The organism is Acaryochloris thomasi RCC1774, assembly GCF_003231495.1.
In the GTDB taxonomy this organism is placed as follows: domain Bacteria; phylum Cyanobacteriota; class Cyanobacteriia; order Thermosynechococcales; family Thermosynechococcaceae; genus RCC1774.
The window spans coordinates 227,839-425,917 of the sequence record NZ_PQWO01000004.1 but is presented as its reverse complement, the minus strand read 5'-3'; the positions used below and the strand labels follow the sequence as shown (position 1 = coordinate 425,917).

Below are 198,079 nucleotides of genomic sequence, written 5' to 3'. Positions count from 1 at the left end.
CACTGGGGCCACCGACACAAGCGCACCCCTGCGATGGTGTTGGGATTCATCCAGCGGCCAGTTGAAATTGCTGAGATATTGGTGGTCAGAAGTTTTAGATGCGTCACTTCTTAGCTGGACAGTGCCCTCGATTAAGTTGCCCAAATCCAAATCATGCCAACGACGATCACGCAGAATCTGAGCCTGTTGATCGGACCAAGCCACGGTGTCAGTCTCGTAAAGCGTCTTTGCATAAGTCATGGATGCAACTCAATCAACGTTTGACTGATTCTCTCTAACTCTAGCACCACGACTATTGAGCAGCGAGTTCAGCACCTAATAAAACCTAATGTTCTCGCTGAGCACCCCATAAACAAGAGTTTCGACATCCCATTTTGTCCCATTGAGGATTCTTCTGAGTTCGATGAAGATTGAAATTGTCAAGCGAATACATCAATTCAATTCGCACCAATCTTTATTAACAGTCAGGAGAAACACAGTGAAAAATACTCAAGCAATCGCTCAAGTTTTAGCCAAAAAAGGTCTACTTCTCACCGCAACCACTGCTTTAAGCCTGGCTGCAGTTACAACTTTTACCCATGCACCGGCCCATGCTTTTTGTATTGAGCTACCCGGCCTCAGACTCGGATGCGACGGTGGAACAACGCCCGTCACACCTCCCTCAGCACCTAAATATTCCGTGACTCAGAAGAACCCCCATACCCGCAGTGTTGTGCAACGTTTTGGCCCTGTTGACAAAGAGACTGCGACCAAAAAGCAGCAGGAGTTTCAAAGAACGCACTACGCGATCTTCCGATATGCGGGCATTGGTGAGCAGGTTCATACTCGAGCGTTTTCCAGCAGCTACGCAGCGCAAAACTATCTGACCTCCAAAGGACCGTGCCGTGATGCGAATGCTTTTGGAATCTGTGTCCTAGACCTTCAACAAGTGCGACCTGCCATTGTTGAAATGACTCAGGTTAACTAAGACTATTTCCCATCATTTAAGAAAGCTGATCCACATCAGAGCAACACATCAGCTTCTGCACACATCTATCCAAAACTAGAAGAACTCAGTCGGGTGAATCACAATGAATAACACAGCTAAAAAAGCACTCAGTCTAAAGTTTGCATTCCTAACAGCAGTCGCACCACTCATGATGCTTTCGTCTCCAGCATCAGCAGGAATATTTCGTAAAAGCTGTAAAGACGCTTATCTCAAAGTTCAAAATGATACCAGTCAAAAAATCAAGGTTATTGATCTCGACTACTGGGATGAGAAAGATGATAAGTGGCGTTCAGAGCCAGTCCCGAATGAGGTTATCCCCAGTGGTCAACCCTGGCAAGAGATTCGGAATCTAGAGAAGGTCAATAAAGACGACACTAAAATCAGGGTGAAATACCGGACGCTGACAAATAAGGGCAAGTGGAGCTGGAAAGTCAGCAAGAAAGAATCTGGCACGTTGGTCAAGTGTACGCAAGGTCAGCAATATACCATCACCCTTCGATAGCTTAATTAAGCCTACGACTGGCGACTCAGACACCGAGCTGGAGCATCACGATCAGGCAACTTGAGAATACATGAAGTCTTTGCCGATCTCTCTAATGCTCCAGCTATTATGGGTCCAGCCTATCGATTTCCCTGGGGTTTAGAGGCTGGCCTATCCAGCCCAATATTTTTTTGCGATCGCATCCCTCTCTCTTTTCCCATCATGAACGCTAACCCATCTCATCCCTACCGTCATCTGGGGGGCAGTCTTCCTCTAGATGATCCCACCTATGTTGTGCGGACCGCCGACCGAAATCTCTACCAGGCTCTGAAAAACGGTGAGTTCTGCTACGTTCTCAACTCACGGCAAATGGGTAAGTCTAGCCTGCGGGTGCGGGTGATGCAGCAGCTACAGGCTGAGGGTACCGCCTGTGGAGTCGTGGACTTATCAGCCATCGGTACCGAGATTGCAGAAGAGGCTTGGTACAAAGGAGTTGCCTATCGCATTCTTCGAAATTTCAAACAGGCCAAGAAATTCAAATGGCGACAGTGGTGGGATGAGCATAGCTTTCTTTCGCCCGTCCAGCAGCTGAGTGAGCTAATCGATGAGGTGCTGCTCACGGCAGTCACCGATAACATCGTTATCTTTATTGATGAAATCGATAGCGTTCTCAGTTTTGACTTTTCTACTGATGATTTCTTCAGCTGGATTCGGTCCTGCTATAACAACCGGGCCGATGATCCAAACTATCGGCGACTGACCTTTTGTTTACTTGGGGTTGCCACTCCCTCCGATCTGATTGCGGATAAAAAACGAACCCCGTTTAATATCGGGCGGGCCATTGAGCTGAATGGATTTGAGCTCGACCAAGCTCAGAATGCATTGATGCCAGGATTAGGAGCAGAGGCTCCCGAGCAGGCGCTGGAGCAGATTTTGTACTGGACGGGGGGACAGCCATTTTTGACTCAGAAGCTCTGTCAGTTAGTGGCTGAAGGCAACAATTCCAATATTGAACAGGTGGCTCAAGCCTACGTGATTGAGAACTGGGAAAGTCAGGATGAGCCTGAGCATCTGAGAACGATTCGCGATCGCATCTTCTGCAATCCCAATAGCTCTGGACGCCTGCTGGGGCTCTATCAAAACATCCTGCAACAGCAGGGCGTGCAGGCCAATGACAGTTCCGAGCAGCGAGAGCTACGTTTAACCGGGCTGGTGGTTAGACGCCAGGGACAGCTTCAGGTTTTTAACCCCATCTATGCCAGAGTTTTTAATCAAGATTGGGTCACACAGTCCTTGGCTGACCTGCGCCCCTATGCCCCAGCGCTAGAGGCTTGGGTGGCTTCAAATCACCAGGACTCATCACGGCTGCTGCGGGGAACTGCGCTCAAAGAGGCTCAGGTCTGGGCGGATGGCAAAAGCCTCAGCGATTTGGACTATACCTTTCTGGCTGCCTGTCAGGAAGCTGAGAAAGAAAGGGTTGAGGCGGCCCTAGCCCTTGAAGCAGAGGCCAAGCAGATCCTTGCTAAAGCCAACAAAAAAGCCAATCAGCGCATTCGTTTAGGGGCAGGCATTCTAACCTTTGCGGGGTTAGCTTTAGCCGGATCTCTGACCTACTCTAGTCAGGCCGCTATTGAGGCGAGAGCGGCGAACGAAAAGACGAGTGAGGCAGAACAGGCATTCCAGACGGCTCAGTCAAAAACGCGCTTGGCTGAGCGAGCCTCACAGAAAGCGCGCACTGAATTAACCCTTGCCCAATCTGATGTAAAGCAAGCCAACCAGATTCTCACTCGGACACAAAAACAAACCCGAACCAAAATTCAGGCCGCAAACCGACAGATTATCGCAGCTCGCCGACGAGCGACGCAGGCCAATCAAGCCACGCTTTCCGCTCAATCGCGCACTCAACAGGCTGAACTGGAACGGCAACAAGCTGAACTGGAACAGCGGGATGCGATCTCAAGTGAAGCGCAGGCTAAAGCCAATACTCGTCAAGCGCTCACGGCCCAAGTACAGGCAGAGTCGGCCCAAGCCAAGGCGGAATCAAACACTCAAATCGCCCTCATCGCCCAGCAAGAAGCCCAAGAGGGTACAAGACTAGAGCGTTCTGGCTTAGAGGTTCTACAGCGGTTTTCAGTGCAGCAAATTTCAGGATTGGTCGCGGCTGTCAACTTAGGCAAAGAGCTGCAGCAAATTGTCGCGGATGGTCGACGGCTAGCTGAGTACCCCGCAGCCAGCCCCTTACTGGCATTACAAACGATTTTGGACCAGATTCAACAGGCGGGAACGATCTACGATGGCCCCGATGAACTCCGGTTCTTCAGTCAAAGGAAAAACATCCCAGATGTATGGTTGAGCGCCGATAGCCAGCGGTATATAACGTTGAGTGGTGCTGAGGGTACACCGCTGCTAAAGCTCTGGGATATCCAAGGGAAAAAACTCCAAGAGTATCCACTAAACGCTGCAAAGCAGTCGGAGGACTTCAAACTGTGGTCTGTCTATGTCGCCTCTCCCGAACAACCCTCAGCATTGGGTCGTCGAAATCTAGTCGCGATGAGCTGTGCCGGACGGCTCTGCATTCATAAGTTAGGTGGTAAACGCGTGACGACACTCAATATTGAAATTGACGATAGGTTTGCCGACGGTACGCAGGTGGCATTCTACCCAGAACAGGGAGAGATTGTAACGGTTGACCAGCAAGAAATTAACAAGATTGAAGCGGAAAAAGGGGACGGGAGCAGTAACAGCCGCGAACATCGCAGTATTGTGCGACGTTGGAATCTAGCCGGTCAGATAATTGATGAGGCGACCAGTCATAGCACGATCACTTTATCGACATCCGGTCGGCATTTGCAGGTGTGGAGTGATGACAAAAAAACAATACAGCTTACGGACCTCCAAGGCGAGCTGATCCAAGAACTCAAGCGCCCTGACTTTGCAGCATTTGACTTTAGTCCATCCGGCGATCGCATGGCTGGACTCACTTGGGAGGGCGAGATTCAGATTCAAGATTTAAAGGGCAATCAAATTCTTAGTTTCAAGGGGCATGTTCCCGAAATCCAATCCACATCTGAAGCCAAGGAATGGTCCCAGAGACTTTGGTTTGGTAGCGATCGCTATTTAGTCAGTACCGCCTCTTCCTCTTCTGACAATGCCACCCATCTCTGGAATATACAGGGAAATCAACTGACGTCGTTACCTTCTGCCAGTTCCGAGCACCGCCCTTGGTTTGTTGGCTTCACCTCGCAAAATAACCGCATGGTTACGGTTGATGCTAGGCCAGGGAAAGGGAGTATCTTGCGTCTCTGGACTGAAGACGGCACCTTGCTCAAAACGCACTCTTTGAAAGAGACGAGCATTAGTGCCCCCGTCTTTCAGCCTCAAGGAAAGCATCTTGCCACGGTCGAATCTAATATGTTCTCCTCCAAGGATGTCATGATCCGACTATGGAACTCTGATGGTCGGCAGGTTGCGGCCATTCCGGTCGAGGGACAAACCCAAGGATACGATCTCATTTGGAGCTTCAACAGTCGTCGTATTACTGCTCTGATCGATCAAAAGACAATCAAGTCCTGGGATTTGAGCGGCAGATTACGTCAGACTTTCGTTGTGCCAAAAACCCATAAGGCTCTTTTCAGTTTGGGGGACAATCGCATTGCGACACAGGACTTCGATGGGGTGATCGCATTCTGGGATAGCCAAGGCCAACAGACTGCAACACTGAAGCATCCTGCGGGTTCAGACATTGCCACAGCATGGTTTTCAGCAGGGCAAAACCAGATCATAACAGCGGCTGTTGATGGTGCCCTCCGTCGCTGGAATACCCAAGGCAAGCTACTAGAGGAGACGCAACGGCATCCCTCTGAGGAGTTGTACAGCAGCAAAGTTTGGCCGAGTCCGACCGGCGATCGCTACGCTGTTGCTCAAGACAGCGGCAACGTCCAGCTCTGGACCCTTGACGGTCAGCAAATTACCACCTTTATCGGCCACTCAGGAGCCATTGATCAGTTCCGGTTTAGCCCCGATGGGCAAAAGTTTGCAACTTCTAGCATTAGAGATCGCACTGCCCGCATCTGGGATCTTCAAGGGCGACAAATTGCCCAATACGACACGGCGAATTACTACGGCATTCTGTCAGCTCTCAATCCTGACTGGACTCAGATTGCAGTCATCGAAGATGCGCCTCACGGTCAGACACCTCAGACGACTGTAAAAGTTTGGCCTGTCGATACTTTAGAGACGCTGATAGGTCGAGCCTGTCGGCGACTGAATTCAACGCTAGCCCCTGAGTCTCAGCGCGGCGGGCTGTACAACAGTCAGGGGCAAGGGATTAACCTCTCAGAAATCTGTGACGATCGGGCTGACGCGATGGATACATCAGCCAATGCGTTTTAAAGTCCTAGTGTTCAATTTTGCAAGAATCTTGGGTGGAAGCGGAGTCAATTATTATGCCATCTTGATTCCCGTAGTATTCGCGCTTTGACAGCAGGTAAGCAGAATACGACTCACTGTGAATACCGCGTCGTCGTTGAGAAAGTCTCAGTCTTTATCTGGATTTCTCACAAGTCTTTATCAAAATTCCCTTTAGCGCTTTACTCGTACGAATTTAAGGCAATAACAGTGTGCATTTTAAAGCTGTTTTAAAAATTAGCCTAAGCAACGCTGTTTGTCGCAGATCTTTCTGGCCTTATCCCTATGGAAAGATCCCGTAGATTTTCTGAGGCAACAGTTGGTTTCCTGCAGGTACCATAATGACAGAACGTTCAGTCATCCTGAACGCGCCAGCATTAGGTCAAAATCACAATCTCATTTTTGCACTGCGGAGGCTCTGGCAGAGTTGATATCTAAAGGTTACAGATGGTGCTTCCAAACAGCCTCAAAATAGTGCAACGTGCTTTTGTCAGCACGCTAGTTGCCTCGTCTGCTTTTTCAGTCGCTGATAGCCAGAGTCGTTACCAGAAGGCCGATCAGGGTTTTGCCTTGCCTTTAGCAATAGGGTTAGGACTGGTTATGCTGACGTTGGGAATGACCACGATACTGGTCTCTCAAAACAGTCGCTCCACTGCATGGCAACGAAAAGAATCTGGCGCAAGTCAAGCCAGTGCGGAAGGTGGCTTTGCACGAACGTTAGCCCAGCTTATGAGGCCGAATAATGCAGTCTTATTGGCTCGTAATTATGATCCCATTAATCCTAAAACAGGCAAAACTTACTTTGGCCCAGATGGCATGCTCAATAGCGGGGACGAAGAAAGCGCTGCGATTGATGAATGGGGAAGTGCGACGACAACCCCATGCATTAGCCCGGGGATAGCTCCACCCAACATCAGCTACAGCGGTGCATTTGGCACCAGTGGCCAATACACTCTCAAGGCTTATCGATATAACCAAACTCAGAAAACAGCTAGCTTTTTAATCGAAGGTACACGAGACGCCTCGGCCTCTTACATTGTCACAACCCTACGGGTTGACACCCCTGAAGTTTTTCCTGGTGTACTCACGAGCCGAAGCATTTATCTACAAGGCAGAACTGTGACAGGCAATAATGGCAACCTTTTCTATAATCCTGGCTATTCAGCAAGTCCGACTTTTACAGGAGGAACTTCTCCAGGGGATAGCAAGCGTTCTCAGTCTTTAGACGCGATCTGGTCCGGCTCGACGGATGGCTTCAGCGGGGATGCCGTTAAAGGAAAAATTACAGCCTGTCCGATTGCGTTTACTTGGCCTGTGACTCCCCAAGGGACTGACTTGGGCGTTTTGAACAGCAGTAGAACCTTGACTGCAGCCGGTGGTGGCATTACCTACTACCAAACGCCCGAGATCCAGCTCACTGGGAACGATACAGTGACGGTAGATACAACGTCTGGTCCCGTATATCTCTACGTCCATTGGTGGTCATCTCTCAGAGGGAACTCCAAGATTCAGAATATACGCACCGATGGTCAGCCTCCTCGAGTCGGTGATCTGAGAATCATCATGACTGCAATTGACGGTGCACCGTTAGACCTTTATGACACCAGTTGTATTGATACAGCCTTTTTCTATAGCCCTTACTTAGACTTACAAATTCAAACGACGGGAGACGGTTGCCCCAGTCCTGGTAACAGCAACTTTGATGGAGTTGTTTGGGTAGAAGATGTCGTCAATGCACCTAGCAGCTCTACAACTCGCCCCCCCTCAGATTATGATGGAACGCTCATCACTACGACAGGAGCCACCTCTGGCATTGCTGTGCCTGAAGACGTGTCCAGTCTTGCAGATGTCTTATCGACCGTTGAGTTGCCTGTTAAACCCAAGTTTCGTGACGTAAAAACTTGGCAGCGAGTCCGCCTATAATCCTATTGTCTGCCCTGCTTTCAACATAATTCTGCCTGTGACCTCTTTTTCATGACCAGGTCACTGACTCAGCAGTCGGGCTAGTCGCACAACGGGATAAAGAAAAGACAGCCACGTCGGGAGTGGATAAAACTCGCGATCGTCTGGCGTAGGTCTCAAGAGATTTTTGACAAAGGTGAGGCTACAGCGAGACCGATCGTCGAAGCGTTCAAGGAGCTGAAAGCCAAAGATAAAGCGCTGCCATAGGTTGACGGTCAGATCTGCGTCGTCGTCGCCTTGAATAATCTGCTGCCGGACCTGAGAGGCTAATGATTGCTGGCGGAAGTCTGTTTTTATGAGAGTTGCGATCGCATCTGGCAACTCCACCGCTAACAAATCCCGAGCCAACACCAAACCCAGCAGCAACATTTGCTCTGTTCCGGCCCAGCGAGCTTTCTGAACTAGATCAGCCCAGTTCAGTTCATCGTGTAGGCGAACCAGCTCAGCCACATCACAAACCCAGCTCAGACGCTGCCAGCGATCCTTGGCCCCATGAATACAAAGGTAGAGCAACAAATCCTCTGGATGGAGGCTAGCGATCGGTGCCCCCAGCACAGACACTGTCTGGAGACGATACCAAATCTGATCAAAGGTAAACGACAGATGATAGAACTCGCCCGCCACCAGACGCTGATGTAAATCGATACAGAATAAGGTTTCCGGGTGCTGAAACGGACATTCACCCAAAGCCCGTACGAGTTTTCCCTCGTGTCTGGGAGAGTTGAGCAGATAGACATGCTGCATGCCAGACCGGTAGCCGTGGGCAAACAGCAGATCGCGGGCTTCTCCAAAATGCTGAGGATGCACCAAGATGTCTAAATCACTAAACGTTCGCAGCGCTAAATTTTGGTAGACAGTGGTTGCCAGAAGCGGCCCCTTAAAAGAAATAGCTGGAATCTGATGTTCAGCCAATAGTTTAAGAAGCTGCACCAGTTCCTGCGTCAAAGCAAGATTATCCAGTTGATTGTCCTGAAACTCTTGCTGCAGCTCTTCTAGAATCTCAGCAGGCACTAAGGCCGAAGCGTGGGTATTGAGAGCCTGATACAGCAGCGGAACGACGCGATGCGTAAAGGCCGCTTCAATGACACTAGCCCAATCAAGGGGCTGCTGCAGGAGTTGCTGTAGCTGGTCAACAATGGCGTCATTGAGCTGGGTACGCGCGCAGTACAGCACTAGCTGCATTTCTGGAGATATTACTGTGACCGTTGAGGCAATTGGGTTTGCCGAGATGACCATAGGGATTGATTCTAAATAGATCAAAAATTAGCGGTAATTTTTAGCTTGCGTCTCATAGAGCTGAGCATAGGTCCCCCCCCGTCTCAGCAACTCCTGATGTGTACCCTTCTCAATGATTGAACCATTTGCCATGACGTAAATACAGTCCGCCATCCTGACAGTTGCTAAGCGATGACTGATTAAGATTGCGGTTTGGTTGTGCGTCAGCTGGTAAAACTTCTGGAAGACCTCATACTCTGCCTTGGGGTCAAGAGCGCTCGTGGGTTCATCCAGGATAATAATGGGGGAATTGCGTAAGAAAGCCCGAGCCAGAGCAATGGACTGCCACTGTCCACCACTGAGTTCTTCACCAGCTTCAAACCACTTGCCGAGCACCGTTTGATACCCCTGCGGCAGTTGATGAATCACCGTATCGGCTCCTGAACGAAGAGCTGCTTCCTTAATGGCAGCCTCATCGGACAGCTCAATATTCCCTAACCCAATATTTTCCCGAGCCGTCAGATGGTACTGCACATAGTCTTGAAACACTGCGCTCATGTGGCGGTGCAGCTCTGTAATCTCGAAGGATCTGAGATCAATGCCATCTAGCGCAATTCGGCCTTCGGTCGGATCGTAAAGGCGACACAACAGCTTCACTAGCGTTGTTTTACCACAGCCGTTCTCGCCCACCAGCGCAATGGTTTCTTGGGGACGAATCGTGAGACTTACGTTTCGGAGAGCCTGCCGCGTAGTTTTAGGATATTGGAAGCTGACGTTCTCCAGCGTAATACCCTGCTGCAGAGGCATCGGGACAGATCGAGGCTTGACCAAAGCAGGCAAGCGAGACTTCAGAGCTAGAAATTCCCGGAAATTCTCAATGAAGAGATTATCTTCATATAGACCGGCTAATCCCTGCAGGACCGCTCGCATTGCGCCTTGTCCACGCTGAAAGGCCTGATGGTAGAGCACTAAATCCCCAAGCTTTAGAGTGCCCTGCACCGTCTGATAAACGATAAAAGCATAGGCTAAAAATACGACACCGCTCGTGATCAACTGAGTACCGGCGAACCAAATAAATCGCCGCATCACCAGCTTTAATTTCTCTCGATACAGGCGCTGGCGAATCTGCTGAAATCGCTGTCCAAAGAAGCGGCTCAGGCCATAGAGTCGCACCTCTTTCGCTGCCGAGTCAGACGTTAGCAGCCACCCTAAATAGTCAGCCTGTCGTTCCAGAGACGTACGGCTGCGCTCCCAGCGATAGAACACCTGAGCAAATTTCATTTTCACAAACATTGCGGGTAGAGCTGCCGCAAACAACACCCCAATCAGACCTGCATGCAGCGACAGGAGCAATCCCACCATTGCCAGCAGCGAAATGCCGTTTTCACCGATCTGCACAAGGTTGTCGAGAATATCGACGGGGCGGTAGGGGGCTTCTTCTTCGGCTCGCTCTAAAATGTCGTGGTACTCAGGATCTTCGTAGTATCCAAGGTCTAGGGCTGCAGCTTGCGTATGGAGTAATTCTTGGGTGTAATCGGTCAGCCGCTGGCGCTGGGCCGCATTGATCAGCTCTGAGAGGGCGATACACAGGTTCGTAATCAGCATCACCCCGGCGTAGAGCCCCACCAATACCAGCGCCTGATTGAGAATAGGGGCTTTGTCTGCGTCCGTGACGCTGACGGTTACAGCATCGACGATCAGCTTGGTGAGATAGAGAGAGGCGAGGGGTAAAATCCCCTGAATGACAACGAGAATCAGACGACCAATCGTCCAGCCCGGAGAACTCTGCCAGACCAGCTTTGTCGCAGTTTTGAGGGCGCCACATTGGGCACGAAGCAAATGAAGCAATGGACCCACTGGCATCACGAATTACAGCCTTCGACGGATTAATTAGGACATCAAGGTTGTTAAAACCGATGTCTGCCAAAGAAGGGCTACCCTAACTTAGCTGGCGACGGCGATAGGAGCAATCACCAACCCGAATCAAACGCTGGCTAAGGCTAGGTCGGCAAGGTGTAATTCAACTAAATCCACAATGTCGGATACTGCGTCCAAGTCATATTGCCGACTCAGGTAGCAGATGGGCACCTGCTTCACAAGCTGAGTAAAGTGAGCAAAATGAGCGGCGTGGTTGGTGGCCTGAAGCATGGCGTCGCCGAAGCGAGTGCAGTACCAATTCGGCAACAGCTCCATTAAGGCATCCTGTCCAGTTAGAACTTCTAACTCTAAGGTAGGTCCCTCGCCTAACAGATAAATGCACTGTAGCGGCAGCGGCTCCAGGGAAAACTGGTCGTGATAGTGATGCGATCGCTTCTCTAATTGTGGGTGCAGACGCGGCATCGCCTCAGGTTTGTCGCCTAAACACTCTGCCGATTCAGGCCAAAGCTTAAGCTGTGGGTAGCCGGGTAGCACCAGAGGAGGCACATCCATCCGTAGCGCAGTGACGTCATCGGTCATCACCTGGTGGCCCCGTAGCTGGAAGGCTCCTGCGGTTGTGGATTTGCCCTGACCGCTGTCGCCTAGAAATGCAATAGCAACGCCATTAACAGCCACCGTACTCGCATGAAGCACTAGCAACTGACGCTGATGCAACAGTAATCCAAGGGCAGCCCCCAACAAGTAAAGGCGGATCACTCGCTCATCGGCCCCGGGTAACGGGTCGACAATAATCTCCCGTCCTCCTTTCACCCTAAAGGTTCCAGCATTCTCCCAGGCGAGATAGGCAACCTGCTCGCGGATGTGACAGGTACATTCTGAATTCGTAGCGACCAGCGACGGTGCAGACAGCTTGCCCCACCGGATGACGATATCTGCATCGCCCGTCCCAGGAGCTAATTCTGGTAAATGAAGGTCAGACTGAAGGGTGAGACCGTAGGCAGAATACATAGGCATGAATCGTTGTACACCAATCGCGTTTGAAGTCGCCTGTTGCTGAAATCTAAATTTTGAGCAGGAGAAACTCACAGACAATAACGCGATGCAGAGCACCGCGTTATCAGCGTTCAAAACTCAGAGCCCCCGCCTGGTGACCTTAAGCCAGCAAACGGAAGCGCAAAAAGCCCCGTACGCTTTCCTAAAAAACAGGAAATAGCGCGACTATGAACCGCTGCCTTGGGGATGCTTAAGCCTTGCTCGCTTGATGAAAATGTGACGGGCATGACGACGACGACGGCGACGACGACCGTATCCCTTCGTGATTTCCTCAACAGAACCGTGAACAGCCAAGGCTGGGGATGAATAAGCTTTCTTATGCTGCATCATTTATCTCCTAGAAAAAGTGCATACAAACTGCCAAAAGACACTAGTGACGTTAGTCATTGAGACCGCGAATGAATGATCAGCGAGCAGCGGCTATCTCGTGTGCAGACATGCAGGACAGTTCCTTCGAGCATTGCTCTTCAGAACGCATCTAGCGAAATTAGAATCAACCTAAAGCTCGCGAATGTACTTATCTAACAGCGAAATAGACGTTGCAGAGACATAAACAACCGAGATTGCCTATGCTTTGCTTACCCCAAAACCCTCTATCTTGCCTGTACCCCCCAAGCAAGTGAGTTTGATAGTGAGTAGCGCCTGAATAACTAACAGAAGACTATGAACGAGATGTTCATAGACATAACTAGCATTACTTTTGTAATTACAGTGTACAAAATTATAACCGCCAGGTTAACAGAACGCAATATTCTCTTAACGTTCCAAAAATAGAGATGGTGGTGTCCAGATGAGACCGAGCAGCTCTACTGTGGCAGACTACAGAGATCTAGAGCATGATCACCTTGCCCCACAGGTATGGCAGTACGCGTATTGATTAGGACATCAAAATGGTTGAACATCATGTCCGCTAAAGAAGGGCTGTCCTCACTTAGCCGCGTATTGCTATAGACCGCTACAAAGCCGAGCTATTGAGCTTATAATAAGCATGAGTACTTACCAAGAGGTTCCTCTGTGCTGCAGCTCCTTCACCCTGAAAGCTGGCAAGATTGGACCATGGTTATGGGCTTTAGTAGTCTCTTTATTTTGGTCGTTTGGCGAGTACTGATGACCAAACCCCAGTGACTTAGCAACCGTGAAGGCAATGGACCTAGAATGAGGAAACCGCTATTTGTAGGATCCTCTTTTGCCCATGACCGTTGTGTCTTCACACCCTTCCCCTGCTGGGGATACCCTCACTAAGAACGTTCAGCAAACTACACTCTCCAATGGTCTGACTGTTCTCACTAAAGAAGTCCATACAGCACCAGTGGTCAGCGTTCAAGTTTGGTATCGAGTCGGGGCTCGCAACGAGAAGCCCGGTTCCAGCGGCATAGCCCACCAGCTTGAGCATTTATTGTTTAAGGGGACTCACCAGCGCCCGATTCAGTTTGGTCGCCTTTTCAGTGCCCTAGGCAGCGATTCCAATGCCTTTACCAGCTACGACATGACGGCCTATTTCGGTACGGTCAGCCGCGATAAATTAGAGGCGCTACTTGTCCTTGAAGCGGACCGAATGCGGAACGCCCGCATTGATGCAGAGCAGCTCGCCAGTGAACAGCGGGTGGTGATTTCTGAACTGCAGGGCTACGAGAACAGTCCTGAGTATCGCTTGGGTAAAGCTGTAATGCAGCGAGCGTTCCCCAACCACCCCTATGGTCTATCGGTAGGCGGATCTAAGGCCGATGTGGAGAAGTTCACAGCGCCCCAGGTCAAAGATTATTACGATCGCTTTTACTGTCCCAGTAATGCTGTTCTGGTGATTACGGGCGATTTTGAAACAGCTTCCACGCTAGCGGTTGTAGAGCAAGCCTTCGGTGATTTTGCCGCTTCGCCTGTCGAGCCGGTGATTACGGCCTCCTTAGACGCCCAGGGAGAGGGAACTCCTGACCCTATTATCCTTCGAGAACCTGGCAGTACTTCACTGTTGGAGGCTGTTTATCCCTTGCCCAATGTGCATCACCCTGATGTGCCAGCGCTAGACATTATGGACAGCATTCTGTCGGCAGGGCGCAATTCTCGGTTTTACCAGGCTCTGATTGATTCGGGGCTGGCTAGCTACGTGAGTGCCTATGCGGTGGCGCTAATGGAGCCGGGTTGGTACAACATTTCGGTGGTCGCTGCTCCAGACCAAGATCTAGAGACGTTAGATCGGGTACTGCAGGAGACGATTACGGTGATCCAGCAGCAGCCCGTCAGCGCCGAGGAGCTGCTGCGGGCGAAGGTCCAACTCAAGGCCAGTCTAATTCTTAGCAATCGAGAAATTGACCATCAGGCCAGTCAGTTGGCCTATAACCAGATTGTCTCGGGGGACTATCGCTACAGCGATCGCTATTTAGCGCATCTGGAAGCGGTGACGGCAGCGGATGTACAGCGGGTTGCTGCCCAGTATCTGAAGTCCAGTCAGCGAACGTCGGGTTGGTTTGAACCCTCTCAACTCACCGACCAGCCTTTTTCCGGTGGTCCCGCAACGCAGACTGCGGAAGACTTTAGCCCCAGTGAGCCGGTGGATCCAGCGGTGGTGGCGCAATATTTGCCCCCCATCCCGGACGCGACGGTTTCGAGTACCCAGGCGCTGCCTGAAAAAGTGGTGCTATCGAACGGTCTGCGGGTGCTGCTGCTTGAAGACCACAGCTCGCCTACGGTGACCCTTAGTGGCTACATTCAGGCTGGCAATAGCTTTGATCTGCAGTCTCCTGGTTTAGCCGGACTGACGGCAGATAATTTGCTCAGCGGCACCCAAACGAAGGATGCCCTCACCCTTGCTAAGGCGCTGGAGAACTGTGGAGCAGGACTAGACTTCAGCTCTTTTCGAGAAGGGGTTGATATTGAAGGCTATGCCCTGTCCAGCAATATCTCAGTTTTGCTCGATACGCTGGCAGATGTACTGCAGAATGCGACGTTCCCTGAACAGGAGGTGTTGCGATCGCAACAGCGCACCCTCTCGGGTCTCAAGATGGAGCTAGACGATCCAGGGCGGCTGGCGCGGCGCACTTTTCAGCAGCGGATCTACCCAGCAACGCACCCCTTTCACTCTTTCCCGACAGAAGAAAGCCTGAGAGCCATCACTCGGGACGACCTGCAGCACTTCTATCAAACTCACTACCTGCCCCGGCAAACCATACTAACGTTAGTGGGCGACTTCAAGGTAGGCGAGATTACTGACAAGCTAGAGCATCTATTGGGGGCGTGGCAGTCGCAGGGTTCTGTTCCCTCACTATCTTTTCCAGAGGTAACGCAGCCGTCGGAGATTGATCGCCTTCAGGTCCCCATGACCGGTAAATCTCAGGTCGTGACCTATCTGGGCTACTGCGGCATCAATCGGCACGACCCCCGCTACTATGCTGCACTTTTATTTAACCAAGTCTTGGGGGGCGATACCCTAGCCAGTCGATTGGGGACAGAAATTCGCGATCGCCAAGGACTCACCTATGGCATCTATAGCTATTTTGCTGCCGGAGAACAGGCGGGCCCCTTTGCGATCCAAATGCAGACCTCCCCAGAGGATTCAGAGCAGGCCATCTCTAGCACCCTCATGCTCCTGCGACAGCTCCGAGAATCGGGGATTACGGCAAGCGAGCTAGAGACAGTGCAACGAACGCTAGTCAATAGCTACCCCGTTGATCTTGCAGCCCCCGACCTTCTTGCCCAGCGCATTCTTATGAATGAAGTGCACGGGTTGCCCCTGACTGCCATTCAAGAGTTTCCGCAAAAGCTTAATGACATCTCGCTGGATGAAGTCAATGCTGCCATTGAATCTTTAATTCACCCAGATAAACTCATTATCGTGACGGCAGGAGCGCAATCCTAATTGCTCCGAATGACAGAAGCCTGAGTCTTCTGCTAGGGCGAGCGCCGAACACTATCGCCATTGAGAGTCGTCCGATAGACGTAGCTTTGGCCCGTTGCCGTATCCATGACTTCTACCTGCCACCCTTCGGTCAGTGCTGCTAGACAGGCCTCAGCCGGTCCCCCCAAACCCAGACAGCCATCGGACCAAGTTTCTCTGCTGTAGGCTTTAACCTGCAGCGATGTCACACCCAGCTCTTCACTAAGCTGAGCTTTGACCTGATTTGCAACTTCGTCCGGCAGCCCTTCTTGCTCAGCAGCGGCTCCCTGTTCAGAATTCGGCGCGGTAGTCTGAGGGACTGAACTGGGGGCTTCGGGCTGTGCCGAAATAGTGCAGCCGCCCAGCAGGCTAAGACTGAGCAGCAAGCTAATAAATCGAGTAAAGGAAAACATGAGATCTGACCTCTAAGTTGCTCAAACCCAATCTAGAGTTGATGATGCCAACCGCTTTGCCCGTATAAAATCATTGCTTAGTTTTTCTGAGGGGTTGCTCTCTCAATCGCCTTTTCAATAGACGTCGTGAGATGTGCAGCCAATGTTTTGACGTTTGGCTCTTTCAGAAAGCTGTCAGCGGAAACAACACCATGACATCCTGGCACATCATAGATCGTCAGCGCGGCGGCGATCGCTCCCCAACTCTGCTCTAATGCTGGAAACTTAGCACGGCTTTGAGGCGTTAAAAACAGGGTGGCCAGGTGAGGATAGGCAACATCCGTCACATACTGAGCAGCAGCCTTTATATTCTCTTCTTGAACATTGAACAGACGCAGTGCCGGGAACAAACGCAGCGTCGGTAAGAGCGGGAGTCCAAACGCTCTGTGAAATTTGAGGATAGCTCGCAACGATTTTTGCTTGGCGACAAACCAGCGACGACGGGCGAGTGACTTCGGTTTAGAGGGACTGGCTGGCGAGTGATTCATGCTCCTCCCTGGGGGTCGAAGGGGCGGCGGATCAAACAACGCTAGCAGTGCGATGTCTTTGCCTTCTGAGGTGAGTCGGTGCGCTATTTCTAAGGCAATGAAGTTACCCATACTGTAACCGGCAAGGAGATAGGGGCCATTGGGATAGAAAGACCGTATTTCCTGGAGGTAGGCATCCGCCATCGCCTCGATCGTGGTCAAGGGCAGCTCTGTCCCATCTAGTGCCCTAGACTGCAGCGCATAAAAAGGCTGGTCTGTCCCCAAGTTCTGTGCCAAGTCACGGAACATTAAAACATTCGCACCAGCTCCATGAATACAGAACAAAGGCGGCTTCGATCCCTGAGGCTGAATAGGAACTAGCGAAGACCAAGGCTGTGACCACTGGGTAGGAGTATCGAGGTGAGTGGCAAGCTGCGCCAACGTGGGTGCCTGCAGCAAAACGGCAGGGGGCAGCGTAATCCCTAATTCCTTTTCAATGACAGTGCAGAGCCGCACCACCATCAAGGAATGGCCCCCGAGTTCAAAGAAGTTGTCGTTAAGGCTCACTGACTCAAGCTGGAGTAGCGTTGCCCAAATCGAGGCCAGATGCCGCTCTATTGGCGTCCGAGGGGCGACAAAATCGGCGGTACCTGTTACCGGCGCGGGCAATGCCTTGCGGTCAACTTTACCATTGGGAGTTAAAGGCAAAGCTGCCATTGGGACGACCGCACTCGGCATCATATATGCAGGTAGCTGTGCTTTGAGAGATTGCTTGAGTGCCTTGAGATCGAAATCATGGGCAACAACATAGGCCACGAGCCGCTTATTCCCAGGCGTATCTTCCCGAGCAATGACGATGCAGTGCTGCACCTGTGCATGGCGGCTCAGCACCGCTTCGATCTCACCGAGTTCGATGCGAAAACCACGAATTTTCACTTGGTGATCAAGACGCCCTAAAAATTCAATATTGCCGTCTGGTCGATAGCGCACTAAATCACCGGTTCGGTAGAGGCGACCCTCCCCAAAGGGATTAGGAATAAATTTTTCAATGGTCAGATCGGGACGATTGAGGTAGCCACGCGTCAACCCAATCCCACCAATATAGAGTTCGCCAGGGATTCCCACGGGTAAAGGCTGACGCCTGGGGTCAAGGATATAAAGCTGGGTGTTATCAATGGGGCGACCGATAGGGGGACAAGCCCCATCACTCTTGCATTCAGCAATCGTCGCGCACACGGTACATTCAGTGGGACCATAGGCATTGAAAAAGCGTCGCGGCTGTGACCACTGAGCAACGATCCTGCCGTGGCAGGCTTCGCCTGCAACAATGATGCTTTGTAGGGCAGGTAGCTCTATGGAGGGCAAAACCGCTAGCACTGAAGGCGGTAAAGTCACGTGAGTGATGGCCTCTGTTTGCAAAAGACTCAGGAGCGCTGGCCCTGGCATCAAGGATTCTCTGGAGGCCAAATAGAGGCTGGCACCTGCATACAACGCCATGAAGACCTCTGAGATAGAGGCATCAAAGCTAAAGGAGGCAAATTGGAGAATCCGGCTAGAGGACTGCACCGCAAAGGTGCGGCACTGCGCTGCCGCTAGGTTGGGAACCCCTCGGTGTGTGACGAGTACACCTTTGGGGCGTCCAGTGGAACCAGAGGTGTAAATGACGTAGGCTAACTGCTCAGAATGAACGGGATTGTTGAGGTTTTCAATGTCCTGATCGGATGGTTGCGCTTTAGCATCAAGGCAAATGAACTGGAGCGGGAAGGCTGAAAACTGATCTCGGAGAGCGGCTTGCGTCAGCAGCACGGATACCTGCGAATCTTCAAGCATGTAGGCTAAACGATCTGCGGGATATGCCGGATCGAGGGGCAGGTAGGCACCGCCTGCTTTCAACGTTGCCAGCAGCCCCACAACCATATCTGGAGAGCGCTCGACGCAGATGCCGACCAGGGATTCTGGGCCGATGCCCAAGTTTTGTAGTTGGTGCGCTACTTGGTTGGCGCGTTGGTTCAGAGCTTGGTAGGTTAACCGTTCCCCTTCAAAAACCACGGCGATGGCTTCAGGGGTCCGTTCTACTTGAGCTTCAAATAACTGATGAATGCAGGCTTGCGGATAGTCCCGCTCTGTCAGGTTCCATTCCACTAGCTGCTGATGGCGTTCGGCTGCAGTCAGGAGGGGAAGGTCGGCAAGCTGCTGCTGAGGATCGGTGATCATGCCCGCGAGCAAACACTGCAGATGTTCTAGCATTCGACGGATTGATGTGGCTTTAAACCGCGTACTGTAGCGACAGTTAATAGCGAGGTGATCTTCGTGCTCTGAGATGACCAGAACGAGGTCACGCTCGTTCATGCAATCTGAGATGTCTAGGAGTGCAGCCTGTGAGACTGGCGTTTGAGAGAGTTCAGTGGGATGATCGCACAGCACCAACATGGTTTGAAAAATAGGTGCCTGGACATCAGCAGCGGGGTGGCTTGCGTCATTAACGAGATCTGCGAAGGGGTAATCTCGATGCTCGGCAGCTTCCTGCAACATGTCTGTGACGTTTTGCAGAGCCTCATTTGCACTTTGAGCGGCCGTGAGAAAGGGTCGCAGGGCAAGGAGGTTGGTGAATTTCTGTGGAGACCCGGCGGCTGTCTGGCGACAACTATCGACGGTGACGGAGCCGATAACAATATCTTCTTGGCCTGTATAGCGCAGCAACAGGGTGTTGAAGGCGGCTAGAAAAGCGGTGAGCAGCGTGATGTTCTCGCGAGCAGTAAACTGCTGGAGCTGGGCACTCATACTTGCCGACAGCTCAACGCGCTCTTCATTTCTAGGCCAGGACGGAGCAGAGGAATGGATTGAATCGAAGGGCAGCTCCACCCCCGTTGGTCCCCCTCTTAATTTTTGCTGCCAGTAGGTTGCTTGGCTGGCTTGCTGGTCCCCACACCGTATCTGTTGGCTGATCATCATTTTTAAACGAAATGAATGTTCTTAATGATTTGCGATCGCAAGTCAAGCCACATCAAGCCCCGCTCAATCAATTGAGCGTGAAACTTATCCCCCATCGATGACCGCCGCACTGACAACCTAGGTTGCCAGCCATCGCTTTTATTAACTTGCCCAAATAACCTACCCCTTGACGCTAATGGAGGTTCCCAATCCCCATTAGTTCACAGAACCCAATTATGAGTATGCGCTGAGTCTCTGCTGAACATGCCCAATATAGCAAATATAATTTCGCTTGATAAATGATGTCGAAGCATAAAGTTTTATCGCAGTTTATGCAGTCGGCAACCGGCTTTTTATGTAGAAGAACGCATCGAGAGGCCAATCCGTTTTAGTTTCTCGTTAATTTCTAGAACCCTAACTTTCACAACTTGCCCGACTTTGACAACCTGCTTAGGATCTTGAACGAAAAAATCAGCCATTTGAGAAATATGGACAAGGCCATCTTGGTGGACGCCAATATCGACAAATGCGCCGAAATTCGTGACGTTTGTAACAACTCCCTCTAGGGTCATGCCGGTGGTCAAATCGGAAAGTTCTGTGATGCCCTCTTTAAAGGTCGCATACTTGAATTCTGCGCGGGGGTCACGACCGGGTTTTTCGAGTTCGGCAAGCATGTCGCGGAGGGTGGGTTCACCCACTGCATCGGAAATATACCGCTTCAGATCTCCGGGCTGGAGACGCTCAGGAATCTGGCTGATGTGGGTTAAGTCCACCTGCAGATCTTGGGCAATCTTTTCAACAACAGTGTAACTTTCAGGATGGACAGCGGTATTATCCAACGGGTTTTTACCCGCGCGAATGCGAAGGAAGCCCGCAGCCTGCTCAAAGGCTTTGGGGCCTAGCTTGGCAACTTTCAAGAGCTGACGCCGGTTTTTATAGACGCCGTTCTGATTGCGGTAGGTGACAATATTATTTGCGATCGCACCTGTAATGCCTGACACAAAAGTCAGCAGTTCTTTGGAGGCAGTATTGAGATCAACACCAACATAATTGACACAGCTTTCCACCGTATCGTTCAGCTTTTGTTTGAGGAGTTTTTGGTCAACATCATGCTGATATTGACCGACGCCAATCGACTTCGGATCGAGCTTCACCAGCTCAGCTAAAGGATCCTGGAGGCGACGGGCAATGCTAATCGCACCTCGGACGGTGATGTCTAAGTTGGGAAACTCTGCGATCGCAACTTCACTGGCCGAATAAATCGAAGCCCCTGACTCATTCACCATCACCTTAACGGGCTTCCGATCTAAATTTTTGAGAACTTCGGCCACAAATGAATCGGTCTCTCGGCCTGCCGTCCCGTTGCCAATCGCAATCAGATCAATCTGATGTTTGTTGATCATGCGCTTTAGGGTGTGGCCGGCCTTTTCTCTTTGGGCTGCCGCCTGGTGCGGAAAGATAGCCTCATACTCTAAAAACTGTCCCGTCTGGTCTAGGGCCACCACCTTGCAGCCGGTGCGGAAGCCTGGATCAATGCCCAGCGTCGGCTTCATCCCCGCAGGGCTAGAGAGCAGCAGCTCTCGCAAATTCGTTTCAAAGGTTTCGATAGATTCGCGGTCGGCGATCGCCTTGCAGGTGGCTCTCACCTCATTAGTCAGGGATGGCTTCATCAGTCGATTGAAAGCATCTTCAATCACAGTCCGATAAAAGTCTCTAATCTCTCTAGTCTTGGCCCGGATGATCTGTGACTCAAGGTGGGCCAGCAAAGGAGATTCATCACAGGCAAGAGCGACAGAGAGAATGCCTTCTGATTCACCCCGATAGAGGGCCAGCAAATTGTGGGGGGCAATCCGATTCGCTCTGGCCTGGAAGCTGCGGTACATCTCGAACTTTGTGCTGCCTTCGGGATATTTCGTTTTGATCCGAGAGACGAACTCACCCTGCTTATAGAGGGTGTCGCGCACATAGGACCGCAGCTTAGCCTGCTCAGCAATGGCTTCCGCCAAGATATCGGCGGCCCCTTTGAGAGCATCGGCGGTGGCTTTGATGCCTTGCTCTGCCGAAATATATTGCTGGGCCTGCTGCTGCAGCGACTGAGGCTGGGCTTGGGGATGATTCTGTTTCTCGATCCAGGCTGCGAGGGGCTGGAGACCTTGTTCCCGAGCTTGGGTGGCGCGGGTGCGGCGACGAGGGCGGTAGGGCAGATAGAGATCTTCGAGATCTGTTTTCTGCTGACAGGCCAGTATTTTGTTCTTTAGATCAGGGGTGAGCTTATTTTGTTGTTCGATGGATTCGAGAATAACCTGCTTGCGGGCCTCTAGTTCGGTGAGATAGGCATAGCGCTCTGAGAGCTGCCGGAGCTGGGTTTCATCCATCTCTCCCGTGCGTTCTTTGCGGTAGCGGGCAATGAACGGAATGGTGGCTCCTTCTGAGAGAAGTGCGATCGCACTTTCAACTTGGCACGGACGTAGGGATAGTTCTTGGGCCAAGGATTGAGAGAAATTCGTCATTTTGCAAAGGGTGACTATTCAGGTCAGGTCAAATCATAGCGACTGTCTAAAGCGTTCCGAAATCATCATTGAATAGAGTGTAGAAATGAGACCTTCTACATAAATCTGCCACAAATCCGCTAGGTCTTCTGCATTGAAACCTTCACGCTCAGATCTCAATGATGTCAAAACTCGTCTTGTCAGAAATTTGGTAGAATAAAAAATCAGCGTCAAGCGTTAAGATGCGACTCTCCCCCGTTTTCTCCGCAGTCAAGACTAAAGTAGCATCCGCCAAGTCCATTGGCCGATCCTGATACTTCTCCATCAGCTCAAACAAGCGACCATAATCATCACGTTGAATCTCGTGAATCTTCAGCAAGCCATCAACAAGATATTTAGCCACCTGCTTCTGCATGGCCCAACCGCCCTTCCCAAGTGACAAATACATCACCTCAGTCAAGCAAGCCCAAGTCGTAATCAAAACTTCCTGCAAGCCAATGACCGCCCTTCGACAATCATCGTGCCGAGGCTGAGTGCGATCGACCATGCTAAACAACACGCCCGTATCGCACAAAATCATAGTTCAAGGCCTTGCTTGCGATATTTCTCGACCAAAATCTCATGAAAACTCTGCTCCTCTACATTCTCTTTTAGAGGCAGTTTTTCAACTTCATCGAACCATTGTTCCCAACGATCAGCAAGGGGAACCTCCTCAACAGCCTGCAGTATATGCGGCTCAACCTGTTTCTTAGACGATTTATCTAGCACTACGACCACATCATACTCGCCCACCTGCAAATCAGCAGGTAACTGTACCGTCAGCGTCCGATCTGTATTAATTTGCGCCTTCGTTTTAATCGTTTGCATTTCTGCATCCCTCGACTAGATCAGTAGTGACCATCAGCTATATCTATCGTATCAATCTGGCCCCTAATGCCTCCAGTTTTGTGAAGTAGGCGTAGCGTTCTAAAGCTGTCACAGTTAGTTTCATCCATTTCTCCGGTGCGTTCTTTGCGGTAGCGGGCATTGAACGAGATAGTGGCTTCCTCTGAAAGAAGTGAGATCGCATTTTCAACCTGACTCAGACGCAGCGAGAGTTCTTGGGCCAAGACTTGAGAGAGATTAGACATAGAATGCCAAAGTCAGAACTAGTGATTTATCAGCACTCTTCATCTTACGGGTCAAACATTAATTCATGGGCCTCAGCCCAAGCAGCTTTATTGACGACGGAGGACAACCTCGACAACAGAGTCTTCACCGACAGCATCCGTCACAACATATCGAATCAGGCGCAGTTGTCCTGCCGACAGCGATGCACCCTGAAGCGATGGTGTCGCAGCCCTGACACTGCTTCCTGGCAAAATCACTGAACTCGACGCCCCTGTCCCTGTGCCGTTACCCGAAAAGATAATTGAGTGCCCCAGGTTGCCCGTCCCGTTCGCGTTTTGAGTGGGTTCTGTATCCCCCACATGAAGGTCAAAATGGATATAGCCGTCAGCGTTGGGAATCACCATATCGTCAGGAATCAAGACATTGGCTTGGGTTTGACCACTGGTAAGGCTATGTGTGATCTGGACAATTTCATAGCGCCCCTGACTATCAACTTTGTTGAGCAAGACCTCCCAGTTATGGAGCTTGGGAGGGAACTGCTGAGAGTTGGGTTCAAACTGGTAAGCCACGACGCCGTTTTCGGTCTCAATCTTCGAGACTCCCGCTGGGCGAGGCTCAAGTGATTTGACAGGAGCTGCGTAGCTGACACACAGCATAGATAACAGCAGCCCAAATCCAATGCGATTCATTCTTGTTGCCCCAATGTCTATCCTTCAGAGTGCCCAAATTGTCCTGATTTTCAAGCAATGAAAGGCTTTATCGCTGCCAGGACGACACAGACTCACGAACCGAAGTTTTTGAAGCCCCATAGCTGACGATCGCAACATCCAGATCAGCATCAGTAAATTTCTGAAGTGCCCGTTGGATGGCGGCAAAAATCCAGCTATCACGATTGCCGAAGACGCCACCGCCAATCAGCGTCAAGAAAACCTGATTGTTGCCGGTGTGGGCAAAATTCAAGAGCGCCGCGCAGAGCGTCGCTTCGTAGGACGCTTCAAGAACAAGCCGAGCAAAATCAGCCCACAAAGTTTCAGGATGCGGTGAGTAGGCAACAGGCAAAGCTGAACAATAGGCTTGCGTGACCGTATGTTTGCAGTTCGCAAGCGTCACCTGAGTATCCCATTGGATGCCAATGCGTAGGGTTTGTCGCAAAGCGTCACACTCAACTTCTGACATAGAGCCAATGCGTTTAGAGATCTCAATGAGTCCATCTTCAGAGGCTAGAGCGTAACCATTTTGCATTTTCCATAGACGTTCATTGGTATTGTCCAGCGCCTGACCCACATCCAGAAGACAGTCAATTTGATTGTCAGTCGACTGTCCAATCTGTCCATTGACGTGGGCGAAATAGTTGCGATAAATAGTGCCCGCCCCAGATGCGATCGCACAGGCTGGCCCCTGCGTCGGATCAGATCCATAAATCCCCACACCCGCTTCTGGAGTAACGGATGGCGAAACCATCTCCAACAGATTGAATTGAGAGGCTACTTGGAACAAAGCCCCTGCATTGGCAACATCTATATGCAGTTGCTTGGCGTCACCAACGATCTCATGCAGCTTTAGTTGCCCGCTTACTGATCGATGCCTTGAGACCTGGGCGCGCAGATCGGACAGCGTCGGCGTTTCTAAGCGACCACAGGTCATCGTCCTGCCATTTATCTTAGAGGTGATCGTATTGCCAGAAACAGTTAGACCGTTTCGGACCTGTTCAGGAGACTCTTCTCGAAAGCCTGTTAATTCTTCAAACCACATAGAAAATCCCCTAAACGGTCAGCAGCCTGGATCAACGTGGCCATCACATTAGAGATGCCTGCAATAGGGCATCCGCTACTCACGATAGTCAGTGGTGATTTGAACGTCTAAATTCTCTCGATCAATAGAAACGAAGAACTGATTGGGACGACAGCAAACCTGGCAGTCCTCAATGTAGGACTGCTCATATCCCGCACTGATATCGATAAAGGTTGTGCTGGACTCGCCACAGTAAGCGCATTGATAGTCCTCTGTCGTTTGCATAGTCTCTCAGCAAAATAAATGAACGCGCTCAATTTCGTGATGGAAGAGCCTGTCAGGATCGTACTCTTTTTATTGCGAGTGAGCTTCTGTCAGGCTGATAACCTTACGCATCAGACATTGCAGAGAAATGTTAATTACTTTATACTTTATTCATATTTCTTAACACAGAGTTCCTGAACCGTGAAAAAACCTGTATCTACTTTGATGTCTGCCATTCTATGTGGTGTCCTCTGGCTCAGCATGGGTTTAGGGCAAGCTGCTCAGGCCACAGAATCCAGCAATCAGTCATACTTCCTTAACGAGATCGAGACGGATCGTACGATGCTGGTCTCACCAAACTTTGATGGCGACTTATCGCTGCAGCCTCTATGGGAATCACTGGGTGAAATTGGTGAAACCTACGATGTCAAGGGCGCACAGGTGCTTTACTCCAACTGGCCAAATGTTCGAGAAGTCCCTCGACTTTTGGTGCAGGTTGAGCCGAAGGCGAGCGGCGTTGAGTCAACGGCTGTTGTTGCCGACAGTAGCTCTATCACAGGCAGTAATCCTGGCTAAGTTTCGTTCTGTTCTTTATTACTTGAGAGTCACCCATGAAAATTCTTACCTCTGCCCCCGTTATCGCAACCGTTTGGTTTGTCTTCACTGCGGGTCTACTTATTGAAGTCAACCGCTTTTTCCCTGATCTGCTCTTTCACCCTTAACCTCAAATATGAAACAGCCCGCAGTTGATGCTGTTGCTATCAATCGCATCATTGAAATGGCGTGGGAAGATCGGACGCCTTTTGATGCGATTGAGTACCAGTTCGGTTTACAAGAGAAACAGGTTATTGCTCTGATGCGCCGAGAAATGAAGCCCTCTAGCTTTAGGCTTTGGCGTAAGCGAGTGTCTGGCCGCAAGACGAAACATGCCAGCCGGCGAGAGGTGCAGGGCGATCGCTTCAAATGTGCTACTCAAAAACTTAGGATTTATAGGTCTTCAGGCAAGTAAGGCGATGGGCCTTTGTAAGGTCTTGAATTTAGATCTGGCCTCAGTCTTGTGGTTGCTAGTCGGCTGGGTGAGATGAAAAGTGAAGCTCTTTCTTAGCGAATCGTTCGGCCGTAGGCCGTCGTAATGTTTGTGCCTCGCCCCGAAGATTTATTGAGTCTAATACAGTTAGATGATAGGTAAGGTAGGGACTTCAGAGGAATCAACATGCAGCTCATGCAGCTCGCTCACGATGTTATCAAAGACTCGGCTCACCGGCTCAGAATACTGACGTAGGGCGAGATCTGAGAGGGTGGGCTGAGGGTGGTGAAGTTTTGTCAATGGAGAACTGACTTAAGCAGACGATCTCTATAGTTGTGCTCAATTCATTGGCTTCCAGTTTCCCGAAGGAATAAAGGCAGCCCAGTAGTAGGGATGCTGATATTTCTGACTCCTGAGCATTTCTAGCTGAGTCTGACGCAATGCTTCGCTACGCCCCGCCTGCTGCAGTAAGCGCTGATAGTATTTCACCATCAGGTCTTTGGTGCCCACATCATCCACTTTCCAGAGGCTGAGCACCTGACTTTCAGACCCTGCCATCACGAACGCTCGACGGAGACCATAAACGCCTTCACCGTTAGCGACATCACCCAATCCGGTTTCACAGGCAGACAGAACAACGAGCTGGGTCCCGCGCAAATTCAGACCCGTTGCTTCTAAAGCGGTGAAAATACCATCCTCTTCGCCGCTACGACGGGTGTTTGCGCCAGCAAGGGCTAAACCTGAGCGCAGCAGTGGGTTCTCGTAGGATTTCTGCGTTGTCTTCGGACGAGCTACTGAAGAAATGATACTAATGCCGGCTCGATCAGCGCTGGGATTTAAAGCGGCCTCTAGATCGGTCTCTAAAAAGAAACCGTGGGTGGCGATGTGAAGAATTCGAGGGGATTTGACTTGTTTGAGGATATTCTCAGTGGCTTGGTCTGCGGTCAAAAGAGTCGCTTTCGGCAACAGCCTATGGAGCTGGGCCGCTTCCTGCTGAGTACCAGGGAGGGGACCGAACGTGAGATTCAGATCGCGGGAGCCGCGATTCTTGTTTGCGATCGCACCTTTGGCAATGGCCCCTGACTTTTGGTAGTCAGGGTTGGCCATAATGAGCGGCGGCTGAAGGCTAGATTTTGCCGCTGTTGACTGTAAACGCAGCAGGTCTCGACCAGAGGACAGATACGTGATGTCGTAGGTCTCGACAAGGTATTGATTGTTTTCATCAACGAGTGCGGCAAAAGAGATTAGGTTCAGTTGACTATCGGGAGAGAGCAGAAGCTGACGGGTATTGCCTAACTTCGCTCGAATGGGCTGCATCACTTGCTGATCAAGGCGACGAGCAATTGCTTGAATGGTAATTGAGCGAGATTCAAGAGCCGTGCGGAACTGAAAGATAGACTGGTCGATCGGTTCTGCTTCGCCAAGATCGACCCACTGCACTTGCCCCTCGGCCCTGAGGATGTAGGCTGCATAATGAGGAGCCTGCCACTGTTCGACTTGACGACGTGCCCGGGTATTGTAAGGGCGATATCGGATCAGCTCAACGAGGGCAGCATGGGCAGGTAGCTGTTGCTGAATGGCTGCGATTGTGACGGGTTGGTTTTCCGTGCGAAACTCGATACTCCGACGGGCAAGCTGCTCTTCGAGTGCTTCTTCCTGATCTTTGAAGAAGCGAATAAGATCTTGATCCAGCGCGCTCTGGCCTCCAGTATTTTTTAGCATCAACGTTGCGTATTGAGATCGCGCCTTCTGAAGACGATCAAACAGCGTTTGATCTGCGGGTGTTAGGTCTTGGCGCAAGCTCTGGAAACTATCGGTTAGTGCTGCAAGAATACGCCCTTTGCGCTGTAAAACTGTCCTAAAGGCAAGTTGTGCGGACTGTAGATTACGGGGAGATTGCTGCAGATGATTAGAGATGGTGGCATTTGTCTTCCGAGACAACGTTTTGATATAGGAGCGTTTCTTCGCTTCCGACCCAATCGATAGAACTGACTTTAAATTTTGTTCTTCAATCGCAATTGCCTGTTTTAGCACCTCGTAGGTACGAGTCGTTTTATCCTGAGCCTGGTAGAGCCACGCCAGATTGCTGAAGGCATTTGCAACCCAAGGATGAGTGGGGCCAAAAGCCGACTGATAGATGTCCAGTGCCTCTCGAAACAGTGATTCCGCTTTGTCATACTGGGCCTGCCCCCGATACAGCCATGCCAGACCACTTAAACTATTGGCCACTCGCGGATGTTGGTCTCCCACCGTTTTTCTCTGGATGCGGAGCGCGCGCTGATACATCGGTTCTGCTTTCCTATAGTTATCTTGCTTACTGTAGAGCTGCGCTAGATTTTGGAGATCTGTGGCAATCTTGGGATGATCTGCGCCTAAGACTTTTTCGTTAATGCGAAGCGCCCTTTGATGTAGAGGTTCTGCCCTTGCGTAGTCTTCCTGACTGCTGTACAGAATTGCAAGATTATTGAGGCTCACGGCAACGCTAGGATGATTGGGACCCAGCGCTTTTTCACTAATCTCCAATGCCTGCTGGTAGAGCGCTTCTCCTTTGCGGTAGTTCCCGAGATTTGTATAGTGATAGGCAAGGTTATTGAGACTCGTAGCGACGCTAGGATGATCGACACCCAGGTTTTCTTTATAAATCTTGAGTGCGCGTTGGTGGAGCAACTCTGCTTGACCGTTGTTTCCGAGCTCGGTCTGCAGCACGGCTAGATTACTCAGACTCGCGGCAATTCTCAAATGTTCAGGGCCTAGAGCCTGTTCGTAAATGCCGATCGTGCGCTGAAAAAGGGATTTTGCCTGTGTATAGTCACCTATGTCAAAATATACGCCTGCTAAATTGTTCAAGCTGACGGCGACCTTAGGATGATATGCCCCTAACAGAGCCTCACTAACTTGTATCGATCTTTGAAATAGAGATATTGCTCTTTCATATTGCCCCTGATCAGAATAGAGCAGCGCCAAATTGTTGAGGCTGGTCGCGACGAGAATATGGCGAGGACCCAATACATTTTCGCGTAGCTTCAGGACTCTTTCAGCCAGGGGGAGCGCTTTGCCGTACTGCCCTTTTCGACGAAGCTCGATGACCTGTGTACTGCTCTCCTTTGCTATGGACAGATCGCGTCGCTGTCTCGGGTTCAGATCGTCTGGGACTGATTGTCCAGTCGTTCCGGACGTGGGCTTAGGTGCTTGCGCGTATTGATTATCCGACTCTTGCTCTGCGATCGCCCGCTCCAGTTGCTGTGAGTTGAGGTCACGAGAGGTAAGAGCTGAAGAGAAGCGTTCATGCTCCTTGAACTCAATTGCTCTCAGCGGTGGCTGGCTGCGTAGAGCGTCATCCACCCTAAAACGTGGGCTGGAGCCTAATTGAGGCGAATCTAAGCGATAGGCCCTGGCATTGTTCAGGCCCCATTGGCCCTCAATACCCATCAGTAGGCAGAGAGAGGGGGCAAGCAATCGAGGAAGTCGGTAGAGGCGACACGGAAGCCAATGCATAAGGGTTTCGGAGCGTTCGGATTACGTATTAATGAGTATGATGCAATGGACGCAATATCAGAGTGTTGGTTGCAGATCTAGTAACCACTTATCGAGCCCAGTTGGCTCGATCCTTATAGATATGGCTGTACGATTGCATCAGCTCTGCTACGGTTGGAGGAAAATGAGGCAAAATTTTCTCAGGAACTCAGTATGCCGTCAACTGCAGTACAAAGCACCGTACACGATGCAGCACAAAAGCTCAGAGCACTCACCCACCGAGATATCCAAACAAGTTGGGGCATTCGCTCAGGTGATTTGCCCCATTCTGAGTCGCTGAGTGCTGAGCACTGGAGTTCTTGGGAGCAGGCGACACTCAACGATCGAGAACACATCGCTTGGCCCGCGAGCCAGCAGATTCTGTGGCTAGGTCAAACTATCGTTGTTCCATCAGCACTCCAGATCTACCCGCTAAAGGACTGCATTCTTCGGTTAGATCTAAGGTGGTGGGCTGAGGTCGCAGAGATCTTTGTCAATGGCAAGCGAGTGCAGGAGGGTGATCTCTATGATTGCTTTGGCCGTATTTTACTCAGCCAGAAGGTCACGCCAGGGGATGCAATTTCTGTCGCATTGCGGCTGGTGAGCCCAGGACATGATCCGGGGGCGCTGGTGCGATCTCAACTCATCTACGAACCCCCAAACCTCATCGACCCTGGAATGGTGGCCGACGAACTAGAGGTTCTCCACAGCTACCTGACCACCTTCAAGCCTGAAGATCTGCCCAAACTATCAGAAGCCGCTCAAACAATTGACTGGACTCTCCTGAAAGATCCAACAGCACTGAGCGAGAACCTGCATCAGCTACGCCAAGCCCTGGAACCCTGGCAGTCGTGGCTTAAGCAAAAACGCATCAACTGGATTGGTCATGCCCACCTCGATATGGCTTGGCTGTGGCCGGTGGCCGAAACCTGGGAGGCTGCCGAACGCACCTTCAAATCTGTTCTTAAGCTCCAAGCTGAATTCCCGGAGCTAATCTACTGCCACTCTTCTCCGGCACTTTATGCCTGGATGGAAGACAACCGCCCAGAGATTTTTCAGCAAATCAAAGAGCGCGTCACCGAGGGCAGTTGGGAGATCGCTGCTGGACTGTGGATTGAGCCAGAATTCAACCTGATTAGCGGCGAAGCGCTGGTCCGGCAGGTTCTCTATGGTCAACGCTATGCTCAGGAAAAATTCGGAGTGCTCAGCGCCACCGCTTGGCTACCGGACAGTTTCGGCTTTTGCTGGCAGTTGCCTCAAATTCTGAAGCAGGGCGGCATCGACTATTTCGTCACCCAAAAGCTTCGCTGGAACGATACAACTGAGTTTCCCTACGAGATTTTTAAATGGAAGTCGCCCGACGGCACTGAAATTTTCAGCCTCACGCTGCCGCCCATTGGTGAGAGTATTACCCCGGTGAAGATGGCCGATTACGCGCAAAGGTGGGAGTTATCCACAGGTGTGGAAAACTGTCTCTGGCTCCCTGGGGTAGGGGATCACGGCGGTGGACCCACGAAGGATATGCTAGAAGTGGCGCGGCGGTGGCAGCAATCCCCAGTTTTTCCACAGCTTGAGCCGACAACGGCGGAGCAGCTCTGTCGGCAGGTAGAAGCGGAAGCCCAAGATGTACCGGTTTGGGATGATGAGCTATACCTAGAATTCCATCGGGGCTGCTATACGAGCCATGCCGATCAGAAGCGCTACAACCGTCGCTGTGAGCATTTACTGACGGAAGCAGAGCTGTTTAGCTCGATCGCAACCCTCCTCACCGACTGCCCCTATCCAAAGGCAGAATTAGAGCAAGCCTGGAAAAAGGTTTTGTTTAATCAGTTTCACGACATTTTGCCCGGTTCGGCTATCCCTGAAGTGTTTGAAGACGCCAACCGAGACTGGGAAGCGGCGGAGCAGACGGCGATGCAGTGTATTGATGGGGCTTTGGATGCGATCTCATCTCAAATCAATTTGCCCACGCCACCGACCACAGATGCAGTTCCGATTATCGTCTTCAACTCTCTAAACTGGCAGCGTTCAGAACTAGCGAGCGTTCAGCTCCCAGCAGCCCCCAGCCAATGGCAAATCAAAGATTGCACGGGTGCCGTTGTCCCTAGCCAGCATCACCGGGAAAACACCCTCTTGTTTACGGCTACCGATATCCCCAGCGTGGGCTATCAGCTCTACTGGCTTTGCCCCACCGATGCTCCACCCGAGGAACGGTCTATTCCTGAAGATTGGGTACTTGAGAATGCGGTATTGAAAGTCACCGTCAGCCCTGAAACAGGCGATCTAGAGCAGGTCTATGACAAGCAAAACCAGCGGCAAGTCCTCTCTGGTCCCGGCAATCACCTGCAGTTTTTTACCGACCAAGGCCAATATTGGGATGCCTGGAATATTGATCCTGACTACGCCAATCATCAACTGCCTGGAGCCAAACTAGAGTCGATTGAGTGGGTGAGTATTGGACCGCTACGGCAGAGTATTCGGGTGATACGCTCCATCGGCCAATCTCAGTTTTGCCAGGACTACGTGCTAGAGCAGAATGCTCCCTTACTGAAAATAGAGACTACGGTGGATTGGCAGGAGCGACAGGTATTGGTGAAAGCCGCATTCCCGCTGACGGTGCAGTCAGAGTTTGCCACCTACGAAATTCCCTGTGGTGCCATTAAGCGACCGACGTTGCCGAACCCCAAGCCCCTCAGCGAAGCCGAGCAAGCGAAGTGGGAGGTGCCTGCACTTCATTGGGCTGATCTATCGGATCGAAGCTATGGCGTCAGTTTGCTCAATGATTGTAAGTATGGCTATGACGCTCAGCCTGACCAGCTCCGGCTGACGCTGCTGCGGAGTCCCAACTGGCCGGATTTGGGTTGCGATCGCGGTCATCATCAATTCACGTATACGTTGTATATCCATGAAGGAACTTGGCAATCCGCACACACGGTCCATCGTGGCTATGAGCTGAACCGAGGGTTGCGGGCAACGGTACTGCCAACCGCCCCTATTTCATCTAGCACTCAACTCTCACCATTGGGACAGTTCCTCTCTTTAGAGGCAGAAAATCTAATCCTAATGGCAGTTAAGCCGGATGAAAGCATTCCTGGGCAGTTAATTCTGCGCTGTTATGAGTGTCACGGCGAATTTGCTCAGATGCAGTGCAATAACTCTCTCAAGTTGACGGTTCAGCAGTCAGTTGATTTATTAGAGCGCCCCCTAACTCAAGTTAAGCAACCGCTTAGAGTTAGACCTTGGCAAATTTGTTCTTGGGTACTGGATACCGAACCCAAGATTGAACCCAAGTAAGTTTGCTAGATTTCATCTAATCCCATTTTTCTTGTAGCTGTTATCTTTCAAGGCCAAGACATCACTTGGAGCCATTTAGAACAGCCATAAACATCAAAAAACATCGATCCTATTGTCATTTATTTTTGTAACAGCGTGCATATATTTACACGGCAATAGAGACATGAAAACAATAGGTTATTAAATAGATTCGAGAATATAAATCTCACAGGGGAACAAGACTATATTTAAGATACCTTGGGCCATTTTTGCATAAACTACTCAAGCAAAAAATGAACCATGAGTTTTCTTTCATAGAAGAAGCCCAACTTTTCCTTTAGGAATAAGTCATCCAGCCTATTTAGCATTTTCTGCATACTAGCAAGAGTGCCTTTTCTTGCTAGAGGATTTCTATTTTTAACATTAAAGAAAGAGGTTACTATGCTTTTGTCAACCTTCGAATTGCTTCTCAATGCCTCACAGTTACCTAGAGAAATTATGGGAGTTCCTCCTGCTGACTTAGAAGTATTTGAACCCGTTAGTAGAAGTATATTACAAGGGTATTTTCTGACGATTTCAAACTTAGAGGATAGAAGTCTCTTATTGGATATTCTATTCACGGTAGAAACGAATGCAGCTAATGATGAAGACAGCTTTGAGTCTATGACCGCCAGCTCTTTCTTTGACTCAGAGGGTGTAAATCAACCCGTTACGATTACTGCAGTAGATGCGAATACCCATTCAATTATGGTAAAGCTTCTCCCTCATGATACGGGTTTACTTCTAGTGCAACCGAATCCTTTTCTGCTGCTCAAACCACTAAATACAAGTGAGATTGAAATTCGGGGATATGTCGAAGCTAACGTCCTTCAATCATCTGAAGATTGTCATCGACCGGCTAAAGTCTTATTGACGCCAGAGCAGCGGGGTACATTTTATCAGTTAGATGTGCCAACTAACCCTGATGGAACGATTGATCGAAAAGCAGATTTAGCGCTCTCGGGAAATCAAAAGCTAGACCAAATTGCCTATTCTATACCGACCGCCAGCGGAGGGAGTTTGTTCGAATTTTCGAAGCGAGAGTAACCCGATGATGTTGCCTTCCGTAATAGACCACAGTGAAGGGCATCAATGTATAGAACTTTAAAAAAGTGAAAATGACTGAGAACGGGATGGATTGTTCTGTCTTTAACAGTTCATCCCCGATTCTTCTACTAAAAAGATTATCTAGCACTCAACCCTTTTCTTTTACGTGAATTTCAGCTCAGTAAATCAGCAAAGTACAGAAGCCTCGCCCCAAGAGCATCGAAAGCACCTGCTCTTCATTGGGCCGTTGTATAGGGCCAAGGTGCAGCGTTAGCGCAGCTTAGTCAGCCTGATTTAACGCTGCGGGGGTGGAGCGAATAGCTCGATGCATCACTTTAAGTACAGCTCCAGTTCTGTCTGGATGTACTCAAGATATTTGTCAGGTTCAAGCTCTGCGACGCTTTCATAGTATGAGATGTTCTCACACTCAGCAACGACGAACTCTCCATCGCTCCAGATTTCGACTTCAAAAGGATCATCATCGATAATTTCTCGCCGCACCCACTCTTTAAAGTGATGCTGTGCAAGCGCGGCTAATTGCCCAAGGGATTGCAGAGGATGCGTCAGGCTATGTTCGAAAGTCATGTCTATCTCCAGTTCATGGAGTGAGCCTGTTGTTTTGTCAGCTCACCTGTCTTGCCTCTAAGCATGATGGGGCAACCTGAAACGCCTCTAAACGCAAACCATAGCCTCACTGAAATTAACCTGAGCATTGGGTGAGAGGTCGAAACGATCTGCAGGCACTGAGTAGCCAAAACTTATAAGAGGAGCTTGAGAGCCGAAAACTTTACCTCTATTGGACTAGGCAGCTTGGCACAATCCCTCCAATTCCTCAACTCCTTTCGTAAACCTCGCTCTACAGTCAGATAGACACACAAATTCTGCCATTTGGCTGCGCAGTCTCCAAAGTTATCCACTTCATCAATCACTCGACAGACCCGACCTGCGGCCTTAAAGTCACCAAAACCTAGAATTGGGAAAGATCGATGCTTGACGGACCGATGACTCTGCTCGGCTAGATTAGCAGCACAAGCTCAAGTGAACAGTGAATGTCTTGCAAGCTCAGGCATGCAGTAAGCATTGAAACTCATTGAAAGTTTTGGGATGTCACAAAATCGTTTTTCCGCCATCTACAACAAGCGATGCACCATGTAGCAATGCTGGAGCATCGCTTGCTAGGTATAGTGCCACTTGCGCAATTTCTTCTGGATATCCTAAACGTCCAATGGGTATGGTTTCTATTCCGGCAGATCTGGCTTGGGTGGGGGACTCAGCTTGTTCAAACTCTTGCTGCAGCATGGGTGTGTCAACAGGGCCGGGACAAAGAGCATTAATACGGATATTGTCCTGTGCGTATTCAAGGGCTAGGGCGCGGGTCAGAGACAGGACGGCTCCTTTGCTGGCGCAGTAGGCGGCATAGAGTGGCTGAGCCACGATCGCAAGTTCAGAGGCGGTATTAATAATTACGCCACTTCCTTGGGCCTGCATAATTGGCAGCACCTGCTGGCACAGCAGATAAACAGCCTGAAAGTTGACGGCCATGATCTTTGTCAACGTAGCGCTATCGGTCTCAGTGAAGGGGGCAATGATGGATATACCTGCATTATTGTATAGGATATCGATGCGAGGGTCTCCGACCGGCCTGCGGCCATCACACAATCTCTGACATTCTTCGACCACCTGTATACAATCTCTTTCTTGGGACAAGTCAGCCGGATGAAAGTGAAAGCGATCGCCCCAAGATTCCAGATCTTCAGCGACAGAGGCACCAAGGTCAGAATTATGATCTACGCCAAAAACGGTGGCCCCGGCTTCACAGAAAAGTTGAGCCGCAGCTCGACCAATCCCAGAGCCGATGCCCGTAATCAGAGCGACTTTACCATCGAGTTTTCCCATAGATCGTTATGTCCATCCACAGTACGATTCACCTTATGGTAGTGACTTGTTGGGCGATTCTACACCTGTTGAACTGAATGTTTAGTCATACCGAGTACTAGCTTGGGCACCTCATCAGTCTTATTTTTCTGCCTACACCACTTGATTCTCTGACAGCCCTAACCCATAGACGGCAAAAGCACGACAGCGCGAATCTCTAGGATCAGCCCTTCGATGGCCAGATCGGTGATGCCAATGGCCGTCCAAGCTGGATTCCAATCGCCAAAGAACTTCTTTTTCTCTGCACTTACTAACGGCAAATGCTCCCGTAAGCCGACATGATAGGTTGTGATATCGACAACATCCCGTGGGTTAGCGGGAACAGCCTTGAGAATCTCTCCCAGATTGGCAAAGGCACGCACGATCTGCGTTTCCGAATTATCACTCACGCCACCGTCTTCTTCCACCCCAACCTGACCGGAAATGAAGGCAAAGTTGCCAGATGCTGTCACGCCGGGAACGTAATCAAAGGCTTCGTAGGTAGCTTTGTGATGATCGGTTTTGATCCATTGCGGTTGCATGACTGAATACCCTTGATTCGTTAGACAGTTGAATTTTTTGATAGAGCAGGCACAACGGTCGTATTGAGCGGTTGCCAGCATTTCTGGGACCACACTAAGATCTTTCTTCAATCCGCTCCAAAACACATGTTAGAGGGTATCGAAGGAATGCGACCCCCAAGAACAAAATCTTCTTGAAGCGGATCTCAACTCTGATTGTTTCTCTACTTTATACGTCTGCGAACTCAGACAGAATCGACACCGGGTCGCTAGATCTATTGCTTCTATGGAATGAAAAACTGGGTTTCCTCACCATGCAATTAACCTAACTGTGCCTCATACTACAATTGCCTGATGTCATAACAGGTTAAGAAGTTACCAATCACCCGTGAGCTGGGCATCTGCTGTGACTTCAGTGCAAATGAACACCCTGAGTTGGGTCGAGTATCAAGCTCGACTACAGGAAAACGATCTGGTTGTTTTTTTACCCTGTGGCGCACTAGAGCAGCATGGTCCTCATTTGCCTTTAGGGACTGATGGGTTGCTGAGTGGTGCGATCGCAACCACAATCGCAAAGCGCGTCAACGGCCTCGTTGCCCCGCCCCTCAGCTACGGTTACAAATCCCAGCCCAAATCCGGCGGCGGTCAACATTTTCCCGGCACCACTAGCCTCGACGGTCACAGCCTCAGTCAAATCACCCGTGACCTCGTGCGCGAATTTGCCCGCCAAGGCATCACGAATCTAGTGATTGTCGATGGACATTATGAAAACCAGTGGTTCCTCACCGAAGGCATCGACCTAGCGCTGCGGGATGTGGGTGCCTCAACGCCTCTGAAGATTATGCGCCTTGAGTATTGGGACTTCTGTACTGAAGAGACCCTGGCGACCGTATTCCCCAAAGGGTTTCCGGGCTTTGCTTTAGAACATGCGGCTGTGATTGAGACCTCCCTGATGCTGCATTTCTACCCAGAGCTAGTGAAGCTGGACCTGATTCCTGACATTGACCCTGTTGATTTCCCGCCCTATGACCTGTACCCCACTTGCCAGGACTGGGTGCCGCTCTCAGGAGTGCTCTCGTCTGCCCAGGGTGCCACTGCTGCCAAAGGTGAATTGATCGCGACTCAAGTGGCCGATCGCATCGCTGTTGCCGTTAAAGCTGAGTTTCAAAATAGAGGAGTGAACTGCTGATGAATATTCCATCTCGAAATTGGACCCGCCGCAATGTTCTTTGGCTCATGACAGGTGCGATCGCAGGTGTCGGGCTCCATGCCTGTGGTTCATCCCCTGAGACTTCTGCTGACAGCGAAACCGCACCGGATGTGGCCACGGGAGACTCAATGAAGGCCGTCATGGGGATAACCACCTGGATTGGCAACACACCCGCCTACATTGCCCTAGAGAAAGGATTCTTCAAAGAACTGGGTCTTGATCTAGAACTCAAGGTCTTTGATACCGTGGCTCAAGGCTTCTCTAGCTTTATTGCAGGGCAGCTAGATGGCTTGGCTCCTGTGACCTCTGAAGCAGTTCTATTGGCAGCCAAGGATGTGGACTTCAAGGTCGTCACTGTTGAAGATACATCCATCGGTGCCGACGCCATTCTGGCTCGCAACAAAATCGGCAGCATTCAGGATTTTAAGGGTCAGCAAATTGGCGTTGAACTGGGCGGTATTGGTCACTTCTTTGTGCTTCAGGTTTTGGCAGAGGCAGGCTTGACGGAGCAGGATGTCACCTTGGTTAACACGCCACCGGATGCAGCGGCGGCAGCCTACCAGGCGGGCAACTTGGATATTGTGTATACATACTCTCCGTTCAGCGATAAGGCCAACGCGGCTCAGAAAGACGGACGCAGCATTTATACATCGAAGCAAATGCCGACTGCGATCGCAGACTTATACATCTTCAGCGCAAAGTACACCGAAGCCAACCCCGAAGCCGTTGCCGCCTTTGTCGAAGGCAACTTCAAAGGCTTAGAGTTCCTGAACAGCAACCGGGAAGAGGGGCTTGCCATCATGGCAAAACAGCTCAAGATTACCCCTGAAGAGTTGGATGAACAGCTCCAGGGAATTCAAATGCCCGATGTAGCTACCAACATTGAGATGCTGGGCAATCCTGATAGCCCGGACTATATGCTCAAACCCATGCAGGAGCTAGCGAAGTTTCTCAAAGAGCAGGGACAAATTCCTAAAGAGCCTGATTTTACCGATGTATTGGACCCGCAGTTCGTCAAAGCGTTAGGCTAACCAACTGTGATAGGGAGCACCAAGATTCCTACTGATTGGGTGAGGGTCACTAGCCACCCCCATCCGTTTCCGCTTTGCCTGTCCCAGACAGCTCTGCTCGTTATCGATATGCAAAAGGATTTTTGCCATCCAGACGGGTTTTCAGGGTCTGTGTTGGGAGCTGATCTCACTGCTGCACAGGCCATTATTCCTAAGATTCAGGCCGTATTAGATTGGGCGAGACAGCGAACTGTCCCTATTATCTATACCCGCGAAAGTCATCACCCTGACGGTTCGGATCTTTCTCCTAGCAAGCGACTGCGATATCAGAATGCAGGCTATCCCGTGGGTAGTGCGGGTCAGCTAGGGCGCTTCTTAGTGCAGGGGGAAGCGGGGACAGAGATCTTAGACGAACTGCAACCCGCTGCTGAAGATTGGGTTTTGGATAAACCGGCTCAGTCTGCTTTTGTCGGGACTGAGTTGGAAGAGGGATTGCGGAGTCGCAACATCACCCATCTCCTCATAACCGGCGTAACCACACAATGCTGTGTCTTGGGTACCTACCGTCAGGCCAGCGACTTGGGGTTTTATGCCCTACTGCTTGAGGATTGCTGTGCAGCGTTCAGTGAAGCAGAGCATCAGGCTGCGGTTGACGTTCTGCTGAGTGAACAGGGAGCTGTGGGCTGGGTCAGCACTTCGGCAGAATTGCAAAAGGTTAACTGAGAGCCAGGGGCTTACCATCACTTCGCTGACATCAGATGCAGATGAAAAAACGTTTCACTGCGCTCCTAATCACAAGTCTTCAAGGCGATCGCAAAAATACAGCTTATACAATGTACATCGCACCTCAACCTCATTCCCCTTCAGCCGCACCAATCCCAAACTATGCAGCATGAACCCCTGCTCTGGCTTGATCCGTACCGGCTCTGATGCTTGCGCGACTGTTTTCATTGCGATCGCAAGTTCAGGATGCGCCTGCAAGTGCGACCATAAGTCCCGCAGATGCTGAGCATAGGGACCGGCCTCAGTGGGCGCTATCTCCATCAAAGTCTTGATGCTGCCATCCGGCTGCACCTTCAGATACTCAATCGCCTGCTGAATTAGATAAGGATGCCCCCCCACCATTTCGGTTAACGTCTGGAGATCGCCCGTCGATAGTTGTCCTTCGACCAGTGATGCAGCTTGATCGTCAGTAAACTCAGCTAGCTCAACTGCCAGCCCCACATTGAACGGTGAGCGATTAACGTTCAGCGTTGGATATACATCGGTGGAGTGGGCCATCACCAGGCGCAACTTTTGCCAGTCTTCGATAATTCGCGCATCTTCATACCAGGCTCTCAGCAAACTGAAGAAATTAGAGGCCACTTCTCCGTAGGGAAATAGGCGATCGGCGTTGTCGAGGGCTAAGACGATGGGGCGATCGCAACTCTCTAAAATACATTCCTCAAAATATTCGGTGCAGCTCGTGTTGCTGCCCAACCCTTCATCCCAATAGTCATCAATGGAACTATCGAGCTTGAGTTTCCGAGTGACTCGACTGCTGAAAAACTTCAAAAAGCGATCTAGATCCTGGAGTACCGCCTCTTCAATCCGCATCAAATTAATCGGAACAGTATGGTAATCCTGCTGCTGAGCGTAGCTAAGAATGTGCTCCAGCAGCCAAGTTTTTCCCATCTTTTTCGGGGCTTTAATCCGAATCAAGGCACCGGGCTTCAAAATCGCTTCAAAGCACTGAGCCTCAGTTGGGGGACGCTCCAGATACAAAGGCTCGGGCTTCGAGACTTCAGACGCAGAGGGCCGGGGAGTCGGTGCTGATGCTAACCACTGTCGCTCCAGCGCCCCTCGGAAGTTTCGCTTGGTGACTTTTTCGCCGCTAGCCTGAGAGAGTTTACTCCAGAGCGTAAAACCCACATCGCTATTGATGTATTCCGTTGAGTAGCCATACTGTTCAGCAATATCGCTATAGCTCTTGCCTTCCCAGGAACCTTGTAAAACTAAGATTTCGACGTCGCTCAGGTATCTGCTGGTGCTGTCAAACATGAGGCGATCTGCGATCTGCTTTGCGATCGCCCATGTAAATTCAGATCCTAAATCCATCTAAAACGTTGAGTCCCGAAACCCCTGGACCCATCATAGCCCCTTATATCTGAACGCCTAGTAGAATCTCAACGCCCCCAGGCGGCACCTCCAACTAGTCAAACTTCTTGAGCTGCTCCAATGTCCCGTCTGCTGTCACGACTGCATATCGATACTGCCGAGGAGCCATCGTCCAAAAGTTCTGGAGTCGCGAATCGTTCGCGGGTACGTTGATCTCAAAGTAGCCCTGCTCAGGAACCCACGCGATCCACCATTCCTGCGCGGCTCGTTGAATCCCTATCGTTTGCCAGAACTTCATGCGCACTGATTGCTCTGCTGCTGCAGTAATCGGAATGCTTACATTGCGCCAATGAGGTTGGTCGGCGTTTCTCAGCATTTCAGCGGTGACGTTTTGCTGGGATGCTGGACTATTCTTGATTAGCCTTTGGAAATAGTAGCTGTAGCGAGCTTTTTCTGTCATTAGCGTCGTGCGGGTACAGCCGTCATAGGGCACAGAAATCAGCCGACCATCGTAGGTGTACACCTCGTAGGGTGAGAGAGCACCAATCCCAGGATGCTTCAGGGCGTCGGTTTGCTCTTGAGGCGTTAGCAGGTCAAACCAGTTACTGTCGTACTCCAGGTACAGGCGATCTAGAACCTGTTTTTTCTGTGGCCCCGTCAAGCGCTCAAACTCAGGGGTCAAGGTAATGCGATTTTCACTGAGTTCTCCGTAGGGCCGTTCTGTTCCCCAACTATATTGGGTTGCAGTCTCAAGCTCGTTCCACACCCTCTCCATTACGGGACGAACTAATGTGATGTCAGCGATGCGATCGCTGCAGTTTGCCTGGGCTGGAGAAAGACAGGTCAACAGAGTAGCTGGCGTTAGCAGCCAAAGAATTGCTTTAGACGTTATTTTCATTGGTTTTGAGATGGATAGGACTTAAAGGGAGCAATTATTGCCACCCGCTCAGTGGGCAGGAGACTGATAAATTGCAATGGACCCAATTGCTGCGTGATCGCGGTAGTTTTGCGTTTGCTGATAGCTAGCCCGCTGTTCGTCCTCGGGATAGAGACCCGCAAAATCAGTCAGCGTCCATTGATTAGAGCGAATCCAAACTCTTGTCCCCGAAGTTGTAGAGAATGGCCCCTTCGCAAAATCGATAGATTCACGGCTTTCACTCTCATAGTTATAGGCCAATGTTGCAGCACCGTAATGCGAGACGGCCTCTTTGAGCAGCGTTCCAGGACCAACACCTTCTGCCGTCTGGTACAAAGGATTTCGAGCAATAATCCACTTAATCCTAGACTGATCAAAAATAGGAGATGTCTTAGCATTCTCAGAATCGAAGGCTAGATCATACTGGACCTCTCCACCGAAACTCACTCTTGCCCCAGAGGGCAAATCAACACCTAACTGAGTAGGTTCAAGTTTGGCATTAGAAGGCAAGACTTGCCGAAGCTCTGCCAACGTCATTCCCAGCTTAGCGGGACCAACGCTTGTCGCGGTAATGAGCTTGTCTGCAGAGGGCGATCGCACCCCCAAATCTTTGCAGCCGTTCTCTACACCATCTTCAAAAACAGAGGAAACCAGTTTCAGCTGATAACCATCCCAGTGGTGTTGCGAAGACTGAATGCAGCTCCCTGCACCGTTGAGCTTGTAATCGTTGTATAAAACATTTGTCTTTTTATCCAATGTTGGATACCCAGCTAGCGAGAGACCTGAATGTTTGATCTCAAACTGATTATTGACGCCCTCAACCAAAATAAATTCATAGGCCCCTTGGTAAGCCGCCGTGAAACATAAAACATTGACTAGATATTGACCTTGACCGTTGCTAAAGACCTCAGTCGCCCTTGGTTCTGTGTGGTCAATACTGTCTTGACAAAGCCCCAGCTTTTGCTTCTGCTGCAGAATTTGATTAAAAATAACCGACTTTTGCAGATCGTCCACCAGTCGCGTAGCAGGCTGACCTGACGGTAGCGTTAGTGCTACAGACTCTGCTGTATCCTCGGAGGATTGGGCTGTCGCTGATTCTGCAGTAGGCGTTTGCAGTTGAGTTGATTGCTTCGCTTCAATCGATTTGCAAGAGAGCAGACTGCTGCAGAGAATAACAGCCCCGAGAATTCTAAACTGATTATTTTTCATGAGATAAACCTAATAATTGCGTTGATTTCACAGGCTCACCAACCTTGAAGCCGAAGAGCCTGAATTTAATGACAAAGTTCTTGAGCGTAAACTTGAGATCCGCGACCAGACTGGCAAACCCATGACTTCTGCAGGTCAGCAACGACCCAGTTCCCATCAGCATCTTTCTGCAACTGAAGCGTATATCGGTGGCCTCGGACAGAGTCATCGGCAAATCCTTCTTCCGTAATCGTGACCACAGATCGTTGTGGATTTTCAAGGGTTTCATTCTCTGCAATAATTTCTCGGCGACGACCGAAGCCACCTCCCTGAGAACGAACGGTCTCCAGTGCGACTTCAATCAGATCGTTGACTTTCAGTTTGTCAACGGGGCCAAAACGTTGCACAACACTTCGGGTATGCGGGTTCTTCTGAGCAACAGAATATTTGGGTACTGAGGGAGGAGTAATGGGTGTTGTGCCACCGTCGCACCCGAGCCTGAGTCCGGGTAGCTCAATGCAAAAAGCATGGGCCGGTGCATGGGTGAAAGTTGTAACTGCAGCCAGACTTAAAGCGGTAGTTGCAGTGAGAAGCAAACCTTTTTTGACTAGATTATGAGCGATTACTTGAGATGTTTTCATCCTATTTGTCCTAGTTATAAATAAAGATTGGTGGAGTCGAATTGATATATTCGCTTGACAATCTCAATCTTCGTAGAACTAAGAAGAAACCTCAATGGGACAAAATAGGGTGTCACAAGCCTAGTTTGTGGAGGGCTAAGCAAGAACATTGGGTTTCATTGGGCGAAGGTCTACGTCGCGAGAACAAGAGACGTTGTCCGCTGTTGGTCCATCTCCAGCTAGAAGCCAGCTAGAAGCCGGAACACCCACCTTTCATCACTCAACGCGGGGCTAGGCTCCCAATGCGCGACAAGAGAGCGGTGCTAAATGCGTTAATGTTTCAGAGGTGTCTGATCTACAACCTTTCGCTCAAACCGAGACGCATATTCATTTTGATCCAAGTTAGCTACAGTCTGGAGATGCGATGACCTCCGGTCGGCCTTCGCAAACCTAATCCAACTCCTCTGGACCTGCAGTGATGCCCATCATTTATTAGCCACGATCTCTAAAGCAGATTTTTGGCCGCTGCCCTGAAGCCAACGCGGACTGTAGGGTCCTGTTGCAGGGATTTTAGGAAATGCTATGTCTGGCTTTGAAGCTTGGATACGGCAACACTATAATTAGTGTCTGTTTTGATGATTGCAACAGAATCAATGCATGATGTTGCGACCTAGCCCTGATAAATACTTAGCCACTTCTTATCGTTTTCTTCAAATTCCACCTAGGTTAAATAGCCATGCCCCGTTCGCTGAAAGCCCATCAAGGTCGTTTGCAGACCCTTCGGATCGCTATTAAGCGCAACGGGTTTCTGACTCAGCGTGCTGTATCTGAAAGAGCGGGCTATTCTCTAGCAACCGTCAAAAAATTCTTAAGTGGTAAACCCGTAGACTTTGCCACATTCACCGAACTCTGCACAGTGCTCAATCTAGAATGGGAAGAAATAGCCGATTTAGACCTGGAGCTACCGAAAAAAACTAGCTCACCGATTGTCCAGAGAGAAAATCGCCAAACTGCTAAAGACAGTGCTAGAGAGGACTCTGCTCAGCGCAATACGGAGCAAGCATCTGCATCCCAAGACACTCAAGACTGGGGTGAAGCGATTGATAGTTCTGTCTTCTTTGGGCGTGAGCAGACGCTAGCAACCTTAGAAGGTTGGCTTGTTCAGGAGCGATGTCGTCTTGTGGCGCTCTGTGGCATCGGCGGCATTGGGAAGACGACACTGAGTGCAAAGCTGGCGCATCGCGTCGCAGATCGTTTTGACTATTTAATATGGCGCAGTCTGAAAAATGCACCGCCGGTTCAAGAGATACTAGCGAGCATTCTTAACTTTTTTATAGAGCGGCCAACGGTTCATCTAATTGGCAATGAAGTCGCTGAAAGTTTTGACGCTCAGCTGTTACAGCTGATGAACTGCCTGCGTAATGAGCGCTGCTTAATTGTTCTTGACAATATTGAATCGCTTTTTGGGGAAGGCGATCGTGCAGGTACTTACCTCTCAGGATATGAAGGCTATGGTCAACTGCTTAGAACCCTGAGTGAAACCGACCATAACAGCAGCATTTTGCTGACCTCGCGTGAGCTACCCAAGGAGATCTCAGTTCAAGTTGGCGAAACATCTCCGATCCGCAGCTTGCAGCTCTCAGGCCTTTCTACGGCTGAAGGGCAAGCGCTGATCCATGCAACCGGCCAAGTCAATAGCCCATTTATAGGCACTGAGGCTGAGTGGAATCAGCTCGTAAAAGTCTATAGTGGCAATCCACTTGCCCTCAAGATTATCGCAGCGTCAGTCAGAGACTACTTCGACGGGAGCCTTTCTGCTTTCTTGGAGCTGGCGCAGCAAGATTTATTCATTTTTGGTGATATTAAACAGCTGCTGGCGCAGCAAATGAAACGACTGCCTGCCATGGAGCGGGACATCATGTATTGGCTGGCGGTCAACCGAGAGCCGGTGGTGTGGCGAACGCTTCAACTAGATATGGTTGAGACAGTGCCGCTTAACAAGCTGTTGCAGGCCATAGACTCTTTAGAGCGACGCTCGTTGCTGGAAAAAAATGGCTCTCGCATCACTCAGCAAGCGGTGATCATGGACTACTTTACGGGAGAGCTAATTGACCGAGTCTGTGAGGAGGTTCGCAGTCAAACGCCTGATCAACTACGTTCTTACGGGCTAGTTAAGGCAAATAGTGGTGACCACATCTATCAAGCTCAAATTCGGCTAATTTTAGCTCCCATTATGTCGAAGCTACAGACAGAATGGTCGTCGACAGAAGCCTTAGCCTCAACACTAACTGCAAGTCTTGAGCCAGTGCAGAGGCTGCCAACACGCGATCTTAGCTATTTAGGCAGCAATGTCCTGACCCTCTTGCATCATCTAGGGATCGACCTGCAGGGCTACGACTTTTCAAACCTCACCCTTCGCCAAACCTCGCTTCAGGGACTGACCCTACACAACGTCAATTTTTCTGGGTCGGATCTGTCTGACTCGATTTTTAATCAGCCCTTCGGCAGCATCCGCGCGATGGCCTTCAGAGCTGAAGACAACGCACTCGCAACAGGCGACACGAACGGCGAGATCTGGCTTTGGCGATCGCAATTGCCATCCGCCGCATCACCAGGGTCTATTGCCGATATTTGCTCGCACATCTCTACGTTTGAAGGACATCAAAACTGGGTGTGCTCAGTTGTGTTCAGTCCCGACGGAATGCAGCTAGCCAGCGCTAGCGCTGATCGAACCGTGCGACTGTGGGATGTGAACACAGGTGAGTGCCTACACATTTTAGAAGGACATCAGAACTGGGTGATGTCGGTCGCCTTTAGCCCTGATGGAAAACTGCTAGCCAGCGGTAGCGCCGATCGCACCGTGCGACTGTGGGATGTGAACACAGGTGAATGCCTACGGGTTTTAGAAGGACATAGGCACGGCATTTGGTCCGTTGCGTTTGCCCCTAACGGAGGCTACCTGGCCAGCGGCAGCGCCGATTCTACTATCAAGCTATGGGCATCACCTACGGGTGAATGCCTAAACACACTCATCGATCACAAGCATGGTGTATGGTCAGTGGCCTTTAGCGCCGATGGCACCCAACTAGCCAGCGGTAGTGCGGACCAAACCATTCGTCTGTGGGATATGCCTTCAGGGCAGTGTCTGCAGACATTAAACGGTCATCAAAACTGGATTTGGATGGTGGCCTTTAGCCCCGATGGAACTCAGCTAGCCAGCGGTAGCGCAGACCAAACGGTTCGCTTGTGGGATGTGCAAACGCAACAGTGTTTGCGTGTTTTAACTGGGCATAGCAATTGGGTGTGGTCGGTCGCCTTTAGTTCAGACGGTAACTATTTGACCAGCGGCAGCGAAGATCGCACTCTGCGGCTTTGGCATCTTGGAAATGGCCAATGCCTAAAGTCGCTGCAGGGAAGCGGAAACTGGGTGTGGGCACTGGCGTTTAGTCCAGACGGCAGTCAGCTTGCGAGCGGACAGGGCGATCGCAACATCTATCTATGGGATATGCAGGCTGCTGATCTAGAAAACGCATCAGAACCCCTCAGCGGCGTGCAGGAGGCAATCTGGTCTGTAGCCTTCAGCCCCAGCGGACAGCAATTAGCAAGTGGGAACGAAGAAGGGGACGTGCATCTGTGGCAGCTCAATAAGCAGCAATCGCACTGCCACTTCTCAGGCCATACAAAATCGGTCTGGTCAGTTGCTTTTGACCCATCTGGCAGCCTCTTAGCCAGCGGCAGTGCCGATCAGACCATCAAACTATGGAACGTAGACAGGGGCAACTGTCAGCAAACGCTAACGGGCCATCGGCATTGGGTCAGCTCAGTCGCCTTCCATCCTCAGAAGAATCTGCTAGCCAGCGGCTCATACGATCGCACTATCAAGCTCTGGGATTTGAATACCTACGACTGCATAGATACCTGGGAAGGCCACACCAGCGGGCTCTGGTGCATTGCCTTTTCACCCACAGGAGACTTTCTCGTCAGCAGCAGCATGGACCAAACAATAAGGCTTTGGGACACGAGTACGGGAACGTGTGAACAGGTGTTCCAAGACCATGAGAACTGGGTGATCTCCGTCGCGGTAAGCCCAGATGGAAAGTGGATTGCCAGCGGTAGCGCCGATCGCACCGTCCGCCTATGGAACACTCAGACGCGTGAGCCTGTCCATATCTTGAAAGGACACATGAATAGCATCTGGTCCGTTGCGTTTAGCCCTGATGGACGGACGCTGGCCAGCGGCAGTGATGATAAGACAATTCGTTTGTGGTCAATCAACACGGGTAAATGCCTGAAGACTATCAAAAATAAAGAACCCTATGATGGGATGAATATTGCGGGCGTTGAAGGACTGACAGAGTCTGAAATCTCGACATTGCAACAGCTAGGGGCTATCGATGCTTCTGCAGAGAACTAGAATTTCCTTGATTTTTTAAACGACGATATCTGGCATTGTAAGGATAGATATGAAGACACTGTCATCAGTGGCTGTTTCAATCTTGGTGGCAGAATTTTTTAGCCTGCATACACGCATATTTCCGAGGTCAGCTATTCGATGCAAATTCATGACATGAGTGATGATCGGACCGCAGCGTCAGGACTCCAAGTGTTGTGGATGACCTGGTTAATTTCTACTCTGCTATTGCTGGGCGTGGGGGGAACTTTGTTCTTTGCACCTGGGATAGCCCAAGGTTATTGGCCCTGGTCACTGGCACCTTTTAACACTCGGCTGCTAGGTGCGGTTTATCTCAGCGCTGCGATTCCATTAATCAGCTATCTCATTCGCCCCCGAATGGACAATCTGCAATTAGTGCTGCCCATCTTTACCTGCTTCACGACTTACTTTCTGTTGGTGTCGATGGGATATCGCAGCAGCTTTCTAGCTCGCAAGTCCTCGTCTATCTGGTTTTTCCTATACGGGGCAGATAGCGCTGTTGGTCTGTTCTACTGCTGGCGATTACGCCACTACCTGTTGCACTCAGGGGGTTTAGTGCGCTTCGTTAAGCTATATCAGTTTCAGGCGATCTTTCTCAGCCTGTCTGGCCTGGGTCTGCTTCTGGCACCGCTGTTGGGTATGCAGTTCTGGATGTGGCCCTTAGATTCGTTTCATTCACACTTGTACAGCGGTGTATTTCTTGGGGGTGCGTTAGGGATGGGACTGCTAGGCGCTCACTCTACACATGTCGGACGCATCGCCCTAGGCGTCACGCAGGCATTTCTTGGGGTTGCGATCGCATCAGGAAACTGGCTAGTCGATCAACAGGTGAACAAATTGGCTTGGAATACTATCTGGCCTTGGTTTTGGCAGTTTGCCTTCCTTGTTTTTGGGGCATTAGGAGGCTATCTTGCGATTCAAGAGCTGCGTGCGCCTAAACCTCTAAAACCTGAGCCATGAATTGATTAGATCTGACAGCAAATGAGTGTGATGCATTCGCTGTCAGATCTAATCCCAGGTGGCGCTTGCCACCCGGAGAGGCAGACATCAAAACACGAAGTTGTCGGCGCTGAGGTCATTAACGTCAAACGAATCCAGCGTGATCGTTGTACCGGCCAGATCGTTAATCACCGCATTGCCGCCCACTGACGTAATGTGATTATTGAACAGGTCCGCAGCGTCAGAGATGCCGCTGATGCCCGCGAGATCGATCACCTCGGCAGACGCGAAGTCAAGGATGATATTGGCTCCGTTGTTGTCCTCAAAGATGAACGTGTCGTTGCCGCCGCCGCCCGTGAGTTCATCGTCGCCAGCGCCGCCAACGAGGATGTCATTACCAGCGCTGCCAAAGAGTACATCTCTGCCCGCACCGCCGATGAGGGTGTCACGACCCGCGCCGCCGATCAGGGTGTCGTTACCATTCCCGCCATTGAGCAGGTCATTGCCACCTTGACCGAGGAGCTCATCGCTGTTGTCCTGACCATTGAGGATGTCACTCCCCGCACCACCGATGAGGGTGTCATTACCAACTCCACCATTGAGGAGGTCATTGCCACCTTGACCGAGAATCTCATCGCTGTTGCCCTGGCCGTTGAGGGTGTCACTGCCCGTGCCGCCTATGAGGGTGTCATTACCCGTTCCACCATTGAGGAGGTCATTGCCACCTTGACCGAAGAGTTCATCGCTGTTGCCTTGGCCATTGAGGGTGTCATTACCATTCCCGCCCTCAAGGAGGTCGTTGCCGTTGCCGCCATTGAGGAGGTCATTGCCGCTTTGGCCGAAGAGTTCATCGCTGTTGCCCTGTCCATTGAGGGTGTCATTGCCCGCGCCGCCTTCGAGGGTGTCGTTGCCGTTCTCGCCGGAGAGTTCGTTGTCATCACCGTTGCCCACCAGGTTGTCATTGCCCTCGTCACCGCGGATGTTGAGATCGTTGAATAATATCGAGACGTTATCGTCAATATCGTTAGCAGTCACTAGATCCAAGTCGCCATCGCGATCTAAGTCTTCTGCGACGATTGAGAATGGTTCATTTCCCACCGCAAAGGTAGATGGCGCCCCAAAGCCCCCATTACCATCACCTAACAGTACTGAGACGTTCTCGTCTACCAGGTTCGCAGTGGCCAGATCTAAGTTGCCATCCCCATTCAAGTCACCGACTGTGACGGAGAATACACTACCTCCCGCAGCAAAGGTAGATTGAGGCGAAAAACCACCATTACCATCGCCCAATAGCACGGAGACATCGGCACTCGTCTCATTTGCTGTCACCAGATCTAAGTTGCCATCTCCATCAAAGTCTCCGATGGCGACTGTCTCTGGCTCATCTCCCACCGCAAAGGTCAATTGAGGTGCAAATCCTCCGTTACCATCGCCCAACAGCACTGAGACTGTGTCATCATCCTCGTTAGCCGCCACCAAATCTAAGTTGCCATCTCCATCTAAGTCTCCGATGGCGACTGACTCTGGCTCATCTCCCACCGCAAAGGTCAATTGAGGTGCAAATCCTCCATTGCCATCCCCCAGCAGCACTGAGACTGTGTCATCATCCTCGTTAGCCGCCACCAAATCTAAGTTGCCATCTCCATCTAAGTCCCCGATGGCAACTGACTCTGGAGAATCTCCCACCGCAAAGGTAGATTGAGGCGCAAAACCACCACTGCCATCCCCCAACAGCACTGAGACAGTGTCATCACTCTCGTTAGACGTCACCAGATCCAAATTGCCATCTCCATTAAAGTCCCCGATGGCGACGTCTTCTGGGTCATCTCCCACCGTAAAGGTAGATTGAGGCGCAAAACCACCACGACCATCGCCCAATAGTACTGAGACAGTGCCATCATTCTGGTTAGACGTCACCAGATCTAAGTTGCCATCCCCATTCAAGTCCCCGATGGCGACTGACTCTGGTCTATCGCCCACATCGAAGTTAGCTGCCTCTTGAAATGTCGCCATGATAATTTCCTTCTCTAGAATCAATTTTTTGTGAATCACTCAAACCCCATCTGCATTGCTTCTGGGGGTAATTTACCGCTCGGGTCGCAGATTTGACCCCGGATGAAAAATTCAGGCTCGTCAATATCAACTGCCCTCGACTAATTTGATTAGACTCTGCAGATGGCTACCTTCAGGGCCAAGAAAGGCTAACTTATGGCTAACTTGTGGCTAAGTTAAGGATGCAAGTTTGGACGAGGTTCGGTTCTGGGCAATTGGAGATGATTTTCGCAGCCCAAATCAAATCCTCTCTCTCCATGATTTCTGGCAACAAAACCCGCTGTTGGACACATCTCCGCCCCAGGTAACACTTGCCACCCGGAGAGGCAGACATCAAAACACAAAGTTGTCAGCGCTGAGGTCATTAACGTCGAACGAATCCAGAGTGATCGTTGTCCCGGCCAGATCGTCGATCACTGCATTGCCGCCCACTGACGTGATGTGATTATTGAACAGGTCCGTGGCGTCAGAGATGCCGCTGATACCCGCAAGATCGATCACCTCGGCAGCCGCGAAGTCGAGGATGATATTGGCCCCGTTGTTGTCCTCGAAGATGAACGTGTCGTTGCCGCCGCCACCCGTGAGTTCATCGTCGCCAGCGCCGCCAACGAGGATGTCATTACCAGCGCTGCCAAAGAGTGCATCTCTGCCCGCACCGCCGATGAGGGTGTCACGACCCGCGCCGCCTATGAGGGTATCATTACCATTCCCACCATTGAGGAGGTCATTGCCACCTTGACCCAGTAGCTCATCGCTGTTGTCCTGACCATTGAGGATGTCACTCCCCGCACCACCGATGAGGGTGTCATTACCAACTCCCCCATTGAGGAGGTCATTGCCGCCTTGACCGAGAATCTCATCGCTATTGCCCTGGCCGTTAAGGGTGTCGTTACCATTGCCGCCTATGAGGGTGTCATTACCCGTGCCGCCATTGAGGAGGTCATTGCCACCTTGGCCGAAGATTTCATCGCTGTTGCCTTGGCCGTTGAGGGTGTCGTTACCATTCCCGCCCTCTAGGAGGTCATTGCCGTTGCCGCCATTGAGGAGGTCATTGCCCCCTTGGCCGAAGAGTTCATCGCTGTTGCCTTGGCCATTGAGGGTGTCATTGCCTGCGCCGCCTTCGAGGGTGTCATTGCCGTTGCCGCCAGAGAGTTCGTTGTTATCTCCGTTGCCTATCAGGAGGTCATTGCCTGCGTCACCTTGGATGTTGAGATCGTTGAAAAATACTGAGACGTTATCATCGTCCGCATTAGCAATCACCAAATCCAAGTCGCCATCGCTATCCAAGTCCTCTGCAACGACTGCAAATGGTCGATCTCCCACCGCAAAGGTTGATGGTGCCCCGAAGCCCCCATTACCATCGCCCAATAGTATTGATGCGTTATTGTCCTGCAGGCTTGTCGTGACTAGATCTAAGTTGCCATCCCCATTCAAATCGCCGACTGTGACTTCGAATGCCCTATGGCCCGCTGCGAAGGTCGATTGAGGCGCAAACCCTCCATTACCATCGCCCAGCAGCACGGAGACAGTGTCATCGTTCTCGTTAGCCGTCACCAGATCTAAGTTTCCATCTCCATTGAAGTCTCCGATGGCGACTGACTCTGGCTCCTCTCCGACTGCGAAGGTCGATTGAGGCGCGAACCCCCCATTGCCATCGCCCAACAGCACGGAGACAGTGTCATCGTTCTCGTTAGCCGTCACCAGATCTAAGTTTCCATCTCCATTAAAGTCCCCAATAACGACTTGCTCTGGAAGATCTCCGACTGCGAAGGTCAATTGAGGCGCGAACCCCCCATTGCCATCGCCCAACAGTACTGAGACCGTGTCATCTAACTCGTTTGTCGTTACGAGGTCGGCATTTCCATCTCCATTGAAGTCCCCGATAGCGACTTGCTCTGGAACATCTCCCACGGCGAAGGTCGCTTGAGGGGCAAAGCCTCCACTGCCATCGCCCAACAGCACGGAGATCGTGTCATCATCCAAGTTCGTCGTCACGAGGTCGGCATTTCCATCTCCATTGAAGTCCCCAATGGCGACGTCCGTTGGTAAATCTCCGACTGCGAAGGTTGATTGAGGCGCGAACCCCCCATTGCCATCGCCCAGTAGCACGGAGACAGTATCATCAAAGGCGTTAGCGGCTACCAGATCCAGGTTGCCATCCCCATTAAGGTCTCCGAAGGCTACTGACTGTGGATTATTGCCCACATCGAAGTTAGTTGCATCTTGAAATGTCACCATGATTATTTCCTTCTCTAGAATCAATTTGTGAATCACGCAAACCCCATTTGCATTGCTGTTGGGGGTTATAAGTCGCTGAACGCATTGCCGCTCGGGTTGAAGACTGGAACCCGGATGAAAAATCCAGGCTTGCCAATGTCAACTGCCCTCGACTAATTCGATTAGACTCTGCAGAAGGCTACGTTCAGGGCCAAGAAAGGCTAACTTATGGCTGACTTGTGGCTAACTTGATGCAGAGGACAGCATGTTGTGACAGCGAGGAGCGTTGCGACTCGTTTCAATTCCCTGATGTGTACCCATCTCTCTGTGCAAAGCCCTGATTCCGTCTGATCTGGCTGAATGAAGAGGGAGCCTCTGACGAAAATGACCCCATCGCGTCAATACCACGATGGGGCCAGCAGCTCTCTTGGTCGGAGCCAAAGCGTGAAATTTTAAGGATGATTGCTTACGCTAGCCAATCTCTCAACTGCTGCAGCTCCTCTGCAGCCATGTGGCTAACATTTGATTCTTCTGGGAAGATGACCTGCTCTACGTCGTGACCATACTTCTGCAGGGTTTGCAGCGTCAGCCCCTGATAATCTTGATACTTCTTCGCCAGCCGAAACTTACGCGGCGTAATGCCGAGAATGTCATTAACAATCAGTACCTGCCCATCCGTGTGCCGACCAGCCCCAATGCCAATTGTGGGAATCTTTAGCTTCTCAGTAACGATCTGCCCCAGCTCTTCAGGAATTAACTCCAGAACTAGCATCAAGATTCCCAACTGCTCAAGCCGCAGAGCATCTTCGACGAGAGCTTTCGCCTGATCAAAGCGCTTCCCCTGCACCGCCTTCTTGATATGGGTTTGAGGAAGCAACCCCAAATGACCGCAAAGGGGAATGTCGTGGGCAATCAAATGCTGGACGACCTCTACCGGCATCCCCTCTAGCTTCACAATGTCAGCCCCCTGTGCCAGCAAGTACTCAGCATTCTTGAGCGCTTGCTGAGGGGTTTCATAGGTACCAAAGGGCAGATCAGCCAAAATATAAGGCTCAGAAGCCCCTCGACAGACGGCCCGTAGATGGTGGGCAATATCTGCCAAAGTCACCTCCTGCTCACTGGCGTAGCCCAATACATTGGTGCCAACGCTGTCTCCCACAATGATTAGATCGACCCCCGCTTGCTCCTCTAGAACAGCAGTGGGGTAGTCATAGCAAGTGAGGGAGACAATTTTTTGACCGTTCTGCTTTTTTTGGCGCAAATAGGCTGCGTCTTTCTTCATCCGTTTTCTCGAACCCAAGCCTCAATAATGCGATTGGGAATATTAATCACGGGGTGTTCAAACAGTGCCTCAACGGCAGCTTCTCCACCCGCCTGAACCGCTCGCTTAAGACGGCCCTGCAGGGTCGTATCAGCCTTGAGCGCAATTTTCACCGTTTCCTCTGTTTGCTCGCTACCGAGCCGAGCTTCAGCGATGCGATCGAGAATGCCTTGTATATCCTCTCGCAGCGATAGAAAATCCCGTTCGCTGAGCTGACCTTGGGGATTCAGAGCAGACGGAGTAGAACCGGTCATCCCTTGAACAGCACCCACAACATCAATACCTGTCGTGTGCCGCAACTGCTCAATGAAAGCAGCCGACTTAGTCGCAGCACCGCCACCCATAGCATCGACAACCGTAACGTTTTCGATCTCAACCTCTGGCACAGTGGAAGAAAGCGTTGTCAGCAGCACTTCTAGCTTTTGCAGCAAAAAGATATCACGGGCCGCAGATCCAGCCGTTTGCCAGGATTCGGCCAGTCGCTGTGTACCTTCAGCCTGGGCTTTACCGTCTTCGATGATCTGAGAAGCATTACCCTGGGCCTGTGCGATCGCACGTTTACAAGCAGCCTCTGCCGGGGCTACCACATCTGCCTGAAGCTGTTGAGTTACCTGCTTAATCCGCTCCTGCTGTACCGGCACCTCAGACTCAATTCGCACCAGTTCAGAAGCAACCTCAGCCTCGACTTCCGCCACCACCGCTCCACGCTGGGTAAGAGCGTTTTGAATCCGGCGTTCAGCTTCTGCACGGGCCACGCCAATGTCACGATCTAAACGCTTCAGCGCAGTAATTCTCTCGTTCTCAGCCGTCCGAATCGCCGATTCAGCCTGAGTCTCTGCTTCTGAAATGCGGGCATCTCGTTGAAGATCGGCCTGTTGCTTGCGACCAATAGAATCTAAAAATCTTACATCGTCAGAGATATTTTGAATTTGCAGCGTATCCAGGACAAGTCCCAACTGCTCTAAATCATCTTCAGCCTCTTCGAGTAGGCTCTGAGCAAAGGCAAGTTTATCTTCGTTCACCTGCTCCGGTGTCAGACTGGCTAAAACTCCCCGAAGATTGCCCTCTAGCGTTTCTTTAGCAATTTGCTCAATTTCATTACGGGTTTTGCCCAGCAAGCGTTCAATGGCATTGTGAATGGTGGGTTCTTCACCCGCAATTTTGATATTGGCAACCCCATCCACCTTCAGCGGAATGCCGCCCTTAGAGTAAGCATTCGAGACGCGCAGCTCAATAATCATATTGGTCAAATCCATCCGCAGCGCCCGCTCTAGCAAAGGCACACGAATGCTGCTGCCTCCTTTGACCAAGCGATAGCCAACCCGTCGTCCATCGGGTGATTGGCGAGAACTTCCCGCAAAAATAAGGACTTCACTGGGCTGACAAATGTAGTAGAGATTGCGAATAACGAGAGCACCCGCGCCTGTCCCAGTTCCCAATAAAATCAGGATGGCAAATACAGCTTCAAACATTATTCAGAATCTCCTGTACGACTACGATTGAGGGTGCCAGTGACGTCAATTCCTAAGGTCTGGTCAACGCGTTCTAAGAACTGCCGCACAATTTCGGGGTAGGCGTTGGCAAGGCTAGCGATAGATTTACCGTCGCCGTTATCAATCACATTTACGCGTTTAAGATGCACCCGCTGCGGAATCTCAGCCGCCTGCTTAAGCACCATCTCAATCTGCTGAATCAAGAACACCTCTGAGGCATCTGTCCCTGTCTCTTGCCATACCTGAGAGAACAGGTCATTCACTTCAGCCGCCGCCTTAGCATTCTCTGCCAGCTCAGCCGCTGAGCCTTTTGCCGTCAGCTCTTGGGCCTGACGTCGAGCTTCAGCAGGTAACACTTCGTCAGCCTCTAAACGCAGCCGTTCTAGATCAGCACGCATGGCCTGAAGCTGCTGTTCGGCCCTAGCTTTTGCTTCTTTCGCTGCCGCAGTGGTTCGCTCTTCGGCAGATTTGGCTTCCTGCTCTAGCTCGGCCTTAATTTTCCGCAGTTCGTTTTGCTTTTGCTGAATTATGGAAAGGGCGTCTGTCTTGGCAACTTCTGCCTGCTGCTGGCAGTCGGCTTCGATGCGATCGGCTTCACCCATCGCATTAGACTCCGCAATCTCAGCATCTCGGACAATCTGAGCAATCCGACGGCGACCGATGGAGCTGAGGTAGTCAACTTCATCAGAGACGCTTTGAATCTTGAGCGTGTCAAGCTGCAGCCCCAGTTTTGATAAATCTCTAGAGACATCCTGGGCAATCCGCTCAGCAAACTGGAGGCGATCTTCGTTAATTTGCTCAGGGGTCAAGAGGGCGACAACGCCCCGGAGGTTGCCTTCCAGAGTTTCTCGGGCGACTCGGGAAATTTCGGCGCGATCGCGATCTAAAAAGCGCTCAATGGCGTTGCCCACAACGCTGTGATTGCTAGAGATTTTGACATTAGCAATGGCCTGAATATCCAGCGGCGTTCCCCCTTTCGAGTAGGCATTTTGCACCTCCACCGGGACGGGCATCGTGGTCACGTCCATTGTTTTGACGGTTTCAATAATCGGAATCGCAATCACTCGTCCGCCAAAAATGACCCGATAACCGAGGCTCTGACCTTCTTGATTCCGATGCTTGCGTCCCGAGAGGATCAAGATCTCATTGGGGTTGCAAATGCGAAGAAAGCTTTTGAGGAACCAAATTATCACGATTACAGCAAAAATTGTGAGAGCGATGGGAACCGCTGCCGCTTGCTGCTTATGGACGGTGAACTCTCCCATTTGAGAGCTACTCTCGTAGGCGATAGAAGTAGACCCCGTACTCGATTCCATTACGGATTCAGCAGGCCGAGAATCTGAAGAATGTTGATTCATAATGTCAACTGCCCTTAACCACAACTCATTGAACTGCGGCGCGGGCCACAGTTGGATCAATGTCATAAAAGACATCATCCGCAATACCTTTTTTATGCAGGAGACTGCTGCAGCGTTTCTTCAGCAACCACCCACACTTGATTGTTTTTAGTGCCGACGACCATCACTGATGTTCCAAACGCAAGGAGAGAGGGGTGATCGGTCATGGCAACGAAATCTCGGCTGGTACCTTTGACTTCGAGCCTTACCTTACCTCGCGTTGTGGCATCAAAGGGGATTTCCACCGTGCCGGAACAGCCAATTAGATCTTCGGCCCGAATTAAGCTGTCGGCATGGCGACGACGCAGGCTGAGTAAGATACTCGACATCGCAGTTCCTGCTAGCAACCCCATTGCCGCTGCAATGATCATCACGATGAACGGTGAGAGAGGCACCCGTAGGTGGGAGAAGACCAAGCCTGTCAGGCCGAAGAAGCAAAGCCCAAAAGTCCAAAATTTAAAGCTGGTCACGACATCAAGTAGCGTAAAGCCACGCTTCGACGAGCGAAAACGGGGAGGTGCAGACGTAGAGAGGCGACCATCCCCTTTATCGTTTAGGTCGAGATCGGTATCGGGTTCAAATTCGAATTCAACCCCATCGACGCCCCCAATAACAGCTAGGGCAACAAACACACCCCCGATCAAAAAACAAAACCAATAAATTGTTGCAAACATTTAATTTGAATGCGTTGAGCAATACCCCAATCTTAGTCAGGGATTTTGAGACTGGCGTGTTTTTGCAAAGTTCTGTAGCAATCTTTACTCAATTACGCAGCCAGTCTATTCCGTTTATTCACCGCAGTTTATCAACATCAATAGCGATAGAATGCGAAAGCCTACCACTCACTAATCATTTAAGGAAGCAGTCCAATCTCTCCCACTGATCTATCTCCCCCTACCTCTGAGCCTGCTGCCTCTTGGCATCAGGGAGCGCTTATCGAGCTTGTGATTGCAAATCTCAGCCCCACGGGTGATGGCGTGGGTCGTTGGGGAGAGGATCAGCGGGTGGTGTTTGTCCCCGATACGGTACCGGGCGATCGCATCTCTGCCCGCCTGGTTCGCGTCAAGCCCAAGTACGCCAACGCCCAGCTTCAAGAGCTTTTAGAACCATCGACGTATAGAATTCGGCCTCATTGTATAGTGGCCGATAAATGCGGCGGCTGTCAGTGGCAGCCAGTGGACTATACCTATCAGATCAGCGCCAAACAGGACCAAGTGGTTCAGGCCCTCGGGCGGATTGGTAAGTTTCAGGATCCGCCTGTGGATGAGATTTTGGCAGCGCCTTCACCGCTGGGCTATCGCAACAAAGTCACCTATCCCCTGACGAATCGCCGCAGTCACGGTGAGAAGAAAGTGCAGGCGGGCTACTACCGAAAAGGCAGTCACCGACTGGTTAACCTCAACCAGTGTCCAGTTCAAGATCCGCACCTTGATCCCCTGCTGGCGGCTATCAAGCAAGATATTCAAGATTTGGAATGGCCGGTTTACAACGAAAAGACTCACGAAGGCATTATTCGCCATCTGTCGATGCGGGTGGGGCGGCGAACGGAGGAAATTTTGATCACCTTGGTGGTGTGCAACGACGATATTCCGGTGCTCGGTGCCCAGGCTGCCGCTTGGATGCGAGACCACCCAGGAATTGTGGGCGTGTGTCTCAACATCAATTCTGAGCGCACGAATCGCATTTTTGGCAAGCGCACCGACTGTATTGTGGGTCGCCCCTATCTGGTGGAAGAGTTTGCGGGACTGCAGTTCCACATTCGGGCCAATACGTTTTTCCAGATTCATACTGAGCAAGCGGAAGCGCTGCTAGAGGTGATCTTGGCAGAACTTAATCTGCAGGGCCATGAAACGGTGCTGGATGCCTACTGTGGAATTGGGACGTTGTCTTTGCCTATTGCCCGTCATGCAGCCCAAGTCGTGGGATTAGAGGTGCAGGAAGAGGCGGTGAAAAGTGCGATCGCAAATGCAGCCCTGAACAACATCACCAACGTTACCTTCCAGACCGGCAAAGTTGAAAGGCTGCTGTCTGTGCAGGATGACACTCCTGACATCGTGCTGGTCGATCCGCCGCGCAAAGGCTGTTCAGAGGCCGTTGTTGAACAACTGCTAGAGCTGAAAGCACCTCGGCTGGTCTACATGAGCTGCAACCCCGCCACCCTGGCCCGCGATCTCAAATTCTTATGCCAAGGGGGTGACTATCAGCTTACCCGCGTGCAGCCCGCCGACTTCTTCCCCCAGACCGCCCATGTTGAATGTGTCGCATTCCTGGAGCGACAGTCACCAACGTGACGATTTCCCTAGCGGGCCTCAATCTCTTACTGGCAAGCATTTTTATCCTCGCTTTAGGGAGAGTCATTGAACATCTGCCGGGATTGAGGCAGCTCAATATTCCGGCATCCGTCATTGGCGGATTGACCTGTAGCGTGTTGCTATCAGGCCTGAGTTTTTATACCCCCATTCAGTTCGAGTTTGGCCTTGCACTCAGAGATGCTTGCCTGCTGATCTTCTTTGGAGCCTTGGGATTTACGGCTCAGATTAAGCGGCTACAGCAGGGAGGACGGACTCTGGCGATTCTGTTTGGCATTACGGTGATTTTTCTAGTGCTCCAGAACATCACAGGAGTTCTAGTAGCCTCCTTACTTCAGCAGCCGCTGATCTACGGCTTGCTGGCAGGGACCATTGCCTGTGCGGGTGGCCACGCCACCGCAATCACCTGGGGCACAGTAATGGAAGCGCATGGCTTTACCGATGCAGTGGAGTTCGGCTCTGCGGCGGCTACCTTAGGCTTAGTACTGGGGGGACTCTTGGGGGGACCTATCGCCCAACGCCTAATTCATCGTCATCAGCTGCAGGCTGAATTGCCCGAGCTTTTCTTGAATGACACCGCCCAGACGGAAGAGACAGTTCCGACAACCTTAGATTCTGTGATGGGGGCTGCCGTCCTGCTGGCCCTCGCCCTGAGCCTAGGGTTGGGGCTACACACATTACTGCTGCGTTGGGGGATTATCATCCCGAGCTTTTTGCCGGTCTTGATTGCCGGAGCGACGTTAACCAACCTCCTGGACGCCCTCAAAGTTACGGTGCATCAATCTGTCATTCGTCTATCAGGCAACGTGACACTGCAGCTTTTCTTAGTCATGAGCCTCATGAGTTCGCAGTGGCTAACATTGGCCGACAATGCAGGGCCACTGATCGCGATCCTAGCGGCTCAAAGTCTGGTGATGGTGATGTTCGCCTCTTTCATTGTTTTTCCGCTGGTGGGTCGTGACTACGATGCCACCGTGCTCTGTGCAGGCTTCACAGGGCTGGGATTAGGTGCGACTCCCATTGGCATCGCTAACATGCAGGCCATTACAGATCAGTATGGTGCTTCATCTAAAGCCTTCGTCCTCATTCCGTTGATGGGGGTCTTCTGTTTAGACATCACCAATAGCGTGATCATTGAGGGCTGCCTGCAACTGCCGTTCATCGTTCTATGAGGCAGCCTATTTAAGTACAGGTTATGCTGGCGTTAAGCTCTGCCGCAGGTCTCGTGACTCTGAAGACAGGGTGATAAGATCTGCCTGGATACAAAAATATACGCTATTTTGCACATCAAAAACTGAAATTAAAGGCACTGTATGCTCTCAACTGATTCTGCCTTACAACAGCTGGGCTCAATATCGGCCACCGTTGATCAGATTTTGCTAGTTGAAGATGAAGAAAATATTCGTGAAACAATTGCCCTAGCCCTCAGAAGCGAAGGCTATCGGGTTTCCACCGCAGCAGATGGCCGCTCGGCCCTAGAGTTTTTGCAGTCTATGCAGCGACGTGGTCACATCTCGGAAACGCCAGGTCTTGACTTGATTATTCTCGACATCATGCTGCCGGGTATTAATGGTCTCGATCTCTGTCGGTTTCTGAGACGGGAAGGTTCCGCAATTCCCGTGCTCATGCTCAGCGCCAAAGGCACAGAGGCCGACCGGGTGGTGGGCCTTGAAGTGGGCGCGGATGACTACCTTACGAAACCCTTTGGCATGCGGGAGCTCATTGCTCGCTGTCGTGCCTTGCTGCGCCGTAATCGCTTCAATACCCAGGGGCAGGGCGCAATGCTGCAGGTGCGCGAGATTTGCCTCTACACCGAAGAATGTCGGGTGACCGTCCGCAATCAAGAGGTCAATCTATCCCCTAAAGAGTTCCGAATTTTAGAGCTGTTCATGAGCTATCCTCGGCGGGTTTGGCCACGAGAGCAAATTCTAGAGAAGATCTGGGGGCCTGATTTCATTGGCGATAGCAAGACAGTGGACGTGCATATCCGCTGGCTGCGAGAAAAAATTGAAGAAGATCCCAGTAAGCCTGACTATCTGGTCACGGTTCGTGGCTTTGGCTATCGATTTGGCTAAATATTGCTCTTCTCGACAGGCCGCTGATCATGGCTTTTGTATGGTTCCTCTGTGGGCTGGCGGTGGGCCTGGGCCTATTTGTTGAGTCCAGTCGGCGCTTAAACCGGAGGCTCGCGGAGATGCTCCGGCTGTTCTCGGGTGGCACTAACGCGAGAAAAAGCGTGACTTTAGGGCAGTTTAATCGCTTGCTCACCCAGAGCCGCACCGAACAGCGAGACCTGCAGCAGCAGGCTCTGGTGTGGAGAAACATTTTAAAGGCAGCACCCATCGGCTATCTAGAGGTTGATGGGGCAGATCAAATCCACTGGTATAACTCGACGGCCCGCCAGTTGCTCAAGATCGATCTTTCTCCCCGCCTCACAGAGGGACGACTGCTGCTGCAGGTGGTGCGCTCTCTAGAGCTAGAGAAACTCATCAGAGATGTGCGCCAATCCCAGCAGTCTAACTGCCAAGACTGGATTGTGTATACGCTACCCATTGATGGCCTACCGGGGACGGCACAAAGTCTGCCGTTGAGAGGTTACGGCATTCCACTACCAGATCTGCATGTAGGCGTGTTTGTTGAAGATCGCCAAGAGGCAACGACGCTGACGCAGGAGCGCGATCGCTGGGCTTCAGATGTCGCCCACGAACTCAAGACCCCGCTGACGTCCATTCGCCTGATGGTGGAGACGCTACAGTCTCAAATTGAACCCAGCCTACATAACTGGACTGAACGCCTTTTGAATGAGACCACGCGGCTCAGTAATTTAGTCCAGGATGTACTGGAACTCAGTCACGTCAGCGGTCGAAATGAAGATGTTTTATGTTTATCTGCGGTGGATTTACCGGCGTTGGTGCGCTCTGCATGGCTAAATCTAGAGCCGCTGGCGCAGCAGAGAAACCTGGCGCTCTACTACCAGGGGCCTGATCATTTAAGCCTGCAGGCGGATGAAGCGCGTCTCTATCGGGTGTTGGTGAACATCATCGACAACGGGATTAAGCATAGTCACTATGATCAGGCGATCATGATCGAGATCGGCACAGAGGCGAAGCCGCAGACCGAGCCGGGGCAGACGGAGGAGGCTGATTGGGTTGTCATTGACATCATTGATGCGGGTGACGGGTTCCCGCCAGTTGCGATCGCACATATTTTCAAGCGTTTTTTTCGGGCCGACACCTCACGGGTGCGAACCAGCGGCTCTAACGGCTCTAGCCTCCAGACCCTTCCGGCAACGGGCAGCGGCAGCGGTTTAGGTCTAGCGATTGTGGCGCAAATTGTCGCCGCTCATGGAGGGCGCGTCGAGGCCCAAAATCATCCTAAAACTGGCGGAGCCTGGTTACGGATTTTGCTACCCCATTCACTCTAAGATCAGACTGTTCCTGCAATAAGAGCTGTACGGCATCCATGAAGACCGACCCCATTGATCTGGCTCCCTACATAGACCATACGCTGCTGGACCCGTTGGCAATTCCAGAGAAAATTGTCCAATTCTGTGAGCAGGCAGAGCGATTTGCCTTCCCGACGGTGTGCGTTTATCCCGTCCACGTGAAGCAGGCAGTGGATTTGCTCCATCGCAAGTCGTCGCAGGTCTCTACTGTGATTGGGTTCCCCAGCGGGGCAACCACCTCGGCCGTAAAACTTTATGAGGCCCAAGAAGCCGTCGATCATGGCGCAACGGAGTTAGATGTGGTGATCAACCTCGGCTGGCTGAAGGCGGGCAATATTGACGCCGTTCACCGAGAAATCGCTGAAATTTGTGCTGCCACGGGGCAAACCGTAAAGGCTATTTTAGAAATGACAGTATTAACTGAGTCCGAAAAGCGGCTAGCAGCCGAAGCCTGTGCAGATGCGGGAGCTAGTTTCCTGAAAACCAGTACCGGCTGGAACGGCGGGGCGACGGTTGCTGATGTAAAGTTATTAAAAGAGGTGGGTTGCGATCGCATCGGTATCAAAGCCTCCGGCGGCATCCGCACCTTTGAGCAAGCCATCGCTCTCATTCAAGCCGGGGCAACCCGTTTAGGCACATCTAGAGGTCTCGATCTAATTCAGCAACAGGCTGAATCTCTAGCGTAGCGAAGCTACGTGCCCTATAGCCACAACGACTACTTTTCCTGCGCGAGTCACGATTGAATGAGCAGCCTAGCATGAGCCGAGTTTATAAAGCGACAGGAATCAACCTCAAAAGCATGGCGCTGGGCGAAGCCGACCGGCTGCTCACGATTTTGACACGGGAACGAGGCTTAGTCCGCGCTGTTGCCGGGGGAGCCCGCAAACCCAAATCAAAACTAGGGGGCCGCAGTTCCTTATTCGTCGTCAATAACTTAGTGATGTCTGAGGGGCGCTCCCTGGATCGCCTTTCGCAGGCAGAAACATTGGTTTCTTACCCCGGTCTCAGCCGCGACCTCGCCAAGTTAACGGTGGCTCAGTACTGGGCAGAACTTGTTCTTCATCAAGCCCTGAGCGGACAGCCCCAGCCCGAGCTTTTCGACTTTCTCTGTGACCGGCTCGCTGAACTCGAACAAACAGACCCAGACCAGATTCCTGTCTCCTTGATTGAAGGCATCTATCAGCTCTTGGACTGGGCTGGGATTGCCCCTCAAGTCAACGCATGCTGCATCACCCAGGAGCCTCTGATCCCCAACCTGTCTGACCCAGACTGGCGCGTAGGCTTTAGCCCTAGCTCAGGCGGGGCCGTGGCTCTGTCTGCCTGGAATCAAGAGCAGTGGCAAAGCAAGCCGGTCTCAAAATTTGTCGCGAGCGACCGCCGAGGGCCGATCCGAAAGGCCCGAAACCGAGAGCAGACAAAGCTCAACGCCATAGAGCTAAGGCTCCTGCAACTGCTATCGCAATCGATTGAGCAAGGGGGAGAAGCAGCAGCCCCCTCTGAAGCACCGCTCTCGCCCCTCAGTCGCCAGGAATCAATCGCAGTGTGGATGTCCCTAGAGCGGGCACTGCGCCACTATGTTCAGTATTACTTTGAGCAGCCCATCCGTTCTGCCAGCCTGCTTGAAACCTGTTTTGCTCCCACTGTGCCCCGTTCTGTAAAGTCATGACCTCTATCCGTGACCCAAAATCTGATCCGAAGTCTCCTAAGACTTACCCAAGCGGTCGGCGACCGACCTCGCCGCCTCGATCGAAGCCTGCATCCGCAAACGCCGAGAAAAAACCCGTTAGCGAGCTGTCTAATCCGCACTCCGTAGAGGTCGAAGAGACTGAAGCACAAGGCTTCGGACCTGTCTTGCAGAACCGCAACTTTTTGATGCTGTGGGCGGGGCAGGTCTTCTCTCAGGTGGCCGATAAGTTTTACCTGGTGCTGATGATTGCTCTGATCAGCAGTCGATTTCAAGAAGCCGATCAGACCATCAGCGGCTGGGTTTCGTCGATCATGATTGCCTTTACAATCCCAGCCGTTTTGTTTGGCTCTATTGCTGGAGTCTACGTTGATCGATGGCCGAAACGCCCCACCCTAGTGCTCACGAATATCGTTCGAGGAGTGCTAGTTCTCTTGCTGTTCCCGACCTTGGCGGCTCTCCAACCAGGTCTGGAGTGGATGGGGGTTCCTTTCGGATTTTGGCTGCTGCTGTTGGTCACCTTTTTAGTCTCGGCTCTGACCCAGTTCTTTGCCCCTGCAGAGCAGGCTGCGATCCCGCTGGTGGTGCCACGAGAGCACCTGCTGAGTGCCAATGCCCTTTATACCTTCACGATGATGCTAGCCGTCATTGCGGGCTTCGCAGCGGGTGAACCTCTTCTAGCCTTAGCCAGCACCTTCACCGACACCTGGGCTGGGACTCGCGATTTGGGGGCTATGGTGGTGGTGGGTGGAAGCTACGGAGTCGCTGGACTGCTCTTGTGCCTACTGGTCACCGGCGAATCAGCGAACGATTCTGATGCTGAAGACGCTCACGTTTGGGCTGACATCAAGGATGGGCTGCGCTACCTCGGTCAGCAAAGGCAGGTGCGGGGTGCCTTAATTCAGCTCGTGATTTTATTTTCTGTCTTTGCGGCTCTAGCCGTATTAGTCGTTCGTCTAGCTGAGATTTTGCCCGCTCTAGAAGCCTCTCAATTTGGTTTTCTCTTGGCGGCTGGCGGGGTTGGCATGGCGCTCAGCGTCGCCCTTCTGGGCCAACTGGGCCATCGAGTTAAACCCCATCGGCTCAGCTTCTATGGCTCGATGGGCATGGCGGTGATGCTTGCTGGTCTGGCATTTACCACCCAGTCTCTCTGGGGCGTCTTAGGCTGTCTCTTTGGTCTCGGAGCCTTTGCCGCCCTCGTTGGGGTGCCGATGCAGACCACGATTCAATCCCGTACGCCGGAGGAAATGCGGGGCAAAGTCTTCGGCCTTCAGAATAATGCGGTGAACATTGCGCTCAGCCTGCCCCTAGCCCTGGCTGGACTGGCAGAAACAGCTTGGGGATTAGGCCCTGTCTTTCTAGGTTTAGCGAGCCTTGTGGTTACAGGGGGACTCCTATCCTGGTATATTGCCGATACTGGGTCTTTGTACTCAGAACAATCCTCCGTGGAGTCTTGAGACGATCTAAGCTGAATGCACATTGCCTGGATTGGGAAAAAATCGCCGCCTTGCGGCAATGTCACCTATGGTCGAGAGATCACCAATAGGCTCCTAGATCGAGGTTATCTGGTGAGCTTTCTGCATTTTTCTCAAGATGAAGAAGAGGCGGCCAACTGCGCTGTTCCAGAGCTACTCTCAGAGTGCAAGGAAGTTTCACTCCCGTTTTTATACAAATCCCAGGTCTACACCATCCCAACGCTGCGTTCGAGCAAGGTGCTGGCCCAATCGTTAGCGGCGCTGAAGCCAGACGTCGTTCACGCGTCTTTGACGCTATCGCCCCTTGATTTCATGCTGCCGGAAATCTGCCAGGAGTTAGGGGTGCCCTTAGTGGCAACATTCCACCCGCCCTTTAGCCATAAGCATCTGAGTCTATCGGCAGGGACGCAGCACTTTATGTATCAGCTTTACGCGCCTTCGCTGGCAAACTACAACGCGGTGATTGTGTTCTCGAAGGCACAGCGAGATTTGTTAATGCGCCTTGGGGTCCCACCCGAAATCTTGGTGGTGATTCCCAATGGGGTGGATACGGCGAAATACAGCCCAGGGCCGTCCAGCGCTAAGGCCGAATTTGATGCCGAGCACTTATATGTTTACCAGGGCCGGATTGCCATTGAAAAAAATGTAGAATCGCTGCTGAAAGCATGGCGGCAATCTGATATGCCCAGTCAAGCCAAGCTGCTGCTGATGGGCGACGGGCCTCTACGGAACGGTTTGATGCCCACCTATAGCTCGGAACACAATATTATTTGGCTGGGAACGGTGACCGATGAACACCGCCGCATTGAAATTCTCCGAGGGGCAGACGTGTTTATTTTGCCCTCCTTTGTTGAGGGGCTTTCGCTCTCTTTATTAGAAGGCATGGCCTGTGGTGTTGCTTGTCTAGCAACTGATGCGGGGGCTGACGGCGAAGTTTTAGAAAAGGGAGCCGGCATTGTCCTTAATCCTCAGCGGGCCAAGGGAGAGCTACAGACCCTGCTACCGATGCTGATCGATCATCCCGAAATTGTCAAAATTCTAGGGCAGAAGGCGCGAGAGCGGGTGCTTGAACGCTACGATCTAACACAGAATCTTGATCAGCTTGAGCGATTCTATAGTCAGATGTTTCAAAAACCTGAGGTTGCTCTCCGTTGAAAGAAGGTTGCGATTACCGAAGGTAGGCCTGGGCCATCGCAATCCAGCGCGGCAGGTTTCGGCTGCGGTATGGAACTCAGTTAAGACAATCGAAGACTATAGTTTTAGATGTTCGTTGTGGGGAAGACTATGTCTTATTTTTCTAACTGGCTGCAGCCCTATCGTGCTCACTCGCTTTCATTGTCTGCGGCAATCGTTTTAAGTCTGGTCACAGCCCTACCGGTCAGAGCACAGGAGCCGTTACTTCGAACCCTCACCGTCACGGGACAGGGCATCGAGAACATTCAAACTACATTGGCAACGGTCCGGCTTGGGGTTGAGGTGCAGGGCCCATCGGCGGAGGCGGTGCAGGCAGAGGTGGCGCGGCGCTCCAGTGCGGTGGTCAAGCTACTGGAGTCACGGAAGGTGGATAAGCTGCAAACGACGGGCATCAGCTTAAATGCAGACTATAAATACAACGAAGGCAGAAAACGCCAGCTTGTGGGGTACCAAGGCCGCAATATCGTCAGTTTTCAAACCGAGATCGAGAATGCCGGTCCCCTGATGGATGCATCGGTGAAGGCGGGAGCCAGCCGCATCGATGGCGTGTCGTTTATGGCGACGGAAGATGCGATCGCAACCGCTCAAAAAGCCGCGCTCCAGGACGCCACCCAAGAAGCTCAAGCACAGGCCAAGGCAGTCTTAGAGTCCCTGGGCTTCGCCCCTAAAGAGATTGTGGGTATCCAGGTCAACGGTGCTTCATCTCCGCTCCCCCCTCGCCCCGTCAACCGAGCGTTAGCGGCAGAAGCCTCGTCCCAACCTATCATCGGTGGCGAGCAGGCCGTTCGCTCATCTGTGACCCTGCAAATTAGCTACTAAACTTTTACTCTTTAGTGTCGCTAGCGGATTATAACTGCCGATGGCGATCGCTAATCTAGCGCCAGGTTATGAATCTGCAGTCGCTGATGCTCGGTTTTGATACAGGCATCCATGATTACGTTAAGCCCTGCTTGGGTGGCCTGTTCTGCTGCACCCAGGTCTGAAATGCCGAGTTGGGTCCAGAGGGTTGCCGCTTGCGTTGCGATCGTATCTGCCACAATCTCGGGCAAAAACTCAGCCCGACGAAAGACATTCACAATATCAATAGGGGCCGGTACATCTCGCAAAGAAGCATAGCTGAGATGTCCGTCAATTTCAGTGACGCGCGGATTGATGGGGTACACCTGATAGCCCGCCTCGCGTAAAAAATGGGCTACCTGATAGCTATCTCGATGGGACTTTTCAGAATGGCCCACCACCGCGATCACCTTGGCATAGGTCAGCAAATAACGGAGCGTGTCATCCTCGGGCTTTAGGGGTGGCATCGTTTTGACAATTAACAACTGGATTCTGTCAAAGCCAGCAACACCGCCTTTTGTGAAAAAGCAAAGATAAACCTAAAAACGGAGGTATGGCTCAGAAAAATTATTGTATTTCTAAAGAAACGTCAAAGCAACCACACAACGGTAGCAATCCGGTCAACAATGTATGCAAGTTCTTTACGGCTATCCCCATGCAACGTTCTCGTCCTCTGCAACAGGCAGAGCCAGATCTCAATAGCCGCATACTGACGGCCGCACAGCATTTATTCGCACGCCAAGGTTTTGAAAAGACCACCACTCGACAATTAGCAGAAAAAGCAGGCGTCGCTGAAGGCACCCTCTTCCGGCATTTTGACAATAAGAAGTCGATTCTAGCGGCGGTCGTCACCCAGGGCTGGAGCGAGATGCTCACGGACCTGTTAACCGAGCTGAGTGAAGTCGCGAGCTACAAAGCGGTTTCTAAGGTGATGCAAAAACGGATGCTGCACCTCCATGAACACGGTGACATGATGCGAGTCTGCTTCATGGAAGCCCAGTACCATCCAGAACTGCGAGAGCGCATCGAAACCGACGTGATTGGCAAAATGCAAAGCGTCACCGAAGCCTTTATCCAAACCGGCATTGATCGAGGGGTCTATCGGTCGCTCAACCCAGAGCTGGTGGCCCGCATCTTTTTAGGCATGTTTATGATTGCCGGATTTAGTCAGGACACACTAACAGAGGCTCGTTCCCCTAAAGAGCAGAAAGATATGGCTGAACTGCTAGCCGACGTCTTTTTACACGGAATCTTGGCTCCAGCCTGCTGAATCTTGCAATAAAAAACCAGAGGCTGGAGCCTCTGGTAGATTCAAACAACACAAGGAGACAAATCAAAAAATTTAGAGCGCGCCCAACTGGGTTAGACCCAAGATAGCACCGGCACCAAAGGCATGTCCTAGGCACCAAGTTCCGAGAACTGCGCCCATACTAAAATCGCCGAAGAAGCTAGCAGCAGGAGCAGCCGGACCTTCGTTGGGTTTTTGGACCGTTAGCTTTGCAAAAACCATTGCCAAAACGTTGCAGGCAATCATGACAACAGCCACGTTGGGGCTCCAATCAACAGCGCGAACTGCAACAGCTAGTAATGTTGGTGTGAACAACTGCTTTTCTCCTTAATCCCTTGGAACAATTGTTAATCTTATTTTATTGTTGCAAACAATGGGGTTTTATACAGACAGACGCATCAATAGTTAATGTTTAAATGAAAAATAAAGAGAGAGCTTTAGCAAGTTGGCTAAGTTGAAGCTGCAAAGCGTTCCTAAAACACTCCACTCTGGGCTGGTACTAGCACTTTGTTTGGGGCTCGCTCAATGTGATGCTTCAGGAACAGGCCCTCAAAAATCTCAGGACAAAATCTCTCGCTCTGAGTGCGCGGTGGAATCGGGATTTATTTTGATTGAGGCCGGAGAGTTTATTGCGGGGAGCGATCGCAAAGAGCAGGACTATGCCTATCAAATTTCTGCCGATACCGTCCCTACCGCACCCGATGAACAAGAGCTGCGTCAAAGTCGTTGGTTTGATAATGAACCAGAACGGGAGATGCGATCGCAACCCACCTTCTGCATCAGCCGCAATCTCGTGACCAACGCCGACTATCAATCCTTTATCCAGGCCACCGATCACCAACCTCCTGGAATTTCAGAAGCAGACTACCAAAACCAGGGATTTCTGGTGCATCCCTACAGCACCGTTGCGCCTTATCTCTGGCAGGGCAATCAGCACCCCGCCGGAGACGCCAAACATCCCGTTGTGCTGCTCTCCTATGCCGATGCCCAAGCCTATGCTCAATGGAAAGGGAAGCAGGACGGAACCACCTATCGACTCCCCACCGCCCTCGAATGGGAGAAAGCCGCGCGGGGAACAAAGGGCCAATATTTCCCCTGGGGCGATCAATGGCAAGACGATGCCACAAACTGGGCCGGTAGCGGGCAAGACCGGACGAGCGAGATTGGAGCCTATCCCCTCAGTCGCAGTCCCTACGGCGTTGAAGACATGGCAGGCAATGTCTTTGAATACACCTCCACCCGCACCGAACGCAAAGGGAAACCGGCGACCGTTATGAAGGGGTGCGGCTGGGACGATCTGCCAGGATTCTGCCGCGCCGCCTATCGCCATGCGCGTCCGTTAGGCTCTCGCCATATTTTGTTTGGCTTTCGACTTGTAAAAGAGTAAGAAAACACCCTGAGCCTGCTTGGGCTTAGGGTGTTGATGAGGGCATTGGGTGGATGCAAAACCTCCGCGACACCTAGAGAGCGAAGAAACTTGAAACTAAGAAGCTGTGGCCTGTGCCTGCGACTGATTCTGTAGCAGCTCTACTAGCTCATCGACCCCTTTCTTAATGCGGCGAGTGACTGTGACGGGGCTGACACCAATGCGCTTGGCCACTTCCTGACGAGAGAGCTGATGAAAGAAGACCGACTCAATCATTTCGCGGGTCTTATCTTCAAGCTGGTTGAGGGCATGCTGCAGCTCAATGCGGTCCTCTTCATTCACCTGCAACATTTGATAACGTGTATCCGTCAATGTATCGCCCAGCGTCATTGCTGATTCAGACTGCTGGTGGTGACTCGAAGAAACGCGGGCATTCAAGCTCAGTGGCGTTCGATTAGATGCAGCAAGCTTCACGGAGCGCCACTCATTCATAGATAAATCTAAAGCATCAGCAAGTTCTTGGTCACTGGGCTGGCGACCCAACTCCATCGTCAGATCTTGACGGACTTTAGCGCCTTCTCTGTTGAGCTGCTGCCAGCGACGAGGAACGCGAACGGTATTGGCGCGATCCCGCAAAAAGTGAAGAATTTCACCGCGAATGTAGGGAACAGCAAAGGAGCTGAAGGCGTAGCCCTGAGTGGGGTCAAAGCGTTCAATGGCAGTGATCAACCCCATGTAACCACACTGCTCTAAATCTTCGTAGGGTTCTGCACACTGGTTGGCGAGCCGGTGAGCAACCTTGCGTACCAGTCCCATATTGAGACGGACGAGTCTATTTCTGAGACGAACTGAGGGTTCCTGACGGTAAGAAACCAACAATTCCATCGATTGAGATTGAAGAGTCGTTTGGTAAGCCATAGTGTTTCGCTAACAGTTGATTAAGCCCTATGGAAGTCATTATTAAGAAACGGCGTCAGCCACACTATCGTTAAATTACTGAACTTTCTGTTGTCGTGAGCTCAAGACCTCCGCATTTATACGGAGAAACCACTCCGTGTATACACGTAGAGGGCGGTAAGAGTGTATACGGTGCTGAGTCTTTAAGGCTCTGCTCAGAGTTTTTTCATCAGGATACTGATCGGCCAAACTAGCCTTGACGGGGTTGCGAAGGAGTCAGTGTAAGCTCATCCCTTCGCGGCAGCGGGTGTACCTGCGCCAGATTCAACTTCAAGCTTTTAAGCATGGCGAATGAAAAGACGTTTAGCGGCTCTTGTTACAGCCACATACAGTAGCTGATTGCGTTCTCGTGCATTCCGATTTCGCATAATATCAGGGAGATCAAGAAAGACATTTTGGAAAGTAGAGCCCTGGGATTTATGAATGGTCAGGGCATAGCTATAGTTAACGCTGGCAAAGCGCTGCTTCAAAGCCCAAAAGTCTTGCCACTGCTTTGCCTCTGCCAGCTTATTTAACTCTCGCTTCAATCTTCCCTGCTCAGATTCATGCAAAACTCGTAGCGTAAACACGAGATTAGCGTCGTTCTCGACATACAAGCACCAGATCCGCCAGCCTTTTGATTCGTCTTCCCAGGCTTCTTCGACGATGCATTCAGAGGAGGTCTGCATCAAAATTTCCTCTTCATTACCAAAGATCGGATGCATGGCAATCAGGCGCTCGTCAGGGACAAACCGAGGGACTTCGCACCCAAAGATAGCGTCTCGGATTTGACGATTAAGGGCGTTGACGCGCTTATTTGTATAGGCCAAGGCCCGCACATAGTCGGGGTCGGACTGAGAGAGATCGCATCTAAAGGCCCGCACCAACTGTCGCTCCCAATCCGATGTTCTTAAAACCACCGTGCCTTCTGTTTGCTCGGCGTTGAGGTCGGTAACGAGCGGGGGTAAGCGCTGAGAGTCTAAGCCGCAGCGGATCGATTCAGCAAGCACTCCAATGGCACCACCGTAGCGAATGACGTCGGTGAGCAAAGCTTTATTTGCGATCGCAACAAAGGTTTGGGAGCAAACCTCATTAATCGGCGGTAGCTGCGCCGAATCCCCCACAAACAAAAGCTGCACCGAGGTATGAAAGCAGGCAACTTCTGTGATCAAGAGTTCCCATAGGTTTTGATTCACCATTGAACACTCGTCCACCACCACCAGGGCATACTTTTCAAACGAGCTTTTCTGATCTTTATCAGGAATAAACTCCTGCTCCCCCGTTTCTTGATTAATCTGGGGCCGCAGCCCTAAGAGCTGACAGCAGGTGAGGCAGTCAATGCCCAGCCCCCACTCCGCCATCATTTGGGCCAGTACCTTCGTCGCCTTATTGGTAAAGGCACTAAACACAATCGGACGATGATCGCCTTGCCCCTGCAGCTGAGCGACAAAGGCCTGCAGCAGCGTCGTCTTCCCCGTCCCGGCATAGCCCTCCAGCACAAAGAATGACTCAGAGCCATTCACAAAATCGTGAAGCTGCTCTAAAGCCGCTTGCTGCTGGGCACTCAAGCTCAGGCTAGCCTGCATTTCTTGGGCTAGAGACTGATAAATTGCATGACTTCGAGCAGACTGTTGCATAACAGAGTGTTTGCTTTCTGTAAACCTTGAGATACAATGCTCACCAATATTGTGAGGACATTATCCATGAATAAAGCTGAACTAGTGAATGCCGTGGCCGATAAGGCAGGCGTCACCAAAAAACAGGCTGACGAGATCGTTAGCGCCACCATCGATACTATCGTTGACACCGTAAGTCAGGGGGATAAAGTCACCTTGGTTGGTTTTGGTAGCTTTGAACCCCGCGATCGCAAAGCAAGAGAAGGACGCAACCCTAAAACGGGTAAAGCACTGACGATTCCGGCAACAACCGTCCCGGCATTCAGTGCAGGCAAAGTATTCAAAGACGCCGTCGCTCCTTGACAATAACATCCTAAAAAAATCCCCATGGTGGCTCTGTAGCCGTCATGGGGAGATGGAGCACTTAATGGGTAAAACAGAACATCAGAAGACTACGCTGCAACAGGCTCTAGCGCTTTGGGAGCCGCCTCTTCCTCCTCAGCTTTCTGCACAACAGAGGTCGCTGATACCTCTGCACCCATCGCTAATTTTTGTCGCACTTGCTGCTCTACTGTTTGCATCACCTCAGGGTTCTCAACCAGGTACTTAATCGTGTTCTCGCGGCCTTGGCCAATGTTGCGGCCATCGTAGCTATACCAGGCCCCCTTACGAATAATCACCTGGGTCTCTTCTGCTAAATCGACAAGGCAGCCCAGGGTCGAAATCCCCTGACCAAACAGAATATCGAACTCAGCAATCCGAAACGGCGGTGCAACTTTATTTTTGACCACCTTGACCTTTGCTCGGATACCGTAGCCTTCGGTGCCTTTTTTCAGAGTTTGAATCCGGCGAATATCAAGGCGTACTGAGGCATAGAACTTCAGAGCGTTGCCACCTGTTGTGACTTCGGGACTGCCGTAGGTAATGCCAATTTTTTGCCGCAGTTGATTCAGGAAAATAACGGTGCAGCCGGACTTACTAATATTGCTAGTCACTTTCCGTAAGGCCTGACTCATTAGTCTAGCCTGCAGGCCCATATGCGAGTCGCCCATTTCTCCTTCAATCTCAGCGCGAGGGGTGAGGGCCGCCACAGAATCGATCACCACCAAATCTACGGCGCTAGAGCGGACCAGCTGATCGACAATCTCTAGCGCCATTTCACCAGAGTCAGGCTGAGAGACCAGCAGATTTTCGATATCGACCCCTAGAGCGGCAGCATAGGTCGGATCAAGGGCATGCTCGGCATCGACAAAGGCGGCAACGCCATCATTACGCTGAATTTCTGCGATCGCATGGAGAGCTACGGTGGTTTTACCCGAGCTTTCAGGGCCATAGATTTCAATCACACGCCCTTTGGGCAGACCGCCCCCCAAGGCCAAGTCAAGCGTTAAAGCGCCACTCGAAATCGTTTCTACCTGCATACGGCTGGCATCGCCTAGACGCATGATCGAACCTTTTCCAAAGGTACGTTCTAGTTGATTGAGAACCGTATTGAGTGCGGCTTGTTTGCCGGATGCATCAGTCGCCATAGTTGCCTCACAGTCAGACGTTCAAACACGGGCTATTTTTTATGGGTGTAGCCGTGGAGTTACATAGTACATATATACCAGTAGCGAGTCAAGCGGATATTTTCGTTCTTGAAGGTTCAGGATATTTCTGCTATAGCTTTAGGCTCAAGGCCAATTCTTCATCTATTGCTCAGAATGAACAATAAATTTAGAAAGGGCAAGAAGCTGCTTTACCCAGCTGCCCTACTGCAGGTTTTTGGCCTAATTATGCTTAGAATCGCAAAATTGCAGATGTGGCTGAGGGAGAGCAACGGTCAGATTTATCTGAGACGCTGGCACGGTAGGCTTGGAAACAATATTATTCAAATCGCCCATGCAGAGATGCTGTCTCAACGACTGGGGTTGCCGCTATCTTTTCCCCAGCATCCTTTTTTGTCAGTGGAGGCGATCGGCAGTATCCATCCGACGAATAACGGCCATTGCAACAATATAGGGGTTGCCACTCCTAAAGTTCTGTTGAGGGATCTCCTGAGCCCGACCCAAGCTAGACCTGAGTGCGGCAAATTTTTATTGAGATGTTTTTACTTCAGCTACGATGTATTTCCGCTGGTGCCTAAGCTGGCAGACTATCGGCGCATTCTTAGAGCTAGGGTTCTGCCTCTACTCCCCTACCGGAAAAACGCATCTATGGCAGAGGATACCCTCGTTATTCACGTCCGCTCAGGAGATATCTTTTCCAAAAGACCTCACCCAGGTCTCCTTCCCCCTCCCTTAAGTTTTTATTTAGAGGTGATTGAGAAGTTTGGCTTCAGCAAGATTGTGGTTGTGGCAGAGGATGCAGAAAATTTATGTGTTGCCCAGCTTAGACGTCTGATTCCCGGCGTAAGGGTGCAGTCTTCATCTCTAGCAGAAGATATAAATGTAATGCTCAATGCCAAGAATCTCATTTCGTCAGGCAGCTCTTTGTCATTGAGTATTGCTTTCGCGTCGCCCAATCTCTGCAGACTGTTCGTGCCCCAATTCAAAGTGCAGCGTCGATACTGGCGGACCCTCTTTTGGCCGCGTCTCTTTAGGCTGGCCTTTATGAGTAGTCGGCAGGCAGAGCCACACCATCTAGACTTTGACTTTATCCCCTTTGCTATTGAGAACTATGTCTTGATGGGGGAGTGGAAAAATAGTCCGTCGCAGCGACAGCTACTGATTCACCATGATCGGAGAGATATTGTCTTTGCAGGTGCAAAGCCCTTCAGCGTAGTGCAGCAATCAGGCTCTACAGATTGTCGATGAAGTCTGAGACAGCTCAAGCGGTTAACGAGGGTAGAATCAACTGGTTTATATGTTGTTCCTATCGCATTCTCAAGCAAAGAACCTATGCCTTACTCGCTCATCAATCGATTTAGAGGGGCGCTCACTGGAGCGCTAGTGGGTGAAATTTTGCCGTATCCCAATCCCACGGAACAGCCCCAAGAAAGAGGGGACCGTGATCGGGTGGTCTCTAGTTTATCTTTTGCGATCGCAACGTCAGCCCAATCTCTGATTGCAACCCGGTCAGCCCCCCCACTCGTAGCCGAAACCAATAGAGCGATTGCATCAACAATACCCATAGCGCTCTACTTCCATGACGACGCTCAAAAGCTGAGACAAGCGATCATGAATGCAATTCCTCAAGCGATTCAAGATGTAGGCTTTGTGGTTGCTGAGAGTATTGCTGCTGCTCTCAAGCCGCAAATGGCTCCTTTTGAGCTGCTGCCGAAGTTGGTTCAGCTTTTACCAGATGAAACGCTCTCTCAGAAATTAAGACAGGTCCAGATATTATTGACTCGGCGAGATTCTTTAGCGATTGCCATTCAAAAACTCGGAGATCCTCAACACACTGAGGTTGCGATTGCCTTAGCATTCTATTGCTGGCTGAGTACGGCGGAACAATTTCAGCTCAGCGTGCTGCGCGCCCACCGCATTCCAGATGTTTCTTCCCTCACTTTGCTGCTGACGGGTGCTTTTTCTGGAGCGCTGAATGGTCGAGTGGGCATCCCTCAGGCTTGGCTGGAAGCCGGGGCATCTCAAAACGATTTACAGCGGATGGAAGTGTCGGCCAATCAGCTTTTGGCGGCTTGGTCAGGGTGTTATCAGGTGGGCCCAGATTCCGTTGATGGGATGGGTGGAGTTGCGATCGCATCCCCTGGCATCCTGCGACCTCGATAGCCATAGATTAGGAGAGTCCCTCTGACCGAAATTGACCACTTGCTGCAGCCTATCGTCATTAGGCTAGGATCTAAATATCTAATCTATATGGGGAAAATCAATGGACATCTCCCTGCGTCCTCAAGTAGAGCAATATATTAATCAAGCTATATCAGAAGGCCGCTATGCCTCCGTAGAGGATTTCCTCATGGAAGCTGCAGAAGCTTTAATTGCGGAAGAACAGGAAGATATTCAGGTGTCTCAGGAGGTATTGGCTGGCGCAACCCCCGGAAGTGCAATCCCTTGGGCAGAGGTAAAAGCTGAGCTAGGTTTGTGAGCTACCGCATCAATATCGAGAAGACTGCCGTTAAGAAACTCAAGAAATTACCACAGCTTGAACAAAAACGTATTGGTAAAAAGCTACGAGAGCTAGAACAAAATCCTCGCCCTAGAGACTGCAAAAAATTGAAGGGTGAAACGAATCTCTATCGCATACGCTCTGGAAACTACCGCGTTATCTATAGTATCCAGGACGCGGAGCTAATCGTGCTTGTGATTAGAGTGGGCCATAGAAGTTCCATTTATGAGTAGCAATCAACAGTGCCTGCTATTCCGATTCAATACGCTCTTGGGTTGCTCTCGCAGTTTGCATACAGTCCTGAATAAACGCACCATATCCCACTGGACAACGGAACTTCACGACATCCAGATCAACTTTAAAGGCAAGATCCCAGCGAACTCGGAGAGGGCGCTGATTGCTAGAGTCATTAGCAAGGTAGGTTGAATCAGTAGTTGCTTGCTCCAAGATCTCTTTCGTACTGTCTGAGCCTTCTAAGCTTTCGATCTCTTCTAGATCTAGCGCTAGCAGTTGTGCCACAGCCTGATAATCTGCCAGCAGCCATGTTTCAAAGTTACGTATTGCTATTCCTCCTACACTTTGATCATCAATTGGGTGATCATTGGTATCAAAGTGATTTTCACGGATTGTCTCCAAAGCTTTTTGTAATTTGCTTTGCCTTTGAGATAGCTCATCGTCGGAATCAACCGTAATGAGGATCATGTCGACTTCTTCTGGAGACCACGAGATTACGACCTGAGCCAGATATTTCGGCTGCAGAATCGAATATCCTGTCCGGCGTTTACTTTCCTTCGCCAGAGGGTGCCTCTGAACAAATTCACAATCTGAGATACCAATGCTTTGAAGCTCCCGCCTGATAAGCGTATGAAGTGCTCCTTCCTGGTTTCTGTCAATTGCCTTGCCGCCGTCTTCAGGTTTGATGTAGGGCACACTCGGTCCCAGTTCTGCTTCACCTTCTGCAATCAGCCCAATACGAATTGGACGATTCATGCTGGATTACCCCCAAATTGATCCGTAAACCAGAGTTCTCCTAAATCTCCGTCGTATGCTTCCAATGCCTTTCGGAAACGAGCCGAGTCTGTTGGTAAAGTATGAACTTGAGTTTTACCTTCTTTATCTATTTCTACCGCGCGTACTTGATGAGGATCAACATAGTTGAGTAGTGTAGGTGAGTGAGTAGTGATCAGAACTTGGACTGGCTGACCGGAAATTCCCTCAGTAGAGACAATTTTCAGTAACTCCACCATTTTGTGTAGAAGCCAAGGATGAACTCCATTCTCAATCTCTTCAAAGCAAATAATACTTGGAGTATCTTCCTGATACAGCGCTGTTAAGAAAGCAATAATTCTCAGTGAGCCATCTGAGATATCGGAGGAAGGGATATGGTGATCCGAATATTTATCGATTAATTCAAGTGAGAAGCTCTGATTATTGCCTCGAGGTAGAACAATCCTACTGATGTTGGGCAGGAGCTGCCTCAGTCTCTCCTCCAATTCATCAAAGCCTTGACGATCAGCGTGCAAGATGTCGACTAGAGCATAGGCAATACCTTCTCCTGTACGATTCATGGAGGTTACTGATGAACCAACGACACGTGCCAAGGCAGCAGGAGAGAAATCATAGACTTCAACTTTTTTCAGTGCAGAGAAGATTTCAGAATCAAAAACTCCTGAGCCAATCAGCTCAGACCTAACTCGTTCAGTGTATTTGTTCCTTACATAATCTTTGCTAGAAGCCTTGGCAAAGATTAGCTGTTCGGGATAGTCAATTCCAAGAGATAATTCAGTAATATTTTTCCCCTCTTCGGAAGGAGGATCGTCTTCGATAGTTAGTGAGCTGGCTTTGAAGACAAGATAGTTCAGTTGTCCTTGCCAGAATTTAGATTCAAAACTTTGGTTGCTACCAGTTTTTTGAGTGTACTTTGTAAACAGCCCCTGCATGTCATAATCTTGGGGATTAGAAATTGCTTGAAAGAAGCTGGATAGTACGGATAAAGATTCACAAATATTAGACTTTCCCGATCCATTTGGGCCAATGAATACGGTTAACGGCTCCAATGTTATCTCTGTATCAAATAGACTCTTATAATGCTGAACTTGCAACTTAGATAGCATTTATCTGGTGATGATACGCTTCTACTCCTCCATAGTAGCCTTCAAGGATGGGAATGATTTTAACTCTTTGCTATCTTCTGAGTAACTGAAATGCCACGTTGGGAGAGCATTTTTTGAAAGAAATTAGTTGGCAAGCTGGCTTCTACAGGCCAAACTCCAGGTTTAGTGAACTGCCCCGATAGAATCAGTTGGGCAATACCGCCTGTGCCGTAACCGGCTGCGATCGCAGTATCATCCACCACAATGTCGAACAAGCTGTCGTCGGCTTCGCGTCCTTCAGGTCCAGGTCTTTGACTCAGAGCGCATGGCAACACCCGTGCCCATGAAGTGATCGCATCGAGGCATAGTGATTAGCTAGGTGGATGTAATCTAGCTAAAATCAGCAGCTTACGTAAATTGACAACGCCAGTTCGATTGAGTTTAAGTGTTTCAATCGTTGCTCTACCGATGGCCGTTGTACCAATGAGACTCAGGTAATCTTGACTCCATACAAAGTGATCTGCCCACTGCAGATGTCTGGGATGATATAGAGGCGTAGTCGCTTTCGTGACGGGATCGATGCCGGATTGTTTAGTGTATTTATGACCGTTACAGCCACCACAGGCAAGGGCTAGATTATCTAACAAAGTTAGACCACCCTCTGAGATCGGCACAATATGCTCAATTGCGAATGATTGTGGTGTGTAGTCCATCAAGCTCTGGCAGTATTCACAGCGTTTAGCAGCCCGATCAATAACGATTTGTTGCTCATCGATGGTGATGTAGCGTCTAGACATCGGGGGCAGGTGGCTGAATATCGAGCTGTTTCATCAACTCTGGCAGCGAAACCTGACGAAGACTCGCTAGGGTTATCAAATGTCCTAGCCGCTCATTGGTAGAGCTTTCGGCAGTGTCGATCAGCTTAAGTAGTTCTTGGTGTTCTGTGAGCGTTAGCGTTTCGGCCTGACATTTTGCTCGGAGAAAATCGTAGCGTTCCTGAATAGGGTCGGGTAAGCCTTGATTAATTAACTGCAGCAGTTCTGTCTCTTGCTCAGGCTGGTTTGGAATTTTACGTCGGGCGAGAACATGGCTCACTTGTGCTAGAAATTTTTCTAGATCAGGCGTGTCTAGCTGGGCCACACCTTCTATGAGTTGGTCAAGGTCAAGGTTGATTTGTGAGGTAACTTGAACAGATGGCATCGCCTACAGCCCTGGTGAAATTAGAATTGCGTCTGACTGGTTGCAATCGCATTATAGCCAAACTGATATCAGGCATTATCGAAGCGGGTTGTGAAAGCTCAGTTTTAGAACAGAAGCAGAAAAGCGCTAGTTGAATATCTGCTGTTCGATGTTGACGCCACGCAGTTTCAACATCGACTGACAGAGATCTGTGGGAAAACTCGCTTCAACAGGCCAAACACCCGGTTTAGAGAACTGCCCTGACAAGATGAGTTGGGCAATACTACCGGTGCCATAACCGGCTGCGATCGCAGTGTCATCCACCACCAATGTCGAACAAGCCGTCGTCGGCTTCCCATCCTTCAAACCTTTGACCTCAGAACGCATGGCAACACCCGTCCCCGTGAAGCGATCGCTAAATTCTGTACAACGATAGCTGCCCCAAGAGAAGAACTCAATCACAGAACGCTTCCGCAGCAATGCTTTTGGCAGTCGAGCCGTTAGCCAAGTTAATACGTTGTATATTTCTGGCACCGAGCCAAACTTTGTGATTACCGTTTGTACATCGAACGACTGCGCCAGCGTCAGCGCCTCCGGGACATCAAACCAAAAAACATTGACAGGTCCGTAGGGTTTTGGGAAGTGGATCACTTCGCGTTTGCTGTAGGGTTCCGCTGACACCCACTGACCTGAACGCCACACGTCAAAGGTATTCTGTAAGCCTAGAAAAGTGGTTCGCATCACCGTCAATCCGGCTCCACCAGAACCCGCCACCACATAGCTCAGATGAATATGTTCGGCCTGATCGAGTGCTTCAACATCTTGCCGCACCATGCTGTTGGAGATGCCGGGGAAGACGCCTGTATTGATGATGGCCGTGACGTTGTTTGCGATCGCATCTTCTCGATAAGCCACCGCTTTGTTGGTAAAAGAACGGTGGTCGCTGACATCTAGGTAGTTGACACCATTGTCTATACATAGTTGCAAGACCTGGGCGTTGCGATCGTGGAAGGGACCAGCAGTGTGGATGACCAGATCAGCAGCAGCAACAGCGCTCTTTAGACCTTCATAGTTTGCGAGATCGAGCGCTTGAAAGGTTGCCCGAGAACCGAGCTTATCTGCAACCGTCTGCCCCACTTGGCGACCCGTGATTATGACGTGGGCATCGGTATGGCTGAGAATATCCTTCGCAACACTTTGGCCGATGCGTCCAGTGCCGCCAATAATAAGAACTTTCTGCATTACAGAACTAAATTACGCCTATCTTAAGAACCATAAGGGCCATAGATCAAAGTCGGGAACAGCTCTTTCAAAAACAGCAAATAGAGGTCATACTGCATGGTTGATCAATCATGAGGTTCCAGCACCAGAGTAAGTAAATGTAACACTGTACAGGCCGTCGTAACTCCGACTGAGATAATTCCTACAAGCGATTACTGGAGATTAGCCGCCCATGAGTTAGAGCACGTAAGCGTGGGTTAAATCGCTAACTACTGCACTCAAGGAAAGACCAATGCCGAGAAAATTTGAACTCAAGCGGGCTACAAACGGTCAGTTTCACTTCAATTTCAAGGCCAATAATGGTCAAGTCATCCTCTCTAGCGAACTCTACAAAGCCAAGGCTAGCGCCACGAACGGCATCGAGTCTGTACAAATGAATGCTCCCCACGATGATCGGTACAACCGACTCACATCGACAAAGCAGGAACCCTACTTTGTCCTCAAGGCTGCAAATGGCGAGATTGTCGGCACTAGTGAGATGTATTCCTCTATTCAAGCAATGGAGAACGGTATTTCTTCCGTCAAGACCAATGCCCCTGGTGCTCCGACGGAAGACTTGAGCTAGGGGCTGTTTAGGAAAAAAGCGATATCTGTCAAGAAAGAGCCTTCAGACAAGTTAGCGAACTATTTCCCGGTAGGATTGGGGAGCAAAACTGCCACTCGGCAGCGCAGGTGAGGAGTCAGGTGTGAAACGCAGCAAATTTATCCGTAATGCAGTAATCGGCGCAGCAGGAAGTACAGCCGCCGCCTGCTCACCCATACCGCGTAGAGCCTCACAGGGAACGGGCGCTGCCAAAGTCCAATGGCGGATGGCAACAAGCTGGCCCGGTTCGCTGGACACCATTTCCGGCGGAGCGACAAGGGTATGCGATCGCGTCAGTGCTATGACCGATGGCCGCTTTGAAATTAAACCCTTTGAAGCCGGTGAGATCGTCCCCGGCCCCCAGGTTTTAGATGCAGTGCAGTCAGGAACGGTGCAGTGTGGTCATACCGCCAGCTATTACTACATTGGCAAGAACCCAGCTCTGGGATTTGCAACCTCTGTACCCTTTGGGCTGACGGCGCAGCAGCAGAATGCTTGGCTCTATCATGGCGGCGGGTTAAAGGCTATTCAAGATATCTATGCTGACTTTGGGGTCATTAACTTCCCGGCGGGGAACACTGGCACGCAGATGGGGGGCTGGTTCAAGCGTCAGATTCAGTCGGTGGCAGACTTAAAAGGGCTAAAGATGCGGATTCCGGGGCTGGGGGGCGAAGTGATGAGTCGCCTGGGGGTCAATGTTCAACTCATTCCTGGGGGGGAAATCTTTTTGGCTCTAGAACGCGGCACCATTGATGCGGCAGAATGGGTTGGTCCCTACGACGACGAAAAGCTAGGGCTGCATAAAGCTGCTCCTTACTACTACTACCCAGGCTGGTGGGAACCGGGGGCCACGCTAGACGTATTGGTGAATCGATCAGACTGGGATAAGCTACCGACGGAATATCAAGAAGTCTTCAAAACCGCAGCCTATGAAGCCAATATCAATATGCTGGCCCAGTATGATGCCTTGAATCGTGAGGCTCTGGGGCGCTTAACGGCGGGTGGAACAAAGTTAGCTCGCTATAGTGATGACATTCTCAAAGCAGCCCAAGAGAAAGCGTTTGAGCTGTATGCAGAAAACGCAGCCAAGAACAGCGACTTCAGGCGGGTCTATGAACCGTGGACAGCTTTCCGGGAGCAGGTTTATCAGTGGCATCAGGTGAACGAGATTAGCTTTGCTAACTTCGTGACAGCTCAAACAAAGAGATAACGTCTTGAATTGAGAAGTACGAGTGCGGCAATGGTTACGCCATCGCGTCTGCTGAGAAGAAGATCAAATCTGAGCAAACTTGATTATGTCAGAGTCTAAAAGACCTACTCAGATATGTCCTCACACCCAGCCCACTCCGCCCGTGACCTTGCCCCGAAAAAAAGTGGACAAGGTCACTTACGGTCACCCTAGCAAGACACACCACCCTTGCAGAAAGAGCGTTTCTCTAAAATGAGAATTGCTGACCAGGTGATCACCAACTTGGCCTCAAAAGCAAAGCACTTTTTCCGTGACAGCAGACCTATCCGGTCACAGCACCACAAGCACTCGACTGCAACACAGCATCTAATAACCCTGGGAACAGTTCCTGCAGCTCGTCTTGCCTTAGAGAATTAACGTGCTGAGTCCCCTCTTTGCGAGAACGAATCACGCCAGATTCTCGCAAAATCTTAAAGTGATGCGACATTGTGGACTTAGCAACATCGCAATCAAAAGCATTGCAGGTTAGCTCACCGTCAGCCGCTAACTGCTGCACGACCTGTAGGCGCACCGGATCGCCTAAGGCGTATAGAACCCCAGCCAAAGAAATCTGCGAACAGTCTGGATGATAAAGAAGCTTCATCGTTGCATTATGCCATTGAATGATCTATATTCTAATTGTTCGAAACTTTCGAACTTAAGAACAAGAAGGAGGACACCTATGTCGGCCACGATTGCTATCAATGACACGACCTTTCAGCAAGAAGTTTTAGAGAACGCCCAGCCGGTATTGGTGGATTTTTGGGCACCTTGGTGTGGTCCCTGTCGGGTTGTCAGTCCCATCGTCGAAGAACTTGCCGATCAGTATGCTGAGCAAGTCAAGGTTGTGAAGCTCAATATTGACGAAAGCAGTGATGTCGCTAGCCAGTACGATGTTCGGAGTATTCCCACCTTGATGGTGTTTAAAGCTGGAGAAGCCGTTGAGTCTCTGACTGGTGCCGTACCAAAGTCAAAACTCTCCAGTGCGCTAGATAAGCACCTTTAAATTCACGGGGCCATTCCCCAGCCTCTCTTTTCAAGGAGGCAAAGATAAATCCCGTGGATGGGTCAGGTATCGACTCGGAACAAAAGCGATCGACTCGAGCAGACAAATTCCTCTGATCAAGGGGGGTTGGGAAAGTCTCAAGGTAGCTTGCTCTCAATTCTAGAGCCGATAGCATCTCTGCCTTAATCTTCTCTTGGCGTTGAACGCTTCCGTATTTTCTCTATTCTCATCCCATACGAGTATTATTTCTAATGCAAAACGCGACTCTTTTCCAACCCCTACAGTTGGGTGCAATCAACCTTGAGAATCGGATCATCATGGCCCCGTTAACGCGGGGGCGTGCGGGTGTAGAGCGTATCCCTAATGAGCTGATGGTTGAGTATTATCAGCAGCGCACGAGCGCCGGTCTGATTATCTCGGAAGCAACGCAAATTTCAGAGGCGGCTGCAGGCTGGGCGGAAACGCCGGGGATTTATTCTGATGCTCAGGTTAAAGGCTGGCAAGCGATCACCAATGCAGTCCATCAGCGGGGAGGCAAGATTGTTCTGCAGCTTTGGCATACAGGCCGCGCCTCTCACCCTGATTTCCAGCCGGGTGGCATTCGCCCGATCTCGGCATCTGAGATAACGCCGCTTGGTGAAGTTCACACCCCCTTAGGTAAGAAGCCCTATGTCACGCCCCGTGCGATTGATACAGAAGAAATCTCAGGAATTGTAGAGCAGTATGCAGAGGCGACTCGCAAGGCAAAAAGCGCGGGGTTTGACGGGGTAGAAATCCATGCAGCCAATGGATATTTAATCGATCAGTTCCTTCGAGATGGGTCAAATCAGCGAACAGATGCCTACGGTGGCAGTATTGCCAATCGAGCGCGCTTCCTTTTAGAAGTGACGGAGGGCGTTGTCAATGCCTGGAGTGCGGACCGTGTAGGTATCCGACTTTCGACAACCAGTTCTTTTAATGACATGCGCGATAGTGATCCGGTGGCAACGTTTACTCATGTCGCAGAGGCTCTGAATGCTTTTCAGCTAGCCTATCTACATGTGCTAGAGGCGCTGCCCGGTCATATGCTGGCGGAGAAAGGTGAGCCAACGGTTTATCCCCATATGCGCAAGGGGTTTCAAGGGCCGATGATTATTAATGGTGGCTATGATGCGGTGACGGGAGGAGATGCGATCGCAACCCACCAAGCCGACGCCATTGCCTACGGTGTCCCTTTCATTGCCAATCCCGATTTGCCAGAGCGATTCGCTCAAAATGCAGATCTGAACGCGCCTGATCCAGATACATTCTACACTTCAGGCCCAGAAGGTTACACGGACTATCCAACCCTAAGGCAGTTCGCGACGGCCTCTTAACTCTCTTCATCCACTATGGGAGTGGGGCTAGGGACTCAGGCCTTCGCTTTTAGTCAGCTCGACGGCAGGTTGTTGACGGCAGGCTCGTCGATTCCAGGCGTAAGCCCCCACTCCCACAACCACATTTGACACTAGCGCTGCTGCAAAAATTCCCGTTGGCCCTGATATTTTGCTGCCAACATAGGCCAGCGGTAGATAGAGAACAAACATCCGAGTGATGGTCATAATAATCGATGGAATAGGCTTGCCCATCGCGTTAAAGGCTGAGCTTGAGACCTGGATAATCCCTGCTGCGCCATAGCTGATAGGCACCAGCCAGAGGTATTGAGCGGCCACAGCAATCACGTCCGGATCTTTGTTGAATAGTCCTGCTAGTGCTTGCGCCCCGAGTCCGAGTCCAACGGCCACGAGCACTCCCCAGCCGAGGCAGAATAAGAAGCTCTGACGCAGTGCCAGTCTCACGCGATCAATCTGCTGCGCGCCCCAGTTTTGACCAACAAACGGTCCCATACTGGCCGATAGGGCCATGACTGCAATGAGGGCAAAGGATTCCATGCGCGAAGCAACGCCAAAACCTGCGACTGCAGCCTGACCATGAACGGCTAACAGACTCGTAATCACACCAATCGAAATGGGCGTAATCATACTGGCCGCCGCTGCGGGTAAGCCTACGGTCAAGATATCTTTCCAGCAATAGAGAGTCTCTTCTAGACCTGGTAGCTTCATGGAGAGCATGTTTTCTTTGAAGCGCAGTACCAGGAGTGCCGCCACTAAGGTTGTGGCTCGGGAGATGACGGTTGCTATAGCCGCTCCCTGCAGTTCCAATCTTGGAAAGCCCAGCGCCCCCGTAATCAGCAACGGATCGAGAATAATATTCACGGCTGCGGCGAGCGTCATGATTAGGCTAGGCGTCAAGGTATTGCCTGAAGCTCTAATTGCACTATTGCCCACCATTGGCACCACTAAAAACACCATGCCGAAATACCAGATCTGCATGTAGTCCTGGATGAAGGGCATCACCTCTGGCCCTGCGCCCAGTAGCTGAAACAATGGCTCAATGGTCAGCAACCCCACGGTCACAAATAGCACCACTGCCGTTACGGCTAGCGTCAGACTGTTGGTAGTGAACCGCTGGACTCGGCTCATGTCGCCTTCGCCGATGGCTCGTGCGATCACGGAGGATGCGCCGACGCCTAAACCCATTGCTAGACTTCCGAGGGTCAGAACCACCGGGAAGGTGAAGCTCATGGCAGCAAGCTGTGCTGTGCCAAGTTGACCGACAAAATAGGTATCAACGAGGTTAAAGGCTATGAGAGCAAATACACCCCACACCATTGGCAACGTCAGTTTGATGAGCTGTGAGCCGACGGAGCCTTCGGTCAATTTACGTTGCATGGTGAGTGCCAGTATCTTTACCCGTCAGTCTAGGGTAGGAATCATACTGAAAGCTATCTTTCAGCAATTCATATCCGAAGTCCAACACATGGATATTTTTATTCACTCTAAATCAATTTCTTCAGCATCAGAATTACAAGATTTTCAAGCTATTCTTTGGCAAAGATTTCCACAGATCCGGTAAGTATCCCAAACAAGATTGTTTGTACAACAAACCTTTCACGAACTCTCGAAAGAGGTGTTGGATTTATCATTGCAGGAAGATTCATCAATAAGAGAACGACCCAAACACCTGCTATTGAAGGAAGCACCTTTTTGGTCGCTCGTTTCATACTGACAATATCCTTTCAGGTTAAGGTGTTGCTCCCAGAGGGGTGAGCTGTATTTATAGTGCCCAAGAAAGAAAATGTTCAGCACAAAACTTCATCGATAAGCGCAGTCATTTGAAGTGGCAGTTGCCCGTAGCATTGCACTTGTTGTTTGTGCTGCGTGCGCTAAAAACAACGACATGCTCAATTTGTGGGAGGTTTTGGGCAGAAAACTCAAGACATGAGGTAGATGGAACTGCTGTGATTGCGGACCTTAGTGCAACGACTTGCGAGTTGCTCTCCAAGATTTGCCAAGCTTAGTTTGCAGCACTCTAACCAATCTGAGCCAGCAGCACCTCATTGATTACCGTTTGATAGCCAATTCCCCGCCGTTGAGCCTCAGCCTTAGCCCAAGTTAGAACCTTCGGGTGTAGCCGAATCGAAATCGGCTCATACTTCTCATCTTGCTCTTTTGCGGGACGCCCTCGCTTTCTGGGCTGGAGACCAAATTGCTTAGAAAGCGCCTCTTTAAATTGCTGATGCTCTTCAGGTGTGACTCGTCTAGCTCGTTCAAAGGGAAACTCAGAGTCCTGATTCATAGTTTTGGCGTTCTTGTTTTGTTGCAGGTCTAGCACTAATAATTCTGATTTGCTCACCACGCATCGTAAATACCACCACAACAGGCAAACCACCGTCAGTTTCACCGATGGCCCATTCTCGATCTTCTGGACCAGAATGTTCAAGGTCTACAGTGAAAACCAGGTAGGGATCAGCAAAGACCGTTACAGCTTCGTTAAAGGAAATACCATGCTTACGAATATTGGATTCAGCTTTGCGCTCATCCCAATCAAAATACATTTTTAGTATATACAAAAATAGTCTCAGTCATTAGCCTACAGGAAATTAGGCTTAGGGGTTTGATCATCACAATCCCCTCTCAATGGTTTGATCTCACACATTCCATTTCACAAGCCACAATCTGGCTAGATTTGCTACCTTAGAACTTGTGAACACCGACGATGCAAAGTTTGCGGGAGGCTACGAACCATGTTTATACGCCCTACCTTTGGCCTAACGGCACAACCCCAAACAACTCCTGCCGCCAGGAAAAACACTGCATCCTTAGGTGGACTTCATGGCTTCCTACAAAGATATTCTCAGGTACTATCGCGGCTACTGGCCGATCGCAACCCTCAGCATTGCGGCTGCTAGCCTATTTGAGATCCTTGACTTACTCGTTCCCTACGCCATTGGTCAAATTCTCAATGTTCTCTCTCGTCAACCCCTCGATGGCCCCGTTCAGCGAATCGTTGTAAGCATTGGGGAACTTTTCAACATTCCCGTTGGCCAATCCCTCGCTCTCTGGGTTCTCCTAGGGGCAATTTTTGCGGTCTCGGTCTTGCGCGCGCCCATTCAACCCTGGATTGGAAGCTGGTTCCACTGGGCGATTCCGCTGAGGGCGCGGCGTGACTATGCTGAGCGGGTACTCTCCAAAATCCTGACTTTTCCACTGGCGTTCTATGACGAAAATAACCCAGGACGAATCGCGGGTCGTGTCTCGCGGGGGCTAGAGAACCATACCTGGACCTATCCTGAAGTTGCCGGACAGTTTGTACCCAAGTTGGCGAGAGTCCTGGGAATCTTTGGCGTCATTTTGCTGATCGAATGGCGAATTGCGATCGCATTCCTCCTTTCCTTCATCGTCATTCTCGGTTTCAGTCTGCGAAATCTGCAGTCACTCATTCGCCGGGAAGAAATCATCGATCGCTACATCGAGAACACCGAGAGCCGCACTTCCGAGATTATTACCAACATCAAAACGGTAAAGGCATTTGCCACTGAGGCTAGTGAGCTAGAGCGGCAGCGGCAGCGGTTCAAGCGCGAGCAGGATGTGATCCTTCATCGCATCCATCGAGGGTACGTGAACTTAGCAACTTGGCAACGAACCGTTGTGCAAACCTCTGTATTCTGTGTTCTCGCAATGACGCTAATCGCAGCAGTTCAGGGGCGGATTTCAATTGGTCATTTCATTACGACGCTGACGGTTTCCAGCATGGCCTACGCTGAGATTGAGCCGCTGAGCATGGTGGCCGAGTTTGTGGCACGGCGCTATGCAGCAATGGTAAGGTTCCATGAACTTATACAAGAACCGTCGGATATATACAACGTTGATTTATCCATCATTGGCGAGACCCCTCCCTATCAGTTCACCGGAAAGGTAGATTTCCGCAACATCAGCTTTGGCTACGATACCGATAAGCCCGTCTTAAAAGACGTTAGTTTCCTGGTGGAACCCTATCAGACCGTTGCCCTCGTTGGACGTTCGGGTTCCGGGAAGTCAACTCTAGTGAAGCTGTTGTTTCGCTACTTTGACCCGACAGCAGGCCAGATTTTGATGGATGACCAGGATATTCGCTCCTTGGATATGACTCAGTATCGGAAGCGACTTGCGATCGTCCATCAAGAGGTGGATGTCTTTAACGGCACACTGTTGGATAACCTCACCTACGGTAATTCTCAGGCCAGTTTTGAGCAGGTGCAAGACGCCTGTCGGATTGCGCGGGTGGATGAATTTATCCCATCGCTGGCAAATGGATACTCTACGGTCGTGGGGGAACGGGGCGTCCGTCTATCGGGCGGTCAGCGACAGCGACTTGGAATCGCGCGAGCGCTGCTGGTGGAACCGGATGTACTGGTGTTTGATGAAGCGACTTCCAGTTTGGATTATGAGTCTGAGCGAGAGATTCAGATGGCGATGCGGTCTTTGTTTGGAACGCGATCGCTATTGGTGATTGCCCACCGCTTGAGTACCGTACGGGATGCGGACAAAATTGTCGTACTTGATCAGGGCATGGTTGCAGAAGTTGGTCGTCATGAGGAGTTACTTCAGAATCGAGGACTCTACTGGCAGCTCAATCAACTGCACGAAGCAGGAGAGATCTTAGACTAAACAGACAGTCCTTTGTACTTGCCTATCCCTAGTTGTCAACAGCATTCAGATTTACCTCACTGTCGGGCATTCTAAGATCATTAGCCCCTAGTATTGAATCTTCAGAACGTATGGCACTCGCTATGGCTTTGAAAAACTGGTGAGTCTGAAATAGAGCGGATCAGAGGAGGATGCTTGGACAATGGCCGCAATTGCATCTCATATTTGTGACGCTCAGGGAGCCTACAAAGGACCAGCAGGGGCTACATTGATATTCATGACTTACGGGAATGTTGTTATGCACAAATCAGCCACTAAGGACTGACCTTGGTTTTTTGCGCGACCAAGTAGTAGAGCTCGGGCTGCGTTCGTCTCAACGGCGACGCCCAGGCTTGCTGACAACAATTGTCTTTGCGATGCGATCGCCCAGTCGCTGCTGCTTGGGTGAAGATTGGATCAAAATCAGGCCCGTTAAATAAGGTAAAAAGAAAGGAATCGCATCGATGGGGCGCAGGAGGTTGCGAACAATGGCTGCAGGCAAGTCGATGGGAAATCCATTCGTCTTGACTATTTTCTGCCCCATAATCATTTTGCCGATGGTGGCTCCTAGAATTCCTTCAAAGCCGATGGGGTAAAAGAAGAACAGCGCTACAGCGATGAAAGTGGGAGGTGAGACCTGCATTCCAGCAGATGTCGCGAGTCCTGACAGCAAGGTGATGATCACGCTCATCAGTAGTATGATCACCAGATCGATTAGACCTGCAATGATGCGAGGACCCATGCCGATATATTCCATTGCGTTCTCCCCCAAGCTGCAGAAATCATTAGAATTATGGCGTTCAGGCGACTCTAATCCTCTTGAGGAGTAAAAAATCCCTATAGCGCGTGAATTCCCTGCTCTCTATAATAGTCCCTGGTTCCACCCTTCGCGTTTTATAGGCTCCTCTATGGCAATGAAATTCGATGCAGAGGCTGCTCAGCAGCGAATTGACCAATTTTGGCAGCTCTCCGCCAGCTTTGGGATGGAACGCAATGCCTATCACAACTATCTCAATGAGATTGTCAGCGATCGCTATGCCCTGATCAAAGGGCTACAGCTGCTGCGCGATGAACTACAGTTAGCGGCCCCGAGGGATGCCGAGGGCGATGCCGACATGCAAGCCTGTGGGGCGGATCTGAGCTTGCCCAGCGTGGTGACAACCTTGGCATATACAAACTGTGGCGATCGCATCCATCAGGGTGAAGCTACTAAGCGCTATCGAGATGTGGTGGCCTCTCGATTTGCCACCCTTTCAGAAATTGGCGAACTGAAGCTGGAGGCGTTTTTCCCGGCGGGGGGTGGCACAGACAATGGTGCCACGCTGGCCCACGTCACGGTGGCGCACCAGCTTGATCAGCAGCTCCGCCAGCAGTTATATACAGGGAACCCTCAGTCAATGGTGTTGGTGGCTATTGATCTGAAAACCCATGTGGGTCGTCTGCGAGAGGGACCAGAGGGGAATAAAAAACGGACCTATGGCAAAACGCGGGAGTCGCCTTGGCGAGAGCCTCGGGCAGCCTGTGGTGCTATCTCAGACACCCTTAATAACTATCAGCCCCACAATATAATCCATCGACGGATTCGAGATGATTTGGGCGAACAGAATTTTCAGTACTTAGCCCATCAGCAGATTCTGACCGATGACGGCATTGATATCACGATGGCGGTGGCAGCCGCCATCGTGGCGATTCGGGGCATTCGCAACACGGCAATGGCGCTCACTCAGGAGCTGGACGAGCGGGGACTCGCTCATTTGACGGCCAGTACGACGGTCAACCGGCCTTCGCGGGATGATTTAGTAATTTATTTAGCTCGGGCGACGGTATTTGGAGGGCAGGTGCGGATTCAGTGCTTGGGTACCCATGCGGAGAAGTACAGCGGCAAGCTGGTTGAGTATGCCGGTGAGCGACGGCTGCAGTTACGGTATGACGACTTGGACTGTGCCCATTTACCTGTGGAAACTATCTCATATCCAGTTCAGGCGTCGGGGCTGTGATAGAAGACTTGCCAACAAGGGTCTACGCCCCTTGATCTTGAGGGCCTCAATCGTCTCTGCCTTTAGACAGAGGTCAAAAGAGTGCCAACCCGATAAGGTACAACAAGACGGATGCATCGCCCCGTCTTGAAGAATAAGAGGACTATCAAAAAGATGAGTGACGTCAGCAGAGCACAGGCCGCCGACTTGAATGGAGCCAAAGCGGGCGAGGTCGAACCAACCCCTGAACACAGCATTGATAATATTGCAGCGAAGGCGGGCGTTGAGATGCCGGCAGGTGAGGTGCTGCACACCCAAGAGAAGCTAGAGCAGCGAGACCAAGAACGCTGGCAGCTTGATCCAGAATCTGCTCAAGATTCGCAACAACGCTCGTAACGCAGCCGCTTGTTACGCCGATATGGCGGTACTCGGCTGAGTTAGGACAGCCCTTCCTTAGCACAGATGGGTTTAATGTTTTTATCTCCTAATCAATACGTGTACCGCCATAAGGTCTGACTGAGGGCAGGCAATTGTGGTTTATGAGGATATCAGCATTTTTGATGTTTTCTCATAGAGTTAAGAGACGGTAGACATCTATTCTGCGTTGCTAAATGATATGCGCCGAGGATCACCAGATAGGCTTGCACCTCATTGGGATGGAGTATGGCACTGAAGCGACATAACGGCCTTGACTCATTGCTGACCCACGTTTGGGATCAGATTTGTCATGGTGCCAATCATCCAGGCCATCCCTACCACAGTCCCACATTTGGCAGCATAGGGGCTGGGGGTCCCAATCTGCGAACCGTTGTTTTACGAGCGGTTGATGTCTCAGCGCGCGCACTGTTGTTCCACTCTGATCGCCGAGCGCCCAAAATACAAGAGGTTGATCAAGACGCTCGGGTGACCTGGCATTTCTGGCATCCTGAGCAGCGAGAGCAGCTGCGGTTGCGAGGTACTGCGACACTACACTTTGAAGATGCGATCGCAAATCAGCTTTGGCAGAGCAGCTCTCCCCAGAGCCTCAAGCTTTACACTAAGTCTCAGGCTCCTGGTACGCAGGTCACAGCTCCCCAGTCTGGCTTACCCCAACACATTGAAGCAGATACCTTCTCTCCAGAGGACCTCAGCGTCGGCCGTCAGTATTTTGCCGCCATTCGGACAATTATCCATGCCGTCGACGTCCTTCATCTACGGGAGGAAGGCAACTATAGGGCCTTCTTTGAATGGGAAAACGAAAACGTGACGAGTTCGTGGATTCTTCCTTAACCCTTGGGAAAATTCATCATGTTCCGGGGGAGTTGTTGTATACCATATACATTCCAAAGAGATATAGAACAATCAGCGTCACCCCGTCCCAGGTAACGTACCGCTGCGATTCTTTGACAGCAGCGCGATAGACGAGGCCTACGATCGCAACCGAAGTCATAATCATAGCCACCAACGCCGTATTGAGGTGAATCGGACTGATGGTAGCCAATAAATCTCCTTTCCAGTAGGCCAGATCGAACAGACCTAAAATACCGAGGTTAAAAACGTTGGACCCGAAAACGTTGGAAACCGCCAAATCAACTGCATTCAGGCGGATGGCAGAAATAGAGGTGACCACCTCCGGCAAAGAAGTCGTTGCCGCCAACAGTAACGCCCCAACAAAGCTCTCTCCGAGGCCCGTGACCTCAGCGATGCGATCGCAAATCCCCGCTAGCCAAATCCCCGTTAGTACAATCCCGATTGACATCACCACGAAGCGAACGTAGGCCTGGCGAAGGCGAATATGCTGATATTGAAAAATTTCAGCTTCCTGCTCTAGAACCTCAGTGCGACGCTCAACTTCGCACTGAGCAATCATGCGGCCACTCAAGAAATAAACCACCAACAGCACCAGGCTAAAAACGCTGACCCACCCCACCCTGAGCGGCTCAGCCATCCCCCCCGTCACCATACCCACCGCCGCAATGCCCAACAGAACACAGCCCAAGCCCGCTGCCAGACCGTGGCTCATCTGTGCCCGCTGAAACAGCGGATCAGGACCGCAGACAAAATCTAAAATAGCGAGGATGACCAAATTGAAGAGGCAGCTCCCTAGAATTGCCCCCGCCGCTAAATCTGGCGCATCTAAAATGGTAACGGCACTGATACCCGTCGCCAGCTCAGGCAGCGAAGTCACGCCTGCCAGCAAAATTGCACCGACCCAGGTGCGACCTAGCCCCGACTTCTCCGCAATCACATCGGCGCTTTTAGCAAGGCCAGCTCCCAGAAAGATGACCAAAATGATGGCAACCGCAAGCTGCAGCCAGAGTAGGATAGTGGCCATAGATTTTAAATCCCCGTATCCCTTCGGTCATGTATCGGCGCTCGAGATGCGATCGCAAACAACCCAATCTTGCGCAAACATCTGTCGTTTTTTTGCGATGCCCCTATCGCCATGTTAGTCATATTTATCCTCGGCAGAGCCGCTACGGCGACGCGGGCTTCGAAATCAACGCTAAATCAATCCGGTTCTCTTGGGGCTGCTGCAGCACCGCCTCAATTCCTGGCCCAAAAAATGTGGTGATTTTTTCCTGTTTCGCTTGCCAAGCCTCCAGCGCCACATCTTCCGACGCAAACTCAAGCACAAGCGTATAGGCATCGTCCGTGGTTTTCTCCTGCAGCCCCACCAGTGACGGACACTCTTCATTAGACGGCCTGAGACCAATGCGACCCAATTGCTCATCCAAATGACCATCAATACCGTAGCGATAGCGCGTCACATCCTGGCGCACCTGGTTCTGAATGTCAGTGGCCTGCTGTTCTCGCAGCGCTAGCACCGTCTCAGAGGTTGGCTGCGTGAAGGGAACGGGCTTTAGTTCAGTAATCTTGAGCGCGAGTCCCCCTAGAAATAGCGGGAAGCCGTAGAAAAAACCGGCTAGGTTGAGGGTGGGATTGCGAACGATAAAGCCGCCTAGCCCCAGAACCGCGAGGATGCCCCCCACAATCAGCCCGAGTGTAGCTAGAGAAATCTTACGAAACATAGGTTGAAAAAAGTGCAGTGAATCTGAGTCGCAGGCCGAATGCAGCCTGATTTTAGCTCAGGAGCCAATCCTACCAAAAGCCCACGGCGTCGGAAATAGGCATTTGACGCAAAGCCCTGCCTCTCCCTTTGATCTCAGCGATCATAGCGTAACTGATCTACAATGCTTGGGGTGTTTATGGGCGGAAAAATGGGTGCGATCGCGGTAGCAATTTTGGCGGCGGGTAAAGGCACTCGCATGAAATCTAGCCTACCGAAAGTTCTACATCAGCTAGGCGGACGCTCCCTCGTCGAACGCGTGTTAATGAGTGCGACAGATCTCAATCCGTCTCGCTCGTTAGTGATTGTGGGCTACGAAGCGGATCAGGTCCGCTCCGATCTGCAAACGCTGCCGAATTTAGAGTTCGTCGAACAAACGCAGCAGCTTGGCACGGGGCACGCGGTGCAGCAGGTCCTCCCCCATCTTGAGGGGTTCGACGGTGATCTACTCGTCCTCAATGGTGACGTGCCGCTGCTGCGTCCCCAAACGCTGCAGAATCTGCTTCAAACTCATCAGAAGCACGGCAATGCCGCGACAATCCTCACGGCTCAGCTCGACAATCCCACCGGCTACGGTCGAGTCTTTTGCGACCAGAACTACCGCCTCCAGGAAATCATCGAACATCGCGACTGCACCCCTGAGCAACGCCAAAATCAGCGGATCAATGCCGGAATTTACTGCTTCCGCTGGTCTGCCTTAGCAGAGGTACTGCCCAAGCTCACCGCCAACAATGATCAGAAAGAATATTACATCACCGATGCCGTTAACTATCTCGATCCAGTGATGGTGGTAGATGCCGAAGACGAGCAAGAAATTTTAGGCATCAACGATCGCAAACAGCTCGCCACCGCCGCTAAAATCTTACAAAATCGCGTCAAAGATCACTGGATGGCCGCAGGCGTCAATTTAATCAACCCCGACAGCATCACCATTGATGAAACGGTGACGCTCAAAGCAGACGTGGTGATCGAACCCCAAACCCATCTACGGGGCCAAACCGTGATTGAAGCAGGCTGTCGCCTCGGTCCCGGCAGCTTAATTGAAGATAGTCACATCGGGGCCAACGCCACCGTTCTCTACTCGGTGGTCTCTGAGAGTCAGGTGGGGGAGCAAACCCGCATTGGCCCCTACGCTCATCTCCGCAATCAGGCCCAAGTGGGCGACCGCTGCCGGGTGGGCAACTTTGTTGAACTAAAGCAAAGTCACATTGGCCAACAGACGAACATTGCTCATTTGTCCTATCTGGGGAATGCGACCCTCGGTGAACAGGTCAATATCGGGGCAGGGACAATTACAGCCAACTATGATGGTAAAGAGAAGCACAAAACTTACATTGGCGATCGCACCAAGACTGGTTCAAATACCGTGCTGGTGGCTCCCCTCACGCTTGGGCCTGACGTGAACATTGCCGCAGGCTCCACGGTGACAGAGGATGTTGATGGGGACGCCCTTGTGATTGCCCGCGCTCGGCAAGTTGTGAAACCGGGTTGGCGGCCTAAGGCTGAGAGCTAACGTGAGCGCATGATGCTTGCCGAGCGCGTGGAGACCTCAGCAGCAGCTTCGAATAGCGAAGTTGATTAAAGATAGATATGGCGAGACTCAGTGAACGACCTGCGCGGCGGCGAATTGAAAAGGCTGTGAGAACGAACCAGCCTCCAATGACCTTCCGGCGACGGTGGCGCTATTACTATTTTCGTCTCGTCCGCCTGCGAGGCACCCCAGAAGCCATTGCGCGGGGTCTAGCCGTGGGAGCCTTTGCGGGTATGTTCCCGGTCATGGGCTTCCAGATTATTTTTGGTGTTTTACTCGCGATTTTGGTGCGGGGCAATAAAATTGTGGCCGCCGCCGCCACCTGGATCAGCAATCCTTTGACTTATTTTCCGCTGTTCGCATTCAACTTTCAGATCGGGCAATGGCTCCTGAGGACCGATCATCTCAGCTTTGCTCAACTTGAAAATATTCGCGACCTTCGTCAGCTCCTACACTTGAGCGGTGGCTTCTTGGCCACTCTCTTTGGCGGCTGTCTACTGATGGGAACGCTAGCTGCCGTCCTCAGCTACGTGGGTGGACGCTGGATCATTGCTCGACTCCGAAGACGGCACAAAAAACGGAGGCGTCAGCGTCGACTTAAGAGATCGGAAAAAGCAGGGGGCTGAGCGAGAACTCCCGCCGCTGTCTCAGCGGCAAGGGGCTTCGAGAACAGGTATCCCTGAGCATATTCGCAACCTAGCTGCTGGAGCTGAAGGGCCTGGGCCTGGGTTTCAACACCTTCTGCAACAACTTGCATCCCGAGACTGTGGGCCATCGCCAGGGTGGCTTCAACAATCCGTAGGCCGTTGTCTTGATCTTCAATGCGGTTGATAAAGGAGCGATCCACCTTCAAGATATCCACCGGAAAGCGATGTAGATAACTAAGGGAAGAGTAGCCAGTACCAAAGTCATCAATGGCGAGTTGAATATTGCGATCTCGCAGAGCCGTCAGCACCTGACTGGCTGCCTCGGGATTATCCATTAAGGCACTTTCCGTAATTTCCAGGGTCAGTAAATGACCCTGCAGCTCCATTTGCTCCAGGAACTGGTCAATTCGATCAATGAGGTCGGGCTGAGAAAATTGCTTGACCGATAAGTTGACGCTCATTTTCAGCGTCGGGACCGTTTCACCACCCAGCATTTGCTGCCAAGTGACGAGCTGCTGACATGACTCCTTCAGTACCCAAAGCCCAATGGGCACAATGAGACTCGTTTCTTCAGCAATGGGGATAAACTGCCCGGGAGAAACCAGCCCGCGCTGAGGGTGATGCCAGCGGACTAAGGCTTCAAACCCAGTGATCTCAAGGGTCGTCAGGGAAATAATGGGCTGATAGTTCACCAAGAATTCTTGACGCTCAATAGCCCGCCGCAGATCAGTCTCAAGACGAAGTTGAGTCTGAGCGTGCTGGTGCATCGCGGTATCAAAGACCTGGTAGCAGGCTTTACCCAAAGTCTTGGCACGGTACATGGCAATGTCGGCATCTCGCAGCAGCGCCTCAGGCAAATCATAGGCGCGAGATCCCATTGCAATGCCCACGCTGGCGCTAATAAAGATTTCTTGTTGCCCCAGCTGAAACGATTGTGTCAGCTCCTCCAATAGCTGCTGTCCCACATCCGTTGCCGCCTCTAGGCCGGGGATTTCGTCCAATAGTAGGGTAAATTCATCTCCGCCAAATCTTGCCAGCGTGACGTTCTCAGGGATCACGTTGGCAAGACGTTTAGCGACCTGGATCAGCAGCTGATCGCCGATCAAATGCCCTAAAGAATCGTTAATAACTTTGAAGCGATCGCAGTCTAAAAACAACACCGCAAAGGCATAGTTTTCTTCCTGCTGGGCCCGCTTGATGGACTGCTGCAGCACTTTCATAAACCAGGCCCGATTGGGTAGGTCGGTCAAATGATCGTGCCAGGCCATATGCGCCAATCGCTCCTGCGCCTGCCGTCTTTCCATGACCTCCTGCTCAAGATCATGTTTGGTGGCCTGCAGCTCTGCTGTCCGCTCAGTCACCCGCTGCTCGAGCTTGGAATTAAGCTGTTCTACCTCAGCCTTGGCTCGCTGGAGCTGGAGATGATTCTCAATGCGGGCGAGGACCTCCATCACTTCAAAAGGCTTGGTCACATAGTCAACGCCACCGGCCGAGAAAGCTTTGACCTTGTCGAGTCCCTCATCAAGGGCACTGAGAAAAATGATGGGAATCTCTCGCGTTTGTGAATCCTGCTTGAGTTCTTGACAGACTTCGTAGCCATTCATGTCTGGCATATTGATATCCAGCAGGATTAAGTCTGGCAGTATGGCTCGAATGCCCATAAGTGCAGTGGAACCATTGATCGCCCGCCGCACATCGTACCCTGCTTGGGTCAGCATCGAATGCAGGAGACGGAGATTGTCGGGCCGATCGTCAACGATTAAAATTCGTCCCTGCTGTGTGGAGCCTGTCGAGTCTGTAGAGAGCGACTCGGGGGTTGGCGACTGTAGCGAAGGCCGCTCTGAATCCACTGGCCCAATATTCAGGACGGAGAATGGCAGCTGATCTGCATTGGTAGACTCTGCACTGAGAGCACAAGCCTTAGATTCTTGAACGCTATTCATTACTTCCATGCTATCAGAGATCTCTGTACTGGCCTTAGAGTGCCCACATGAGGGAGAACTTCATCATGATGGGGAATTGTTAACGGATATGCAAGGGGCAAGTCATGAGGTGCTTCGTGATGACTGGATTTAAAGGCTCTCTGTTAACTGAACCAACTTATCAAATTGAAAGGCTTGAACCAGCTTATCAATGGCAGCTTTGAGTTCTGCATCTTCGACTAGAGCAATGAGCTGCAACATCTGTGTTTCGTCAAGACGGATGGCGGCATCATGCAGCTGATGAATCAGCTCGGTGGGCAAGGTGGATAGCGCAGCGGTTGTCAAACTGGGAGAGGCAGAGGTTGAAGAAGGGGCGGCCTCTTGGGGCGATTGCTGATAGCGGTAGCGGACTCCCAAATGCTGGGCGATGCTCTCAAAAAGCTCGTGGGCCTGGAATGGCTTGCGGATAAAGTCATTACAGCCGATGGCAAGGGCATGAGCGCAGGTTTCTTGAAAGGCATTCGCGGTGAGTGCAATGATCACGGCTTCTGTTTCACGATTTTGTGAAGCTCTGATGTGTTTAACCGCTTCATATCCATCAACCACTGGCATCTGCAAATCCATCAAGATTAGGTGCGGGTGCCAAGACTGCCACTGCTCAATGGCGACTTGACCATTCTCGGCCTCTTGAATTTCAAAACCTAAGCTCTCTAGAAGCTGCACGATTAAGTGCCGGCTTTCCCAAGTGTCATCTACGACTAAAACTCGGTATTGAGGCTGACCTGGGGTGAGCCCCATGATACGGCCGAGCGAAGCCGTCTGCGCTTCGACATGATCGCGGGTGTGAACTGGAATGGTAAACCGGACGGTTGTTCCCTGACCCAGCTGGCTTTTAATGCTAAGGTCACCGCCCATCAGTTTGATAAATTTGTGGCTAATGGGTAGCCCAAGGCCTGTCCCTTCGTTAGAGTTGCGGCCACTTTCGGTTTGAGTAAAAGGCTCAAAGATAGTCGCGAGTTCATGCTCAGCAATCCCGTGACCGCTGTCTTCCACTTCGAAGCTGAGGCAATAATTGTAGTCAGAGGATGTCTGCTGCAGCGGGGCAGATGCGATCTGCAGGGTCACACGCCCTTGATCCGTAAATTTGATGCTGTTGCTGAGCAGGTTAATCAAAATCTGCCGCAGTTTACCTTCATCTGCTGAGATATATTGTGGCAGCTCAGGCGAGCGCTCTAGAACGAGCAGCAGATCTTTGTCGAGTGCCTTAATCTGCAGCATGGCGTCGAGGGCGTCGAGCAGCCCGTGCAGATCAAAGTCGGTGAGATGAAGAAGGGTACGTCCTGCTTCAATCTTTGACATCTCTAAGATGTCGTTGATTAGACCTAATAGGTGTTCGCCGCTGCGATTGATGATTGTGAGGCTATCCTGCTGGTCTGTGGTTGTCGTCTCATTGCGCTGCATCAGCTGGCTAAAGCCGAGAATGGCATTGAGTGGGGTGCGCAGCTCGTGGCTCATGTTAGCCAGGAATTCGCTTTTGGCTTGGTTCGCGGCCTCTGCATACTGCTTGGCCTCTTCTAGCTGCCGTCGCTGCTGCGTTTCTTGCTCTAGGAGTCTAGCTTGGGCGATCGCAATGCCTAGCTGAGCGGCCACGGCTTCTAAGAGGTCGATTTCGTCTGGGTGCCAATCACGGATGCGATCGCACTGGAACAGCAAGATTGCCCCGTTGATCTCACTTTTATACGATGTACGAATTCCAGCAACTGACTGTACATCGATAGTGGCTAAAAAGTCTGTAAGCTGGGCTAGTCGAGCGTCTCTCTGTACATTTTGTGAGACAACGGCCTGATCGCGAACAACAAGCTGGTCAATGAAGGTGTGACCCGATTGAGGGAATTCAACGTCTAAAACTGATGACCAATTTCCATCTAGATATTCTGTAATCAAGGGCTGATGGGTGTCGGCAGCGTCAATATGCGTGAAAATCAAACAGCGGCTAACCTGAAAGACTTGCCCTAGCTGCGTCGCTGCCGTTTGCAGCGTCTCTTGAGGATCTAAACTTTGATTGGTTGCCTGGGTGATTTGCCCCAGCAAGCTCACCCGCTGTAGCTGCTGCTTGAGTGCTTGCTGAGTCCAGTAGCGATCTAGACTGAGGGCAATACTGTTCGTCAGAGAAAACAGGGCGTGAAAGAGAACCGGCGCGAGCGGCTGTTTGGCGTAGAGGGTCACCATCCCCAGCAGGCGCTCTTCGTAGATGAGGGGATACCCCGCAAAAGCGACAAGCCCTGCTTCCTGCAGCCACTCCTCTGAAATGGTGGGATCTTGCGGGGCTGAATTCGTCAGATAAGCCTGTTGCTGTTGGGCCAGACGGCCCAGTACGGAAGTCTCTAGAGACGCCTTGTCCTGATCGTTGATCCGCTCAGGTGACAGCCCCGCACTGGCCTGGAGTTCTAACCTATTCTCGGCGGTGTTTAGGGTCCAAAGCTGAGCCAGCGTGACGGGTAAATGCTCAATCATGGCATCGGTGCAAATTTGCAGCATTGTTGAGAGCTGCGTCCCCTGAGCGAGGGCGGCACTAATTTCTGCCGATAGCTCGGCTAGATCAACCCGGTTTTCTAAGGCGGCTTGCGATCTCATCCGTTCCAGCTCAGATCCGGCCCGCGCCGCAAAGATCTTCAAGATCAGGTCTTGGGTTTCAAAATCTTCTGTACCCGTCAGTGGTTGAGTATCCATCGCCACCAAAAGCCCGAGCACATTCCCCAACGGATCAACAATCTTCTCTCCCAGATAGGACTCCACCTGCAGCGTAGCTAGCGCAGCATCCTGCGGATAGCGATCTTGAATAGAGTGAAGACAGCGGAACATAGACCCCTGCAAGACATCAAAACTGGGCGTCCCCGCGAGACTGTACTCCAAATTTTCAGAGAAATCACCCTCTTTCCAGAAGGCCAGCGTCCGGGCTTTGGTCTGCTCAGCATCTATAAACTCTGCCAAAAAAATGTAGCGGACGGTCAATAGCTTTGCCAAAGACCAGACACAGGCGCGGAAAAACTCATCTCCTACTTGGGCTGCTGTCCCGGCGACGATCAGCTTCAGAGCCTGTTCCCGCTGTTTGCGCTCGGTGATATCTCGAAAAGACCAAATGCGACCGTAATAACCGGCCTCAGAACAAACAGGCGAAGAAATACGCTCCAGGATACGACCATCCCGAAAGATGATCTCGTCCTGACTCGTCATTTCTGGATGGGCCAATAGCTGATCGATTTTGGTAGTAAACTCCTGCGGCTGCTCTAGCTGCGTCAGCACATACTGAACCAGCTGGACATTATCCCGCGATGCTAAGATCTCCTCTGGAACCCGCCAAAGCTGGCTGAACTGTTCGTTGTAATAGGTCACCTGTTGGTGTTCATCAACAACCAGCACACCATCTAAGGTTGCCCCTCGCTGGGCCTCCAGAATGGCGTTGTTACGATTGAGGGTGGCCTCGACCTGCTTCCGAGCCGTGATATCTTTCATAACCGATAAAATCACCGGCTCTTGTCCTAAAGATATCTGCTCCTTAGAAAGCAATATGGTGCGAGTCTCTCCGCTCAAGTGGCAAATCTGAAGTTCGTAATTATGCAAGTCCTGATTTTTTTGGATCAGGTTCTGCAGTGGAGTTGAGGCGTCAGCATCTTCCCAGACCTGCCAGTCTAGGGCCGTCTGAGCCTCTAAATCAGCCAGAGTGAAATCAAAGAACATTAAAAAGCTATAGTTCGCTTCAATGTACTGTCCTGTCACCGAGGTAATCACCATCGGATCTGGATTTCCGTAGAATGCTTTAGAAAATTTTTCCTCAGACTCTCTGAGCGCAGCAGTGGCTAGCTGGCGTTCGTGGGCTTCAATTTGCAGCTCCTGGGTGCGGGCTTCCACCTGATCGCTTAAGGTTTCATAGAACAAAGCATTCTGCAGAGAAATCGCGGCTTGAGCCGTTAGAATTTGCAGAATCTGCAGGCGGTCGTGGCCGAAAGCGCCCGCAAGCTGATTGTTCTCAAGATAAAGCAGGCCCAGAGGCCGCCCTCTGTGCTGAATGGGCATGCACAGCACAGACCGAGATTGAGAGTCCCTGATGTGAGCATCGCCCACAAAGCGTGGGTCGGTGCGGGCGTCGTCGAGGACCACGGCCTCTTGCTTGTGATGAACGTATTGGACCACTGCGGTTGCATAGGGTTTCGGTTCAGTACTTTCTTGGCAAGAAAGTACCTGCTGACCGACACAGTAAGTTTTGCACTGCAGACGATCATCCTCCTGCAGGAACAGGGCACCGGTCTCTGCACCGGCGTTTTTCTGAATCACCTGCATGATTTTCAGGAGCAGCTTATCGAGCTGAATGTCTTCAGCAAGCACCTGAGAGGCTTTCGTGATTGTGCTCCAGTCCAGGGAATCTAGGCTGGCTTGGTGGAGGCTGCTGTGGGTTGTCACCATCCCCTGTAGTGTAGTCATCGTAGAGGGCGGAGACATTCTTGCCGTTGGGCCAGCAGGCAACCACTGCGGATAGCGTTTTTCTAAGTCGGCAGCTTTTGTCTGAGCGCCCCAGCGAAGATAGCCATAATAGGCTTCTGTCAGATAGGTTTGAGCGATCCTTTCTCGTCCCCAATCTTGATAAAAAAGCCCCGCTCGTTCATTCGCCAGAGCAACCTCCTGTAAATATCCATGCTCCTTTGCGCCCTGAATCGCAAGGTCATAGGTTTCCATTGCGTCACGTTGGCGGCCCAGAACCCAGTGCTGTTCTGCGGCGACTAAATGCACTTTGTGTGCAAAGTTCATGGGGGCAGCGTCAGCCCACTGCTGCAGTTGACGCTGATAATCTCTAACCTGCTTTAGGTACCGCGCCTGCTCTGCAGCCGTTGCCTCTGGATACAGCGCCAGTAGCGTCAAAGCATGATAGAAGCAAAAGACACCATAGGCGAGCTGACAGACAACAACCTCTAGTTCAGCAAGACCAAGCTTTGCCTGCTCTAAGGCGAAGGAGTAATCCTGCAGGAGGTAACCGAGAAAAAGCTGATTAAGATGCAGGGTATGGATCGTGGTTCGGGTGCCGGATTGTTTGTGCTCAGCCAACATCTGTCGCTGATCATAGAGTTGGCCTTCAAGCCGTGCCGGGTATTCAGTCAGCTCCGTTAAATTTAAAATGACTTGGCCATAGATAGCGGCTTGATCAAGCTGACACTCTTGTTTCAGGCTACCGATCGCTTGGTGGTGGCGAGTGATCTCTTGATGGAGGGTGCCTAGGTCGCGCCCCATCCACAACGAATGCTTTGAATGGAAGAGCAAGGAGTAGGCCGCATGCTCTAGATCGCCGATTTCTAGGGCAACTGTGTAGTTTGTGAGCAGTGGTTTCAGCGTTTCTTCAAGATGAACTTTCCAAATCTTTGTCATGCTGTTGACAATGAAATGGAGGGCCGCTTTGCCCCCAGAGTTCGGAAATTTTTCGAGAAGCGCTAGACCCAAATTTCCGAGACGGTAGGTCGCATCTAGGTCGCCAAAGACTTTCCACAGCGTTACTCCATAGATGCCATAGGCAAGGGGTGCTGCATCACAGTTCCCTTTGCAATGCAGCACCCGCACACGCTTGAGAACAAGCAGGGCAAAGAGTAATGGATCAACAATGAAAGAGACCGGAAGTAATTTCTCTGTAATCTGCATGGCGGCCAGGGTGTTCGGGTCTGTCATGACCGGTAAATCAGCAAGACTTTCGATGGACTGTCCCGCCAGCCGTAGCTTCGTCTTCGCCATGGAGGCCATCGCCTTCAACTGGCTTGGGTAGGCCGGGAGATGAAGACCCAAAGCACCAAGGATTTTAAGACCGGTTGAGATCGCATCTCTTCCCCGATTCTGGGCCTTATAGGCTTCGATCCGAATTTCGCAAGCTTTAATCTGATAGAGCGGCTCATTTGTGTGATCAAGAATCGTCTCCACCGCCTGTTCTGACTGCTGAAAATCACCTTGGAGATAAGCCGCCTCTGCAATACATTCATACAGCGCCAGCCTTAGGTCAACATGAGTCTCCCAGCTCCCTGACTCCGATTCAATCTCCAGCAAGCGGATTCCCGCCCTGCCATAGTCAACAGCTGCAGCATAGGCATTGGTCGCCAGCGCCTGCTGGCTGGCTCTGTAGTTAAGATGTACCAACTCCTCTCGATCCGTTGTGGAGGTGATCAGCGCAGCACCTAGGTTTAAGTGGGCGACCAGCTCATAAATGTGATCAGAGAGCTGCTCAGGACCCAGGGTTGACCGCCAAAGCTGCCCAATCTGCCAGTGAAGGCTGGGGCGCTGTGCTTCTGGCACGAGTTCATAGGCAGCCTGCTGCACTCGATCGTGGAGAAATTTGTAGATACAGCTCTCAGCAGTGGCATCCCGAAGAGAATCGCTAGAGGCCGGGGTTTGATAAAACTTATAGATTTCATTGAGGGGCAAGATAAGCTCCCCTTCGAGAGCTGGCCAGAGCGCCGCAGCCACCTGAGATTCTGACTGCTGAGCAACGGCGGCCAGAGTTTTAAGATTGAACTGATTGCCAAGACAGGACGCAAGCTGTAAAACAGACTGCGTTGCAGGCGCTAACTTCTGCAGTTGAGCGACCATAAACGCCACGACGTCAGAACGAGTGGCAGCCAATTTGATCTGAGTCATGTCGCACTGCCAACGAGCAGACTCAGAATCAAACCAAATCAGATGCTCTCGGTAAAGAGACTGCAAAAACTGGCGACTAAAAAAGGGATTTCCTTCGGTTTTGTTGAACGTCAAATCTGCCAGCGGCACCGCTGCCTCAGCAGAGCAATTAAGCGTATCGGCAATCAGCGCCTGCAGAGCTGACTGTGGTAGAGCCTCCAATGTCAAAGTACTCAAGTTAACCTTCGTCTGCTGCAGCTCATAGATCAGCATCATCAGGGGATGTGACGAAGTGACCTCGTTGTCGCGATAGGCCCCGATCAGCAGTAGGTGAATATTGGGAATCTCGGTCAGTAAACGCTGCACAAGCTGTAGAGAAGCTGAGTCAATCCACTGAAGATCATCAAGGAACAGAACTAGCGGATGTTCAAGCGTCGCAAAAACCTGGATAAATTTGCTAAACACTTGGTTGAAACGATTGAGCGCAGCTTCCGCTGCTAGCTCCGGCACAGCCGGTTGGGGGCCAATAATGTTTGCCAGTTCTGGGATCGAGTCAACGAGAACCTGAGCGTTGTTGCCTAAAGCCTGGATCAAATTCAATCGCCAAACCTGTAAAGCCTCGTCACTCTCTGCGAGTAGTTGTGAGATTAGGTTCTGCAGTGCCTGTACAAAAGCGGAAAACGGCACATTGCGCTGAAACTGATCAAATTTCCCCTGAATAAAATATCCACGCTGGCGCAGAATCGGCTGATGAATCTCGTTAATGACCGCAGTCTTACCAATACCTGAAAAACCTGACACCAAGAGTAGCTCAGCGCAGGACAACTGGCTCAAGCTCCCCGATGCCCCAAGCTGTGGAGCATCTTTTGCTTCCGCCGTTTGAGGCTCTGAGCGGGCAACTCGTTCAAAAGCGGCGAGTAGCCTCTCGACTTCTAGTTCTCGACCGTAAAGCCGATCCGGGAGGGTAAAGCGATCGCAAATATCGTGAGTACAGAGTTCAAAATCTACCCACTGTTTTTGGGTTGGGTGGCGCTGCAGCCACTCTAGGTCATACTTCAGTCCCGCCGCAGATTGATAGCGATCCTCCGGGTTCTTAGCCAAAAGCTTCAAGATCAGCTGCGAGAGCAACATCGGAATCTCTGGCCTGAGTTCATGGATGGGGGTAGGCTGCTGGGCAATATGGCAATACACCATCTCCATCGGATCCGCGGTCTGAAACGGAAGCGTACCGGTGAGCAACTCATAGAAAGTCACTCCAAGAGAGTAAAAATCGCTGCGATAGTCAATCCCGCGATTCATGCGACCGGTTTGTTCTGGCGAGATATAGGCCAGCGTCCCTTCCAACGCATTGGGATGCTGACTCTCCTGCATGGATCGCGGGAGAATAGAGGCGAGGCTAAAGTCCGTGAGCTTTATACAGCCCGTTTCTGGCTGAATCAGAATGTTAGCAGGCTTGATATCTTTATGAACCACTCGTTGCTGATACAGATCGGAGAAAATCTGAGCCAGTTGAGCCGCAATATCGAGAAACTTCGCAATCGAGAGCCGTTGCTTAGCCAGACGCCGCCGATAGACATGCAGAGACACTAACCCCTCATCAGCCATGACCATTGATAAACCGGCTCGCTGAGTCGCCTCTAAGCTTAGGGGTTTAACGATACCGGGGAAATTGAGCTGCTGGGTAATGGTGTAGTGGTTGCGAAAATGAGCCAGCTCGGTCAGGCTGGGATAATTTTGCTTCAGCGACTTGACTATCACAGTCTGAGAGTCGCGCTGACAGCGATAGACTACAGTTTTCTCACTGTCGTAAAGGGTCTCAAGAAGCTGATCGCTGGGGGACATTTGCATAACACTGCAATGGCGGTTGACGCACGTCTTCGCTCGAATAACTCAGTAAGCACAAAGACGCGGATGTACTCTCTCTTCCCTAATTTGAAATAGTATTCCCACATCTTGGCCCGTTCGATCATTGCAACGAATTTTGCCGCTGATGTTGAATATGACATCTATTGCAATCTTGGGTCTCGCTTCGCATTTTAGAAAGAAGCCTGAATTTGTCATAATGGAGAAGCCGCATTGCGTAAACCCATGCCCTTCTCGGAATCGCCCGCGTCTCGTTCTTACAGCCAAGAAGATATTCAACAGATTTTAAATGTTGCGATCGCACAGCAAAACTATGAGGGCGAATTCTCTCATGACCAGCTGCTAGAAATCGCAGCAGAAATGGAAATTCCCACCGCGACACTGCGACAGGCGGAACAGCTATGGCAACAAGAGCAAAGTGGCCTCCAGCGGCGTCAAGCCTTTAATGGCTACCGGAAAGCAAAATTAAAGCGACGGGTCGGGCGCTACGCCATCGTCAATACAGGACTATGCCTACTGAATGGATTGACCGGGTTTTCTTTTCTGTGGTTTCCGCTCTTGGCGCTGCCGTGGGGAATCATGCTCGGCTTAAATGCCTGGAATATTTATCATACCCAAGGCGATGCTTACGAAAGAGCATTTCAGCGCTGGAACCGCAAGAAGATTGTAGGGCAATGGTTTCAGGCCCGTGCTAAGCGATTATTTCCAGGATAAGTCGATCGTACTGTCATAAGAGAGGGCGCTCTAACTATTGGGGAATGAGATCGCCGTGATCATACCTTTAGGTCATCCGCAGGACTTAACTCCGTCTCTGGCAGCAGGCCGCTTGGGAACAGTCGCAACTACTGTTTTTGATAGAGCATCTTGAGCAATTCATCTAGTTGACCCGGAGGACAGACATCGAGCAAAGCATCGAAGACCTCTGAAAGTCGTGCAGCGGTTTCGCCCAGTGTCGGACTCATATCCCAGACGTCTTGTACCCACTCCTGCGGTTTTTCGTCAACGAATATCAGGCGTTCTAGAATCTGCTTGGCTTCGCTATTAGATAAAGGCATCGGCTACCAGGTAGGATCGCTAAATAGATTAATCGTGAGTTGAGAATGGCCCGGCGGTACCGAGCTGATGCAGCAACATCGATCGCCGAGTTCTGTAACTTCAACTTCACAGGCATGACAAGACCCCATTAAACACCCCGTAGGGATAGTAATGCCAGCCCGTTCAGCAACGCTTAGCAATCCTTCGCCAACTTGGGCTTCAACCGTGACATTATTAGGCAAAAAGTGAACTGAGACACTCACAATAGGCACTCTCTAAAGGTGAACGGGTAACCATCTGACCCTTCCTGTCTACCTACTGTAGCTAATCTTTCTGGGATGGGACTAGAGAATCACAGTATCTTTCCGTGTGATTTGCGAGACGACCTTTTCCATTGCGGTCCCTTCCAAGTAATTTTTGGAGTAGCGATTAGGCTTGCCACACGGCTCAAGCGGGATTTGCTGCTGTTTGTCAGTCCGCTTAGAAGTGGAATTGGGGGAGAAACTCTTAGGTAGGACAGGCTGGGAGAGCTTTTTAATGGCCTGCTGTGCCCAGAGTTGCACGTTAGAGCTATTACTGGTGGCGAGGGTCAGACAGAGCGAAATAGCCCGTTCCCTCTGCCCCTGCTTCAGATAGATCTCAAGGAGGCGTTTCTTTGACAGTAGAAACGCTCTTGTTCCTTGCAAACGCAGGGACTGTAGACTTTTCGCTTTTGGCTGAGGGGGAATACTTTGAGGGGTACGATCCGCAGAGCAAAGAATTGCTGTTGAAGTTGAGCGGTTCGGTGACAGTGCCTTGATAGTTCGCTGTGCCCATTCTCGCACCTGAGAATTTTGACTCGTCGCTAAAATGCAGCACAGTGAATAAGCCCGCGTGCTTTGTCCATTTCCTTGATAGGCCTGTACAAGATGCATCTGGGCCTGTAGATAAGGATGAGATGCTGGCCTTGCTTGCTTGAGAATATCTTCTAAAGAAGAGACCGCTTGTGAGTATTGACCATTGCTTAAGATTGCAATGCCAACGCGCAGCTGATCTCGAAGAGCTGTCATAGGGGAACCTCGATCTCATGAGTAGGACTGGAGATTGCTGAGCGCTAATAACGTTGGAGCAACTCGTTAGGGTAAGTCGAAAATGCTTTTCTAAAAGGTCAAAAAGACAACGACATAACTTTGCTAACCAAGCAGCGATGCCGTTGTTTGATGAGAGTATCAGCCCAGTCTTCAACTCTCACTGATCCAGATCACGCACCCTCAAGTTTTCTACTCCTGGAGATTATCTTGGTGCTGACGTTTCTCCAACTCAGCCGCATAAAAATCCATGCACAGCTATGTCGTCTTTAGACCTATTCAATACACCTTGTCTCAATCGCTACATTCATTACTCTTGCTGCAACCTGCTTGTTTTCCCCAGCCTGGGGAAAACTCAATTATTGATGCATGTGTCGGTCCCGACAACAATCCCTTCATCAGCTCACCAGCCTAGTCTTACGTGAGTTCGACGCTAAATAATAGCTGTGGGCAGTGCTTGCATCTCATCGGGAGTCAACTCTATCGATGTTTTCATCAGATGGTAGGAGTAGGCAATCAAGCCTCCCAAAAGATTCGCTAAAAAATTAGGGCCACTGCGGTGTCGAGTCTATTCAATCTGGCAAATGTTCTTGAGCTAGTCATTGACCGATTCAATCGGCGCCCGTTTACGCAAGAGCACCTTATCCATCTGACCTTGTCTTGAAAAAGTGGACACTCCATTCAAGGAAATGACTCAGGAGACTGTTCACATGACACAAAAGAAATGCAGACTATTCGCTGACCTTGCCCCGAACTCAACGATATGAAGACTTGGTGGCGGCAACTGAAAGCTCACGAGATATCAGAGCGAATGCTCAGCAATGAATATGATTTAGCGATTGCGGTAGTGAAGAGAATGCAAGCTCAGGGGAAGAAGGGCAAACACAAGATCAATCGTCTCGAGCTTAAGTCGATATAGATACTGATATAGCGATCATAAAAAAGAAATTTCAAACTGCAAGCAATTTTTTGTGACTTTAATTACAATCTCCCTGGCGCAAAATACGCATATTTTATAGTAAATTAACTTATACAAAAAAATATACGTTCAAAGCATTTTTTTGCAGTCAGCACAAAATAAATTGATGTACAATTTCATGGTATGTATACCGTCTTAGCAAACATCTAAATCATTTTGTGAGGAGCGGAATATATTCGTTCTGATACTGAAGAAAGATGCATTTGGGTGATTTTATCTGCATTTCTGCTCGATTTAATTATTTTCAGGCTATTTAGATAAATAGTCTTGTTTTTCCTGGATAAGCTCAGTGCAAGTATACGAGCTGGCATCTTCAATGGGGGTTGAAGAGAGTCATGATGCTCTTTGCAATGACTTATCAGGAGCAATGTTATTGGGCCAAAAACATGATTATGATTGACTCTCCACCTATTGAGAATTCCTTAGGATTCTTAGCACTGGTTAGCTACGTCATTACGCTAATGCCGAGTATTGCTCGCGTTGTCTTCCCGAAGTCTAAGAAATCGCTCCTGCCTAAGTTGTTACTCAAAAAACGCCGTTTAATCGGCGTTTTAGCGTTCTTGTTCGCTTTTTTGCATGGCTGGCTACTGATCCACAAACGACATATTGATTTTGCCGATCTCAAGACCTCTTGGGTTTACTCTCAAGGGATTGCCACAATGGTCATCTTTACCTTGCTAGCAGCAACCTCAAATGATTGGAGCGTCAAAGCTCTAAAAAAGAACTGGAAACAGCTTCATCGGCTCACTTATATCGCAATGTTTCTTTTGACTTGGCATGTGTGGGACAAAATGTCAGGGCACTGGACATATATTACGCCGATTAGCATGGCAGCAATTTTGACAATCACCACTTTATACATAATTCGTCTATGGCGAGAACGTAAGACTCTCAATCAATAGAAAAAGAGGTTCTCGATATCAAACTGCAGCAATATACGACTGCAGTCAGTTGGTTCATTAATTTCTTGACTGAAACACCTTGAAAATAGGACATGTTGGGTATGAAATCTCAAGTCTCTCGAAAGCAGGCCAAATCGGTATGGCCGCTCATGAATCTAATTGTTGCCATTGCACTCTTCGGGGTCGGTGGCGTGATTTGGCAGGGAATCGGGTTGCGATGGTCGGTCACCGGCCTTCAGTCTTCGCAAAGTCCGGCTTTCTCGGCAAAAGCTGTCGAGTCCATTCCCGCTGCTCTCACTTTCGATAATCAAGGCACCTGGGTTTACGCCATCGTCGTTAGCCCAGATGGCTCTACTCTTGTCAGTGGAGGCTACGACGGCCAGCTCAAGTGGTGGAACTTAAAAACAGGCTCACTCATTCGGACAACTCGAGGGCATGCAGACGCCATTGCCTCCCTGGCAATTAGCAACAACGGTCAAACTCTTGTTAGCGGCAGTTGGGACAATCGCATCAAGATTTGGGATCTAAAAACAGGACATCTGCAGCGGACCCTGCGGCACGATGATGATGTCAAGGCAGTTGCCCTCAGCCCAAACGGCAATCTTTTGGCCAGCGGAGGTACTGATAAGACACTGCAAATTTGGGACCTCACCACAGGTCAACCTCTTCATCGCATGACAACAGATACTTGGATTCAATCAGTGGACTTCCATCCTGCAGGTGGTCAGGTGGCCTGCGGGAGCCAAAGTGGTCAAATCAATATCTGGCAACTGTCTCAACACCGTAAACCTCAGCTTTCACAAACTCTGATGGGGCATCAAGAAGCAGTTGGAACCGTTCAATTTAGTCCTGATGGTCAGACCTTAGCCAGTGGCAGTACGGACAGAACTATCAAATTATGGGATGTCCACCAGGGCAGACTCCTCAAAGGTTTGGCTGGTCATATGGCCCCGGTTCGATCCGTTGCCTTTAGTCCCGATGGCAAAACCCTGGCGAGCAGTAGTCATGACACCACCGTCAAGCTGTGGAATATACAAACGGGCAATATCTTGGGCCGATTGACAGAACATCGCCAAGCAGTGTGGACTGTTGCCTTTAGTCCCGATGGACAGCGGGTGGCGAGCGGCAGCAGCGATGCCACGATTAAGTTAGCACCCATCCAGCACCTGACGCGTGCGCTTAAAGCCAGTTACCCACTAAAACATAGGGCGCCCAATGGGCCGGAGATCGGTAGTCGGGATCTTTGAGCAACGATAGTTGTGCCTGTCTGAGCGCCTCTGCCTTGTTCAACCTGCCTTGACTCAGCTCTCGATAGAAAGCGCGGATAAATTGTGCCCCGGATTCGTCATCCAAATACCACAGTGATCCAAGGGTACTCCGCGCACCCGCTTGCACAGCCACTCCCGACAGCCCTAAGGCTGCTCGCGCATCGCCAGCTGCTGTTCGACAGGCACTCAAGACCAGAAGTTCAATGGGTTGTGTGCGGGTTTGCTCACTGTTGCGTAGAAGCTCATTGAGTTCATTGATCTGAATGGGCTGATCATAGGCCAAGATAAAGGTGCCGTTGGAGCTAGAACTGAACTCTCCGTGGGTTGCCAAATGCACCACTGGGAACGATACTCCCTTGATCTGGTCCTGAAGTGCCTTCCTTGTAAAGCGCTGATCTAGCAAAACTTGACCGGAGGCTGCGGCTTGAATTTGCTCTAATTCCTTGCGAACATTTTTGAGGGCAGGGAAACCATGACGACTTTCAGCTAGCCCTCCAGCCAAGATTTTCAGATTTTGAGTCTCCAATGGACGCGGGTTTAGCAACTGCAGCCCCGGGGCCAAGGCAACGCTGTAGCGCTCAATGAGATACTGACTGCCATCATAGAGAGCCGCCATCGGAATATTGCGCAAGGCTCCATCAAGGACAAAGACTAAGGTGTCTATCTGTTGCTGGGCTAAATCTTGCTCGGCAGGCTGAATCAACCAGCGATAAATCGTTTGACCTAATGCTTTACCTTCTGGCGCGATGTAGGGTTTCTCAAAAAAGGTCCGTGCCTGTGCAACAGCACTTTCAACCTCTGACTGCGGAATAGGGACTGGGTAATGCTTAAGGGGTTGCTCAGGCAGGCTGAAGATTACCTCTAGGCGATCACTCAACACGATGGGATATAAAACCGCCGCATTCTTTTGGTCTACTTGGTCAACAGCAACGCGCTGTCCCTCCAGACAGGCTGATCGGAAGAAATTTTCTAATTCGACCAGCTGCAATGCCTCAATAACGTTACGAGCTTCTTGAATCTGAGCTTGGCTCGATGCTTGGGGTTGGAGGAGTAAATCCACTAAATCGCGGTATACCGGTTCAACGGTCTGCTGAAACGAAAACTGAACATCCGGATTGATGGCGACTAAATTACTACGGAGAGCCTGCAAGGTTTCGAAGGCATTTTCATAGGCCTTTGTTGCCGCTACCCAATCTCCCTGTGCCTTTAAGATCCGTCCCTGCTGCCAGTGCCACTGATAGCTGATGTCGGTGGCATTGGCAGTCTGCGCCAAGGAGAGGGCTTTCTGGGTTAGGTCTGCGGCAATAGCCCACTGTTGGTTTTGCTCATAGAGCTGCCCTAGATAGCCTAAAGCGTAGGACTCTGCGCGCGGATCGTTAAGCTGTTGTGCTTGCTGCAGGGCTGGCGTCATCCACTGGGCAATTTGGCGCCAAGATAGATCTCTGGGTGAGAGTTCTTGCTTGAGCTGAACTAGACTGCGCCCGAGATTGATCTGGCTATATACGGTTTCTCGACTAACCGGTAGAGCCTCAATCTGAGCTTGGATCTGTGGCCAAAGTTGTTCCGCCTGCTGCTGATTACTTTGATTAAGCGCAACCTTAAGCTGATTGAGCTGAGCCTGAACGCGGAGAGTCGCGATCGGCGACTGTGCAGCAGCACGATAATGCTGAAGTGCTCCTGACCATTGCTGCTGAGCATAGGCGGTATTCCCTAAGCTCAGGTAGCTTGCAAAAGGGCTAGAGCCTGAATCTTGCGCTATTTCTAAGCTTGCTTGCAATGTAGCTTGTGATTGCTCAAGGTCACCCACCAAACGGAATGTATTCCCGAGGCTACGAAGTCCTGTGGTTCTAAGATTTGAGTCTGTCTGCTGTTCTAGAGTCTCCTTAACTTGCGCTAGAGTCTTGCGAGCTCTCAGATAGAATCCCAGCATTTGCTGAGCCTGGGCTTGGTTGATAAGACTTCCGACTTGGCCTGCGGTATCTCCTGACTCAGCATAGATTTGAGCGGCACGCTTCCAAGTCGCCAGTGCCGCTGTAGGTTCGGACTGGGCAAGCTGGAGACTGCCTTGGGTATTGAGGGTCTGGGCTAACTGGAGTCGAGCACCGGGTTGGTCTGTCAATAGTTCGCGGCTGCGGTCATTAGCCGTCTGAGCCTCTGACCATTCTCCGAGTTGTTGATGAGCCGATGACAAATGATTTAGAAGCACAGCTTGATTTAGGCCGTCTCCTTGGGATTCTGCAAGCCGCTCCAGTTGCTGCCAAGCTGAGATCGCGGCCGTAAACTGACCTGACTGATAATGGTTATGACCCTGAACCCACAGGTCCTCGGTAGGGGCCACTTCTACCTGAGTTGCTTCTGCTGGGACAATCTGCGGCAGGGGTAATGATTGTATGTCCTTCGTTTGGGCAATGCCTGGGTTGAGGTTAAGAAAGATGACAAGACCTACGCCACCCCAAAAATATCCAAGGTGACTCAGCTTTTTAGGGATTTTTAGTTTCAATGTTGTTCGGGCCATGATGTGACCGTTAGAGCCGTAGATGGCTCATGCCGACATTTCTCCGCCACAGGATCACTCCTTAGTATAGAGGGTTACTTCCCTTGAACCGATAGGTCACGGCTGAGGTCAATACGGATCTATTCTTTAGCCCTTCTCCTGTTGGGGAACGGCTGCGGCAATCTGCTGGGAGATGAAGGGTAAAAGCTCTTGGTTTTGACTAATAATGGGTCCTTCAGTGAACACCACTAGGGTATAGGGATAGTGTTGAGGCAGTTCGATATAGGCGGCATCATGCCGTACGGTACTGGTCCAACCTGCTTTAGACCAGACTTGAGCATTTGGGGGCAGTCCACCGCCGAGGAATCCGGTGATCTGGTTTTCAGGGTCTGCGGTAAGGTCGTTAGGGCTTAGGCTGCGTTGCATGAGGGCTGCCATTTGTTGCGATCGCAACCCCGAAACAGCCACACCCCCCATCACACTGTGAATTAATCGCGCCACCGCATCCGTCGTCAGCATATTGCGATTTTGATTGGCGACAAAGAGACTTTCCCGACCGTAAGGACCATCTCCCCAGGTTTTCTGGTTGATATTGACCGTCTCTAGCTCCAGCCAATCGAGGGACTGAAAATAGCGATTCACCAAATTCCTTTGGTGTTTCCAAGTCTCAAACGGCTCTGAAGGTAGCTCTGGGCCGCTCGTGGTGCCCGTCAACATATCCACCACCAGACTCGTCGCATCATTGCTAGAGTCGGCAATCATATCCCGCATCGCCCGCTCCAGTTCAACCGACGGCGGCAGCATCCCCGTTTCTAGCCACTCGTGACAGGCTACTAGATAGAAGAGTTTAACCACACTCGCTGGATAAATCCGCTCCATCCCCCGATAGCTAAAACCTCGCACAGGATACTGCCAGAACGTCTGGGCATCCAGTGCCCCCCCAGTGTTTGTCGGGAACGGCGGATCGTACACCAACCAAGTCAACGCAATTTGATTGCGCGGCAAGTCTGGGAACTTTTCCCAAGCTGCCTCTAAAATTTGATTCCCGTGGGCAGCAAGTTCTCCATCAGCCTGAAAAAATGGCATGGCAGGTAAGACAATGACAGCAGTTCCTCCGCACACTACCACTGCTCTACTTGCATCGCCAAGCTATAGTCATTCCCTAAATTACTCGTTAATTTTTGCAGAATAAAGACCTGTGCAATTTCTGAACAATGATTCAATTCAGGGATCAGTTGGGAAAGCTTAATAAAGAGTCAGAATCAAAGACAGCTAGCTCTAATGCAGAGGAATGCATTGACAGAGCTATCTTTACTGATGAAGACTAATGTAAGATTGAAAACTTAAAACCAGCAGTGGGCGCAGGAGATACACGTGGCAGGTCATAAAATCCTAGTGATTGATGACAGTAAAGTCATCCGGATGCGAGTCAGGGACATGCTTCCAGACGGTGACTTTCAGGTTCTAGAAGCCAAAGATGGCGTCGAGGGGCTGAACTTGATTCGTCAAGAGCGTCCTAACCTAATCATGCTAGATTTCTTGCTGCCGCGCCTCAGTGGCTGGGAAGTTTATCAAGAGCTCCAGCTTGAGCAAAGTCTGCAGGCTATTCCCCTTGTGATTATGTCAGGGCGGAAAGAAGAAGTCACCGACAAGCTATCAGAGCCATTTGAGTTTTTTGAATTTATTGAAAAACCCTTTGAGAAGCATCAGCTCCAAGGTGCAATCAAAGGTGCAATCACAAAATCGAAGCAACCCCGCATCAGAACAGGGGCGGCCCCTCTCAAAGTTGCAGCGCCGTCTATCGATACCTCAGAAGTTGCTGCTCTCCATCAAAGAATCGAGGGTCTCGAAGATGAAGTCGCTAATCTAAAGAAAGCGCTGGCTCAGCTCGTTAAGTTCGTGAAGCAAAAGATCTAATCAAGCTCTCGTCGCCCCTCAAGCGCACGCGCTAACGTCACCTCGTCGGCATACTCTAGATCGCCCCCCATGGGTAATCCAAAGGCAATGCGGGTCACCCGCGTAAAGGGCTTCAAAAGCTGCCCTACATACAACGTTGTCGTTTCGCCCTCAACGCTGGGGTTGATCGCTAAAATGACTTCCTTAATGTCATCAGACTGACCCACTCGCTGCACCAAAGCCTGAATATTAAGCTGCTCAGGCCCCAGACCATCCATAGGTGAAATCAAGCCGCCGAGCACATGGTAACGGCCCCGGAACTCTCTTGTCTTTTCGAGGGCAATCACATCTCTGGAATCAGCCACCACGCAGAGTGCTGCTCCCTCACGGTTAGGGGCGCGGCAAATATCACAGACCGGCTCTGCTGAGAGGTGAAAACAGACCGAGCAAAACCCAACCTGCTGCTTCGCTTCGACTAGGGCCTGTGCCAGGGCACGAACCTCTGTCTCAGGTCGTTTGAGGATGTGTAGCGCTAACCGCTGCGCTGTTTTAGGACCAACGCCAGGGAGGCGCTGGAGTTGCTCAACAAGGCGAGCTAGCGGACGGGTATAAACAGTACTCAAGCTGGCGGTTCCTTTAACCTATCGTTCAAACACGTCTAACGTTACTGGGGAGTTTGATGGCGAAGCGCATCAATAATTTGTTGATTGGCGCTCGGGAAAGGGTACATCTCAATATCATCCAACGTAACCCAGCGGACCTCATCACATGCAATCGGCTGTGGCTCTCCCACCAGATGACGGCAGTGGTGAACCGTTAGCGTTACCTTGAAGTGCGTATAGGCATGATCCACGGTGATCAAATGATCGCCCACCTCAATCTCAATGCCCAGCTCCTCTTTGATTTCCCGAGCAATGCAGTCAGGAATAGTTTCGCCCGCTTCAACCTTACCTCCAGGGAATTCCCATAGTCCGCCCAGCAATCCCTTTTGGGGACGTCTATCGATTAAAACTTGGCCCTGATCATTCCAGATCACAGCAACCCCAATTTGCTTATGGGGCAGGGGAGAGCGAGGTTCAGACATAGGTAATTTTGTTTGCAAATTCAAAAGATAAGCTTGGCAAAATTCTGACCAGGGACAGCGATCGCAACTCGGCTGCTTGGGCAGACAAATCGTCGCCCCCAAATCCATCAGAGCTTGATTGAAACCGCGCGGATACTCAGGATCCAACACCTGTTCAGAGACCAACCAGAGGTGGAGCAGCGCTCGTTTAGGCGGTACAGACAGCGCCGTTAATCGAGCTAAAACCCGCTTAACATTGCCATCTAAAATCGGAACTGGCTGATCGAAAGCCGCGCTCAGAATCCCGCCCGCAGTGGTTTTACCCACACCTGGCAACTGCAGAACCGCATCTAGCGTATCAGGAAATCGACCGCCCCATTCCGTCACAATTATCTGAGCTGCACGATGAAGATTACGGGCGCGCGCATAGTAGCCCAATCCCTGCCAAAGCTTAAGCACCTGCTGCTGATCAGCGGCAGCCAATACCTCAAGCGTCGGGAACCGCTTTAACCAACGCTGATAATAAGGGATCACCGTCTTCACCTGCGTTTGCTGCAGCATGATTTCCGAGATCCAAATCGCATAGGGGTCGAGCGTCTGCCGCCAAGGCAAATCTCGACCCCACTGGTCATACCAGATTTTTAGCGAAGTCCGTAAAGGCTGAACGACAGATGGCGGGACCGATTTCATCCTTAAGTCGATTTTAGCCCCCAATATATAAAGACTCAATCCACAGCTAAATCTGACTGCACAAGGCGCTCCACCGCTAGGCGTTGCTCAGCTGCCCGCAGAAAATAGCCGTTCAGCATTGCCACAGACATGAGATGTGCCAAGTGTTCACGACTGGTACTAACCATCACATCAAACTGTTCTGACGGCAGATTGCCCAGCAATGACAGGATATGGCGCTCCATAACCTGTTTTACCTCCTCAGACTCTGGCTTTGAAAGACGGCCGACAGAACTCTCATCCATAGACTGTACGTACTGCCAAAGCTGATTGGTGGACGGGCTAGAGGGAGCGTCAAAATTAGCGGAGGGGTCTTCTCTAAGATTATCCATTTAGAAATCCTACCTAATGGCCTGATAAGCCCACGATAACAACGCTACAGAGATCTCCGTAGTGGGCAGAACCGAACCCGAAGGTACACAAATTAAGACTTAACTGGCTAAATACTCATGGATATCTGCCTTGCGTTTACGCAGCTTATTCAAGGCCTCACGCTCAATCTGGCGGACACGCTCTCGACTAATTTCAAGCTGTTCTCCGACCTTCGCCAAGGTGAGGGGTTTACCACTATCAAGACCGAAACGGAGCGTTAACACTTGCTGTTGCTGAGACGTCAAGTCAGCCATCAAGCGCTGCAAATCCTGGCGCAACGAGACTTGAAAGGTATAAGTCTCAGGAGAGGCAGAGGGATCTTCAATCAGCTCCCCCAACTCAGTATCTTGATTGTCACCAACCTTGACATCTAAAGAGAGCGGCAACCGTGAGCGATCTAGGTATTCACGTACCTGCTTTGAGCTTAGATTGAGTGCTTCAGCGAGTTCATCAATCGTAGCGGCTCGTCCCAGTTCTTGGGCCAACTGTCGCTGTGTCTTCTTGATCTTATTAAGCTTTTCAGTAATGTGAATAGGCAGGCGAATCGTGCGTCCCTTCTCCGCGATCGCGCGGGTGATGGCTTGACGAATCCACCAGTAGGCATAGGTCGAGAATCGGTAGCCCTTCGTGGGATCAAATTTTTCGACGCCCCGCGTCATACCAATCGTGCCTTCTTGAATTAAATCCAGCAGATCAACATTGCGCTTAATATATTTCTTGGCAACGGATACCACCAAACGCAGATTGGCTTCCACCATTTTGCGCTTCGCAGCTTCACCGTCAGTGATTTGCTGCTGTAGGTCTGTTGCAGAGACCTGAGCGGCTTCTGCCCATTGCTCCAAGGCTGGTTCTTGTTCTAGCTTTTCGACTAACTCTGTTCTTAAAGTCTGAAGCTCAATAAAGCGCTGAACTTGTTTCGCGTAGGTGATCTCTTGCTCGTGAGTCAGCAAGGGCACACGGCCAATTTCGCGTAAATATGTCCGAACCAGATCTTTCGATGTGTCAGTACTTCTCATATCTTAAAACCTCGTCCGTCAGAGTAAATGTGGTCGCAAGGGTCCACAGAAGTCACATGCGATGAGATGGACAAGTAGTGACGGGCCATTACCTGCATTGCCAGTCATAGATCTATCGCTCTAAAGCTCATCGCAGCATACCTGAATGCAGAATCTGTGACAGTTAATTGCGATACGACCGTAGAGGCAATTCCATGAGTAATACAAATGAACCGTACTGTTAACAACTGTAACATTGGCCCATTTCCCAGCAGCACCTACAGCGGAATAAGCTAATTGGTTAAGGTCCAGCAATAGATGGACTTTTCCCCATTTCTCGAGCTTATTGTTACAATGCGTTACAAGAGAGCTTTCTAAAGATATTCTGAAGATATGTTGCTGCTCAGTCAGTAATTCTGAGAGTTCTCTTCTCCCGCAGTTGCAGCTTAATTTTTATTATGACCTTGGCATCTAAGTCTATTGCTTCACCTTCGACTTCAGCCTACACGTCGGCGGGAGCCCTTGTTTGGCCTGCGACAGAGCCGTCTAAGTCTGCTCAGCCTATTGTCAAGCGTCCGTCTGGCCCTCGCTACGATCCGGCCCAGATTCAGCAGCAGTATCGAGGGCAGTACGTCAAAGTTGCACGGCGATGGTGGCTGATTACGTCCTCATTTGCGCGGCTTCAGCTCAATCGCTGGTGGGATCAACGAGCAGGATTGAGCCCGAAGCAGCAGCGCAAACGGGCTGTGCAGCTACGCGAAATGCTCACAGAGCTGGGACCAGCCTTTATCAAAATTGGTCAAGCTCTCTCCACTCGGCCTGATATTTTGCCCCCGGTTTACCTTGAAGAGCTGTCCAGGCTGCAGGATCAAATTCCGCCGTTCGACAACCAGATTGCCTTTCGCTTCATTGAAGAAGGTCTGGGCCAGCCACCCCACGAGCTTTTTGCAGAGCTGAGTCCTGACCCGATTGCGGCGGCTTCTCTCGGGCAGGTTTATAAAGGACGACTGCGCTCGGGTGAACAGGTCGCAGTTAAGGTGCAGCGCCCGGGGCTCGCAGAACAAATTGCCCTAGATATCTATCTACTCCGCAGCTTAGCGACTTGGGCACAAAAACAGTTCAATCCGCGTAGTGATCTAGTAGCGATTCTGGATGAGTTCGCCGGCCGCCTATTCGAAGAGATGGACTACGTACAGGAAGGTCACAACGCTGAGCATTTTGCTGAACTGTATGGATACCTACCCGAAATTCATGTCCCGACCATTCACTGGGAATATACGAGCCGCCGGGTGCTGACAATGGAGTGGATTGATGGCACAAAGCTAACCCAACCCGAAAAGATCTTGGCTCAAGGTATTGATGCTCGACATCTGATTGATGTTGGCGTTCAGTGCTCACTTCGTCAGCTGCTAGAGCATGGCTTTTTTCATGCCGATCCCCACCCCGGCAATTTGCTGGCGACACCCGACGGCAAGCTGGCCTACCTTGACTTCGGCATGATGAGTGAGATTCGTGTCGACCAGCGCTATGGCCTCATCAATGCCATTGTCCACATCGTCAATCGTGAGTTTGAGGCGTTGGCCCATGACTACGTGCGTTTGGGTTTTTTGACGCCGGATACCGATTTAGCACCCATCGTTCCGGCATTGGGGGTCGTCTTTAATAATGCTCTGGGCGCCAGCGTGGCGGAACTCAACATTCAGAGTATTTTTGATGATCTATCAGAATTGATGTACGAGTATCCCTTTCAGGTGCCGTCCTACTATGCACTGATTGTGCGATCGCTGCTGACGATGGAAGGGATCGCTATTGGAGTTGACGAAGAATTCAAGGTTTTGAGCGCAGCCTATCCCTACGTAGCAAAACGAATTCTTACTGATCCAGCCCCTGAGCTACGGCAGAGTCTGATTGACCTGCTGTTTAAGGAAGAGGAGTTTCGCTGGAATCGCTTAGAAAATCTGCTCCGTAATGCTCAAAACAACTATGACTATGACCTCAACGGCTCTCTAGATCAGGCTCTAGATTTTCTCTTCTCAGAACGAGGCGAGTTTATGCGCGATCGCATCGCTCAGGAGTTGGTCAATGGCTTAGATAACCTGGGTCAAACAGCGCTCCATACTGCGTTGGCACCCTTGCGAAGCTTAACTGAGAAGGCTGATCACAGCATGCCGTCGTCCACCAGCACGCCTCCTGACTTCAGCGAAACATTGGCGCAGATGCAGCGAATTATGGGCCTTCTGCAGGAAACCCAGAGCTTTGACCCGTTTCAGCTTGTACCCGCCATCGCGGCAATTCTGGTCCGCCCAGAAACCCATCGTCTAGGACAGCAGGTTGCCAATGGCCTTGCTCAAAAACTAGCGGCCCGCGTCATTCGTGACGTTCTGCTAGCCAATGAACCTCAAGGTTCGGCCATCAGCGTCTCTCGTCATCGCTAGTTCAGGGAGATGCTGGGCTAGGAGACGGTGATGGACTCGCGGTTACCGTCGGGCTGGGAGGTTGGAGCGGTATCGAACTGGGCGTGGGGCTAGGCGTTGCTGTTCCGCTAGGAGCTGGACTAGGTGTGGGGCTAGGCGTGATCGGTAGCTGCGGCAAGCCCAGGGATGGCGAAGGTGCTAAGGATGGAGACGGAGACGGGGAAACCGTCTCTGCGGGAGGCGGATCGGCAGGGCGTTTTCCACGCCTGAGTCCCCGAAGCATAAGCGCACCTAAACTCAAGACAAATAATGCCAAGAGGAGTCCCGGTAGAAGCTTCTTGTTCTGCTTAGGTTTCTGTTCTGGCTCTGCCTTCGATTCTTCTAAATGGCGGAGGAGAGCCTCAGATGACTCCAGATAATCCTCAATGGAGGGATCTAAATAGTTTTCGTAAGACTTTGGAAAGTCCGCTGGAGGTGGCGTACTCAGCGGCTCTGCTGTCTCAGAGTCGAGGGCTGCATCCGGCGGTGTCTCGATTGCAATCATGTCCTCGGTTTCGGCAGGCCGATCGTTATGGGTCGTGACGAGCGCAGCTTCCTGAATTTCAGGCTCGGGCACGAGAGCGGCATCGGGCAGTGTTTCTGGCTCTGCCAGCGTTTCAGATTCTGCACTGCTGGCACTAGCAACAACGGGTTCGGGATGCATTGCAGGGTCAATAGGGGGCGGCTCAGGGGCTTCAATGGCGCTTGCTAAGGCTTGGGGTTCTGCTTCGATCTCAGGCTGCGATTCAGAGACCAAAGCGGCGCTTTCTTCGGGCGGGATTAAAAGCTGAGCCTGCTGCTGACGGTAATAGGTCAGCTCAGATTCTACGGTTAGATCTAGGCTAGCTAGCGCAGTCTGCAGGGCCGGATGCAGGGTCGCCGTTTGTTCTGAGGTCTCGTTCATATTCTAAGCCGGTAGCGTTGCACTCAATCTACCCACTCCAGTGCAAGTAGGGTATCACGAGCATTTTCATAGTAAGGCTCTCATAGTAAGGGATGAAAGAAAGCAACCTATCTTCTGTGTCGTTGGCTCAGGTGAGATCTTCGCTCCGCACGAATGCCTGCACCCTTGTGCGGCTGATGCTACAGAAATATCTGCTCTAATCAATATGTATCGGTGTGTTAGTAGGCTGAAGCGGGCCGAATTGGTGTCGCCATCGCCGACCAGCCGCTTATGGTCATCGCTAGCGAGGTTTCAACTAGCTCTCTTTAGCTCTATTCGTTCGTCACAGAGGGGGAGGCTCGTTTTTGTAACCATCCCGCCAAGATCGATAAACAAAAAGCGCTCAAGATAGCCAGTCCGGCAAACATATAACCATTGCCTTTTTCAAACAAGTTTGCACCGATAGCCACCATCGGTGCATCAGAGACGAGAGCCCCGAGTACTAGGGCTGGTAAGAACATCTTCCATTTTGTTGTGGTTAAGCCTGCACTGTAGCTTACAAAGTCAAAGGCACCTGTCATTAATGCCCCAGCCAACAAAAAGAAATTGCTTTCTAGATGTTTTTGACTTAGCTTGTCAACTTTTCCCATGAATCGAGTGCCAACCAGCTTCTCCACAAGGCCACGACCATATCGTTTTGCAAGATAAAAACCCAAGCTACAGGAGACGATATCGGCAAAGACGACAGTGGCGACAGCAACCGGGTAGTCCAGGAAAGACCCTGCAAAAAATGCCCATATCGTGCTTGGAACAATAGGAATCACCACGCTAATGGTGCGTAGCGCAAAAATACCAACGGGTGCCCAAGGTCCAAGGCTCTCGATTTTAGCTTTCAGGGGATCTAGGTCCACCTGTTGAAAAGCCCAAATGGCTAAAGCAACGCCCCCCGCAATCAGTACAAATTTAATAACCTTACGCAGCGTTTTATTCATAGAAGCAGAATCTGGGTTGGCCATCAGCGCAGAGCAAAAAGCTCTACCGACGTGATTCACAAATTGTACTTACATTCACGGGGAACGAATAATCTAGGCTAGCCGCCAGACCTGCCTATTCTTTAGCTTTGTGCTTGTCAGGCTGTTGTAGCGCATCAGCATCTATAGCTTCAAGATAATGCCGAGGTCGCAGTTGCCACCGTCTTGGCGGGTGAACCGAACTTGATAGATAACGAAAACTCATTGATAATATTAAAAAGTGTTGCGTACCTGACAAGCTGCCCACCAAAATAGCTGAGAATGTTCTCTATGGACGAGAATTAGCGTAGATTAGCGCTCTAGATCGAGGGGTGCTGAGTGCCCTAGGAACGTCAACTTCCTTTGAGTAGAGACTCCACATCTTAAGACCCCTGTTACGCATTGCTCCCGTTTTAATCAAGCCTGTTAAGGAAGCGACACCATCATGCAAGACGCGATTACTGCTGCAATCACCTCATCAGATCTGCAAGGGCAGTACCTCAACTCTGAGAGCCTAGCCCAGCTTGAGCAGTATTTTCAGACCGGTGAACTCAGGCTTAAAACAGCGGCTGTGATTAGCGACCATGCCCCCGATATCGTCAAAGATGCCGTAGCCCATTCCTTAGCAGGTGCTAATGCGGCGAAGCCTGGTACGGCAATGCACACAACTCGCCAGTATGCGGCCTGCGTACGTGACCTTGATTTTTATCTGCGCTATGCAACCTATGCCATGGTTGCTGGCGACACCTCGATTTTAGATGAGCGCGTTTTGAACGGCCTCAAGGAGACCTACCATTCACTGGGTGTATCAATTACTTCGACGGTGGGAGCTATTCAATCGATGAAGTTTGTGACCACGGAGCTGTTGGGCGAAGAGGCAGGTTGTGAACTGGGCTGCTACCTTGACTACATTTGTGACAGCCTCACCTAGAACCTTCATCTTTTCTGATATAGACAGGTAAGTCCAGAAATTCTGTTTCTAGATAGGTCTGAGCCTCTATGGCTCAGACCTATCTTTTTGAGTAGGCAAATGCATTTGGCGGGCAGGTCTCGGCTCCGCTCAACTCTCGATTAGGTAGGCAAGGCGGGCTAGATGCATCAAATTTCGTTTATGGAATGATCTAAAAGTCAACGCCTCGCTTGAGGTCAATCCCTTTTTCGGCGTAATGTTTGTGACAAACCATTTCTGAGTGAATACTCGCCAGATCAAAGTAGGCGGGTGGATTCTTGCAGCGGCCTGTAACAATAATTTCAGTATCCCTTGGCTTGCGAAGAAAAGCCTGCATAATCGGCTCCTCTGGCAACAGCTCTAGGTCAACAGTCGGGTTTAATTCATCCAAAATGATGGTTTTGTACAGGCCAGAGGCAATGGCGGCCCGCGCTACTTCCCAGCCCCGCTCGGCTTCCACGTAGTCTAGCTCCTGCTGCTGACCGCGCCAGACAATTGCATCACGTCCACAGCGCTGGTGATCCACGAGGCTAGGGTAACTTTGCTGCATGGCAGAGATAGCGGCATCTTCGGTGTAGCCGCGCCCACCCTTGAGCCACTGCATGATCAAGACGCGGTGGGACTGATCTTCGCTAATGCCACGTCCGATAGCCTGGAGGGCTTTACCTAGGGCACTAGTGGATTTACCTTTGCCGTCTCCGGTGTAGATTTCAATGCCTTCGATGCCGAGTTCTTCTGCCCGATGGGAATAGGGCTTCATTTCGGAGTGCAGATCTGTGATCTCGAGCAGCTGCTGTGGGGTGCCGCGCCCGGTGGCAATGATTTCAAGGTGCTCGGGCTTCCCCTTCAAGGATTGGACCACGTCGTCCATCGGCAACAAGCCTAGGTCTAAGACGGGGTTGAGTTCGTCGAGAACAATTACGGAGTAGAGACCAGATGCGATCGCACCTTTGGCAATATCCCACCCTCGCTGTGCTTCTTGGCGGTCAAACTTGGTAATCTCATCGGCGCCAAAGAACTCAGCCCGACCCGTGCGAACCTGATCGACTAGGTGAGGGAAGGCTCGCTGGAGTGCTTCAATAGCGGCATCTTCTGCGTAAATACGTCCCGGTCCTTTCAAAAAACGCAGCAGCAGAACCCGCGTGGGCCAAGAGGATCCAATCCCCAGCCCAATGGAGCGTAGGACTACACCCAGGGCGGCTTGAGACTTACCTTTCCCTGCGCCGTTATAAACGTGGATTTGACCGACGACCCGTTCGTTACGTCCTTGAGCGGTCTTGATCCCAATTCCGGTTCTGGTCATTGTGTTGGATGGCTATGCTTTCTCATACTGTACTGGGTTCGCCTTGTACGTTGACTCTGGAAGCACAATAATCTTTTGGGAGACAACCTGGGCATTATAGATGAAGAAACTCTGTAAAGATTAATCTCTCTAACTGTCACTTACAGAAAATGGGTATTGTACTTGACATGAACATTCGAAGAATTTGGGCCATTGCGGCGAACGTCTTCCGAGGCGTTTTGCGAGAGCGCGTGATCTACATTGTGGGTCTATACACTATTGTTTTTGTGCTGGCCGTTCTCTTTCTCAACGAAGTCTCTGTGGGAACAGAAGGCAAAATCAGCCTGGATGTGGGACTCGCAGGCATGGCGCTCTTGGGGCTGGCGGTTGCGGCCTTTGAAGGGGGCAATTTAGTCCGCAAAGAAATTGAGAAGAAGACAGCGCTGGTGCTGTTGGCAAAGCCGATGAGTCGGGCCGAGTTTATTGTCGGTAAGCATCTGGGACTCTCTGCGGTGTTGATGGTGCTCATCGCTCTGATGACGGTGATCTTTCTCACGATCATGAATTGGCGGCAGATTGACTATGGTTTTGGCAGTATGGTCACGGCTTCTTTCTACATTGGCCTTGAACTTTCGCTGATGTCAGCTGCCGCCGTTCTATTTGGGGTGTTGACCAGTTCTTTGATGGCAACGGTGCTGACGTTCACGGCGTATTTTATGGGCCACCTCAGCCATAATTTGCTGACGCTTAGCGACAAGATTGAGGCAGATAGCGTCAAAAATATTGCCAAGGGCATCTACTATATTTTCCCGGACCTATCGCGGCTCGATCTGAAAAGTCAGGCGGTTTATGGGCTGCTGCCGGAACCGGGGGTGCTCGCGGCTAATGCTGGGTATGGGGCGGTGTATGTGGTTTTGCTGCTTGCGATCGCAACCTGGCTCTTCTCATTCCGAGAGTTTTGATCCTGAGAGCAAGCTTGGGAAACACTTCCCTATACTTGGGCACTCTTATAGTTGTGTCCTGTTATTCTCAACTGAATTTTGGTCATCTAGTTGTTGAGTGAAGCACACATTTAGAAGAGAACTCTTGGATTGGACTGGCAAAACGCATGGCAGCAGGTAAATGGATTGCGAAGAATCTCAGCTTAGGTGGCATTATCAGACATACCGGGAGCGCAGCCGGTACTGCAGCAAAGCTAGGTCTTCATGGTCTCGGAGCGATTGCGGAGTCTTCAGGGAACCGTAATGTAGAAGCTATCGGTAGTGTACTTAGAACAACTGGTGAGGTCGCAAAGATCGCTTTGACAGAAACTGGCAAAGGAGCTGGTTTCGTTGCTGATAGGGCAACCGAATATGCTGGTAAAGCTGGAGGCGAATTGACCGCTTTAGGTGCTACAGCGATAGGAGCAGATCAAGCGACTATTGCTACAGCAAAGAAAGTAGGAACGGTCGTCGGATCCGCTGCCGTGGGAGCCGTTGCTGAAATTGGGGTTGCCGAAGCAGCCGTTGCGCTTTCCGCAGCTTCTGGAACTGCTGGCGCTGCAGCAACATCAAGTGGTCTTGCGGCGTTAGGCGGAGGAAGTCTCGCTACGGGTGGCGGTGGCATGGCTGCAGGGCAAGCCGTTACGCAAGGCATTGTCGGGGCTGGCAGCGTCGCAGGAGCCGTTGGTACGCTAAATTCAAAGGAAAAGCCACAACCGCTTCTTCCCGGTAGCAGAGAAGAAACGGAATAGTGTCAGATGAGTTAAAAATGGAGCTGACGGGAGTCGAACCCGTGTCCGCCCTAATTATTAGCTCTCCATTCATTCACAGGCTTAGCTTCTCTAACCCTCGAAGCGGGAATCGCCTCTTATCCCAGGCGAGGGATGCTCTAGTAAAGTTCTTTGCTTACGTCGGGACCAGAGACCCTCAGATCGCGCATCCGTTGGGGGTTATCCATAGAAATTAACGGAGTCAATCTATGAATGCTCGAACCAAAGAGTTGGTTTTTTCTAGGCGGCAGCTACTGCTGTACGCTGGCGAGCGAAAGGTACGATGTTGTTCGCATGTACGATGTTTGAGCCATTGATTTACGAGAGATAACTCACTCTCGGCCTGAATCATGAAGCTACGTTCACTAAGACGTCGAAACCGTTACAGCCCCGTGTTCTCTCACTATTATATTCCAGAGTCGGGAAATTGCTTGAATACGGCAGTAGGGATATCCCTCTATAGGACCGATAACCGTCTCCCTAAGAGCTTGTTCGGTCAATGGTTGCCCTAAAGGATTTCCTTTACGGGTAGCTCGATACCATCAACCACCGGCACCGGAAGTTGACGAGAAATATGGAAGAAAATCCACTCTTCTAAGGCTTCAACTAGCTCACTGCGGCAGGCTTCCATGGTTTCTGCGTGTGCCGTCACCCGCTCAAAACCCGGAATTTCACCGTAAATCAAGTGCTCATCTTGGGAGAGTCGATAGGTCGCTCGCTGCATGGCGGCCTGAATATAGTCTGTCAACATGAATTAGCCTGACGTTCCGCAGCACCTATGACAGAATAAGTCATAACTTCCTGAGATCTTAAGATTAATATCATTTTCGCGCTATTTTAATCATCCCTGTGAAAAATGTCTCATTCATACTTTTCTGAGGTTCCTGAAATTGCCGTTGAAACTCTAGAGGCTCAACTGAAGTCAGGACTTCAGGGGCTACAGTTCATTGATGTTCGTGAGGCGCAGGAGGTTGCGATCGCATCTCTTCCTGGCTTTGAGAACCTACCGCTGAGCGAGTTTGCTGAGTGGTCCGATCAGATTCCTCTCCGATTTGATCCGCACCAAGAAACAATGGTGCTCTGCCATCATGGTCTGCGTTCAGCCCAAATGTGTCAGTGGCTTATGCGCCAAGGGTTCACCGACGTCAAAAACGTGGCGGGCGGGATTGATGCCTATACCCGTAAAGTGGACCCCACCCTGCCCCGGTATTAAATTTTGCCGATTCAACTTTTTAATTTCGCGATTAGGACCGGTTTACATGACTGTTCAGCTCACTAAACGACAGCAGCAAATTTTGCGAGCCACCGTCAATCACTACATTGTGACAGCTGAACCCGTCGGATCCAAAGCATTGGCCCAGCGGCACTCACTCAGCCCCGCCACCATTCGCAACGTCATGGGCATGTTAGAAAAAGTGGGGCTGCTCTATCAACCTCATATCTCAGCAGGGCGCGTCCCCTCAGATTCAGGCTACCGAATCTACGTCGATAAGCTCATTACCCCATCCGAGACCCTGCGGCAGGAAGTCGAGCAGCTCTTAGAAGATCGGCTGCAGCCCGCTCGACGCAACTTTGAAACGATTCTTCGCCACGCCGCTCAAGTTCTATCGCACCTAAGCGGCTGTGTGGCCCTCATTACCCGACCTCAGACCCAAACAACCACCGTTCGTCATCTGCAGCTAGTGCCCGTTGAAAACCAGCGCGTCATGCTGATCATGGTGATGGATACCTACGAAACAGAATCTGTTCTGATGGAGTTGCCTCAGGCCCCAGAAGACAACAGCGATCCAGACCTGGTCAGCCAAGATTTGCAGCTTCTGGCTAACTTTCTCAACCACCAACTGCCAGGGCGATCGCTTCATGAGCTGGCGGCTTTGGATTGGCAAGAACTGGGTCGTGAGTTTCAAAGCTATACCCACGTCCTGCAGACACTGCTCTCTGACTTAATTCAGCGCGCCCATGCTGCCTCTCCTAATCCCATTCTGGTGGGTGGGTTTGCTGAAGTCTTGCGCCAGCCCGAATTTTCAGAGCTGCAGCAGGCCCATCCTTTGATTCATCTACTTGAAGAAAAGCAGGATCAGCTATGGCCCCTGATCTGTGAATGGTCTCAACACCGCTCTGGTGCTGCAGATGCCGCTCACGCAGACTTTGCCCATGACAAAATTAGCGTTCGGATTGGCTCAGAAAATCCCTTGACCTCCATCCAAAGCTGCACGCTGGTTTCAAAAACCTACCAAAAAGGCAAGACGCCCGTCGGGAGCGTGGGCATTTTAGGGCCGACACGCATGGCCTATGACAAAGTCATGACACTGGTGGAGGCAACTGCCAACTATCTCTCTCACTGTCTGAGTCAGCCAGCCTAATCTGAAGCTAAGGGACTAATCAATAGCGCAGGAGGCCACGTTGCATAAATTGCCGTGCAGAGACTGATAAGTTCATTAATCAGATCAATAAGCACTATCTATGGAGGGTGGGAATGAATGGGACATCCTAATGGAATGTTCAAATTCATATGATGTTTAGTTATTGGCCCTAGCCACTCACCAATATCTCGAGTAAGATGAATGCCTAAGAGGTTGATTGAAGCGATCATCTGTTTGTCGTGGGGGATAAGCATTGAAGCTTCTAAAGAACTTCGACTTCGTTAGGGGTAGAGAACTTTCTGCTTCATAAGAGAAGTTAAAATTTCTCGAAAGATAACCGATAAGGGATCCTTGCATAGGTCCTTTAGATTCCTGGCTTGCAGGAATCAGACATCAGCTTTACTAACTTGTTCTGTTCCGGGGGGGTACGGGAACACCAGGTTGTCAGCTCCGTCTTGTACATTTTGTTTGGCCGCTAGCTTTGCATAGTAGCTGCTCAGATACTCAGGTACAGCCTGAGGCACCTGATATTAGGTCGCTATACAAATTTCTAATTTATGCCGTCGTTTGATGTGATTTGGATTGATATTAATCATGCCACCTTATACACCTACTTTAGACACGACTAATCTTGCAGAAACCCATTTATCAAAAGAGGCTGTTAAGCATTGGATATCAGAGCTGACAGACTTTACGCCGCAGCAGATAGACAGGGTTGTTGCTGAGCGCTACCAAGATACTCGGTCCTAGACCACAAGCTATCGAAGAAGATGTGGGACAATCGTGACGCAACTAGATCACCCCTCATTTTTGAAAGATTAGCCGAAGACTATGGGCAATACATTTGGACATCTGTTTCGGATTACGACGTTTGGTGAATCCCACGGCGGCGGCGTCGGTGTGGTGATTGACGGATGTCCGCCCATGCTCGCGATTTCTGAAGCCGAAATTCAAGTTGAACTCGACCGGCGACGTCCGGGGCAGAGCCGAATCACCACGCCTCGCAAAGAGGCCGACACCTGCGAGATTGTCTCGGGTGTATTTCAGGGGCAGACGCTCGGTACGCCGATCACAATTTTGGTCCGCAACAAGAATACGCGCCCCCAAGACTACAGTGAGATGGCCCAGGTTTATCGCCCATCTCATGCAGATGCCACCTATGACGCGAAATATGGGGTGCGCAACTGGCAAGGCGGTGGGCGCTCCTCGGCTCGGGAGACCATTGGTCGGGTGGCAGCAGGTGCGATCGCGAAAAAAATTCTTGCCCAAATTGCAGGCGTCGAAATCATCGGCTACGTCAAACGCATCAAAGACCTTGAAGCTGAGATTGATCCCGAGCAGGTCACCCTCGAAGCTGTAGAAAGCAATATCCTTCGCTGTCCTAACGCAGAGGCCGCTGAGCAAATGATCGAAATTATCGATCAGGCTCGCAAAGATGCAAACTCTTTGGGGGGCGTTGTTGAATGCGTAGCTCGTCAGGTTCCCATCGGTCTGGGAAGCCCGGTGTTCGATAAGCTAGAAGCCGATCTTGCCAAAGGTGTTATGTCGCTACCGGCTAGTAAAGGGTTCGAGATTGGGTCAGGATTTGCGGGAACACGGCTAACGGGAATTGAGCATAATGATGAGTTCTACACCGACGAGACAGGCCGCATCCGGACGGTGACTAATCGCTCTGGCGGCATTCAAGGCGGAATCTCCAACGGAGAGAATATCGTGCTGCGGGCTGCGTTTAAGCCCACGGCAACCATTGGCAAATCCCAGAAAACGGTTAATCAGGCAGGTGAAGAGACAACGCTGGCCGCAAAGGGACGCCATGATCCCTGTGTCTTGCCCAGAGCAGTGCCGATGGTGGAGGCAATGGTGGCGTTAGTGCTCTGCGATCATCTCCTGCGCAATGAAGCTCAGTGCCGAACGCTGCCGAGATCTGAGTAGATTTCACGAGTGAAGGTTGCGGATCAGTCCATTTATCGTCAGAAGAATTTCCCTGTGATGAATGCTTCGGCACGGTTTATGACAGCGTTTCAATTACCCGCACCAAGCCTTGATAGACATTCGCGAGAAAATCTAGGTCGAGGGTCTTAATAGTATCCTTCGCGGTGTGATAATTTGGGTTCCTTGCATCTGCGGTGTCGGTGACCATCATCGCGCGATAGCCCAGATCCCAAAACGGTGCGTGATCGCTGCGTCGCATGTCCGGCAGAATTTTCCCTTTTAGAGGGACTGGTAGCCATTGGCAAGGAACTTTCTCTTTCATCTTGCGGCTGATACTCAGCATGTCGCCGGCTGCCTCTAGATTGCCGATTAAAGCAATAAAGTTGCCCTGAGAAGGATAGATAAACTCTAGAAATTTTGCGGGGTAAGTTTGTGACCCAGGGGTGTCGCTGCAGTATCCCAGCGACTCTAGTGACAGCATTAGCCGCAGCTTTTCGCCTCTCTCTCGAAGCAATGTTGCATAGGGTAGGCTGCCGCCCCAGCCATACTCTTCGAGATCAAATGCAACTAGACGAATTGGATACTTTGCTGCTGTCTGACTAAAGTAGCGGGCTAGCTCCAGCAATACGGCGATTCCTGTAGCGTTATCGTCAGCCCCTGGAGATCCGGGAACGGTATCGTAATGGGCGCCGATCAAAATCGGTGCTGCTTTCTTGCCTCCTGCGCGTCGCCCTATATTCAGAATCAGATTTTCATAAGTTTTGCCTTGCCATTTAGATGAATGTGTCTCTACCTCGCCAAAGTTTGCGAGCTCTTGACGGATGTACTCTCGCACAAAATAGTGACCTGCCTGCCCTAAGAACGGGTCTCGCTCCCGCACAAGTTGCTGGAGGTGCTGGGAGAGGTGCTGTTGTAATAGGGCTATATTCAAATCGAATACTGTCCTGATTAAAAGGTTGGTAGTAAGTAGGTATGCCAAGTTCACTTTAGAGCCTCAATCCCAATATTACAGACTCACCTTTCATCCCCTAGCTCCACACTGGGCGATACATTATGCACAAGCTTTTAAAACTCTCTGTACAAAAGGCTTTAAGGATTTTTGTCTCTTAAAAGATAGTTCTTCGTTGAGAGCTGGTGCAACCGAAAAAGAGGGTTAGCGCACATCATCTATTTCCCAAACATGTTCTAAATGATGTAACACTCACAACGGTCTATGGTTTATGGAAAAGAGGAACCTACTCCCAGAAGCTATTATTAGTGAGATATGTAGGGTATTTTTTTAATCCCATGCATTGAAAATATAGGCTGGAAATTGATTTACGGTTTTATGAGTAAGGCACAGGTGTCAGAGGAGATTTATAGGTGCTATCAGTTGCCTATCCGACAGAACTCAACTCAGCTTCTCAAATAATCCACAATAGATTTCCTCTTTCTGAAGAGGGGAAGGAAAGGCTTGATTATTTATTTTTTAATTTCCAACCTCTTTGTAGATTTTCTTTGAGAGAGCTTTAAAATCATAGGGAGTTTGCACTAAAACAATCCGTATCTCAATAGCCATTGTGGAGGCAACGAAAAAGACAAATCATCCACTATAAATTCAAGATAGTTCTGACAACTATCTGTATGAGCTTGAATTCATGCTGCAAAATTAGGAGATACTCACGAGAGGTCCAATGCATCTGTAAAAATAAATGTAAAATGCATAAAAAATGGCGAAAAATCACATAAGACATTTGCAAACCGGAATAACTTTTTGTATTGCTTTTTATTTTTTGGTGGGCTTAGTCGCCTGGAAGTCAGGTCGGGAAAGAGGGGCTACTGAGATATTCCCGATTTTTAGCTGGTCTCTTTTTTCAACAATTCCTCAGCCTAGCCAAAGGAAGTTTGATGTGATTGTCTATGAACATAATGGCAAAGGAATTCATCCTCCTGTTACTTTCAACAAAGCTCCCGACTCTATTGCCCCCAGCAGAGATATCAATGCAGTAGTCGTAATTCAGAAAATGGGGAAATCTTATCTAAAAGACGACAGTGCTGGCTTTGAACGATTTCAAAATCTCTTTGAGAAGAATTACTTGAAGGGTGAAGTTAAGTACGAGCTTATATCTGAAACCTATAACCCAGTAGATAAATATAAGTCTGGCGAATCAAAAGTTAGGCATCTAGATTATTTTGTGAGTGGCTTATAGAAATGAATTGTTCTGCAAAGCTCTTGGTGAAGTTCTTCAGTGGGGGACGTTCAAATCAAAGTCTTTCTTTTACTTTGACTCATAAGTTTTTGTCAGTTCAATTCATTGTTCGCTGTTTTTATGCATTAGTTGCTTTTTACTCTCTTCAGTCTCTTAGTTTTTGGCCAGACTACTTAAACAAAATAGATCTGGTTCCTCTCTGGCCTGTTTACTGGCTGAACTACGTTGATATTTCTTCTGGAATCACACTTATCTTTTGGTTTTACATCATAGGTGGCTTTTTGGCATTGACCGCTACTCGTTGGCGAACGGCTCGGATTCTTATCTTTCTAGCATTGCTAGAGTTCATGGCATTTGATAATTCATTTGGGAAAATTAATCACGGAGGCCATTTACAGCTTCTACTCAGTTTTATCCTGATATTCCTTCCTCCTGGCTGGTTTTTGGAAAAGCCAGAGAAGGCGATACGAGCAGCCACTTTGATCGTCTTTTCAGGTTGTCAGTCAATGATTATGTTGACTTATACTATGTCCGGCTTCTTTAAAATTATTCAGATACCGATCCAGGCAATACGGAACCAAGTGCATACTTTAATGCCTGAGGCTCTTCCGCTTCAGATTGCCAACCGTTTGGTGCAGACTGATGCGACTAGCTATCTCGGTACTTGGCTAATCGAGCACTATTTTATTGCTTGGCCGTTGATGATCGGTACAATTTATCTGCAATTTTTCTCTCTCTGGGCATCCTTTCGGCCATCGTTACATCGATTGTGGGGATTGGGGTTGATCTGCTTTCATATTGCATCTCAACTGACGATGTCAATCTCATTTTGGAGTAATTGTCTTTGGTTAACGCTTTTCTTTGTGAACTCTCCTTTTGCTCCAAAGCGCTTCGTTTGGCGGCAAATTGTTCGAGATTTGCCTTTATTTGGCTTTGTCTTTATGAAAAAGGGTAAGTTCTTTGCCAACGCAACCCAATAATCCAAGCAGTCTGATACCAAGTGTCTCTCGGGATAGCCCTCACCTCTTTATAGATAGTGTCGTTTTTAGAGGCTAACGGCTATATCCTCACATGCTACCGTGATAAGCCCGTAGGAAAACTCGCGCTCAGCTCATTCTAATAAAGAGCCTCCGTTGGGATGATGAAAGCACGTCCTAACCCATTGAAATTGGTGGGGCAAATAAGCCTGAAATTTATTCGCAGGTAAGTGATGTTACTTTCTAAGACCTGTGTGCACAGTCGGCTAATGGGCAGGCAAAATGAGCTGCATGATTGCTACGTCATGCCAACGACCATGTGTGAAGCCGATCTCTTCTTGAATGCCAACTGTTTCAAACCCAAATTGTTCATGGAAGCGGATGCTGCCTTGATTGGAGGCCACAATTTTGAGAACAACGTGGTGATAATTCAGCTCTACCGCCTTCTGCAGCAAAGCCTTTTGCAAAATACTGCCGTAGCCTTTCCCTGTTTCTGCACTATCGAGATAAATTGAGGTTTCACAGCAAAATCGATAGCCTGTGCGATCGCTATAGCGTTTGACAACACCCCAGCCCAAAATCTGATCGTTGTATACAAGGACTAAGAGAGACTCGCGATCGCAAAATCCTTCCACCCATCGTTGTATATAACCTGCCGATAGTTCCTGCTCATGGAAGGTCATACCGCCGGTTGCGATCGCCTGGTTATAGATCGACGCAACGGCTGAGTAATCCTGTCTTTTGCTTGGCCTCACGCTTATGGAGGCATCTGCTAGGTCCCTACTATCCATTGCATCCTGGTCGAGTGATTACAAATGACTTCAGATCATAGCAGGGGAATACTGCGAGTGCTTGACAGTGAAGCATCCACAATTCCGGAAGCCTTAATCAGAGCTGAATCGCGACCTGAGGCTATCATAGGATTACCAAAGCTTTGAGCCAGCATGATGGAGTCTCTGCTGTCTGTTTTTGAGCCGGAACTGTTCACAAAAGTCTTAATGACCTAGCAAGAATGAATAGATGTCTAGATGACTTCGTGAGTCGTTTAGAACCTGATCCCATCACGCCAGACCCTAACGAGAGAGAGCATGAGGATTCTGATTGTTGAAGATGATGAGCTGAATGCAAAAGCGCTTGAGCTCCTGTTTACCCAACAGAATTATGCAGTGGAGAAGGTCGCAGACGGTCAAGCCGTCGCAGATCTCGTGGAGGCGTTCGAGTACGATCTGATTCTTTCTGACGTGATGCTACCAGGGCTAGATGGCGTCAGTCTCTGTCGACAGTTGCGATCGCAAGGCTGCCCCACTCCCATTTTATTGCTCACAGGCAAAGACAGTGGTCATGACAAGGCCATGGGCCTAGATGCCGGAGCCGACGACTATGTTGTTAAGCCCTTTGATCCAGAAGAGTTAACGGCGCGGGTGCGAGCCCTACTGCGTCGGAGCCAAGGCACTGAAGCCCCCATCCTTGAATGGGAAAATATTCGGCTCGATCCCAAAGCCTGTGAAGTCACCTATGCTGATGTTCTGCTATCGCTAACCCCCAAAGAATATGCACTCCTAGAGCTATTGATGCGCAATAATCGTCGCGTCTTTAGCTGTGGCATGGTCTTAGAGCATCTGTGGACCTACGAAGATACGCCAGGAGAAGAAGCCGTTCGCACCCACATTAAAGGGCTCCGGCAGAAGCTTAAGGCTGCGGGTGCCCCCCCTGACTTAATTGAAACAGTCTATGGGATTGGATACCGCCTCAAGCCCCTTCCTGAACCCGCCAAGCCACAGGTGATGCCAGAAGCTGAACCACAGCCACAGGCCGCCCTCACCGATGTTTGGGTCAAATTCCAGCCTCGGATTAACCAGCAGGTCGGTATCTTAGAGCAGGCTGCCACCGCCCTCACGCAAGGTTCGTTAGCGACAGAACTCCATCAACAGGCGCGACAAGAAGCCCATACTTTAGCTGGAGGACTCGGCACTTTTGGTTATGCCCAAGGGTCGCAGTTCGCGCGCAGCATTGAGCATTTACTCCAGGAGACGATCCTGACCGAGGATCAAGCCTTAGCGCTGCAGCAGAATGTCATTGCGCTGCGGTCTGAAATTAGCCGTGCCGATTTGCCGTCCCTCAGGTCTTTCCCGCCTCAGCCCCCCTACCCCATCTTGGAGCCGTCCACTGCCGGGCCGCGGGAAGGCCTTACCGTTCCGCCCTCTTCCCTAGGCTCTATAGAGGCTCAGATCATGGTTGTTGATGACGATCCCCTTGTTTCGGAGACCGTCACGACCCTCCTGCAACCCTGGGGATTTCAGGTGACAACCCTCACCGAACCGAGTCAGGTTTGGCAGAGGCTGGCCGAACACACCCCTGATTTATTGGTGCTAGATGTTGAGATGCCGAAGATGAACGGCATTGATCTCTGCCAGAAAATTCGCGATGACGCTCGCTGGGAGCAGCTACCGATCATTTTCTTGACGGCCCACACTGAAGCTGAAATCGTCAACCGGGTCTATAGCGTCGGAGCCGATGATTTCGTCAGTAAGCCGATTATGGGGCCTGAACTGATCGTGCGAATTCTCAATCGCTTAGAGCGCACCAGACTGCAGCGGCAGCTCTCTAAAATTGAGCCGCTCGCCGAGGTACTCAAACATGATGAGCGCACCCATCTGTTAGAGCGACTGCTGGATAATGCTGAACAACAGCACAATGAAGCCGCGCTGCAGCAGCAGGTGGCCCAGGAGCAACTCGTGGGAGAGATCGCCGCTCACATTCGCCAGTCTCTAGACTTAAAGGATATTTTGAGCACGGCTGTGACGGAAGTACAGCGAGTACTGGCAACCGACCGTGTCCTGATTTTTAAGTTCAACCCAGACTGGAGCGGCAAGGCACTCGTTGAGTCTTTAGGGGCGACGACCTGGACCTCAGTGCTTGAGATGAAGATTTATGATCCCTGCTTTGCTGAAGCCTACATTGAACCCTTTCGCCAGGGGCACGTTACGGCCTTTGAAGATGTTCACTGTGCTGGGTTGACACCTTGCTATATCGAATTCCTAGAGCAGTTTCAGGTGCAGGCTAGCCTGATCGTACCGATTCTGCAGGGCGATCGGCTTTGGGGGTTGTTGATTGCTCACCACTGCTCTGCCCCTCGACAGTGGCAGCAAAGTGAAATCAATTTGCTCACCCGACTGGCAACCCAGCTGGCCATCGCGCTGCAGCAATCGGAGCTTTATCAGAAATTACAAATTGAACTAGCTGAACGTGAACAGGTGGAAATTGTGCTGCAAGAAGCGCGCAAAAACTTGGAGAGCAAGGTGACCGAGCGTACGGCAGAACTGATCAGCGTCAACCAACAGCTCAACCAAGAACTGTTTGAACGCAAGGCCACCGAGAGCGCCCTGAAGGTTTCTCAAGAGCGCTTTTCAGGCATTTTAGAAATTGCCAACGACGCTATTATTTCCGTCAATGCTTCTGAGGCCATTACCCTTTTTAATCAGGGCGCTGAGCAAATTTTTGGTTACGAATCCTCAGAGGTGATTGGGCAATCCTTAGATCTGCTTCTGCCCAATCAGGCGGAGATGATTCATCGTCAGCGTGTTGCCAGTGGGGGACCGTCGACGCGGATTGCAGAGCGCCAAGAACTCTTTGGTCGCCGTAAAGATGGCACCGAATTTCCAGCTGAGGCTTCGATTTCAAAGCTGGAATTAGAAACTGAAACCCTTTACACCGTCATTCTGCGTGATATTTCACAGCGTAAACAGGCCCAGGAAACGCTGGAGCGCATGAGTCATCAAAACGAGCTAATTCTTAACGCCATTGGCGAAGGACTCTGCGGGCTCAATCTGCAGGGGCAATTCACCTTCGTCAATGCTGCTGCCGAACAATATCTTGGGTACACCGCCGATGACTTAATGAATCAAACCCTTGAAATTCTCTTCCCCAGTGTTCTCGAACCCGACCATCGTGAGCTTGTTCCAGAGGCTTTGGCCTCTATCTATGCTTCACTGCAGGCCGGGACACCGCAGCCGCTATCAGAGGCAATCTTCTGCCGCCGAGACCGTTTCTGCTTCCCGGTGGAATATCTCAGTACTCCCATTCTTGAGCAGGGCAAGATTATTGGCGCTGTGATCACTTTTAAAGACATTAGCGATCGCAAAGTCATGGAGCGGATGAAGGATGAATTCATCTCCATTGTCAGTCATGAACTACGGACGCCCCTCACTTCTATTCACGGGTCTCTACGGATGCTTGCCAGCGGCATGCTCAGCACCCAAGCAGACAAAAACCAGCGGCTGCTCAAGATCGCCGCAGACAGTACCGACCGGCTGGTGCGCTTAATTAACGATGTATTAGACGTTGAGCGCATCGAATCGGGCAACGTGGAAATGAAGCTGCGGCCCTGCTGGGCTGAAGCTCTGATGACGCAGGCCGCCAATACGATGCAGGGGATGGCCGAACAGGAGGGCGTCACCTTGATAGTGCAACCGATCTCCGCGCAGATTCGGGCCGACCCAGATCGGATTTTGCAAACCTTCACCAATCTCCTGAGCAACGCCATTAAATTCTCAACTCGTGGCAGTACCGTATGGCTCAGCGCTGAAACGACACAGCCGCAGGTCCTCTGCTTTAGCGTGCAGGATCGGGGGCGCGGGATTGCTGCGGACAAGATTGACCTGATCTTTGAGCGATTTCAGCAGGCTGATTCTTCTGATACCCGCAATCATGAGGGCACGGGCCTAGGTCTATCGATTTGCCGCAGTATTGTTCAGCAGCATGGCGGACAAATCTGGGTCGATAGTCAGCTGGGGCAGGGCAGTACGTTTTACTTCACCATTCCCCAGCCGACTACGTGAGCGAGTTCAGGCTCGCCACAACGCGCTGTGGCGGCTAGAGATCAACGTTGACGAGAGAGAAACCGCTGCTGCTCTGCCGCTGATTGTCGAGGTGTTCGGATTGCCAATCCATGGGCGTCTGAGCGTTCTCATTGACTGGAGTCGTGCCATCCAACTTGAGAGTTTCAGACGTTTTCCTTTCTGGTCTTTGAGTCTGCGGGGCTTGAAACAAGTTCTCATTGGACTGCGTCAGGGCACCCCCTAAGGCGTCGGCACTTTGTTGCGGCGGCGGCTGGGGGGTAGACTGGGCTGATGCTGGGGGCTGGAATGTTGCGATCGCAAGCGGCAAGCTACAGGCTACGGCTGTGCCCAAGCCTCCGAAAATCATCTTTGTGAGTGAGAACATGATTCTTCCTGGAGTGATTAACAACTGAAAATTGACACAGCGACTATCAGAGATAAGGCAACGTGATGTCCTGTGTAGCGCAATCGCAAGCTGAATGCTTGCAGAAACAAGACAAGCGGATACATTGACTTGCTGATGGAGTCAGATTGATGCGAATGCCTTCCTCACCCGATTTAAATTAAATAGCTCAGAGATGAGAATCACTACAGCTCAATCTGAACATCTGCTGAGACATCCCTCAAATTGGGAACAAAAGCTATAGTTTGAGGAACACAAAAAACTATTTACCCCTCTATGTGTCGTTTGCTTGGCTACCTCGGTCCCTCTGTTCGCTTAGACACACTGTTGCTGAAACCCGAGCATTCACTAATTGCGCAAAGCTACCAACCCCGAGAAATGACCGCTGGGTTGCTCAATGCAGATGGCTTTGGCCTTGGCTGGTACCATCCTGAACAGCCCATTGCACCCTGTATCTATCGTAATACAACGCCCATTTGGAGCGATCAAAACCTTACAAATCTTGCTCACTATGTAGAATCTGGCTGTATGCTCGCCTATGTCCGCAGCGCCACCGTAGGCCAAAGCGTGCAGCTCAGTAACTGCCAGCCCTATCGGCAAGGGCAACTGCTAGGCATTCACAATGGGTTTATTGATCAATTTCGCTCAACACTCTATCGCAAGCTGCGGAGTCATCTAAGCGATCGCTGCTATCAGACCATCGAGGGCACCACCGATTCAGAGCATATCTTTGCCCTCGTCTGCCATGAACTTGAGCAGACCCCTGACTTACCGCTGCAGTCTGCACTGACGGCGACCCTGAAACGCATTACCAACTGGGCCGCAGCTGCCAACATTAGCGTCAGCTTGAACATTGTTTTGAGTGATGGTCAGTCCCTAGTCGCTTCAAGATATGCCTATCCCAACCCCCCTCCTTCCCTTTACTGGGTTCAGGATGACTTATCTCTACCCAGCGGTGTCTTAATTGCGTCTGAGCCAACTTTTGAGAACAAACACTGGACTGCGGTTGCTGAGAACAGCCTCGTAGTCGTCACCCCAGATCAAGAGGTCTATACAGAAACAGTTTAAAATCACTCAGTTTTGCTCTGCCAGACTTGCCGTACCGGAATCAGAAGGCAAACCAGTGTTTTATGAAGTCCCTTAGCTTTTCTACGCCTCACATTGGGGCAAGCTGCTACGCAACCGAGATGAAGTCAGTCTCCACCAAACTGGTAGTAGCAATACCGTCTAGAACAGCAAGTGCTTGATCTTGCAATAAAATTTGATCGCCACTGAAGCTTAGCTCTGCAAAACTTAAGCCGCCTGCTAGGGCAATCAAATCCTCTCCACGTTCAAAATCAGTGATCTGATCAGTGCCATCATCAGACGCGAGTATAAAGGTATCTGAGCCGCTGCCCCCGGTTACCCAGTCATCTCCTAGTCCGCCCGCGAGCAAGTCATCACCACCGCCGCCCAGCAGCGTGTCTTGACCATTCGCACCGTAGAGTTGATTATCGTCATCGTTGCCGAACAAGCTATCGTCGCCACTGCCAGTCAAGACACTCTCAAAGTTTTCAAAGAACTGAACGCCCTCGCGCCTGTCACCGACGAATCCTTCGGCAATACGAACATTTATATTGCGGCCATCACTGGGTAAGAACCGGATAGCATCGTTCCCCTCTCCTCCATCAAAGAAGTCAACGCCACTAAAGTCATTAACAATCACGGTATCGTCACCGGACCCGCCGTCAATGACGTCGTTACCGGACCCACCTTTTAAGATGTCATTTCCCGCACCGCCTTCGAAGGTATCATTGCCTGCACCACTAAACAGCTCATTGTTATTCGCATCGCCAAACAAGCTGTCGTTGCCGCTGCCGGTTAGGACACGCTCAAAGTTTTCAAAGAACTGACCGCCCTCGCGCCTGTCACCGACGAATCCTTCGGCAATACGAACATTTATATTTCGGCCATCACTGGGTAAGAACCGGATAACATCTTTTCCCGATCCTCCGTCAAAGACGTCAACGCCACTAAAGTCATTAACAATCACGGTATCGTCACCTGCGCCACCTGTAAGGCTATCGTCACCGGCCCCTCCTTTGAGGGTATCGTCACCAGCCTCACCCGCTAAAGTGTCATTACCTTCCTGACCGCGTAGAACGTCATCTCCAGCACCACCATTCAAGACATCACCACTGTTTCCCCCGATCAACGTTTCATTTTCGTTTATTGAGGCGGGAACCCAGCGTCCAATCTCGCCAGAGAAAACATTCGCAAAATATAAATTTGAGTCTGGTCCCACCGAAATCTGAGTGATTCCTAGCTCCTCATCCGCAAAAGGAATAGCTGAATCGATATTCCCTTGCTCGTCGAAAAGTAGAGCACTGACCCCACCCACGGTATTGTCGGCAAAGAAAAGTGCTCCCTCATAAAAATCAGGATAAGCTTCGCCTGTGTAAAAGTCGCCGAGCGTAATCGAGCGGGAGGTGGGATGGCGGAGTGCAAAGAGGGGGGCTGTTACATCTGATGCACCTTGAAAGAGAGTCTCGAACTCAGGCAGATCAGCCAGGGCTTCGGTCCTACGGCTAACGCCGTTGCCGCCTTCAAACAATGGCCAACCAAAGTTTTCCCCCCGCCCAGTATTTATCTCTTCCCAGTTTGTCCAGCCGACATCACCAATAAAGGGGACACCTGTCTCTGGATGAAGCGTATAGCGCCAAGGGTTCCGCAGGCCGTAGTTATAAATCTTGGACTGAGTACTGGTGGTATCGCCATCGAAGAACGGGTTGTCTGCATATCCCTCGCCCGTCAGCGGGTCAATGCGAAAGAGCTTACCAAAGGGATTATCTAGGCTCTGCAGTAGCTCTGCCTGCTCCGGTGTGGGTGTATTACCAACCTGGGTTCCATCTCCATGGGTAAAGAAGAGAGAGCCATCTTCTGCAAACTTAATGGCCCCTGCTGCGTGAAAGTTACTGACGGGAGGCGTTTCTAACAGAATGACTTCGCTACCGGGCAAGACCTCTCGATAACCTGAGGCGGGGTCCGCTTCCACACGAACCAGCCGCGTCGGGCGTAGAGTATTAGACGTGTCCGGCTCCACGCCAGGGGCATCGTAGGAATAAGCTAGGTACACGTAGGGACTTTCAGGAAAATCGGGATGAACAGCTAGCCCCAATAGTCCCCGTTGCCCACCCGTATTCACCTGCTCAGAAATATCAATGAAAGGCTGCTCTAAGAGTTCACCATTGTCGAAAATTTGGACAACGCCATCTAGATTGGCAATGAACATCGTCCCATCAGGTGCCCAGTCAAAGGCTGTTGGTCCGGGTGGTGCAGAAAACCGCGCGACTCTTTCTCCCTCGGCTAAACCTGAAACAACGACTTCGCGCTCGAACGTAAAGGGAGCCTCATCGTTATCTACAATCGTCAATTGGGCACTGCTCTGCACGCCCAAATTGCTGCCAACGGGATCAGTCAGCGTTAGAGTAAGGGACTCATCGAACTCTTGTAGCTCGTCTTCTAGAATGGGGACCGCAAATGTTTGACGTGCTTCACCTGGTTGGAAGGTCACAGTGCCCGAAACAGAGGCAAAGTCTAGGCCAGCACGCGCGTAGTCGTCGCCCAATGCATAATTGACCGTAGCGGTGCGATCGATATTGCCTGTACGGACAATATCGATGCTTGCTTCCCCTGCGTTTTCACCAATACTGTATTCTGCATCCTCGAAGGCGACAGTATCTTCATCTGTGGTGTCATCATCTGTAATCGTAATAACCGCAGACCGGATAGCTCCCAGGACAGCGCCGATGGGGCTACCAATGGCAATATTAAAGGTCTCATCAACCTCTGGCTGATTGTCTGCCAGAATCGGAACTCTGACATCTATTTTTGTTTCGCCGGGGCCAAAGGTTAAGGTTCCAGAACTACCTGTATAGTCACTTCCATCTCTGGCTGTTCCATCGTTGATGGAGTAGTCTACTGATATTGTGCCGTCGCTGCCTTCTGTGCGAAGAACAGAAATGATGGCCTCTTCGTCACCTTCACGGACTCGAATTGCGCCTAATTCCAATGAAAGAATGCCTGGATTGTCCAAAATGTCCCCCGTTCTTTACTTGCTAAACAACTCTGTGATTGACCAGAACTGGACCAGCTATTACTATAGGGCTTGTTTCAGTGAAAGTACGTTAAATTACGGGTGTTTTTATGTTAAGTTATGACTCCTGTAAAACAGATGATTATGACTGTGACCCAGAGGTCCATCCGCGCGATTCAACCCTTGACCCATAGTTGCTACAGTGAACAGTAGCTGTACCGTAAGGGAGATCAAATCATTGCTGGACGATAACGCCAAGCGTACCCTACTGCGCCATCTTCCTCACCCTCTCAATATCTGCGGCGTCAAAGAGGGTGAAGAGATCAATGGCTTTACCCTAAGCTGGACAACCCAGGCTTCTTTTAAGCCACCCATGATTGCGATCGGCGTCCGTCAAGACTCACGCTCCCACGCCATGATTAAAGCGAGTCAAGTCTTTGCCGTAAGCTTCTTAGATAAAAGCCAGAAAGACATGGCAGAGACTTTCTTCAAGCCCCAAAAAGGTGAAGGTAGCAAATTCGGCGATGTGGACTATACCTTGGGTGAAGCCACTGGCTGTCCGATTATTCAGTCTGCTTTGGGCTATATCGAATGTCGAGTGAGGGGCAGTCTAGAGGAGGGAGATCACTCCATCTTTCTAGGGGAAGTTGTCGCGTCTGAGCTTTACCGAGAGGGAGAGCCACTCTTGCTGCAGGATACACCTTGGCAGTACGGCGGATAGTCAGTGTTCAGTCTTGACCACCGTTGGGGAATACTAAAGAATATAGCGGCTGGCCTGCTAAACGAATTCTTATGATTGCCCTCTGGGCTTCAATACGCTGGTTAAGAGAGTAACGACATTATGTTAACTGGATTCCCGAATATCCTGAGCCGACTGCTGGTGGGTTCTGTACTGGTCTCTACGGTGGCTTTAGCGCCACAGGCTGCAAGGACTCAGACCCCTGGGGATATTGTGGTGATTGGTGACTCCCCACTGGAGTGGTCTGAGTTTCAATCCTATTGGACTCAGTTGCTGAATCTCAACGCTCCATCAGCCCCCGCAGAGACGCAAACCGCCGCATCTGGTGCTCAGGGTGAAGATCCTCAAGCACTGGCGAAAAAGCTGGAAAAGAATTTGCGGGTGAGCAAGCTGCGGCTTGATCCGATTATTCGTCTTAATGGCTCCTCGCTCGCGGCGGGTTCGCTGACAAATGGCAACAAAGAAGCTGTGACTGTGGCTAGCGTCAATTTTGAAATTATTGACTCCAGCGGTCAGCTCGTGCAAACCGGGAGTGCAGCACCTCAGCCTTCGACTTTAGCCCCTGGGCAGACTGTCACCTTCCAGGCCGAGCTGCTGACGGTTCCCGCTGATGCAGGCTACAAAATTCGCCTCTCTAGCGATGCCTTTGTGGTTCAAGGTGGCGTTTAACGCTGTCAGGTTCGCTCAAAACTCTAGCCATCAAATAGATAGAAACCCTCAGTGCTGGCAACAATTTTGTCTGAGTGCTGGGGGTTTTGAGTCTAAATTGAGCAATGGGATGCGACGATATGGAGAGTACTATCCTTCTATGTTTGAGCATGGCTTAAACCGTGTCTGACTCCACGAATCCCAACTCAGAAATTCGTCGTCTCTTGGATGTGATGCCGGCCTCGGGTCGCATGAATTCCAAAATTGTTCAGGCTCCTTTGCAGTCCCAGGTGATTGACTGTGGCGGCTCTATTTTGCGTTTAGAAAAGCGCCCGATCACGATTAATTTTGACCTGTGGAGTCAGCTCCCGCAGCCACAGTGCGATTTACTCCTCCTGAGAACAGTGGGCTGGCTCAAAAGCAGTCGCTGGCTGAAGCCAGATCTTTATCAGGGGGGAGCGGTTGCTGGTCTGGTTGGAACGCTGGTGGAGTTGGTGCAGGGAGATGCGGTGGGGGTGGTCGTGGCTGCAGGCTTAGGTGCGATCGCAACCACTCAAATCTGGCGTAACACCCGTGGTCTGCCGGTAGAGCTAGAGGCTGATAATCTGGCCCTCAAGGTGGCTCAACGCCGTGGCTATTCTGAACCTGAGGCCGCCCAGCATCTCATGCAGGCGATTAAGGCCGCAGCCCAATTGGAAAAACGGGCGAGCTTGACCTTCAATGAACTGATTCGTAGTCAGAATTTACTTGCGATCGCAGGTTTATCAACCGTAGATATCCCGCAAGATCTGCGATCGTAATCTCTTAATCTCGTCTCAAGACCGGTCCTTCAGCCAGCTTTTGAGCTGGTCTTTAAGCGCCTGACGATGTGCTGCAAACTGCTGATGCCGGTGGCCATTCGCTCCTGAGGGATGCGGAAACCCGAAAAGACACCTGGCTTCGTCTAACACATGGGTGTTGACCAAATGCCGGATGGCCCGCGTTGCCCCCTCGCCCATCGGAATGATTAACGCTTTCGGGAGCTGACTCAGTTCTTGCCCCAATAGGTGATCAACCATTTGCATCTGAATACTGCGGCTCAGCATTTTAGGATTGTGGCCAGTGTAGTTGCGATGGCAATAAAAAACCGGATAGCGAAGGGCAGAGGTCGTGTGAACAAGATCGGCACGGTTCTCAAAAATAGCAGCCGACGAAGTGAGTCCTAGAACTGTAGCGAAGTCTAATGCATCCAGCATCTTCAGCAGATTTCGCCGCATGGGTCCGGCAAAAGACATCCGTCGCTTGATTTCTGACATAACCCATTGCCTATTTTGGCCCACATCAGGGACCTTCATCAGCTCTGCAGCAAGACGATAGGACAACTCCATCTGCTGCCAGCCGGGGGTCAGGCCCACCAGAGCGACTTTGGCTGCTTTACGCACGTATCCTAGAGGGGCATAGTAAATCTCTAGCCGCCGTTCAGCATACAGCCGAAAATGGGGAGTATGTAGCTGTGCTTTAGAAAGTTTCTCGGGTACGGCAAGCGCCTGTATCGACTCAGAATAGGTCTCGAAGAGTTGTTCAGCGGGACAGGTGAGCCAATGCATCAGTCAGTTGACTAGGGTTTACGACTCTCCCAAGCTATCAATATTTTTCGGGTAGCTTCCAAGGCTTGTTCTGCAACTACAATTGATCGGCGTACTGTTCAGTTATGTCCATGTCTGGTCACCATCAAGATCTCGTCGGCTTCATCTGGAATATTGCCAACAAGCTCCGTGGCCCCTACCGTCCGCCTCAGTATCGAAAGGTAATGCTGCCGTTGGTGGTGCTCCGGCGTTTAGATGCGGTCTTGGAAACCACTAAAGAGCAGGTAATTGCGGAGAAGATCCACCTGGATGCAAAGGGTTTTAAGGATGTGGCGCTGGAAAAAGCCCTGTCTAAAGTTGCCGTGGGGAAAGAGCGATCGCAGCCCCTATACAACACCAGCCAGTGGACCTTTACGAAGCTCCTCGGCGATCCACCAGGAATTGCCAGCAACTTAGTGGCCTACATCAATGGGTTCTCGCCCCGAGCGCGGGACATTTTTGAGAAGTTTGAGTTTGAAAACGAAATTGAAAAACTGGATGAGAACAACCGGCTGTTCTTGATCATCAAAGAGTTTTGCAGCTCTCAGATTGACCTCTCGCCCCAGGCTCTCTCAAATTTACAGATGGGGTACTTGTTTGAAGAGCTGGTCCGTAAATTTAATGAGCAGGCCAACGAAGAGGCGGGCGACCATTTCACCCCGCGTGAAGTGATCCGATTGATGGTGAATCTGCTGTTCAGCAATGAAGAAGATGTCTTTAAGCAGGGCATCTACAAAACTATCTATGACCCCACAGCCGGAACGGGTGGGATGCTGTCAGTCTCGGAGGAATATATCAAGGCCCAGAACCCGGATGCCAACCTAGAGCTGTTTGGGCAGGAATATAACCCGGAAGCCTACGCCATCTGCTGCTCTGATCTGCTGATTAAAGATGCCCCCATCGACAATCTGGTGTTCGGCGACACGCTGGGTCTCAAGGAGGCCAAGAACAAGGCCAATAACTTTATTCCCCACGATGGTCATGGGGAGCAGCAGTTTCACTACATGCTGGCGAATCCGCCGTTTGGGGTGGAGTGGAAGCCGGAGGAGTCTGCGGTTAAGGAAGAACATAGGGAGAAGGGATTTAGCGGGCGGTTTGGTCCGGGGCTACCGCGTATCAATGATGGGTCGCTGCTGTTTTTGCTCCATATGATCTCCAAAATGCGTCCGGCTCCGGTGGACGGGGGCGATGGTTCTAAGATTGCGATCGTCTTTAATGGGTCGCCGTTGTTTACAGGAGATGCCAACAGTGGCGAGAGCAATATCCGCCGCTGGATTATTGAAAATGACTGGCTAGATGCGGTGGTGGCGCTGCCGGATCAGATGTTTTACAACACGGGCATCTACACCTATATCTGGCTGGTGACGAACAAGAAGCCGCCCCATCGACAGGGACAGGTGCAGTTGATTGACGGCACTCGTCATTTCCAGAAGATGAAGAAGAGTTTAGGCAACAAGCGCAATGAACTCTCGGATGCCCACATAGCGGAACTGGTGCGGCTGTACGGGAACTATGACCATAATGCTGCCAGTGAGTTCGGGGAAGAGTCGCGGGTCTGCTCTAAGATTTTGCCGAATCAGGCGTTTGGGTTCTTGAAGGTGACAGTGGAGCGACCGTTACGACTCAATTTTCAGGCAAGTCCTGAACGAATAGAGCGGCTGTGGGAGCAGTCGGCGTTTAGTAATTTGGCGACGAGTAAGAAGCGCAAAGATTTGGCGGCTCAGCAGGCTGAGATTGAGGCAGGGGAGCGGCTGCAGGCGGCGATCATTGAGATGCTAGAGACGTTGGATTCGGGGGTGTTGTATTGCGATCGCACCCAGTTTCTCAAAACCCTAAACCAGGCCCTAAAAGCAGCAGATCTAAAGCTAGCTGCAGCGGTGAAGAAGATGGTGTTGGCTGCTTTGAGTGAGCGAGACTCGACGGCGGAAATTTGCCGAGATAAGAAGGGCAATCCTGAGCCGGATAGTGAGCTTCGGGATACGGAAATTGTGCCGTTGCCTGCAGAGATTAAGCTACCGCTACCGTTGGGCTATGACGGTGAGACGGGATTAGATCAGCTTTTGAGTTTGGTGAAGGGGCACTGTGAGAACTATCTGCGGACGGAGGTGTTGCCCCATGTGCCGAATGCTTGGATTGACTATCGCAAGACCAAGGTGGGGTATGAGATTCCGTTGAATCGGCATTTTTATGTGTATGAGCCACCCCGTCCGTTGGCGGAGATTGAGGCAGATATTAAGGCGCTGGAGAAGGATATTGTGGCGATGCTGGGGGAGATCGTGTGATGAGATTGTTGCGACATGTCGCAACAATTGGCAAAGGAGGATAGCTGCAAACGGGAATTCTGGTAATACTGGTAATAGGAGATATACAGCCTTGATTAGGGAGGCAGCATGAGAATTGCTGAAAATCGCGATCGCACATTGACTCACCTATGATGATGCAGTTCAATTTCAAAGGAATGGGTTAGAGGTACCAAAGGTACTGCGTTAGCCCCCTAAATCCCCCACGGGTAGGGGACTTTGAACTCTTACTCTTGCCAGACTATGAAAAAGAATGCTCTAATTTTGCCTACACTGTCAACGGATTTTTTGCTGCAATCAAGTCCGCTTTGTATTCAGTCTGTATCACGCAAAACTTGTAGGACAGATAAATCTTCAAGTCCCCCAGAATGGGGGATTTAGGGGGCGAGTGCAACATGAACAGCGATCTAAACTCCGTGCAGGCAGAGGCACTCAAAAAAGCGAAAGAGGCTGAGGTAATAGCTCTATTAAGAGCAGGTGAAATCAGCAGTGGTAGAGCGGCTAACGTATTGGGGATTTCTCGACTAGAGATGATTGAGCGTATGGGGAAATTGGGAATCCCATTATTTGATGATTCCCTGGAGCTTGAGGAACTGCAGCAGGAAGTTGAGCAAGCCAGTGCTTTGCTTGAGCGGGCAAATGCTGAAATTCTTGGAGAATTTTAATTAATGGGGAAACATCAGCTTTATCCGAAATATAAAGATTCTGGAATTGATTGGATAGGAGAGGTTCCAGAGTTTTGGTTACTCAAACGTCTCAAATTCTCGGCTTATTTGGTTAATCAAAAAATTGATGCTGAGAGTAGTACTCTTCCCTATATGGGATTAGAGCATATTCAATCGTGGACTGGAGAACGGATTAAGGACTCTAATGCCTCTAGTGAGGGAATTGGCTCCCACTTCTTGCCTAATGATGTTCTGTTCGGAAAGCTGAGACCATATCTAGCCAAAGTACACTTGGCTAAACATGAGGGACTAGCTTCGACAGAAGCACTGGTTTTGCGTAGCAGAGATAGTATTTTTCCTCCTTTCTTACGCTATTACTCAGTTTCTAGAGATTTTATTCATATAGTTGACTCCTCAACTTTCGGTACAAAGATGCCTCGCGCGAGCTGGGACTTCATAGGAAATCTGGCGATACTTGTCCCATCCCTCCCAGAACAACAAACGATCGCAACTTTTCTCGACCACAAAACGGCCCAAATCGACGCTCTGATTGCCAAAAAAGAAGCCCTCCTAGAAAAGCTCGCCGAAAAACGCACCGCCCTCATCAGCCAAGCCGTCACCAAAGGACTCGACCCCACCGTCCCCATGAAAGACTCCGGCATCAAATGGCTAGGCGAAATTCCAGCCCATTGGGGAATAGCAAAGCTGGGGTACTTTGCTAGCATCGGTAACGGCTCAACCCCTAAGCGTGACAAAGCAGAATACTGGTCTAGAAAAGATTTTCCTTGGCTCAACAGTAGCAAAATCAATGAGGAAATTATTGTAGAGGCAGAGCAGCATATTTCCAAACAAGCGCTAGAGGAGTGTCATCTACCAGTTGTGCCCGCAGGAAGTGTATTAATTGCCATTACAGGCGAGGGGCAAACTCGTGGGCGTTCTGCATTACTTAGCTTTGAAGCAACCATTAGCCAGCATTTAGCCTCTATTCAACCTATCTCTGAGGTCATGGGTGCAATTTATCTTCGGAGATACTTGCAAGCTGCTTATCAATGGCTTCGGAATGAAAGTAATGGTGCCGGTAGTACACGGGCTGCACTAACTTGCGATTTTCTGAAAAAGATAAACATCTTGCTGCCACCTCTAAACGAACAAGTGTGTATTATCAATTTTTTGGATTCGAAACTAGAAATAGACCATAGCTTGGCATCTGCAACACAGATATCTTTAAAAAAGCTCAAAGAATACCGCACCGCCCTCATCACCAACGCCGTCACCGGCAAAATCGACGTCCGCAACGTAAAACTCCCCCAACCCACTCCAACGGAACTGCTGGCCACTCTCCCCGATATTGAAGAGGAATTCCCTGATGTCGATGCAGGTTTACTGCCTCTAGATGAAATTTCCATCTGAACCAAACTCTCAACGCATTATGGAATAAGCCTCTTGCCTTACATAAGATTGTTTATATGTAATGTTGAGTCCCTAAAATTACATATAGCTTTTCCCCTTGGCACCTACATATACATCTACACCAGCCTGATCAATCTCCGAAAATCGATAGAAACCTTCTATGACACACAATCGCAGAGAGTCAAGAAACGATGACCCTTCAGCAGCTCCACCAAAAACTATTAGCCCTAACCCCTGAAGAGAAAGCCCAGGCCATCCAACTGCTTGTAGGTAGCCTTAGCGATATCTGGATTGGCATCGAAAAAAATTCAGGCGTTATGGGGGGCGATGCTTGTATCCGTCAAACCCGCATCACAGTTTGGCAACTCATCAGCCTGCGCCATCAAGGTGCAACCGAAGCCGATCTACTTGAAGATTACCCTGCTCTGACCGCTGCTGACCTTACCAATGCATGGCACTATGCCGATCTTCATACCGATGAAATTGAAGCCGCACTTCAGCGGCAAGCAGCAGCCTAAACAATGTCAGAACCATATCAGGCAAGACTCTACGCTGACGAAGGATTCTCCAAAAAAGTCAGCGACTATCTACGGGAATTGGGCCATGATGTCTTGACCGTTCAAGAAGCTGGACAAGCCAATCAACGCATTCCTGACGAGGATGTTTTAGCGTTTGCGATCTCACTTGATCGCGCAGTCATTACTGTTAATCGAGCTGACTTCATTCGTTTACACAAAAGTTCTCCTGACCACGCAGGTATTATCGTTTGTACCGAAGATCTCAATCGTCAACGGATGTCAGAGAGGATTCATGCCGCCATTCTCAGCGCAGGTAACTTAACGGGACAACTCGTTCGAGTCAATCGTCCAGCCCAAAGTAGTTAAACCCTTTTCGGTCACTTCTCATGCTCAAAGAAATCAACTTTGAAGACGCCATTGAGCAATCCCTAACCACCGCAGGCGGCTACAGCAAAGGCGACCCCCACGACTACGATAAAGAGCGCGCCCTCTTCCCCGCCGACATCATCCACTTCATCCAGACCACCCAACCCAAATTCTGGACCCGCTTCACCACCCTCAACCCAGACAACGCCGATACCATCCTCCTCGATAGCCTCACCAAAGAGCTACAGAGCAAAGGGATGCTCACTATTCTCCGCAACGGCTTCAAATGCTTCGGCAAAACCGTCCGCCTTGCCTACTTTGCCCCCAACACCGGCATGGACCCCGACGCCTACACCCGCTACACCCAAAATCGCCTCACCCTCACTCGCCAAGTCAAAACTGCCAGCGGAGCTATTCCCGATCTCGTCATTGCCGTTAATGGTTTACCCATCGCCTCCCTAGAGCTAAAAAACCCCACCAGCGGCCAAACCGTAGACCACGCCCAGCAGCAGTACAAAGACCGCGACCCCAAAGAACTGCTGTTTACCTTCAAACAGCGCTGCCTCGTTCACTTTGCCGTAGACCCCGATCGGGTCTACATGACCACCAAACTCGAAGGCAAAGACACCTTCTTTCTGCCCTTCAATCGCGGCCACCACCACGGAGCCGGGAACCCACCCATCGACGGCGATGTCCGCACGAGCTACCTGTGGCAAGCGGTGCTCACCAAAGACAGCCTCATGGGTATCCTGGCGCGATTTCTCCATTTAGAAGTTAAAGAAACTAAGGTTGCCACCGCCAAAGGACTCAAGCGCCACCAGAGAGAAGCCCTGATTTTTCCGCGCTACCATCAGCTCGATGTCGTTCGTAAGCTCACGAACCACGCCTGGGAACATGGCTCTGGGCATAACTACCTGATTCAGCATTCCGCCGGGTCTGGCAAATCTAATTCTATTGCTTGGTTAGCCCATCGCCTCTCCAGTCTCCATGACACTAACGATCAAAAAGTCTTCCATTCCGTTGTTGTTATCACCGATCGCGTCGTCCTCGATAAACAGCTTCAAGACACCATCTACCAGTTTGAACACAAGCAAGGCGTCGTCCAAAAAATCGAAGACAACACTCAACAGCTTGCCACCGCCCTTGCTGATGGCGTGCCCATTATCATTTCCACCATCCAAAAATTCCCTTTCATTACCCAGGCGATTCAGACCTTAGAGAAAAAAGGTCAAACTATCGAAATTGCCACCCAAGGCAAACGCTTCGCCATCATCGTCGATGAAGCTCACAGCTCTCAAAGTGGCGAAACCGCGATGGAACTCCGCAAAATCCTCAACAAAGACGGCATTGAGTCCGCCATTGCTGAACAGTTCCTTGACCTCGAAGAAGACAATCTCAGCGATGTTGCCCAAGAGAATTTACTGCGGGAACAGCTCAAGCGCACCAAACAGCCCAACCTCAGCTTCTTTGCCTTTACCGCCACCCCCAAATTCAAAACCCTCGCCGTCTTCGATGAACCCGGAGACAGCGGCCAGTCCCCCTTTCATCTCTACAGTATGCGGCAGGCCATTGAAGAGAATTTCATTATGGATGTCCTGGCCCACTACGCCTGCTACCAGCGCTATTACGAACTTGTCCAAGCCATTGAAGAGGATCCTGAAGTTCCCCGCCGCAAAGCTGCCCGCGCCCTAGCCCGCTTTGTCGATCTACATGACTACAACATTGCCCAAAAAGTAGAAATCATGGTGGAGCATTTCCGCACCCACACCCGCCACAAAATTGGCGGTCGGGCCAAGGCGATGGTGGTCACCAGCTCTCGCGAACATGCCGTCCGCTACAAGCTAGCCTTTGATCAGTACATCAAAGACAAAGGCTACACCGACGTGAAATCCCTCGTGGCTTTCTCGGGTGAAGTCGCTCTCAAAGACTATCCCAACCAGAAATTTACCGAAGTTGGGATGAACAACGGCGTCAAAGAAGCTGAACTGCGGGAAAAGTTTGACACGGAAGAATACCAGGTGCTGCTGGTGGCCGAAAAATACCAAACCGGATTTGACCAGCCGCTGTTGCACACAATGTACGTCGATAAGCGGCTGGCTAATATTCAAGCAGTGCAGACCCTTTCGCGACTCAATCGCACCACCCGAGGCAAAACCGATACCTTTGTCCTCGACTTTGTGAACGATCCTGATGAAATCTATGCTGCCTTCAAGCCCTACTATGAAATGACTCCCATTGGTGGGCAGTCTGATCCGCAACAGCTTAATGATTTAGCCTATCGCCTTAGTCAATGGCAGCTTTATGATGACGATGATATTAATCGCTGGTGCAAGATCTGGTTTTGCGATCGCATCAATCCCACTGGCCGCGAACACAAGCAGCTCAACAGCATCCTCGATCAGGTCGTTGAACAGTACCTGACCCTTACAGAAGAGGATCAAGCCCTGTTCAAAAGCCAATTAGCCAGCTTTCGGAACCTTTATCTCTTCCTCTCTCAAATTATTCCCTACCAAGACTCCGATTTAGAAAAGCTGTATACCTTTGGCCGCTACCTGCTCACCAAGCTTCCCCGCACGCCAGACAGTACCCAAATCAACGTTGACGATGAGGTTGAACTCAAATACTATCGCCTCCAAAAAATTAGCGAGGGTGCAATCAGCCTCAAAGCAGGGGAAGCTGAAGGTCTCTATGGTCCCAAAGAAGTCGGTACAGGCCAAGCTGATGAAGACGTTCTGCTCTCAACCCTCGTGGACAAGCTCAACGATCGCTTTGGCACAGACTTCACCCCAGCCGATCAGCTCTTCTTCGAGCAAATTCGCGAAGTCGCAATCACCAACACTCAAATTCAGCAGGCTGCTGAGGCCAATACCATTGAGAACTTCGCCCCTGTCTTTTATAAGCTGCTCGAATCCCTCTTCATCGAACGTATGGAAGACAACGAAGACATCTTTCTCCATCTCATGAACGATGAGGGTTTTCATAAAATCGCGGCCCAGTATTTAATGCAGGCCGTCTATCATCAAATTCATAAGCGACAGGATAGAGAGTGATTTGGACAGGGATGGTGCGGGGTAAATATGAACATTGACGATGCAATAGCCGTTAGCGAAGCTCCTCCCTCGGAGGCAGGCCGGTTGGAGACCATCGCAACTCAATTCATCCAGCTTGTCCTCAGCAATATTAACCGCGAATATCCCCATAGCGGCAAAGTTTGGCTCAATAGCGAAGCGGATATCAAATCTCCCCGAGAGGTTCACCCAGCTTTTTATGGCTGTCTAGACTGGCACTCCGCGGTTCACGGTCACTGGTTACTGGTGCGCTTAGCCCGCTGCTTCCCGGAGGCATCCTTTCAGACCTCTGTGAGAACTGCACTCGATGGCAGCCTCACCCCTGTCAATCTGCAGCAAGAAGCGACTTACCTGAAGCAACACCCCTTGTTTGAATGCCCCTACGGCTGGGCCTGGCTCCTGCAGCTCGCGACGGAGCTGCGCGAATGGTCAGATCCGCAAGCCACCGTCTGGCTGTCGGCGCTTGAACCCTTAGAAGCCACTGTTGCTAGCCACTTTCAGCACTGGCTACAGAACCTAGAGCAGCCGAATCGAACGGGGGTACATGCCAATACAGCCTTTGCGTTGGGATTAGCCTTTGACTGGACCCGCACCTCAGGACATCAAGCACTCGCCGACCTCATTCACGATCAGAGTCGCCGCTTTTATCGACAGGACCGAGATTATCCATTTTGGCTCGAACCGTTAGGCTATGACTTCATCTCCCCTAGCCTGTCAGAGGCCGATCTGATGCGACGGCTACTTCGGCCCGCTGCGTTTGCTAACTGGCTAACGGATTTCTTGCCCTCATCAGCGCTAGAGCAAAGAGAGTGGCAGCTTGTCTCAGCCAAGAATCCCGAAAATTATCAGCAAGCGCACTTTCGGGGACTTCACCTCAGCCGAGCTTGGATGCTGGAGGGACTATGTTCCGGCCTACCCTCTGACGATCCGCGCATAGAGTACCTGAACGCAAAAGCAGCTCAGTATTGGCAGTTCACTAGGGCTGACATCACCGATGAGCACTATGCCAGCAGTCATTGGGTAGGGACATTTGCCGTTTATCTACTCACCAAGCGTGGATTGCACCACTAGAAATGTGGATTGCACCACTAGAAATATAGGGTTGGGAGCAATATCTTCGTCTAGCACGTACAGACAGATGTGCATTCTCACCCTTCTCTCTGTGTTGGGAAATATAGAGCAGAGTAGACCTTTCAGGAGGACTCTAAGGCCGATTGCCCCATCAATCTGAGAAAGGAACGATTTTTTGCATAGTTGAACCATGGCTCTTGGGGAGCAGGCATGAGGAGTGAACGCGATGCAGATAAAGTTGGATATCCAAATTCTTGGACTGCTGGCAGAAGCATTTTATTCACTAACTGAATCTCTAGGTCAGTAATATTCTCTTTCCAGGTGTGGAGGGGAGAGAGTGAAATCTTCTGAAATGCTTGGTTACTGCTACTGTTGCCACCCCACGGCTTACCTAGAAGTGTCGGCTGTATCAGGCTTTCAGAGAACTTTATATTGAGAAAGTCTGCGATCTGCTGCATGACTTCTTGCGTAGAAGTGAGTAAATCTTCATACCTAATGACTAAATAGTTCTTGATGAAGAGCTGATTCTTATGCAGGTTATAGTATGAGTTATGCAATGACTGAGCCATGCCTCCCAGGTAGGGATAGCAAGATTTTGTTTTTGATTTTCTGAGCGCAACTATCGTTGAATAAGGATTACGAATGATATGAATAAATTTACTATCTGAAAACATGTGGCTCAGCAACGGTGCATACTCAGCATTCTCTACTGATTTTTCAACAAGCCGAATATTGCAGTCTAGCGTCTTGCCTGTCAGAGAGTAATAGAGTGAGTTTACGTACGCGATAAAGAGTTCTGTATTCGTTTTGGGGTTGCTGCTTTCTAGGCAACTACGAAATAGGTCCAAATCACAAGCATCTGGAAGAACAGAGTCTGAATAAGGATTCTTATTTTTGTTGCGGCTCTCGATGCTATTAATTAGCGCTGTATATTTTTCTTCTATACTCAAATCGTGAGGCCAAGACCGCTGCAATCTATAGTCTACCCAGTACCCCATACACTTGAAGAAGTGCATTTCCATGGGAGCTGCGAATAGCTCAGAATGGCTATCTAATAGACTTCTGAGTAAACTTGTGCCGCTTTTGTGTGAGCCGAGTAAGAAGATGGGGCTTTTTAGTTGATTGCTGGCAGGGTTCATTTTGGGCGCTAAGTTTTGAGCTATTTGCATCAATAAAAATCCCTCTCCTGAAGGGGTGACGAGGCTACTTTAATTGTTTGGTTAGAGCCGTTTTCTATAAATGATTTTGAGGGTGCTGGAGGAATATTATGCAGTATTGGTGCCTATGCTTAGATTGGCGACAGCTTAGGGTTGGCTTAACCCCTCGGCATCACGCTGATAGCGTAGCACTGCTTTTGGTCTGTGTCAGTTTTGTCGGTGGCCGCGCTATGCTGGCTCTTGCTCTAAAATGGTTGACCGCCACATCACCAGCGCTGCTTTTTTGTTAGGCCGAAAGACGAACCTGACCAAATTTGCGATCGCGTTTCCCATACTCCTTCAACGCTTGATGAAAGGCCGATTGATCAAAATCAGGCCACAGCGTATCGGTAAAATATAGCTCGGTGTAGGCTATCTGCCAGAGCAGATAGTTACTAAGGCGCGTTTCCCCACTGGTGCGAATCAGCAAATCAGGGTCAGGGATGTCGCTGGTATAGAGCTGTTGACTGAGCACTTTTTCTGTAATTTCGGTAGGGTCTAGCTTCCCTTGCTGGACCTGCTGGGCAATCTTTTGACAGGCATGAATCATCTCTGAGCGACTGCCGTAGTTCGCCGCCACCATCAGATGCACGGATTGATTCTCTGCTGTGGCTTTTGTCGCCCGCTCAATCTGGCGCTGCAGAGAAGGCGCTAGCGCGTCTAGATCACCGATAAAAGAAATGCGAACCCCTTCGCGGTTCATTTCTGCTAGCTCTTTCTTCAAGAGTCGCTCAAACAAAAGCATTAAAAAATCAACCTCTTCTGTCGGACGACGCCAGTTCTCCGTCGAAAAGGCATAGGCCGTTAGCGTGGGAATCTCCCAGTCTTTGCAGCAGCGCAGCAGCGCCTTCAGGGTTCTAGCCCCCTGTCGATGGCCTGCCACCCGTGGAAAGCCTTGGCGGGTCGCCCAGCGGCCATTGCCATCCATAATCACCGCGACGTGTTGAGGCAGGCATTGTGGGTTGAGGTCTATCGGTAGGGGTGAAAGATTCTGAGCGATCATGGTTTTAGATACTGTCTTGCGGGTTGAAAAATGAGCAGGGCATAAGACCCTGCGCTTGATAGTGTTTAGATCAGCTAAGTTGCCAAAGCTTTCTGCAATAGAGGCATCTTAAGGATGTGGGTCAGGAGCGATATTCTCCTGATATTTGTGTTCCGAGCAGTGATTTCAGATAGGCAGGCGTTAGGCTCCAGCTCCAGCGCCACAGCCGCAACAGCACCACCATGAAGGTCCATGTAAAGGTCAGCTTGTTGCCCCAGGACCAAGCTGACCAGTGCAGCACCTGAGCCATACGTCGGAGCGTGTGGATTAAGCTGGCTTGAGAAGGCTGACGGCGGCACAGTTTACCGAGAGCAGCGCCGACAAGCGTTTTGACAACTTTTAGAATAGAAGAGTCGGGATAAGCCCAGAGACCGAAGCCCCAGAATTTTGTCATGTGGTTAACCTCATCTCGCAGCATTTCTGCGATCGCCACCTGCAGTGGACCTGTCGAGTGAGCCATCAGCCACAGATACAGGCAAGCGGCCCCATATTCTGTGGCCACCCGATGCAGTCCATGTATATAAAGATCGCTGTATATATCCCCTGTGGACTGGTAGGGCCTGGGTTCATGGGGAATCGGCCTTAGCTTCAACCCCGTCAACTGTGTATAAATTTTCTGGAGGGTGGGGGCATGCTGCCGCTCTTCTTTCTCCCAAAGCCCTAGATCGATCAGATTGCCGTGGTTATCGACCTCACCACCGACGAACTTTGCCATTGGCGGACATAGATTTTCTAGATACTGGCGACTGGTTTGTGTATACCCACGAATCGGCAGTTCGGTATCAATACACCCGGCCAAGATGGCGATGAAGATCAGTGGGTCGATGCCGATGATTTGCTCTGGATCAATGCCCTGCCAGTCGATAGTGCCCCATTTGCGCGGCTGTGGATTCTGAAACTGTTGGGGAAGATTTTGGATGCGATCGCACAGCATCTCCTCCGCCAAGTATTGATCCACCAACACTCCGATGCGCTGGCGCATTTGCTTCAAATAAGGTTTTCCCCTCCCACATGTGGCTGTGCGTCCTAGTGAAATAGCGTCAGTCATTACGCTTCTTGCTCCTGTTGTCTTAGCGTTCTCTGCCGCCCACAGCTTAGGCAGCCGACCCTGAGCACGTCAGTCGGCTGAAGTCGGTTGTTGCTTCATCATTGAGTCGGTTAAGTCGGGTTGGGTGGCAAAAATTCAGCCTTATTTCACGCAGGCTAGAAACTCCCTTGGCTACAAACCCGCAATCCTCGTAGGATAGAGACAGAACCACACACCGAAATACCCAGCGGTTGCCTCACACTTCATGAGTTTTTCCATCGGCTGTGCAATTTGGGCCTACAAGGGATGGCTAGGGGATTTGTTTCCATCCGGCAGCGCTTCCTCAAAGTTTCTGCAGCTCTATAGCCAGCGATTCACCACCGTCGAATGCAACGCCACCTTCTATTCCGTCCCCAGTGCGGCCACTGTCGCCCGCTGGCAGGCCCAAACGCCACCGGGGTTTGAGTTCTGTCCAAAGTTTCCACGCTGTATTACCCACGATAGTCCTCTCCACCAAGGTATCGATGCAGCCCTCAACTTTATCGACCTGATGCAGGGCTTGGGCGATCGTCTTGGTCCCATCTTCGCTCAGCTTCCCCCTTCCTATAGCCCAGCCTCCTTTGCTGACCTCGAGACTTTTTTTACAGGGCTGCAGCACTGCGGGACCCCTCTGGCCCTTGAAGTTCGACATCCTGACTGGTTCAAATCACCCCACGCAGAAAAGCTTTCAGAACTTCTGCATCGTCTTCAGGTAGGACGGGTACTGCTCGATAGTCGCCCGATGTATCAGTTCCCCGAAGATCCGCAGCTAGGGTCGCAGCGCCGTAAACCTAATGTGCCGCTGCAGCCTGTCGTCACGGCTCCCTTCAGCATCATTCGCTACATCAGCCACCCCACCTTTGACCTCAATCAGCCCTTCTTAGAAGATTGGGTCCGCGACGTTGAGCAATGGCTGCAGCACGGTACTCGCATCTATTTCTTCGTCCACTGCCCCGTTGAAGAGCACTCCCCTCGCACCGCTCAAAACTTTCACCATCTGCTGCAGCAACAACAGGTCCCCGTCCCGCCACTCCCTTGGGATCAGTTTGCTGCAGAACCCCAGCAGCTCAGCCTTTTTTGATGCAGAGAACGGCCCTATCTATTCCATAGTCAGCGAACTCAAACAGGCAATTGCAGAAAAAACGTGAAGGAATAGTTCACAATAGTAGGTGAAGATACTTAGTCTCCCCCCAAAGCTCTGCCGTCAATTGCTGCAGCTCTATGGGCAACCTGGATGACTATAGACAATTTGCAGATCTTATATGTGCTGCAGAATTAGGGTTATCAACCCCTGTCTAGTATCGCCGAGACACTTTACAATTAGTAACGTTTCTAAGAATATAGAAAGGGATTTCTTAATCTTTTTAAGATATTGAAGTCCAGTCCACCTAGGCCAGTTTGGCCCCATCGTCGGCACCTGTGTCCCCTTGACTCAGTGGCTTGTCGCACTTAACTAGAGAGCAGATATGAAAGACCTCAGCCATTACCGCAACATCGGCATCTTCGCCCACGTAGATGCTGGCAAGACCACCACTACAGAAAGAATTTTGAAGCTGACCGGTAAGATCCACAAGATCGGTGAGGTGCATGATGGTGCGGCAACCACAGACTTTATGGAGCAGGAGCAGGAACGGGGAATCACGATTCAGTCTGCTGCAACAACCTGTTTCTGGAAGGATCACCAGCTCAATATTATTGATACGCCTGGACACGTTGACTTCACGATTGAAGTGTATCGCTCCCTCAAGGTCCTTGACGGCGGTGTGGGTGTGTTCTGTGCCTCTGGTGGGGTAGAACCTCAGTCCGAGACCAATTGGCGCTACGCCAACGACTCCAAGGTTGCTCGAATCATCTACGTTAATAAGCTCGATAGAACAGGCGGCGACTTCTACAGTGTCGTCAAGCAGGTAGACGAGATTCTAGGTGCGAAGCCCCTTGTTATGGTGCTGCCCATCGGAATTGAAGAACAGTTCACGGGTTTAGTTGACCTCCTCACCCAAAAAGCCTGGATCTGGGATGATTCTGGCGACCCCATGAATTACGAGATCAAAGACGTGCCCGCCGACATGGCTGATGATGTCGCGCTTTATCGTGAGCAGCTCATTGAGCTGGCCGTGGAGCAGGATGATGCTGTCATGGAGAAGTATCTTGAGGGTGAAGAGCTGAGCATCGACGAGATCAAAAACTGTATCCGTAAGGGGACTCGTGACCTAGCCTTCTTCCCAACTTACTGTGGCTCCTCGTTTAAGAACAAGGGTGTACAGCTTGTCTTAGATGCCGTTGTTGACTACCTGCCAAACCCCACGGAAGTTAGGCCTCAGCCAGAAGTGGACCTTGAGGGTAATGAAACCGGTGGTGTTGCCATTGTCGACGTCGACAAGCCGCTCCGGGCCCTCGCGTTCAAAATCATGGACGATCGTTTCGGCGCACTCACCTTCACGCGTATTTACTCTGGCAAAATTGCCAAGGGTGACACGATTCTCAACACGGCAACGGGTAAAACAGAGCGCATCGGTCGCCTTGTGGAAATGCACGCTGACTCTCGTGAAGAGGTTACTGTTGCTCAGGCTGGCGATATTGTGGCCATCGTGGGTATGAAGAATGTCCAGACCGGTCACACGCTGTGCGATCCAAAAGATCCGGCAACGCTGGAACTGATGATCTTCCCAGACCCAGTGATTTCGATTGCAGTATCTCCTGTTAATAAGGGTGGCTCTGAGAAGATGGGCATGGCTCTGAGCAAGATGGTTCAGGAAGATCCCTCCTTTCATGTCGAAACCGACCAGGAAAGTGGTGAAACGATTCTCAAGGGCATGGGCGAATTGCACTTAGATATCAAAGTGGATATCTTGAAGCGCACCCACGGTGTTGAGGTCGAGGTGGGCAAACCTCAGGTTGCCTATCGCGAGTCGATCACTAAGCGTCTTGAAGATAGCTATACCCACAAGAAGCAGTCCGGTGGTTCGGGACAATACGGAAAAATCGATTACGTGATTGAGCCAGGTGAACCTGGAGAAGGATTCGCGTTTGAGTCTAAGGTCACGGGCGGTAACGTGCCTCGTGAATTCTGGCCTGCGGTTCAGAAGGGGTTCGCAAGCTGCCTAGATAAAGGCATGATGGCAGGCTTCCCGGTGGCTGATTTGAAGGTGACGTTAACCGATGGTGCTTATCACGCAGTGGATTCATCTGCGATCGCATTTGAGACTGCAGCTAGAGCCGCCTATCGTCAGTCCTTCCCGAAAGCAGGTCCACAGCTACTGGAACCCATCATGGCTGTCGATGCCTTCACTCCAGAGGACTATGTGGGTGATGTGATCGGTGACCTCAACCGTCGCCGAGGCATGATCAAGTCTCAGAACCCCACGGCAACAGGATCACGGATTAAAGCCGATGTGCCCCTAAGCGAAATGTTTGGCTACATTGGCGATCTGCGAACCATGACCTCTGGTCGTGGCCAGTTCTCAATGCTGTTCTCGCACTATGCGCCTTGCCCCAAAAATGTGGCGGAAGAGGTGATTACAGAAGCGAAAGAGCGTCAGGCTGCGAAGTAAATCTCCTGGATAATTAATCTCAGGGATCATATAGAATCAAGGCTCCTGGACAATTGAACTGTCCAGGAGTTTTTGTATTCGATAGCCGCAATATCAGAAGTACATTAGGAGTCTCAGCGACGAACCACATGGCTAAAGAGTTTTGGTTCAAGCGCCTTGAGAAGGCTCCAGTCCAGTGAAGTATCATGACGCTTCAAAAGGTTCACTTCTGCCATATACTAAGTCCCCGTCGAACCCCTGATAGTCAATCTTTGTAGGTGCATCGCAGCGGATAAACTTTAGACCGACGAGAGGATCACCATGCTCGGGATCGGGAAAGTCGGCAACCACTTGACTGATTACGCCTGCATCAAAATTATTTTTTTCGTCTTCACCAATGGGACCGTCGTACCAAATAATAAATCGAATGTAAGCCGGTGAGAACTCGACTCCAATCTGGCGCATTCTTGAGGTAACTTCACCCACGAGCGCTCGCTGGGCTGAAAGCAGCACACTCATGCGAAAAGATGCTTTGGGATCGGACATTCAACCAGTACCGATGACTGTGTGTAGACTGGAAGCAGCGCTATGCCGGTATAACCATGCTCAGCACTCCGACAACCTCCAAGCTATATGATCAGGACTTTGCCCAGTGGATAGACCAAACGGTCCAATTGCTGAAAGAAGGCAAACTCGACGAACTGGATATAAAGAACCTAATTGAAGAGGTTGAGAGCTTGGGACGGAGCGATAAAAGAGCGATGAGCAGCAACCTCATCATTGTGATCCTCCATCTGCTCAAATGGCGATACCAGCCTGAAAAGCGCTCAGGTAGCTGGAAAGGTTCAATTATCGAACATCGCCGACGTGCTAAGCGATTGTTGAAGGACTCTCCCAGTTTAAGATCCTATTTAGAGTCAGAGTTTGCTGATTGTTATGCTAATGCGCGATTACAGGCTGCAGGAGAGACAGGGTTAGATATAAAAGCATTCCCAGTAGATTGCCCTTATGAACTGGAAGAATTGCTCATTGATGGTTTTTTGCCTGAGTGATGCGTAGCTTTTTAAAAACGATTTCCTACTATCAATTCTGTCATGCTAGCCCCGTTGAGGATTGCGCGACCCAAGAAGCAGGAAAAATGCGATCGCAGGAAAACCGCAGCAAAAATACAGTCCGGTTTGATATGACCCTAGCTGCTCTTTAAAGACAGCCAAAAACGAGGGGCCGATGGCGCTGGCAATCACCATGCTCATCATCTGAACACCAGAAATAGCGCCCAAGTGAGCACGGCCGAAGAAACGCGGTAGCGTCACGCTTGATAACGTACTAAAGCAGCCACCACTCATTCCCAAGCCAAGAATGGCAATACCTCGAAACAGAGGAATACCCAGATTTGCGACTCCGATGAATCCGAACCCTTGAGCTACCATCATCATCAGATATAGGTTTTTAAGATTAACGCGGTCGGCAGCAATGCCAATGCTGTAGCCCACAATTGTTGACACGACAGCCATCGGTAAAAACCAGCTGACGGCCTCTGCTTCTGATAAGCCCACCGTCTCCCCTAGATTAACGACGTGAAAGGTGATGCCGGTAACGACGAGCGCCTGTGATGATAGCGCCATTGATGTTGCCCAAAACGCCAGCGTTTGCAGGGCTTCACTGCGCGTGAACTCGTGCTGCTGCAGAATTATAACTGGCTCAACGGTGTGCGGTATCGGCTCTGCTGCACTTGCAGCCACGCCATCCATCTGCAGCCCGCACTCTTCAGGATGATCACGAAAAAAAAGCCCGCCGATCAGACCCATGCCAATGCCTACGATCGCCGCGAGGCCCAGCCAGGTGCCTCGCCATCCGGCCAGACCAATGCCGTAGCTTAAGATCAGGGGGGTGGCGGCGAAGCCAAAGGCTGTGAAGATACCAGAAATACCGCAGGCAAGTCCTCGCTTGCGATCAAACCATTTGCCTAGAGTGTTGCGGCTGGTGAGGGTTAACATGCCCTGTCCGCTGAACCGGAGACTGACGAAGCCTAGCGTCAGCAGAATTAGAGCTGTGGTTGATGTGGGGATTGATGTTTGGGTAGAGAGAAGGAGGGAGATGCGATCGCAACCACTCAAATACACCAGCGTCAGCGCCAGCCAAACAGAGGACAGCACTACCATCAATCTTGCACCCAGGCGATCGAGCAAAATGCCACCGAAGGGCAGCAGCAAACCGCTGGTTAAAGTCCCCACCAAGTAAGCATTACTGAGCGCCAGCCGAGAAAGTCCGGTAGCTTCCAGCAGATGATCGGTGAACACGCTCACGCCCATTGTCTGGCCGGGAATGCTCATCAAAATACCGATGGTGGTCACCGCCACAATCATCCAGCCATAAAAAAACGGCCAGCGATCGGGTCTAAAGGGATAGTTGGGGCGCAGCAGTTTGAATTTTTGAATTCTAGCAGCGAGAATCGAGCTTCGCTGCTTGGCATCAGTCCAAGGTGATTTCATAAGATGCCATTTATGAGCAGGTCAGCCTCGTCAGTGTAATCAACATTCACCACTGATGGCACCAAGATAGCTGAACGACTATCTAGCAGGACAACAGAACCCTCAAGGACTTTTTCGGTCTGTATGCAGCGGCACAGTTGCCGCTGTTGCTGAAGGCTTAAGGGACTCAGTTGATGAAGTCGCTGAAGGAGGGTCGCATACATTGCTGCTTTGAGTTGTTTGTCTTGGTATTCCAGGCATTGAGGTTTGCCCTACCCACTAGTGGACTGTTGAGGCTTCTTTTTGAGACGAAACAGTAAAAACTGAGTCGGCTGCTCTGCTTCAAAACCATTGTCACTTACCAATAACAGGCTTCGGCTGCCGTCAGACAAGATAGGCCCGCTCACCATTCCCTCTAGATTGCTGAGCGTCATTCCCAGATCTCTCAGATTTAAAAGTGGCTGCTTAAAGACCGGATTCACGCCCTGCAGCGGTAGCTCAAGCTTCTCTAAGCTAGAGGTATCAGTGGCACCGCCTGTGGCAATCTGAAAGACTTTTGCATTAAATCCTGATAGAGGACTAAAGGAGCGCTCTAAGCTCAGAAAATGACCGCCACTATCAAGGGTGGTCAGCTCCGTGAGGCCATTGAGACCCGTGCCCAAGGTGGGCGGCTCCAGCGGATACAAGTATTCAGAGATCAGCAGCGGGCGAACATCGCCAACCAGATAATGCAGCAGGCGACTATAGAATTTAGGGTCTGAGTCATCGGGATTTACGTCTTGAATCAGGGGCAGCTCCGTGGCTGTGAAGATGCGATCGCCCTCTGGACTGATGGCTAAAGCTTCAAACCCACGATTATCCGCAATTCCCTGAGGTGCTGGCGGTTCGCTGGTCTCTAGCTCATCTGTTGCCAACGCGGGCAAAAAATGGCTTGGTAGCTTGAGTTGTTCTTGCCAACTGCCTTGGGCTAAATCAAAGGCGGCTAAAATCGGTGGACTTTGAGTCTGGACGCCTTCGCTGGAGATCCAAAGCTGGTCTTGGGGCGTGAGGACAATGCCTTCGGGGTCGAGTACTTTAGGGGCAACAGATTGCTCCTGCTCATCTTGGAGGACTGTGACCGTTTCGACGGTGATCTCTTCAATCTGATCGGCTTCGCTGATGTTCAGGGCTAGGGTATAAAAGCGGGGCTGCTGACGATCGTCGCTGAGCGCGTAGATGAGATCGCGTCTCTGGTCATAGGTCAACGCTGAAAGTCCGCCCACAGTCGTGCCCTCGAAAGAGGTCTGAGGCAGCGCGTAGTCGCCAACAAATTCCAGGTCTAAATTCAAAAAGATTCTGGATTCAGCCGTTACCTGAGGCAGGCTACAGCCACAGCAGATCAGGCAGCACACAATGGCGAGCGCCCAGTTTAGTGTTTTTGAATGCAGCACCCTAACCCTCGATATAGAAACTATTGGTTATCTTAAAGGGTCAATAGAATCTCGTTTCACTTGTGTTGAGATCGCATTCCACGAGACGATGTTAAGCGGGGCAACTGGTGAAGATATCTAAGGGGTTTCGGAACGGCCATGAATCGATCTTACTTATTAGGTGGCTTGGGGGCTTCTGTGGCCCTAGTGTGGGTTTGCCCCTCTGCCAGTGCTCTGAGTTCCCAAGCGACAGGAGCCATTGCTGATTTCCAAGCAGCGGCCTCTGTGGCGCATCAGAGAAAGCAGCTTTCTCCCTATCTGACCGAAAAATATATGTTGTGAGCCACGGAACCTAGTGCTGCCCAGCGCTATGCCACTCAAGATAATCCCCAGGCTGTCTTCACCGACTCTCCAGCCGTTCTCAATCATCTCAATCAAAAAATTCAGCGTAACCCCAATGACGCAGCCTTCTATCGATTTCGAGGAACGTTGCTGGCAGAGGTCTTCAACCGACAGCAGCAAGCAATCCCTGATATTCAGAAAGCGACTAACTTCTACCGTACTCAGCAAGATATGACAAATCGTCAATTGATGGCGTCTTATCTCGAAGTCTTAAAAAGGCAATCGAGTCGATAGACTTTGAAATCTATTTGCTATTTTTGCCAGTTCAAAGAAAGTGTCGGCTTATCATAGAAGTTAAACGACAAAAGATACTCCAGAACCCTGTTTTTTATAAATCACAATGAATCGATCTAGTCTGCTGCTCTCAGGCTTGCTGGGTACTACAACAGCTTTAGTGTGGATCTGTCCTCAAGCCACCGCTCTCAGCTCACGGGCCATTAGCCAAATTGCCAAGGGCACTACAGTTAGAATTATTAGTCAAACGGCAGGCTCAGGTGTACTCATCAAGCAAGAGGGCAATACCTACACTGTCTTAACCGCCGCTCACGTCGTGGCATCCGCCGATGATTATGAGGTAATTACCCCCGATGGCAGTCGTGCGCAACCGACCACGATTAAGAAGCTCCCCGAAGTCGATTTAGCTTTAGTGCAGTTCACCAGCAATCAGACTCATTCAGTGGTCGAACTGGGCGACTCAGGACAGGTCTCAGAAGGCTCTCTCAGCTATGTCTCGGGGTTTCCGCTGCGAACGGAGGCAATCTCAGAGACAATTTACAACTTCACTGAGGGCAAAATTACCGCCAATGCTGGACGCGCGCTACAGGATGGCTATGCGCTGGTCTATTCCAACAACACGCTACCGGGCATGAGCGGCGGACCGGTCCTCAACGAGCAGGGGAAGCTGATTGGCATCCACGGTCGGGCTGACACAACCGAAAGGGTTCAAGATCAGAGTCTCAACCCCGATATTTATATTAAGAGCGGCTTCAATCTAGGCATTCCCACGCGCACGTTTCTGCAGCTCGCGCCTAAAACTGGTTTGAATTTAGGATTTGCCACACCCACGCAGCAAACCGCATCCCAAACAACAGCGGATGACTACTTTCTACAGGCTCAGGCTCAGATTGATCGGGAAGAGTATGAAGATGCGATCGCAACCCTAACCCAGGCTATCGATCTCAACCCCGACTACTCCGCCGCCTATGCCCAAAGAGGGTTCGCTCAAGCTCGACTCGCAAAAGCCTCCGCTGCCCTCGCCGACAGCGAGCAGGCTATTCGCTTAGATCCTCAAAATTTCAGAGCTTATTTGGTGCGGGGTTTGGTTCGCAGCCGCATTGGTGAAACCCAAGAAGCACTAGCCGATGCCGAAAAAGGCGTCAGCCTGCAGCCCAACTTTGCCGGTAGCTACGGGCTACGAGGGACCCTTCGACTGCTGCTCGAAGACTATTCGGGAGCCGTGACTGATTTGAAAAAGACAGCGGAGTTGATGCGATCTCAAGGCAACACCGCTCAGGCCGAAAGCATTGAGCAGGGAATTACCGTATTCAGTAAGCTTCAACAAGGGAAAGGCACCTTCAACCACTACCTAGCCCGTGCCGCCGTCCGCATTCAGCTTAAAGATATCCAGGGAGCCGCCTCAGACTTTCAGGATGCCGCAGCCTTGGCCCAACAGCAGCGCCAGTTACCTCAATACCTAATCGCTAAAAGCATGTTGAGAATTACCGACGCCAGCATTGCCCGACGTTACGCAACCCAAGACGATCCTCAGACCACCTTCCCCAACGCCGAGGGAATGCTCGTACAGCTCAATCAAGCCCTTCGCAATGATCCCAATGACGGCAACTCCTATCGGTTTCGAGGCACGCTCCTAGCCGAACTTTTCAACCGTCCGCAGCAGGCCCTCGCTGATATTCAGAAGGCCGCAGCCTACTTTCAAGATCAAAAAGACACCACCAATTATCAGCTCATGACCTCCTATATCGAAGCCCTGAAATAATGTCGAATGCGGTCCCAACTTCTATCTCCACTCCAGACGCATTGACGTCCAGTGCATTGACGACAGCAGCTCTTGTGGAGATCTTCTCAGCTATTCAGGGCGAAGGCGTCAATGTCGGCACGAGGCAAATTTTCATCCGCTTCGGGGGCTGCGATCTGCGCTGCCGCTTTTGCGATAGCGTCCATACTTGGCACCCCAGCGAGACCTGTCGCATTGAGCAAACTCCTGGTCTCCGGGACTTCGTGACCTATCCGAACCCCATCTCGCAGACCCAGCTCCTGACCTGGATTGCCCAGCAAAATCAGCCGAACCTCCATGACAGCATCAGCCTGACGGGTGGGGAACCTCTACTCCATGCCGATTTTTTACGCCTCTTCCTGCCACAACTTCGTGACTCCATCCATCTGCCTATTTATCTAGAGACAGGGGGGCATCGCCCTCAAGATCTGCAAACGTTATTGCCCTATCTAGATCTGATTGGAATGGATCTCAAACTCCCCAGCGTTAGCGGTGAGACCCACTGGCGAGAGCATTCCCAGTGCCTCAAACTGTGTCAGCAGGCCCGCATCGATGTTTTCTGTAAAGTGATCGTCGCGCAGCACACAGACCCAGAAGACCTCCAGCAAGTCCTACAAACTATCGCCACAATCAGTCCGAATATCCCCGTCTATTTGCAGCCAGTGACCCCTCTCCCCCAGAGCATCATGCAGCCTCCAACTCCAGCCCAAGTGCTGCAGTGGCAAGCGGACCTCAAGCAGAGACTCAAAACGGTGCGTGTGGTACCGCAAACGCACAAGATGCTTGATCAGCTTTAGCCTATCGAGGCTGATCAAGCCAATTTCTCAAATCCTCTTCGTTGCCGAAATCTAGCAGGGCTTCCCCTAAGTCTTCCACCTGATTAACGGGCAAGCGCTGCACTCGCTCTGCTAACTCTGGGTTCAGACCACTGAGCCGCCGATTGAGCAACCGGATGACGAGCGACAGAGCCTCTTGCTTGGCACCTGCCTCTAGAGTCTGCTGCTGCTGCCCCGCGCCAGAGACCAAGTCCATGACCTGCTCTCGTTCTAGCAGCCCCATGCGTTCAACTTCACGCTTGAACACTTGTTCCTCAGCTTCACTGAGCTTGAGATAGGTATCAATAAAGTTCGACACGACCTTAAGGCGGCCTGCATCTAGCTTCAGCGTTGCCAACAGCCGGAGGCATTCTGCTTTGACCGCAGGCTTATCCGATATTTTGACATTCATCGTCGTCATTAGTGCCGCAGCCACCGGATTACGTCGCTTAAGAAAGTCTCGCCAATTAAGTCGAGACATCTGCAGTGTTAGAAAGTTGAAATCCATGACCTTACGGTCCACAAATTCAACGCGATAATAGTTGGGTTCAGGACGCTGCGGCGGATCAATCGGGAACAGGATGATCGGATAGATCGGTAGATTATAGGTCGCATCTAACTGCGCGTACTTGTGGAAGATGCGGCGATTGAAGTCAATATCTGATTTCCCTTGGCTCTCAATGCTGATCCAGAAGCAGGCCTCTCTCATTCTGAGGCGAGTTTTCACAAAAATGCTGTTTTGATCGGCCTCTGCTTCTTTACCCTGATCAAGAAACTCAATCGTTTTTGAGTCAATAGCAACCGCTGTCTTCGGAAAAAACAGATCAATAAATTCCACGAAGAACGTGGTAATTAACTCTTTAAACAACCGATCGTGCTCGATCATCAACACCATCCATGGGATAACTAAATCGTATTCACCCTACCACTCTCAGCGGTCGCGTAGAACACTGGCCCCTTCTACTCAGGCCACTTCAAATCTCCTGGCAAATCTGTTGCTGCGTACTCCAAATGAATGACGCGGCGGTGGCTAGGCCGTGATCCTGCAGAAGATTGATGCAGAAGCAGCGGCCGCATGATCAACACATCACCCATCCTGGCCTCACACATTACAGCAGCTTGTTTTCGATATTGAGAAATCTGCTCAGCAGATAGCTTTCCTTGAAGATGACTCCCTGGAATAACCTTCAAGGCACCATTAATTACAGAACAGTCATCTAGGTGAATCCTGAACGCAATCATTTGTTCAAGAACCTCAACCGGAGGCTGCACAGCATGAAAACCATGTTTGGTAGACCAGGGACCAAAGCCTGGTGCCTCAGCATAATTTTGCACTGTGATGATCTGATCTTGATGCCACGGCACCTTCCAGTTGGATGTCTCGTGTTTATCAAACAAAATTCCTTTCACGGGCCTGGCCTGAGAACCCAGTAGGTTTCTTGCCAGTCCTTGCAGAGGCTCACTGAAAGCCAATGACTTAATCTGGGGGACCGCCGTAAGCAAATTACGCACCGCATAGAGTTGACCTCCACGGCTCCGAGCAACGGTGCAAGGCCCCACCTGTAAGATTTGCTCTAAAAGCATCGCGACCGTGGTGCTAGGCAAACAGTCTCTAACGACGGTAAAGCCGTTGAGTTCAAGCTCATCAGAGCATTGCTGACGGTTCATGTAAACACAGCCATTTTTTTGTAGATTTATGATCAGCCGTATCGATATTTTTAGAAAGTCACCACGCTGCGAATAGACTCTCCGGCATGCATGAGGTTAAAAGCATCGTTGATTTTTTTCAAAGGCAAAGTGTGGGTCACCAAGGGATCAATCTCAATCTTGCCGTCCATGTACCAGTCCACAATTTTAGGGACATCGGTGCGTCCCTTGGCCCCGCCGAAAGCGCTCCCTTTCCAGACGCGGCCGGTCACTAATTGGAAAGGGCGGGTGCTAATTTCTTGCCCCGCTCCTGCGACCCCAATAATGATGCTTTCGCCCCAGCCCTTATGACAACATTCTAGGGCCTGACGCATGACTTCAACGTTGCCGATGCACTCAAAGCTATAGTCGGCCCCACCCTTGGTTAGCTCCACGAGATAAGCCACCAGATCGCCATCGACCTCTTTGGGGTTCACAAAGTGGGTCATGCCCATTTTTTCTGCCAGTGCCTTTTTCTCTGGATTGAGGTCGACGCCCACAATTCGATCTGCACCCACCATACGAGCCGCCTGGATCACGTTCAGACCAATGCCGCCTAGTCCAAAGACGACGACATTTGCACCTGGTTCGACTTTGGCGGTGTTAACGACAGCACCGATTCCCGTGGTGACACCGCATCCAATCAGGCACACCTTGTCGAAGGGGGCGTCTTCTCTGATTTTTGCCACAGCAATTTCAGGCAATACGGTGTAGTTGGCAAAAGTAGAGGTGCCCATATAGTGGTGCAGCATCTGACCATTGAGCGAAAATCGGCTGCTGCCATCGGGCATTAGCCCTTTGCCCTGCGTGGACCGAATCGCCTGACAAAGGTTGGTTTTACCGCTGAGACAATAGCTACAGGCTCGACATTCAGGCGTATAAAGCGGAATGACGTGATCCCCTGGCTTCAGGCTTTTGACCTCGGGACCCACTTCAACCACAACGCCTGCTCCCTCGTGACCCAAGATGGCAGGGAACAGACCCTCAGGATCCTCTCCAGACAGCGTAAAGGCATCCGTATGGCAAACGCCTGTGGCCTTCAGTTCAATCAGGACTTCTCCGGCCTTCGGTCCTTCTAATTGGACGGTCTCGATGGTTAACGGTTGACCCGCCCCATGGGCTACAGCGGCTTTCACATCCATGCTGATTAGTGCTCCTGATTTAATGCATTCCTTATTATCCACAGGAGTTCGGCTTAGGTCGGATTGATCCCGAAGAGAAAAGAATTTTCTTTGTGAGGGTTAATAAAAACTTAACAATGATCCCGGGCTTTGATATGATTCTTAACGGAGTTTGCTTCTGGTGTTCATGCGCTTGCAAAGATCACGGTCCTGCACAATTGTTATCCCGCGTTCGGGGAAGAAATCTCTTAAACTTTCTGTTCAATTGCTCCCGCTGGCCCTAGGGGCTTCTATCGCCATTATCTCTCCGTTAGCTTGGCTGGGTAGAACGTTCTACACACTACACAAGAACAACAGCGAGCTATCTGAGTCCACGGCAGAGGTTTTAGAAGAGCTTGAAGATCTAGACGCAGAAGTCGAAAAGCTCCAGGAGCGGGCTGGGTTAAAAAATGAGCAGCAGAGAAGTGAGCGGCTGCCCCAAAATCTAACCTTCCGACCCCAAGGTGGCAAGGGTGGTGCGTTGATTCCTGACCCTGAGGCTGCTGCGTCTCGACTGCAGATTGTGCGGGAGCAGTTGCCGAAGCTTGCCAAACGGCTAGAGGCCAAAGTGAAACCTGCTTTGGAAAAAACGCTCAAAGATGAAGAAGCTCGGTTTGTGGCGACACCTCAGGGAATGCCCGTGGCTGGAATCCCAGAAATCTCGTCTGAATTTGGGCCTCGCCCCGGTGTTTTTGGGGGCGCGCGCGAGATGCACAATGGTATGGATTTTCTGGGCCCTCATGGAACCCCCATCTACGCAACAGGAGATGGCGTGGTTTCACGGGCCGCGTACTTTGGCGGTTTTGGCAACACTGTTGAAATCCAGCATGGCTATGGATACAGAAGTCTCTACGCTCATATGACGAAGTTAGCCGTGCCCGAGAAGGCTAAAGTCAAGCGAGGACAGATCATCGGCTTTATGGGGAGTACGGGTCGGTCTTCTGGCACGCACCTGCATTACACCATCTATAAGAATGACAAGGCGATCGATCCGAAGTCTTACATCTTGGCCGACGTGGAAGTATCGTCGACTATCGCTCAGCAAGCTCGCTAATGGTCTTTATCGAGTCACGGACAAACTGACCCAGCGTCTTCACTAGTTTAGGAATGGCTTCGCTATGGTGCGGTGTGCGGTCCATGAGTTCGTAGTAGCGATCGAGTAGGTCATGTTCACTGTCTGAAACATCGTCGTCAGAGATCAAAAGCTTGCCAATTTTAGCCAGCAGGATCAGGCGCTCTTCTTCGTCTGCGTTTCTGAGGTAGGCCACGATCCAGTTCTCAGTCTGCTGGGGAGAAACAGGGTTTTCTAGAAGGGACTGCAGCTCAGAATCATGGCTGAGATGATAACGCTGGAGTAAGTTCTGCAGGTAGCTCACTTCCTGCGGCTCTAAATGCTGATCGGCCCAGGCAGACCCCATGAGGATCTGGAGAATGAGGCGGTGCTGCTGCTGTTGTTCTGAGGTCATAAAGGTGTACTTGATTTGATTTATGGAGCGGGGGCTTGCGTTGCTTGCGTCAGGAACCAAGCCGTGATGCCATCCGCTAAGGTTGACGCCAGCTGACGTTGCGCTTGCGGGTCGCTGATCCACTCGAACTCGGTTGGATTGATCATAAACCCTAGCTCCAGTAGAACGGCGGGAGCGGCGGTGGGGCGAGTGAGGGCTAGGTTATTCCAAAAAACACCGTATCGGGGACGGTCTAGCTCGGTTACGAGATATTCATAGAGGAACTGCGAGGGATGGTGGCTTTGAGCGTGATACCAAAACATGCCGATTCCGGCAGTGTTGATGGCGTCGCCGCTGTCGGGGAGAGCGTTGTAGTGGATGCTGAGGGCAATGTTCGGATCTTGAGTCTGAATCATTTGGACTCGATCGCCTAGCGACACATCCACATCCTCTTCGCGCGTCATTAGAACTGTCGCGCCCCGTTGCTGGAGTTCCTGCTGCAGAAGTTTGGTGACCTGTAGGTTGATTGTTTTCTCGGGTATACCTGTTGGCCCCACAGCCCCTGTCTCCGCACCGCCATGACCAGCATCCAGCAGAATTTTGACGCCATTGAGATAAGGAGAAACTTCAGACCCTGGCGCTCGATTCCTGCTGTGGACAAGGCTTTCTGGCGATAGAGTCGGTGGATCTGATCGTCCACGAGAACTGCTCAATAGGGCTAATGACGTAGAACCTGAACGTGTAGTGCTAAGCGAAGCAGGGGGATGGCGTAAAGAGAGGACTAAATTCGTGCCTTCGTAGCGCAGCTTATAACCCCATTGCTGATTGGATTTGAACTGAAAGTGGTACTGGATTTTACTCGGATCTGGCTGCGACCAATCTAGGCGTTCAATGATCGGGTCGTCTTTAATGGCGTTGGTATCGGTTTCTGCAGTGGCATTGTGGAGCGTGAGAGAAAAGGTACTACCCCGCTGATCAACTGAAATTGGTACTGCTGTTGTGAGCGGGAATACAACCTCAGTCCAGTTAGGGATGATGCGACTGCGAAAGCTGCGAATCGTGGCCTGGGGCAGCAGACCTGGGGGAAGTGCCTGTGTCTCTGCGGCTTTAATCCAGCCACCGTAGTCGAGCCGTAGCCATTCACCTTCTTTGCCCGTGACCCGAGCGCGGGTTCCTTGGGGTAGGGGGGTAAGCCGCGAGTGATTGGTGCTGGGGCCAGTGCGAGCGACACCTTGCTCGCTCAGCACTTCTATCGTTTCAAAGGTAGTGTCGAGAATCTCAACGCTGCCCGGTCCTTTTTGCTTGATGGTTTGGCCGTCTGTGCGGAGTTGAAAGAGGGGTGAGCCTAGCTTCCCTGGCTTTATGAAGGTTGTGCAGCCTTGGTATTGGCCGCTGGCGCTGGCTGGCTGGTTTTGGTCGGTCAACACTGCTGAATTAGGCGGAAGGGCGCTACTAGTCTGGCTCTGAAGCGTAAGCGTTTGGCCTCCTATTTTGACTGAGACATCTGACTCTGGGGGAGCAACGGCACTAAAGCAAATGGGCTCTTGGGACTGACGAGTAATATCAGTGGTGGGGGCTAGCGTACTGAAGCCGGTCTCCGTAGGGTCAGTAACTGTGCGGATAATGTTCAGGGTGACCGTTTGCTTCCCATGCTGGAGCGTGAATGTATTTTCCCCAGGTTTCAGCGGGAGGCTGGGGGCAAAATTACCGCTGGGGCTTCGGTTCGCAATCTGTTGGCCGTTAATCGTAACGCTGCCATCTGCAGGGGCTGTACCGATAAAGAAGATTTTCTCGGCTGACGTGGTGTGTCCATCGATGGGATAAACGACTTTGAGAGATTCCCCTGCATTAACAGGGAATGATGTCACAGCCAGAGCCATGAATGCTAGTCCTAAAATGCGCCGCATTACACCTCTTCATCACCAAGTAGGACAGTCCCGTTGAGGACGTTCAAGGGGAACTGATATCCCTCAAGAATACTATTAGGACCTACGCAGACAAAGCGATCGAGTTATCAAAATGGTCGGCATAGCTCAGATAACTCCGTTCCTTGGCCCAAAGTCTACCAGTGTTGATGGAGCAGGCAGATTACTGACACTCTGATCACTCTCTTTGCTGGAATGCTGAAGGATTTTCTAGAACCTGGCTAACCTGCTTCAGCTGAGCACAACTCGCCGGAGCGGACTGGCAATGAGCCGCTTAATCATGCTGAAGATTAGCTGGCGCAACTCAATGACAATGATCTGCCGAAGCTCGGAAAAGAGTACCCGTCGGAGTTCATGCGATGTTGAGATCGCCAACGCCTCGGTTAGATGAGGAATCACAACTTCTGCAATTCGGAGCTGTCGGAACGTTGCGGTCTGCGGCATCCATTTAGCAACAGCAATCATCTGACGACAGAATGCGTGTTTCACCTCTGCGCACGTCTCGTCATTTTCGAGCTGCTCTCGAAAAAATTCCCACACGAGATGATGCAAGCGATAGACGCCATTGTCTAACCGCTCCAGCAAATGTAAACCGAACAGCTGCTCATCTCGTAATTCCTCCAGCGTTGACCGATCCCACCCCAGTGCGCCTTCTACTAAAATCCACGGAATGGGAGCCTGAGCAAAACAGCTTAGAAAGCAGGCCAGCCGTCGTCCCTCTTCATTCAGTGATTTCCAGCTCATATTAAAGGCCGCAACAATTCCGTGTTGGGCGGTCATTCCCGGTAGGGTTTTATCTAGAGCGGGCGTTGCTAAGCCTTTCGTCGCCAACTCCTCTAACATCTGATCTAAAGACCAGTCAAGCTTTCTCGCTAAGTAGCTGCCTACGAGATTTAGACCCAAGGGCAGGCAGCCCAGCCGTTGACACAGCTCTTTCGCGGATTGTAGCTCCTGGTTGATCCGCGCTGTCCCTATTAAAGAACGTAGGAGATCTAGTCCCCCCGCTTCGCTCAAAACGTCTAGCTGTAGCGATATTAATCCTTCGGCAAGCTGAGCCTGCCGGGTTGTTATCAACACCTTGAAGCGTGATTTTGCGCTTGGTAGATAGTGTTCGACGCTGCGATAGTCTATGACGTGATCCAAAACTACAAGTACAGAGCCAGGGGGCCAATACCTCCAGCAGAAGGCAACTTGCTGCTCTAGGGGCAACTCTTGCGGTACGTTTAGACCCAACTGAACCTGAGCAAAATCAACAATTTGTGCTCCGATGTTCTGCTCTTGGGCCTGTAGCCAACAGATCCCGCCTGGGTAAGTCTGCTGCTGATAGGACTGTAGAGCATACTGTAACGCTAGTTCTGTTTTGCCAATGCCTCCCATGCCTGAAATCACTGAAATCTCTGCTCGTTCTGAGGCCTGTAGTTGTCGGTGCAGTTGCTGTAGTGGTTCGTTACGTCCAACAAAGTCTTTAATGCCACTGCGAGGTAAGTTCGTCGGGCTATCCACTACAGCTCGGTTGATGCCCACCGTTTCGGTCTTTACTCGATGCTGCTGAGTTGGCTGTGTCGAAAAAGGTTCCGATGCTTCCTGTACTGTAGGTGATGTCTCTAGCCCTACAATCCCTGCCCAGTCTAGATTCAAAGTTTTGCAAATGAGAACGAACCCCTCATTTCTAATCGGGAGGCCGTTGAAAAATTTGTCGATGACCCCTCGACTCACAAAGGCATACTCATGAGCCAGCTGAATTGCAGAGGCTAAGCCCCTTTGGGACAGACCTAAGGACTGCAGTGCTTTCTGAGCCTGCTTGAGTCCGATGGTAGAAGCTGTCAGCGTTGATTGCGGCATCGCGAAATTCCGATTTCTGAACCCTGTTTGCACTCTCTATTCATCAGTTTAATCTGGCATCCTCAAGTCGAGGCCAAACGTGGCCAAACGTAGCCACTATCTCTGCCAAACATGGCCCATTCTGACTGCCGCAGCAGACATGATGGAATTGTTCACGAATGGGATACGCCCTGCTGTCTGTCTCGAAGATTCAGTTCCATGACCAGGATGTCTCTGGGACTCGAGCTAGAGGAACCTAGAAGGGGAACGCGGTCTCATAAAAGACGTCTAAGAACCCGACTATCAATCTTTTGCGATCCAGCATAAACCTCTATGCTCGGTTGCTGTAGGAACTATATATAGGTTCAGTTTATGACTCACTTGACCATTGTTGACGGGTTCAAAACAGCCAAATGAAGTTGAGGGGTAAGAGTGGAGTAAACTTTAAAAGATTTTATGATTTTAATGAAATCCTAATTTGAACCGTTTTTTGAGGTTTGGCTGATAAATGGGTTCGAGATTAGCCATCTGCTGCTAATTTCAGCGTTAAACGGGGTCGCTAACGGTCAGGGGTCAAGACCAATTCTAAAGTCCCGCAGTAAAAAGGAGCGAACTAACCGGCTCGATTAATAAGTTCCCAAATACTATGCATGATTTTTCGACGTTAGTTGAGCTGCTGCGTTACCGCGCCCAACACCAATCTGATCAGACCGCATTCATCTTCTTGCAAGACGGTGAAACGGAATCGGCGCGACTCACCTACAGCGATCTTGATCGACAGGCCCGTGCGATCGCAACTCAACTCCAGTCTTTGGGAATGGCTGACGAGCGGGCGCTACTGCTGTATGCCCCAGACCTGAGCTTTGTTACGGCATTTTTTGGCTGTCTCTACGCAGGGGCGATTCCCGTCCCGGCCTATCCGCCGCGCTCTAAGCAAATGATGGCCCGCTTAGAGGCCGTGATTACGGATGCCCAGGCTAAGGTCGCTCTGACAACCGCAGGTCTACTGAGCAAAATTGAGCAGCAGTTGGGGGGGCTATTATCGCTCCAGTGTCTAGCAACGGATACATTAGATGTGGCGCTGGCTGACGGCTGGCAGGAGCCTCAGCTAACGGCCCAAAATCTTGCTTTTTTGCAGTACACCTCTGGCTCCACCGGTAACCCCAAGGGGGTCATGGTCAGCCACGGTAACTTGCTGCATAATTCTTCTTTGATTTACGACTTCTTTGGTCACAGCGCTAAAAGTCAGGGCGTGATCTGGCTTCCGCCTTATCACGATATGGGATTGATTGGTGGCGTTCTGCAGCCGCTCTATGCGGGGTTCCCGGTGGCTCTGATGCCGCCCGTGGCGTTTTTGCAGAAGCCCGTGAGCTGGTTGCGAGCAATCTCTAATTTCAGGGCGACAACCAGTGGTGGTCCCAATTTTGCCTACGATCTCTGTGCGCGACAGGTGAAGCCTGAGCAGTGTGAAGGTCTAGATCTAAGCCATTGGAATCTAGCTTTCACAGGGGCGGAGCCGATTCGGGCTGAGACCCTTGATTTATTTGCAGAGACCTTTGCGCCCTACGGGTTTAAGCGCGAAGCCTTTTATCCCTGCTACGGGATGGCGGAGACGACGCTGATTACGACGGGGGCTGTTCATCAAGATCCGCCGGTTCTCAAAACGATTTGCGAGGAGGGGATTACCCACAATCGTGTGGTGTCAGGAACTCCCGATCAGCCCGGAACGCGCACGGTGGTCAGTAGTGGGCGGGTGCCCGCAGACTTGAAGGTTGCGATCGCAAATCCCGATACTCTGACTTCAGTCGACAACAGCGGCATCGGAGAGATCTGGGTTTCTGGCCCCAGTGTCGCCCAAGGCTACTGGCAGCAAGCTGAAAAAACAGAGCAGACCTTCAACGCTTATCTGAAGGATACCAAAGCTGGTCCCTTCCTCCGCACAGGCGATTTAGGCTTTCTGCAGGACGGAGAGCTATTCGTCACAGGACGCCTCAAAGATCTGATTATTATCCGGGGACGCAACCACTATCCTCAAGATATCGAAGCGACAGTGGAGCAGAGCCATGAAGCCCTCCGTCCTGCCTGCGGTGCTGCTTTCTCCATGGAAGTAGAGGGAGAAGAGCGTCTCGTCATTGCCCAAGAGGTCCAGCGAACCGCGATTCGACGATTGGATAGTGACGCCGTGACCGCCGCAATCCGCAAAGCTGTTGTTCAGCAACATCAACTCCAGCCTTGGCAGATTGTTCTGCTCAAGACCGGCAGCATTCCCAAGACCTCCAGCGGTAAAATTCGACGATTTGCTTGCCGCCAGGGTGTGGTCGAAAATAATTTAAATGTTTTGGGTCAGTGGATTGATCCCGCATCTGCCCAACCGCTCGAGCAAAACGTTTGTGAGTCGTCGAGCGAGTCGCCGAGGCCTCAGCCTACATCTGCAATGGCAGAGGCTATCCAAGACTGGCTGAGAAACAATATTGCGCGGCGTTTGGGCCTGCAGACGGCTGATATTGATCCTCATCAGCCCTTTTCTGAAAGTGGCTTAGATTCGATGGCTGCCGTTCAGCTCACGGGAGAGCTACAGGACTGGTTAGGCCGGTCTCTGTCACCCACCTTGGTCTATGACTATCCCTCGATTGCAGCCTTAGCGCACTACCTGGGCACTGAAGCCGTTATTCAGGCTCCGCAGATAGAGGGTCATGCCGTAGAAGCGATCGCGGTTGTCGGCATGGGCTGTCGTTTCCCTAGAGCAGAAAACCCTGACGCTTTTTGGAATCTATTGTCCAACGGCGTAGATGCCATTCAAAAGGGCTGTAGCCGCGTCCCCCACGCTCCGGGTGGCTATCTAGAGCAGGTTGATCAGTTTGACGCTCAATTCTTCGGCATTTCTCCCCGTGAAGCGGAGTATATGGATCCGCAGCAGCGCCTTTTGCTAGAGGTGGTTTGGGAAACCCTAGAGCAGGCCGGCATCCCGCCCCACCAGCTCGCGCAGACGGCCACGGGCGTCTTCATCGGCATGAGCAGCTCTGACTATGCTCAAATGCCGCAGGACGTGAGCGCCTATTCCGGTACCGGCAACGCCCACAGTATTGCCGCCAATCGCCTGTCCTATCTGCTTGATTTGCGCGGCCCTTCTCTCGCGGTGGATACGGCCTGCTCCTCTTCACTAGTTGCGGTGCATCTCGCTAGCCAGAGTATCCGCCAGGGGGAATGCGATCAGGCGCTCGTCGGCGGCGTCAATCTGATTTTATCCTCAACCCTGACCGACACCTTTGCTCAAGCCGGAATGCTGGCCGCGGATGGCCGCTGTAAAACCTTTGACGACAGCGCCGATGGCTATGTGCGCGGTGAAGGCTGCGGCGTTGTGTTGCTCAAGCGTCTATCGCAGGCCCAGGCCGATGGCGACAATGTTCTGGCCGTGATTCGGGGTTCCGCGATCAATCAAGATGGTCGCAGCAACGGCCTCACGGCACCCAACGGTCCCGCGCAGCAGGCGGTGATTCATCAGGCTCTCGCGCAGGCCCAGGTGACGCCGGACCAAATTAGCTATGTGGATGCCCACGGCACGGGAACGTCTCTCGGTGACCCCATCGAGATGAGCGCTCTCAAGACGGTTCTACTCCAGGATCGAGACCCCGAGCAGCCCTGCTGGATTGGGTCGGTGAAAACGAATATTGGTCATTTAGAAGCAGCGGCGGGAATTGCCGGACTGCTGAAGATTGTGCTGGCGCTGCAGCATGAATCCATTCCTCCCCATTTGCACCTAAACGAGATCAACAGTCTGATCGATCTGAAGGGAACGCCCCTTGACGTGCCGACGCAGCATCGGGCATGGTCGCAAGCTCAAAGATTTGCTGGGGTGAGTTCCTTTGGCTTCGGCGGCACCAATGCCCATGTGGTGATCGAGGCTGCGCCTCAAGTAGCTGAAGTGCCTCCGACCCCTCAGCCTGACCGGCCTTGGCATCTGCTAACCCTATCGGCGAAGACCGAACCCGCGTTGAGGGAATTGGTTCTTAGCTACGTTGATCATCTGCAGACCTCGCCGAACCTAGCGGATCTTTGCTATTCAGCGAACACAGGGCGCTCGTCCCTGGAGTATCGCTTTGCCGCAGTATCGGATTCGATTTCAACGCTGGAACAACGGCTGACGGACTATCTCGAAGGGAAAAAAACGGCGCATAGTGGTGCGGCAGGGGGATCTCAAACAGCCTTTCTATTCACGGGGCAGGGGTCTCAGTATTCGGGGATGGGGCGACAGCTCTATAAGACACAGCCTCTATTCCGAGAGATTTTAGAGAGATGCGATCGCATCCTTCAGAACTACCTTGACCAGTCCCTCCTCGACATTCTCTATCCTCCGAACGCTGCGTCTGAGTCTACGCTTGAGCGAGATCTGCTCGATCAGACCGCCTATACGCAACCGGCTCTATTTGCCGTGGAATACGCCCTCTGTCGGCTGTGGCAGTCCTGGGGCATTCAGCCCGCCGTGGTGATGGGGCACAGTGTCGGGGAATATGTAGCGGCCTGTGTGGCCGGTGTCTTCTCTCTAGAAGATGCTCTAAAGCTAGTGGCGACGCGCGCGCATCTGATGCAGAAACTGCCGCAAACGGGAGCGATGGTGGCTATCTTTGCCTCGGCAACCAGAGTGCAGGAAATGCTGCAGCCCTATGCTGCCTCGGCAACCATTGCGGCTGAAAACGGGCCAGAGAACATCGTGGTTTCAGGAGATCACCAGACCATTGAATCGATGGTGGCCGACCTTACCACTGCGGGTATTAAAATGCGGTGGCTGCGGGTTTCCCATGCCTTTCACTCGCAGCTAATGGCCCCCATGCTGGATGCCTTTCGTCAGGTAGCGAATGAGGTAAGCTATCGTCTGCCTCACTTACCCTTAATCTCTAACGTTACCGGACAGCGGGCTGCAGAAGAATTGACGCATGCCGATTACTGGTGTCAGCACATTCTGGAAACGGTTCGCTTTGAGAGCAGCCTGCAGACCCTCAATACAATGGGATGCCAAACATTCTTAGAGATCGGGCCGCAGCCCACGCTGCTGGGGATGGGACGGCGTTGTCTACCCAAGAGCACAGGGGCATGGTTACCCAGTCTGCGGCGGCAGCAGGCTGATTGGCTGCAGCTTTTGCAGAGTTTAGGGACGCTTTATACCCAAGGGTTGGCCCCCAATTGGTCTCAATTCGAAGCCGGATATCACCGTCAGCGTCTACCGTTGCCCACCTATCCTTGGCAGCGGCAGCGTTATTGGCTGGAGCCAAAGACTCTCCCGATCAATGCCTCAGAAACCTCAGTTGTGCAGTGGATTAAGCAGGGGCAAACGGAACCGCTGGCGCGGTGGCTGCAGCAGTCGATGGCGCTTTCGGCAGATCAGGCGGCGCTTCTCCCCACGGTCGTTAACCACTTGGTTGAGCAGCACCAGCAAGAACAGCAGACTTCTGCTCTAGAAGACTGTCTCTATCAGGTGGACTGGCAGCCGCAGTCTGTGGATGCCTCTGCAGTGGCGACGGGCCGCTGGCTGTTGCTGATGGATCCGGCGGGCGAAGCGCTGGCAACGCAGTTAGAGACCCAGGGACATACATGCCTGCGGGTCTATGCGGGTGCGGCCTACCACCATCAGGGCCAGAAATGGCGGATCGATCCGAGTCAGCCAGCAGACTGGAAACGCCTCTGGGCTGAGGCTTTGACGGATGAGCAGCCACCGCTGGCGGGCATCCTGCAGCTCTGGAATTTAGCGTCAGATCGGCCTGAAGCACTGGCGCAGATCGCAGACTGTCAGGCCGTTCTTTATCTCTTGCAAACCCTGACGGCGGCGCTGCCCACGGCGCTGAAGCTGCAGCCCCGATTTTGGATTGTCACCCAAGAGGCGATTCGATTGCCATCGGATCAGAACATGGAGCAGCGGCTGGCACAGTCTTCTCTCTGGGGTCTCGGCAAAGTCTTAGCGCTGGAGCATCCTCACCTTTGGGGTGGTTTGGTTGATGTAGACACCTTAGGCTCGGCGGCACTGCTAGCTGAGCTGGCACACCCCCACACAGAAACGCAGGTTGCACTTCGAGGACAGCAGCGCTACGTGGCCCGTCTGCAGCGCTCGCAGGTCCCTGTTCAAAACGTGAAACAAGCAATTTGTCACCCGCAAGGCACCTACCTAATCACGGGTGGCCTGGGAGCGTTAGGTCTGCAGGTGGCGCAGTGGCTGGTGACCCAAGGCGCGCGATCGCTGGTGCTGGTGGGTCGTAACGCCCCCTCTGCAGCGGCGATAGAGGTGCTGCAGTGCCTAGAAGAACAGGGTGTTGTGATCAGTACGGCACCAGTTGATATTTGCGATCGCAACCAGCTCCCCACTCTCCAGTCAACCCTTGCATCTAGCCCACCTCTACGGGGCGTCATTCATGCTGCTGGCGTTTTGAAGGACGGCATCTTAGAGCAGCAAACCTGGGAGCAGTTTCAGCAGGTCATGGCTCCAAAAGTCACGGGTGCCTGGAACCTCCACACTTTGACTCAGGATCAGCCCCTCGATTTTTTCGTGATGTTTTCGTCAGCGGCTTCGCTTTTAGGCTCTCCGGGACAGGGGAACTACGCCGCTGCTAATGCCTTCATGGATGCCCTGGCTCACTTCCGTCGTCAGCAACAGCTTCCGGCTCTGAGCATTAATTGGGGACCGTGGGCACAGGCAGGCATGGCCGTCCAGAATGAGAAGACGCTGACGGCTAGTGGTATTGATCCCATTCCGGTGGCTCAAGGACTGCGTCTACTGGAGATGCTGATTGCGAATGGAGAAGCCTTCCCCGCTCAGGTGGGGGCGCTGTCGGTGCGTTGGTCAGACTTGGGTTCCTATGCCAGCAGCCCTTATTTACAGGCTTTGATACAGGCAAAGCCTAGCGTTCGTGAATCGCGAATCTTTGAAACGCTTAAAGAGATGAATATTTGCGATCGCACCTCCCATCTCACCCACTATCTGCAGCAGCAGATTGCCCACGTCCTGCATCTCCAGCCCGCCAATATTGATATTGAAGAGAACCTGCTAGAGAAGGGATGCGATTCTCTAATGATGATGGAGCTACTGAATCAGATCCAGCAAGATCTGCAGTTGATGCTCTATCCCCGCGAGTTCTACGACCGCCCCCGCATCCAAGTCTTTGCCGCCTACCTTGCCGAAGAATTTGAGCGCAGCCACGGTGCTCAGCCCCTAACCGATGCGTCTGATCTAGAAGAAGACCTCGACACCGATTTCCAGACTTTTGCTACGCCGACCGCCAAACCCACCACCACGGATCCCCCGAGCGATCGGCTCCCCGGCATTGTCTTTATTCTGTCGAGTCCCCGTTCCGGTTCCACCCTGCTGCGCGTTATGCTGGCGGGGCATCCGAGGCTGCTCTCAACACCAGAACTGCATCTGCTGCCTTTTGAAACAATGGCCGAACGGGCCAAAGATCTGTCGCTGTCGAATCTGGGCGAAGGCCTGCAGCGGGTGCTGATGGACCTCAAAGGGCTAGGAGTCAAAACCAGCCAGTCACTGATTCAAGATTTGGTGCAGCGGTCCTCACCGATTCAAAACGTCTACGCCATGCTGCAGGAGCTGGCCGGCAGCCGCCTACTGGTGGATAAGTCTCCCACCTATGCCATGAGTCTTGAGACCTTAGGCCGAGCTGAAGAAATCTTTGCCGACGCCAAGTACATTCATCTGGTGCGGCATCCCTACGCCATGATTGAATCCTTCGTCCGCATGCGAATGGATAAGCTGATTGGGGCGGGTGACGGTAACCCCTACCGCATCGCTGAAAGTATCTGGACCCGTAGCAATCAAAATGTGCTGCAGTTTGCCAAAACCTTGGGCAGCGACCGCCATCACTTGATTCATTACGAAGATCTCGTGAGCGAGCCACAAAAAGTGATGCAGCGGCTCTGTACCTTTCTCGGGATTCCCTTTGACCCTTCAGTGCTGCAGCCCTACGACGGTCAGCGGATGACCGATGGGCTCCATCAGCAGTCGCTTTCCCTCGGCGACCCGAACTTCTTGAAACACAACCGTGTTGAAAAAGCCTTGGGTGATGCCTGGAGAAAAATTAGACTCCCCCACAAGCTCGGAAATTTTGCCCGTCACATCACGCTTCAACTGGGCTATGATCTGCCCGAGGCTGAACCTGAACCCGGTGCAATGCTGGCGGAAACCTCGCTCTCGCTGGGCGATCTAGAACTCTGTCTCTGCACCTGGGGGCCAGAAGAGGGTCCTCTCGTTCTCTGTCTACATGGCATCCTAGAGCAGGGAGCCGTTTGGGATCCGATTGCGGCGCAGCTTGCAGCGCAAGGGTACCGGGTCATCGCTCCCGACCTGCGAGGACACGGGAAGTCAGGCCGTACGGTCACTTACCAGCTCCAGGACTTTTTAGCAGATCTCGACCAGCTTGTTCCAAAACTAACGGATCAGCCGGTTACTCTAATCGGGCATTCTCTGGGTTCAGTGGTTACCGCCCTGTTTGCCAGCGTGCGGCCTCAGTGGGTACGGCAGTTGATCCTGGTTGAAACGATTTTGCCTGCTGCTGAGAACAATACCGATCCAGCCAATCAGCTCTTGACCCATCTTGATTATGCTGCGTCTCCGCCGGAGCATTCCCTGCTAACAGATCAGGCTGCTGCCGCCCATCGTTTACAGCAGGCTACCCCCAGCCTCTCGCCCCAGTTCGCTCAGCTTTTGGCGGAACGCGCCACACAGACTGACGGCGTAGGAGTGCGCTGGCGTTGGGATCCGATCTTGCGGACGCGCACCAGTTTGCGCGGTGCGCCGTTTGATCGAGAGGGCTATCTGCAACTTTTGCGGCGCATTCAAATGCCGGTGACTCTCGTTTATGGTGACCGCAGTCGCTTCAATCGTCCCCAAGACTTAAGCGATCAGCAGGCTGCTTTACCCCATGCCCAGCAAATCACGCTGCCGGGAGGGCATAACATTCATTTAGATGCATCCGCAGAGCTATCTCAGCAGATTTTGGCTCTTCTGGACTCGGCAGAGGTTCAAACCCGTGAGCAACACTAGGCGTCCCCTGCCGCTTTCTCTGCTCTGGGAACTTCCCTTGGCCGTGCTGTCCTTTTGCTTTTTCAAGGTCGTGAAGACGTTGATTGGGCTTTTCTATGGGATTTATTTGAGTCGAGATCGCAACCGAGCGACCCAGTGGCAGGTTCTCTCTACCGACGTGTTGAGCATTCCCATCGTGCTCCCGGTGCTGATGACCAAAGGCCCCCGCTGGAACACCCACGCCATCATTGGCACCGTCGGTCCTTTTGCTGCTCAGGAAGCTATTTCGATTGACCTGACTCCTCCGCGCCAATCGGCGCAATCCTGGACCATTGTTGTTTATCGCTATCCTGACTATGCCACCGTGGCCCAGCTCAGCTCACTCGAACAGGGTGCAGAGCTACAGCACACCCTCAAAGTCGCACCCGGAAAATATAGTTTGGCCCTCCGATATTACGAATGTTCGGGAGCTGTTGAATTCCCCAGCGTTCAGGCCGATGCCGTCACCGTTGCGCCAGGAGCCGATGATCAAACTCCTGCCGACACCGAAAACCCATCATCGTCAGAGCCGCCCACTATCAATGCCCAGACGGCTTCTGCAGAGACCAATGCGTTTTATCGCCATCTAAGCGATCGCCACAACGGGTTTTATCTTGCACTTCACTACTATATCTATACGCTCCTTCAGCTTCGCCCCTGGCTGCCAGAGGCCTTTGTCACCCGAGAATATCTACCCGTGGGCAATCCTGACACAGCCTTTTTCTATGACTATGTTGAAGCGCAGCAGGCTCTCTCTCTCTCCCTGCACCCTACGGCGTTACAAAACTACGATATTTACTTCACGCTCTATAGCCGTTCTAGCCTGCCCCTGTTTTACACCAAGATTGAGCAAGAAACCGTGACGGTTCCTCCCTTTCCTACTAAAGGTTACTATCTCATTCGGACTCGTCCTCGAAACGTGCAGGTACCCCCACCTGACTCACAGCTTATTCAGGTTGCTTTTACGGCCTAAAGCAGGGGTATTTATGAGTAAGAAACTCATCCTTTTTCGTCACGGTAAGTCTGACTGGAGTGCGGTTTATAAAAAGGATTGCGATCGCAACCTCACAAAGCGGGGTATTGAAACCGCCAAAACAATGGGTCGTCTATTGAGCAATGCAACACCCGATCTCGTGATTACTTCTTCTGCTGTCAGAGCCAAACGAACAGTGGAGCTAGCCCTGCAGGCGGGACAATGGGGCTGTCCAGTCCAGGTCACCAATCAGCTTTATGAGGCTAGCCCTACCCAGGTTCTGACTATCATTCATCAGGTCGCTATCGAGATCAATACTTTGCTGTTAGCAGGCCACGAACCCACTTGCTCAGCTTTAGCATCACAGCTGATTGGAGGGGGACAGCTCCGCTTCCCTACGGGAGCAATAGCGCGGATCGATTTTGATGTCGATATTTGGCAACAGGTTACCTGTGGGCAAGGGGTTCTTCGGTGGTTGTTGCAGCCTAAACTTTTTCAGCCGTAGGTTCTTTAAATCGACCATCAATGGCATACAGCCAAGATGATCGATGGATTCTAAGAACAAAGGGTAGACAACACGAATGCTGACTACCCTTTATTTATATTGGCTGGAAGCAAAGTCGGCTGACTTCAACTTCCAAAGAGGTCTACTTTCCGGCTCCCACCAAAGTTTTGCCAGAAGACTTGGCCGCCAACTGACCAAGAATGGCATCCACGTTCTCCCGAGCATCACCAAACAGCATGTCAGTGTTCTCTTTATAAAACAGAGGATTATCAACACCTGCATAGCCGCTACCAAGGCTGCGCTTCATAACCACAACATTTTCAGCGTTCCAAACTTCGAGAACCGGCATCCCGGCAATGGGGCTGTTGGGATCTTCGATTGCACTGGGGTTCACCGTATCGTTAGCGCCAATCACAAGCACCAGATCGGTTTCACCAAAGTCATCGTTGATTTCGTCCATCTCCAGCACGATGTCGTAGGGGAGATTGGCCTCAGCTAGCAGCACGTTCATGTGACCGGGTAGACGACCGGCAACAGGGTGAATCCCGAAACGGACATTAGCACCGCGATCTCTCAGATTCTTCGTAATCTGAGCCACCGAATGCTGAGCCTGAGCCACAGCCATTCCATAACCAGGGGCGATAATGATGTTCTTGGCGTTCCGCAGCTTTTCAGCCGTCTCTTCAACGGTGGTCGGTGTCGCTTCACCTTCAATTTTCTTCGCTTCGCCGGTAGGTGCTCCAGTACCAAATCCGCCTAGAATAACGCTGAAGAAAGAGCGGTTCATCGCTTCACACATGATGTAGCTCAGAATCGCACCACTGCTGCCAACAAGCGCACCAATAATAATCAGCAGGTCGTTAGAGAGCATAAAGCCCGCCGCTGCAGCCGCCCAGCCAGAGTAGCTGTTCAGCATAGAAATCACCACCGGCATGTCAGCCCCACCAATGGAAACCACGAGGTGAATGCCAAGAAAGCTTGCCAGACCCGTCATAATCAACAGTGGCGTGAGGCCAGCGGCAGTGCTGTCAGCCCCCATGAACTGCACACCAAAGACAACGGTTGCCACCAACAGACTGATATTCAAAATATGGCGGCCGGGAAGCATTAGAGGCTTACTGCCCAAAATGGCCCGTAGCTTACCGAAGGCGATGATGGAACCGGTGAAAGTAACGGCCCCAATAAAGACACCGATATAGATTTCGATCTGGTGAATCACTTCTTCAGATCCAGTCAAACCTGACTCCGGCTGCAGATAGTTGCCGATTCCCACCAGTACGGCGGCTAAGCCGACGAAGCTGTGCAGAATGGCAACTAGCTCAGGCATAGAGGTCATGGCGACCCGAGAAGCTAAAATCGCCCCAATGATCACGCCGGGGATAATCACGGCAATGAGGGTTGTATATCCTGTCACCTGGCTACCTAGGGCAGTGGCGACAAAGGCAATCAGCATTCCGGCAATGCCGTAGAGGTTTCCTTTGCGGGCAGTCTCTTGGTTAGAGAGGCCAGCCAGACTTAGAATGAATAACGCACTAGCCGCAATATAAGCGACGGTGACAAGACTATTGGTCATAGCTAATTTCTTCTTCCGTAGCTGTTAGTCGGTACTGGGTAAATAGATTTAGATTTCAGAAAACGTATCAAATGGTGATGACGAGAATAACCGTCGCTACTCTCCCCCCAGAATTGGGGAGCTAGTTCAAAGTCGGTGATACTGCTCAACCACCCCTTACAAACACCCCACACTCTACTTACGGAACATCTGCAGCATTCGTTGGGTGACCAAAAAGCCCCCGGAGATATTGATGGTGCCCACTAGAATTGCGATCGCACCTAAAACAGTCGTCGGCGAGGTCAGCGGCCCCGAAATCTGGAGCATTCCGCCGAGAATAATAATGCCGCTAATGGCGTTGGTCACACTCATCAAAGGCGTATGCAAGGCTGGAGAAACATTCCAGATCACCTGCCAGCCCACAAAACAGGCCAACACAAACACGGTGAAGTGCGAGAGGAAAGATGGCGGTGCACCAATACCAACGCCCACTAACGCTAGACCTGCTAATACAGGCCACAGCAAACCTTTTAAAGGAAACGGTTCAGCTTCAACCACTGCAGTCGGTGCTTGGACCTCAGCTTTTTGCGCTGGAGCTGCCGCCGCCGGACTGGGTTCAGGCTTAGGGGCAGGCCAAGTGATCTCACCTTCGTGCATGACCAACGCGCCCCGCACCACCTCGTCTTCAAAATTGACATTGTAGTTGTCAGAGCCGCCCATATCCTTGAGCAGATGCCAGAGGTTGGTGCCGTACAGCTGACTGGACTGACTCGCCATCCGGCTAGGTAGATCCGTTAGACCCAGAATGGAAACCCCGTTGTGGCAATAAATTTCGTTGGGCTTCGTTAGCTCACAGTTACCGCCCTGCTCTGCCGCCATATCGACAATCACAGAGCCATCTTTCATGGCGTTTACCATTTCTTCGGTGATCAGCTTCGGCGCTGGACGACCAGGAATCAGTGCGGTAGTGACGATGATATCGACGTCATGGGCCTGCTCTAAAAACAGCGCCATTTCTGCGTCGATGAACTCTTTACTCATCGTTTTGGCATAGCCACCCTGGCCTGTGCCATCTTCTTCAAACTCAAGCTCTAAGAATTCAGCCCCCATGCTTTGAACCTGTTCTTTGACAACAGGTCGCGTATCAAAGGCTCGCACAATTGCACCCAAGCTACGGGCGGCACCAATGGCCGCGAGACCCGCCACGCCTGCACCAATTACCAGCACTTTCGCTGGCGGCACTTTACCCGCAGCAGTGATTTGTCCAGTGAAAAAGCGACCAAAGTTTTGAGCAGCCTCAATCACGGCTCGATACCCGGCAATGTTTGCCATCGAGCTAAGGGCATCCATTTTCTGCGCCCGCGAGATTCTGGGGATCGAGTCCATTGCCAGGACGGTTGCTTTGCGAGCAGCAAGCTGTTCTAGCAACTCAGCATTTTGAGCAGGCCAAATAAAGCTAATCAGCGTTTTATCTTCGGTGAGCAGCTCTGACTCATGCTGACTGGAAGCAGGATTCACCTGTGGCGCGCGCACCTTGAGGATGATTTTTGACGATCCCCAGAGGGTTGCAGCGTCAGAAACGATGTGACAACCGGCCTCTTCATAGGCGGTATCTGAAAAATTAGCGGCGGCACCGGCACCGGATTCGATCAGGACCTTGAAGCCAAGCTTTTGCAGCTTTTGTGATGTTTCTGGCGTAGCGGCAACGCGGCACTCTCCGGGAAAAACCTCTTTGGGAATTCCCACCACAAGCTGAGTCTGAGTTGATGCCTCTTGGGCTGGGCTGGTGTCAACTGCTTTAGAAACAGCAACAGTCATGAGCGCTCCTTTGTACTTTAGTAGGTATAAATACTTATTGCCTTGTTGGTATCCTAGCGCCTCAGTAAGGCAAATGGGTCAAGGCGATCGTGAGATAGAAGTAGCCAAGGGCTTAAAGGTCTTTACGGGCAATGGGGAGATAATTTCTACTGAATCTAAACTTCAGATTGAGTGCTGGCTGCTTGACTTAAGCAAGGAGAATCCATTTCTTAGGATCGCTTTCTGGATCAGGCTCAGCCGTGGGCAATGGTTCAAAACGCTGACATTCGTGACGTAAAAACTCCTGTAGTTAATGAGTGAACTAAAGCTTCGCTGGAGTTTTATTCAGTCCCGAGGATGAACTGATTTGGGTATAAGTTTTGAATTGTAGATCGATCCCTGAATAAGCGGCGCATATTTAATCTGTTGTATAGATTTCCCAACAATGCGGCAGATCAAGTTTCTCAGTGTTCTCAACGATCGTTCCAGTGGGCACACTCCCTAAAACACTGGAATCGGATGAATTCGATGAGAACACAGCGTCTATCGTCTGCCTTGCTATGCTCGATGCTCCTATGCGCCGGTCTGATCAACGCTTGCGGAGGCGAAACCAAAGTGGCGCAATGCCAGAAAGTCGGAGATATTGTCAACAGCTTGTCTTCAGTCACGCCCTCCCTGATGGATAAGCCGGGTGGTCTATCTACGCTATCGAAGCTAGCAACCCAAACAGCGACTGATTTAGACGCATTGAAGCTAGACGATAAAAAACTGAGCAATTTGCGATCGCACCTAGCTCAATCCATGCGAGAGCAAAGTCAAGCCACTCTCCAACTGGCCCAGCTTTCAGGTCCAAGCGGCAGTTTCGACGACAGCCCGCAGGCCCAAGCTGTGATCGCACAAAATACAGCGGCATCCCAATCATTCGTGTCCACATTCAATGCGACGCAAAGCTATTGCAAAAACGGGACGGCCCCAGAGGAATTGACCTCACAACCTGCCGCATAAAAACTGTGGCCATCAGAGTCCTCTACTGTTCTCATAAATCTTTGAAATCAATGCTCCCTCAACGAATGGGACACCGCGCCCCAATAGGGTTTGTTTTAGGTCTGAGTTTCTTGCTAGCCCTCGTGCTGCCCAGCACTGCGATTCAAATTTCTGATGTGGTGAATCCGCGACAGGCAAATGGGGGTTGGGTCTCAGATCAAGCTAATCTGCTTAGCGACAATGCAGAAGCTCAGCTCAATGCTTTACTCACCCAGCTAGAAGAGAACAATGGCGCAGAAGTGGCCGTCGTGACGGTGCCTGATGTTGCGCCCTCTGCTTCTCCTAAAGCCTTTACTACAGAACTGTTTAATACCTGGGGGATTGGGAAAGAGGGGCAAGATAACGGTGTGCTGGTGATGGTATCGAAGGGCGATCGTCGAGTTGAGATTGAGACAGGGTACGGGATGGAAGCAATTTTGCCCGATGCAAAGGTCGGGGCAATCATTCGCACCGAGATGATTCCAGAGTTTAAGCGTGAGGCCTATGAGACAGGGATTGTCAACGGGACTCTGGCCGTGGTTTTGGGAATTGCCCCAGATCTGAAGCTGCCAGATAGTATTTCGGAGCCTTTAACCCAAAAGGCAGCTGCCTTGGCAGTGGCGCGACATCAGGAAAAACTTTACAAGGAAGAACAAGCAAAACGGCGGCTTCAGTATCAACAGAAACGAGAAAAACAGAGACAAGTAGAACGTCAGCGTCAACAGGAGCGATCACTGGCTGAGGCGCGACGGCGGGTGGAGTTGGAGGCGGAACAACAGCAACGCTTGCCACTCTATAAGCAACTTTCAGTCTCTGGGGGATTGCTCTCGATTCTGGGGTTAGTTTGTTTCCTAAATCGTGTTCAAAGTCGATTGAAGGCTGCGCAGCTCACTCCCCATAGCCTCTCGACTGGAGGCCATTCCCAGGAGCAACAATTAAATGAAGGGGTAAGGCTACAGGCTGCCGCCATTCAATTGCCTCCGCTTGGATGGAGCATGTATAGCTATGGCGGTTTGGCAGGGGTGGGACTAGCGACTCTCAGCGCAGGTTTGATGGGATGGGCCATTGTGGCTTTGATGCGATCGCAAACTCCCTGGATTCTCCTGGCTATTCCTGCTGCATTTGTGGGTTTAATCAAGGGACAGTCGTTAATATTGAGATTGACGGCCTGCAGAGTGGCTCAACTGCAATCCAAGTTTTGTCGGCAGCGTGAGCTGAAACCCTGGTCAGCCAAGACCTTCTTTAAGACGTCTTCGGCCTCTGGATGTGTCAATTCTGCTCTGGTGGTAATCGGCATCCTCTGTTTCCTCTTTTATACTATCCCCGCCTTGACGGCAGCGACTGAACCAAGTAGCACGTTTGCTCCCGATGTGACTTCAGCACAGATCTCCGCTGCTTTTTCATTGGTGGTGTCTATCTATTTAGCCAACCTCTTACGGCAGCTCTGGCTTTCTTTTCAAAAACAACATCTAGAGAAACAAACCGCTTGCCGAGACTGTGGCTTTGGTCTCGGCAAGCGTGGCTTGACCCTCTCTGAGCAAGTGAGAAAAGCAACGCTGCACCCTGAAAGCTTAAGTAAAGCAGAGGCGATCGCGATCGATATCGGCAATATCAAATATCAGGCTTATAGCTGTCAGCATTGTCATCCTGAGCAGCGTCCCGGCACCGCTTATCTAAAACGCCGTTTCCGCAAGTCCAAGACTGACTGCCCCGAGTGTAAAGCCGATACCTTAGAGAGCGAAACGACACAGCGCAAATCTGGGGATTTGATTCACATCTACTACTACCGCACGGAAACTTGTCATTTGTGTGGCTATGAAAACATCAAACGTTGGCAGAAGCGCAAGCCCAAACCCAAAGTCAGACGTAGTTCTTCTTCGAGTTCAAGTTATTCGAGCGGGTCTAGCGGTAGCTATAGCTCGGGAGGAAGTGCTGGTGGTTCTTCTGGCGGCAGTAGTGGCGGCAGCTTTGGAGGCGGCTCCAGCGGCGGCGGTGGTGCGGGCGGAAGCTGGTAACGACAAGGCGATGCTCAATTTTGCAAAATTGCAGTTCCTCAAGTACAGCTTCGATCTGGGGAACCCTAGAACTAGCTTGTCATCTTGACTCAGCAGTTTTTCTTTGCCTCTCGAACACTCTATTTCTGCAACCGTG

General features: G+C 51.1%; 162 protein-coding genes, 1 other RNA gene and 3 pseudogenes (1 of these 166 cut by a window edge). 81 read left to right on the top strand and 85 right to left on the bottom strand.

All coding sequences use genetic code 11. The features are described from left to right. Positions 1-114 (top strand): annotated as a pseudogene (locus C1752_RS29255) (IS1 family transposase); the annotation flags it as partial. Positions 115-159: 45 nt separating this feature from the next. On the opposite strand, the pseudogene C1752_RS29250 reads toward C1752_RS29255, so the two are convergent. Beyond that, positions 160-240: pseudogene (locus tag C1752_RS29250) on the bottom strand (DUF29 domain-containing protein); the annotation flags it as partial. A gap of 238 nt (positions 241-478) precedes the next feature. Here C1752_RS29250 and C1752_RS09565 point away from each other — a divergent pair. From C1752_RS09565 to C1752_RS09550, 4 genes are all read left to right on the top strand, one after another. Next, positions 479-967, top strand: coding sequence for a hypothetical protein (locus tag C1752_RS09565; RefSeq protein ID WP_110985818.1), 489 nt, complete (start codon positions 479-481; stop codon positions 965-967). Positions 968-1,070: 103 nt separating this feature from the next. Next, positions 1,071-1,490, top strand: coding sequence for a hypothetical protein (locus tag C1752_RS09560; RefSeq protein WP_110985817.1), 420 nt, complete (start codon positions 1,071-1,073; stop codon positions 1,488-1,490). A gap of 60 nt (positions 1,491-1,550) precedes the next feature. Continuing rightward, complete coding sequence (locus tag C1752_RS09555; RefSeq protein WP_146242315.1) at positions 1,551-5,861, top strand: AAA-like domain-containing protein; 4,311 nt, start codon at positions 1,551-1,553, stop codon at positions 5,859-5,861. A 462-nt stretch (positions 5,862-6,323) separates the two neighbouring features. Further along, positions 6,324-7,799: a hypothetical protein gene (locus C1752_RS09550; RefSeq protein WP_233501492.1), complete on the top strand. Its 1,476-nt coding sequence runs from the start codon at positions 6,324-6,326 to the stop codon at positions 7,797-7,799. Between the two features lie 60 nt (positions 7,800-7,859). Here C1752_RS09550 and C1752_RS09545 read toward each other — a convergent pair whose 3' ends face one another. The 4 genes from C1752_RS09545 to C1752_RS09530 all read right to left on the bottom strand — a co-directional run bounded on the left by C1752_RS09545 (position 7,860) and on the right by C1752_RS09530 (position 12,311). Beyond that, positions 7,860-9,074 carry a nucleotidyltransferase domain-containing protein gene (locus C1752_RS09545; RefSeq protein WP_110985815.1) on the bottom strand — a complete coding sequence of 405 codons (1,215 nt, stop codon included), beginning with the start codon at positions 9,072-9,074 and terminating at the stop codon, positions 7,860-7,862. 27 nt (positions 9,075-9,101) lie between these two features. Beyond that, positions 9,102-10,916, bottom strand: a complete 1,815-nt coding sequence (locus tag C1752_RS09540; protein WP_110985814.1) for an ABC transporter ATP-binding protein — start codon at positions 10,914-10,916, stop codon at positions 9,102-9,104. Positions 10,917-11,036: 120 nt separating this feature from the next. Next, the gene (locus tag C1752_RS09535; RefSeq protein ID WP_146242314.1) at positions 11,037-11,945 is read right to left on the bottom strand and encodes a phosphoenolpyruvate carboxykinase (ATP); all 909 of its coding nucleotides are present in this window, start codon (positions 11,943-11,945) and stop codon (positions 11,037-11,039) included. Positions 11,946-12,149: 204 nt separating this feature from the next. After that, complete coding sequence (locus C1752_RS09530; protein ID WP_158535052.1) at positions 12,150-12,311, bottom strand: lasso peptide; 162 nt, start codon at positions 12,309-12,311, stop codon at positions 12,150-12,152. 865 nt (positions 12,312-13,176) lie between these two features. On the opposite strand from C1752_RS09530, the gene C1752_RS09525 reads away from it, so the two are divergent. Further along, positions 13,177-15,834 (top strand): M16 family metallopeptidase, encoded by a 2,658-nt coding sequence (locus C1752_RS09525; protein WP_110985811.1) that lies wholly within the window; start codon positions 13,177-13,179, stop codon positions 15,832-15,834. Positions 15,835-15,866: 32 nt separating this feature from the next. On the opposite strand, the gene C1752_RS09520 is transcribed toward C1752_RS09525, so the two are convergent. From C1752_RS09520 to C1752_RS09480, 9 genes are all read right to left on the bottom strand, one after another. Then, the gene (locus tag C1752_RS09520) at positions 15,867-16,265 is read right to left on the bottom strand and encodes a DUF8738 domain-containing protein (protein WP_110985810.1); all 399 of its coding nucleotides are present in this window, start codon (positions 16,263-16,265) and stop codon (positions 15,867-15,869) included. Positions 16,266-16,342: 77 nt separating this feature from the next. Further along, on the bottom strand, positions 16,343-19,720 hold the full coding sequence (locus tag C1752_RS09515) for a non-ribosomal peptide synthetase (RefSeq protein ID WP_158535051.1): 3,378 nt from the start codon (positions 19,718-19,720) through the stop codon (positions 16,343-16,345). 335 nt (positions 19,721-20,055) lie between these two features. Continuing rightward, positions 20,056-22,212: a Tex family protein gene (locus C1752_RS09510; protein ID WP_110985808.1), complete on the bottom strand. Its 2,157-nt coding sequence runs from the start codon at positions 22,210-22,212 to the stop codon at positions 20,056-20,058. A gap of 148 nt (positions 22,213-22,360) precedes the next feature. Next, positions 22,361-22,771: a type II toxin-antitoxin system VapC family toxin gene (locus tag C1752_RS09505; RefSeq protein WP_110985807.1), complete on the bottom strand. Its 411-nt coding sequence runs from the start codon at positions 22,769-22,771 to the stop codon at positions 22,361-22,363. Then, on the bottom strand, positions 22,768-23,058 hold the full coding sequence (locus C1752_RS28055) for a hypothetical protein (protein WP_146242313.1): 291 nt from the start codon (positions 23,056-23,058) through the stop codon (positions 22,768-22,770). Before C1752_RS28055 ends, C1752_RS09505 begins: the two co-directional genes overlap by 4 nt. A 20-nt stretch (positions 23,059-23,078) precedes the next feature. Beyond that, positions 23,079-23,321, bottom strand: a complete 243-nt coding sequence (locus C1752_RS09495) for a Tex-like N-terminal domain-containing protein (RefSeq protein ID WP_110985806.1) — start codon at positions 23,319-23,321, stop codon at positions 23,079-23,081. A gap of 87 nt (positions 23,322-23,408) precedes the next feature. After that, complete coding sequence (locus tag C1752_RS09490) at positions 23,409-23,990, bottom strand: hypothetical protein (protein ID WP_110985805.1); 582 nt, start codon at positions 23,988-23,990, stop codon at positions 23,409-23,411. Positions 23,991-24,057: 67 nt separating this feature from the next. Then, positions 24,058-25,053: a hypothetical protein gene (locus C1752_RS09485; RefSeq protein WP_110985804.1), complete on the bottom strand. Its 996-nt coding sequence runs from the start codon at positions 25,051-25,053 to the stop codon at positions 24,058-24,060. Positions 25,054-25,128: 75 nt separating this feature from the next. Further along, the gene (locus C1752_RS09480; RefSeq protein ID WP_110985803.1) at positions 25,129-25,317 is read right to left on the bottom strand and encodes a CPXCG motif-containing cysteine-rich protein; all 189 of its coding nucleotides are present in this window, start codon (positions 25,315-25,317) and stop codon (positions 25,129-25,131) included. Between the two features lie 180 nt (positions 25,318-25,497). Here C1752_RS09480 and C1752_RS09475 point away from each other — a divergent pair, with 180 nt between their 5' ends. The 3 genes from C1752_RS09475 to C1752_RS09465 are packed head-to-tail and all read left to right on the top strand — an operon-like array spanning position 25,498 to position 26,305. Further along, positions 25,498-25,872 carry a hypothetical protein gene (locus C1752_RS09475; protein WP_146242312.1) on the top strand — a complete coding sequence of 125 codons (375 nt, stop codon included), beginning with the start codon at positions 25,498-25,500 and terminating at the stop codon, positions 25,870-25,872. 35 nt (positions 25,873-25,907) lie between these two features. After that, positions 25,908-26,018 carry a photosystem I reaction center subunit IX gene (psaJ, locus tag C1752_RS09470; protein ID WP_110985801.1) on the top strand — a complete coding sequence of 37 codons (111 nt, stop codon included), beginning with the start codon at positions 25,908-25,910 and terminating at the stop codon, positions 26,016-26,018. An 8-nt stretch (positions 26,019-26,026) separates the two neighbouring features. Then, positions 26,027-26,305 carry a TIGR03643 family protein gene (locus C1752_RS09465; protein WP_110985800.1) on the top strand — a complete coding sequence of 93 codons (279 nt, stop codon included), beginning with the start codon at positions 26,027-26,029 and terminating at the stop codon, positions 26,303-26,305. A gap of 165 nt (positions 26,306-26,470) precedes the next feature. On the opposite strand, the gene C1752_RS28370 is transcribed toward C1752_RS09465, so the two are convergent. Then, positions 26,471-26,623, bottom strand: coding sequence for a hypothetical protein (locus C1752_RS28370; RefSeq protein ID WP_158535050.1), 153 nt, complete (start codon positions 26,621-26,623; stop codon positions 26,471-26,473). Between the two features lie 39 nt (positions 26,624-26,662). Further along, complete coding sequence (locus C1752_RS09460) at positions 26,663-29,818, bottom strand: CHAT domain-containing tetratricopeptide repeat protein (protein ID WP_110985799.1); 3,156 nt, start codon at positions 29,816-29,818, stop codon at positions 26,663-26,665. A gap of 192 nt (positions 29,819-30,010) precedes the next feature. Here C1752_RS09460 and C1752_RS09455 point away from each other — a divergent pair, with 192 nt between their 5' ends. Both C1752_RS09455 and C1752_RS09450 read left to right on the top strand, forming a co-directional pair. Next, on the top strand, positions 30,011-33,130 hold the full coding sequence (locus C1752_RS09455; RefSeq protein ID WP_110985798.1) for an alpha-mannosidase: 3,120 nt from the start codon (positions 30,011-30,013) through the stop codon (positions 33,128-33,130). A gap of 420 nt (positions 33,131-33,550) precedes the next feature. Further along, the gene (locus C1752_RS09450; RefSeq protein WP_110985797.1) at positions 33,551-34,195 is read left to right on the top strand and encodes a hypothetical protein; all 645 of its coding nucleotides are present in this window, start codon (positions 33,551-33,553) and stop codon (positions 34,193-34,195) included. A 330-nt stretch (positions 34,196-34,525) separates the two neighbouring features. Here C1752_RS09450 and C1752_RS09445 read toward each other — a convergent pair whose 3' ends face one another. The 3 genes from C1752_RS09445 to C1752_RS09435 form a co-directional block, all read right to left on the bottom strand. Further along, positions 34,526-34,780: a hypothetical protein gene (locus tag C1752_RS09445; protein WP_110985796.1), complete on the bottom strand. Its 255-nt coding sequence runs from the start codon at positions 34,778-34,780 to the stop codon at positions 34,526-34,528. A gap of 522 nt (positions 34,781-35,302) precedes the next feature. Further along, a complete protein-coding gene (locus tag C1752_RS09440) occupies positions 35,303-36,091 on the bottom strand; it encodes an SDR family NAD(P)-dependent oxidoreductase (protein ID WP_110985795.1) in 789 nt (262 codons plus the stop codon). Positions 36,092-36,249: 158 nt separating this feature from the next. After that, complete coding sequence (locus C1752_RS09435; RefSeq protein ID WP_158535049.1) at positions 36,250-36,651, bottom strand: Rid family hydrolase; 402 nt, start codon at positions 36,649-36,651, stop codon at positions 36,250-36,252. A gap of 400 nt (positions 36,652-37,051) precedes the next feature. On the opposite strand from C1752_RS09435, the gene C1752_RS09430 reads away from it, so the two are divergent. Genes C1752_RS09430 through C1752_RS09420 form a run of 3 tightly spaced genes read left to right on the top strand, consistent with a single transcriptional unit; the run spans position 37,052 to position 39,573 of the window. Beyond that, a complete protein-coding gene (locus C1752_RS09430) occupies positions 37,052-37,819 on the top strand; it encodes a creatininase (RefSeq protein ID WP_110985793.1) in 768 nt (255 codons plus the stop codon). Next, positions 37,819-38,871, top strand: a complete 1,053-nt coding sequence (locus C1752_RS09425; RefSeq protein ID WP_110985792.1) for an ABC transporter substrate-binding protein — start codon at positions 37,819-37,821, stop codon at positions 38,869-38,871. Before C1752_RS09430 ends, C1752_RS09425 begins: the two co-directional genes overlap by 1 nt. A 6-nt stretch (positions 38,872-38,877) precedes the next feature. After that, on the top strand, positions 38,878-39,573 hold the full coding sequence (locus C1752_RS09420) for a cysteine hydrolase family protein (RefSeq protein WP_110985791.1): 696 nt from the start codon (positions 38,878-38,880) through the stop codon (positions 39,571-39,573). Positions 39,574-39,642: 69 nt separating this feature from the next. Here C1752_RS09420 and C1752_RS09415 read toward each other — a convergent pair whose 3' ends face one another. The 4 genes from C1752_RS09415 to C1752_RS09400 form a co-directional block, all read right to left on the bottom strand. Next, positions 39,643-40,947 carry an AAA-like domain-containing protein gene (locus C1752_RS09415; protein WP_110985790.1) on the bottom strand — a complete coding sequence of 435 codons (1,305 nt, stop codon included), beginning with the start codon at positions 40,945-40,947 and terminating at the stop codon, positions 39,643-39,645. A 94-nt stretch (positions 40,948-41,041) separates the two neighbouring features. Then, entirely contained in the window at positions 41,042-41,845 is an 804-nt protein-coding gene (locus C1752_RS09410; RefSeq protein WP_199464335.1) for a hypothetical protein, read from the bottom strand. 48 nt (positions 41,846-41,893) lie between these two features. After that, positions 41,894-43,072, bottom strand: a complete 1,179-nt coding sequence (locus C1752_RS09405) for a hypothetical protein (RefSeq protein WP_110985789.1) — start codon at positions 43,070-43,072, stop codon at positions 41,894-41,896. Between the two features lie 65 nt (positions 43,073-43,137). Then, complete coding sequence (locus C1752_RS09400; protein ID WP_110985788.1) at positions 43,138-43,692, bottom strand: hypothetical protein; 555 nt, start codon at positions 43,690-43,692, stop codon at positions 43,138-43,140. 715 nt (positions 43,693-44,407) lie between these two features. Here C1752_RS09400 and C1752_RS09395 point away from each other — a divergent pair. After that, on the top strand, positions 44,408-48,085 hold the full coding sequence (locus C1752_RS09395; protein ID WP_110985787.1) for a WD40 domain-containing protein: 3,678 nt from the start codon (positions 44,408-44,410) through the stop codon (positions 48,083-48,085). Positions 48,086-48,223: 138 nt separating this feature from the next. Beyond that, the gene (locus C1752_RS09390) at positions 48,224-49,063 is read left to right on the top strand and encodes a hypothetical protein (RefSeq protein WP_110985786.1); all 840 of its coding nucleotides are present in this window, start codon (positions 48,224-48,226) and stop codon (positions 49,061-49,063) included. An 87-nt stretch (positions 49,064-49,150) separates the two neighbouring features. Here C1752_RS09390 and C1752_RS09385 read toward each other — a convergent pair whose 3' ends face one another. The 6 genes from C1752_RS09385 to C1752_RS09360 form a co-directional block, all read right to left on the bottom strand. After that, positions 49,151-51,055 carry an FG-GAP-like repeat-containing protein gene (locus C1752_RS09385; RefSeq protein ID WP_146242309.1) on the bottom strand — a complete coding sequence of 635 codons (1,905 nt, stop codon included), beginning with the start codon at positions 51,053-51,055 and terminating at the stop codon, positions 49,151-49,153. A 372-nt stretch (positions 51,056-51,427) separates the two neighbouring features. Continuing rightward, positions 51,428-53,332, bottom strand: coding sequence for an FG-GAP-like repeat-containing protein (locus C1752_RS09380; protein WP_110985784.1), 1,905 nt, complete (start codon positions 53,330-53,332; stop codon positions 51,428-51,430). A gap of 445 nt (positions 53,333-53,777) precedes the next feature. Then, a complete protein-coding gene (gene panB, locus C1752_RS09375) occupies positions 53,778-54,593 on the bottom strand; it encodes a 3-methyl-2-oxobutanoate hydroxymethyltransferase (RefSeq protein ID WP_110985783.1) in 816 nt (271 codons plus the stop codon). Continuing rightward, positions 54,590-56,104, bottom strand: coding sequence for a flotillin family protein (locus C1752_RS09370; protein ID WP_110985782.1), 1,515 nt, complete (start codon positions 56,102-56,104; stop codon positions 54,590-54,592). Before C1752_RS09370 ends, panB begins: the two co-directional genes overlap by 4 nt. Next, positions 56,104-57,390 (bottom strand): flotillin family protein, encoded by a 1,287-nt coding sequence (locus C1752_RS09365; RefSeq protein ID WP_233501494.1) that lies wholly within the window; start codon positions 57,388-57,390, stop codon positions 56,104-56,106. The genes C1752_RS09370 and C1752_RS09365 overlap by 1 nt, the downstream gene beginning before the upstream one ends. A 185-nt stretch (positions 57,391-57,575) precedes the next feature. Beyond that, entirely contained in the window at positions 57,576-58,196 is a 621-nt protein-coding gene (locus C1752_RS09360) for a DUF1449 family protein (RefSeq protein ID WP_110985781.1), read from the bottom strand. A gap of 195 nt (positions 58,197-58,391) precedes the next feature. On the opposite strand from C1752_RS09360, the gene rlmD reads away from it, so the two are divergent. From rlmD to C1752_RS09315, 9 genes are all read left to right on the top strand, one after another. Next, positions 58,392-59,813, top strand: coding sequence for a 23S rRNA (uracil(1939)-C(5))-methyltransferase RlmD (gene rlmD, locus C1752_RS09355; protein WP_110985780.1), 1,422 nt, complete (start codon positions 58,392-58,394; stop codon positions 59,811-59,813). Continuing rightward, the gene (gene gltS / locus C1752_RS09350; protein ID WP_158535048.1) at positions 59,810-61,003 is read left to right on the top strand and encodes a sodium/glutamate symporter; all 1,194 of its coding nucleotides are present in this window, start codon (positions 59,810-59,812) and stop codon (positions 61,001-61,003) included. Before rlmD ends, gltS begins: the two co-directional genes overlap by 4 nt. Before the next feature lie 141 nt (positions 61,004-61,144). Beyond that, positions 61,145-61,906: a response regulator transcription factor gene (locus C1752_RS09345; RefSeq protein ID WP_110985778.1), complete on the top strand. Its 762-nt coding sequence runs from the start codon at positions 61,145-61,147 to the stop codon at positions 61,904-61,906. Positions 61,907-61,935: 29 nt separating this feature from the next. After that, positions 61,936-63,255: a sensor histidine kinase gene (locus C1752_RS09340; RefSeq protein WP_110985777.1), complete on the top strand. Its 1,320-nt coding sequence runs from the start codon at positions 61,936-61,938 to the stop codon at positions 63,253-63,255. A gap of 38 nt (positions 63,256-63,293) precedes the next feature. Beyond that, the gene (gene deoC / locus C1752_RS09335) at positions 63,294-63,962 is read left to right on the top strand and encodes a deoxyribose-phosphate aldolase (RefSeq protein ID WP_110985776.1); all 669 of its coding nucleotides are present in this window, start codon (positions 63,294-63,296) and stop codon (positions 63,960-63,962) included. A gap of 71 nt (positions 63,963-64,033) precedes the next feature. Beyond that, a complete protein-coding gene (gene recO / locus C1752_RS09330; protein WP_110985775.1) occupies positions 64,034-64,942 on the top strand; it encodes a DNA repair protein RecO in 909 nt (302 codons plus the stop codon). Continuing rightward, the gene (locus tag C1752_RS09325; protein ID WP_110985774.1) at positions 64,939-66,417 is read left to right on the top strand and encodes an MFS transporter; all 1,479 of its coding nucleotides are present in this window, start codon (positions 64,939-64,941) and stop codon (positions 66,415-66,417) included. Before recO ends, C1752_RS09325 begins: the two co-directional genes overlap by 4 nt. Before the next feature lie 15 nt (positions 66,418-66,432). Further along, positions 66,433-67,590, top strand: a complete 1,158-nt coding sequence (locus C1752_RS09320; protein WP_110985773.1) for a glycosyltransferase family 4 protein — start codon at positions 66,433-66,435, stop codon at positions 67,588-67,590. A 129-nt stretch (positions 67,591-67,719) separates the two neighbouring features. After that, positions 67,720-68,448, top strand: coding sequence for an SIMPL domain-containing protein (locus C1752_RS09315; protein ID WP_110985772.1), 729 nt, complete (start codon positions 67,720-67,722; stop codon positions 68,446-68,448). Between the two features lie 50 nt (positions 68,449-68,498). Here C1752_RS09315 and C1752_RS09310 read toward each other — a convergent pair whose 3' ends face one another. Then, entirely contained in the window at positions 68,499-68,933 is a 435-nt protein-coding gene (locus C1752_RS09310; RefSeq protein WP_110985771.1) for a CoA-binding protein, read from the bottom strand. Between the two features lie 188 nt (positions 68,934-69,121). Between C1752_RS09310 and C1752_RS09305 the strand changes: the two genes are divergently transcribed. Further along, positions 69,122-69,736, top strand: coding sequence for a TetR/AcrR family transcriptional regulator (locus C1752_RS09305; RefSeq protein WP_110985846.1), 615 nt, complete (start codon positions 69,122-69,124; stop codon positions 69,734-69,736). Positions 69,737-69,808: 72 nt separating this feature from the next. Here the strand turns inward: C1752_RS09305 and psaK are convergent, their stop codons facing one another. Continuing rightward, positions 69,809-70,069, bottom strand: a complete 261-nt coding sequence (gene psaK, locus C1752_RS09300) for a photosystem I reaction center subunit PsaK (RefSeq protein ID WP_110985770.1) — start codon at positions 70,067-70,069, stop codon at positions 69,809-69,811. 130 nt (positions 70,070-70,199) lie between these two features. Here psaK and C1752_RS09295 point away from each other — a divergent pair, with 130 nt between their 5' ends. Continuing rightward, a complete protein-coding gene (locus C1752_RS09295) occupies positions 70,200-71,141 on the top strand; it encodes a formylglycine-generating enzyme family protein (protein WP_233501490.1) in 942 nt (313 codons plus the stop codon). A gap of 96 nt (positions 71,142-71,237) precedes the next feature. Here C1752_RS09295 and C1752_RS09290 read toward each other — a convergent pair whose 3' ends face one another. Both C1752_RS09290 and C1752_RS09285 read right to left on the bottom strand, forming a co-directional pair. Continuing rightward, on the bottom strand, positions 71,238-72,038 hold the full coding sequence (locus C1752_RS09290) for an RNA polymerase sigma factor SigF (RefSeq protein WP_110985769.1): 801 nt from the start codon (positions 72,036-72,038) through the stop codon (positions 71,238-71,240). Positions 72,039-72,355: 317 nt separating this feature from the next. Beyond that, on the bottom strand, positions 72,356-73,693 hold the full coding sequence (locus C1752_RS09285; RefSeq protein WP_110985768.1) for an ATP-dependent DNA helicase: 1,338 nt from the start codon (positions 73,691-73,693) through the stop codon (positions 72,356-72,358). Between the two features lie 36 nt (positions 73,694-73,729). Between C1752_RS09285 and C1752_RS09280 the strand changes: the two genes are divergently transcribed. Then, the gene (locus C1752_RS09280) at positions 73,730-74,035 is read left to right on the top strand and encodes an HU family DNA-binding protein (protein WP_158535047.1); all 306 of its coding nucleotides are present in this window, start codon (positions 73,730-73,732) and stop codon (positions 74,033-74,035) included. Between the two features lie 89 nt (positions 74,036-74,124). On the opposite strand, the gene recA is transcribed toward C1752_RS09280, so the two are convergent. Beyond that, on the bottom strand, positions 74,125-75,201 hold the full coding sequence (recA, locus tag C1752_RS09275; protein WP_110985766.1) for a recombinase RecA: 1,077 nt from the start codon (positions 75,199-75,201) through the stop codon (positions 74,125-74,127). A gap of 174 nt (positions 75,202-75,375) precedes the next feature. On the opposite strand from recA, the gene C1752_RS09270 reads away from it, so the two are divergent. From C1752_RS09270 to C1752_RS09255, 4 genes are all read left to right on the top strand, one after another. Then, a complete protein-coding gene (locus tag C1752_RS09270) occupies positions 75,376-76,467 on the top strand; it encodes a hypothetical protein (RefSeq protein WP_110985765.1) in 1,092 nt (363 codons plus the stop codon). 84 nt (positions 76,468-76,551) lie between these two features. Continuing rightward, positions 76,552-77,382 (top strand): ADP-ribosylglycohydrolase family protein, encoded by an 831-nt coding sequence (locus C1752_RS09265; protein ID WP_110985764.1) that lies wholly within the window; start codon positions 76,552-76,554, stop codon positions 77,380-77,382. Between the two features lie 100 nt (positions 77,383-77,482). Next, the gene (locus C1752_RS09260) at positions 77,483-77,698 is read left to right on the top strand and encodes a hypothetical protein (protein WP_110985763.1); all 216 of its coding nucleotides are present in this window, start codon (positions 77,483-77,485) and stop codon (positions 77,696-77,698) included. Next, positions 77,695-77,952, top strand: coding sequence for a type II toxin-antitoxin system RelE family toxin (locus tag C1752_RS09255; RefSeq protein WP_110985762.1), 258 nt, complete (start codon positions 77,695-77,697; stop codon positions 77,950-77,952). The genes C1752_RS09260 and C1752_RS09255 overlap by 4 nt, the downstream gene beginning before the upstream one ends. Before the next feature lie 16 nt (positions 77,953-77,968). On the opposite strand, the gene C1752_RS09250 is transcribed toward C1752_RS09255, so the two are convergent. The 6 genes from C1752_RS09250 to C1752_RS09225 form a co-directional block, all read right to left on the bottom strand. Next, complete coding sequence (locus C1752_RS09250) at positions 77,969-78,709, bottom strand: hypothetical protein (RefSeq protein ID WP_110985761.1); 741 nt, start codon at positions 78,707-78,709, stop codon at positions 77,969-77,971. After that, positions 78,706-79,833: an AAA family ATPase gene (locus C1752_RS09245; RefSeq protein ID WP_110985760.1), complete on the bottom strand. Its 1,128-nt coding sequence runs from the start codon at positions 79,831-79,833 to the stop codon at positions 78,706-78,708. The genes C1752_RS09250 and C1752_RS09245 overlap by 4 nt, the downstream gene beginning before the upstream one ends. 59 nt (positions 79,834-79,892) lie before the next feature. After that, positions 79,893-80,147: a hypothetical protein gene (locus C1752_RS09240; RefSeq protein WP_146242308.1), complete on the bottom strand. Its 255-nt coding sequence runs from the start codon at positions 80,145-80,147 to the stop codon at positions 79,893-79,895. 36 nt (positions 80,148-80,183) lie between these two features. After that, positions 80,184-80,609, bottom strand: a complete 426-nt coding sequence (locus C1752_RS09235) for an HNH endonuclease (RefSeq protein WP_110985758.1) — start codon at positions 80,607-80,609, stop codon at positions 80,184-80,186. Then, positions 80,602-81,012, bottom strand: coding sequence for a hypothetical protein (locus C1752_RS09230; RefSeq protein WP_110985757.1), 411 nt, complete (start codon positions 81,010-81,012; stop codon positions 80,602-80,604). The genes C1752_RS09235 and C1752_RS09230 overlap by 8 nt, the downstream gene beginning before the upstream one ends. Positions 81,013-81,138: 126 nt before the next feature. Beyond that, positions 81,139-82,233: a saccharopine dehydrogenase family protein gene (locus C1752_RS09225; protein WP_110985756.1), complete on the bottom strand. Its 1,095-nt coding sequence runs from the start codon at positions 82,231-82,233 to the stop codon at positions 81,139-81,141. A 271-nt stretch (positions 82,234-82,504) separates the two neighbouring features. Here C1752_RS09225 and C1752_RS09220 point away from each other — a divergent pair, with 271 nt between their 5' ends. Beyond that, positions 82,505-82,837 carry a YegP family protein gene (locus C1752_RS09220; RefSeq protein ID WP_110985755.1) on the top strand — a complete coding sequence of 111 codons (333 nt, stop codon included), beginning with the start codon at positions 82,505-82,507 and terminating at the stop codon, positions 82,835-82,837. A 121-nt stretch (positions 82,838-82,958) separates the two neighbouring features. Next, on the top strand, positions 82,959-84,065 hold the full coding sequence (locus C1752_RS09215) for a TRAP transporter substrate-binding protein (protein WP_110985754.1): 1,107 nt from the start codon (positions 82,959-82,961) through the stop codon (positions 84,063-84,065). Positions 84,066-84,366: 301 nt separating this feature from the next. Here C1752_RS09215 and C1752_RS09210 read toward each other — a convergent pair whose 3' ends face one another. Next, positions 84,367-84,687, bottom strand: a complete 321-nt coding sequence (locus C1752_RS09210) for an ArsR/SmtB family transcription factor (RefSeq protein ID WP_110985753.1) — start codon at positions 84,685-84,687, stop codon at positions 84,367-84,369. Positions 84,688-84,765: 78 nt separating this feature from the next. Here C1752_RS09210 and trxA point away from each other — a divergent pair, with 78 nt between their 5' ends. Further along, a complete protein-coding gene (gene trxA / locus C1752_RS09205) occupies positions 84,766-85,089 on the top strand; it encodes a thioredoxin (RefSeq protein WP_110985752.1) in 324 nt (107 codons plus the stop codon). A gap of 251 nt (positions 85,090-85,340) precedes the next feature. After that, a complete protein-coding gene (locus tag C1752_RS09200) occupies positions 85,341-86,444 on the top strand; it encodes an alkene reductase (RefSeq protein ID WP_110985751.1) in 1,104 nt (367 codons plus the stop codon). A gap of 27 nt (positions 86,445-86,471) precedes the next feature. On the opposite strand, the gene C1752_RS09195 is transcribed toward C1752_RS09200, so the two are convergent. The 4 genes from C1752_RS09195 to C1752_RS09180 all read right to left on the bottom strand — a co-directional run bounded on the left by C1752_RS09195 (position 86,472) and on the right by C1752_RS09180 (position 89,005). Further along, positions 86,472-87,839: an MATE family efflux transporter gene (locus tag C1752_RS09195; RefSeq protein WP_110985750.1), complete on the bottom strand. Its 1,368-nt coding sequence runs from the start codon at positions 87,837-87,839 to the stop codon at positions 86,472-86,474. 149 nt (positions 87,840-87,988) lie between these two features. Then, on the bottom strand, positions 87,989-88,171 hold the full coding sequence (locus C1752_RS29245; protein ID WP_233501488.1) for a hypothetical protein: 183 nt from the start codon (positions 88,169-88,171) through the stop codon (positions 87,989-87,991). Between the two features lie 308 nt (positions 88,172-88,479). Beyond that, positions 88,480-88,746, bottom strand: a complete 267-nt coding sequence (locus C1752_RS09185) for a BrnA antitoxin family protein (RefSeq protein WP_110985748.1) — start codon at positions 88,744-88,746, stop codon at positions 88,480-88,482. Further along, on the bottom strand, positions 88,730-89,005 hold the full coding sequence (locus tag C1752_RS09180; RefSeq protein ID WP_110985747.1) for a BrnT family toxin: 276 nt from the start codon (positions 89,003-89,005) through the stop codon (positions 88,730-88,732). The genes C1752_RS09185 and C1752_RS09180 overlap by 17 nt, the downstream gene beginning before the upstream one ends. Before the next feature lie 277 nt (positions 89,006-89,282). Between C1752_RS09180 and C1752_RS09175 the strand changes: the two genes are divergently transcribed. Further along, positions 89,283-91,097 carry an ABC transporter ATP-binding protein gene (locus tag C1752_RS09175; RefSeq protein ID WP_110985746.1) on the top strand — a complete coding sequence of 605 codons (1,815 nt, stop codon included), beginning with the start codon at positions 89,283-89,285 and terminating at the stop codon, positions 91,095-91,097. Between the two features lie 352 nt (positions 91,098-91,449). Here the strand turns inward: C1752_RS09175 and C1752_RS09170 are convergent, their stop codons facing one another. Continuing rightward, positions 91,450-91,872: an RDD family protein gene (locus C1752_RS09170; RefSeq protein ID WP_110985745.1), complete on the bottom strand. Its 423-nt coding sequence runs from the start codon at positions 91,870-91,872 to the stop codon at positions 91,450-91,452. Positions 91,873-92,023: 151 nt separating this feature from the next. Between C1752_RS09170 and C1752_RS09165 the strand changes: the two genes are divergently transcribed. From C1752_RS09165 to C1752_RS09155, 3 genes are all read left to right on the top strand, one after another. Next, on the top strand, positions 92,024-93,112 hold the full coding sequence (locus tag C1752_RS09165) for a hypothetical protein (protein ID WP_110985744.1): 1,089 nt from the start codon (positions 92,024-92,026) through the stop codon (positions 93,110-93,112). Positions 93,113-93,265: 153 nt separating this feature from the next. After that, positions 93,266-93,487, top strand: a complete 222-nt coding sequence (locus C1752_RS09160) for a DUF6335 family protein (protein WP_110985743.1) — start codon at positions 93,266-93,268, stop codon at positions 93,485-93,487. Between the two features lie 267 nt (positions 93,488-93,754). After that, entirely contained in the window at positions 93,755-94,360 is a 606-nt protein-coding gene (locus tag C1752_RS09155) for a PNPOx family protein (RefSeq protein ID WP_110985742.1), read from the top strand. A gap of 16 nt (positions 94,361-94,376) precedes the next feature. Here the strand turns inward: C1752_RS09155 and C1752_RS09150 are convergent, their stop codons facing one another. Then, a complete protein-coding gene (locus C1752_RS09150) occupies positions 94,377-95,405 on the bottom strand; it encodes a sodium:calcium antiporter (protein ID WP_199464333.1) in 1,029 nt (342 codons plus the stop codon). A 142-nt stretch (positions 95,406-95,547) separates the two neighbouring features. Then, positions 95,548-96,102 carry a DUF2854 domain-containing protein gene (locus tag C1752_RS09145; protein WP_110985741.1) on the bottom strand — a complete coding sequence of 185 codons (555 nt, stop codon included), beginning with the start codon at positions 96,100-96,102 and terminating at the stop codon, positions 95,548-95,550. Between the two features lie 189 nt (positions 96,103-96,291). On the opposite strand from C1752_RS09145, the gene glmU reads away from it, so the two are divergent. Further along, complete coding sequence (glmU, locus tag C1752_RS09140; RefSeq protein WP_110985843.1) at positions 96,292-97,653, top strand: bifunctional UDP-N-acetylglucosamine diphosphorylase/glucosamine-1-phosphate N-acetyltransferase GlmU; 1,362 nt, start codon at positions 96,292-96,294, stop codon at positions 97,651-97,653. 77 nt (positions 97,654-97,730) lie between these two features. Continuing rightward, complete coding sequence (locus C1752_RS09135) at positions 97,731-98,297, top strand: DUF2062 domain-containing protein (RefSeq protein ID WP_110985740.1); 567 nt, start codon at positions 97,731-97,733, stop codon at positions 98,295-98,297. On the opposite strand, the gene C1752_RS09130 is transcribed toward C1752_RS09135, so the two are convergent. Both C1752_RS09130 and C1752_RS09125 read right to left on the bottom strand, forming a co-directional pair. Beyond that, positions 98,258-100,270 carry a two-component system response regulator gene (locus C1752_RS09130; protein WP_233501486.1) on the bottom strand — a complete coding sequence of 671 codons (2,013 nt, stop codon included), beginning with the start codon at positions 100,268-100,270 and terminating at the stop codon, positions 98,258-98,260. The two genes, C1752_RS09135 and C1752_RS09130, sit on opposite strands and share 40 nt — an antisense overlap. Positions 100,271-100,390: 120 nt before the next feature. Beyond that, positions 100,391-108,733: a GAF domain-containing protein gene (locus C1752_RS09125; RefSeq protein WP_110985739.1), complete on the bottom strand. Its 8,343-nt coding sequence runs from the start codon at positions 108,731-108,733 to the stop codon at positions 100,391-100,393. 240 nt (positions 108,734-108,973) lie between these two features. Here C1752_RS09125 and C1752_RS09120 point away from each other — a divergent pair, with 240 nt between their 5' ends. Continuing rightward, on the top strand, positions 108,974-109,462 hold the full coding sequence (locus C1752_RS09120; RefSeq protein WP_110985738.1) for a 2TM domain-containing protein: 489 nt from the start codon (positions 108,974-108,976) through the stop codon (positions 109,460-109,462). Positions 109,463-109,590: 128 nt separating this feature from the next. Here the strand turns inward: C1752_RS09120 and C1752_RS09115 are convergent, their stop codons facing one another. From C1752_RS09115 to C1752_RS30585, 4 genes and pseudogenes are all read right to left on the bottom strand, one after another. Then, positions 109,591-109,803: a hypothetical protein gene (locus C1752_RS09115; protein ID WP_110985737.1), complete on the bottom strand. Its 213-nt coding sequence runs from the start codon at positions 109,801-109,803 to the stop codon at positions 109,591-109,593. Between the two features lie 3 nt (positions 109,804-109,806). Beyond that, positions 109,807-110,046, bottom strand: a complete 240-nt coding sequence (locus C1752_RS09110; protein WP_110985841.1) for a 2Fe-2S iron-sulfur cluster-binding protein — start codon at positions 110,044-110,046, stop codon at positions 109,807-109,809. An 81-nt stretch (positions 110,047-110,127) separates the two neighbouring features. Further along, positions 110,128-110,832 carry a hypothetical protein gene (locus C1752_RS09105; RefSeq protein WP_110985736.1) on the bottom strand — a complete coding sequence of 235 codons (705 nt, stop codon included), beginning with the start codon at positions 110,830-110,832 and terminating at the stop codon, positions 110,128-110,130. Between the two features lie 451 nt (positions 110,833-111,283). Next, a pseudogene (locus C1752_RS30585) lies at positions 111,284-111,499 on the bottom strand (transposase); the annotation flags it as partial. Positions 111,500-112,215: 716 nt separating this feature from the next. Here C1752_RS30585 and C1752_RS09100 point away from each other — a divergent pair. After that, positions 112,216-112,731 carry a ferric reductase-like transmembrane domain-containing protein gene (locus C1752_RS09100; RefSeq protein WP_110985840.1) on the top strand — a complete coding sequence of 172 codons (516 nt, stop codon included), beginning with the start codon at positions 112,216-112,218 and terminating at the stop codon, positions 112,729-112,731. Positions 112,732-112,832: 101 nt separating this feature from the next. Beyond that, entirely contained in the window at positions 112,833-113,978 is a 1,146-nt protein-coding gene (locus C1752_RS09095) for a WD40 repeat domain-containing protein (RefSeq protein WP_158535046.1), read from the top strand. On the opposite strand, the gene C1752_RS09090 is transcribed toward C1752_RS09095, so the two are convergent. Then, positions 113,911-116,514, bottom strand: coding sequence for a CHAT domain-containing protein (locus tag C1752_RS09090; protein WP_110985734.1), 2,604 nt, complete (start codon positions 116,512-116,514; stop codon positions 113,911-113,913). The genes C1752_RS09095 and C1752_RS09090 overlap by 68 nt on opposite strands. Before the next feature lie 126 nt (positions 116,515-116,640). Then, positions 116,641-117,579 (bottom strand): serine hydrolase, encoded by a 939-nt coding sequence (locus C1752_RS09085; protein WP_110985733.1) that lies wholly within the window; start codon positions 117,577-117,579, stop codon positions 116,641-116,643. A gap of 288 nt (positions 117,580-117,867) precedes the next feature. Here C1752_RS09085 and C1752_RS09080 point away from each other — a divergent pair, with 288 nt between their 5' ends. Beyond that, positions 117,868-118,410: a response regulator gene (locus C1752_RS09080; protein WP_110985732.1), complete on the top strand. Its 543-nt coding sequence runs from the start codon at positions 117,868-117,870 to the stop codon at positions 118,408-118,410. On the opposite strand, the gene recR is transcribed toward C1752_RS09080, so the two are convergent. The 4 genes from recR to C1752_RS09060 form a co-directional block, all read right to left on the bottom strand. Next, positions 118,407-119,012, bottom strand: coding sequence for a recombination mediator RecR (gene recR / locus C1752_RS09075; protein ID WP_110985731.1), 606 nt, complete (start codon positions 119,010-119,012; stop codon positions 118,407-118,409). The genes C1752_RS09080 and recR overlap by 4 nt on opposite strands. Before the next feature lie 41 nt (positions 119,013-119,053). After that, positions 119,054-120,142, bottom strand: coding sequence for an A/G-specific adenine glycosylase (mutY, locus tag C1752_RS09070; RefSeq protein ID WP_110985730.1), 1,089 nt, complete (start codon positions 120,140-120,142; stop codon positions 119,054-119,056). A 35-nt stretch (positions 120,143-120,177) separates the two neighbouring features. Next, a complete protein-coding gene (locus C1752_RS09065; RefSeq protein ID WP_110985729.1) occupies positions 120,178-120,513 on the bottom strand; it encodes a DUF760 domain-containing protein in 336 nt (111 codons plus the stop codon). Between the two features lie 99 nt (positions 120,514-120,612). After that, the gene (locus tag C1752_RS09060) at positions 120,613-121,569 is read right to left on the bottom strand and encodes an RNA polymerase sigma factor, RpoD/SigA family (RefSeq protein ID WP_110985728.1); all 957 of its coding nucleotides are present in this window, start codon (positions 121,567-121,569) and stop codon (positions 120,613-120,615) included. A gap of 437 nt (positions 121,570-122,006) precedes the next feature. Here C1752_RS09060 and C1752_RS09055 point away from each other — a divergent pair, with 437 nt between their 5' ends. Further along, positions 122,007-123,983 carry an ABC1 kinase family protein gene (locus C1752_RS09055; RefSeq protein ID WP_110985727.1) on the top strand — a complete coding sequence of 659 codons (1,977 nt, stop codon included), beginning with the start codon at positions 122,007-122,009 and terminating at the stop codon, positions 123,981-123,983. Position 123,984: 1 nt separating this feature from the next. Here the strand turns inward: C1752_RS09055 and C1752_RS09050 are convergent, their stop codons facing one another. Together C1752_RS09050 and C1752_RS09045 are read right to left on the bottom strand one after the other, a co-directional pair. Next, positions 123,985-124,905 carry a hypothetical protein gene (locus C1752_RS09050; RefSeq protein ID WP_110985726.1) on the bottom strand — a complete coding sequence of 307 codons (921 nt, stop codon included), beginning with the start codon at positions 124,903-124,905 and terminating at the stop codon, positions 123,985-123,987. Between the two features lie 311 nt (positions 124,906-125,216). Further along, positions 125,217-125,876 carry a TVP38/TMEM64 family protein gene (locus C1752_RS09045; protein WP_110985839.1) on the bottom strand — a complete coding sequence of 220 codons (660 nt, stop codon included), beginning with the start codon at positions 125,874-125,876 and terminating at the stop codon, positions 125,217-125,219. Between the two features lie 463 nt (positions 125,877-126,339). Here C1752_RS09045 and C1752_RS09040 point away from each other — a divergent pair, with 463 nt between their 5' ends. Continuing rightward, complete coding sequence (locus tag C1752_RS09040; RefSeq protein WP_110985725.1) at positions 126,340-126,825, top strand: bilin-binding protein; 486 nt, start codon at positions 126,340-126,342, stop codon at positions 126,823-126,825. A 190-nt stretch (positions 126,826-127,015) separates the two neighbouring features. On the opposite strand, the gene C1752_RS09035 is transcribed toward C1752_RS09040, so the two are convergent. Continuing rightward, a complete protein-coding gene (locus tag C1752_RS09035; RefSeq protein ID WP_110985724.1) occupies positions 127,016-128,146 on the bottom strand; it encodes a cob(I)yrinic acid a,c-diamide adenosyltransferase in 1,131 nt (376 codons plus the stop codon). 167 nt (positions 128,147-128,313) lie between these two features. Here C1752_RS09035 and C1752_RS09030 point away from each other — a divergent pair, with 167 nt between their 5' ends. Then, complete coding sequence (locus C1752_RS09030; protein ID WP_110985723.1) at positions 128,314-129,087, top strand: ABC transporter permease; 774 nt, start codon at positions 128,314-128,316, stop codon at positions 129,085-129,087. 146 nt (positions 129,088-129,233) lie between these two features. Beyond that, on the top strand, positions 129,234-129,857 hold the full coding sequence (locus tag C1752_RS09025; RefSeq protein WP_110985722.1) for a hypothetical protein: 624 nt from the start codon (positions 129,234-129,236) through the stop codon (positions 129,855-129,857). 15 nt (positions 129,858-129,872) lie between these two features. On the opposite strand, the gene ssrA is transcribed toward C1752_RS09025, so the two are convergent. Next, positions 129,873-130,267, bottom strand: a transfer-messenger RNA (tmRNA) gene (gene ssrA / locus C1752_RS09020). Positions 130,268-130,383: 116 nt separating this feature from the next. Next, positions 130,384-130,626 carry a type II toxin-antitoxin system HicB family antitoxin gene (locus C1752_RS09015; RefSeq protein ID WP_110985721.1) on the bottom strand — a complete coding sequence of 81 codons (243 nt, stop codon included), beginning with the start codon at positions 130,624-130,626 and terminating at the stop codon, positions 130,384-130,386. A 105-nt stretch (positions 130,627-130,731) separates the two neighbouring features. Between C1752_RS09015 and C1752_RS09010 the strand changes: the two genes are divergently transcribed. The 4 genes from C1752_RS09010 to aroC all read left to right on the top strand — a co-directional run bounded on the left by C1752_RS09010 (position 130,732) and on the right by aroC (position 134,170). Beyond that, positions 130,732-131,088 (top strand): rhodanese-like domain-containing protein, encoded by a 357-nt coding sequence (locus C1752_RS09010; RefSeq protein WP_110985720.1) that lies wholly within the window; start codon positions 130,732-130,734, stop codon positions 131,086-131,088. Positions 131,089-131,134: 46 nt separating this feature from the next. Next, entirely contained in the window at positions 131,135-132,238 is a 1,104-nt protein-coding gene (gene hrcA / locus C1752_RS09005; protein ID WP_110985719.1) for a heat-inducible transcriptional repressor HrcA, read from the top strand. Between the two features lie 594 nt (positions 132,239-132,832). Next, positions 132,833-132,988 carry a hypothetical protein gene (locus C1752_RS28910; protein WP_199464331.1) on the top strand — a complete coding sequence of 52 codons (156 nt, stop codon included), beginning with the start codon at positions 132,833-132,835 and terminating at the stop codon, positions 132,986-132,988. Positions 132,989-133,069: 81 nt separating this feature from the next. Beyond that, complete coding sequence (gene aroC, locus C1752_RS09000; RefSeq protein ID WP_110985718.1) at positions 133,070-134,170, top strand: chorismate synthase; 1,101 nt, start codon at positions 133,070-133,072, stop codon at positions 134,168-134,170. A 76-nt stretch (positions 134,171-134,246) separates the two neighbouring features. Here the strand turns inward: aroC and C1752_RS08995 are convergent, their stop codons facing one another. Beyond that, positions 134,247-135,101, bottom strand: coding sequence for a M28 family peptidase (locus C1752_RS08995; RefSeq protein WP_199464330.1), 855 nt, complete (start codon positions 135,099-135,101; stop codon positions 134,247-134,249). Between the two features lie 778 nt (positions 135,102-135,879). Here C1752_RS08995 and C1752_RS08990 point away from each other — a divergent pair. Both C1752_RS08990 and C1752_RS08985 read left to right on the top strand, forming a co-directional pair. Further along, a complete protein-coding gene (locus tag C1752_RS08990) occupies positions 135,880-136,359 on the top strand; it encodes a hypothetical protein (protein ID WP_110985717.1) in 480 nt (159 codons plus the stop codon). A 2-nt stretch (positions 136,360-136,361) separates the two neighbouring features. After that, positions 136,362-137,339, top strand: a complete 978-nt coding sequence (locus C1752_RS08985) for a hypothetical protein (RefSeq protein WP_110985716.1) — start codon at positions 136,362-136,364, stop codon at positions 137,337-137,339. A gap of 263 nt (positions 137,340-137,602) precedes the next feature. Here C1752_RS08985 and C1752_RS08980 read toward each other — a convergent pair whose 3' ends face one another. Then, positions 137,603-138,091, bottom strand: coding sequence for a GNAT family N-acetyltransferase (locus tag C1752_RS08980; RefSeq protein ID WP_233501484.1), 489 nt, complete (start codon positions 138,089-138,091; stop codon positions 137,603-137,605). A 333-nt stretch (positions 138,092-138,424) separates the two neighbouring features. On the opposite strand from C1752_RS08980, the gene C1752_RS28905 reads away from it, so the two are divergent. Next, positions 138,425-142,174, top strand: a complete 3,750-nt coding sequence (locus tag C1752_RS28905) for a response regulator (RefSeq protein ID WP_199464329.1) — start codon at positions 138,425-138,427, stop codon at positions 142,172-142,174. Between the two features lie 34 nt (positions 142,175-142,208). Here C1752_RS28905 and C1752_RS08965 read toward each other — a convergent pair whose 3' ends face one another. After that, entirely contained in the window at positions 142,209-142,559 is a 351-nt protein-coding gene (locus C1752_RS08965) for a hypothetical protein (RefSeq protein ID WP_110985714.1), read from the bottom strand. A gap of 294 nt (positions 142,560-142,853) precedes the next feature. On the opposite strand from C1752_RS08965, the gene egtC reads away from it, so the two are divergent. After that, positions 142,854-143,645 (top strand): ergothioneine biosynthesis protein EgtC, encoded by a 792-nt coding sequence (gene egtC, locus C1752_RS08960; RefSeq protein ID WP_110985713.1) that lies wholly within the window; start codon positions 142,854-142,856, stop codon positions 143,643-143,645. A 106-nt stretch (positions 143,646-143,751) separates the two neighbouring features. On the opposite strand, the gene C1752_RS08955 is transcribed toward egtC, so the two are convergent. Continuing rightward, entirely contained in the window at positions 143,752-146,652 is a 2,901-nt protein-coding gene (locus C1752_RS08955; RefSeq protein ID WP_110985712.1) for a Calx-beta domain-containing protein, read from the bottom strand. A 238-nt stretch (positions 146,653-146,890) separates the two neighbouring features. Here C1752_RS08955 and C1752_RS08950 point away from each other — a divergent pair, with 238 nt between their 5' ends. The 3 genes from C1752_RS08950 to C1752_RS08940 all read left to right on the top strand — a co-directional run bounded on the left by C1752_RS08950 (position 146,891) and on the right by C1752_RS08940 (position 148,839). Next, the gene (locus C1752_RS08950) at positions 146,891-147,373 is read left to right on the top strand and encodes a flavin reductase family protein (RefSeq protein ID WP_110985711.1); all 483 of its coding nucleotides are present in this window, start codon (positions 146,891-146,893) and stop codon (positions 147,371-147,373) included. A gap of 120 nt (positions 147,374-147,493) precedes the next feature. Then, positions 147,494-148,060: an FxLYD domain-containing protein gene (locus tag C1752_RS08945; RefSeq protein ID WP_110985710.1), complete on the top strand. Its 567-nt coding sequence runs from the start codon at positions 147,494-147,496 to the stop codon at positions 148,058-148,060. A 161-nt stretch (positions 148,061-148,221) separates the two neighbouring features. Beyond that, positions 148,222-148,839: a DUF3318 domain-containing protein gene (locus C1752_RS08940; protein WP_233501483.1), complete on the top strand. Its 618-nt coding sequence runs from the start codon at positions 148,222-148,224 to the stop codon at positions 148,837-148,839. 15 nt (positions 148,840-148,854) lie between these two features. Here the strand turns inward: C1752_RS08940 and C1752_RS08935 are convergent, their stop codons facing one another. Then, positions 148,855-149,625, bottom strand: coding sequence for a hypothetical protein (locus C1752_RS08935; RefSeq protein WP_110985709.1), 771 nt, complete (start codon positions 149,623-149,625; stop codon positions 148,855-148,857). Positions 149,626-149,735: 110 nt separating this feature from the next. On the opposite strand from C1752_RS08935, the gene C1752_RS08930 reads away from it, so the two are divergent. The 7 genes from C1752_RS08930 to C1752_RS08900 all read left to right on the top strand — a co-directional run bounded on the left by C1752_RS08930 (position 149,736) and on the right by C1752_RS08900 (position 159,041). Next, entirely contained in the window at positions 149,736-151,925 is a 2,190-nt protein-coding gene (locus C1752_RS08930) for a type I restriction-modification system subunit M (RefSeq protein WP_199464342.1), read from the top strand. 413 nt (positions 151,926-152,338) lie between these two features. After that, positions 152,339-152,608 carry a UPF0175 family protein gene (locus tag C1752_RS08925; protein WP_233501481.1) on the top strand — a complete coding sequence of 90 codons (270 nt, stop codon included), beginning with the start codon at positions 152,339-152,341 and terminating at the stop codon, positions 152,606-152,608. Positions 152,609-152,611: 3 nt separating this feature from the next. Continuing rightward, positions 152,612-154,018 carry a restriction endonuclease subunit S gene (locus C1752_RS08920; protein ID WP_110985706.1) on the top strand — a complete coding sequence of 469 codons (1,407 nt, stop codon included), beginning with the start codon at positions 152,612-152,614 and terminating at the stop codon, positions 154,016-154,018. 191 nt (positions 154,019-154,209) lie between these two features. After that, entirely contained in the window at positions 154,210-154,536 is a 327-nt protein-coding gene (locus tag C1752_RS08915) for a DUF433 domain-containing protein (RefSeq protein ID WP_110985705.1), read from the top strand. A gap of 3 nt (positions 154,537-154,539) precedes the next feature. After that, entirely contained in the window at positions 154,540-154,902 is a 363-nt protein-coding gene (locus C1752_RS08910) for a DUF5615 family PIN-like protein (protein ID WP_110985704.1), read from the top strand. A 20-nt stretch (positions 154,903-154,922) separates the two neighbouring features. Further along, positions 154,923-157,952, top strand: coding sequence for a type I restriction endonuclease subunit R (locus C1752_RS08905; RefSeq protein ID WP_110985703.1), 3,030 nt, complete (start codon positions 154,923-154,925; stop codon positions 157,950-157,952). Positions 157,953-157,979: 27 nt separating this feature from the next. Beyond that, the gene (locus C1752_RS08900; protein ID WP_110985702.1) at positions 157,980-159,041 is read left to right on the top strand and encodes a DUF2891 domain-containing protein; all 1,062 of its coding nucleotides are present in this window, start codon (positions 157,980-157,982) and stop codon (positions 159,039-159,041) included. A gap of 122 nt (positions 159,042-159,163) precedes the next feature. On the opposite strand, the gene C1752_RS08895 is transcribed toward C1752_RS08900, so the two are convergent. The 3 genes from C1752_RS08895 to C1752_RS08885 all read right to left on the bottom strand — a co-directional run bounded on the left by C1752_RS08895 (position 159,164) and on the right by C1752_RS08885 (position 162,327). Beyond that, on the bottom strand, positions 159,164-160,210 hold the full coding sequence (locus tag C1752_RS08895; protein ID WP_110985701.1) for a sulfotransferase family protein: 1,047 nt from the start codon (positions 160,208-160,210) through the stop codon (positions 159,164-159,166). 274 nt (positions 160,211-160,484) lie between these two features. Next, positions 160,485-161,240 (bottom strand): undecaprenyl pyrophosphate synthase, encoded by a 756-nt coding sequence (uppS, locus tag C1752_RS08890; RefSeq protein ID WP_110985700.1) that lies wholly within the window; start codon positions 161,238-161,240, stop codon positions 160,485-160,487. A gap of 121 nt (positions 161,241-161,361) precedes the next feature. Beyond that, the gene (locus tag C1752_RS08885; RefSeq protein WP_110985699.1) at positions 161,362-162,327 is read right to left on the bottom strand and encodes a ferritin-like domain-containing protein; all 966 of its coding nucleotides are present in this window, start codon (positions 162,325-162,327) and stop codon (positions 161,362-161,364) included. Between the two features lie 244 nt (positions 162,328-162,571). Here C1752_RS08885 and C1752_RS08880 point away from each other — a divergent pair, with 244 nt between their 5' ends. Together C1752_RS08880 and fusA are read left to right on the top strand one after the other, a co-directional pair. Then, the gene (locus tag C1752_RS08880; RefSeq protein WP_110985698.1) at positions 162,572-163,426 is read left to right on the top strand and encodes a DUF72 domain-containing protein; all 855 of its coding nucleotides are present in this window, start codon (positions 162,572-162,574) and stop codon (positions 163,424-163,426) included. 385 nt (positions 163,427-163,811) lie between these two features. Continuing rightward, positions 163,812-165,896 carry an elongation factor G gene (gene fusA, locus C1752_RS08875; protein ID WP_110985697.1) on the top strand — a complete coding sequence of 695 codons (2,085 nt, stop codon included), beginning with the start codon at positions 163,812-163,814 and terminating at the stop codon, positions 165,894-165,896. A gap of 183 nt (positions 165,897-166,079) precedes the next feature. Here fusA and C1752_RS08870 read toward each other — a convergent pair whose 3' ends face one another. Continuing rightward, positions 166,080-166,421: a MafI2 family immunity protein gene (locus tag C1752_RS08870; protein ID WP_110985696.1), complete on the bottom strand. Its 342-nt coding sequence runs from the start codon at positions 166,419-166,421 to the stop codon at positions 166,080-166,082. Positions 166,422-166,477: 56 nt separating this feature from the next. Between C1752_RS08870 and C1752_RS08865 the strand changes: the two genes are divergently transcribed. Next, the gene (locus C1752_RS08865; protein ID WP_110985695.1) at positions 166,478-166,927 is read left to right on the top strand and encodes a DUF29 domain-containing protein; all 450 of its coding nucleotides are present in this window, start codon (positions 166,478-166,480) and stop codon (positions 166,925-166,927) included. 45 nt (positions 166,928-166,972) lie between these two features. On the opposite strand, the gene C1752_RS08860 is transcribed toward C1752_RS08865, so the two are convergent. Genes C1752_RS08860 through C1752_RS08850 form a run of 3 tightly spaced genes read right to left on the bottom strand, consistent with a single transcriptional unit; the run spans position 166,973 to position 169,776 of the window. Next, positions 166,973-168,367, bottom strand: coding sequence for an MFS transporter (locus C1752_RS08860; protein ID WP_233501478.1), 1,395 nt, complete (start codon positions 168,365-168,367; stop codon positions 166,973-166,975). Next, positions 168,364-168,570 carry a hypothetical protein gene (locus C1752_RS28365; RefSeq protein WP_110985694.1) on the bottom strand — a complete coding sequence of 69 codons (207 nt, stop codon included), beginning with the start codon at positions 168,568-168,570 and terminating at the stop codon, positions 168,364-168,366. Before C1752_RS28365 ends, C1752_RS08860 begins: the two co-directional genes overlap by 4 nt. 48 nt (positions 168,571-168,618) lie before the next feature. Next, complete coding sequence (locus C1752_RS08850; protein ID WP_233501477.1) at positions 168,619-169,776, bottom strand: esterase-like activity of phytase family protein; 1,158 nt, start codon at positions 169,774-169,776, stop codon at positions 168,619-168,621. 138 nt (positions 169,777-169,914) lie between these two features. Between C1752_RS08850 and C1752_RS08845 the strand changes: the two genes are divergently transcribed. The 3 genes from C1752_RS08845 (at position 169,915) to C1752_RS08835 (ending at position 172,968) form a co-directional block, all read left to right on the top strand. Then, a complete protein-coding gene (locus C1752_RS08845) occupies positions 169,915-170,097 on the top strand; it encodes a hypothetical protein (RefSeq protein ID WP_110985693.1) in 183 nt (60 codons plus the stop codon). 400 nt (positions 170,098-170,497) lie between these two features. Further along, the gene (locus tag C1752_RS08840) at positions 170,498-172,153 is read left to right on the top strand and encodes a serine protease (RefSeq protein ID WP_110985692.1); all 1,656 of its coding nucleotides are present in this window, start codon (positions 170,498-170,500) and stop codon (positions 172,151-172,153) included. After that, the gene (locus C1752_RS08835; RefSeq protein ID WP_110985691.1) at positions 172,153-172,968 is read left to right on the top strand and encodes a 7-carboxy-7-deazaguanine synthase QueE; all 816 of its coding nucleotides are present in this window, start codon (positions 172,153-172,155) and stop codon (positions 172,966-172,968) included. Before C1752_RS08840 ends, C1752_RS08835 begins: the two co-directional genes overlap by 1 nt. A 1-nt stretch (position 172,969) precedes the next feature. Here the strand turns inward: C1752_RS08835 and C1752_RS08830 are convergent, their stop codons facing one another. From C1752_RS08830 to C1752_RS08820, 3 genes are all read right to left on the bottom strand, one after another. Next, positions 172,970-173,872 carry a DUF4351 domain-containing protein gene (locus C1752_RS08830; protein ID WP_110985833.1) on the bottom strand — a complete coding sequence of 301 codons (903 nt, stop codon included), beginning with the start codon at positions 173,870-173,872 and terminating at the stop codon, positions 172,970-172,972. A gap of 74 nt (positions 173,873-173,946) precedes the next feature. Further along, the gene (locus tag C1752_RS08825) at positions 173,947-174,654 is read right to left on the bottom strand and encodes a phytanoyl-CoA dioxygenase family protein (RefSeq protein ID WP_110985690.1); all 708 of its coding nucleotides are present in this window, start codon (positions 174,652-174,654) and stop codon (positions 173,947-173,949) included. 50 nt (positions 174,655-174,704) lie between these two features. Beyond that, positions 174,705-175,814: an S-(hydroxymethyl)glutathione dehydrogenase/class III alcohol dehydrogenase gene (locus C1752_RS08820; RefSeq protein ID WP_110985689.1), complete on the bottom strand. Its 1,110-nt coding sequence runs from the start codon at positions 175,812-175,814 to the stop codon at positions 174,705-174,707. Between the two features lie 166 nt (positions 175,815-175,980). On the opposite strand from C1752_RS08820, the gene C1752_RS08815 reads away from it, so the two are divergent. Beyond that, positions 175,981-176,886 carry a M23 family metallopeptidase gene (locus C1752_RS08815; protein ID WP_110985688.1) on the top strand — a complete coding sequence of 302 codons (906 nt, stop codon included), beginning with the start codon at positions 175,981-175,983 and terminating at the stop codon, positions 176,884-176,886. Here the strand turns inward: C1752_RS08815 and C1752_RS08810 are convergent. The 3 genes from C1752_RS08810 to C1752_RS08800 all read right to left on the bottom strand — a co-directional run bounded on the left by C1752_RS08810 (position 176,864) and on the right by C1752_RS08800 (position 181,044). After that, the gene (locus C1752_RS08810; protein ID WP_110985687.1) at positions 176,864-177,298 is read right to left on the bottom strand and encodes a tellurite resistance TerB family protein; all 435 of its coding nucleotides are present in this window, start codon (positions 177,296-177,298) and stop codon (positions 176,864-176,866) included. The two genes, C1752_RS08815 and C1752_RS08810, sit on opposite strands and share 23 nt — an antisense overlap. A 20-nt stretch (positions 177,299-177,318) precedes the next feature. Beyond that, the gene (locus tag C1752_RS08805; RefSeq protein WP_110985686.1) at positions 177,319-179,184 is read right to left on the bottom strand and encodes an N-acetylmuramoyl-L-alanine amidase; all 1,866 of its coding nucleotides are present in this window, start codon (positions 179,182-179,184) and stop codon (positions 177,319-177,321) included. A gap of 249 nt (positions 179,185-179,433) precedes the next feature. After that, positions 179,434-181,044 carry an NB-ARC domain-containing protein gene (locus tag C1752_RS08800; protein WP_110985685.1) on the bottom strand — a complete coding sequence of 537 codons (1,611 nt, stop codon included), beginning with the start codon at positions 181,042-181,044 and terminating at the stop codon, positions 179,434-179,436. A gap of 625 nt (positions 181,045-181,669) precedes the next feature. Between C1752_RS08800 and C1752_RS08795 the strand changes: the two genes are divergently transcribed. From C1752_RS08795 to C1752_RS08785, 3 genes are read left to right on the top strand one after another with little or no spacing between them, the layout of a single operon-like run. After that, entirely contained in the window at positions 181,670-190,060 is an 8,391-nt protein-coding gene (locus C1752_RS08795) for a type I polyketide synthase (protein ID WP_110985684.1), read from the top strand. Beyond that, positions 190,047-191,051: a DUF6208 family protein gene (locus tag C1752_RS08790; RefSeq protein WP_110985683.1), complete on the top strand. Its 1,005-nt coding sequence runs from the start codon at positions 190,047-190,049 to the stop codon at positions 191,049-191,051. Before C1752_RS08795 ends, C1752_RS08790 begins: the two co-directional genes overlap by 14 nt. A 13-nt stretch (positions 191,052-191,064) precedes the next feature. Then, positions 191,065-191,556 (top strand): SixA phosphatase family protein, encoded by a 492-nt coding sequence (locus C1752_RS08785; RefSeq protein ID WP_110985682.1) that lies wholly within the window; start codon positions 191,065-191,067, stop codon positions 191,554-191,556. Between the two features lie 142 nt (positions 191,557-191,698). On the opposite strand, the gene pntB is transcribed toward C1752_RS08785, so the two are convergent. Together pntB and pntA are read right to left on the bottom strand one after the other, a co-directional pair. After that, complete coding sequence (gene pntB / locus C1752_RS08780) at positions 191,699-193,129, bottom strand: Re/Si-specific NAD(P)(+) transhydrogenase subunit beta (RefSeq protein WP_110985681.1); 1,431 nt, start codon at positions 193,127-193,129, stop codon at positions 191,699-191,701. 174 nt (positions 193,130-193,303) lie between these two features. Beyond that, complete coding sequence (gene pntA, locus C1752_RS08775) at positions 193,304-194,926, bottom strand: Re/Si-specific NAD(P)(+) transhydrogenase subunit alpha (protein ID WP_110985680.1); 1,623 nt, start codon at positions 194,924-194,926, stop codon at positions 193,304-193,306. 507 nt (positions 194,927-195,433) lie between these two features. Here pntA and C1752_RS08765 point away from each other — a divergent pair. The 3 genes from C1752_RS08765 to C1752_RS08750 form a co-directional block, all read left to right on the top strand. Beyond that, positions 195,434-195,910 carry a hypothetical protein gene (locus C1752_RS08765; protein WP_233501474.1) on the top strand — a complete coding sequence of 159 codons (477 nt, stop codon included), beginning with the start codon at positions 195,434-195,436 and terminating at the stop codon, positions 195,908-195,910. 50 nt (positions 195,911-195,960) lie between these two features. Then, positions 195,961-197,943, top strand: coding sequence for a TPM domain-containing protein (locus C1752_RS28900; protein WP_233501472.1), 1,983 nt, complete (start codon positions 195,961-195,963; stop codon positions 197,941-197,943). 133 nt (positions 197,944-198,076) lie between these two features. Further along, positions 198,077-198,079 carry the 5' portion of a TPM domain-containing protein gene (locus tag C1752_RS08750; RefSeq protein ID WP_233501469.1) on the top strand. It continues 1,692 nt past the right edge of the window, so 3 of the gene's 1,695 nt are visible here — the first part of the coding sequence; it begins with the start codon at positions 198,077-198,079; its stop codon lies off the right edge, out of view.

Bases quoted from the DNA above. Each gene is read 5' to 3' on its own strand.
- C1752_RS09320 (WP_110985773.1), top strand. From the start codon at position 66,433: ATGCACATTGCCTGGATTGGGAAAAAATCGCCGCCTTGCGGCAATGTC.
- C1752_RS08895 (WP_110985701.1), bottom strand. From the start codon at position 160,210: ATGCAAATAGCTCAAAACTTAGCGCCCAAAATGAACCCTGCCAGCAAT.
- C1752_RS09155 (WP_110985742.1), top strand. From the start codon at position 93,755: ATGGCACTGAAGCGACATAACGGCCTTGACTCATTGCTGACCCACGTT.
- C1752_RS09540 (WP_110985814.1), bottom strand. From the start codon at position 10,916: ATGCCAGTGGGTCCATTGCTTCATTTGCTTCGTGCCCAATGTGGCGCC.
- C1752_RS09515 (WP_158535051.1), bottom strand. From the start codon at position 19,720: ATGATCAGCCAACAGATACGGTGTGGGGACCAGCAAGCCAGCCAAGCA.
- C1752_RS09170 (WP_110985745.1), bottom strand. From the start codon at position 91,872: ATGGAATATATCGGCATGGGTCCTCGCATCATTGCAGGTCTAATCGAT.
- C1752_RS08900 (WP_110985702.1), top strand. From the start codon at position 157,980: ATGAACATTGACGATGCAATAGCCGTTAGCGAAGCTCCTCCCTCGGAG.
- C1752_RS09035 (WP_110985724.1), bottom strand. From the start codon at position 128,146: ATGACCAGAACCGGAATTGGGATCAAGACCGCTCAAGGACGTAACGAA.
- C1752_RS09415 (WP_110985790.1), bottom strand. From the start codon at position 40,947: ATGGATTTAGGATCTGAATTTACATGGGCGATCGCAAAGCAGATCGCA.
- C1752_RS09045 (WP_110985839.1), bottom strand. From the start codon at position 125,876: ATGAATAAAACGCTGCGTAAGGTTATTAAATTTGTACTGATTGCGGGG.
- trxA (WP_110985752.1), top strand. From the start codon at position 84,766: ATGTCGGCCACGATTGCTATCAATGACACGACCTTTCAGCAAGAAGTT.
- C1752_RS09015 (WP_110985721.1), bottom strand. From the start codon at position 130,626: ATGTTGACAGACTATATTCAGGCCGCCATGCAGCGAGCGACCTATCGA.
- C1752_RS09285 (WP_110985768.1), bottom strand. From the start codon at position 73,693: ATGCAACAGTCTGCTCGAAGTCATGCAATTTATCAGTCTCTAGCCCAA.
- C1752_RS08825 (WP_110985690.1), bottom strand. From the start codon at position 174,654: ATGAACCGTCAGCAATGCTCTGATGAGCTTGAACTCAACGGCTTTACC.
- C1752_RS09410 (WP_199464335.1), bottom strand. From the start codon at position 41,845: ATGAAAATAACGTCTAAAGCAATTCTTTGGCTGCTAACGCCAGCTACT.
- C1752_RS09065 (WP_110985729.1), bottom strand. From the start codon at position 120,513: ATGGATAATCTTAGAGAAGACCCCTCCGCTAATTTTGACGCTCCCTCT.
- C1752_RS28365 (WP_110985694.1), bottom strand. From the start codon at position 168,570: ATGTATGCGACCCTCCTTCAGCGACTTCATCAACTGAGTCCCTTAAGC.
- C1752_RS09510 (WP_110985808.1), bottom strand. From the start codon at position 22,212: ATGACGAATTTCTCTCAATCCTTGGCCCAAGAACTATCCCTACGTCCG.
- C1752_RS08990 (WP_110985717.1), top strand. From the start codon at position 135,880: ATGGCGAAAAATCACATAAGACATTTGCAAACCGGAATAACTTTTTGT.
- C1752_RS09455 (WP_110985798.1), top strand. From the start codon at position 30,011: ATGCCGTCAACTGCAGTACAAAGCACCGTACACGATGCAGCACAAAAG.
- C1752_RS09310 (WP_110985771.1), bottom strand. From the start codon at position 68,933: ATGCCACCCCTAAAGCCCGAGGATGACACGCTCCGTTATTTGCTGACC.
- C1752_RS08870 (WP_110985696.1), bottom strand. From the start codon at position 166,421: ATGTCCGATCCCAAAGCATCTTTTCGCATGAGTGTGCTGCTTTCAGCC.
- C1752_RS09460 (WP_110985799.1), bottom strand. From the start codon at position 29,818: ATGCATTGGCTTCCGTGTCGCCTCTACCGACTTCCTCGATTGCTTGCC.
- C1752_RS09340 (WP_110985777.1), top strand. From the start codon at position 61,936: ATGGCTTTTGTATGGTTCCTCTGTGGGCTGGCGGTGGGCCTGGGCCTA.
- C1752_RS09280 (WP_158535047.1), top strand. From the start codon at position 73,730: ATGCTCACCAATATTGTGAGGACATTATCCATGAATAAAGCTGAACTA.
- aroC (WP_110985718.1), top strand. From the start codon at position 133,070: ATGGGCAATACATTTGGACATCTGTTTCGGATTACGACGTTTGGTGAA.
- C1752_RS09235 (WP_110985758.1), bottom strand. From the start codon at position 80,609: ATGTCTAGACGCTACATCACCATCGATGAGCAACAAATCGTTATTGAT.
- C1752_RS08930 (WP_199464342.1), top strand. From the start codon at position 149,736: ATGTCTGGTCACCATCAAGATCTCGTCGGCTTCATCTGGAATATTGCC.
- C1752_RS09225 (WP_110985756.1), bottom strand. From the start codon at position 82,233: ATGCAGAAAGTTCTTATTATTGGCGGCACTGGACGCATCGGCCAAAGT.
- C1752_RS08985 (WP_110985716.1), top strand. From the start codon at position 136,362: ATGAATTGTTCTGCAAAGCTCTTGGTGAAGTTCTTCAGTGGGGGACGT.
- C1752_RS09545 (WP_110985815.1), bottom strand. From the start codon at position 9,074: ATGGTCATCTCGGCAAACCCAATTGCCTCAACGGTCACAGTAATATCT.
- mutY (WP_110985730.1), bottom strand. From the start codon at position 120,142: ATGAAATCGGTCCCGCCATCTGTCGTTCAGCCTTTACGGACTTCGCTA.
- C1752_RS09160 (WP_110985743.1), top strand. From the start codon at position 93,266: ATGAGTGACGTCAGCAGAGCACAGGCCGCCGACTTGAATGGAGCCAAA.
- C1752_RS28055 (WP_146242313.1), bottom strand. From the start codon at position 23,058: ATGCAAACGATTAAAACGAAGGCGCAAATTAATACAGATCGGACGCTG.
- C1752_RS08915 (WP_110985705.1), top strand. From the start codon at position 154,210: ATGACCCTTCAGCAGCTCCACCAAAAACTATTAGCCCTAACCCCTGAA.
- C1752_RS28900 (WP_233501472.1), top strand. From the start codon at position 195,961: ATGCTCCCTCAACGAATGGGACACCGCGCCCCAATAGGGTTTGTTTTA.
- C1752_RS09040 (WP_110985725.1), top strand. From the start codon at position 126,340: ATGCAAGACGCGATTACTGCTGCAATCACCTCATCAGATCTGCAAGGG.
- C1752_RS09425 (WP_110985792.1), top strand. From the start codon at position 37,819: ATGAATATTCCATCTCGAAATTGGACCCGCCGCAATGTTCTTTGGCTC.
- C1752_RS28910 (WP_199464331.1), top strand. From the start codon at position 132,833: ATGCCACCTTATACACCTACTTTAGACACGACTAATCTTGCAGAAACC.
- C1752_RS09135 (WP_110985740.1), top strand. From the start codon at position 97,731: ATGGCGAGACTCAGTGAACGACCTGCGCGGCGGCGAATTGAAAAGGCT.
- C1752_RS08795 (WP_110985684.1), top strand. From the start codon at position 181,670: ATGCATGATTTTTCGACGTTAGTTGAGCTGCTGCGTTACCGCGCCCAA.
- C1752_RS08925 (WP_233501481.1), top strand. From the start codon at position 152,339: ATGAACAGCGATCTAAACTCCGTGCAGGCAGAGGCACTCAAAAAAGCG.
- C1752_RS28905 (WP_199464329.1), top strand. From the start codon at position 138,425: ATGAGGATTCTGATTGTTGAAGATGATGAGCTGAATGCAAAAGCGCTT.
- C1752_RS09365 (WP_233501494.1), bottom strand. From the start codon at position 57,390: ATGGGAGAGTTCACCGTCCATAAGCAGCAAGCGGCAGCGGTTCCCATC.
- C1752_RS09055 (WP_110985727.1), top strand. From the start codon at position 122,007: ATGACCTTGGCATCTAAGTCTATTGCTTCACCTTCGACTTCAGCCTAC.
- C1752_RS09245 (WP_110985760.1), bottom strand. From the start codon at position 79,833: ATGCTATCTAAGTTGCAAGTTCAGCATTATAAGAGTCTATTTGATACA.
- C1752_RS08830 (WP_110985833.1), bottom strand. From the start codon at position 173,872: ATGATCGAGCACGATCGGTTGTTTAAAGAGTTAATTACCACGTTCTTC.
- pntB (WP_110985681.1), bottom strand. From the start codon at position 193,129: ATGACCAATAGTCTTGTCACCGTCGCTTATATTGCGGCTAGTGCGTTA.
- C1752_RS09210 (WP_110985753.1), bottom strand. From the start codon at position 84,687: ATGAAGCTTCTTTATCATCCAGACTGTTCGCAGATTTCTTTGGCTGGG.
- C1752_RS09025 (WP_110985722.1), top strand. From the start codon at position 129,234: ATGGCAGCAGGTAAATGGATTGCGAAGAATCTCAGCTTAGGTGGCATT.
- C1752_RS08965 (WP_110985714.1), bottom strand. From the start codon at position 142,559: ATGTTCTCACTCACAAAGATGATTTTCGGAGGCTTGGGCACAGCCGTA.
- C1752_RS09105 (WP_110985736.1), bottom strand. From the start codon at position 110,832: ATGACAGCTCTTCGAGATCAGCTGCGCGTTGGCATTGCAATCTTAAGC.
- hrcA (WP_110985719.1), top strand. From the start codon at position 131,135: ATGACTGTTCAGCTCACTAAACGACAGCAGCAAATTTTGCGAGCCACC.
- C1752_RS08920 (WP_110985706.1), top strand. From the start codon at position 152,612: ATGGGGAAACATCAGCTTTATCCGAAATATAAAGATTCTGGAATTGAT.
- C1752_RS08905 (WP_110985703.1), top strand. From the start codon at position 154,923: ATGCTCAAAGAAATCAACTTTGAAGACGCCATTGAGCAATCCCTAACC.
- C1752_RS09430 (WP_110985793.1), top strand. From the start codon at position 37,052: ATGAACACCCTGAGTTGGGTCGAGTATCAAGCTCGACTACAGGAAAAC.
- C1752_RS09315 (WP_110985772.1), top strand. From the start codon at position 67,720: ATGTCTTATTTTTCTAACTGGCTGCAGCCCTATCGTGCTCACTCGCTT.
- C1752_RS09345 (WP_110985778.1), top strand. From the start codon at position 61,145: ATGCTCTCAACTGATTCTGCCTTACAACAGCTGGGCTCAATATCGGCC.
- C1752_RS08885 (WP_110985699.1), bottom strand. From the start codon at position 162,327: ATGACTGACGCTATTTCACTAGGACGCACAGCCACATGTGGGAGGGGA.
- C1752_RS09290 (WP_110985769.1), bottom strand. From the start codon at position 72,038: ATGGCTTACCAAACGACTCTTCAATCTCAATCGATGGAATTGTTGGTT.
- C1752_RS09180 (WP_110985747.1), bottom strand. From the start codon at position 89,005: ATGTATTTTGATTGGGATGAGCGCAAAGCTGAATCCAATATTCGTAAG.
- C1752_RS29245 (WP_233501488.1), bottom strand. From the start codon at position 88,171: ATGAAACGAGCGACCAAAAAGGTGCTTCCTTCAATAGCAGGTGTTTGG.
- C1752_RS09130 (WP_233501486.1), bottom strand. From the start codon at position 100,270: ATGGAAGTAATGAATAGCGTTCAAGAATCTAAGGCTTGTGCTCTCAGT.
- recO (WP_110985775.1), top strand. From the start codon at position 64,034: ATGAGCCGAGTTTATAAAGCGACAGGAATCAACCTCAAAAGCATGGCG.
- C1752_RS09100 (WP_110985840.1), top strand. From the start codon at position 112,216: ATGATTATGATTGACTCTCCACCTATTGAGAATTCCTTAGGATTCTTA.
- C1752_RS08785 (WP_110985682.1), top strand. From the start codon at position 191,065: ATGAGTAAGAAACTCATCCTTTTTCGTCACGGTAAGTCTGACTGGAGT.
- C1752_RS08810 (WP_110985687.1), bottom strand. From the start codon at position 177,298: ATGACCTCAGAACAACAGCAGCAGCACCGCCTCATTCTCCAGATCCTC.
- C1752_RS09560 (WP_110985817.1), top strand. From the start codon at position 1,071: ATGAATAACACAGCTAAAAAAGCACTCAGTCTAAAGTTTGCATTCCTA.
- C1752_RS09385 (WP_146242309.1), bottom strand. From the start codon at position 51,055: ATGGCGACATTTCAAGAGGCAGCTAACTTCGATGTGGGCGATAGACCA.
- C1752_RS09395 (WP_110985787.1), top strand. From the start codon at position 44,408: ATGCCCCGTTCGCTGAAAGCCCATCAAGGTCGTTTGCAGACCCTTCGG.
- C1752_RS09120 (WP_110985738.1), top strand. From the start codon at position 108,974: ATGCCCTTCTCGGAATCGCCCGCGTCTCGTTCTTACAGCCAAGAAGAT.
- fusA (WP_110985697.1), top strand. From the start codon at position 163,812: ATGAAAGACCTCAGCCATTACCGCAACATCGGCATCTTCGCCCACGTA.
- C1752_RS09325 (WP_110985774.1), top strand. From the start codon at position 64,939: ATGACCTCTATCCGTGACCCAAAATCTGATCCGAAGTCTCCTAAGACT.
- C1752_RS09550 (WP_233501492.1), top strand. From the start codon at position 6,324: ATGGTGCTTCCAAACAGCCTCAAAATAGTGCAACGTGCTTTTGTCAGC.
- C1752_RS09535 (WP_146242314.1), bottom strand. From the start codon at position 11,945: ATGCCTATGTATTCTGCCTACGGTCTCACCCTTCAGTCTGACCTTCAT.
- C1752_RS09450 (WP_110985797.1), top strand. From the start codon at position 33,551: ATGCTTTTGTCAACCTTCGAATTGCTTCTCAATGCCTCACAGTTACCT.
- C1752_RS09495 (WP_110985806.1), bottom strand. From the start codon at position 23,321: ATGTCTAATCTCTCTCAAGTCTTGGCCCAAGAACTCTCGCTGCGTCTG.
- C1752_RS09095 (WP_158535046.1), top strand. From the start codon at position 112,833: ATGAAATCTCAAGTCTCTCGAAAGCAGGCCAAATCGGTATGGCCGCTC.
- C1752_RS09440 (WP_110985795.1), bottom strand. From the start codon at position 36,091: ATGGGAAAACTCGATGGTAAAGTCGCTCTGATTACGGGCATCGGCTCT.
- egtC (WP_110985713.1), top strand. From the start codon at position 142,854: ATGTGTCGTTTGCTTGGCTACCTCGGTCCCTCTGTTCGCTTAGACACA.
- C1752_RS08835 (WP_110985691.1), top strand. From the start codon at position 172,153: ATGTCGAATGCGGTCCCAACTTCTATCTCCACTCCAGACGCATTGACG.
- glmU (WP_110985843.1), top strand. From the start codon at position 96,292: ATGGGTGCGATCGCGGTAGCAATTTTGGCGGCGGGTAAAGGCACTCGC.
- C1752_RS09150 (WP_199464333.1), bottom strand. From the start codon at position 95,405: ATGGCCACTATCCTACTCTGGCTGCAGCTTGCGGTTGCCATCATTTTG.
- C1752_RS08880 (WP_110985698.1), top strand. From the start codon at position 162,572: ATGAGTTTTTCCATCGGCTGTGCAATTTGGGCCTACAAGGGATGGCTA.
- C1752_RS08805 (WP_110985686.1), bottom strand. From the start codon at position 179,184: ATGCGGCGCATTTTAGGACTAGCATTCATGGCTCTGGCTGTGACATCA.
- C1752_RS09480 (WP_110985803.1), bottom strand. From the start codon at position 25,317: ATGCAAACGACAGAGGACTATCAATGCGCTTACTGTGGCGAGTCCAGC.
- C1752_RS09400 (WP_110985788.1), bottom strand. From the start codon at position 43,692: ATGAAAACATCTCAAGTAATCGCTCATAATCTAGTCAAAAAAGGTTTG.
- C1752_RS08935 (WP_110985709.1), bottom strand. From the start codon at position 149,625: ATGCATTGGCTCACCTGTCCCGCTGAACAACTCTTCGAGACCTATTCT.
- C1752_RS09305 (WP_110985846.1), top strand. From the start codon at position 69,122: ATGCAACGTTCTCGTCCTCTGCAACAGGCAGAGCCAGATCTCAATAGC.
- C1752_RS09250 (WP_110985761.1), bottom strand. From the start codon at position 78,709: ATGAATCGTCCAATTCGTATTGGGCTGATTGCAGAAGGTGAAGCAGAA.
- C1752_RS08860 (WP_233501478.1), bottom strand. From the start codon at position 168,367: ATGAAATCACCTTGGACTGATGCCAAGCAGCGAAGCTCGATTCTCGCT.
- C1752_RS09445 (WP_110985796.1), bottom strand. From the start codon at position 34,780: ATGACTTTCGAACATAGCCTGACGCATCCTCTGCAATCCCTTGGGCAA.
- C1752_RS09465 (WP_110985800.1), top strand. From the start codon at position 26,027: ATGAAACAGCCCGCAGTTGATGCTGTTGCTATCAATCGCATCATTGAA.
- C1752_RS09520 (WP_110985810.1), bottom strand. From the start codon at position 16,265: ATGTTTTCCTTTACTCGATTTATTAGCTTGCTGCTCAGTCTTAGCCTG.
- C1752_RS08910 (WP_110985704.1), top strand. From the start codon at position 154,540: ATGTCAGAACCATATCAGGCAAGACTCTACGCTGACGAAGGATTCTCC.
- pntA (WP_110985680.1), bottom strand. From the start codon at position 194,926: ATGACTGTTGCTGTTTCTAAAGCAGTTGACACCAGCCCAGCCCAAGAG.
- C1752_RS08820 (WP_110985689.1), bottom strand. From the start codon at position 175,814: ATGGATGTGAAAGCCGCTGTAGCCCATGGGGCGGGTCAACCGTTAACC.
- C1752_RS09145 (WP_110985741.1), bottom strand. From the start codon at position 96,102: ATGTTTCGTAAGATTTCTCTAGCTACACTCGGGCTGATTGTGGGGGGC.
- C1752_RS09270 (WP_110985765.1), top strand. From the start codon at position 75,376: ATGAACAATAAATTTAGAAAGGGCAAGAAGCTGCTTTACCCAGCTGCC.
- C1752_RS09380 (WP_110985784.1), bottom strand. From the start codon at position 53,332: ATGGTGACATTTCAAGATGCAACTAACTTCGATGTGGGCAATAATCCA.
- C1752_RS09525 (WP_110985811.1), top strand. From the start codon at position 13,177: ATGACCGTTGTGTCTTCACACCCTTCCCCTGCTGGGGATACCCTCACT.
- C1752_RS09175 (WP_110985746.1), top strand. From the start codon at position 89,283: ATGGCTTCCTACAAAGATATTCTCAGGTACTATCGCGGCTACTGGCCG.
- psaJ (WP_110985801.1), top strand. From the start codon at position 25,908: ATGAAAATTCTTACCTCTGCCCCCGTTATCGCAACCGTTTGGTTTGTC.
- C1752_RS09360 (WP_110985781.1), bottom strand. From the start codon at position 58,196: ATGTTTGCAACAATTTATTGGTTTTGTTTTTTGATCGGGGGTGTGTTT.
- C1752_RS08945 (WP_110985710.1), top strand. From the start codon at position 147,494: ATGTTAACTGGATTCCCGAATATCCTGAGCCGACTGCTGGTGGGTTCT.
- C1752_RS09085 (WP_110985733.1), bottom strand. From the start codon at position 117,579: ATGCCATTTTTTCAGGCTGATGGAGAACTTGCTGCCCACGGGAATCAA.
- C1752_RS09405 (WP_110985789.1), bottom strand. From the start codon at position 43,072: ATGAAAAATAATCAGTTTAGAATTCTCGGGGCTGTTATTCTCTGCAGC.
- C1752_RS09490 (WP_110985805.1), bottom strand. From the start codon at position 23,990: ATGAATCGCATTGGATTTGGGCTGCTGTTATCTATGCTGTGTGTCAGC.
- recA (WP_110985766.1), bottom strand. From the start codon at position 75,201: ATGGCGACTGATGCATCCGGCAAACAAGCCGCACTCAATACGGTTCTC.
- C1752_RS08845 (WP_110985693.1), top strand. From the start codon at position 169,915: ATGAATCGATCTTACTTATTAGGTGGCTTGGGGGCTTCTGTGGCCCTA.
- C1752_RS09230 (WP_110985757.1), bottom strand. From the start codon at position 81,012: ATGCCATCTGTTCAAGTTACCTCACAAATCAACCTTGACCTTGACCAA.
- C1752_RS08765 (WP_233501474.1), top strand. From the start codon at position 195,434: ATGAGAACACAGCGTCTATCGTCTGCCTTGCTATGCTCGATGCTCCTA.
- C1752_RS09115 (WP_110985737.1), bottom strand. From the start codon at position 109,803: ATGCCTTTATCTAATAGCGAAGCCAAGCAGATTCTAGAACGCCTGATA.
- C1752_RS09530 (WP_158535052.1), bottom strand. From the start codon at position 12,311: ATGCAGCATAAGAAAGCTTATTCATCCCCAGCCTTGGCTGTTCACGGT.
- C1752_RS09370 (WP_110985782.1), bottom strand. From the start codon at position 56,104: ATGTTTGAAGCTGTATTTGCCATCCTGATTTTATTGGGAACTGGGACA.
- C1752_RS08800 (WP_110985685.1), bottom strand. From the start codon at position 181,044: ATGCCGCAATCAACGCTGACAGCTTCTACCATCGGACTCAAGCAGGCT.
- C1752_RS09185 (WP_110985748.1), bottom strand. From the start codon at position 88,746: ATGAATCAGGACTCTGAGTTTCCCTTTGAACGAGCTAGACGAGTCACA.
- C1752_RS09485 (WP_110985804.1), bottom strand. From the start codon at position 25,053: ATGTGGTTTGAAGAATTAACAGGCTTTCGAGAAGAGTCTCCTGAACAG.
- panB (WP_110985783.1), bottom strand. From the start codon at position 54,593: ATGAAGAAAGACGCAGCCTATTTGCGCCAAAAAAAGCAGAACGGTCAA.
- C1752_RS09390 (WP_110985786.1), top strand. From the start codon at position 48,224: ATGCAAATTCATGACATGAGTGATGATCGGACCGCAGCGTCAGGACTC.
- C1752_RS09260 (WP_110985763.1), top strand. From the start codon at position 77,483: ATGGACATCTCCCTGCGTCCTCAAGTAGAGCAATATATTAATCAAGCT.
- C1752_RS09010 (WP_110985720.1), top strand. From the start codon at position 130,732: ATGTCTCATTCATACTTTTCTGAGGTTCCTGAAATTGCCGTTGAAACT.
- C1752_RS09505 (WP_110985807.1), bottom strand. From the start codon at position 22,771: ATGATTTTGTGCGATACGGGCGTGTTGTTTAGCATGGTCGATCGCACT.
- C1752_RS08865 (WP_110985695.1), top strand. From the start codon at position 166,478: ATGCTCAGCACTCCGACAACCTCCAAGCTATATGATCAGGACTTTGCC.
- C1752_RS09195 (WP_110985750.1), bottom strand. From the start codon at position 87,839: ATGCAACGTAAATTGACCGAAGGCTCCGTCGGCTCACAGCTCATCAAA.
- C1752_RS09090 (WP_110985734.1), bottom strand. From the start codon at position 116,514: ATGGCCCGAACAACATTGAAACTAAAAATCCCTAAAAAGCTGAGTCAC.
- C1752_RS09060 (WP_110985728.1), bottom strand. From the start codon at position 121,569: ATGAGAAGTACTGACACATCGAAAGATCTGGTTCGGACATATTTACGC.
- C1752_RS08815 (WP_110985688.1), top strand. From the start codon at position 175,981: ATGCGCTTGCAAAGATCACGGTCCTGCACAATTGTTATCCCGCGTTCG.
- C1752_RS09165 (WP_110985744.1), top strand. From the start codon at position 92,024: ATGGCAATGAAATTCGATGCAGAGGCTGCTCAGCAGCGAATTGACCAA.
- C1752_RS08840 (WP_110985692.1), top strand. From the start codon at position 170,498: ATGAATCGATCTAGTCTGCTGCTCTCAGGCTTGCTGGGTACTACAACA.
- C1752_RS09265 (WP_110985764.1), top strand. From the start codon at position 76,552: ATGCCTTACTCGCTCATCAATCGATTTAGAGGGGCGCTCACTGGAGCG.
- C1752_RS09050 (WP_110985726.1), bottom strand. From the start codon at position 124,905: ATGAACGAGACCTCAGAACAAACGGCGACCCTGCATCCGGCCCTGCAG.
- C1752_RS09125 (WP_110985739.1), bottom strand. From the start codon at position 108,733: ATGCAAATGTCCCCCAGCGATCAGCTTCTTGAGACCCTTTACGACAGT.
- C1752_RS09030 (WP_110985723.1), top strand. From the start codon at position 128,314: ATGAACATTCGAAGAATTTGGGCCATTGCGGCGAACGTCTTCCGAGGC.
- C1752_RS09220 (WP_110985755.1), top strand. From the start codon at position 82,505: ATGCCGAGAAAATTTGAACTCAAGCGGGCTACAAACGGTCAGTTTCAC.
- C1752_RS09435 (WP_158535049.1), bottom strand. From the start codon at position 36,651: ATGCAACCGCAATGGATCAAAACCGATCATCACAAAGCTACCTACGAA.
- uppS (WP_110985700.1), bottom strand. From the start codon at position 161,240: ATGATCGCTCAGAATCTTTCACCCCTACCGATAGACCTCAACCCACAA.
- deoC (WP_110985776.1), top strand. From the start codon at position 63,294: ATGAAGACCGACCCCATTGATCTGGCTCCCTACATAGACCATACGCTG.
- C1752_RS09200 (WP_110985751.1), top strand. From the start codon at position 85,341: ATGCAAAACGCGACTCTTTTCCAACCCCTACAGTTGGGTGCAATCAAC.